Origin of the sequence: Asaia lannensis NBRC 102526 (assembly GCF_024054035.1) — a bacterium.
GTDB lineage: Bacteria > Pseudomonadota > Alphaproteobacteria > Acetobacterales > Acetobacteraceae > Asaia > Asaia lannensis.
Window position 1 is genome coordinate 1 of the sequence record NZ_JAMXQU010000004.1, and the last position, 230686, is coordinate 230686.

202 protein-coding genes, 3 tRNA genes, 1 other RNA gene, 1 pseudogene and 1 riboswitch are annotated in these 230686 nt (G+C 58.9%); of the genes and pseudogenes, 144 read left to right on the forward strand and 63 right to left on the reverse strand.

Annotated features, from left to right (window positions below; genetic code table 11):
* Nucleotides 1-12: 12 nt before the first annotated feature.
* The 12 genes and pseudogenes from NF685_RS06830 to NF685_RS06880 all read left to right on the forward strand — a co-directional run.
* Nucleotides 13-89, forward strand: a tRNA-Met gene (locus NF685_RS06830).
* Between the two features lie 131 nt (nucleotides 90-220).
* On the forward strand, nucleotides 221-505 hold the full coding sequence (locus NF685_RS14340) for an alpha/beta fold hydrolase (RefSeq protein WP_353936378.1): 285 nt from the start codon (nucleotides 221-223) through the stop codon (nucleotides 503-505).
* A 48-nt stretch (nucleotides 506-553) separates the two neighbouring features.
* Complete coding sequence (locus tag NF685_RS06835; protein WP_252849089.1) at nucleotides 554-1150, forward strand: CatB-related O-acetyltransferase; 597 nt, start codon at nucleotides 554-556, stop codon at nucleotides 1148-1150.
* A 715-nt stretch (nucleotides 1151-1865) separates the two neighbouring features.
* Nucleotides 1866-3161: a glycosyltransferase family 4 protein gene (locus NF685_RS06840; protein ID WP_252849090.1), complete on the forward strand. Its 1296-nt coding sequence runs from the start codon at nucleotides 1866-1868 to the stop codon at nucleotides 3159-3161.
* Nucleotides 3162-3394: 233 nt separating this feature from the next.
* Nucleotides 3395-4606 carry a polysaccharide biosynthesis/export family protein gene (locus NF685_RS06845; protein WP_222546716.1) on the forward strand — a complete coding sequence of 404 codons (1212 nt, stop codon included), beginning with the start codon at nucleotides 3395-3397 and terminating at the stop codon, nucleotides 4604-4606.
* A 362-nt stretch (nucleotides 4607-4968) separates the two neighbouring features.
* Nucleotides 4969-6267 carry a discoidin domain-containing protein gene (locus NF685_RS06850; RefSeq protein ID WP_222546717.1) on the forward strand — a complete coding sequence of 433 codons (1299 nt, stop codon included), beginning with the start codon at nucleotides 4969-4971 and terminating at the stop codon, nucleotides 6265-6267.
* A 165-nt stretch (nucleotides 6268-6432) separates the two neighbouring features.
* Nucleotides 6433-7608 (forward strand): capsule biosynthesis protein, encoded by a 1176-nt coding sequence (locus NF685_RS06855; protein ID WP_252849091.1) that lies wholly within the window; start codon nucleotides 6433-6435, stop codon nucleotides 7606-7608.
* Complete coding sequence (locus NF685_RS06860) at nucleotides 7605-8408, forward strand: ABC transporter permease (protein WP_222546719.1); 804 nt, start codon at nucleotides 7605-7607, stop codon at nucleotides 8406-8408. The genes NF685_RS06855 and NF685_RS06860 overlap by 4 nt, the downstream gene beginning before the upstream one ends.
* Before the next feature lie 17 nt (nucleotides 8409-8425).
* Nucleotides 8426-9073 (forward strand): ABC transporter ATP-binding protein, encoded by a 648-nt coding sequence (locus NF685_RS06865; protein ID WP_222546720.1) that lies wholly within the window; start codon nucleotides 8426-8428, stop codon nucleotides 9071-9073.
* Between the two features lie 136 nt (nucleotides 9074-9209).
* Entirely contained in the window at nucleotides 9210-10730 is a 1521-nt protein-coding gene (locus NF685_RS06870) for a glycosyltransferase family 32 protein (protein ID WP_252849092.1), read from the forward strand.
* Between the two features lie 31 nt (nucleotides 10731-10761).
* Nucleotides 10762-12456, forward strand: coding sequence for a glycosyltransferase (locus tag NF685_RS06875; RefSeq protein WP_252849093.1), 1695 nt, complete (start codon nucleotides 10762-10764; stop codon nucleotides 12454-12456).
* A gap of 272 nt (nucleotides 12457-12728) precedes the next feature.
* A pseudogene (locus NF685_RS06880) lies at nucleotides 12729-12848 on the forward strand (IS5/IS1182 family transposase); the annotation flags it as partial.
* A gap of 33 nt (nucleotides 12849-12881) precedes the next feature.
* On the opposite strand, the gene NF685_RS06885 reads toward NF685_RS06880, so the two are convergent.
* Nucleotides 12882-13559, reverse strand: a complete 678-nt coding sequence (locus NF685_RS06885; protein WP_222546723.1) for a DUF421 domain-containing protein — start codon at nucleotides 13557-13559, stop codon at nucleotides 12882-12884.
* 259 nt (nucleotides 13560-13818) lie between these two features.
* Here NF685_RS06885 and NF685_RS06890 point away from each other — a divergent pair, with 259 nt between their 5' ends.
* The 7 genes from NF685_RS06890 (at nucleotide 13819) to NF685_RS06920 (ending at nucleotide 22063) form a co-directional block, all read left to right on the forward strand.
* Nucleotides 13819-14595 carry an ImuA family protein gene (locus tag NF685_RS06890; RefSeq protein ID WP_252849094.1) on the forward strand — a complete coding sequence of 259 codons (777 nt, stop codon included), beginning with the start codon at nucleotides 13819-13821 and terminating at the stop codon, nucleotides 14593-14595.
* Entirely contained in the window at nucleotides 14486-16003 is a 1518-nt protein-coding gene (locus tag NF685_RS06895; RefSeq protein WP_252849095.1) for a Y-family DNA polymerase, read from the forward strand. The genes NF685_RS06890 and NF685_RS06895 overlap by 110 nt, the downstream gene beginning before the upstream one ends.
* Nucleotides 16003-16266: a hypothetical protein gene (locus NF685_RS06900; RefSeq protein ID WP_222546726.1), complete on the forward strand. Its 264-nt coding sequence runs from the start codon at nucleotides 16003-16005 to the stop codon at nucleotides 16264-16266. Before NF685_RS06895 ends, NF685_RS06900 begins: the two co-directional genes overlap by 1 nt.
* On the forward strand, nucleotides 16263-19418 hold the full coding sequence (locus NF685_RS06905) for an error-prone DNA polymerase (RefSeq protein WP_252849096.1): 3156 nt from the start codon (nucleotides 16263-16265) through the stop codon (nucleotides 19416-19418). The genes NF685_RS06900 and NF685_RS06905 overlap by 4 nt, the downstream gene beginning before the upstream one ends.
* A 59-nt stretch (nucleotides 19419-19477) precedes the next feature.
* Nucleotides 19478-19822, forward strand: coding sequence for a TfoX/Sxy family protein (locus tag NF685_RS06910; protein ID WP_252849097.1), 345 nt, complete (start codon nucleotides 19478-19480; stop codon nucleotides 19820-19822).
* Nucleotides 19823-20098: 276 nt separating this feature from the next.
* Complete coding sequence (locus NF685_RS06915; protein ID WP_252849098.1) at nucleotides 20099-20998, forward strand: peptidylprolyl isomerase; 900 nt, start codon at nucleotides 20099-20101, stop codon at nucleotides 20996-20998.
* Nucleotides 20999-21340: 342 nt separating this feature from the next.
* On the forward strand, nucleotides 21341-22063 hold the full coding sequence (locus tag NF685_RS06920; RefSeq protein WP_222546729.1) for a hypothetical protein: 723 nt from the start codon (nucleotides 21341-21343) through the stop codon (nucleotides 22061-22063).
* A 101-nt stretch (nucleotides 22064-22164) separates the two neighbouring features.
* Here NF685_RS06920 and mmsB read toward each other — a convergent pair whose 3' ends face one another.
* From mmsB to chvE, 3 genes are read right to left on the reverse strand one after another with little or no spacing between them, the layout of a single operon-like run.
* Entirely contained in the window at nucleotides 22165-23421 is a 1257-nt protein-coding gene (mmsB, locus tag NF685_RS06925; RefSeq protein WP_264813663.1) for a multiple monosaccharide ABC transporter permease, read from the reverse strand.
* A gap of 5 nt (nucleotides 23422-23426) precedes the next feature.
* Nucleotides 23427-25040: a multiple monosaccharide ABC transporter ATP-binding protein gene (mmsA, locus tag NF685_RS06930; protein ID WP_252849099.1), complete on the reverse strand. Its 1614-nt coding sequence runs from the start codon at nucleotides 25038-25040 to the stop codon at nucleotides 23427-23429.
* 4 nt (nucleotides 25041-25044) lie between these two features.
* A complete protein-coding gene (chvE, locus tag NF685_RS06935) occupies nucleotides 25045-26250 on the reverse strand; it encodes a multiple monosaccharide ABC transporter substrate-binding protein (protein ID WP_289847408.1) in 1206 nt (401 codons plus the stop codon).
* A gap of 289 nt (nucleotides 26251-26539) precedes the next feature.
* A riboswitch (cobalamin riboswitch) is annotated at nucleotides 26540-26745 on the forward strand.
* Nucleotides 26746-26879: 134 nt separating this feature from the next.
* On the opposite strand from chvE, the gene NF685_RS06940 reads away from it, so the two are divergent.
* The 8 genes from NF685_RS06940 (at nucleotide 26880) to NF685_RS06975 (ending at nucleotide 39981) form a co-directional block, all read left to right on the forward strand.
* Entirely contained in the window at nucleotides 26880-27290 is a 411-nt protein-coding gene (locus NF685_RS06940; RefSeq protein ID WP_252849100.1) for a DUF1636 family protein, read from the forward strand.
* Nucleotides 27287-28300: a cobalamin biosynthesis protein CobW gene (gene cobW, locus NF685_RS06945; protein WP_252849101.1), complete on the forward strand. Its 1014-nt coding sequence runs from the start codon at nucleotides 27287-27289 to the stop codon at nucleotides 28298-28300. The genes NF685_RS06940 and cobW overlap by 4 nt, the downstream gene beginning before the upstream one ends.
* A 3-nt stretch (nucleotides 28301-28303) precedes the next feature.
* The gene (gene cobN / locus NF685_RS06950; protein WP_252849102.1) at nucleotides 28304-31621 is read left to right on the forward strand and encodes a cobaltochelatase subunit CobN; all 3318 of its coding nucleotides are present in this window, start codon (nucleotides 28304-28306) and stop codon (nucleotides 31619-31621) included.
* 90 nt (nucleotides 31622-31711) lie between these two features.
* On the forward strand, nucleotides 31712-33016 hold the full coding sequence (locus NF685_RS06955) for a cobyrinate a,c-diamide synthase (RefSeq protein ID WP_252849103.1): 1305 nt from the start codon (nucleotides 31712-31714) through the stop codon (nucleotides 33014-33016).
* Complete coding sequence (locus NF685_RS06960) at nucleotides 33013-33663, forward strand: histidine phosphatase family protein (RefSeq protein ID WP_252849104.1); 651 nt, start codon at nucleotides 33013-33015, stop codon at nucleotides 33661-33663. The genes NF685_RS06955 and NF685_RS06960 overlap by 4 nt, the downstream gene beginning before the upstream one ends.
* 136 nt (nucleotides 33664-33799) lie before the next feature.
* A complete protein-coding gene (locus NF685_RS06965) occupies nucleotides 33800-36253 on the forward strand; it encodes a TonB-dependent receptor plug domain-containing protein (protein ID WP_373317797.1) in 2454 nt (817 codons plus the stop codon).
* Nucleotides 36254-36517: 264 nt separating this feature from the next.
* Complete coding sequence (locus NF685_RS06970; protein ID WP_252849106.1) at nucleotides 36518-38029, forward strand: carbohydrate porin; 1512 nt, start codon at nucleotides 36518-36520, stop codon at nucleotides 38027-38029.
* Nucleotides 38030-38148: 119 nt separating this feature from the next.
* A complete protein-coding gene (locus tag NF685_RS06975) occupies nucleotides 38149-39981 on the forward strand; it encodes a glycoside hydrolase family 15 protein (RefSeq protein WP_252849107.1) in 1833 nt (610 codons plus the stop codon).
* Nucleotides 39982-40141: 160 nt separating this feature from the next.
* On the opposite strand, the gene NF685_RS06980 is transcribed toward NF685_RS06975, so the two are convergent.
* The 8 genes from NF685_RS06980 to NF685_RS07015 all read right to left on the reverse strand — a co-directional run bounded on the left by NF685_RS06980 (nucleotide 40142) and on the right by NF685_RS07015 (nucleotide 48508).
* Complete coding sequence (locus NF685_RS06980) at nucleotides 40142-40696, reverse strand: hypothetical protein (protein ID WP_252849108.1); 555 nt, start codon at nucleotides 40694-40696, stop codon at nucleotides 40142-40144.
* 97 nt (nucleotides 40697-40793) lie between these two features.
* On the reverse strand, nucleotides 40794-41348 hold the full coding sequence (locus NF685_RS06985) for a hypothetical protein (RefSeq protein ID WP_252849109.1): 555 nt from the start codon (nucleotides 41346-41348) through the stop codon (nucleotides 40794-40796).
* Between the two features lie 97 nt (nucleotides 41349-41445).
* Entirely contained in the window at nucleotides 41446-42000 is a 555-nt protein-coding gene (locus tag NF685_RS06990) for a hypothetical protein (RefSeq protein WP_252849110.1), read from the reverse strand.
* A gap of 685 nt (nucleotides 42001-42685) precedes the next feature.
* Nucleotides 42686-43321 carry a hypothetical protein gene (locus NF685_RS06995; protein WP_252849111.1) on the reverse strand — a complete coding sequence of 212 codons (636 nt, stop codon included), beginning with the start codon at nucleotides 43319-43321 and terminating at the stop codon, nucleotides 42686-42688.
* Nucleotides 43322-43865: 544 nt separating this feature from the next.
* On the reverse strand, nucleotides 43866-44855 hold the full coding sequence (locus NF685_RS07000; RefSeq protein ID WP_222546739.1) for an LLM class flavin-dependent oxidoreductase: 990 nt from the start codon (nucleotides 44853-44855) through the stop codon (nucleotides 43866-43868).
* 93 nt (nucleotides 44856-44948) lie between these two features.
* Nucleotides 44949-46445 carry a chloride channel protein gene (locus tag NF685_RS07005; RefSeq protein WP_252849112.1) on the reverse strand — a complete coding sequence of 499 codons (1497 nt, stop codon included), beginning with the start codon at nucleotides 46443-46445 and terminating at the stop codon, nucleotides 44949-44951.
* Nucleotides 46446-46583: 138 nt separating this feature from the next.
* Nucleotides 46584-47483: a cation diffusion facilitator family transporter gene (locus tag NF685_RS07010; protein ID WP_222546741.1), complete on the reverse strand. Its 900-nt coding sequence runs from the start codon at nucleotides 47481-47483 to the stop codon at nucleotides 46584-46586.
* Complete coding sequence (locus tag NF685_RS07015; RefSeq protein WP_252849113.1) at nucleotides 47477-48508, reverse strand: cation diffusion facilitator family transporter; 1032 nt, start codon at nucleotides 48506-48508, stop codon at nucleotides 47477-47479. The genes NF685_RS07010 and NF685_RS07015 overlap by 7 nt, the downstream gene beginning before the upstream one ends.
* A 601-nt stretch (nucleotides 48509-49109) precedes the next feature.
* Between NF685_RS07015 and NF685_RS07020 the strand changes: the two genes are divergently transcribed.
* The 4 genes from NF685_RS07020 (at nucleotide 49110) to NF685_RS07035 (ending at nucleotide 56360) form a co-directional block, all read left to right on the forward strand.
* On the forward strand, nucleotides 49110-50906 hold the full coding sequence (locus tag NF685_RS07020) for a M28 family metallopeptidase (RefSeq protein WP_373317792.1): 1797 nt from the start codon (nucleotides 49110-49112) through the stop codon (nucleotides 50904-50906).
* A 143-nt stretch (nucleotides 50907-51049) separates the two neighbouring features.
* Complete coding sequence (locus NF685_RS07025; RefSeq protein ID WP_252849114.1) at nucleotides 51050-52660, forward strand: NAD(P)/FAD-dependent oxidoreductase; 1611 nt, start codon at nucleotides 51050-51052, stop codon at nucleotides 52658-52660.
* 164 nt (nucleotides 52661-52824) lie between these two features.
* Entirely contained in the window at nucleotides 52825-53703 is an 879-nt protein-coding gene (locus NF685_RS07030; RefSeq protein ID WP_252849115.1) for an SDR family oxidoreductase, read from the forward strand.
* A 560-nt stretch (nucleotides 53704-54263) separates the two neighbouring features.
* The gene (locus NF685_RS07035; RefSeq protein ID WP_252849116.1) at nucleotides 54264-56360 is read left to right on the forward strand and encodes a Hint domain-containing protein; all 2097 of its coding nucleotides are present in this window, start codon (nucleotides 54264-54266) and stop codon (nucleotides 56358-56360) included.
* Here the strand turns inward: NF685_RS07035 and cyoD are convergent.
* The 4 genes from cyoD to NF685_RS07055 all read right to left on the reverse strand — a co-directional run bounded on the left by cyoD (nucleotide 56357) and on the right by NF685_RS07055 (nucleotide 60355).
* Nucleotides 56357-56674 (reverse strand): cytochrome o ubiquinol oxidase subunit IV, encoded by a 318-nt coding sequence (gene cyoD, locus NF685_RS07040; protein ID WP_252849117.1) that lies wholly within the window; start codon nucleotides 56672-56674, stop codon nucleotides 56357-56359. The genes NF685_RS07035 and cyoD overlap by 4 nt on opposite strands.
* Nucleotides 56671-57324 carry a cytochrome c oxidase subunit 3 gene (locus NF685_RS07045; RefSeq protein WP_252849118.1) on the reverse strand — a complete coding sequence of 218 codons (654 nt, stop codon included), beginning with the start codon at nucleotides 57322-57324 and terminating at the stop codon, nucleotides 56671-56673. Before NF685_RS07045 ends, cyoD begins: the two co-directional genes overlap by 4 nt.
* Nucleotides 57324-59357: a cbb3-type cytochrome c oxidase subunit I gene (locus NF685_RS07050; protein WP_373317796.1), complete on the reverse strand. Its 2034-nt coding sequence runs from the start codon at nucleotides 59355-59357 to the stop codon at nucleotides 57324-57326. The genes NF685_RS07045 and NF685_RS07050 overlap by 1 nt, the downstream gene beginning before the upstream one ends.
* 65 nt (nucleotides 59358-59422) lie before the next feature.
* Complete coding sequence (locus tag NF685_RS07055; protein ID WP_252849120.1) at nucleotides 59423-60355, reverse strand: cytochrome c oxidase subunit II; 933 nt, start codon at nucleotides 60353-60355, stop codon at nucleotides 59423-59425.
* Between the two features lie 279 nt (nucleotides 60356-60634).
* Between NF685_RS07055 and NF685_RS07060 the strand changes: the two genes are divergently transcribed.
* Both NF685_RS07060 and cls read left to right on the forward strand, forming a co-directional pair.
* A complete protein-coding gene (locus tag NF685_RS07060) occupies nucleotides 60635-61186 on the forward strand; it encodes a hypothetical protein (RefSeq protein WP_252849121.1) in 552 nt (183 codons plus the stop codon).
* Between the two features lie 194 nt (nucleotides 61187-61380).
* Entirely contained in the window at nucleotides 61381-62835 is a 1455-nt protein-coding gene (gene cls / locus NF685_RS07065) for a cardiolipin synthase (protein ID WP_252849122.1), read from the forward strand.
* Nucleotides 62836-62897: 62 nt separating this feature from the next.
* On the opposite strand, the gene NF685_RS07070 is transcribed toward cls, so the two are convergent.
* The 4 genes from NF685_RS07070 to NF685_RS07085 form a co-directional block, all read right to left on the reverse strand.
* On the reverse strand, nucleotides 62898-63707 hold the full coding sequence (locus NF685_RS07070) for an aminotransferase class IV (RefSeq protein ID WP_252849123.1): 810 nt from the start codon (nucleotides 63705-63707) through the stop codon (nucleotides 62898-62900).
* Nucleotides 63704-64981 carry an anthranilate synthase component I family protein gene (locus tag NF685_RS07075; protein ID WP_373317791.1) on the reverse strand — a complete coding sequence of 426 codons (1278 nt, stop codon included), beginning with the start codon at nucleotides 64979-64981 and terminating at the stop codon, nucleotides 63704-63706. Before NF685_RS07075 ends, NF685_RS07070 begins: the two co-directional genes overlap by 4 nt.
* Before the next feature lie 185 nt (nucleotides 64982-65166).
* Nucleotides 65167-66120 carry a metallophosphoesterase family protein gene (locus NF685_RS07080; protein ID WP_252849124.1) on the reverse strand — a complete coding sequence of 318 codons (954 nt, stop codon included), beginning with the start codon at nucleotides 66118-66120 and terminating at the stop codon, nucleotides 65167-65169.
* Between the two features lie 199 nt (nucleotides 66121-66319).
* Nucleotides 66320-66940 carry a TetR/AcrR family transcriptional regulator gene (locus tag NF685_RS07085; RefSeq protein ID WP_252849125.1) on the reverse strand — a complete coding sequence of 207 codons (621 nt, stop codon included), beginning with the start codon at nucleotides 66938-66940 and terminating at the stop codon, nucleotides 66320-66322.
* Nucleotides 66941-66990: 50 nt separating this feature from the next.
* Between NF685_RS07085 and NF685_RS07090 the strand changes: the two genes are divergently transcribed.
* Entirely contained in the window at nucleotides 66991-68517 is a 1527-nt protein-coding gene (locus NF685_RS07090) for an FAD-dependent monooxygenase (protein WP_252849126.1), read from the forward strand.
* 78 nt (nucleotides 68518-68595) lie between these two features.
* Complete coding sequence (locus tag NF685_RS07095; RefSeq protein WP_252849127.1) at nucleotides 68596-70392, forward strand: DUF885 domain-containing protein; 1797 nt, start codon at nucleotides 68596-68598, stop codon at nucleotides 70390-70392.
* Between the two features lie 119 nt (nucleotides 70393-70511).
* Here the strand turns inward: NF685_RS07095 and NF685_RS07100 are convergent, their stop codons facing one another.
* Nucleotides 70512-71258 (reverse strand): glucose 1-dehydrogenase, encoded by a 747-nt coding sequence (locus tag NF685_RS07100; RefSeq protein ID WP_222546755.1) that lies wholly within the window; start codon nucleotides 71256-71258, stop codon nucleotides 70512-70514.
* Between NF685_RS07100 and NF685_RS07105 the strand changes: the two genes are divergently transcribed.
* From NF685_RS07105 to NF685_RS07115, 3 genes are all read left to right on the forward strand, one after another.
* The gene (locus tag NF685_RS07105; protein ID WP_252849128.1) at nucleotides 71257-71403 is read left to right on the forward strand and encodes a hypothetical protein; all 147 of its coding nucleotides are present in this window, start codon (nucleotides 71257-71259) and stop codon (nucleotides 71401-71403) included. The genes NF685_RS07100 and NF685_RS07105 overlap by 2 nt on opposite strands.
* Nucleotides 71404-71410: 7 nt before the next feature.
* Nucleotides 71411-72049, forward strand: coding sequence for a TetR/AcrR family transcriptional regulator (locus NF685_RS07110; RefSeq protein ID WP_252849129.1), 639 nt, complete (start codon nucleotides 71411-71413; stop codon nucleotides 72047-72049).
* 222 nt (nucleotides 72050-72271) lie between these two features.
* Nucleotides 72272-73549 (forward strand): autotransporter strand-loop-strand O-heptosyltransferase, encoded by a 1278-nt coding sequence (locus tag NF685_RS07115; protein WP_252849130.1) that lies wholly within the window; start codon nucleotides 72272-72274, stop codon nucleotides 73547-73549.
* Nucleotides 73550-73869: 320 nt separating this feature from the next.
* On the opposite strand, the gene mazG is transcribed toward NF685_RS07115, so the two are convergent.
* The 3 genes from mazG to NF685_RS07130 are packed head-to-tail and all read right to left on the reverse strand — an operon-like array spanning nucleotide 73870 to nucleotide 77006.
* Nucleotides 73870-74700, reverse strand: a complete 831-nt coding sequence (gene mazG / locus NF685_RS07120; protein ID WP_264813661.1) for a nucleoside triphosphate pyrophosphohydrolase — start codon at nucleotides 74698-74700, stop codon at nucleotides 73870-73872.
* Between the two features lie 53 nt (nucleotides 74701-74753).
* Nucleotides 74754-75575 carry a class I SAM-dependent methyltransferase gene (locus NF685_RS07125; protein WP_252849131.1) on the reverse strand — a complete coding sequence of 274 codons (822 nt, stop codon included), beginning with the start codon at nucleotides 75573-75575 and terminating at the stop codon, nucleotides 74754-74756.
* Between the two features lie 54 nt (nucleotides 75576-75629).
* The gene (locus NF685_RS07130) at nucleotides 75630-77006 is read right to left on the reverse strand and encodes an amino acid permease (RefSeq protein WP_252849132.1); all 1377 of its coding nucleotides are present in this window, start codon (nucleotides 77004-77006) and stop codon (nucleotides 75630-75632) included.
* Between the two features lie 67 nt (nucleotides 77007-77073).
* Between NF685_RS07130 and argC the strand changes: the two genes are divergently transcribed.
* From argC to NF685_RS07160, 6 genes are all read left to right on the forward strand, one after another.
* A complete protein-coding gene (gene argC / locus NF685_RS07135; RefSeq protein ID WP_252849133.1) occupies nucleotides 77074-77979 on the forward strand; it encodes an N-acetyl-gamma-glutamyl-phosphate reductase in 906 nt (301 codons plus the stop codon).
* A gap of 211 nt (nucleotides 77980-78190) precedes the next feature.
* On the forward strand, nucleotides 78191-80218 hold the full coding sequence (locus tag NF685_RS07140; protein WP_252849134.1) for a putative bifunctional diguanylate cyclase/phosphodiesterase: 2028 nt from the start codon (nucleotides 78191-78193) through the stop codon (nucleotides 80216-80218).
* Between the two features lie 54 nt (nucleotides 80219-80272).
* A tRNA-Leu gene (locus NF685_RS07145) sits at nucleotides 80273-80356 on the forward strand.
* A 102-nt stretch (nucleotides 80357-80458) separates the two neighbouring features.
* Complete coding sequence (locus NF685_RS07150) at nucleotides 80459-81619, forward strand: phosphoserine transaminase (protein ID WP_252849135.1); 1161 nt, start codon at nucleotides 80459-80461, stop codon at nucleotides 81617-81619.
* Nucleotides 81616-82761 carry an ATP phosphoribosyltransferase regulatory subunit gene (locus NF685_RS07155; protein WP_252849136.1) on the forward strand — a complete coding sequence of 382 codons (1146 nt, stop codon included), beginning with the start codon at nucleotides 81616-81618 and terminating at the stop codon, nucleotides 82759-82761. Before NF685_RS07150 ends, NF685_RS07155 begins: the two co-directional genes overlap by 4 nt.
* Nucleotides 82762-82773: 12 nt before the next feature.
* Nucleotides 82774-84063, forward strand: coding sequence for an adenylosuccinate synthase (locus NF685_RS07160; RefSeq protein WP_252849137.1), 1290 nt, complete (start codon nucleotides 82774-82776; stop codon nucleotides 84061-84063).
* Between the two features lie 89 nt (nucleotides 84064-84152).
* On the opposite strand, the gene NF685_RS07165 is transcribed toward NF685_RS07160, so the two are convergent.
* Complete coding sequence (locus tag NF685_RS07165) at nucleotides 84153-84923, reverse strand: AraC family transcriptional regulator (protein ID WP_222546763.1); 771 nt, start codon at nucleotides 84921-84923, stop codon at nucleotides 84153-84155.
* Between the two features lie 123 nt (nucleotides 84924-85046).
* Between NF685_RS07165 and NF685_RS07170 the strand changes: the two genes are divergently transcribed.
* Both NF685_RS07170 and NF685_RS07175 read left to right on the forward strand, forming a co-directional pair.
* A complete protein-coding gene (locus NF685_RS07170; protein ID WP_222546764.1) occupies nucleotides 85047-85925 on the forward strand; it encodes an NAD(P)-dependent oxidoreductase in 879 nt (292 codons plus the stop codon).
* A gap of 560 nt (nucleotides 85926-86485) precedes the next feature.
* Nucleotides 86486-89155, forward strand: a complete 2670-nt coding sequence (locus NF685_RS07175) for a Hint domain-containing protein (protein ID WP_252849138.1) — start codon at nucleotides 86486-86488, stop codon at nucleotides 89153-89155.
* Nucleotides 89156-89456: 301 nt separating this feature from the next.
* On the opposite strand, the gene rpoH is transcribed toward NF685_RS07175, so the two are convergent.
* The gene (gene rpoH, locus NF685_RS07180) at nucleotides 89457-90371 is read right to left on the reverse strand and encodes an RNA polymerase sigma factor RpoH (RefSeq protein WP_222546767.1); all 915 of its coding nucleotides are present in this window, start codon (nucleotides 90369-90371) and stop codon (nucleotides 89457-89459) included.
* Between the two features lie 301 nt (nucleotides 90372-90672).
* Entirely contained in the window at nucleotides 90673-91677 is a 1005-nt protein-coding gene (locus NF685_RS07185) for an RluA family pseudouridine synthase (RefSeq protein WP_252849139.1), read from the reverse strand.
* A 33-nt stretch (nucleotides 91678-91710) separates the two neighbouring features.
* Between NF685_RS07185 and NF685_RS07190 the strand changes: the two genes are divergently transcribed.
* Entirely contained in the window at nucleotides 91711-92070 is a 360-nt protein-coding gene (locus tag NF685_RS07190) for a hypothetical protein (protein ID WP_252849140.1), read from the forward strand.
* Nucleotides 92071-92081: 11 nt separating this feature from the next.
* Here NF685_RS07190 and NF685_RS07195 read toward each other — a convergent pair whose 3' ends face one another.
* Complete coding sequence (locus NF685_RS07195) at nucleotides 92082-94229, reverse strand: hypothetical protein (protein ID WP_252849141.1); 2148 nt, start codon at nucleotides 94227-94229, stop codon at nucleotides 92082-92084.
* A 78-nt stretch (nucleotides 94230-94307) separates the two neighbouring features.
* Complete coding sequence (locus NF685_RS07200; RefSeq protein ID WP_222546771.1) at nucleotides 94308-94604, reverse strand: ArsR/SmtB family transcription factor; 297 nt, start codon at nucleotides 94602-94604, stop codon at nucleotides 94308-94310.
* Nucleotides 94605-94728: 124 nt separating this feature from the next.
* Between NF685_RS07200 and NF685_RS07205 the strand changes: the two genes are divergently transcribed.
* Nucleotides 94729-95808 carry an alkene reductase gene (locus NF685_RS07205; protein WP_222546772.1) on the forward strand — a complete coding sequence of 360 codons (1080 nt, stop codon included), beginning with the start codon at nucleotides 94729-94731 and terminating at the stop codon, nucleotides 95806-95808.
* Between the two features lie 87 nt (nucleotides 95809-95895).
* On the forward strand, nucleotides 95896-96768 hold the full coding sequence (locus tag NF685_RS07210; protein WP_252849142.1) for a hypothetical protein: 873 nt from the start codon (nucleotides 95896-95898) through the stop codon (nucleotides 96766-96768).
* Between the two features lie 42 nt (nucleotides 96769-96810).
* On the opposite strand, the gene NF685_RS07215 is transcribed toward NF685_RS07210, so the two are convergent.
* Nucleotides 96811-97563, reverse strand: coding sequence for a YdcF family protein (locus NF685_RS07215; protein ID WP_252849143.1), 753 nt, complete (start codon nucleotides 97561-97563; stop codon nucleotides 96811-96813).
* A gap of 142 nt (nucleotides 97564-97705) precedes the next feature.
* Nucleotides 97706-101206, reverse strand: a complete 3501-nt coding sequence (metH, locus tag NF685_RS07220) for a methionine synthase (protein WP_289847410.1) — start codon at nucleotides 101204-101206, stop codon at nucleotides 97706-97708.
* A gap of 160 nt (nucleotides 101207-101366) precedes the next feature.
* Here metH and NF685_RS07225 point away from each other — a divergent pair, with 160 nt between their 5' ends.
* The 7 genes from NF685_RS07225 to NF685_RS07255 all read left to right on the forward strand — a co-directional run bounded on the left by NF685_RS07225 (nucleotide 101367) and on the right by NF685_RS07255 (nucleotide 112888).
* Nucleotides 101367-101729 (forward strand): hypothetical protein, encoded by a 363-nt coding sequence (locus NF685_RS07225; protein ID WP_252849144.1) that lies wholly within the window; start codon nucleotides 101367-101369, stop codon nucleotides 101727-101729.
* A gap of 272 nt (nucleotides 101730-102001) precedes the next feature.
* Entirely contained in the window at nucleotides 102002-104164 is a 2163-nt protein-coding gene (locus tag NF685_RS07230; protein WP_222548702.1) for a peptidase domain-containing ABC transporter, read from the forward strand.
* 3 nt (nucleotides 104165-104167) lie between these two features.
* Nucleotides 104168-105637, forward strand: coding sequence for an HlyD family type I secretion periplasmic adaptor subunit (locus tag NF685_RS07235; protein WP_222546776.1), 1470 nt, complete (start codon nucleotides 104168-104170; stop codon nucleotides 105635-105637).
* 27 nt (nucleotides 105638-105664) lie between these two features.
* Nucleotides 105665-107422: a tetratricopeptide repeat protein gene (locus NF685_RS07240; RefSeq protein WP_252849145.1), complete on the forward strand. Its 1758-nt coding sequence runs from the start codon at nucleotides 105665-105667 to the stop codon at nucleotides 107420-107422.
* Complete coding sequence (locus NF685_RS07245; RefSeq protein ID WP_252849146.1) at nucleotides 107409-110360, forward strand: glycosyltransferase; 2952 nt, start codon at nucleotides 107409-107411, stop codon at nucleotides 110358-110360. The genes NF685_RS07240 and NF685_RS07245 overlap by 14 nt, the downstream gene beginning before the upstream one ends.
* 114 nt (nucleotides 110361-110474) lie before the next feature.
* Nucleotides 110475-111410 carry a hypothetical protein gene (locus NF685_RS07250; RefSeq protein WP_252849147.1) on the forward strand — a complete coding sequence of 312 codons (936 nt, stop codon included), beginning with the start codon at nucleotides 110475-110477 and terminating at the stop codon, nucleotides 111408-111410.
* 254 nt (nucleotides 111411-111664) lie between these two features.
* Entirely contained in the window at nucleotides 111665-112888 is a 1224-nt protein-coding gene (locus tag NF685_RS07255; RefSeq protein ID WP_222546780.1) for a glycosyltransferase family 4 protein, read from the forward strand.
* Between the two features lie 71 nt (nucleotides 112889-112959).
* Here NF685_RS07255 and NF685_RS07260 read toward each other — a convergent pair whose 3' ends face one another.
* The 3 genes from NF685_RS07260 to NF685_RS07270 form a co-directional block, all read right to left on the reverse strand.
* Nucleotides 112960-114429 (reverse strand): carbohydrate porin, encoded by a 1470-nt coding sequence (locus NF685_RS07260; RefSeq protein ID WP_252849148.1) that lies wholly within the window; start codon nucleotides 114427-114429, stop codon nucleotides 112960-112962.
* Between the two features lie 211 nt (nucleotides 114430-114640).
* Entirely contained in the window at nucleotides 114641-115162 is a 522-nt protein-coding gene (gene ppa, locus NF685_RS07265; protein ID WP_222546782.1) for an inorganic diphosphatase, read from the reverse strand.
* A gap of 148 nt (nucleotides 115163-115310) precedes the next feature.
* Nucleotides 115311-115625 carry a SelT/SelW/SelH family protein gene (locus NF685_RS07270; protein WP_252849149.1) on the reverse strand — a complete coding sequence of 105 codons (315 nt, stop codon included), beginning with the start codon at nucleotides 115623-115625 and terminating at the stop codon, nucleotides 115311-115313.
* Nucleotides 115626-115899: 274 nt separating this feature from the next.
* Here NF685_RS07270 and NF685_RS07275 point away from each other — a divergent pair.
* From NF685_RS07275 to NF685_RS07285, 3 genes are all read left to right on the forward strand, one after another.
* Nucleotides 115900-115973, forward strand: a tRNA-Ile gene (locus tag NF685_RS07275).
* Nucleotides 115974-116055: 82 nt separating this feature from the next.
* Entirely contained in the window at nucleotides 116056-117735 is a 1680-nt protein-coding gene (gene ettA, locus NF685_RS07280) for an energy-dependent translational throttle protein EttA (protein ID WP_222546783.1), read from the forward strand.
* Nucleotides 117736-117818: 83 nt separating this feature from the next.
* Entirely contained in the window at nucleotides 117819-118361 is a 543-nt protein-coding gene (locus NF685_RS07285) for a GNAT family N-acetyltransferase (protein WP_264813660.1), read from the forward strand.
* Between the two features lie 214 nt (nucleotides 118362-118575).
* Here the strand turns inward: NF685_RS07285 and NF685_RS07290 are convergent, their stop codons facing one another.
* Both NF685_RS07290 and NF685_RS07295 read right to left on the reverse strand, forming a co-directional pair.
* A complete protein-coding gene (locus NF685_RS07290) occupies nucleotides 118576-119193 on the reverse strand; it encodes an MlaC/ttg2D family ABC transporter substrate-binding protein (protein ID WP_252849150.1) in 618 nt (205 codons plus the stop codon).
* Between the two features lie 12 nt (nucleotides 119194-119205).
* On the reverse strand, nucleotides 119206-120051 hold the full coding sequence (locus NF685_RS07295; RefSeq protein ID WP_222546786.1) for an MlaA family lipoprotein: 846 nt from the start codon (nucleotides 120049-120051) through the stop codon (nucleotides 119206-119208).
* 360 nt (nucleotides 120052-120411) lie between these two features.
* Here NF685_RS07295 and NF685_RS07300 point away from each other — a divergent pair, with 360 nt between their 5' ends.
* Nucleotides 120412-121563 carry an aldose epimerase family protein gene (locus NF685_RS07300; RefSeq protein ID WP_252849151.1) on the forward strand — a complete coding sequence of 384 codons (1152 nt, stop codon included), beginning with the start codon at nucleotides 120412-120414 and terminating at the stop codon, nucleotides 121561-121563.
* Nucleotides 121564-121637: 74 nt separating this feature from the next.
* Here the strand turns inward: NF685_RS07300 and NF685_RS07305 are convergent, their stop codons facing one another.
* The 8 genes from NF685_RS07305 to NF685_RS07340 form a co-directional block, all read right to left on the reverse strand.
* The gene (locus NF685_RS07305; RefSeq protein ID WP_252849152.1) at nucleotides 121638-122654 is read right to left on the reverse strand and encodes a sulfite exporter TauE/SafE family protein; all 1017 of its coding nucleotides are present in this window, start codon (nucleotides 122652-122654) and stop codon (nucleotides 121638-121640) included.
* A 138-nt stretch (nucleotides 122655-122792) separates the two neighbouring features.
* On the reverse strand, nucleotides 122793-123620 hold the full coding sequence (locus NF685_RS07310) for a TerB family tellurite resistance protein (protein ID WP_252849153.1): 828 nt from the start codon (nucleotides 123618-123620) through the stop codon (nucleotides 122793-122795).
* 32 nt (nucleotides 123621-123652) lie between these two features.
* A complete protein-coding gene (locus tag NF685_RS07315; RefSeq protein ID WP_252849154.1) occupies nucleotides 123653-126862 on the reverse strand; it encodes a hybrid sensor histidine kinase/response regulator in 3210 nt (1069 codons plus the stop codon).
* A gap of 189 nt (nucleotides 126863-127051) precedes the next feature.
* Entirely contained in the window at nucleotides 127052-127270 is a 219-nt protein-coding gene (locus tag NF685_RS07320) for a ribbon-helix-helix domain-containing protein (protein WP_252849155.1), read from the reverse strand.
* Nucleotides 127263-128324: a tRNA epoxyqueuosine(34) reductase QueG gene (queG, locus tag NF685_RS07325; protein WP_252849156.1), complete on the reverse strand. Its 1062-nt coding sequence runs from the start codon at nucleotides 128322-128324 to the stop codon at nucleotides 127263-127265. Before queG ends, NF685_RS07320 begins: the two co-directional genes overlap by 8 nt.
* Before the next feature lie 13 nt (nucleotides 128325-128337).
* Complete coding sequence (gene tgt / locus NF685_RS07330) at nucleotides 128338-129489, reverse strand: tRNA guanosine(34) transglycosylase Tgt (RefSeq protein WP_252849246.1); 1152 nt, start codon at nucleotides 129487-129489, stop codon at nucleotides 128338-128340.
* A 26-nt stretch (nucleotides 129490-129515) separates the two neighbouring features.
* The gene (queA, locus tag NF685_RS07335; RefSeq protein WP_252849157.1) at nucleotides 129516-130553 is read right to left on the reverse strand and encodes a tRNA preQ1(34) S-adenosylmethionine ribosyltransferase-isomerase QueA; all 1038 of its coding nucleotides are present in this window, start codon (nucleotides 130551-130553) and stop codon (nucleotides 129516-129518) included.
* Between the two features lie 130 nt (nucleotides 130554-130683).
* Nucleotides 130684-131718, reverse strand: coding sequence for a LysR family transcriptional regulator (locus tag NF685_RS07340; RefSeq protein WP_252849158.1), 1035 nt, complete (start codon nucleotides 131716-131718; stop codon nucleotides 130684-130686).
* A 176-nt stretch (nucleotides 131719-131894) separates the two neighbouring features.
* On the opposite strand from NF685_RS07340, the gene NF685_RS07345 reads away from it, so the two are divergent.
* The 5 genes from NF685_RS07345 (at nucleotide 131895) to NF685_RS07365 (ending at nucleotide 134811) form a co-directional block, all read left to right on the forward strand.
* A complete protein-coding gene (locus NF685_RS07345; RefSeq protein WP_252849159.1) occupies nucleotides 131895-132506 on the forward strand; it encodes an FMN-dependent NADH-azoreductase in 612 nt (203 codons plus the stop codon).
* Between the two features lie 46 nt (nucleotides 132507-132552).
* Entirely contained in the window at nucleotides 132553-133170 is a 618-nt protein-coding gene (locus NF685_RS07350; protein ID WP_252849160.1) for a YceI family protein, read from the forward strand.
* Between the two features lie 4 nt (nucleotides 133171-133174).
* Nucleotides 133175-133846, forward strand: coding sequence for a cytochrome b (locus tag NF685_RS07355; RefSeq protein WP_252849161.1), 672 nt, complete (start codon nucleotides 133175-133177; stop codon nucleotides 133844-133846).
* Nucleotides 133843-134439, forward strand: a complete 597-nt coding sequence (locus NF685_RS07360; RefSeq protein ID WP_252849162.1) for a YceI family protein — start codon at nucleotides 133843-133845, stop codon at nucleotides 134437-134439. The genes NF685_RS07355 and NF685_RS07360 overlap by 4 nt, the downstream gene beginning before the upstream one ends.
* A gap of 147 nt (nucleotides 134440-134586) precedes the next feature.
* Entirely contained in the window at nucleotides 134587-134811 is a 225-nt protein-coding gene (locus NF685_RS07365) for a hypothetical protein (RefSeq protein ID WP_222546799.1), read from the forward strand.
* Nucleotides 134812-134881: 70 nt separating this feature from the next.
* Here the strand turns inward: NF685_RS07365 and NF685_RS07370 are convergent, their stop codons facing one another.
* The 3 genes from NF685_RS07370 to NF685_RS07380 are packed head-to-tail and all read right to left on the reverse strand — an operon-like array spanning nucleotide 134882 to nucleotide 136958.
* Nucleotides 134882-135274, reverse strand: coding sequence for a VOC family protein (locus NF685_RS07370; RefSeq protein WP_222548706.1), 393 nt, complete (start codon nucleotides 135272-135274; stop codon nucleotides 134882-134884).
* A 32-nt stretch (nucleotides 135275-135306) separates the two neighbouring features.
* Entirely contained in the window at nucleotides 135307-136395 is a 1089-nt protein-coding gene (locus NF685_RS07375; protein ID WP_252849163.1) for an AbrB family transcriptional regulator, read from the reverse strand.
* The gene (locus NF685_RS07380) at nucleotides 136392-136958 is read right to left on the reverse strand and encodes a hydrolase (RefSeq protein WP_222546801.1); all 567 of its coding nucleotides are present in this window, start codon (nucleotides 136956-136958) and stop codon (nucleotides 136392-136394) included. The genes NF685_RS07375 and NF685_RS07380 overlap by 4 nt, the downstream gene beginning before the upstream one ends.
* A gap of 17 nt (nucleotides 136959-136975) precedes the next feature.
* On the opposite strand from NF685_RS07380, the gene NF685_RS07385 reads away from it, so the two are divergent.
* On the forward strand, nucleotides 136976-137593 hold the full coding sequence (locus tag NF685_RS07385; RefSeq protein WP_252849164.1) for a TetR/AcrR family transcriptional regulator: 618 nt from the start codon (nucleotides 136976-136978) through the stop codon (nucleotides 137591-137593).
* A gap of 84 nt (nucleotides 137594-137677) precedes the next feature.
* On the opposite strand, the gene NF685_RS07390 is transcribed toward NF685_RS07385, so the two are convergent.
* Together NF685_RS07390 and ssrA are read right to left on the reverse strand one after the other, a co-directional pair.
* Nucleotides 137678-138202, reverse strand: coding sequence for an SspB family protein (locus tag NF685_RS07390; RefSeq protein ID WP_222546803.1), 525 nt, complete (start codon nucleotides 138200-138202; stop codon nucleotides 137678-137680).
* 176 nt (nucleotides 138203-138378) lie between these two features.
* Nucleotides 138379-138711, reverse strand: a transfer-messenger RNA (tmRNA) gene (gene ssrA / locus NF685_RS07395).
* A gap of 203 nt (nucleotides 138712-138914) precedes the next feature.
* Here ssrA and thyX point away from each other — a divergent pair.
* Both thyX and NF685_RS07405 read left to right on the forward strand, forming a co-directional pair.
* On the forward strand, nucleotides 138915-139823 hold the full coding sequence (gene thyX, locus NF685_RS07400) for an FAD-dependent thymidylate synthase (protein ID WP_222546804.1): 909 nt from the start codon (nucleotides 138915-138917) through the stop codon (nucleotides 139821-139823).
* Between the two features lie 4 nt (nucleotides 139824-139827).
* Complete coding sequence (locus NF685_RS07405; protein ID WP_252849165.1) at nucleotides 139828-140067, forward strand: hypothetical protein; 240 nt, start codon at nucleotides 139828-139830, stop codon at nucleotides 140065-140067.
* Between the two features lie 146 nt (nucleotides 140068-140213).
* Here NF685_RS07405 and NF685_RS07410 read toward each other — a convergent pair whose 3' ends face one another.
* Entirely contained in the window at nucleotides 140214-140588 is a 375-nt protein-coding gene (locus NF685_RS07410; RefSeq protein ID WP_252849166.1) for a hypothetical protein, read from the reverse strand.
* Between the two features lie 81 nt (nucleotides 140589-140669).
* Here NF685_RS07410 and NF685_RS07415 point away from each other — a divergent pair, with 81 nt between their 5' ends.
* Nucleotides 140670-140987 carry a hypothetical protein gene (locus tag NF685_RS07415; protein ID WP_252849167.1) on the forward strand — a complete coding sequence of 106 codons (318 nt, stop codon included), beginning with the start codon at nucleotides 140670-140672 and terminating at the stop codon, nucleotides 140985-140987.
* Nucleotides 140988-141148: 161 nt separating this feature from the next.
* Nucleotides 141149-141763 carry a transglycosylase SLT domain-containing protein gene (locus tag NF685_RS07420; RefSeq protein ID WP_252849168.1) on the forward strand — a complete coding sequence of 205 codons (615 nt, stop codon included), beginning with the start codon at nucleotides 141149-141151 and terminating at the stop codon, nucleotides 141761-141763.
* Nucleotides 141764-141916: 153 nt separating this feature from the next.
* On the opposite strand, the gene NF685_RS07425 is transcribed toward NF685_RS07420, so the two are convergent.
* Complete coding sequence (locus NF685_RS07425) at nucleotides 141917-142870, reverse strand: hydrogen peroxide-inducible genes activator (RefSeq protein WP_252849247.1); 954 nt, start codon at nucleotides 142868-142870, stop codon at nucleotides 141917-141919.
* Between the two features lie 144 nt (nucleotides 142871-143014).
* Between NF685_RS07425 and ahpC the strand changes: the two genes are divergently transcribed.
* The 4 genes from ahpC to NF685_RS07445 all read left to right on the forward strand — a co-directional run bounded on the left by ahpC (nucleotide 143015) and on the right by NF685_RS07445 (nucleotide 147458).
* Entirely contained in the window at nucleotides 143015-143578 is a 564-nt protein-coding gene (gene ahpC, locus NF685_RS07430) for an alkyl hydroperoxide reductase subunit C (protein WP_222546808.1), read from the forward strand.
* 82 nt (nucleotides 143579-143660) lie between these two features.
* Nucleotides 143661-145220, forward strand: coding sequence for an alkyl hydroperoxide reductase subunit F (gene ahpF, locus NF685_RS07435; protein WP_252849169.1), 1560 nt, complete (start codon nucleotides 143661-143663; stop codon nucleotides 145218-145220).
* Between the two features lie 91 nt (nucleotides 145221-145311).
* Nucleotides 145312-146424 carry a DNA topoisomerase IB gene (locus NF685_RS07440; protein ID WP_252849170.1) on the forward strand — a complete coding sequence of 371 codons (1113 nt, stop codon included), beginning with the start codon at nucleotides 145312-145314 and terminating at the stop codon, nucleotides 146422-146424.
* A 50-nt stretch (nucleotides 146425-146474) separates the two neighbouring features.
* Nucleotides 146475-147458: an aldo/keto reductase gene (locus tag NF685_RS07445; protein ID WP_252849171.1), complete on the forward strand. Its 984-nt coding sequence runs from the start codon at nucleotides 146475-146477 to the stop codon at nucleotides 147456-147458.
* A gap of 102 nt (nucleotides 147459-147560) precedes the next feature.
* On the opposite strand, the gene NF685_RS07450 is transcribed toward NF685_RS07445, so the two are convergent.
* From NF685_RS07450 to NF685_RS07460, 3 genes are all read right to left on the reverse strand, one after another.
* On the reverse strand, nucleotides 147561-148991 hold the full coding sequence (locus tag NF685_RS07450) for a calcium-binding protein (RefSeq protein ID WP_252849172.1): 1431 nt from the start codon (nucleotides 148989-148991) through the stop codon (nucleotides 147561-147563).
* 286 nt (nucleotides 148992-149277) lie between these two features.
* Nucleotides 149278-149814, reverse strand: coding sequence for a DNA starvation/stationary phase protection protein Dps (dps, locus tag NF685_RS07455; RefSeq protein ID WP_252849173.1), 537 nt, complete (start codon nucleotides 149812-149814; stop codon nucleotides 149278-149280).
* A gap of 246 nt (nucleotides 149815-150060) precedes the next feature.
* Nucleotides 150061-150441 carry an AtzH-like domain-containing protein gene (locus NF685_RS07460; RefSeq protein ID WP_252849174.1) on the reverse strand — a complete coding sequence of 127 codons (381 nt, stop codon included), beginning with the start codon at nucleotides 150439-150441 and terminating at the stop codon, nucleotides 150061-150063.
* A 49-nt stretch (nucleotides 150442-150490) separates the two neighbouring features.
* On the opposite strand from NF685_RS07460, the gene NF685_RS07465 reads away from it, so the two are divergent.
* The gene (locus NF685_RS07465) at nucleotides 150491-151702 is read left to right on the forward strand and encodes an MFS transporter (protein ID WP_222546813.1); all 1212 of its coding nucleotides are present in this window, start codon (nucleotides 150491-150493) and stop codon (nucleotides 151700-151702) included.
* A gap of 113 nt (nucleotides 151703-151815) precedes the next feature.
* On the opposite strand, the gene NF685_RS07470 is transcribed toward NF685_RS07465, so the two are convergent.
* A complete protein-coding gene (locus NF685_RS07470) occupies nucleotides 151816-154320 on the reverse strand; it encodes a glycosyltransferase family 2 protein (protein ID WP_252849175.1) in 2505 nt (834 codons plus the stop codon).
* Nucleotides 154321-154485: 165 nt separating this feature from the next.
* On the opposite strand from NF685_RS07470, the gene NF685_RS07475 reads away from it, so the two are divergent.
* From NF685_RS07475 to NF685_RS07505, 7 genes are all read left to right on the forward strand, one after another.
* Nucleotides 154486-155424 (forward strand): glycosyltransferase family 2 protein, encoded by a 939-nt coding sequence (locus NF685_RS07475; RefSeq protein WP_252849176.1) that lies wholly within the window; start codon nucleotides 154486-154488, stop codon nucleotides 155422-155424.
* A 137-nt stretch (nucleotides 155425-155561) separates the two neighbouring features.
* A complete protein-coding gene (gene pstC, locus NF685_RS07480; RefSeq protein ID WP_252849177.1) occupies nucleotides 155562-156536 on the forward strand; it encodes a phosphate ABC transporter permease subunit PstC in 975 nt (324 codons plus the stop codon).
* Nucleotides 156533-157402, forward strand: coding sequence for a phosphate ABC transporter permease PstA (gene pstA / locus NF685_RS07485; RefSeq protein ID WP_222546817.1), 870 nt, complete (start codon nucleotides 156533-156535; stop codon nucleotides 157400-157402). Before pstC ends, pstA begins: the two co-directional genes overlap by 4 nt.
* Before the next feature lie 18 nt (nucleotides 157403-157420).
* On the forward strand, nucleotides 157421-158227 hold the full coding sequence (pstB, locus tag NF685_RS07490) for a phosphate ABC transporter ATP-binding protein PstB (RefSeq protein WP_252849178.1): 807 nt from the start codon (nucleotides 157421-157423) through the stop codon (nucleotides 158225-158227).
* A 30-nt stretch (nucleotides 158228-158257) separates the two neighbouring features.
* Entirely contained in the window at nucleotides 158258-158974 is a 717-nt protein-coding gene (gene phoU / locus NF685_RS07495) for a phosphate signaling complex protein PhoU (RefSeq protein WP_222546819.1), read from the forward strand.
* Nucleotides 158971-159666, forward strand: a complete 696-nt coding sequence (gene phoB / locus NF685_RS07500; RefSeq protein ID WP_252849179.1) for a phosphate regulon transcriptional regulator PhoB — start codon at nucleotides 158971-158973, stop codon at nucleotides 159664-159666. The genes phoU and phoB overlap by 4 nt, the downstream gene beginning before the upstream one ends.
* A gap of 120 nt (nucleotides 159667-159786) precedes the next feature.
* A complete protein-coding gene (locus NF685_RS07505) occupies nucleotides 159787-160824 on the forward strand; it encodes a sensor histidine kinase (RefSeq protein WP_252849180.1) in 1038 nt (345 codons plus the stop codon).
* Between the two features lie 58 nt (nucleotides 160825-160882).
* Here the strand turns inward: NF685_RS07505 and NF685_RS07510 are convergent, their stop codons facing one another.
* Nucleotides 160883-161254 (reverse strand): DUF4870 family protein, encoded by a 372-nt coding sequence (locus NF685_RS07510; protein ID WP_222546821.1) that lies wholly within the window; start codon nucleotides 161252-161254, stop codon nucleotides 160883-160885.
* Nucleotides 161255-161375: 121 nt separating this feature from the next.
* Between NF685_RS07510 and pstS the strand changes: the two genes are divergently transcribed.
* The 3 genes from pstS (at nucleotide 161376) to NF685_RS07525 (ending at nucleotide 163889) form a co-directional block, all read left to right on the forward strand.
* The gene (gene pstS, locus NF685_RS07515; RefSeq protein ID WP_252849181.1) at nucleotides 161376-162383 is read left to right on the forward strand and encodes a phosphate ABC transporter substrate-binding protein PstS; all 1008 of its coding nucleotides are present in this window, start codon (nucleotides 161376-161378) and stop codon (nucleotides 162381-162383) included.
* Nucleotides 162384-162566: 183 nt separating this feature from the next.
* On the forward strand, nucleotides 162567-163034 hold the full coding sequence (locus tag NF685_RS07520) for a low molecular weight protein-tyrosine-phosphatase (RefSeq protein ID WP_222546823.1): 468 nt from the start codon (nucleotides 162567-162569) through the stop codon (nucleotides 163032-163034).
* Nucleotides 163035-163889 carry a fructosamine kinase family protein gene (locus tag NF685_RS07525; protein ID WP_252849182.1) on the forward strand — a complete coding sequence of 285 codons (855 nt, stop codon included), beginning with the start codon at nucleotides 163035-163037 and terminating at the stop codon, nucleotides 163887-163889. It abuts the gene before it with no gap.
* 138 nt (nucleotides 163890-164027) lie between these two features.
* On the opposite strand, the gene NF685_RS07530 is transcribed toward NF685_RS07525, so the two are convergent.
* A complete protein-coding gene (locus NF685_RS07530; RefSeq protein WP_252849183.1) occupies nucleotides 164028-165650 on the reverse strand; it encodes a dihydroxyacetone kinase subunit DhaK in 1623 nt (540 codons plus the stop codon).
* A gap of 421 nt (nucleotides 165651-166071) precedes the next feature.
* On the opposite strand from NF685_RS07530, the gene NF685_RS07535 reads away from it, so the two are divergent.
* On the forward strand, nucleotides 166072-167481 hold the full coding sequence (locus tag NF685_RS07535) for an amino acid permease (protein ID WP_252849184.1): 1410 nt from the start codon (nucleotides 166072-166074) through the stop codon (nucleotides 167479-167481).
* Nucleotides 167482-167523: 42 nt separating this feature from the next.
* Here the strand turns inward: NF685_RS07535 and NF685_RS07540 are convergent, their stop codons facing one another.
* Nucleotides 167524-168762, reverse strand: a complete 1239-nt coding sequence (locus NF685_RS07540) for a dicarboxylate/amino acid:cation symporter (protein WP_252849185.1) — start codon at nucleotides 168760-168762, stop codon at nucleotides 167524-167526.
* A gap of 282 nt (nucleotides 168763-169044) precedes the next feature.
* On the opposite strand from NF685_RS07540, the gene NF685_RS07545 reads away from it, so the two are divergent.
* From NF685_RS07545 to NF685_RS07590, 10 genes are all read left to right on the forward strand, one after another.
* Nucleotides 169045-169329: a hypothetical protein gene (locus NF685_RS07545; protein WP_252849186.1), complete on the forward strand. Its 285-nt coding sequence runs from the start codon at nucleotides 169045-169047 to the stop codon at nucleotides 169327-169329.
* A gap of 749 nt (nucleotides 169330-170078) precedes the next feature.
* On the forward strand, nucleotides 170079-172190 hold the full coding sequence (locus NF685_RS07550) for a hypothetical protein (RefSeq protein WP_252849187.1): 2112 nt from the start codon (nucleotides 170079-170081) through the stop codon (nucleotides 172188-172190).
* A gap of 217 nt (nucleotides 172191-172407) precedes the next feature.
* Complete coding sequence (locus NF685_RS07555) at nucleotides 172408-172842, forward strand: DUF3576 domain-containing protein (RefSeq protein ID WP_369794246.1); 435 nt, start codon at nucleotides 172408-172410, stop codon at nucleotides 172840-172842.
* A gap of 46 nt (nucleotides 172843-172888) precedes the next feature.
* Nucleotides 172889-175486: a leucine--tRNA ligase gene (gene leuS, locus NF685_RS07560; protein ID WP_252849189.1), complete on the forward strand. Its 2598-nt coding sequence runs from the start codon at nucleotides 172889-172891 to the stop codon at nucleotides 175484-175486.
* Between the two features lie 3 nt (nucleotides 175487-175489).
* On the forward strand, nucleotides 175490-176140 hold the full coding sequence (locus NF685_RS07565) for a hypothetical protein (RefSeq protein WP_252849190.1): 651 nt from the start codon (nucleotides 175490-175492) through the stop codon (nucleotides 176138-176140).
* A 6-nt stretch (nucleotides 176141-176146) separates the two neighbouring features.
* Nucleotides 176147-177157, forward strand: coding sequence for a DNA polymerase III subunit delta (gene holA, locus NF685_RS07570; RefSeq protein ID WP_252849191.1), 1011 nt, complete (start codon nucleotides 176147-176149; stop codon nucleotides 177155-177157).
* A 140-nt stretch (nucleotides 177158-177297) separates the two neighbouring features.
* Nucleotides 177298-178251: an ABC transporter permease gene (locus NF685_RS07575; RefSeq protein WP_252849192.1), complete on the forward strand. Its 954-nt coding sequence runs from the start codon at nucleotides 177298-177300 to the stop codon at nucleotides 178249-178251.
* Complete coding sequence (locus tag NF685_RS07580; protein ID WP_252849193.1) at nucleotides 178248-179228, forward strand: ABC transporter permease; 981 nt, start codon at nucleotides 178248-178250, stop codon at nucleotides 179226-179228. The genes NF685_RS07575 and NF685_RS07580 overlap by 4 nt, the downstream gene beginning before the upstream one ends.
* Nucleotides 179218-180195, forward strand: a complete 978-nt coding sequence (locus NF685_RS07585) for an ABC transporter ATP-binding protein (RefSeq protein ID WP_222546835.1) — start codon at nucleotides 179218-179220, stop codon at nucleotides 180193-180195. Before NF685_RS07580 ends, NF685_RS07585 begins: the two co-directional genes overlap by 11 nt.
* Nucleotides 180192-181127: an ABC transporter ATP-binding protein gene (locus NF685_RS07590; protein ID WP_252849194.1), complete on the forward strand. Its 936-nt coding sequence runs from the start codon at nucleotides 180192-180194 to the stop codon at nucleotides 181125-181127. The genes NF685_RS07585 and NF685_RS07590 overlap by 4 nt, the downstream gene beginning before the upstream one ends.
* A 123-nt stretch (nucleotides 181128-181250) precedes the next feature.
* Here the strand turns inward: NF685_RS07590 and NF685_RS07595 are convergent, their stop codons facing one another.
* Nucleotides 181251-183500, reverse strand: a complete 2250-nt coding sequence (locus NF685_RS07595; protein WP_373317795.1) for a TonB-dependent receptor — start codon at nucleotides 183498-183500, stop codon at nucleotides 181251-181253.
* 334 nt (nucleotides 183501-183834) lie between these two features.
* Here NF685_RS07595 and NF685_RS07600 point away from each other — a divergent pair, with 334 nt between their 5' ends.
* On the forward strand, nucleotides 183835-185016 hold the full coding sequence (locus NF685_RS07600; RefSeq protein WP_252849196.1) for an L-dopachrome tautomerase-related protein: 1182 nt from the start codon (nucleotides 183835-183837) through the stop codon (nucleotides 185014-185016).
* Between the two features lie 72 nt (nucleotides 185017-185088).
* Here the strand turns inward: NF685_RS07600 and NF685_RS07605 are convergent, their stop codons facing one another.
* The 4 genes from NF685_RS07605 to minC all read right to left on the reverse strand — a co-directional run bounded on the left by NF685_RS07605 (nucleotide 185089) and on the right by minC (nucleotide 187380).
* Nucleotides 185089-185451, reverse strand: coding sequence for a YidB family protein (locus tag NF685_RS07605; protein WP_222546839.1), 363 nt, complete (start codon nucleotides 185449-185451; stop codon nucleotides 185089-185091).
* Between the two features lie 34 nt (nucleotides 185452-185485).
* On the reverse strand, nucleotides 185486-185758 hold the full coding sequence (gene minE, locus NF685_RS07610; protein ID WP_222546840.1) for a cell division topological specificity factor MinE: 273 nt from the start codon (nucleotides 185756-185758) through the stop codon (nucleotides 185486-185488).
* Entirely contained in the window at nucleotides 185755-186570 is an 816-nt protein-coding gene (minD, locus tag NF685_RS07615; protein ID WP_222546841.1) for a septum site-determining protein MinD, read from the reverse strand. The genes minE and minD overlap by 4 nt, the downstream gene beginning before the upstream one ends.
* 114 nt (nucleotides 186571-186684) lie before the next feature.
* The gene (gene minC, locus NF685_RS07620) at nucleotides 186685-187380 is read right to left on the reverse strand and encodes a septum site-determining protein MinC (protein ID WP_252849248.1); all 696 of its coding nucleotides are present in this window, start codon (nucleotides 187378-187380) and stop codon (nucleotides 186685-186687) included.
* Nucleotides 187381-187606: 226 nt separating this feature from the next.
* On the opposite strand from minC, the gene fzlA reads away from it, so the two are divergent.
* From fzlA to NF685_RS07855, 47 genes are all read left to right on the forward strand, one after another.
* Nucleotides 187607-188275 (forward strand): FtsZ-binding protein FzlA, encoded by a 669-nt coding sequence (gene fzlA / locus NF685_RS07625; RefSeq protein ID WP_222546842.1) that lies wholly within the window; start codon nucleotides 187607-187609, stop codon nucleotides 188273-188275.
* 16 nt (nucleotides 188276-188291) lie between these two features.
* The gene (locus tag NF685_RS07630) at nucleotides 188292-189470 is read left to right on the forward strand and encodes a BaiN/RdsA family NAD(P)/FAD-dependent oxidoreductase (RefSeq protein ID WP_252849197.1); all 1179 of its coding nucleotides are present in this window, start codon (nucleotides 188292-188294) and stop codon (nucleotides 189468-189470) included.
* A 217-nt stretch (nucleotides 189471-189687) separates the two neighbouring features.
* The gene (locus tag NF685_RS07635) at nucleotides 189688-190224 is read left to right on the forward strand and encodes a type 1 glutamine amidotransferase domain-containing protein (protein WP_252849198.1); all 537 of its coding nucleotides are present in this window, start codon (nucleotides 189688-189690) and stop codon (nucleotides 190222-190224) included.
* Between the two features lie 88 nt (nucleotides 190225-190312).
* Nucleotides 190313-190558: a hypothetical protein gene (locus NF685_RS07640; protein WP_222546845.1), complete on the forward strand. Its 246-nt coding sequence runs from the start codon at nucleotides 190313-190315 to the stop codon at nucleotides 190556-190558.
* Nucleotides 190559-190747: 189 nt separating this feature from the next.
* A complete protein-coding gene (locus tag NF685_RS07645; RefSeq protein ID WP_373317790.1) occupies nucleotides 190748-191980 on the forward strand; it encodes a DNA recombination protein RmuC in 1233 nt (410 codons plus the stop codon).
* Nucleotides 191981-192027: 47 nt separating this feature from the next.
* Nucleotides 192028-192753, forward strand: a complete 726-nt coding sequence (locus tag NF685_RS07650) for a response regulator transcription factor (RefSeq protein ID WP_222546846.1) — start codon at nucleotides 192028-192030, stop codon at nucleotides 192751-192753.
* A complete protein-coding gene (locus tag NF685_RS07655) occupies nucleotides 192740-194191 on the forward strand; it encodes a sensor histidine kinase (RefSeq protein WP_252849199.1) in 1452 nt (483 codons plus the stop codon). Before NF685_RS07650 ends, NF685_RS07655 begins: the two co-directional genes overlap by 14 nt.
* A 271-nt stretch (nucleotides 194192-194462) precedes the next feature.
* Entirely contained in the window at nucleotides 194463-197633 is a 3171-nt protein-coding gene (locus tag NF685_RS07660; RefSeq protein ID WP_222546847.1) for an efflux RND transporter permease subunit, read from the forward strand.
* On the forward strand, nucleotides 197630-198913 hold the full coding sequence (locus tag NF685_RS07665) for an efflux RND transporter periplasmic adaptor subunit (RefSeq protein WP_252849200.1): 1284 nt from the start codon (nucleotides 197630-197632) through the stop codon (nucleotides 198911-198913). The genes NF685_RS07660 and NF685_RS07665 overlap by 4 nt, the downstream gene beginning before the upstream one ends.
* Nucleotides 198910-200553: an efflux transporter outer membrane subunit gene (locus tag NF685_RS07670; RefSeq protein WP_252849201.1), complete on the forward strand. Its 1644-nt coding sequence runs from the start codon at nucleotides 198910-198912 to the stop codon at nucleotides 200551-200553. Before NF685_RS07665 ends, NF685_RS07670 begins: the two co-directional genes overlap by 4 nt.
* A gap of 102 nt (nucleotides 200554-200655) precedes the next feature.
* Nucleotides 200656-201090 (forward strand): 50S ribosomal protein L11, encoded by a 435-nt coding sequence (gene rplK / locus NF685_RS07675; RefSeq protein WP_023979014.1) that lies wholly within the window; start codon nucleotides 200656-200658, stop codon nucleotides 201088-201090.
* A gap of 4 nt (nucleotides 201091-201094) precedes the next feature.
* A complete protein-coding gene (gene rplA / locus NF685_RS07680) occupies nucleotides 201095-201787 on the forward strand; it encodes a 50S ribosomal protein L1 (RefSeq protein WP_222546850.1) in 693 nt (230 codons plus the stop codon).
* Between the two features lie 295 nt (nucleotides 201788-202082).
* Nucleotides 202083-202601 carry a 50S ribosomal protein L10 gene (gene rplJ / locus NF685_RS07685; RefSeq protein WP_222546851.1) on the forward strand — a complete coding sequence of 173 codons (519 nt, stop codon included), beginning with the start codon at nucleotides 202083-202085 and terminating at the stop codon, nucleotides 202599-202601.
* 78 nt (nucleotides 202602-202679) lie between these two features.
* Nucleotides 202680-203054, forward strand: coding sequence for a 50S ribosomal protein L7/L12 (gene rplL / locus NF685_RS07690; RefSeq protein WP_222546852.1), 375 nt, complete (start codon nucleotides 202680-202682; stop codon nucleotides 203052-203054).
* 239 nt (nucleotides 203055-203293) lie between these two features.
* Nucleotides 203294-207469: a DNA-directed RNA polymerase subunit beta gene (gene rpoB, locus NF685_RS07695; protein ID WP_252849202.1), complete on the forward strand. Its 4176-nt coding sequence runs from the start codon at nucleotides 203294-203296 to the stop codon at nucleotides 207467-207469.
* A gap of 88 nt (nucleotides 207470-207557) precedes the next feature.
* Nucleotides 207558-211808, forward strand: coding sequence for a DNA-directed RNA polymerase subunit beta' (rpoC, locus tag NF685_RS07700; protein WP_222546854.1), 4251 nt, complete (start codon nucleotides 207558-207560; stop codon nucleotides 211806-211808).
* 365 nt (nucleotides 211809-212173) lie between these two features.
* Nucleotides 212174-212545 carry a 30S ribosomal protein S12 gene (gene rpsL / locus NF685_RS07705; RefSeq protein ID WP_023979007.1) on the forward strand — a complete coding sequence of 124 codons (372 nt, stop codon included), beginning with the start codon at nucleotides 212174-212176 and terminating at the stop codon, nucleotides 212543-212545.
* 14 nt (nucleotides 212546-212559) lie between these two features.
* Nucleotides 212560-213036: a 30S ribosomal protein S7 gene (rpsG, locus tag NF685_RS07710; RefSeq protein ID WP_252849203.1), complete on the forward strand. Its 477-nt coding sequence runs from the start codon at nucleotides 212560-212562 to the stop codon at nucleotides 213034-213036.
* Between the two features lie 105 nt (nucleotides 213037-213141).
* Entirely contained in the window at nucleotides 213142-214332 is a 1191-nt protein-coding gene (gene tuf / locus NF685_RS07715; RefSeq protein ID WP_222548716.1) for an elongation factor Tu, read from the forward strand.
* A 123-nt stretch (nucleotides 214333-214455) separates the two neighbouring features.
* A complete protein-coding gene (gene rpsJ / locus NF685_RS07720) occupies nucleotides 214456-214764 on the forward strand; it encodes a 30S ribosomal protein S10 (protein WP_007282720.1) in 309 nt (102 codons plus the stop codon).
* A gap of 10 nt (nucleotides 214765-214774) precedes the next feature.
* Nucleotides 214775-215458, forward strand: a complete 684-nt coding sequence (rplC, locus tag NF685_RS07725; protein ID WP_222546855.1) for a 50S ribosomal protein L3 — start codon at nucleotides 214775-214777, stop codon at nucleotides 215456-215458.
* Nucleotides 215459-215470: 12 nt separating this feature from the next.
* Complete coding sequence (rplD, locus tag NF685_RS07730) at nucleotides 215471-216085, forward strand: 50S ribosomal protein L4 (RefSeq protein WP_023979003.1); 615 nt, start codon at nucleotides 215471-215473, stop codon at nucleotides 216083-216085.
* A gap of 41 nt (nucleotides 216086-216126) precedes the next feature.
* Nucleotides 216127-216423: a 50S ribosomal protein L23 gene (locus NF685_RS07735; protein WP_222548717.1), complete on the forward strand. Its 297-nt coding sequence runs from the start codon at nucleotides 216127-216129 to the stop codon at nucleotides 216421-216423.
* Nucleotides 216424-216439: 16 nt separating this feature from the next.
* A complete protein-coding gene (gene rplB, locus NF685_RS07740; protein ID WP_222546856.1) occupies nucleotides 216440-217270 on the forward strand; it encodes a 50S ribosomal protein L2 in 831 nt (276 codons plus the stop codon).
* Between the two features lie 17 nt (nucleotides 217271-217287).
* Nucleotides 217288-217566: a 30S ribosomal protein S19 gene (rpsS, locus tag NF685_RS07745; protein ID WP_023979000.1), complete on the forward strand. Its 279-nt coding sequence runs from the start codon at nucleotides 217288-217290 to the stop codon at nucleotides 217564-217566.
* Nucleotides 217567-217568: 2 nt separating this feature from the next.
* Nucleotides 217569-218000, forward strand: coding sequence for a 50S ribosomal protein L22 (rplV, locus tag NF685_RS07750; protein ID WP_023978999.1), 432 nt, complete (start codon nucleotides 217569-217571; stop codon nucleotides 217998-218000).
* A gap of 1 nt (nucleotide 218001) precedes the next feature.
* Complete coding sequence (rpsC, locus tag NF685_RS07755; protein ID WP_222546857.1) at nucleotides 218002-218679, forward strand: 30S ribosomal protein S3; 678 nt, start codon at nucleotides 218002-218004, stop codon at nucleotides 218677-218679.
* Between the two features lie 47 nt (nucleotides 218680-218726).
* Nucleotides 218727-219143 carry a 50S ribosomal protein L16 gene (rplP, locus tag NF685_RS07760; protein ID WP_023978997.1) on the forward strand — a complete coding sequence of 139 codons (417 nt, stop codon included), beginning with the start codon at nucleotides 218727-218729 and terminating at the stop codon, nucleotides 219141-219143.
* 2 nt (nucleotides 219144-219145) lie between these two features.
* On the forward strand, nucleotides 219146-219379 hold the full coding sequence (rpmC, locus tag NF685_RS07765; RefSeq protein WP_023978996.1) for a 50S ribosomal protein L29: 234 nt from the start codon (nucleotides 219146-219148) through the stop codon (nucleotides 219377-219379).
* A gap of 13 nt (nucleotides 219380-219392) precedes the next feature.
* Nucleotides 219393-219674 (forward strand): 30S ribosomal protein S17, encoded by a 282-nt coding sequence (rpsQ, locus tag NF685_RS07770; protein ID WP_023978995.1) that lies wholly within the window; start codon nucleotides 219393-219395, stop codon nucleotides 219672-219674.
* Between the two features lie 14 nt (nucleotides 219675-219688).
* Nucleotides 219689-220057, forward strand: a complete 369-nt coding sequence (gene rplN / locus NF685_RS07775) for a 50S ribosomal protein L14 (protein ID WP_023978994.1) — start codon at nucleotides 219689-219691, stop codon at nucleotides 220055-220057.
* Nucleotides 220057-220377: a 50S ribosomal protein L24 gene (rplX, locus tag NF685_RS07780; RefSeq protein WP_025840917.1), complete on the forward strand. Its 321-nt coding sequence runs from the start codon at nucleotides 220057-220059 to the stop codon at nucleotides 220375-220377. Before rplN ends, rplX begins: the two co-directional genes overlap by 1 nt.
* Before the next feature lie 10 nt (nucleotides 220378-220387).
* Nucleotides 220388-220954, forward strand: coding sequence for a 50S ribosomal protein L5 (gene rplE / locus NF685_RS07785; protein WP_222546858.1), 567 nt, complete (start codon nucleotides 220388-220390; stop codon nucleotides 220952-220954).
* 115 nt (nucleotides 220955-221069) lie between these two features.
* Nucleotides 221070-221375, forward strand: coding sequence for a 30S ribosomal protein S14 (gene rpsN / locus NF685_RS07790; RefSeq protein WP_222546859.1), 306 nt, complete (start codon nucleotides 221070-221072; stop codon nucleotides 221373-221375).
* Between the two features lie 11 nt (nucleotides 221376-221386).
* Entirely contained in the window at nucleotides 221387-221785 is a 399-nt protein-coding gene (gene rpsH / locus NF685_RS07795) for a 30S ribosomal protein S8 (RefSeq protein ID WP_188426066.1), read from the forward strand.
* Between the two features lie 10 nt (nucleotides 221786-221795).
* Nucleotides 221796-222332 (forward strand): 50S ribosomal protein L6, encoded by a 537-nt coding sequence (gene rplF, locus NF685_RS07800; RefSeq protein ID WP_023978989.1) that lies wholly within the window; start codon nucleotides 221796-221798, stop codon nucleotides 222330-222332.
* On the forward strand, nucleotides 222332-222694 hold the full coding sequence (gene rplR / locus NF685_RS07805; RefSeq protein WP_222546860.1) for a 50S ribosomal protein L18: 363 nt from the start codon (nucleotides 222332-222334) through the stop codon (nucleotides 222692-222694). The genes rplF and rplR overlap by 1 nt, the downstream gene beginning before the upstream one ends.
* Before the next feature lie 13 nt (nucleotides 222695-222707).
* The gene (gene rpsE, locus NF685_RS07810; protein WP_222546861.1) at nucleotides 222708-223289 is read left to right on the forward strand and encodes a 30S ribosomal protein S5; all 582 of its coding nucleotides are present in this window, start codon (nucleotides 222708-222710) and stop codon (nucleotides 223287-223289) included.
* On the forward strand, nucleotides 223282-223467 hold the full coding sequence (gene rpmD, locus NF685_RS07815) for a 50S ribosomal protein L30 (protein ID WP_023978986.1): 186 nt from the start codon (nucleotides 223282-223284) through the stop codon (nucleotides 223465-223467). The genes rpsE and rpmD overlap by 8 nt, the downstream gene beginning before the upstream one ends.
* Nucleotide 223468: 1 nt before the next feature.
* The gene (gene rplO, locus NF685_RS07820; protein WP_025840909.1) at nucleotides 223469-223954 is read left to right on the forward strand and encodes a 50S ribosomal protein L15; all 486 of its coding nucleotides are present in this window, start codon (nucleotides 223469-223471) and stop codon (nucleotides 223952-223954) included.
* Between the two features lie 107 nt (nucleotides 223955-224061).
* Entirely contained in the window at nucleotides 224062-225441 is a 1380-nt protein-coding gene (gene secY / locus NF685_RS07825; RefSeq protein WP_222546862.1) for a preprotein translocase subunit SecY, read from the forward strand.
* A complete protein-coding gene (locus NF685_RS07830; protein WP_252849204.1) occupies nucleotides 225438-226022 on the forward strand; it encodes an adenylate kinase in 585 nt (194 codons plus the stop codon). Before secY ends, NF685_RS07830 begins: the two co-directional genes overlap by 4 nt.
* Nucleotides 226023-226236: 214 nt before the next feature.
* The gene (gene rpsM / locus NF685_RS07835; RefSeq protein WP_222546864.1) at nucleotides 226237-226614 is read left to right on the forward strand and encodes a 30S ribosomal protein S13; all 378 of its coding nucleotides are present in this window, start codon (nucleotides 226237-226239) and stop codon (nucleotides 226612-226614) included.
* Between the two features lie 92 nt (nucleotides 226615-226706).
* The gene (rpsK, locus tag NF685_RS07840) at nucleotides 226707-227099 is read left to right on the forward strand and encodes a 30S ribosomal protein S11 (protein ID WP_025822066.1); all 393 of its coding nucleotides are present in this window, start codon (nucleotides 226707-226709) and stop codon (nucleotides 227097-227099) included.
* Nucleotides 227100-227256: 157 nt separating this feature from the next.
* Complete coding sequence (locus tag NF685_RS07845; protein WP_023978980.1) at nucleotides 227257-228276, forward strand: DNA-directed RNA polymerase subunit alpha; 1020 nt, start codon at nucleotides 227257-227259, stop codon at nucleotides 228274-228276.
* A gap of 38 nt (nucleotides 228277-228314) precedes the next feature.
* On the forward strand, nucleotides 228315-228740 hold the full coding sequence (gene rplQ, locus NF685_RS07850; protein WP_222546865.1) for a 50S ribosomal protein L17: 426 nt from the start codon (nucleotides 228315-228317) through the stop codon (nucleotides 228738-228740).
* A 355-nt stretch (nucleotides 228741-229095) separates the two neighbouring features.
* Entirely contained in the window at nucleotides 229096-230409 is a 1314-nt protein-coding gene (locus NF685_RS07855) for an MFS transporter (protein ID WP_222546866.1), read from the forward strand.
* Nucleotides 230410-230686: the final 277 nt, after the last annotated feature.

Below are 230686 nucleotides of genomic sequence, written 5' to 3' on the forward strand. Positions count from 1 at the left end.
ACACCCCACCCTCGCGGGGTGGAGCAGCCCGGTAGCTCGTCAGGCTCATAACCTGAAGGCCGCAGGTTCAAATCCTGCCCCCGCAACCAAAGACAAGCCCGCTCAAACAAGCGGGCTTTTTTGCGTCTGAAGCTGGGGAGGGTACAGCTCTTGCCGATAACAATACTCTCATGACAAGCTGAGCATTCCGGTACGTTCTGGAAGTACAGGGTGCAGCATCATGTTATCTGAACTCCCCATAGTCCTCATTCACGGACTGAATGGCGGTGGCTGGGTATGGCGCCACGTCGCGCCCATTCTGCACGCCCAAGGACACCGGGTCATCACGCCTACCCTGACAGGGACGGGCGATCGCTCGCATCTCCTCTCTCACCACATCACCCTCAATACCCACATCGAAGACGTGTCGTCGGTAATGTGTGCAGTAAGCGATATCGAGGTTCGGGCAGATTATCTGCCGAGCATAGTCAAAAAAATCTCGATTGGAGGGAATGCAAGGATATAGGAAGAAGGTAGCCTTCAAACGATATCCGATCTGCTTTTAGAGTGTGCCATGATTCGTAAGAGAAACAACATATTCCCTTTACTCCTGAAACACTCTCTGTCTTACCAGATTGCGGAATGGGGTTGGGAAATTGGAGATCATACGTATGGGGCAACGGGATCCCCCATCGTTATTGAAGAAAAATATGCCAAACTTCTTATTGGGAAATACTGCTCGATTGCACAGGAAGTATACATAATACTGGGCAATCATAGATTTGATACAGTTACGACATATCCATTCAAGGATATCAGCATGTTTTGGCCAGAAGCCGCTGAAGCGACAGACGATCACTATACCAAGGGTGACGTTACGATTGGCCATGACGTATGGATAGGCGCCCGCGCTACGATCATGTCTGGCACCACGATTGGCTCTGGCGCGGTTATCGCAACAGGAGCCGTAGTCACCCGAGATGTACCACCTTATGCGATAGTCGGAGGTAATCCAGCGAAAATTATCAAATACCGCTTTGACGAGATGACTATTGCTCGTCTGCTGTCGATCGGATGGTGGGACTGGAGCGAAGAAGAAGTCCGATCACGGATGCGATCGATCATGAGTGACAACGTCGAAGGATTTTTACAGGCCTTCGAGCGCGGATGATAGTCGAAGGGCATCCCTGACTGCTTGTTTTTCGGAAGCTGAACCTGATTGCAATAAGCTAGATTGTAATCAGGGGTGAGTACGCAAATCAGGCAAGATGACGAGGGGTGTTCTTTTGTCATCGTCGTTCGATGATTAAGATCAAGTTGAGCAGGGCCGCGGTGTTGGGGGCGGCATAGCATGATCATAATTTGTGCCTGATATCCGAGAGATGATTGCACGTTCACTCTTGAAGTTTGATGGCTTGCTGATGATTGTTTCGGACACATCACACGGAAGGGGCTGCAAAAAAGGGAGGCTCCCGCGGATATGAAGACAATTGTGAGTCCCGGCCAGCTCGCGTGGAGACTTCGGTGATAAAGTCTGCGTCGCCGCTCGCGGGCGGGAGGGCGCCCTTTCGTTTATCCTGCCAGCGAGTCAGGCCCTGTGGAACGGAAGCTCACGTCCGGTCATTCCTCCTAACGGTAGTAACGGAAACAATGTTACGTTTTCCATGGCCGTTATCTGCATCGTCGATGCAGCAGACCGGATCAAGACCTGACAAAGCCTGGATGTTGGAACAACAATGAAATGTTTGTCTTCAGAAGGGGCACGTGCGTTCCCGGAAACGTCCATTCTCCAGAGGGCTGACAATAGGGATAAGGCAAAGCGGCCCTCTTGAGATATTTAACAAATTCGATACTCTGCCTGCAAAACAGACCAAGGGTATTCTGACTTGTCCAGCCTGTCGATATGCATAGATGGCTTCAATCTGGCTCTGCCTAAAGGTACCGGAGTTGCAACATACGCCCGGAATCTTGCGGCGGCTTACTCTGGTCTCGGTTACAAGGTTGACATTCTATATGGGCTGGATGTTCCGCAGAATGCGCCCAAAGCGCTGCAGGAAGTATTGTTTTTTGATAAACTGGGGGGCGCGAAGGCCGGGAAGGCCGCCAGATTTCCGACACCGAAGTGGTTCAAAAAGCATTTTTCGAGAAAAGCTAATGCCGCCTATACAATCGACTTCTCCGGAAGGGTAGAGCTTCGTAATGCCGGCGGAAAAATACCGCCGCACAATATCATATTGAACTGCAATGATTTATTTGAGCGTGCGGCAAAATATTATAAAAGAACAAGGAAATTTCTGGTTATTGACCTGCCTAATCCTCCGCAAATCATGCACTGGACCTATCCGCTACCTATACGGGTCAGGGGCGCAGTTAATGTATACACGCTGCATGATCTCGTCCCTTTGACGTTGCCTCAGACGACTCTTGACAACAAAACTTATTATTATCGGCTAATCCGATCGATATGTCGGAGTGGAGATAAAATCATCACGGTATCCGAGGCTTCTAAGAGGGATATCATCTCGTTTTTTCCTGCGTCTCGCAGCAATGTCTATAATACTTATCAGACTGCCGAACTTCCTCCAGTCCTGGATGACACGCAGACATATGAGGAGAAACGGGAAATAAAGTCTCTCTTCGGGCTTGATCCTGATGAATATTTTATTTTCTTTGGATCTCTGGAGCCGAAAAAGAATATCGGCCGACTGATCGAAGCATTTCTTGCAAGCGGTGTAAAGCGCCGCCTGGTGATCGTTGGAGCCATGGCTTGGAAAACAGAGGAGGAACTCCGTTTTCTCAAGCGTGGTGTCGAACAGGGGCGCATCCTTCATCTCGACTATCTGCCTAGATTCTCGCTTGTGGCACTCTTGCGAAATGCCAGAGCATTGCTGTTTCCCTCAATTGCCGAGGGCTTCGGATTGCCTGCTCTGGAAGCATTCAGTGTAGGAACCCCAGTACTATGTTCAGTTGAGGGCGGCTTGGGTGAAGTTGCTGGAGATGCGGCGTACATCGTTGACGCTTATGATATCCAAAGTATCATGAGGGGAATTAACGCGATGGATCGTGATGATGATCTGTGCGAAAGGTTGAGAAAAGCAGGTTCGGAGCGTTTTAGTCAGTTCTCGGGAGATGTATACTGCAAACGTCTCGAACATGTGTGCAAATCCCTCCTGAATAAGTAACGTATTTTTGCGTTGCGATATTTCCGGTACAAGTAAGTCTCGGACAATTTTCTTTTCCGTTCTCTTGTCATGGGGCGATGATTCGGCCTATCAATGGCCCGTCCCACAGGGGAGGCCTCCACTTTCCGCAGGCACAAAACCCCCAAGTGATTTAATGTGCGTCGAAGCGACGTTGATATCTGGAGGCTGTTGTGAGGTTGCGTTCTCTATTGCTGGTAGGGACCGGCACGTCCATGCTCGTCCTGTCCGGCTGCGGAGCCCTTCCGAATAGTGGGCCTACCGAAACGCAGATATTGAAAACCCAAAAAGACGCGAAAAAAAATACGCTTGGTTTTGGTATCGTTCAGATAAGTGCCGATCTTGTCTCGCTTCTTGAAAGCGAGTCTCCTTCGCCCTTGTCCGCGCTAAATAGCATCACTGCTCCGAGTTCCTCCAATGATGCGATTGGTCCGGGGGATACGCTCCAGATATCCATTTATGAGGTTGGCAACTCCCTCTTCGGCGGTACGGGCGGTAACGCTAGCGGGAGTTCGACCATCGAGTCTCTGACCGGCTCTGCGGTAGGTTCTCCTCCGGCAGCGGGGATATTGATGGGTTCAACGCCGGCCGAGGCACGCGGAGAGGCCGGAACGGTGCTGAGTAATTTACCCCCACTGGTGGTGAGCGCAAACGGGACTATAACAGTCCCATATATTGGCACGATGAATGTCTCGCATCAGACTACGGACTCAGTGGCGGCTAATATACGAGGCAAACTGACTGGGAAATCCCAGTCTCCGCAGGTGATCGTCCGATTGATACAGGGCGTCACGAATTCTGCCTTGATCTTTGGCGATGTGAAACGGCCGGGTCGTGTTTCTCTTTCGCCCTCGCGAGAGCGGTTGCTGGATATCGTTGCGCTCGCTCAGGGTACAGTGCATGCCCCTGAAGATTCTGTTATCCAGATTATACGTGGCGAGCACGTCGTGCGTGTTCCGATGACACTGCCGGTGAATGATCCATCTGAGAATATACAGATCAGGCCTGGCGACCGAATCAACGTCATGTATAAGCCGCGCGCGTTTACGGTGTTCGGCGCCGCTGGAAAGGTAAGCGAGGTTCCTTTCAATGTTCCTGAGCTCACTCTGGCAGAGGCGCTCGCGCGGGCGGGGGGGCCTTCGGATGGTCGTGCCGATCCGAACGGGGTCTTCCTTCTGCGTTATGAAAACAATGACGTGGTGCGTAGGCTTGGATTGCCAGTTTCGGATACGGCTACGGTAACGCCTGTCGTTTATCAGATTGATATGATGAACGCCGGTAATTACTTCCTCGCGCAGCGCTTTGTGATGCGCGATAAGGACCTTCTCTACTTCTCCAACTCCAAGTCTAACGAATTCTATAAGCTGTTTGCTCTCATCAGTACGATCGTTCAGCCAGGCATTACCGCTGGTTATATGGCTAGGTAAGCGAGTGAATCGAGCATGGATTGTGATGTTGCGTGAGAGGTAACAACGCTCACGATCCATGTGATGAAGGGAGTTACCAAAATTTGTTCGGAATATGTACTGCAATACTGTTGTGCAGTCATCAAAACAAATACTCAGTAAATTTTGATGATAGTTTCCAGGGACCTATTTTCTGATATTCTGCCTATAGTTATACTAAGAACGCGTAGGATTTGTATTTATTGTGCAAGCGCCTACAAAGTGTAGCAACCTAAAGATTGACACAATTTGCGGCTGTAAGTCTGCGGGAGAATGCGTTAGGTATGTTTCTTTTGTAATTTTTTATTGCAAGTAGCAAACACCACTTTCCTAGGGTCGGCAGTATGATGGAAGACAACGACAACGCCGTTATCGAGCAGATTGGCCGATATACATTGTCCTACTATCCCTCGGGAACAGATAGCATTGTGGTTGTGTTTGCGTCGGCGGGTGCGCGTCTAGCTGGCCCAATTGAAGAGTTCAAGGGATCGCTTCGACGGTATGGAATATCCATGCTGTTCGTCCGGGATCGTTATTCGTCATGGTACCAGGAACCAGAGGCGGAAGACATGTTTCGTAAGGCTGCCGATATGGTAAGCGCTTATAAAAACGTGGCGGTTCTTGGAGAGTCGATGGGCGGATCCGGGGCACTCCTATTTCCCAGGTACTGCGATAACATTGATCGTACGCTTGCATTCTCTCCTCTCTACAGTTTCGGATACCCATACAATAATTTTGCTGCTGGCTGGGAGAATGACCAGACACCACAATTCTGGGCGTTCGATACGGACAGTGAAGCAGCGCGCGAAACATCGGTGCTGATGTTCGGTGCACGCCAGTGGCAGGATGCCCCGCATGCAGGCGTGTACGCCCTGGAGGGATATCCGGTCTTGATGATCAAAGGGGCTGGTCACCTGGTGGCGGCCCATCTGAAAAAGGGGACCTCAGAAAACTATCTGGGACAGCTGCTGGATCTGTTTCTGGATTTTTCTCTCCCGTTCCGAGCTGAAAACGTCAGGAGCCGACTGCGGCCTGTCATTGCCAGATATGGTCTTGAGGAGCGAGACTGGAATTTCGAGGCGGTTATGAGGCGATCTCATATTCGCATCCAGGAGCGTGGAACGCTCCCGGCACCTTCGGGGTGTGTGGATCTTGCCTTGAACCGACCGACGGATCAAAGCTCCGTTTGGGAGCACGCTGCCGGTAAAACGACCCAGGAAGATTCGGCCCGTGCCGTCGAGGACATTCTGTACGAATTCTTCGCTTTTCATACCGATCTTGAGGATAATCCATGGTGGAAGGTTGATTTGGGTGCAAACGCGGAGATCGAAGAAATTCGTATTTACAACCGGATCGACGATGCTTCCGAGCGTGGGCTCAGGTTTACGATTCAGATCTTCGAAGGGCGGCAGTGGAAAACCGTCTTTCGCAAAGATAATCACGATATGTTCGGCGGAATCGACGGCACGCCTTTCATATGGCGACCCGAAGGTGGGCTCAGGACGCAGCATTTGCGCATCAGATCGCTTGCGCTTGAAGACTACCTTCACTATCAAAAAATCGAAATTTTCGGACGTCGCGGCGTCGGAGTGTTGAGGGAAAAGACGCAGGTGGGCGGTGACCTTTCGGGTTCATCGCATTGATCTTCGTAGCCTGGCTGCCGATCGACTTGCGCCGAGTATCCCAATGGGGGAGGCGCAAGTTAGTGTGAATGACTATTGTTTGTTGCAGGCAGTAGCCAGATTGTCGAGCCGAAACTTCCAGTATCTGTTATCAGACACTCTATAGATTGAGCAGAAAGGTCATCAATGTCGGATCAGCCAGCAGGGCAGGGGATAGAGGGATACACGCCTCAGCCCCGTACGCGCAAAAATATAATTATGCCTGTCCTCGCGTTCTTTAGAAAAAGACCCGATCTGACACTTTGCGTGATCCTTCCTAATATTCTCCTATTCATCTACCTGACTTGTATTGCTAGCCCGCAATACGTTTCCGAAGCGCATTTCATGGTCAGAAGCGAGCGCAGTCAGAACGGGACTTCTCTTTCCATGCTCCTTCAGGTTGGTGGAGAGAGTATCACGAGCGAAAATACCTTTGCGGTACAGGACTACATGACCTCGCGTGATGCAATGAACCTTCTTATACAGAAAGAAGGTCTTGCAAAGGTATTCGATCCAAAAAATGCAGATTTCATGGCGCGTTATCCGAATTGGTATTCGCGTACAGATCACGAAAGCTTTTACAGATATTATAAAAGGCATATCAAAGCGCAGGTTGACGCTGAAACATCCCTGTCCGTACTCAGAGTACGGACCTTTAGTGCCAGTGACTCCAAGCGCATAGCGACGGCATTGATCACGGCTTCTGAGGGTTTGATTAACGAGATCAACGATCGGCAGCGTCAGAATCTTATCGGTGCAGCACAAAAAGAAGTCACAAATACACTCGCGCAGCTGAAAAAGCTGCAGGAGCGTATGGCTAATTTCCGCGATACGAATGCGATAATCGATCCTGAAAAGCAGACGGCTCCGCTTGTCGGAACCCAGTATGCTTTACAGGCAATGCTGCTTTCTACTCAGATGCGGCTTGATCGTATGCGTCTCACATCCCCGGAAAGCCCAACGATAAAGGTGTATGAGCAGCAGATTTCCGTTTTGCAGCATGAGCTGAAAACGGCAGGATCTCGTCTCACCGGAGGGACGGAGTCTCTCGTTCCCAAGCTTACGGAATTCGATACCCTGTCTATACAGAGGCAGTTGCTCGAGAAGGTATTGATGTCTGAAGTTGCCTCCCTGGAGGCCGCAAAAGCACAGGCAAATCGTCAGATGGTTTTCCTGGAAGAAGTGACGAAGCCGGATCAGCCCGACTATCCCGAATATCCGCCGGTATATTACGTCATGGCAATCTCAATATTCTGCACATACGGGTTGTACGTGATGATCAAGCTACTCGTTGCAGGAGCACGGGAGCACAAGATCACATGAGTACCCAACATTCGAAGAAGTACTCTATTTGGCAGTGCTTTTATTTGCAGTTCAAAGTCATACATGCTCTCGTGTTGCGAGAGATTCATACACGTTATGGCCGCGAAAATATCGGATTTCTGTGGGTTATCGGCGAGCCGATCATGTTCTGTGCGGGTGTGGCGATTCTCTGGACTGCTATCAGACCCGCCCGTGAGCATGGACTTGCGATGACTGCGATCGTTGTCACGGGATACGTGCCCCTAACCATGTGGCGACACTGTCTCGGTCGAGCCGTGAAGGCCTATGAGGCCAACGGGAGCCTACTGTTCCACAGGCAGGTAACGCCATTCGATATCATAACCGCACGGTCCTTTCTCGAAATTATCGGGACCATCATGGCCGGCGTGGTGGTGACGATCGGGGCTATTCTGTTTGGTTTCATGAAGCCCCCACAGGATTTCGGTCTGTTATTCCTTGGATTGTTTTTCCAAAGCCTGTTCTGTTTCGCAACGGCGCTCCTTGCGGCCTCGTTGAGCGAGCTCTCTGATTTCGTTGAGAAGGTCGTCGGAATATTCAGCTATCTGGCTCTTCCAGTTACTGGCGCCTTCATAATGGTCAGCTGGGTCCCTATAAAGTATCAATGGATACTCCTGTGTTCTCCAATGGTGCACAACGTAGAGATGATACGAGGCGGACAGTTTGGCATGGGCGCAAATGTTCACTACGACGTATTTTTCGACTCCTGGATAACCGGCCTCCTGCTGCTTATCGGTATTATCCTGACAGCAAACGTGCGCAAGCACCTTGAGATCGTCTAGGTCGAGGCAAGCATGATATGTTGAAATGCATCAACGTGACGAAGGATTTCCATACTACCGGAGGTATTCGAAGAGTTCTCAATGGCGTCAATCTCACTGTTGAACGTGGGGAAAAGCTCGGGATTCTTGGTCATAACGGTGCTGGAAAGTCGACCCTGTTGCGCCTGATAGGGGGTGTCGACTACCTGACAGCCGGCCGTATCGAGCGCGATATGTCCGTCTCGTGGCCATTGGCGTTCACTGGAGCATTCCAAGGTAGCCTCAGTGGGCTGGACAATCTGCGATTTATCTGCCGCATCTATGAGAAGGATTATCCGCAGACAAGAGAGTTTGTGGATGAATTCGCCGCGCTCGGAAAGCAGCTGCTTGAGCCGGTTAAAACCTATTCGTCCGGTATGAGAGCACGTCTCGCGTTTGCGCTTTCCCTTGCGATCGAGTTTGAATGCTATCTGATCGACGAGGTTATCATGGTCGGCGATGCCCGGTTCGCCGAAAAGTGTCACCGGGAACTTTTCGAGAAACGCGAAGATCGAAGTCTGATAATCGTGTCGCACAATATGGAGTTCGTAAGAGACTCCTGCACCAGATGTGTTCTATTGCGCGACGGCAAGGCTCATGATTGCGATAGTGTACAGGACGGGATCGAATCCTATCATAGATACTGATCCTTATGAGCGAAAGTGTGGAGCGGGCAGTTTCGTTTGTATATGGTATTGAAAAGTCCAATTGCGGGTCCTATAGGAATAGTACTGTCTAGAATTCTTGTTTATTCCTTCAACAGCGGCGGGTTACTTATTTTAAATGTCTGAATATCATAAAATTACAAAACTTCATCAGATCATGATAGTGGATGATGGTGAGATACCAGACGAAATCCCGTCAGAACTGGCACGCAATATCGATGCCGCGCGTTCCGTTTATCCAGATGCTGAGCACAGATTATGGAGCGGCAACCAACTTCGTAATCTCATAGCGGAGAATTTCGACGCTCGAGTGCTGGTGGCATACGACACGCTGAAACCGTATTCCTATAAAGCCGATCTCGGACGCTTTGCGCTGTTATATCTTTTTGGCGGCTTGTACGTCGATTTGGGTGTGCATCTGACGAAGCCCTGGCAGATCCCGACCGAGAAAGGAGTTGCAGCATTCCGAGATGTGTCCTTCTCATCTCCGGCTTGGTCGGCTTTGCAAACCGGCGTCCTCTGGGCTCTCCCGGAGCGTCCTGAGTTCGCCGCTGCTATCGAGCGCATTGTCTATAATTGCGATAAAAAATATTACGGATCGAATCCTCTTTATCCAACCGGGCCTGTACCTCTGGGGCGTGCTTTCCTTGCTGTGATGACGCAGAGATGGCTGGCCCCCGATGCTGACGATCAGTTCGTTGGCGAGTGTCGATGTGCGACTCCAGACTCAGACATGCTCAATGTGACCTATGTTTCACGCGAAGGGACTGTCATCGGATTCAGATCTAAAAGGCTTCCTGGAGATCTCGTACATCTGGGCCTGAATGGCTCGAACAACTATAATGTCATGTGGAATAACCGCTCGATCTACGGCGAGGAGACCCGCTTATGGAGCGCAGACGATATGTCCATCAAGATCAGCAACGGCGCGATCCTGTCTGACAAAGGGATCGTTCTGAGCAGCGATCATGGGCACCCCCAGATTTTTGGGCCACATGCGCCGTTGCAGGCCGGTCATCATGTCGTCTCGGTCAAATTCACGCAGGGCAGTGAGTTCGATCGCGTTCGTGTCGATCTGACGGCACGAGGTCAAAAAGCTGTTCTGAAGACAGTTATCGTCCAATCGTCTCAGTTATCGTCAGAGGGCGCTTTTTCGTTTCCTGTAGATCTCGACGAAAATCAGGAAAATATCGAGTTCATCGTTCATAATCTCGGTAAATTCGCCGGAGCAATCGTCGCATTCTCGATAAGGGAAATCAGAACCACTACGTGGGATTCCCAAAATACGGCTATCCAGGTCATCGGGGGTGTTCGTACGAACGCTGGCATACGTATAAGACGTTGGAGAAAGGGACGTGTTACCTACGGTCCTTATGTAAATCTGAATGCTGGCTCTTACCAACTGAAGATCTATTTCTCAGCCGATACATGGTTCAACAAGGTGATTATCGATTTTGCGGCAGGATCTGACCACGTTGCTTTTGCGCGCGTTGCCAAGAAATTTGGGGACATGCAACAGCCGAACATGTTGGTTGTGCCATTCAGTATTGCAGAAGATAAAGAAATGGTTGAATTCCGCCTTGAGACTAGTCGTTTTTTCTTCGGAACACTACTTGAGTATCAATTGATCGCACTTTGATTGGCTTACGCGCTGCAGGCAGGAATAAGATATGTCTAACGAATTTCAGAAAATTGATTGGCTCCATCAGGTATTTATTGTGGACGATTTCAAAACGCCGCAAAAACTGCCGGGTATGTTGGAAAATCATGCTCAGATCGCCCGTGATTTTTATCCCGATGCTAAATACAAGCTTTGGGGTGGGGACGATCTCCGGGAGTTCATAGGTAAAGAGCTTGATCGTGATGTCTTGTGGGCATTCGATCAGCTAAAGCCGTATTCCTATAAGTGTGATCTGGCGCGCTACTGTCTGATGTACGTACACGGCGGTATATATTTCGACCTGGCGATCAAAATGCTCACGCCCTGGAATGTTCCTAAAAGTCATGGTGTGGCGGCTTTTCGGGAAATGTACGATGGGATGGAGTGCTGGGCGCTAACCCAGACAAGTATTCTCTGGTCTCTGCCAAAGCGCAGAGAATGGGAATTGGTTATCAATGCAATCGTACAAAACTGCCGTGACGAATTTTACGGCACCCATGACCATTACCCGACCGCTGGTCCTTTGCTAGGCAAGAGCTTTGCTGCTGCGATGCTGGAGCGGGAGAATACTCCACAGGTTGACGATCAGTTTTTGGGAGAAGTGCGCTATCTGACACCGGAGCGACAGCAGCAGAATGTCGTATACGTTTCTCCGGAGAGAACGCTTGTCGCTATGCGCAACAAGCTCAATGCTGGTGATCTAAGTGAGCTAGGTGTCACTGGGGCTAACAATTACTGCAAAATCTGGAAGGCGAAAAAAGTATATAGTGAGAAGGAGCATGTATGGACTCCTTTGGATAAGAGTGTGGTCATAGATGAGGTCGGCACTCTCGAAGATGGATGCATCCTTGTTCGTGCAGGTCAGAGCGGGCGTGTTACTTATGGACCCTACGTAGATCTCCCGCCCGGGAATTATAAACTCACACTGAATTTCACTGAAGATACTAAGTATAAGAAGGTATTTTTCGACATTTCTCGCGGTGGTGGGCGGCCTCCCGTTGGAGAATACGAACGCGCCTATGACACTGTCGTCGAGCGTGACCATGAAAGCGTCTTTTTCAGCCTTCCGGAAGAAGCGCTATCTCTGGAGTTCAGATTGAGTGTTTTTGGTGACTTTGAAGGGGCGCTAAGAAGCTTTGTTGTTGAGGATGTACAACAATATGAATGGCTCCCGGAAAATCCCTGCATTGTCGTTGATCAGGTCGGCAAGTTGCTGTCGACAGGGATTGTCGTCAAAAAAGGCGAAGCTGGTCGGGTGTTCTATGGACCGTTTGTAGATTTGCTCAAGGGGGATTACATCCTTTCTTTGGAGTATGATGCCGAGACATCCTTCAAAAAATTGCAAGTTGATATTTCATCCGATTGGGCCAAGAATAACGAGGGCCTTTTCAGTATTGAGGACAGTTTGTCCACGATACATGAAAAGAGCGAGTTCAGGTTCAGCCTGCCTGCAGATCGAAAGGCCGTCGAGTTCAGATTGACTGTCTTTGGTGATTTTTCGGGTTGTATCAAAAAGATCTCGCTCAAAGCCGATACTGGTGAAAAAATAGTTGGAGAGATCGTCGAGAAAGTGCCCGTATCTCAGCATCGCCATATCATTGAAGAACAAGAACATAGGAATGATAACAGAAGCTGGACAGATAAACTTATCTCTACGGTTGGGGTGCGGATGAATGGGCTGTTTGGGCGAAACCGTTCGCGATAACCGAGATTGCTCTAACCTGTAATTTGCACGGCTCTTATCGAGCGATGGTTGGTTCGTGCGTCTCAGGCAAATCAGTACCGTAACTCTGCTTGATTTATTGAAGGGGTCATTATCCTGAGAATGAGATAATGACCCCTTCATGTCGTTATGGGTAGAATAGATAGTCTCGAAAGCTGTTAATCCTCTTGGGCTCCTAGCAGGCGGTTTATTGGCGGCTTCGCAGCCTGATGCGCGGGTTTCCGTTTTGCACGGTCTATGACGCCTGCGGACAATTCGGATGGATCCGCTGGTGACATCTCGTGCGGGATTACGAGCAGCGCGTCGATGTTTCCGAAGCCATAATACACATTGCTACGGGCAGTCTCATACTGCGCAGAAACGCCCATCCGTGAATGTCCGGAAGGACTTTCAATAGGAGAGGAACTTTAGTTATGGAGTTTGATACTATTATGTACAACTCCATCCGTAGTGACCACCAGCAAATGATCGCCAACCCATTCGGCCAGAAATATCTGTTCCAGATCGTCAAGGCCTAACCGGAGCAGTTCGGTTTTCAGCCATGCCTCGCTTCGTTCGAGCGTCTTGAGTTCCTCCTCGAGTACTTCACCGCGGAGAACCAGAAAACGCGACGGCTTTTTGGCCTCTTCCTTCATGATGACGCTGACATGGCCTGTGGTTTCAATCTGGGCAAAATCGATATCGTCGAAGCTGAAAATGTTCTGCATGCGCAAGGCCGTGGCGATATCTTTCATATCAATACGGCTGGCGTTCTCCTTGAAATTCTCGATCAGGAAACGTCCATTACGGATAATGGTAATGGGCTCGCCAATCGTGCGTTTGCGCAGGCCGGGAATTTTGCGTGAGAGCGCATTGAACAGTGCCATCAGGGCGATGCACAGAACCAACAAGGCGATGTAATGCAGAATGGGAAGCTTGTCGTTATAGAGAATACCTCCCACGACACCGCCCAGAATAAAATTCCCGACGAGATCGACCGAGGTCATCATGGCAATCTGGTTGCGACCTGTGACATTCAGATAGGAAATGATCAGGGTAAAGCCGATAACGAGCTTTAGAATAACCCAGAGATAAAGGGTGATCACGCGACTCATGTCCTTTTTATTGATGTCACGACGGCTCTAACCATTTCGGGCACAGCAGGTTTCTTCAAATGGGTTACATTAAAAATTTGGCATTGATGGAAGCTCCGCGCGTCCTGGTTCCCTGAACAAGGTGCTGATTTCAAAAAACAACCCGACGTAATGTTTCCTATCTTGGAAAGCAGCATGGGAAATCTCTGAAACTCTGGTGGTTGTTCTCGTTTTGTTCGTATGATACGGGCGGAATTGAAGGAGGACCATCATGGATGACAGATCGGATATGGCGATGCTGCGCAAAAGCGTTGCGCGTATTGAACAACGTTATCGAGGGTCCTTCGAAGCGCTTTATCTGCAGACTGGTCTGTCTCTGGTCGATAATGCCCTCAAAGGAGGGCTGCGTCGCGGCGTGCTCCACGAATTTCTGGGAAACGGACATGATCGTGTTCTTTGTGCCCGCCCAACGCAGTTTATTGCGCATGTGCTCTCTCATGCAGCCGGGCCGGTTATCTGGGTTACGTCACCGGGCGAGGCGCCGATCCTGAATGGCCTGCGTCAGGCGGGTCTTTCAGCAGAGCGCCTGCTCTGCATTGAGGTCGATCCGGCACGCATGGCTGCAACGGTGGAAGATGTCTTGCGCAGTCAGGGCGTACTCGCCGTCATTGCAGATATGTCCATGCCACTTTCCCTGACGGCTTCGCGTCGGCTGGCTCTGGCGGGAGAGGCCTTCGGTGTGACCGGCTTTCTGCTTCATCGTCATGAACAGATTGTGCCGCCCAGCGCCTGCTGGACCCGGTGGCGTATCGCCGCAGCGCCTTCTGCGCCGGTCAGACTGGGATGCCGCGCTCTTCTGCCTTTCCCCGAAGGTCTTTCACTTGCTTTGCTGCGGCATCGTGGCGGCGATACCCTGCATTGGAGGGTCGGAACGGATCATGTCACGCCGTCTTCTTTCCCTCTGGCTGCCGTACTGGCACACAACGCTCTGGCACAAGGCGCATCCGCATCGCGACCCAACCCTGCCTCTGGTGTTGTATGGGCGTGAAGGCCAGCAGCGGAAAGTTCTGGCGGCCAACGAAGCAGCTCTGTACTGCGGTGTTCAGAAAGGCCAGATGCTGGCTATGGCACGTAGCCTCGTGCCGGATCTGGTATCAAAGCCCCTGTGTCCGGCACGCGCTTCAGAGGCCTTGCTCGAGCTGGCTGAATGGTGTCGTCGCTTTTCCCCTCTCGTATCGATCGATCCTCCAGACGGATTATGGATCGACACCACAGGTTGTGCACATCTGTTCGGTGGGGAAAGCACCATGCTGTCTGCCATAGATACGGCATTGGCAGAGCAGGGCCATACCGTGCGGGTCGCTCTGGCCGATACGGCTGGGGCTGCTAATGCCCTGGCCCGTTATGACCGGGTTTCCCTTCTGGCAGTTCCGTCTGGAGGGATCGAACAGGCACTTGATCCGCTTCCTGTTGAGGCACTGCGTCTGGGGCAGGAAGAATGCGATCTTTTGCATAGGCTCGGTATTGTCCGTGTAGCCGATTTGCGTCGTGTGCCACGGTCGGCTCTGACGCGTCGCTTCGGTGTGGTGCCTGCACGTCAGCTCGACTACGCGCTGGGCAGGCAAAAAGAACCGCTTCGTTTCGAACCGTCTTTCGTTGCATTGCGGTCAGTACGTCATCTGGTTGAACCGATTGGCACAGCAGAAAGTATTGTGCATGTCATTCAGGTTCTTGTGCAGGAAATTGCCTTTTTACTGCAGGAAAAAGGAATGGGTGCCCGTCGGGTCGATCTGATTTGCCATCGTGTCGATCACATCACCCAGGCGGTTCGCGTTGGCACTTCCGAACCGGTCAATAATCCCGCGCACCTGCATCGTCTGCTGTGCGAGCAGGTCGAAACGATCGATCCGGGGTTTGGTATAGAGTGCATGATTCTGCAGGTAGAGCAGACCGAGCGCTTCTGCTCTGCCGTGACGGAAAGCGATCTTGCAGAGACAAGACCGCAAGAAAATACAGCCATTCTCGGCTTGCTGGCGGAGCGTCTGCATAACCGGCCCGGTCTGCATGCTGTCTATTATCCGGGCACCACCGATATGCCTTTCCCTGAAGCTGCACAGCAGCGTCTGGTCGTATCCACCAAAGCGGGGGTGCTGCCGGACTGGCCGCGCCCCACCCGGCTTTTTGCACCGCCCCGTGCCATCGCACCGCCGCGTCTGGCGCAGGATGAAACGCCGTGCAGTTTTGTCTGGCAGGGGCAGACGCTGAACATTCATGGCGCAGAAGGGCCGGAGCGTCTGCACGGTGCCTGGTGGCAGCATCCCTCACAGGCAGGCGCCATACGCGATTACTGGATTGTGGAGACTGAAGAAGGCGATCGCTTCTGGCTGTTCCGTCGGGGGGACGGCCATCATGTCTGGTCGGGCGATGGTGCCTGGTTCGTGCATGGGCTGTTCTGATGACGCAGGATTTCCTTTCCCGCGCGACCATGCGTCCTGCCGAGCCTGGTGAAATTGCCGAGGCCCTGACCCATGCGCTGCGTTTTGACGGACGTCGTCGTGTGCATGATGCCGATGAGCTGATGGCAACCCTTGTGGCAGAACGACTGGTTGCCCATCTGGCGCGCTGCGGTTTCGTGCTCATGAAGCGTGCCGATGCCATGCCTCATGATACGAGCGGCCATCATCACCCTCATGATCCGGTGAAAGGGGAGGGGTCATGACGACCCCGCTGCATGTCACATCCTATTATTCGTTTCTGCGCGGTGTAAGCGCACCGCACGATCTGTTTTCCGTCGCCCACAGACAGGGGCACAGGGCCCTCGCCCTGACCGATCGTCATTCGGTAGCAGGTATGGTGCGGGCTCATGATGCTGCGCGTCAAAGCGGGATACGGCTTTTGCCCGGTTGTCGGCTGGATCTGCTCGATGGAGCGACACTTCTGGCTTATCCGGTCGACCGGCCAGGATGGGGCTCATTATGCCGCTTGCTGACACTGGGGCATCGTCGGGGTGCGCGTGAGGTTTTTTCGCTCGACTGGGGCGATCTGCTTCAGGGGGCACAGGGACTCGTTCTCATTCTGCTGCCGGGATTGCCTGATGAGCAGGCGCAACAGCAGCTTCAGTATCTGGCCCGCACGGGCACCTCAACCGGACAGCCTGTTTATTGCGGGCTCTCGCATCGCAGTGCACCGGGCGATCTGTTGCGACTTCAGGCGCTCGAGGCTCTGGCTGCGTCCTGCAACGTGCCGAGTGTTGTGACGGGCGATGTGCTCTATCATGAAGCGCGCTGTCATGTGCTGCAGGATGTGGTGACCGCTATTCGCGAAAACTGCACACTGGATATGCTGGGCGACAGGCGCGAAATCCATGGCGATCGTGCACTCAAATCGCCAGACTCTCTGATCCGGCTTTATGAAGCCTTTCCGGAGGCGCTCGCCCGTATCGCCGAGATCGAGGCACATTGTCGCTTCTCGATGGACGATCTCTGCTACCAGTATCCTCAGGAGACGGATCGGGCTGGCGAAACCCCACAGCAGACGCTTGCCCGGCTGGTGCACGAGGCTCTGCCGCGTCGCTATCCTGCGGGGGCGAACGAGGCCGTCAGAAAACAGATCGCTCACGAATTGGAGTTGATCGGTTCTCTCGATTACGCCCCCTATTTCCTGACCGTGCATAGTATCGTCCGTCAGGCACGTACGCTCGATATCGTCTGTCAGGGGCGTGGATCCGCCGCCAATTCGGCCATCTGTTACGTACTGGGCATTACGGCCATCGATCCTGTGCGCTCCGGTCTTTTGTTCGAGCGGTTCATTTCTGCAGAGCGTCGTGAACCGCCCGATATCGATGTCGATTTCGAGAGCGACCGTCGTGAGGAAATCATCCAGTGGATCTATCGCCGTTATGGCCGCAGCCATTCGGCGCTATGTGCCACCCTCATGCGCTATCGCCCCAAGGGAGCCTTGCGCGAAACCGGCAAGGTGCTTGGACTGAACGAGGATCTGCTCGGGGTCCTGTCCAAATATCTCGCCTCTTCTCTGGGCGATCCGGTGCAGCTCAAGGCGCGTGCGGCAGAGCTCAATCTCAATCTCGCAGACCGGCGTCTGGCTCTCACCTTGCGCATGGCTTCCGAACTGGTGGGGATACCGCGTCAGCTCGGCACGCATCCGGGTGGATTCGTGCTGACACGCGACAGGCTGGACGAACTCGTGCCCATCCAGCCCGCTGCGATGGAAGATCGTCAGATCATCGTCTGGGACAAGGACGATATCGATATCCTCAAATTCATGAAGGTCGATGTGCTGGGGCTTGGTATGCTGGGCTGTCTGCGTCGCGGTTTCGAGCTGCTGGCCGAGCATCGCATTCGCCAGCTCGATATGGGCTCCGTACCGCCCGAAGACCCGGCAACCTATGCCATGATACGCCGCGCCGACACGCTGGGCACATTCCAGATCGAGAGCCGCGCCCAGATGTCCATGCTGCCGCGTCTCAAGCCCAGAACCTTCTACGATCTGGTGATTCAGGTGGCTATCGTGCGCCCCGGCCCCATACAGGGCGATATGGTGCATCCCTATCTGCGTCGGCGCGAGGGTATTGAAGAGCCCGATTACCCGCAGCCGGAACTCAGGCAGATTCTGGGAAAGACACTGGGCGTGCCGCTGTTTCAGGAGCAGGCCATGCAGGTGGCGATCAAATGTGCCGGTTTTACACCCGGTGAGGCCGATCAGCTGCGCCGCTCCATGGCGACGTTCAAGTTCACCGGCGGGGTCTCGCATTTCAGGACAAAGCTGATCGAGGGTATGGTTGCCAATGGGTATGAGCACGACTTTGCCGAACGTACGTTTCGCCAGCTCGAAGGCTTCGGGTCCTATGGCTTTCCAGAGAGTCACGCAGCGAGTTTCGCGCTTGTGGCGTATGTCTCGAATTATCTGAAATGCCATCATCCGGATGTTTTCTGTGCGGCCCTGCTCAATTCGCAACCGATGGGATTTTATGCCCCTGCCCAGGTGGTGCGCGATGCACGCGAGCATGGCGTGACCGTGCACGCCATCGACATCAATGCCTCACGCTGGGATTGTGCGCTCGAACCGGATCGGGGCAAGCGAACGCTGGCTGTGCGTCTGGGGTTCCGTTTCGTAAAAGGCCTGTCCAATGAGCATGCAGCCCGACTGATTGCCAATCGCTTTCCGGCCTATGACTCGCTCGACGATGTCTGGCGTCGCGCCGATATTCCTGTCTCTGCACTCGATGCGCTGGCGGCAGCCGATGTTTTTCGCAGTCTGGGTCTCGATCGTCGTGCCGCACTCTGGGCCATCAAGGGGCTGGCCGATACGGTTCTGCCGCTTTTTGCCGCCGCAGACCGCAAGCTCAACCGCCCCGGCCCCGAAGTGATCGAGCCCGCTTATGCCCCACGCCCCATGAGCGAGGGGCGCGAGGTCGTGGAAGATTACAACACGCTCGGTCTGACCCTGCGTCAGCATCCGATGGCGTTTCTGCGTCCGCAATTTGCCGGACGCGGCATGGTGACCTGCGCCGATCTGCGTCGCCTGCGCGATGGCAGTCGTGTGGTTGTGCCGGGTCTGGTGCTGATGCGCCAGCGCCCCGGCACAGCGCATGGCGTGATGTTCATGACGCTGGAAGACGAAACCGGCACAGCCAATATCATTATCTGGAAAGACCGTGCCGAGGCGCAGCGTCGTATCGTGATCGGCGTCAATGCCGTGGCCTGTCATGGAACCCTGCAACGCGAGGGTGAGGTCATTCATGTGGTAATGCAGAAGCTGGAAGACCTGACTTCCCTGATGCGCAGCATTGCTGTTTCGGAAGAAGAAGAGAGCACCGTGACGCCAAGATTGAAGGCGCGGGATTTCCATTGACGACGGGCATAGTGTTTTCCACGATGAAGAACCAAAGAGCTTTTTTGGGGGGGGGGATTATGACGACGTACGATCCTGCTGCATTGCAGACAATCCTGATGCGTCCGGATCTGGCGGAGTTCGATCTGTCCTTCAGGCCCATGTTCGGGGGTATTATGGGCTATGCTGGCGGTAAGGTCTTCGCTTCGCTTTCCAATGTCGGTCTGGCGCTCAAAATGAATGGGAAAGACCGCGAGGCTTTGTTGGCACTCCCGGGTGCGCAGGCCTTGCGTTACGAACCCGATAGCGCGCCCAGCAAGACCTATGTCGTTGTGCCTGAAGCCCTGCATACCCGTCCTGACGCGCTGAAAATCTGGGTGGCACGCGCGATAGCCGGTCTTCCTGCGAAAAAGCCGCGTCGATAGAAAACAGTGGAGAAAGCGGCGGCGCGGGTCCGTCCAGCGTACCCCGTGCCAGTTTTGTGCATGTCTTCTCTGGAGGGCCGGGGATGGGCATGCACAGGCGATATCCAGCTATGGCCTGTTGCCTTGGCACGTCGCGCGCTCAGGTCGCGACGACCGTGAGGGGGGCCCTCCATCGATAGTCTGGCGGCAGGCTTTGCGAAATCGGTCGATATGCCAGAAAAGTCGATATACCAGAAAAAACTGTGCAAGACCGCAATGGAAGGGCAGTCTTGTGTTATGCGCCGTTTCATCGCCCTGACTGCTCTGCTGTCTCCCTCTTCGGCTCTGGCGGTTCCCACGCCGGGCTCTGTGCCAAGCCCGGCCGAGATCGTCGCCAAGGCACCGGCCTCAGCCTGGCGCGACGTGGCTCCGGACCATCTGCTCGTCATGAAACTGGCCGATGGAGATCGGGTGGTAATCGAGCTGGCGCCGGATTTTGCACCTGTGCATGTCGCGAATATCATGCGTCTTGCAAAAGCGCATCAATGGAATGGGGGTGCCATCACCCGCGTGCAGGATAATTACGTCGTGCAATGGCGTGTGCATGATGAGGCCGCTTCACTGCCCAAGGGGTTTGTGATGCATCCACCCGCAGAATATGAACGCCCGCTTGCCGGGCTCGATTACCGCGCGCTTGGTTATCCGGATGCCTATGCGCCTCAGGCAGGTTTTGCCGGGGGATGGGCTGTGGGGCGCGATAAAAACCTGGTCTGGCCCGCTCAATGCTATGGCACGGTCGGTGTCGGACGCGACATGCCACCCGATACGGGAGACGGGCGCGAACTCTATGTGGTCAATGGCGAGGCCCCGCGTCAGCTCGATCGCAATCTGGCTGTCGTCGGGCGCGTGCTGGAAGGCATGGAGCATCTGGGTGCTTTGACACGAGGTACAGGTGATCTCGGCTTTTATACCGATGTCCGTCAGACGATTCCGATTGCCAGCATTACTCTGGCGTCGGACATGGCCCAGACCGTGCGCCCGGTCTATCAGGTAATGCGCATCGATACCCCGAGTTTCACGGCCTATCTCGACGCCCGGGCAGCAAGACGGGATCCGTTTTTCGTGCATCCTGCGGGCGGTGTCTCTTTGTGCAATGTCCCTCTCCCTGCAAGAGAGGTGAAGCAGCAAGGACGGTGAAAGCAGGGAAGTCACAGATCAGAAGACGGAAATAGCCGCCTGCCATGTCGGCTCTGCCGGGTACAACGACCTCGACTTCCTGCGGCAAGAGCATTCGCTCACAAGGGCTGCTCGATCATTGGGAGCATCAGTTTCTTTCGCCAGATATACCGTATTGTATTATTGGGTGAGGGGTGGATAGCGCGACATTGCCGATACAGGGCGCAGATGACACAGCGTCATAGTAATTTGGCTAATGTAACGTTACAAACGCATTAATTTCTTTTTCGGATCAATGCAGTTCGTTAATGTCTGGACTTCTCACGTTATTGAAGGCGGGAGAAAACGCAGAGGCGCATTGACGTGTCATTCAGATTTTCAAAGATCCTTTTTATTCTCCCGACTTTTTCAGGTCTGGCTCTCGATCCGGCTTTTGGCTCATCCCTGCCAATGGGTTATCAACCGACAGTATCTGCCCGTGTGGGGACATTGGGAATTGGCCCTGAGGTCAGTATTCGTATTCCAAATTCGCACTGGGGATTTCGCGGGAATATCAATTTTTTTACCTATAACGATTCTTCTATTTATCACCACAGGTTTGCTAATGAAAATCCGACGACCGGATACGATCTGGATGCGCAGTTCGGCGGATCGTTCCGGTTTTTTAATGGTGGGTTGACGACCGATTTCTACCCACTCGGTTCCGGCCTGCGCGTTTCACTGGGTGTTTACGGTGTCGGTAATCGCGTCACGGCACGGGCAACGCCCACAGGCGATGCCCGCATCGGGCGCACAATCTACAATGTGCAGGATGCAGGCAGCGTTTCGCTCAAGGCGCTACCCAATCAGGTCGCTCCCTATATTGGTTTTGGCTATGCAGGACGTATCGTCAGCAATGTCGTCTTTTCGGTGGACGCGGGCATTCTGGCAGAAGGCGATCCCAAGGTGTCCATGACGACCGAAGGACCGGCAGCCGCCCTCCCGTCCTTTACCGCTCAGGTCGAGCGTGAGCGCCGCCGTATCGCCCATGATGTCAATGTGCCTGTCTATCCTGTGCTGGAGCTGGGTATCGGCTATCGTTTCTGAACGTTTTATCGGTAGTGAGCAGTCTGAAGCGTGTAAGCATCTGAAAAACAGGGCCGTCGGTTTGTCCGGCGGCCTTGTGTCATGCCCAGCAGGCTGCCCGATCAGGCCCTGCGCTGGTTATAGACATCCACACAGACGGCACCGAGAAGCACCAGCCCTTTGAGTACCTGCTGATAATCGATGCCAATACCCAGGATGGACATGCCGTTATTCATGAGACCCATGATCATGGCACCGATCACGGCGCCACCCACGCGCCCTACACCGCCATAGGCAGAAGCACCGCCGATGAAGCAGGCTGCGATAACGTCGAGCTCGAAGCCCAGACCTGCTTTCGGTGTGGCGGTATTGAGCCGGGCTGCAAAAATCAGGCCACCGAGCGCTGCGAGAACGCCCATATTTACAAAAGTCAGAAAGGTGAGGCGCTCGGTGCGTATGCCTGAAAGTTTTGCTGCGCGTACATTGCCGCCGACAGCATAGATCTGACGCCCCAGCGTGGTGCGGCTGGTCATGAAGCTGTAGAGCGTGATCAGCACCGCCATGATGATCAGCACATTCGGCAGGCCGCGATAGCTTGAGATCAGCATGGCGAGATAGACGATAATGCCGAATATGGCGACGTTCTTGCCAATAAAGAGCGGCATCGGCTCCACATCGATCTCATTGCGCTGATAGCGCGCGCGGGCACGTACCGACCCCGCCACCATGACGGCTGCCACAAGCACGCCCAGTATGAGCGATGTCAGATTATACGGGCCCATTTTGGGCAGAAATTCGGGAATGAATCCCGATGACAGCTTCTGGAATACGGTTGAGAACGGCCCAAGAGACTGACCGCCGAGCAATGCGAGAGCCAGTCCCTTGAACACCAGCATACCGGCCAGCGTCACGATAAAGGACGGGATCTTGAAATAGGCAATCCAGTAACCCTGTGCTGCGCCGATCAGGGCACCGGTCGCAAGGCAGGTCAGGGTAGTCACCACGACATTGCAGTGCAGCTGTACCATGAGCACGGCTGCCACAGCCCCGGTAAAGCCTGCAACCGAGCCGACAGACAGGTCGATATGACCCGCTATGATGACCAGCAGCATACCGAGCGCCATGATGACGATATAGCTGTTCTGGAGCACCAGATTTGTCAGGTTGAGCGGGCGCAGGAGCGTCCCGTTGGTCATGATCTCGAAAAACAGTCCGATGGCCACCAGTGAGATGAACATGCCGTATTCACGCAGATTATTGCGAATGAACCGGCCGGTAGCACTGTCGCGCAGTTTGTGCCCGCCGGGCGCGCCCCCTGTGGGGCTGGTCTCGCCCGATGGGGAGAGCGGATTGCCGGGCATAAGAATATGTTCGCTCATAACGGTCACGCTCCCAGGACGGGGGAATTGGAGGGGAGAGGCTCAATGGCAAGCTGGGTTGTCTCGCCGGGGATCGTCGCAATGGGGTGGGTTTCGGATGTGCTGCGCACGATGGCGCGCATAATTTTTTCCTGCGTGGCTTCTTCGCGTGTGAACTCGCCGACGAAGCGTCCCTCATTCATGACGCAGATACGATCGCAGATACCGAGCAGCTCGGGCATTTCCGATGAAATGACCACGCAGCCGCGCCCGCTATCCGCCATCTGCTGGATCAGGGCATAGATCTCGTATTTGGCGCCCACATCGATGCCGCGTGTCGGCTCGTCGAGAATGAGCACATCGGGATTGGTGAACATCCATTTCGACAGCACCACTTTCTGCTGGTTGCCCCCCGACAGCTTGCCCGCAAGCTGCTGAACATCGGGCGAGCGTATACGCATCTTGTTGCGGTAGTCCTGTGCGATACGCAGCTCGGCAATCTCGTCGATCACGCCATGACGCGCGATGCCGCGCAGCTCGGCCAGCGAGATATTATGGCGTATCTCATTGCTCAGATGCAGCCCAAGCTCCTTGCGGTCCTCGGTCACATAAGCGAGTCCTGCCGCGATGGCGCGGCTGACGGTCGAAACATCCACCGGCTTGCCTCGCATGGTGACACGACCCGAAATCCGCGTGCCAAAAGAGCGCCCGAAAAGACTCATGGCAAATTCGGTACGCCCCGCCCCCATCAGTCCTGCAATACCGACGATCTCGCCAGCACGAACATGGAAGTCGACATCGCGTATCACCTGACGATCCGCATGAAGCGGATGCCAGGCCGACCAGTCTTGAACTTCCATAAGCATCTCGCCTGTTTTCGGCGTATGCGGCGGATAGCGATGCTCCAGATCGCGATTGACCATAAGGCGGATGATCTCGTCTTCATCCGCCGGTCCGTTGCGGCAATCGATCGTGCCCACGCTTCGCCCGTCGCGCAGCACTGTGATGCGATCGGCCACACGCGAAATCTCATTCAGCTTGTGCGAGATGAGGATGGATGACAGCCCTTCTGCCTTGAAGGCCAGCAGAAGGTCGAGCAGGGCTGCGCTGTCGCGCTCGTTCAGACTGGCGGTCGGTTCGTCCAGGATAAGCAGACGGACTTTCTTGGAGAGTGCCTTGGCAATTTCGACGAGCTGCTGCTTGGCGACCCCCAGATGGGTTACCAGTGTTTCAGGGGGCTCGGTCAACCCGACCTGACGCATCAGGTCACGGGCACGCATGCGCCCCGAATCTCGATCGATAATCCCGAAACGACCGGGAGGATGGGTAATGAAAATATTTTCCTGCACGGAAAGCAGGGGGATCAGCGCAAGTTCCTGATGGATGATGATAATGCCAAGCGCTTCGGAACTGTTGATATCGGCAAAGCGCCGTTCCTCACCCTCGAATACGATCTGCCCGTCATAGCTCCCGGCGGGATAGACCCCGCTCAGGATTTTCATGAGCGTCGATTTTCCGGCACCATTCTCGCCGCAAAGAGCATGAATTTCGCCGGGTTCGACCGAAAAACTGACATCGCTCAAGGCCTTTACGGGGCCGAAACGCTTGGCGATGTTGCGCATTTCCAGAATGGGGCTCATGGCGCTACTCGATCTGGCTTGCGGTATAATAACCGCTGTCGATCAGGGTCGGGCGTATATTGGCTTTTGTCACCACGACGGGGGTGAGCAGATAGGCAGGCACCACCTTGACGCCGTTATTATAGCTCTTCGTGTCGTTCACCGGCACGGTTTTGCCCGCCAGCATGGCATCGACCATATCGGCCGTCACACCGGCCAGCTTGCGCGTATCCTTGAAAATCGAGGAATACTGATCGCCCGCAAGGATGGATTTGACGGAAGGGATCTCGCAATCCTGCCCGCTGACATAGGCCATTTTCGTATCGCCACTGCCATAGCCTACGCCCTTGAGCGAGGAGATGATGCCAATGGAAATGCCGTCATAGGGCGAAAGCGCAGCATCGAGATGGCGGTCGGTATAATAGGCGCTCAGCAGATTATCCATGCGCGACTGCGCAGTCGCGCCGTCCCAGCGCAGGGTCGAGACCTTGTCCATGGTCTTCTGGCCTGAGGGAATGACCAGCTTGCCGCTGTCGAGATAGGGCTTGAGCACCGACATGGCGCCATTGAAGAAGAAATAGGCATTGTTGTCGTCCGGCGAGCCACCGAAAAGCTCGATATTGAACGGACCCTTGGCCTCTGGCAGACCAAGCGCCTTGATCAGGGAACTGGCCTGCAACACGCCAACCTGGAAGTTATCGAATGTGGCGTAATTGCTGACATCCGCCGAATTGCGGATAAGACGATCATAGGCCACGACCTTGACGCCGCGCTGCGCCGCCTTGTGCAGGGTATCGGAAAGCGTGGTGCCATCGATGGCTGCAATGACAAGCACCTTGTCACCTTTGGCCACCATGTTTTCGATCTGCGAAACCTGATTGGGCACATCGTCATCGGCATATTGCAAATCGGTGCGATAGCCGCGCGACTGCAGTGTCTTGACGATGTTATTGCCATCCGCGATCCAGCGCGCGGAAGATTTCGTAGGCATGGCAATGCCGACTGTCGGCTTCTCCTGAGCGAGCGCGGCGGGGGCAGCGCAGATAAGAGCGGTCGATAAAAGGGTGGTGGAGGCCAAAGCGAAAGAGGCCAGACTGAGACGAATTCTGTTCATGACATGCATTGTCCAGGTAGGAATCACCAGCACGATCGCTGTGCTGCGTGAAACGATGCGGTAGTCACGTATGCAACGCGCCCTGGCCATGACATCGGCCGGGACGTGTCGCACCATGGGGAAATGCCGAAGGATGAAACACCGCCGGAAAGAGTGCGGGAGATCCCTCAAACAGATGAGATGGGTCACGTCCTGCCGGATCGTTCCGACTCGGATATAACACCTATTGTTATAATCATATCATGATAATGTTAGATATTGCGATAATGTCATGTCTCGAAAACGTGAACATCCATCGTGTCCCGGTCGTGAAATCGGCAAAACCGGTTAATTGCCGTTATCGGCCCTGGCGTCGTCGATCCGGGAGTGACTATGACGCCGGCACTTTCAGATAGCGGCCGGAAGCTGCTAGACAGGGCCAGACGGTGCCCCGCAGGGGGTGAAAAGGGAAGCAGGTGCGTGCCGCATGGCATCAGTCCTGCGCTGCCCCCGCAACTGTAGATGGTGTTGATCTGCCGCCATATCCCACTGGTTTACATACCGGGAAGGGGGCGTCAGAACCGGGTGACCGGCATCATGAGCCAGGAGACCTGCCGTCATTCCCTGATTTCGCTGTCCGGCGGGGTGCCCGGAGGGTGACAGTCCATGCCTGTGCATCGATGCAGGGCGTGGCAGGTCGGCTTGTGTCGGCAATCGCCTTTGTGCCCTGTTTTGCCCGTTCCGACGGGTCTGGTCCGGGATCGCTCATGGACGAACAGACTGATTTTCACAAAAAAGCCCCCGTCAGACACGCTCCCGTCCTTCATGTCTGCCTGACCTGCCGCGACGGCGGTGAGGTTTTGCACGACGCCCTCAAGGCGCAGGCAGAAGGGTCGGGGGTCGCAGTCGAGGGCGTCAGATGTCTGGCCGCCTGTCAGCAGGGCTGCACGGCAACGCTCTCCATGTCGGGAAAATGGTCCTGGCTGCTGGGCAGACTGGCGCCCGCTCTGGCTGGAGATCTTCTGCTCTACGCAAAGGCCTATGAGCAGTCGCGCTCTGGTACCGTCATGCCTTCGCGCCGTCCCGAGAGCCTGCGCGATATTATCCTGGGGCGCTTCCCCGCCCAGAATACCAGCTTATCCAACACCGAAACGCCCGTTACTGAGAGACTGTCATGAGCAAAATCCCTGTCACCATCATTACCGGCTTTCTCGGTGCTGGAAAAACCACCCTGCTGCGCCATCTGATCGAGAAATCCGGCGGGCGTCGTATTGCAGTCGTGGTGAATGAATTCGGCTCGCTCGGCATCGATGGCGAGACGCTGCGTGGATGCAGCATTCCGAACTGCCCGGAGGAAGATATCGTCGAACTGACCAATGGCTGTCTGTGCTGCACGGTAGCCGATGATTTCATTCCGACCATGGAAGCCCTGCTCGATCGCCCCAATCCGCCAGAGCATATCGTGATCGAGACTTCGGGACTGGCCTTGCCGAAACCCCTGCTCAAGGCATTCGGCTGGCCGAGCGTGCGTACACGCATGACTGTGGATGGCGTGATTACTGTGGTGGATGCGCCAGCCGTTGCCGATGGCCGCTTCGCCGATGACCCGGAAGCCGTCGCCAGACAGCGTGAGGAAGATGAGTCGCTCGATCACGACAATCCGCTGGAGGAAGTCTATGAGGATCAGCTCGACTCAGCCGATCTGGTCATTCTGAACAAGACCGATCTGCTGGACGAACCCGCACTGGCTGCGGTCGAAGCCGGTCTCGATGCGCGCCAACGTCGCGTACGCCTGATCCGTGCACGCGAAGGCCGTGTCGATCCGGCCGTGTTGCTTGGGCTCGGGGCTGCAGCAGAAGACGATCTCGCAGCGCGTCCCTCGCATCATGACGGGGCGGATGAGCATGAGCATGACGATTTCACCAGCTTCGTGCTCGACCTGCCCGAACAGGAAACAGCGGAGGCTTTCGTGAAAAAGCTCGAAAACGTGGTCCGCACGCATGACGTGCTGCGCATGAAGGGCTTTGCCCGTGTGGCAGGCAAGAGCCTGCGTCTGGGTGTTCAGGCAGTGGGCGGGCGTATCCGTCATGCTTATGAGCCCGGCGAGGCGGCAACAGGCAGGCTTGTCGTCATCGGTCTGCACGGGCTCGATCCGAAGGCCGTACAATCCAGCTTCGACGCAGGCTGAGCCATGCATATTCTCTTTCGGGAAGCGCATGATCTGGACGGGCAGGCGGTGGCCGAGGATCTCGCCCATGCCCCTGCCGATCTTGTCCTGCTCTCGTTTTCCGAAAGCGATTTGCTGGGACTGCGCGATGTGCACACGGCGCAGGACCCGAGCCTTCAGGTCGCGACCCTGTCGCGCCTGCGTCACCCCATGTCGGTCGATCTTTATCTCGAACAGACCGTCTCCCAGGCGCGCTGCGTGGTGGTGCGTCTTCTGGGGGGAACGGAATACTGGCGTTATGGCGTGGATGAGCTGCGGCTCGTCTGTCGTGAAAAGGCCATTCCTCTGGCCTTCATCACCGGTGAAGCCACGCCCAACCCGGCACTGAAAAGCCTGTCGACAATCGAAGCGGCTCACTGGGAGCGGCTGGATACGCTGTTTCGCGAGAGCGGTGCGCGCAATCTGCGTAGCGCACTGACCCTCATGAGCGCACTGGCAGGTCTGGCGAAGGATGACGGGGCCGTGGCCGAGCCCCTGCCGGATGCCGGGCTTTATCGACGTCTCAACCCGACTTCCCGTCACGAACGCGCACTTGTCGTGTTTTATCGCGCCCATCTTCTGGCGTCGGATCTGGATGGGATCGATGCCCTGGCCGAAGCGATTGCAGCAGAAGGATATGGCGTTGATCTGCTCTATGTTGCGTCCTTGCGCGCGGCAAAAGCCGTCTCCTTCATCAGCGAATGGCTACAGGATGAGCCACCAGCCGTTATTCTCAATGCCACGTTTTTTGCATCACGCGGCGATGACGCATCGCCTTGCGTCTTCGATGCGGCTGGGGTGCCTGTCCTGCAGATCGTCCAGCCCAGCACGACGCTGGCCAACTGGCACAAGGCGGCACGCGGCCTGTCGCCTTCCGATCTGGCCATGCAGATCGTCCTGCCTGAATTCGACGGGCGACTGAACGGCGCCCCCATTTCGTTTCGCGACGAGGCCCCACCCGGCCTGCCGGCACGACGCGTAGCCTACGCGCCCGGCATTGCGCAGCTTGTCCGTCAGATGCAGGGCTGGCTGTGTCTCGCCGCCAAGCCGCCAGCTGCGCGGAAACTGGCGCTTGTGCTGTCGGATTACCCCGGTGCAGAGGGGCAATCGGCCCATGCGGTCGGGCTCGACAGTTTTGCCAGTGTCGCTGCCATCGGCGCGATGTTGACGGAAGCCGGTTACGCCATTCCGCCCATCGCCGCCCCGGACCTCCCTGACGGTCTGTGCCGTACAGAACCGGCAGAGATCATGAATGCCAGTGCCTATCGCACGGCATTCGACACGCTGCCGGTGGCGTTTCGTCAGAAGGTCATCGATGCCTGGGGCGAGCCGATTGAGCCGGTGAAGCTGCGTTTCATGCGTTTCGGTGCGCTCGTTCTGGCTCTTCAGCCCGGGCGCGGCGAGGCAAAGCAGCGCAAGGCGCAGTATCACGACCCCGATATCCCCCCCTGTCACGACTATATAGGCTTCTATCTCTGGCTGCGTTGCACGTGTGAAATCGATGCAATGGTGCATCTGGGCACGCATGGCACGCTCGAATGGCTTCCCGGCAAGGCGGTGGCCCTGTCACCCGACTGCGCACCATCCGTGCTGGTGGGCGGCGTGCCGGTCATTTATCCGTTCATCGTCAATAATCCCGGCGAGGCCGCTGCAGCCAAAAGGCGTCTGGGGGCGGTGATGATCGGTCATATGACACCGCCGGTGCAGCGGGCCGGTCTTGATGGCCCCTTGACCGAGCTCGAACGTCTGATCGATGAATATGCCGAGGCAGACGGGCTGGACAAGCGACGCGGCACGCTGCTGCGACGTCAGATCCTCGACCGTGCTGCCGATCTCGGTGTGTTGGCCGAAGCCTCTCCTCATTCCATCGGCAATGCGGCGCGCGATGGCAGCGCTGACGAGGCAGAAGCTCTGGCGAGGCTCGATGCGTATCTGTGCGACGTGAAAGACCTCCAGATACGCGATGGTCTGCACGTATTCGGCTGCACACCGCCCAGACGCGGCGAACTGGTCGATATGCTGGCACAATCTGCGCATGTCACGCCTCAGGAAGTCGCAACGCGCCTCGATACCTGTCCGCAGGCCGAGCGTCTGGCGCTGCTGGCAGCGCTCGATGGGCATTTCATCCCGCCCGGTCCTTCAGGCGCGCCGACACGCGGGCGTCTGGATGTGCTGCCGACGGGGCGTAATCTGACGACCACCGATCCGCGCATGGTGCCCACGCGCGCGGCCCTGCTTCTGGCCCATCGTACGGCAGAATTGCTGCTGTCGCGTCATTTGCAGGAAGAAGGAGAGCCTCTGCGTCATCTGGTGCTCGATCTGTGGGGCAGCGCGACCCTGCGGACGGGCGGCGAGGATATGGCGCTTGCCTTTCTGCTTATGGGTGTGCAGCCTCGCTGGGATGCGACGAGCGGTCGGGTCAGCGGTTTCGAGATCGTACCTCTGACCGTGCTCGACCGGCCACGCGTGGATGTCACCTTGCGTATTTCGGGCCTGTTTCGCGATGCCTTTCCGGGATTGATCGATCTGTTCGATCAGGCAGCGCGTGCCGTGGCCGCGCGCGAGGAAGAGGCAGACTGGAATCCTCTGACGCTCGACCCTGAAACGTCGCGTATTTTCGGTGCAGCCCCCGGCGCCTATGGCACCGGCATCGAGGCATCGCTTGCCTCGGGAGAATGGACCGACAGGAAGGCGCTCGGGCAGCTTTATCTCGAAGGATCGCAATGGAGTTACGGTGGCGGACGCGATGGCGTGCGCGCTGGCGAGGATCTGGCCAGACGTCTCGGTCGGGCGGAAATCGTGCTGCATATGCAGGACCATGCCGAAACGGATGTGCTGGATAGCGCCGATACGGCCGCTCATGAAGGCGGTCTTGGTGCGGCAGCCGCCAGTCTGGGCAATGACCCTCTGCTGCTTCATGGCGATACCAGCCAGCCCGATACGCCGAAACTGCGCGATATGGCGCAGGAAGTGGCACGTGTGACACGCGGCAGGCTGGCCAACCCACGCTGGATTGCGGGCATGATGCGCCATGGCTATCGCGGTGCGGCTGAAATGGCGCGCGGTGTCAGTGCGCTGGAGGCCTATGCTGCCACGCTTCCGACAAGGCTCGACCGCCAGATCGATCTGGCATTTGCAGCCCTGCTGGAAAACGAGGACTGCGCCGCTTTCCTTCAGGCCCATAATCCCGAGGCGCTGGCCGATATGCGCCGACGCTTCGCAGCCCTGATTGCACGCGGTTTGTGGCAGCCGCGCAGTAACGCCGTCGCGCGTCTGCTGTCCGAAGGAGAAGACGATGTCTGAGCGGTATCGGGCAGGGTCGATGAGCCGGCTTGCGAAACACGCCGGTTCGACATTACTGGCAGGCAGAATGCCGGCGAGAGGTATGAAATCATGACCCGTATGCTGATGGTGGCTGCCCCCCGTTCGGGCTCGGGCAAAACCACGCTGACACTGGCGCTCATCGCGGCATTCAGGCGCAGGGGGGTGAGAGTGAGAGCTCTCAAAACCGGTCCCGATTATATAGACCCGGCCTTTCATCAGGAAGCTTCGGGTGCGCCCTGTGCCAATCTCGATAGCTGGGCCATGACGGGCGATCAGCTCAGGGCAGGGCTGGCACAGGCATCGCAGGATGCCGATCTGGTGATCGTCGAATCATCCATGGGATTGTTCGACGGGCTGGCTCTGGAAAACGGTGCGCGCGGAGCCGCTTCCGATATCGCCTCCCTGTTTGCCATGCCCGTACTGCTTGTGCTCGATGCCAGCGGGCAGGGGCAGACTGTAGGGGCCATCGCTCAGGGCATGGCCGGATGGCAGGATGGCGTCACGATTGCGGGGACGATCCTGAACAATATTGCCTCCGACCGTCATGAGAAGCTCTGCCGTTCGGCCATGAAAATGCCGCCTGTCGGCGTGTTTCGGAGGGATCGGACGATCCTGCTGCCGGAGCGTCATCTGGGACTGGTTCAGGCGCGTGAACGTGGCGATCTGGCCGGTTTCTTTGCCGCGCTGGCCGACAAGGCCGAAGCGGAACTCGATCTGGGCGCCATCTGGTCTCTGGCTGCGCCCGTCATGGCAACTGTGGAAAGCCGGAAGCATCCGTTCACCCCGCCGGGGCAACGCATCGCTGTGGCCGATGACGCGGCTTTTTCCTTTCTTTATGCCCATCTCGCGCAGGCTTGGCGCGAGGCCGGTGCCGAGATCCTGCGTTTTTCTCCTCTTGCCGATGAGACCCCACCGGAGCGTGCCGATTGCTGCTGGCTGCCGGGTGGCTATCCCGAGCTTCACGCGGCCGCCTTGTCTGCTGCATCCTGTTTCAGAGCGGGCATGGCGCGTTTTGCTGCGACGCGACCCGTTCATGGTGAATGCGGGGGTTATATGGTTCTCGGGGAAGGTATCGAGGATGCATCGGGCACGATGCACGCCATGCTGGGGCTTTTGTCGCATGAGACTTCATTTGCGCGCCGGAAAATGGTGCTGGGCTATCGTGAAGCCGAATTATTGCAGAACTCCGTGCTCGGCCCGGCAGGGGCAAGACTGCGTGGTCATGAATTTCACTATGCCAGCGTGACCCATCCCGGCAGGGATGAGGCATTCGCGACGTTGCGCGACGGTGAAGGGCGCGCGCTGGGTCAGGCAGGCAGTCAGCGCGGTACCGTTTCGGGGACCTTCTTTCACATGCTGTCGCAGCACGGGTGAGCACCGGTTTCTCGATCCTGCTGGCGCGCCATCCTGCCGTGCAGATACGCGAAGGCCTCTGTTATGGAAGAACCGACGTGCCTCTGGCATCGGGCTGGGAACCTGTCGTTGCAAAGTGGCAGCAGATCTGGCGCGATGGCGTGGGGTTCGCCCAGAATGCGCACTATCGCGTGTTTCATTCGCCAGCCACGCGCTGCTCTGTGGCGGCGCGACATTTCGCATCGTGCGACGCAGACGCCCGTGGAAGGCCCGACTCCCACGTTGATGACTCCCACACTGATTGCTGCCACGCCGATTTGCGTCTGGCCGAGCTGGATTTCGGTGCATGGGAAAACAGACTCTGGTCCGATGTGCCCCGAGACGATCTGGATGACTGGGCAGCTGATCCAATGGGGTATGCGCCCGGTGGAGGCGAGACGGTCGAGGCTCTGACAGAGCGTGTTGCGGCTTTCTGGCATGAGCGTATGCAGGCCTCGCAGACATGCTGCATCGTGACCCATGGAGGGCCATTGCGTGTGATGCTGGCTCTTGCCGAAAACAGGGCATTCAGACCGGAAGATCCTGCCCCGCAACAAGGTCAGGCAACTCTGTTGCATTTTTCCAACAATCCGGGCGGGTTTGTTGCGCAAGGCCTGCCGATACGTTGACAGAACGCAACAGAGCAATGAGGAGTAAGGCAATCCTGAATCAACGGTAAGGTTTGTCATGCTGTTACGCACCCGGTCCCTCCTGCCATCAGCCGCACGCAAGGGGGTCTTCTTCCTCATTGCCTCGACGTGCCTGATGTCCTGCGAGGGTGAGGCGCTGGCGCAGACAGCTTCGGCAAGCTCTACCGATCGGCCGGCTCTGACGCCTGTCAAAACCAAGGCGAGCACGGCAGGCAAGAGCAAGGCCCTGCGCACACGCCAGTCCGCCCCGGTTCATTCCGGTGACGCCGAAGGCGGTAGCGAAGCCATTGTGGTGACGGGCACGCGCGAGATCGGCAAAAAGGCGCGCGATTCCATCGCACCGCTCGATATCGTTTCGCACAAGCAGCTTGCCGCAACGGGTCAGGGCACGCTGCGCGATGCACTCTCGCTGCTTCTGCCGTCTCTTACCACGCCCACAGCCGGTTTCGATGCGGGCGCCATGACGGACACGATCAGTCTGCGTGGTCTGAACCCGAACGAGACGCTGATTCTGGTCGATGGCAAGCGCCGTCACAACACGGCCAATATCTATTCCAACCCCGGCCCGCAGCAGGGCTCGACAGCGTCCGATATCGACATGATCCCGATGTCGGCCATCGACCATGTGGAAGTGCTGCGTGACGGTGCCTCCGCCCAGTACGGCTCCGATGCCGTGGCAGGCGTGGTGAACATCATCCTGAAAAAGCAGGCGCATGGTTTTCATGCCCAGGATATCACCGGCATCACGTCAGAGGGCGACGGCTTCCAGCAGGGTGTTTATCTCGATGGCGGGGCAAGCCTTGGCTCGCGCGGCTTCGTGCATGTCAGTGGCGATTTCGTGCATCAGGATCACACCTACCGCAGTGCAGCCGATAACCGCACAGGCACCTATCAGAACAACATCCTGAGCCAGCCGGAGCAGACGCGCGAGAGCGTGGCCATCAATGCCGGTTACGATCTGACGGATGACATCCAGCTTTATGCGCTGGGCACCTATGCCCATCGCTATGCGCAATCCTACCAGAATTACCGTCTGGCCTCGTCGCTCAATGCCTATCCCGATTATCAGGCGATCTACCCATGGGGTTATTCGCCGGTCGAGACGCTCAACGAGAACGATTACGAGCTGAAGGCCGGGATCAAGGGCGACTTCCGTGGCTGGCACTGGGATGTATCGAGTGTTTACGGTCGTGATTTCGATGATATCGGTCTGATCAACTCGGTCAATCTGTCCATCAACAAGGCGACGGGTCGCACGCCGACCTCATTCGATGTGCAGGGTTTCAATAACCAGCAGTGGACGAATGATTTCGATTTCAGCCGCAAATTCACGTTCAGCGGCTGGCCGCATAGTGTGAACTTCGCCGGCGGCGCGTCATATCGTTATGAAGGTTATTCGATCGGTACAGGTTCGCCGGATTCGCTTTATGGAAACGGATCCGATGCTCTTGCGGGCACTAATCCTGGCAATGCAGGCAATTACAGCCGCGATGTGGTGGCAGGCTATCTCGATATCTCGACCTATCTTGCCAAGGGTCTGCAGCTCGATCTGGCAGGGCGTTACGAGCATTATACCGATGTGGGTAACACCCAGAACGGCAAGGTTTCACTGCGATACGACATCACGCGCCGTATCGCCCTGCGTGGCACCATCAGCAACGGCTTTCATGCGCCGACACTGGCCCAGAAATACTACTCGGCCCTCAATATCTCTCCTACGGCTGCGCGCGGTCTGATCGGTGCGGGCTCACCCGGTGCGCTGGCCAATGGTTCGTCCGGCCTCAAGCCGGAGCGTTCGACCAATGCCGAGGGCGGGTTCATTGTCGAGCCGATCCGCAACCTGCATGTCACGACCGATGTCTATCAGATCAACATGCGCGACCGTATCATGCCGGGGGGCAATATCTCGGGGGCCACGGCGATCAACGCCATGCAGCTCAACGGCTTCAAATTGCCTGAGGATATCGGCAGCTGGAACCAGAGCGCGATTACGGCCAACTGGTTCGGCAATGTGGCCAGCACCCGCACGCAGGGGCTGGATATCACAGTCACGTATCTGACGAAGCTCGGGGCATTCGGTCGTATCGACTGGGATGCAGCGATCAACCTCAACCGCACGCGCCTGTCGCATCAGGCCACCAATCCGCTGACGGGAGCCCCCCTGCTCAATGCGGCGGCAGTGGCCTATCTGACCACGGCTTATCCGCGCAGCAAGATCATTTTCGGCGGCAACTGGACCCATGCGAAATGGATCGTCGGCCTGCATGAAATCCGCTGGGGCCAGACAACCAACCAGCTGACCTATTATGCGCCGGGTCCCAACCAGTTCAGCACCACGCATTTTCTGGAATACCAGAACAAGCCGAAATGGACGACCAATCTGGATGTGAGCTATCGCATCACGCCACGCTGGACCGCGACCATCGGTGGCAACAACATCTTCTCGGCCTATCCGACGCGCGTGCCTGACGGGAACCGCTATCTTGGTGCCCCGCAATATTACATGAGCACCTCGCAGCTCGGTATTAACGGTGGCTATTACTATTTCCGTGTGAACTACGATCTCTAAGGCGAAAATTAACGCTCTGAAGGCAAACTGACGCCCCTCCGGACAGTTAAGCAATCATTTGTCACGGTTGCTTGACGTCTGAAAAAGCGTGGTTTTTCGGGAGAGATCACACTCTCCCTGCGCAGGGTAACAAAAAAACCGGACGGGGAGGGTCCAAACTTCCCGGCGGATTTCTTACAAGACGGTCATTCGATCACAGGGAGCACGAAACAGGCATTGTCTTCGTCCGTATTGCGCCGTCTTTCCTTCCCTAGGGCCGTCTCCATGGCGGCGCTTCTGCCTCTGTCATGCGTGGCTGCAAACGCCTATGCGGTTCCGACTGCGGCCGATGCGCAGAGCGTGGCCCCAGCCACGACAACCGAAACGCACGCCATCCGTTCCGATATCACGCCGCCGGCACAGCCGGGCGACCGCGGAGCGACCGGGGCAGGGGCTTTCCCTGCCGTCCAGGTTCAGGCGCCGCTCCCCGTTCTGCATGAGGATACGACTGTCGCACCGCTTCCACGGCCTGAGGCGATCTTTGTCGATCCCTATGGAGTCAATTCGTGGTTTCGCGAACATGGTGTGGCGATCCTGCTGGACAACACCAACGAAATGGCAGGTATGATCACCGCTCCGACGAAGGGGCTGGGGCTGCGTCAGGGGGCGAGTAACACCGGTCAGTATTCGATGGAGAACGATATCGACTGGGAGCGCCTTGCCGGGTGGGACGGGTTTTCGACCCATGCGGTGATCGTTGGCCGTTACGGTATTCCTGCCAGCCGCATGTTCGGTGACAACCTCAATCCCAGCCAGGAAATCTATGGCGGTGGCGGCAATGTGTTCGTCCATCTGGTCTATGCCTATGGCGAAGAGACGCTTCTGGACGACCGGCTCGATATCGCTGCGGGCCGCATGTCGTTCCTGTCCGACTTTTCGGCCAATCCGCTCTACTGCAACTTCATGAACAATGCCTTTTGCGGTAACCCCAAGGCATCGAGCGATAACACGGCCCATGCATCCTACCCCGACGCCAACTGGGCTGCGCGCTTCCGTGTGAGACCTTCCGACGATACGATCCTGCAATTCGGCGTCTATTTCACACAGACCCAGTCCATCTACGGCAATGCGCAGATGCGTACGGGCTTCAAGTTCAACGGCGCGACCATCGATGGCGAGGCCATGCCGGTCGAGTTCGTCTGGACGCCGCGTTTCGGTCATGACCACTCACTGCCGGGTCATTACAAGGCGGGTTTTGCCTATGACACGGCCGACCATAAAGACAATTACTATGACGGCAACGGCAATCCTTTCGCACTGAGCGGTCTGGCGGCACGTACTGTTCATGGGGCCTGGGCCGCCTGGGGGCTGGCTGACCAGATGGTCTATCATCATCCCGGTCAGGCGCCCGATGCCGGTGTGACCCTGATCGGTGCAGCCTATTTCAACAAGGCACAGACACAGACGCGTGCCGATCAGCTCTCCTTCGGTGTGCTAGACCGTGGTTTCTGGAAATCGCGTCCGCTCGATGCCGTGGGTGTGAACTTTTCATGGACGCATGTTTCCGACGATCTGACACGCTCCCAGCGTCTTTATGCCATGCAGAATTTGCCTCTGCCCAACGGCTCCCTGTTCCCGCAGACAAGCGCCTATGTGGTCGAGGCCATGTACCAGATCCATGTGTTCCGGGGCATAACCTTTGCGCCTGATTTCCAGTATTATTTCAATCCCGGCGGGCAGAAAGAGCTGAACAATCAGGCGCTTCTGGGCTTCAAGAGCCATATAGAAATCTTCTGAAAAATAGTGGGGGGCAACCATGCCCCTCTCTCGATTGTTGCAATGACCCCGGATGAAACGACGGCCCTGAACGGATGCCGTCGTTTCATCACTCTGCGCCCCAATCGAGAGAAAAGCCCATGACGCATGATCTTCCCGCACTGGCCCGGGATCTGTCTCCCTCCGGGCCTCTCGACGGGTTCTGGCCTATCGAAGACTATGCCGCTCTCGGTGACGGGCGCTGCGTTGCCCTTATGGCACCCGATGGCAGTGTGGACTGGCTATGTGTGCCCAACATCGATTCACCCCCCATGTTCGACCGTCTGCTGCATCGTCCGGGTGGATTTTTCCAGATACGCCCAGTGGGCGCCTTTCGCGCAACCCGGCGCTATCGTGAAGACAGTAATGTGCTCGAAACGCTGATCGAGACGGAGCATGGCACGGCGCGCATGACGGACTCGCTCAACAGCACGCTGGCCGGACGCCTGCCCTGGACCGAATTTGCCCGGCGCATCGAGGGGCTCACCGGTCGCATGACTTTCGTCGTGCGCTTTCGTCTCGGGACACGCTGCGGCACGGTCGCGCCCTGGATACAGACAACGGAGAACGGCAACATCTTCCATGTGGGGTCGGTGCTCGCCCATATGGTCCATACCGATAACATGCGTATCCTGCGCGAGGAGGATGAGGCCATAGAGGCCGAAATCGTTGTCGGTGAGAAGACCCATGCGCTGGTCGCGCTGGTCGCGACCGAAAACGAGCCACTGGCCGTGCCGACTGTCGAAGAGATCGATGCGCGTATCGATACGAGCGATGAGGCATGGCGCAACTGGGCCGACACGCTGCACTATGACGGCCCTTATCGCGAACAGGTCCGCCGCAGTGCGCTGTCACTCAAATTGCTGCTTTATTCATCGAGCGGCGCCATTGCGGCGGCGGCCACGACATCGCTGCCCGAGCGCCTGCGTGACGGCAAGAACTGGGATTACCGTTTTGCCTGGATACGCGATGCCGCCTATGTGGCGAATGCCTTCCTGCGCCTCGGGGCCGTCGCCGAGGTCAAGGCGGCATTGGCCTGGCTCGTCCATCGCCTGGGTGAGGAGGGACCTCTCGTCATGTACGGGCTTTCAGGACAGAAGGTCGATGATGAAATCGTTTATGATGAGGTAGAGGGATATCGCGGTATCAAGCCCGTTGTGAGCGGCAACCGTGCCTCAGGTCAGCATCAGCACGGCATTTACGGCGATATTTTCGAGACGGCTGCCCTGTTCGTGTCGCGCGGCAATCTGCTCGACCAGAAAACAGCGGGGCTTCTGGCCGATCTGGCCGATCGTTGCGCCGATCACTGGAGGCAGAAAGATGCAGGCATCTGGGAGCTGACAGAAGACCAGCATTACACCATGTCCAAAATCAGCTGCTGGCAGGCGCTCGACCGGGCATGCCAGATGGCTGAACGTGGTCACCTTGCCAAGGATCGCGCCCCGCGCTGGGCGCGTGAGAAAGACCGTATTCTCGACTGGATCGATCGCGAATGCTGGTGTGACAAACGCAAGGCCTATCTGTTCTATCCCGGTTCTGATGGGCTCGACGCCTCCATGGCGCTTGCCGTACCGTTCGGCCTCGACCGTCATGAGCGCATGCTGTCCACGTTGCACGCCATACGCGAGGAACTCGGTCATGGGCCGTTCCTGTTCCGTTATACGGGAATGCGTGAGGAAGAGGGCGCGTTCCTCGCCTGTTCCTGCTGGATGGTGGAAGCCCTATATCTGCTCGGAGAGAAAGACGAGGCCGAGGCACTTTATGCCTCATTCATCGACAAACTGCCGAAAAATACGGGGATCATCGCTGAAATGATCAATCCTGAAACAGGCGCCTATCTGGGCAACACACCACAGGGTCTGAGCCATCTGGGAGTGATCCACGCCGCCTGTGCGCTGGCGGGAAACAGGATGAAGGCGTTCGATCTGTCCTGACGCTGCGCGTCATCGAGGTATGAGCGTGAGCGACTATAGCGCGCTCACGCAGACGCTGCTTAATGCCGGGCAAGGGTCCTGAAACAAGCTCTGCACAATCAGGGCCGTGCCCTGTTACCGTTGTTTTCAGAATTGGCGGCAACGCAGGCTTATGCGCATTTCATTCGTAATTCGGTTTGCAGCGATCCAGAGCCTGCACCGCAACCTCGCCAAATTCGAGATCGCTCAGGTTGATCGAAGCATGAAAGACCTTGCCGAAATTCTCATTGGTCCCCCAGGCGGAATGGTGCGCGCCACTGCCGCGAGAAGCGACCATTTCTACCTGATCCCCCTGATTTTCAGGCCAGTCTACAAAAACCAATGCCGATTTTGACATGGCAGTCAGAAGGTCCTTGAAGCCGAACGCCTGCTGGATACGCAGCCAGAACTCATTAAATCTGGCGCCCGATTCTGGCTTCATGGAATTAAAGGGCTCATCCGGGATTGGCGTGGGCAAGTGAGCCCCGAAATCCTCACTGCTATACAGTGCCTTCTTGAGGTTTTCCCCGATCCACTCTGTTGTAGCCTGTTTTCGGGGGATGAAAGTCGACCAACCAGAGCGGGAGAAGTGACTTCCCCCCCAGCGTTCCAGGCAGATTACGGCCAAATATTTTTTGGTGCGGATGACCTCGGCACGCCGGGTTGGGATCTGCCAGGAAGGAATGAGGGTGCTCATGCGATGTCCTGCTTCGGTGATACGATATCTGCAATACCGAAATCGATGGTCTTAATGCGCATCTGAAGGGCAGCGGCGACACGGTTTCTCGCATGTTTCATGCGTAATTCGGTTTGCAGCGATCCAGCGCCTGCACCGCAACCTCGCCAAATTCGAGATCGCTCAGGTTGATCGAAGCATGAAAGACCTTGCCGAAATCCTCATTGGTTCCCCAGGCTGAATGGTGCGCGCCACTGCCGCGAGAAGAAAGCATTTCGACCTCATCATCCTTATCCTCAGGCCAGTCTACAAAAATTAATGCTGATTTCGACTTGGCAGTCAGAATATCCTTGAAGCCGAACTCCTGCTGGATACGCAGCCAGAATTCATGAGATCTGGCGCCCGATTCTGGCTTCATGGAGTTAAAAGGCTCGTCTGGAAGAGGCCGAGGTAAATGCGCCCCGAAATCCTCACTGCTATACAGTGCCTTCTTGAGGTTTTCCCCGATCCACTCCGTTGTAGCCTGTTTGCGAGGGATGAAAGTCGACCAGCCAGAGCGGGAGAAGTGACTTCCTCCCCAGCGCTCCATGCAGATTACAGCCACATATTTCTTGGTGCGGATGAGCTGGGCGCGACGAGTGGGGATCTGCCAGGAGGGAATGACGGTACTCATGCGATGTCCTGCTTCGGTGATTCGATATCCGCAATACCGAAATCGATGGTTTTGGCGCGCATTTGAGGGGCAGCGTCGACACGGTTTTTCGCATGTTTCATGCGTAATTCGGTTTGCAGCGATCCAGAGCCTGCACCGCGACCTCACCGAATTCGAGGTCGCTCAGGTTGATCGAAGCATGAAAGACCTTGCCGAAATTCTCATTGGTCCCCCAGGCGGAATGGTGCGCGCCACTGCCGCGAGAAGCGACCATTTCTACCTGATCCCCCTGATTTTCAGGCCAGTCTACAAAAACCAATGCCGATTTTGACATGGCAGTCAGAAGGTCCTTGAAGCCGAATTCCTGCTGGATACGCAGCCAGAATTCATTCGATCTGGCTCCCGATTCTGGCTTCATGGAATCAAAGGGTTCGTCTGGAAGAGGCCGAGGCAAGCTAGCCCCGAAATCCTCACTGCTATACAGTGCCTTCTTGAGGTTTTCCCCGATCCATTCCGTTGGAGCCTGTTTGCGAGGGATGAAAGTCGACCAGCCGGAGCGGGAGAAATGACTTCCTCCCCAGCGTTCCAGGCAGATTACGGCCACATATTTTTTGGTGCGGATTACCTCGGCACGACGGGTGGGGATCTGCCAGGAAGGAATGACCTTGGTCATGCGATGTCCTGCTTCTGATATGAGTGAACCGGGATACACGGGCCTTCGTCATTGAGATAGCACAAGACCGCATTTCCTCAGGCGGGTTGGGCCGCCCCGGCTATTGAGAGCATTCATCAAGCGACCCACGGCTGTATGCTGCTCTCAGGATGACCAACTTCCTTGATGTCCATAATAAGGGAAATGAATCATAGGGCGTATGATTCAGCTCAATCCTGCAGCGCCTTATGCAAATACCCGGGGACCGGTTTCCCGATGACTGCACGAGAAAGCCCGATGTTTTTTATAAACCGTACCGGTCAACCGAGCGATTGTCATCTGCGCTGAGATTATGCGTTGAGAGCGGTTGTGTGGTTTTGTTGGGCAAAGGGCCTGTCTGCATGGATATGTCTTGGAAATGCGGTCGTGATGAACACGGGTCTGATGAAGAGATCTCGAAGACCCTATCCCGCTTTCTTCTATGAAGGTGCCAAGGCGCGTTTTCGACAAGGGTAGGTAAGGCGTCATGGATTGGTCGTGCGGCTGTCTACGGTGCTGCCAGAGTGGTTCCAGCGTGGTAGATGTGGGCAATGAGAGCCTTCCATACGAAATAAAAACAGCATCAATCACCGTGTATGAAGGTTCTAAATCAGATGATTAGTGCAGCTGGATTTTTCTAGCCGCATCGCATGGTAATGCTTTTTAATCATAGTTTGGGCCCTACGAAATACTCGCTGGAAAAAATAAAATTTCCGTTTACGCCAGGATTGATAATATCGAGAATAGATTGCATTTCGGGGATGCTTATATCTTGCTTATCAGCAAATGGAAGTGAATTATAAATAAATACGAAATTTGAATAAACGAAATCGCCTTTATCGTTTTCGTCGACTCTATCCACGTCATTAAGAAGCAAACCTATCGCTACCAATTTTTTGTCTGGATCGATGATCATCATCCCCAAATCATTAGCACTTCCCAGCTCTGAGCTGCCACCCAGAGCAATATATCCATCTTTCTGAGCCGTGGCGGCCGTGTTGTGACGCTGCCAAGTCGTCCTCATGGTACGGTCAAGCCTCTTCCGAGATGCATCGCTGAACTGGGACAGATTGGCATTTTTATACATGGTTTGAGCACAGCTCAGCAGTAACGCAGCGCCCTTGGGATTGACGATCCTGTAGTCCGCAAAACAAAGCTCGGCAGGGCTTCCGTCTGGAAGCTTTTTTCCCTCCGAAAAAGAGGGAATATCCGGAAAATAGCATTTATTTTCTTCTGCATACGGCTTGGATGAGAAAACCAGCAAGAGACACATAGAGGCCGTAATAAAAATAATCTTTGACATCGTTTTATCCAGATATTAATCATGTTGATTATTCATCGATAATCGTGATGTATACGATCTTGTATTGAGAATTAATCTCAAACTCTGAATAAATACCACATTTATCGTGTTGGTGCCACATTTGTGATTGTGTCTGTTGCATCTGTATATGATCAAATGGGAGCTACGGCCTTCTCTCTAGGTTTGGGATGATTAACCGAAAACACCTTCATCACGCGACGGCCATATCATTCAGGGTGATTGCCCTTACGGAAACTACGCGGTCGATCGTGAACCGTCCGCATGTCAACTGGTGGTCCGTTGATTGTTCTGCGGCTGCTGATGAATGCCCCATCATCACGCTGAGGGGATCGTCCCGAGCCTGAGGTAAAACGCTTTGGCCACAAAATATCGTTTGCGGGACGGTTATCGTGACAAAGCCGTTTGCAGAGCGCGCTTCGAGCCAAAAACAGACAGATCTCGTAACAATTGCGCCCTACGCAGATATTCGTGAGCGCTCTTACGGTTGGCTGCGTAAGAACGGGGACAGCTCATTTGGTACCGGTCAGCCGAGCGATTGTCCGGCAGCCCATGCGAGTGAGAGGGAATGCAGGCGCGCTGCCGGATCATATATCGGTGCGCTGAACATGAGTTCATCGGGGGCATGACGGGCAATGAAGTCTTTCATTCCTTCCGCGACCTGATCCTGCGTGCCGATCAGGCTCGATGCCTGCACCGTATCGAGTTGATGGCTCAGCTCGCGCGACCAGGGCAGATCTTCCGGCGGCACGGGGGGGAGAACCCGCCCCGGTCGTCCCTGGCGCAGGGCCGCCACGAACATGCGACGCGAGGTGGCCAGAAAATCGGCTTCCTCTGCCGTATCAGCGGCGATTACATTCATGGCGAGCATGACATAGGGTGCGGCAAGATGCTCTGACGGACGGAACGTCTTGCGGTAGAGATGGATGGCCTGCTCCATCATCTGCGGTGCAAAATGTGAGGCAAAAGCGAAGGGCAGGCCCAGAGCTGCTGCCAGCTGTGCCGAGAACAACGACGAGCCGAGCAGCCAGATCGGTATATCGGCGCCTGCGCCCGGTGTGGCCACAACTCCGTTTGCGCCGCCTGTCGCCGCGAAATAGGCGATGAGCTCAAGCACATCTTCCGGGAAGCGTTCGGCATTATCTCCGTTTCTGCGCAAGGCACGCACGGTGCGTTGGTCAGAACCCGGCGCACGACCCAGGCCGAGATCGATGCGGCCGGGAAAAAGAGCTTCGAGCGTGCCGAACTGCTCGGCAATGACGAGCGGGGCATGGTTGGGCAGCATGATACCGCCTGCACCGATACGCATGCGGTTGGTGGCGGCGGCAAGATGGCCGATCACGACACTTGTCGCGGCCGAAGCGATGCCGGGCATGGCATGATGCTCGGCCACCCAATAGCGATGATAGCCTAGAGCCTCGGCATGGACGGCCTGGTCGCGCGATTCCAGCAAGGCCTCGCGGACAGTGCCACCTTCGCGAATAAAGGATAGATCGAGTACGGAGAGCGGTATCATATCTCCGATATGGGGAGAGGAGAGACCGGCTGAAAGGGCCGCCGGGTTAATCCGGTCCGGCGGCCTTGCCCAAGGCGAGAATATTCCCAGGGATCAGGGTTCGGGACGGTCCTTGGGTGCGGCCTCTGGCGGGAGCTTGGGGCTGTCAGGTGCCTCTTGCGCAACTGTGGTTTCTGCCCCGGTTTTCTCGCTCGCTCTTTCCTCGACAAGCGTTTCGATTGCTGGTGAGGCCTCATTGCGCGTGTAGATCGGTGCGGGAGCTGCCTTATGGGCGGCCTCCATAAAACGGTCTGCCAGTGCACCGTAGAGTGCGTGTTTGCAGATCATGCGCGAGACGCCGAAAGCGAGGAACGAGGTGGCCATCAGGGCTAGCGTTACCTGCTGGTTGTCGCACATTTCCATGACGATCACGGTGGCGGTCAGTGGCGCCTGAACGACGGCAGAGAAATAGGCCACTGTGCCCAGAAGAACGACGGCACCGGGCGTGGTGTGGGGAAGATATTGCTCGATCCAGCCTCCGATACCGGCGCCTACGGAGAGGGACGGTGCGAACAACCCGCCGGGGATGCCGGAGCAATACGAGACGACGGTCGCGAGGAATTTGAGAATGAAGAATGAAGCAGGATAATGCTCGGTACCGTCGATAATGGCATGGGCCTGCATATAGCCTGTGCCATAGGTCGCGCCATGCGAAACAAGGCCGAGCAGTGCCAGCACAAAACCGCACAAGGCAGCGAAGGATACTGGACGTGCCTTGATGAGTGCGCCGACCCGCCCCGGAAGACCCTTGGAGAAGCGGATGAGCAGGGCCGAGAACGTTCCGCCGGCAACACCGCCGACAATGCCGCAGGTGAGGACCGCAATCCATGCCGTGCCGATCGGAACATCCACATCCGTATGACCGAAATAGGAGTAGTTTCCGACAAGGGCGATGGCGGTCACACCCGACAGCACAACGCCTGTCAGCATGGTGCCCGAGGTTTTCTGCTCGAAGGAATGAGACAGTTCCTCGATCGCGAAGACGATCCCGGCGAGCGGTGTGTTGAACGCGGCCGATACGCCCGCAGCACCACCCGCTAGAATGGCCCCGCGCCTTGCAGCGACGCTCGATGTGCCGAGCAGGCGCGAGAAGCCGTGCATGATGGCCGCGCCCACCTGTACGGTGGGCCCTTCACGGCCGATGGAGGCGCCGACCAGAAGGCCGAAACAGGTCAGGATGATCTTGGCAAAGGCAATCTTGAGCGAGAGTACGCGGTTCACGATCGAGAAATTCTCGATATGCAGTGTCGCGATCGTTTGAGGGATACCGCTGCCCTGTGCGCCCGAGAAGAACTTGCGTGTCAGCCAGGTCGAGAGGGCGAGCCCGGCAGGAACCACCGCCAGCATGATGTAGGGATCCCAGTGCACCATGCGCGCGCGGGTGCGGGCGGCCCAGTCGGCCGTCCCGGCAAAGGAAACAGCGACGACGCCCACGAGAATGGCACCGAGCCAGTAAGTCAGTGTCCGGCGCCATTGAGACGTCGTTCTTCGCGCAGAACGACGGAGATGCTGGATTCTGTTGTTCTGCCGCAAGGCGGTGCTGGGGCGCATAAGGTCTCGCCTGTCTGGAGATCGGGCAGCGCCGACCGATGGTGAACGCTCCTGCCAGCACCCCGGGCGACTGGTCAAGAAACTCTTGTCTCTAAAAAACGTAACGAACGGATCGTTTTGCAGTTCGCTCGCAAAGGGTCAGGCCAGAACCGGAATGCCCGTATGCTTCGCTTTTTCTTCCGGCTCGACATGAATATGGATCAGGGCACGCCCGAGCTGGCGGCGCAGGGCATGTTCGAGACGGTCGCAGATATCGTGTGACTCCGAGACGGTCATGGCACCGGGTACGACAAGATGAAACTCGATGAAGCTCACGCTTCCCGCTGTGCGCACGCGTATGTCATGAGCTTCGAGGGCACCTGCAGCATTCTCGGAGATCACGGCGCGTATCATCTGTAGCGTGTCTGAATCGGGAGCCTCGTCCATCAGCCCCGCAATGGACTGCTTCATCATATCGAAGCCGACACGCAGAACATTGATGGCAACGAGCGCGGAGAGAATGGCGTCGAGCCTCACGAAACCGGTGAGCGGAATGAACGCGATACCGATCACGAGAACCACGGTCGTCCACACATCGGAAATGACGTGACGCCCATTGGCGGTCAGGGCGGGCGAGCGCCTCATCCGGCCTTGCCGGACCAGAATAAGCCCCCAGACCAGATTGACGACACCGCCGAGTGCGTTGAACACAATGCCACGCCAGGGTGCGATAGCGTGGTTGGGGGCAAGCCAGCTTTGCCATGCCACCCAGGCAATGCCTATGGCCGTAAGAACGACAAGCACGGCCTCGCTCACAGCGGAAAGATATTCTGCCTTGTCGTGCCCGTATGTATGGTTGTCATCGGCGGGACGCTGCGCGACGTTGAGCGCCCATAGCGCGCCAAGCGCAGCGGCGACATTGATGATGGTCTCAAGGGCGTCTGAGAGCAGGGCGGCACTGCCGCTGACGCGCCAGGCCCAGTATTTCAGGCCAAGGGCGATCAGGCTGACCAGAAGCGAGATCCAGCCGAAAACGATCTTTTCGGGCCCCTTCAGCATGAGGCTGTCGCTCCGCACGGGGTGGATCCACACGGATAATGCCCTTCCTCCCTGTCTGTGCCAGGGGACTCGATCTGGAAGGTGGCATGGCCGATACGATAGCGGGTTGCGAGCATGGTGCTCGCCTCACGCAGGATCCGCGCATGGCCGTTCTGCGATACAACGCTCACCAGATGGACAGTCAGTGCGGTCTCGGTCGTGCTCAGGGGCCATATATGAAGGTGATGCAGATCCTCCACGCCTTCCACAGCGCGCAGGCTTGCTTCCACGTCATCCAGGCGCAGGCGGGAAGGAACGCCATCGAGCGCCATGTCGAGCGACGATTTGAGCAGCGACCATGTGCCGAGAATAATGAAGATGCACACCGCCAGACTGACAATGGGATCGAGAATGGTCCAGCCTGTCATCATGATGACGAGACCTGTCACCACAACAGCGAGCGACATCAGCGCATCGGCCGCCATATGCACGAACGCCCCGCGCAAATTCAGATCGTCCTTGCCGCCGCGCATGAAAAGCAGGGCGGTGCCGCCATTGACCAGAATACCGCCGAGCGCCACCAGCATCACGACGCGACCGGCCACCTCGCCCGGGGCGATCAGGCGGGGAATGGCCTCGCCGATAATGCCGCCTGTCACCAGAAGGAGCAGGACGGCATTGCCAAGGGCCGACAGAATGGTGGAACGCTTGAGCCCATAGGTGAAACGCGCCGATGGAGCACGTCGTGCAAGGCTGTGAGCCAGCCAGGCGGCACCCAGACCGAGAACATCGGACAGATTATGCCCCGCATCGGAAAGCAGGGAGAGCGAATGGGCGAGCAGACCCCATATCGTTTCGGCAATGATGTAGGCGACATTCAGCCCCATTCCGATCAGAAACGCGCGTCCGTAGCTTGCAGGTTCATGAACATGTCCATGATGCCCATGCCCATGCCCATGCCCATGATGATCGTGATCGTGATCGTGATCATGGTCGTGGCGGTCATGCCCGGCATCATGGGTGTGCTCGCAGGGGTGCTGGGCCATGGATGTGCTTTCCGTGAATAAGGGCGTGGAGGCTCATATAAGGCATTGGCCCATCATGCGCCAAGATATGTGTCGAAGCGGCGCATCAGCCCGGGGAGTCTCTCTGCGCCTGTGCGTTGTGCCTAGTAAGTCTGCTGAAATGTAAAATAGGCGACATAAAAAAAGTAAACTGGGTGACATTCGATTTGTTTCCGAAGACCAGTTTTCTCATTGAAGTTGTCTGTAAATTTTCGTGAGTTGAATGCTGTTTTCGAAGCGATCTTTTTACGGGAATTAAACGAATACCCATATTGGGGCTCCCAGAAAGGGTTTGTCATTGAAAAGCATGTTTTCGTTATTGAATTATCGTGTGCGGTAGGGTGGTATGCGGCATTACCGAGACTGCTTCGGTTTGTTAATGAATTTGTAACGTTATGGGAAAGTTTTGTGAGGGTCAGCACGGTTTTCCCGGAACATGACGGACAGTGTCGTGTCGTATTCCGGATGTATTAACGTTTCGGTTGGCTTATATGCCATTCCATTGAGTATTTTGAGATTTCTGCCGCTCCGCCGCAGGTTTTGTGGCGCTTCCGATAACCGAACCAGCGAGCCAGCCCCTGCCATGAGCGTGACCATGCCTGTATTCGATGACGAACATTTTCATAAGTCTCCCGGCGTGCAGGGTGAGGCAGGGACATCGCATTTGCACAGGAAGTGCCCTGTCGCATTGAAGCCCCTGCGCAAGGGTCTTGCCGCAGCAGGTTTCCTTTTCGGGATAGGGCTCATGGCATCCGTAGCCCATGCAGAACAGCCGCTGGTTTACGCGCCGATGAACCCGGCACGTATGTCCGATGTGATCCGGACGCTGGCTTCGGACCCGTTCGAGGGGCGTGCACCCGGCACGATCGGTGCGCTCAGGACCGTGAACTATATCGTCTCGCAGTTTCAGGCGATCGGTCTGGAGCCAGCAGGCGAGAATGGCGGGTGGACGCAGGAAGTCCCGATGATCCATACCAAGATCGCCCCCGATGCTTCTGTCCAGTTCCGGGTCGGTGCGTCCGAGACACTGGATTATCGCCAGTCGGAACAGATCTATCTGACGACCAGCATTCCGTCATCGCAGATCCATATTGGCAATGCTCCGCTTGTGTTCGTCGGCTATGGCGTCAATGCGCCGGCGCGCGACTGGGACGATTTCAAGGATGTCGATCTCAAGGGCAAGATCGCTGTTATCCTGATTAACGATCCTGATTTCAGGGCCGGCCCGGGCGACGCCGTCAACGGGCGTTTTGGCGGCCGCACAATGACCTATTACGGGCGCTGGACATATAAATACGAGGAGGCGGCACGACGCGGTGCGGTCGGCGCCCTGATCGTTCATGATACCGAAGCAGCCTCTTATCCATGGAGCACGGTCATCGCCCCCGGGGGAGAGAACTTCGATCTGGAACGCAAGGGAGCTCCGGGTTCCCTGCTGGTCCATGGGTGGCTGGAAGGGCAGGCCGCCCGGCAGCTTTTCGCAAAGGCAGGGCTCGATCTGGACAAGCTGAGCGAACAGGCAAGGCGCGCGGACTTCCATCCCGTCACATTGTCCGGTCTTTCGCTGTCCACCACGTTCAATGTCGAGACCGCCCATCTGGAGAGCCGGAACGTGCTCGCCAAGCTACCCGGCTCGACGCACCCGGATGAGACCATCGTGTACGGCGCGCATTGGGACGCGTTCGGCAAGAGCCGTGGTCCGCACGGTGAACCCCTTATCCGGCGCGGTGCGATCGACGATGCTTCGGGTATCGCCGCCGTGCTGGAGATTGCCCGCGCCTTCAAGGCCGGACCGACGCCTGAGAGAACGATCCTGTTCGGCGCCTGGACAGCTGAGGAACGCGGTCTGCTGGGATCGAGCTGGTATGTCGAGCATCCCCTGATCTCTCTGCCCAAAACGGTCGCAAATTTCACGATCGACGTGCTGCAGATGGCTGGCATGTCGCGTAACGCTTTTGTTGTGGGTGCCGGGCAGAACAGCCTGCAGGACGATTTCGCAACAATTGCTGCGGCACAGGGGCGTGTGGCTGTCGACGAAGCCCTGCCCGAGCGCGGTGCGTTCTATCGTGCGGATCATCTGCCTTTCGCACGTGCAGGGGTGCCCGTTCTGCCGATCATGGATCTGGCAGGCTATCCCGATCTGCTCAAGGGAGGCATTCCCGCCGGGCGTAAATGGCTCGAAGCCTATATGGCCTGCTATCACCAGCCCTGCGATGCCTGGAGCGCCAGCTGGGATGTGCGCGGCGCAGCAGAGGATACGGCAGCCCTCTACGAGGTCGGCCGCAGTCTGGCATTTTCGCGTATGTGGCCGAGCTGGAAACAGGGATCGGAATTCAAGGCCATGCGCGAACGCACCGAGTCCCAGCGTCCCGCACTCTGAAGCTGGCCTTCACACCTTCAACGCCAGGGCGATGCCGAGGCAGTGCCGGGGCGAAGAAGGTGTCTGCCCGTGCGGAGCGGCTCCAGAGCGCGACGTGCTATTTATCTTGACAAGAGCCGTACTCTTCATGACTTCCAGCCGACATGATCCGGCTTAACGAACTCAGGCTCCCTCTCGACCATCCTGCCGATGCATTGCGCGAGGCTATTCTCCAGCGTCTTGGCGTGGAGAGCACAGCGCTGCTCGATTTCACGATAGCCCGTCGGGGCTATGACGCCCGCAAGCGCGGTCGCATCATGCTGATCTACAGTGTCGATTGCACGGTCGAGAACGAGGAAGCCGTTCTGGCCTTGCATGAAAATACGCCATCTGTCGTACCCACTCCCGACACGCGCTATCGGCCTCTCACCGCAGAGCCGGGGGCACATCGTCCGGTCGTCATCGGTGCAGGCCCCTGCGGCGTCATGGCGGCTCTGGTTCTCGCTCAGGCAGGGCTGAAGCCTATTGTTATCGAACGAGGCAAGATCGTGCGTGAGCGTACGGTCGATACATTTGCCCTGTGGCGACGCTCCGAACTCACGCCCGAGAGCAACGTGCAGTTCGGCGAGGGAGGGGCAGGAACATTCTCTGACGGCAAGCTCTACAGCGGCGTCAGCGATCCGCGCCATCTGGGCCGAAAGGTCATGGAGGAATTCGTCAAGGCGGGTGCGCCTGAAGAAATCCTTTACGTGTCCAAGCCGCATATCGGCACGTTTCGTCTTGTCTCCATGGTCGAGCATATCCGTGCCGAAATCGAGCGTCTGGGCGGCGAGTACCGCTTCGGCGTGCGTGTGGACGGTCTTGTCACGGAAGGGACGCCGCGCAGGTTGACGGGCCTTGTTCTGTCGGACGGAACGACGCTGGAGACCGACAGAGCGATTCTCGCCGTGGGTCATAGTGCGCGCGATACGTTCGAAATGCTGCGCGATGCTGGTATTCCCATGCATGCCAAGCCCTTTTCCATCGGCGTGCGGATCGAGCATCCCCAGTCGCTCATCGACTGCGCACGCTTCGGCGATCAGGGGGGGCACCCTCTTCTGGGGGCTGCCGATTACAAACTGGTTCACCACGCCAGCAACGGCCGCGCCGTTTACTCCTTTTGCATGTGTCCGGGCGGCACGGTCGTTGCGGCCACCTCTGAGGCCGGTCAGGTCGTGACCAACGGCATGAGCCAGTATTCGCGTGCCGAACGTAATGCCAATGCCGGCATCGTGGTGGATGTATCGCCCGAGCGCGATTATCCGGACGATGTTCTGGGCGGCGTAGCGTTTCAGCGCCACTGGGAGCGTGCCGCCTTCGTTGCCGGAGGAGGCGACTACAGGGCCCCGGCGCAGCGCGTCGAGGATTTTCTTGCGGGGCGTGCCTCGGTTACGCTGGGCGATGTCGTTCCATCCTACAAGCCGGGTGTCACCCCGACGGACCTGTCGCGCTGTCTGCCCGGATTTGCCGTAGAGGCCATACGCGAGGCCCTTCCTGCCTTCGAACGCAAACTCAGGGGATTTTCCATGGGTGACGCCGTTCTGACGGGTGTGGAAACACGCACCTCGTCTCCGATCAGACTGCCGCGGACGCCTGAAGGACAAAGCCCCGGTCTGATCGGGCTTTTTCCGGCTGGAGAGGGGGCAGGCTATGCCGGCGGCATTCTCTCAGCAGGCATAGACGGTATACGGGCTGCGGAATGGGTGATTGGCGATCACATCGCGCGCAAGGCCTGATTGGGGCGACGCCCTGCACATCCGACCTCTTCGGGTATCGCCTGTGACAGAGCCTCTTGCGAGGGCGGATATTAGTTCCGCCCCCATCGAATAATATAGTCTGAGAACCGCGGCAGGATGGCGTTCGTTGCAGGGCTGTTCCTCTATTCCGGAGACAGGTTCTCATGACGCTCATCGATCCACGCACGCGCTACCCACGGCCGCCTTTCGAAACGCAGCCGCAGGAATTTCCGGGCCTTTCGGCAAAAATGAAACCTGAACCCGATTACGGTGAAGACAGCTACAAGGGCAGCGGGCGTCTGTCCGGCCTCGTCGCCCTGATTACCGGCGGCGATTCAGGCATCGGTCGCGCCGTGGCCGTCGCTTATGCCAAGGAAGGGGCGGATATTGCCCTTTCCTATCTCGAGGCAGAACAGACGGATGCGCAGGATATCGCCGCTGCGATCGAGAAGATCGGTCAGCGCTGCCTGCTTTTGCCGGGCGATATACGCGAGAAAACGGTTTGCAAAGCGCTCGTCAGCAAGACGGTCGACGCTTTCGGCGGCCTCGATATTCTGGTCAACAATGCCGCGTTCCAGCATCCCAGAGAGAACTTTCTCGATATCGAGGATGAGGAATGGCGTCGTCATTTCGATACGAACGTCCATGCCATGTTCTATCTGACCAAGGCAGCCCTCCCGCACCTCAAGCCGGGCGCGTCGATCATCAACACCTCATCGGTCAACACACGCACGCCGATGCCGATCCTTATCCCCTATTCCATGACCAAGGCGGCTATTGCCAATTTCACGGTCGGGCTGGCGGGCAGTCTGGTGGAAAAAGGCATACGCGTGAATGCCGTGCTGCCCGGGCCGATCTGGACGCCGTTCATTGCAACCGGCATGCCACCCGAACAGCACAAGGACTTCGGATCGCAAGCTCCCATGGGACGTCCCGGACAGCCTGCGGAACTTGCGGGAGCCTATGTCTATCTGGCCGATCCGAATAACAGCTATACGACGGGTGCCCTATTGCCGGTCCATGGCGGCATGCCTCAACTCTAGCAACACGAGTCTTTCCATCTCGCCGTCTGTCGGAAACCATGGCTCCGGGATTGTTGTCCCGGGTCCTTGGCTCCGGCCGAACCGATGAACCGCGACGGTGACACAGCGCGGCGCGATGACTGTTCTTCCAGAACCAACATTTTTCTGACTGTGCAGTGCGCTACAGACGGTTCGCTCACCAAGTAAAAAATGTAATGAATAGTGAAGTTCAAATGGTAGTTATATTTATGCCGCGCAAGTATTGAGATTACCATAGGTTTTTCGATTTGGCCTGTACGGCTGCGTGAAATAATCCTCATATAAACGTGACATAATACCTCATATAAATATTGTTGTTCGATGTGTGGCCTGTTGATATCAGGCTGCCCCTATTACCCGGATGAGATGTCCGGCTGCGGTGATTGCGTATCCTTCATCTCATCGCACTAGAGAACATACGCCTGATTTCAGGGTGTCGTTAATCTGTCGGCTTCTGACGTTTCGCTGCATTTCGGCGATGAAACGCCGGATGGTGACGGCTGACGCACGCCCGGAGCCCGGGCGATAAAGGGGCCGGTAAATTGGTTACGAACATCACTGGGACATGGTCGGCTGTCGTCACGAACACGGGACAAACGGTCTATAAAAGCGGTGCGACGGTCGCCGAAGGACCTGTGCAACTCATAGGTGGTGCGACCCTCTTCGTGATGAGCGGCGCCACGGCCTCGGGGGTCGTCAATTCGAACAATATACCCAATGTCGTCGTGTCATCCGGCGGAACGCTTCTTAGCTCAACCATTGTGAACGGCTATGTTTCGGCTTTGCAGGGTGCAACCACGAGCGGGAATCATTTCAGCTCCGATCCCGTCTATTATTTCAGCGGGGCACACTCCGTAGGCGACACGTTTTATGCCGATTCCGGCTACGGGGTCGATACGGCCTTTTTCAGCGCGGGCTCAGTGGTGTCGAATGCCACAACGCTATCGGGCGGACCGATGCTTGTTTACTCCGGTGCGACGATCAATGGCGTGACCGTCTCTGCCGGTGGCGTGGTCACGTTCAATGCGGGATCGGTGGTAAACGACCTCGATATCAAGCTGGGTGGCTCGGCCTTTATCAGCACTGTGGTTGGAACCCCCGTCGGTTCGGCCCCTGTGCTGCCGACGACCGGCGTCACGACCGTGACCGGTGTATGGTCTGCCGTGCTCAGTGGGGGGAAGACAGTTTATGTGAATGCCGCCGGCACGAGTTCCGTGCAGGCGCCTCTGTGCCTGAGTGCGGGAATGCTCTATATCGCGAGTGGTGCCACAGTCTCCGGTTTTCAGGCCTTGGGAGGCACGCCGACCGTCTCAGTGCTCAATGGCGGAACCCTGATCAATTCGCAGGCTGTAAACGGCTATGTGTATGTGAACGGGGGCGGCATCACGAGCGGGAATCTCTTCAACTCGAACCCGATCAATTACAGTGCCGGCGCAAGCTCGGTGAACGATATCTTCCTCAACAGCGGCTATGGCGTGGACCCAGTGACTGCCCTGAGCGGATCCGTCATCATCAACCCTCAGGTCTCGCAGGGTGCCCCTATGGTCATCAGCAGCGGGGCAACGATAAAGGATCCGGCCGTCACGTCCGGCGGTCAGCTTTCGATCTATGGCGGAACGGCAACAACGTGTTTTCTTGCTGGCGCCATGATCATGACGCCGCACGGTGCACGCCCTGTCGAAACCCTGAAAGCGGGAGACGAAATTACAGTCTATCGCGACACTGAACCCTGTTGCGAAAAAATCCGTCGTGTAACGTCCGAGCGGACTGCTGCGGTCAATCTGCGTCGGGACGATCTTGCCGGGCATCCTGTCAGGGTGCTGGCGCATGCTTTTGGCGATAACAAGCCGGATCGCGATCTGCTCGTCACGGCTGAACACTGTTTTTATTTCGATGGCGGGTTTATTCCCGTGCGTATGCTCGTTAACGGTCACTCTGTCCGCTACGAGCACGATTACGGAGCTTATGATTATTATCATGTCGAGCTCGACGCTCACGGTATCATATGCGCCAATAATGTCCTGACCGAGAGCTATCTCGATACACGGACGGCATTTGCCCGGTGTGCGCAAACCGGTCGACCGCGCTTCCGCAGCTGGGGCGAGCATGGAGCTGCGCCTTTGCGGGGCGACCGCGCATTTGTCGAACCGATTCATGCCATGATTTTCGGACGCTGCGACCATGATGGGTCACGGGCGGAGCCCCCCGTTCTGGAAACAGATCACGGACTTTATCTCGTAACCGACGACGGCCAGCGTATCGATGAGAAAAGACGTGTAGGCAATCAGGTGATCTTCTCGCTCCCTTCGGGTACGAAGCAGCTCAGGCTCGTTTCACGCAGCACGCGTCCGGTCGATGTCGAGGGGGCTTTTGTTGACGATCGTCGCGATCTCGGTGTGCTGGTGGGCGATATCGCCCTCTATCGCCCTGAGTCGATGCATGTCGTGCGCACGCATCTCGATGCACAGACCCAGGCCGGCTGGAATGCCATGGAAGAGGCGGGCACGTGCCGTTGGACCACAGGCCATGCCACACTTTCGATCGATCAGCCTGCCCATACAGATCCGGCCACCTTGTCGGTATGTATCCTTGCGGGTGGCCCGTATTGCGAAAGGCCGGCAAGACCTGCCAAAGCCTAACCCATCATATGACGCTGGTTGCCGAGCACCCAGAGTGTGCCGCCCACCATCAGCACGACGATCAGTAGCGAGAACAGGATAAGCTGCAGATCGTCGCGATGAGAGCGTGACAGGTCGATATGCAGGAAGAACCTGAAATGTACGACGACCTGCCCGAGGCCCATAAGGGCAATGACCCATATCAGCCCGTTGCGCGGCAGCAAGCCGAACATCACCCCGGCAAATGGTATGGCGGAAAGCACCAGAGCCAGCACGAGACCGATGATGTAGCCGTGCAGTTCCTGCCGGCGTTCTTCTGCATGGTTTTCGCTCATGACAGAACTCCCGGCAGATAGACGACCGAGAAAATCCCGATCCAGATGATATCGAGAAAATGCCAGAACAGAGCGAGACGCATGAAGCGCGTCTGCACCAGAGGGTCCAGCCCGAATTTCGCGACCTGAGCAAACATGACAAGCATCCAGATGCAGCCAGTGGTCACGTGCAGCCCATGGGTGCCAATCAGGGCCCAGCTTGCCGAAAGCCAGCCCGAACGTGACGGTACGCCGCCCTTGCTGGCCATGCTCATGAAATCGTGCAGTTCCAGTGACAGAAAGACCAAGCCGAGCATGAGTGTCACGGCAAACCAGAAGAGCGTTTTTGCCGTCGAGCGGTCGTAGCGCATAGCCAGCGTTGCCAGCCCACAGGTAAAGCTACTCAGTAGCAGAGCCACCGTTTCCCATGCTGCGGATGAAAGATCGAACAGCGTCTTTGGCCCGGGGCCACCGGCAAGGGAGTGACCCATGGTCGCATAGGTCGCAAACAGCATAGAGAATATGATGAGATCGCTCATCAGAAAGACCCAGAAGCCGAAAAGCGCCTCTTCGGCTTGCGCTCGTGCCGCTTCCTTGCGCGATTCCGGCGCGGAATGGCTCAGGCGAATGCCGATATGGCTCGGGCCTTTGCCTTGTATAGCCTGCGCCATCAGACGGGCTCCCTGACCAGGCCGCGATTGGCCGTTGTAAACATGGCGTCGTTGCTGATCGCCGGTGTTTCACGCAGCGTGAGCAGCCAACGTTCCTCCGTTTCCCGCACCTCTGATGCCGGTATGATATGAACCGTATCGCGGTTGAAACTGCGGAGTATGATCGCGCCGAAGAAGACTCCAGCCCCCAGGACAACAGCCCACCAGATATGCCATGTCAGGGCGAAACCGAATACGCCGCTTGCAACGCAGCAGATAAAACCGACAGGGGTATTCGAGGGCAGCTCGATATCAAAATAATGGTCCGGGGCTCTCCAGGCGCTACGGTGTTTCTTGGCCTCGTGAAAGGCATCGACACTGTCGATCTGCGGGATGAGGGCAAAATTATATTCGGGCGGCGGTGCGGAAACGGACCATTCGAGCGTCCGTCCATTCCAGGGGTCGCCGGCGAAAACAGAAAGTATCCTGCGATCGCGGATGCTCGTCCAGAGCTGAACGACCATGCCAGCAAGGGCGCAAAGCACGAGGAGGGCGCCGCACAGGGCTACCCAGAGATAGGGGCGATAAACGGCTTCGAAGAATTCCTGGCTGCGCCGAGGCATGCCCAGCGCGCCAACGATATAGAGCGGCATGAAGGCAAGAATAAATCCGCTGACCCAGCAGCCGAAAACGATACGTCCCCAGCCTTCATGCAGGCGAAAGCCGAACGCCTTGGGAAACCAGTAGTGATAGGCGCTCAACATACCGAAAAGCAGGCCGGGGATGAGCATGTTATGAAAATGCGCAACGAGGAAGAGGGTGTTGTGAACCTGATAGTCGAAGCCGGGATTGGCCAGCATCACGCCCGTTGCACCGCCGACAACGAACAGGACCATAAAGGCACAGGCATAGAGCATGGGAACGCCGAGCCGGATACGCCCACGCACCATGGTCAGGAGCCAGTCATAGACTTTTACCCCGGTGGGAATGGCAATCAGCATGGTGGCGATGCCGAACACGGCGTTCACGTTGCCATCCTGCCCCATGGTGAAAAAATGATGGAGCCAGACGGTAAAGGACAGCACGGCGATAGAGATCGTAGCCCAGACCAGAGACGTATAGCCGTAAAGTTTCTTGTTCGAAAAAGTCGCGATGGTTTCCGAATAGACGCCGAACGCCGGAAGAATGAGGATATAGACTTCAGGATGACCGAACAGCCAGAACATGTTGATGTAATTCATCATGTTGCCGCCCAGCTCGTTCGTGAAGAAATGCATGTCGAGATAGCGGTCCATGGCCAGCATGAGTGTGGCGATCGTCAGTGGCGGCATGGCGAAAATCATCAGGATCGAGATGCATAATGCCGTCCATGCAAAAAGCGGCATGCGAAACAGCGTCATGCCCGGTGCGCGCTTCTTGTAGATCGTCACGGCAAAATTGATGCCGGTCATGGTATTGCCGAGTGAACTGAGGGTAAGGGCCCAGATCCAGTAATCGACCCCCACGCCGGGGCTGAAGGAGAGCTCGGTATAGGGGGGATATCCTGTCCAGCCACCGGTCGAGAATTTGCCGATGCAGAGCGAGATCATCATCAGCACGGCACCCGCACTGGTAAGGCCCAGACTGATCGAGTTCATGGTAGGAAAAGACACATCGCGCGCACCGATCTGGAGCGGCATGGCAAAATTATAGATACCGATCAGGAAAGGCATGGCCATGAAGAAAATCATGATTGTGCCATGGGTCGTGAACAGCTGCGCGAAATGCTCGGGTGGGATGAAGCCCGGGTTGTTATAGGCAACGGCTTGCTGCGAGCGCATGACCATGGCTTCGACCACGGCGCGTGCCAGCATCACGAGAGACACGACCACATACATGATGCCGATACGCTTGTGGTCGACACTTGTCAGCCAGTCTGTCCAGAGCGACTTCCAGCCCTTGAGCCACGTGATAAATACCACCACGGCGACAGCCCCGAGCACGACGACCGATGCGGCGACGGTCGCAATCGCACTATAGAAGGGCAGGGCATTATAGCCGAGCTCGCCGAACAGAAAGTGACGCAAGGGCTGATCTCCGGTCTTTGGCGTGGCGCAGGCAGCGCGCGTTTGAGGCTTGATCAGCCAGGATTGCGAGGCATCGAGGCATCGTAGCGTTGCACGATGTCATGAAAGAAATGGTCGGGAACGGATGAGAAACTGACCATCGTGGCGTTGGGATCGTTCAGAAGCGTCTGCGCGGTCTTTCTGCCGATTTCCTGCTTACGTATCCGGCTGTAGGTCTGCTCATCGAGATGGAGCGTGCTGGCAGTAGCCTGGGTGAGAAACCTGTCGAACTGATCGGCTGGCACCACGTCGACAGGGAATTTCTGATCCTGAAATCCCATCCCGTTGAATTGTGTGTTCTCGCCCAGATAGCGCCCCGTGCGATCAGCCAGCAAATGCAGACGTGTCACCATGCCTGCCATGGCATAAATCTGACTGCCGAGAGACGGGATCAGAAAAGACTGCATCGTGGCGTCTGAGGTCAGATGGAACACGACCTCACGGCCCTGGGGGAGCACCAGATGATCCAGACTGGCCACATGGGCATCGGGATAGACGAAGAGCCATTTCCAGTTCAGGGCAACGACATCGATCGCGAGCGGAGGCGCATCGCCGATCGGCCTGTCCGGGCTGTATCGACGCTCGGGACCCCAGACGAGGAGCGAGAAAGCAATGACGACAATTGCAGGAAAGCCCCAGACGAGAAACTCGAGTGGAAGCGCGAAATCCCAGTCGGGCCGGAACGTGGCGCGTCTGTTGCTGGCCCGATAGTGCCACAGACAGAATGGCACGCCGATCAGGACGGGCAGGATAACGAAAACCAGCCCTGCCGTCAGGAGATAGAACCAGTGGCGCTGCAGTGAGGCAATGGGGCCGGCCGGATCGAGAAACGATATATGCTCGGCCTGACATCCGCTGAGCAACAGCAGCGATAGGGCCAGAACGGGCCTAAATGCGGCACGTGGACAGCGGCGCGTCGTCGACGTGTTCTGTTGGGTGCTTGGCACGTTCGGCGGTTTCCATGACGAGGGTTCGGCGCTGATAACTCTGGATCGTGAACAACGTTTCCCTAGGCTCTCCTTAAAATGTCTTTTCATGTCTGTCGCTTTGACGTGAAAAAAGTGGCATGAGACGGGTTCCTTCGGCCACGCGGAGATGTGCACGGCAACACTGTCCAATGAGATGGTCAGAATGAGCGCGGTTCATTAGGATCGGGTTAAGGCAACCGTTGCAGGGCTGTAGCGTCTGAACAGCAAGCCCGGTCGAACAAGAAGGAGGCGAAGGTCTTGACCCCACGTTTACTTGCGGCTCTTGCAGCCTCCGTTCCGCTTTGTGCGCTAAGCCTTCCCGCTTACGCTCTTCCGGGAAACAGTACCCCGATCACGCCGCAGAATTCTGCGGCGTCGGCCACATCGCCGCAGGGGAAGAGCACTGGCGGGGCTGCCCAGCCTGTTGAGGATTCCGCGATCAGCTTCACCCTTCAGGAAGTCGGGGGCGGTCTTGGCTATGAGTGGGGCAAGGGTGTTCTGCACCATAATGGCAGGGACTATGCTTTCGAGATCGGTGGGGGCGGCATCGCCTCGATCGGCTATATTTCGGTCAAGGGCACCGGTGTGGTGAAAGACCTGACGCGCCTCGACCAGTTCGACGGCACTTACTGGACCGTCAAGGCAGATGCCGCAGTCGGTTCAGGCGTGGGAGCGGCGGTGCTTGAGAACCAGTACGGCGTGAAGCTCGATCTGCGGATGTCGATCAAGGGCGCGCATGTGGGGGCCTCGGTCATGCGCCTGCGCTTCAGGCTTCTGCCGGACAAGACTGAAAAGCTCGCAGCGCAGTAAAGGCGCATCAGCCCGCTGATTCTACCTGCGGGTAACCCGTCCAAGGATGCCCTCGCCCCTGTCTTGAGAGATGCACCACTCGATCGAGAGCGCAGCGATCTGTGTTTTTCGGGTGGATCGAAATTATATCGACCCTGCGTCTGTGTTCTGGCCTCCATGCTCTGTCAACGCTGCACTAATCTGGAATATCTTCGATGGAAATGACCGGCTGGCGTCTATCCGGTGCCGTACTGACCTTCAGCGTTCAGCTGGTCTTCATCGGGCGGGCTTTGCTGCGGCCCCATCGTCAGCCCGCCTCGCGCGTGGCCTGGGTTGCCATTATCGCGGCGCTGCCCGTTCTGGGAACGCTGGCCTATCTTGCCCTGGGCGAGACGAATATGGGCAGCCGGCTTGTCAGCCGTATCAATGAGGCGCGCAGGATCCTGCGTATCCCGGGTAAAACCGGCGAGGATCTGGTCGATGCAGAGCAGAAATATCATCTTCCTCCCCGTCTTGCGCCCCTGTTCAGGGTTGGACAATCGGCCAGTGGCTATCCGCCCGAAGGGGGAAACAAAGCGCAGCTGATGAAGGATTCGAACGCTGCCATCGAGGCGATCGCGCGCGATATCGATGCAGCGCAGGACCATGTGCATATCTGTTTCTACATCTGGCTGACCGATCATAACGGCACCATGATCATCGACGCTCTTTGCCGTGCAGCCGAACGGGGCGTGACGTGTCGTGTCATGGCAGACGATCTCGGATCGCGGCGTCTGATCCATAACGCAGCATGGGGGTGCATGAAGGCTGCTGGCGTGCATCTGGTGCGTGCCATGCCGATGGGCAATATCGTCACATGGCCGCTGCACGGTCGCATGGACATGCGTAACCATCGCAAGATTGTGGTGATCGATAACCGTCTGACCTATTGCGGCAGCCAGAACTGCGCCGACCCGGAATTCCGGGTCAAGGCACGCTTTGCGCCCTGGGTCGATCTCATGGCCCGTTTCGAGGGGCCTGTGGTTCTGCAGAACCAGCACCTTTTTGCCACGGACTGGATGGCACATACCGATGAGGATCTCGGTCCGCTTCTGGCTTCCGCTCCCGTAATCGAGGGCGAAGGCTTCGTGGCGCAGGTGATCGGGACGAGTGCCGCACTACGTTATGCGGCAATGCCCGAAGTCTTCACGTCGCTGATGAATGCGTCGGCGCGCGAACTGACGATCACGACCCCCTATTATGTGCCTGACGAGCCGATACAGGCAGCTCTGTGTGCCGCGGCACGGCGCGGCGTCAAGGTCACCATGACCGTACCGACGCGCAACGATTCATGGATCGTTGCAGGGGCCAGCCGCAGCTATTACCGCGAACTTCTCGAGGCAGGCGTTCGTCTGTTCGAATATCCGCTCGGCCTGCTTCATACCAAGGCACTGACGCTCGATGGACGTATGACCATGATTGGCTCGGCCAATCTGGACAGACGCAGTTTCGACCTCAATTTTGAAAACAACATCCTGCTCGCGGATGAGGAATTTACCCGTGCGATCAGGGAGCGGCAGCAGAGTTATCTCGACGCAGCTGTTGAGGTCACGCTTGAAGAGGTGCGCGCCTGGCCGTGGTACAGGCAGCTCTGGAACAATACATTGGCCATGATCGGTCCCGTTCTCTGAGGGGATAGCACATGAAAAGGCTTGTCCTCCTTCGTGCCTGTTTCAGGCGAGCCTGAATGTCTTTAATCGGGTGCGCAGAACAGCAGCCCCTCGATACGAGCCTGACATTGCGCATCCTGGGGCAGGGGGTGTGCGCCGATCCGGCTTATCGCTCGGACTGACAGGCTGTTGATGAGCCAGGCTGCCTGCGCATTGCGAAGATCGTCCGGCGTCAGACGACGCTCGATGCCCCACCCGCTTTCGAGCAAAGCCGCGCGCGCCGTTCCTGCCAGAGCGCCGTCATCGAGCGGAGGGGTCAGCAGGGTTTCACCATCCGATACGATCAGGGTCGCGGCGCTGGCTTCGGCGATATGACAGCCATCGGCAGACATCAGTAGAGCATCGTCATATCCTGCCTTGTCCGCCTCCATACGGGCGAGAATCTGGGGCAGGTAGTTGAGGTGCTTGATGCGGCTGAGCGGCGAGGCCCCGTCGCGACGGTACCGACTAAAGTGCAGGCGGCAAGGTCCGGATGGTGCAGGTAAAGCCGCTTGGGTAATCAGCAGGGTCGTTTCCGGCATGGCGGGGGGAAGAAGCCCCCGTGGTCCGACGCCGCGTGTGAGCGTCAGGCGCAGAGCGGCCTGCATGGCCCCATTGGCCGAACTGACCTCATGAAGGGCGTGACGAAGCAGGTCGGTATCAGGGAGCGGAATTTGCAGCAGCGATGCCCCTTCTGCCAGACGGCGCAGATGGGCCTCTAGACGCAGAATTCTGCCTTTTTCCAGCCTCATAGTCTCGAACAGGCCATCGCCCAGCAGAAAGCCGCGATCTGTCGGGTCGATCCGGACCGATCCCGCTTCGACCAGAGAGGCATTGTGCCAGACGAAGTTCATGGCTGAAATACCCTGCGTAATGCCTCCGCCTTGAGGCAAAGTTCTTCATATTCGCGCTCGGGGTCCGACAAAGTGGTGATGCCGCATCCTGCACCAAGCGTAAGCGCACCCGATTTCAGGACGAGGCTGCGTATGATCACGCTGCTATCCAGTGCGCCATCCGCCCCGATGCGGAACAGCGTACCGCAATAGGCCCCGCGTGCCGAACGTTCGATGCGGTCGATCACCTTGAGCGCCTGATGTTTGGGTGCGCCAGTGACAGAGCCGGGGGGAAGCGTCGCACGCAGCAGATCCAGCGCTGACAGATGATGCGCGAGCCGCCCTGTCACGGACGAGACGAGGTGATGAACATGGGCGAAGCGCTCGACCTCGCACAGAACGGGCACCGTAACCGAGCCAGTTTGTGCCACGCGGCCGATATCGTTGCGCATCAGATCGGTGATCATCAGGTTTTCGGCATATTCCTTGTCGTCGCACGCCAGAGCCGCAGCGATGGCAGTATTTTCCTCCGGGCTTTGCCCGAGGGGCGCTGTTCCCTTGATAGGACGTGTTTCGATAAGCCCGTCAGCATCCATTTCGAGAAAACGCTCGACCGAGGCGCTGAGCAGGGCGAAACCGGGCAGGGTGAACAGCGCACCGAACGGGGCTGGGGAGTGGCGTCGCAGGCTGCGATATATCGCCGCAGCTTCAAGGGTCGGATCGACAGAAGCCCGAAACTGTGTGGTCAGATTGGCCTGGAACAGTTCCCCTGCATCGATCCGTGCAACCACTTCACGCACGCTTGCGCAATACGCTTCACGATCCAGATCGGGTGCGAAATCGAGCGAAGGCATGGGAGTGGAGGCCGCCGAACAGCGGGGCAACTCGACCGGCATGGGCGCATCGCAAAAACTTGCCCAGTAAAGCTTCTTGTTCGGGCGATCGAAAGCAAAGGCCCCGTCGTAAAGCGCTGCATTCAGACCGGGGATAGAGGGGCTATGGCGTGAAATGATGTTCTCGAGCGCCAGACCGGCCTCGTAGCTCGCCAGACCGATTAGCCCTCCCGCAAAGGGGACAGATCCTGTCGCGGTCCGGTCCGGTCGAAGGGCTTCAAGGCCCGCCCATCCATCAGGATGGTCGGAAACAAGCGTATGACGCGGCGCACAACAGAAATAGGACCAGCGCGACCGGGCGTTGACCGGTCCGCCGCTATCGAGCAGGACGGACCACGGCTCGTTGCCGTAACGGGCGATAAAGGCATCCGGTGAACGCCAGGGAAGTTCCTGAACCAGCATCAGCCGTCCTGTACAGGCGTGCGCGCGCGATCTGGAGCGCAGCGTATGGCCGAAGGCGAGACAGGAAGGAAAGATGGCATTTCCCGGCCTTACCGTGGCACAGGGAGCGCGTCCAGTCAGGATATCGCCCCTGTTCCCGACTTGTCGGATACGGTTCTGCTACGGCCTGTTTACCATGTGTCGGTTCAGGTGTTTTTAGGATCGACCGATCTGAATCCGTAGGTGACATAATCCGGAACGACCCGGCCCTGCTCGACCCGGACGGTCAGGTAGCCTTCGGGCGTACCCAGACGTGTGCCATGCCACCAGTTGCCCGAGACAGCCCCGCCCGTGATATAGGGCACACCATGCCATGTGACCGTTTCGAGCACATGGGTATGGCCCTGAAAAACACCGATCACATTGTAATGGTCGAAAAGCTCCAGAACCTGCCAGGCGTTCTTGACGCGTGTGCCCTGGTGAGCGGGCGCCTTGCCCGGCGGGGGAGCGTAATCCTCGACCGCAGTGACGAGCGGAATATGGGTGGAAACGATCACGGGCATGCCGACGGGCATCGCAGCCAGATCACGTGACAGCCAGGCGATCTGTTCCGGGTCGACATAACCCTCATAGGAGCGGTCCGGTGTGATGCCGATCGAGTCCAGCACGACGAAATGCACGCCCTTATGGGTGAAGGAGTAATAGGGCGCGCCGAAATTATCGGTGTAGTATTTCTTGCCATAGAGCGGATCGCTCGGCGCGATGCCGCTTTTGGTATACACCCCCATGACATCGTGATTGCCCATCGTGTTATGGACATCGTGACCCAGTGTATCGGCCGTCTGCTTGTACAGGTCCATCAGGGTAAGCGCGCGTGATTTCGGCACACCCAGAGCATCGAAAACATGATCGCCACCCTGGATCGTGAAATCGGCGTTTGCCGCACGCGCCTGCCTGAAACAGTCGAGACATCCTTTGGACGCGTTCAGCTCCGGCTGGATATGGGTGTCGGTGAGGAAGATAAAGGTAAAGGCGTCATGGGTCAGCATGGCGGGGCGTTGCGGCGCCAGCGCAAGGGCGCGATCCGAAAAGCCGATGGTCCCGGCAGCGAGGCCGGTCAGGGCGGCGGAGCGTAAAAATCTGCGTCTGGGTATGAGCATGGGAACACTCTCGTTCTGGCGTTGGATCGACCGTCATGCGGCCAATGACAATCACGCAGGGATAATCGCTCCGCCCTGTGTGTTGGGTGAAGTTTCGGTGAAAGACACAGCACGGAAAAGGATCATGACCCGGCCATTCGCGGCGTTGCGCAAAAAGAAATTCGGGGCTGACGCGCGATATGGTTCAAGCCAGGCAGCTCTAACGCAGGATATAGAGCGCGGCTGCCGTGCTGGTATCGACCAGAGACAGGAATAATAACTGTGCGCTCTTGCTGTTTTTGTCGCGCGCAAAGGCTTTCAGCGCCTCGCTATAGGCCGTTGCCCATCCGGCAACGATCAGCGATGCGGCCAGTGCCGGGGCAGGATCGGTGGGCGCGCGGTCGAGAGCGTCGATCAGGCCGAGACGTATGTCTTCCGCCATCTCGTCCCGAAAGGCGCGTGCCCGGGATTTGAGTGTCTCGCTTGCGGCCAGTGTCCGGGCGAATTCCAGCGTTTGCGACGAAAAACGCAGAAAAGGAGCCTCTTCGGCAATGAGACGATGAGCCAGCTGGCGCAGGGCTTCGAGCGGATGAGGCGAGGTATAGCCTGCAAGGGTCTCGCGCAGCATCTGGCGTAACGCAGGCTCGCGATCGAAAAACAGATCTTCCTTGCGTGCAAAATGATTGAACACCGTCATGCGCCCGACATCTGCCGCTTCGGCAACGGCATCGATCGTGACCGCATCGAAGCCTTTCTCGGCAAAGAGTGCCGTCGCGATATTGGAAATACGCTGTCTGGTGGCAAGGCGTCTGCGGCTGTGACGATCATCGGGTGTTGACATGACCTGACACTAACAGAAAACTATACCGGGTACAATTATGGATTCGGTCTATGACATATGTTGATGTGGCGATTATCGGCGCGGGGCCCGTGGGCATGTTGCTTGCCATCGAGCTTTCCCTGACCGGCACATCCTGTCTCCTGCTGGAAGCAGATCGGGAACCTGAAGATGTTCAGAAAGCCCTGTCTGTCGGCCCTCTGGGGGCAGAGGCCCTGATGAGACGCGGGTTCGGTGCTGAACTCGACGCCATGGAGGCGCGAACCATCGCCATGACGCGTTCATCGGCATCAAGCGCCGGGGGCGGATGGGCAAGGCCGCTGACAGGGGTAAAACGTTTTTCCGGTCATTTTGCCGGTATTCCCCTGCCTGCGCAGGAGGTCGACGATCTGCGTCCCACAAGGTTCATCGATCAGCGTTTTCTTCAGCAGATGCTCCTTGCCGACATCGTACGCAGAGACATTCCATTCTGGCGTGGCTGCCGCGTGACGGGGATAGAGCACCGGCAGGATGGCGTGATGCTCGACCTGTTCCATGAGCCGGATCAAAGCGACACGCGGTGCCGTAAACTCTCATGCCGTTATGTCGTGGGATGCGATGGTGGACGCAGCTTTCTGCGCAAACGGGGAGGTTTTGCCTTTCCCGGTACGCCGCCCAGTCTGGGATTTTATCAGGTTTTTGCGACATTCGAGCACGCACAAGACGTGCCGCAATCCGGCTGGCAGATGCAGCCCGGTGGTGTGCTGGCCTACGGGCCCATACCGGATCGCCTGTTTCTGGTAGATTTTTCGGGACCACCGGCTGAGGCACAGGCTGTTCCCGACCGGACGCAGGTCGAGCAGGCGCTCGCACGCGTATGCGGCCGCCCGATTGTCCTGAAAGACTATCACGGGGGACGATGTTGGACCGATCATACGCGCCTCGTGGACACCTACCGCAAGGGCAATCTGTTTCTTGCAGGCGATGCCGCACATATCCATGCGCCTTTCGGCGGGCAGGGGCTGGGGCTCGGCCTGTGCGATGCGGCCAATCTGGGGTGGAAACTCGGTGCTGTCCTGTCCGGGCGGGCGCCTCAGACGCTTCTGGATAGCTATACGGCTGAGCGGCGGCCCGTAGCTGAAGCTGTGCTGGCCAATACACAGGCGCAGATGGCCCTCATGCGGCCTGATACGCAGTCGCGTGCACTGCGGCGCCTGATGGTGGATATGCTCACTGAATCCTCTGCCGGGGCCCGGCTTAGCGCAGAGATGAAGGGATTTGCGATACGCTACGATCTCGAAGGAAAGCGCTGCGACGATACGCAAACAGGTGCGCTGGTGGCAGACCGGATCCTTGCCGATGGGCACCGTCTTTATTCTCTGATGCAGGACGGTGCGGCGGTACTTCTCCATCCTGCGGGAGAAGCGCCTCCTCCTGTCTCAATGCCCGAGCGAGTGATCGCTGCGGGATGGACCGAGAATTCTCTGGCCTTGATCCGGCCCGATGGCTGCCTGGCATGGCAGGGCGAGAGATATGACCGTGCAGGGTGCCAGCAGGCTCTGACACAATGGTTTGGTATGGGGGCGGCCCCTGTGTCCTGAGAGGCTCGACGGGACGAAGATTGACGCCGTCCTGCATTCAGGTCGTTATGCACCCGGACCGTTTTGGCAGGAGGCAGGATGCGCAGGCAGATCAGCAACAGAAGAGCGACGTGCGGTGCAAGGGCGCTCGTTTTCGGCATTGCACTTGGTATCGCGACGCTTGCGCCGACCTGCGCTGCACATGCCGATGATATCGGAGCAATTGTCAGGGATTACGATCGCTTCACCGCGACGCTCGATCCCGTCTCTGCCGCGGCACGAGGAGATCACGATGCTGCCGAATGCTGGCCGGATGTCAGCCCTTCGGGCGAGGCTGACGAACTGAATCGGAGACGCGCATTCAAAAAGCGCCTCGACCGGATCGATCTCAGCACCCTGACGGGTGAGGATCGTCTCAACGCACAGCTGATGATCTGGGAGAACGATCTGGCAATAGAAGGGCAGAAATTCGACCCGTCACGCATGCCTTTTACCAGCGATGAGGGTTTTTATCAGGAGGTCGGATACGCCGCCGATAATACGCCCTTGCAGAGCGAGGCCGATGCAAAACGCTGGTTGATACGCATGAGCCGTATTCCGGCCTATGATGCCCAGCAGATTGCCAATATGAGGCGCGGTATTGCGACCGGTTTTGTGCAGCCGCGTCTGATTGCGGAAATTGCCGCCCGCACCGTTCAGGCGCAGGCCGATCTGCCCGAGCGTGAAAACGCTGCCCTGCGTCCTTTCGACACGCTGCCAGCATCCATCCCCGAGGGGACACGCAAAACGCTGCGCGCTGAGGGTGCACGCATCGTTCATGAGCAGATCAAACCGGCCGAACAGGCACTCGCGCGGTTTTTCAGCCAGGAATATCTGCCGGCGAGCCGACAGACGCTGGGCGCCTCGGCCCTGCCGGACGGACGCGCCTATTATGCCTATCTCGTGAAAAGCGAGACCACCACGACTTTGTCCCCCGACCGTATTTTTGATATCGGCCAGTCGGAAATAGCCCGTATCCATCATGAAATGCAGCTTCAGATGGATGCTGTCGGGTTCAAGGGGGATTTCAAGGCCTTCGTGGCCCATATCAAGGCCGACCCGCATTTCTATGTCACGACACGTCTGGCCCTGCTCGAAAAAGCGAGTTTTCTGGCCAAGAAAATCGATAATGAACTGCCACGGCTGATCGGCAAGCTGCCGCGTCTGACCTACGGCGTACGTGAAGTGCCGCGCGCCATCGAAGAGGGCTATACGACCGGTCGTTACGATCCAGGCAGTCCGACGCTTGGTATTTCAGGCGGATTGATGATCAACACCTCGCATCTCGATCAGAGGCCGCTTTACGAATTGCCATCTCTGGTGGCGCATGAAGGCGTGCCGGGGCACCATATCCAGATTGCGCTTGCGCAGGAAATGACCGATCTGCCCGGCTTCAGGCGTGATTACGCCACGACAGCCTTTGTCGAGGGGTGGGCGCTGTATTCCGAGCAGCTTGTCAATGAGATCGGGCTTTATCCGACCGCGTATGAGCGGTTCGGACAGCTCTCGATGGAAATGTGGCGCGCCTGTCGTCTGGTGATGGATGTCGGTATTCACTGGAAAAACTGGTCACGCGATCAGGCCCTTGCCTGCCTGCGCGATAACACGGCTCTGGCTGAGAAAAACATCCAGAACGAGACTAACCGATACATTTCATGGCCCGGTCAGGCGCTGGGGTACAAGATTGGGGAAATGACCATTCTCGATTTGCGTCATCAGGCGGAAAACGCGCTTGGCGCGCGTTTCGACGAGAGGCGCTTTCACGATCTGGTGCTGGACGAGGGGGCTATGCCTCTCGCTCTCCTGCGTCAGAGAGTGCAGGACTGGATCGCTCAGGAAAAGACACGACCTTACTGAACGATGCTGGGGTTCCGGGCCTCGCGCTGGGGCCGCCATTCACCCTGACACGAAGTTGCTCCCGGCGAGCTGAAACGCTCACCGGGAGGATCGTCCGGTCTGGAATCGGAGTCAGACGATCAACGCACGCCGCCGGACGCAAGCAGTGTTTCGCCTGTGAGCCAGCGGGCGTCGTCCGAGGCCAGAAAGACGGCAATCGGTCCGATATCCTGCACCTCACCCGTGCGACCGAGCGGGGTCTGGGCAATGATCGCCTGTTCCATCTCGGAGCCGATAACGCTTGCCGTATTGGTCCCTTCCGTCTTGATCAGGCCGGGATTGATTGAATTGACACGGATCTGGCGCGGGCCGAGCTCACGGGAAAGCGTGCCGGTAATGGCATCGATCGCCCCCTTGGTGCCGGTGTAGACGGCGGTCTGGGGCGGAGTGACACGCGTGACGACCGAGCTGATATTGATGATGCTGCTTCCTTCGCCGAGATGCGGGCTTGCTGCCTGCGTCACGAGAAGTGTGCCCAGCACATTGATATTGAACAGACGATGGAAATGCTCTTCGGTGATCTCTTCGATCCCGGCAAACTCATAAACGCCCGAATTGTTGACGACGATATCGAGGCGTCCGAATGACTTGATGGCGGTATCGATGATATGGGCGGCATCGGTTTTTTTCGACACATCGCCTTGCGTAGCGACGGCTTTGCCGCCTGCGGCGGTAATCGCCGCAACGACCTTGTCCGCACCCTCGCGGCTGGAGGCGTAATTGACCACAACCGAGGCGCCTGCCTCGGCAAGTGCTCTGGCTATCTCGGCGCCGATGCCTTTTGACGCGCCAGTGACGACAGCGACTTTACCTGCAAGTTTGCTCATGATGATCGAACCTGTTCAAAGATGCGGCCGTGCGGTGGAAACGATCGGCAGCAAAAAATTTCAGAATGACGAGGCGGGTTTAATTGTGGAGCGTTCGTTCCAACATCATGCATATGAGAAGCCTGAAGCAGGTTTCAAGGATTAATGGAGCGATGACACCAAAAAAAGATTCTCCCCCACGGCGCGGCCGTGGACGCCCACCCGGTTTCGACCGCGCGCGCGCGCTCGGACAGGCTATGACCCTGTTCTGGGATCGTGGTTATGAGGGGACGAGCTTCGACGATCTGATTGCCGTGATGGGGATCAGCGCATCGAGCTTCTACAATTCCTTCACGAGCAAGGAGGCGCTCTATATCGAGGCCGTCGAGGCCTATGCCCGAAAGGCAGGACGCTGGTTCACCGAGGCGCTCGAACGTGAGGGGACGACGCGAGACGCGTTCGGTGCCCTGCTGACAGCTGCAGCCTCGGCCTTCACCTGTCCGGATACGCCGGCAGGCTGCATGATTGCCGTCGCGGCCACGCAATGCTCACCAGCACAATCCAGGCTGCGCGACATGATGATCGCCCAGCGCCATATGGCCGAGGATCTCATGCAGGCGCGCCTGCGTCGGGGTATTGCCGAAGGCGATCTGCCTGAGACGGTCGATGTGGGCCTCATGGCTGCGTATTTCGGGGCTGTGATGACCGGTATGGGCGTCCAGGCGAGAGACGGGGCATCTTTCGAAACCCTGAATGCCATAGGAGAGCTGGCGCTTTGCGCGCTATCGGGAAAAAACCGGTTGGCTATTTGAAAATCACGGCAGGGAACTGGACAGGTGCTGCATAGTGCTCGTTATTATTTGAAAAATAAGTGAAGCGAACGTGCGTTGAAGAATATGAACGCGGACTTTAGATAGCGCGCTGAACAGAAGCATTAACTGCGTACATCATCAGGGGGTCGCATCGGGCGCTCTCTCCCGGTTATCATCCAGAAAGTGACGATGCGGCCCATGTCTACAGATAATACTGCTCCCATGACCCAGTCTCCCGCACCCCAGTCTTCGGATCAGCCTGCCGACCAGACGCCACCTGCTGCGCCCGCTCAGCCTGCTGTCATCAACCCCTATGTTCTGCCGCCAGACCTGCCGACCAACGATGCAGGGCAGGGGATCCATTTCGACTTCAACTGGGGCGCACGCGTTCTGCTGCCAAAACGTCCTGACGGGCGCTGGCGGGCAACGCTCACGGATCTCGACAATTCCACGATCATCTTTCAGGGCGAGCTGGAAGAAGGGCATCTGTCGTCCACCAAGAAATTCTTTATCCGCTTTGCAATCGATGTCGAGCGTCTGTCACCGGACGGCACCGAGACCAAGGTATTGCGTCATGAATTCGATGCGCGCGGCAAGATCGTGCTTGTTCAGCTGCCGGTCGGCACGCTTGGCGACACGATGGGCTGGTTTCCCTATGTCGCGCGCTTTGCAGAGCAGAGCGGTGCGCGGGTCATCTGCACCATGGCCAAGGTGATCATTCCCCTGTTCGCCAAGGCCTATCCCGGGATCGAGCTCACAACGAAGGAAGAATTCGAGCAGAGCCCGCTCAGATCGCAGGTTTACGCCAGCTATAATATCGGTCTGTTTTTCGAAGACGACGATACCATCCACCAGCCCTGCGATTTCCGCTATGTCGGCCTGCATCGTACGGCAGGCTATATTCTGGGTGTCGATCCGACGGAAGCGCCCCCCAGGATTGTGCTCGATGACGATACGCGGCCCATCGAGGAGCCATATGTCTGTATCGCGACACAGGCCTCGGCCCAGTGCAAATACTGGAATAATCCGGGCGGCTGGCTGGGGGTTATTACCTATCTGAAAAAGCAGGGCTACAGGGTAATCTGTATCGACCAGAAGCCGTTCAGCGGTGCTGGGATCGTCTGGAACCAGATCCCTAACGGCGCCGAAGATGAGACAGGCAACCGACCGCTGAGCGAACGGGCGCGCTGGCTCAAGCATGCCGATCTTTTCATCGGTCTCAGCTCGGGTCTGTCCTGGCTGGCCTGGGCCATGGGCACAAAAACGGTCATGATCTCGGGGTTCACGCACCCGAACAACGAGTTCTACACGCCATGGCGTATCATCACCTGGCATTCCTGCAATTCGTGCTGGAACGATCCGCGTCACAAATTCGACCATAACGATTTTCTGTGGTGCCCGAGACACGCCAATACCGATCGTCAGTTCGAATGCTCTAAACTCATCTCGACCGACGTCGTCACGAAGACCATCGCTCAGGCCCTCGATCTGCAGGTCTGAAACCTGTTGCTATCGCCGCGAGAACCATTGCGGTTCTCGCTGGCGTTTCCGGCGGCCCTTCTCAGACGAGGCAGTACCTGGAATGAAAATCCGCAGGTAGGGTCGCGCGGGAAGCATTATCGAACACGATGAAGGTCGGGCTTGTCTGTCGGGTCAGTCCGACCGGGCGTCGCCATGCGATGACGCGCTCCGGCCTGGTTCAGGCAGGGTTTCAGTCGTGTCGCGCGTTCGACCTGGCGTGTCTGTCGCCGCAGCTTGAGGGTGGCCCGGTCGAATGGGCCGTTTGTGGTCTTGTGGTCGCCGGAAGCGCGATGGCAGGGTCAGGCGGCAGTCAGCGCGGCAAGTCTGATCTTGACGTCACGCCAGAGCGCCTCCTGTGAAGCAAGGTCCAGTTCGGCCAGCGTGCTTCCTGTCTCGGCGAGAACGGCTTCCATCGTTTCCACGCGCCGGGTAAATTTTGCATTGCCGTGTCTCAGGCAGGCTTCAGGATCGAGGCCGAGTTTTCGCGCAAGACTGGCAACCGTGAAAAGGACGTCGCCGATTTCGTCTTCGAGGCGGGCCTTGTCGCCGCCGGGCAGTTCTGCGCGTACCTCGTTGAGTTCCTCATCGATCTTTTCGAGAACCTGCTCCGGTGTTTCCCAGTCAAAGCCGACACGCGCTGCGCGTTTTCCCAGCTTTTCGGCCCGTATCAGAGCGGGCAGAGCAGGCGCAATGCCTGCCAGAATGCCGTATTCCGCTTTTGCGTCGCGTTCGGCCTGCTTGTTGCGTTCCCACAGATCGGGGTCGAGTGCCTGATCGCCGAACACATGGGGGTGGCGACGGATCATCTTGTCGCCAATCATGCGTGCGACGTCAGCAAAATCGAAGCGACCGGCCTCCTGTGCAATGCGTGCCTGATAGACGACCTGAAGCAGAAGGTCGCCCAGCTCGTCCGGGAGGGCTTTCCAGTCCTGCCGGGCAATGGTGTCCATCACCTCATAGGCTTCCTCGATGGCGAAGGGGGCGATCGTCTCATGGGTTTGCACCCTGTCCCAGGCGCAACCCGTCTGTGGGTCGCGCAGACGCTCCATAATGGCGATCAGCCGATCGAGTGCTGCTGCGGCGTCGTGTTCCGAGGTCCCGGATGAGGGTTGGGAGGCTGTCTGGGTCAAGGGAGGCTCCGGGTGCAGTGGTGTCTTGCCCCGGAGTATAGGCAGCCCTCAGGTCAGTGGCCATTGCCCTTGTCGAACGGCTTCTGGAATTTAAGGACAGCCTGATCCGTGCGGCCTCTGATCGATTTGTCGAAAACGGGCAGGCGATGGGTATCATCGCCATTATGCAGAACGGGACTGCTGGTCACGAGCTGAAAACCGACGCTTTCCACCTGTTTGATCACCAGTGCCGGGTCGATACGGTGCAATGTTGTCGGCGCGATCGTTCCTGAGCCCGGTTCGGCTACATGATCGATGACCATGAAGATGCCGCCGGGTTTGAGTGCCTGATAGATGGCACGGTCCATACGCTGCGCCGTTTCCGGACCCATGCTTCCATAGACATCGTGATAATTCTGCGAGGTCCACACCAGATCGAGCGGTTGGGAGACGTGAAAGTCCACGATCGGTGTCATGACGACAGAGACATTGCCATAAGCAGGTGTGGCGGCAATGGCCTGAGCCGTCTGGGCAAGCTGCGGATGGCGTGCAGCCATTTCGGCAGGAATGACAGCGTAGACATGGCCCCCCGCACCGACTTCCAGACTGAGCAGGCGCGTGAAATAGCCGCTACCCGGCATCAGGTCGGCCACGACGGCGTTTCTGGGCAGAGGCACCAGAGACAGGAGATCGAGCGGTTTACGCAAGGCGTCGCGTGCGCGATCGGTCTCCGGTCTGACCGGCGATGAAAGCAGTTCAGGCCCCGGTTGAGCGGCCATACTGTCTTTCGGTGTGTCGCGGTTCGCCGCGGCAGCGTGAGAGGGCGGTGCTGACAAGACCCCGTTGAGCAGCAACGCGCCCGTCAGGGCGCCGGTAAGAGAGAGAAAAGACTTCATTCCGGCCATCCTGACTTTGGCCCTCTAAGAGAGGGTCGGGGCTTTGAGACTGTCTTATCTGTTTCGCCTGCACAAGGCGTAGAGCCCCATGATTACGGCGACACTCGCCAGACTGGCGAGAATGGTCTGGCGCTGGGCCGGTTGAACGAGCATGGCCATCACCACAAGGCCCACGGCGCCAAGCGTGCCGATGTTCAGGCTCGTTCCGAAAGGCAGGGTAAATGCCCTGTTCTGCGGATCCCGCAGGCGGAAGATGCGATGCGAGGAGACGATCAGGCCGTAGATCAGCAGCATGACGGCACCGGTCGCCCCCAGAAGAAAAGCGAAGATCAGCTTGGGTGAGAGGATCGAGCAGAACGCCACAAGCAGGCCGATAAGGCTCGAAAACGTCACGGCACGTTGTGGGACCTGCATTTTGGACAGCTGGGCGAACCAGCGGGGTGCATCGCCAAGCTCGCCCAGGCCACGCAGGGTGCGCGATGTGATGTAGATGCTCGAATTGAGACAGGAGAGAATGGCGGTGAAGACAACGACCTGCATCAGTGTCGCGGCACCCGGAACGCCGATATGGCGCATGACTGTTACGAAGGGCGAGTAGCCGGGTTCGATGGCCGTCCAGGGGACGAGTGTCAGGATCAATATGATCGAGAGCACATAGAACAGGGTGACGCGCACGCCGATGGTGCGTGTCACGCGGGCCAGGTTCTCTTCGGCATTCTCCGATTCTGCAGCGGCGACCGTCGCGGATTCCGACCCGATCATGGAAAAAAGAACGGTCGGAACGGTTGCGAGGACAGCACCCCAGCCATGGGGAAACAGGCCGTCATGGCTGAAAACGTTATGAACGACCTTCGGGTGCGGGCCGATGAAATGGCTCAGACTGAGCAGGCCGAGTGCACAGAAGGCAATAATCGTAGCGACCTTGATCAGCGAAAGCCAGAATTCGCACTCACCGAACACGCGCACCGAAACAAGGTTGATAAGATTGACCGCGATGATCAGCGACGGTGCGAGAATCCAGATAGGCAGAGCGACCCAGTCCTGCAGGGCGATTCCGGCGCCGATCGCCTCGGAGCCGATTGTGACGACCCAGAACAGCCAGTAGAGCCAGCCGGACAGAAAACCTGCCCAGTTTCCGTGGGCTGCGCGTATGCAGTCGATGAACGTGCCGATTCCCGGTCTGGCGAGAAGCATTTCACCCAGCATGCGGATCACGATGACGACCAGAAGACCCGTGCCGATATAGGTCAGAAGAATGGCAGGGCCAGCGGCGGCGATAGCGGCAGAACTGCCGATGAACAGGCCAGCACCGATAACACCGCCAAGCGCGATCATGGCAATATGGCGGTCTTTGAGCTTGCCGCCTTGCAGCAGGGGCGGTTCCCCCTCATGGGGAAAACCTTGGTGGGAGAGAGTATCTTTATCCATCATATGTTGGACAAAGCCATGTAAATGCTTACTTCGTCCAGATGGAATATTTTAGTGAAGGAATGAATTGATGACACGGGTCTTCATCGACGGTGAGGCTGGAACGACAGGACTGGGCATCAGGGAACGTCTGCGCGGCCTGCCTGTCGAGGTTCTCTCGATCGATCCTGCCAGACGAAAGGACCCGCAGGCGCGACGCGAGATGATGGCGCGTGCCGATCTCGTCGTTCTGTGCCTGCCCGATGATGCCTCGCGTGAGGCCGTGGCGCTTGCCGAAGGGCTGGAAGATGTACGCATGCTCGATGCCAGCTCCGCTCATCGTGTGGCCGATGGCTGGACCTATGGCTTTCCCGAGCTCGATTCCGGGCAGGCTGCGCGTATCGAAACGGCCCGCTATGTGTCCAATCCCGGCTGTTACCCGACAGGCGCGATCGCCCTGCTTCGCCCTCTCGTCGATGCCGGTCTGATCCCTGCCGACCAACCTCTGACGATCAATGCTGTCAGTGGTTATAGCGGCGGCGGACGGAGCGAGATCGAGGCCCACGATCAGAATGGCGGCCCCGCTTTCGAGCTTTATGGGCTCGGCCTTGAGCACAAGCATGTGCCCGAGATCATGCGTTTTTCGGGGCTCGAATGCCGTCCGCTTTTCGTGCCGTCGATCGGTCACTTCGCTCAGGGAATGATCGTCTCCATCCCGCTTCATCTGGCATCGCTGCCCGGTCACGTTACCGGGGCGGATCTTGAGGCCTGTCTGCGCGCGCGGTACGAGGGGGCCAGCCAGGTGAGCATCGAGTCACCCGATATCGCCCGGCTCGATGCCGCCGTTCTGGCAGGCCGTGACACGATGGAGTTGCGTGTGCACAGCAATGACGCGCGCCGCCAGGCTGTGCTTACGGCCCGCCTCGATAATCTGGGCAAGGGGGCGTCAGGGGCGGCTCTGCAGAATATCCGTCTGATGTGCGGCGTCGCGGCGTAAAGTCGGCGTAACGGCAAATTCATCGCAAGCCCCAGCGAACCCGGAACGGTGTTTCCGGTTCTCATCTGTTCTGGAGTGGAAGGGTCTTTCGGCAGCGTCTCATGCCGGTTGCGCATGCCCACTCCACAAAAACGGCATACAGTGTCTGCATCGCGATTGGGGTATCGGAAACATAGGGGGTGTCTCTGGGCCCCGGGAGACTGGGAGACGAATGAGGGCACCCTCCGCACAATCCGTATCAGGTAGCAGCGACAACCATGTTCTGGATTGGCTGCCCTTGCTGGCCTGTCATGTCGATGGCGATGGACGCATCTCCTATCTGAACGGGAACTGGGCCAGTTTTTCCGGCCTGGACCGCAGGCCCGGTGCGCTGAACTGGACCGAACTGATCGATGGCGCGGACAGGCCTCTCCCCTGCCGTTGTCCCGATGCGCTGGATTACTGCATCCAGCGTCACGTGATCTTGCGCCATCACGACGGAGAGCCTGTGGAAACGGATCTGCACTGGCAGAAACTGGGCCTGCAGGAAGGAGGTGGATGGATTTTATTCGCCCATCCGGAGGCCGATTTTCCGCTGCTGCAATCGGGCCTGTCCCGTCTGTCCGGCGTCAGGCCCGCAGGTGAGCGCGCGGCGGGTCACGCTTCAGTCAGCGGCCTCGCGACGGGAAGGGGGCCGGCAGAACGAGGGGAGACGGCGGGAGAGGTTCCGGATCGCGCCAGAGGGGCGCGCGACGCTGGTGGCCGCGATACCGGTGGGCACGATACGGGGAAGCACGATACAGGCGCCTCCACGACCGACACCCTGTTCGAGCCAGCTTCCCGGGCCGAGGGCATAACGGGGAGCCTTCCCCTGCCACCGCCTGGTGCCTCTCTCGGCGCAAAAGAAAGCCGGTTCCTGCACACGACGCATCGTCCGGAGGTGGGGGACGAGGAGGGAGGACCGACAAAAGACCGGCTGACAGGGCTACCGACATGGCGCGCTTTCGAAGGCGAAGCGGAAGCCCTTCTGGCGGCAGCCGCGTCTAAGAGCAGGACAATTGGATATCTGCTTGTCGATATCGATTATCTCGGCGATCTGAACGATCTCTACGGCAACGATATCGGCGATCTCGTGCTGCGTCTCGTCGCCGATCGCCTGACCCTGCTCACGGCAGGGGGCGGGTTGATGACAAGAAGCGGCGATGATGAATTCACGGTTCTCATTACGGGCGAAGTCAGCCCTGAGACGCTGGCAGCCCATGCCCAGGCCCTGCTGAGCTTTGTCGACCTGCCTATCAGGATCGGGACGCAGCAGATCACATTCGGGCTGAGTATCGGGGCAGCCCTTTTCCCGCAGGATGGCGATACGCTTGCACGGCTGCAGCATCACGCGGTTCTTGCCGTCAATGACGTCAAGGCACGCGGTCGGGGTGGCTACAGGCTGTTCGATCCTGGCATGGTCAGGCCCGGCGACGGGGTAACGGCACAATCGAACCTGATAAGACATATGTTGCGAGAAGATCTGGTGTATCCGGCCTATCAGGCCATGGTGCGTCTGTCAGACAACCGGATTATCGGTGCCGAAGCCCTGATGCGCTGGAAGCATGAAGGGGGGCGGGTTTCCGGCCCCGAAGCGTTCCCGGAGATCTTCCGCTCCTACGATCTGGCAACGCGTGTCTCGGCCCGTGTCCACGAGCGTGTTTTTCAGGATCTCGTCCAGTGGCAGCGTATGGGCATCATGCCGCCGCATATCTCCATCAATGTCGCGCCGGTGGAATTCATGCAGGACGATTACGCCGAGAAGCTGCTTGCGCGTCTCGACCGTTTCGGTCTTCCGGCGAAGCTGATCGAACTCGAACTGACAGAGCATGTGCTCTATCAGAACAGCGATCAGTTTATCCATCGTGCGCTGACGCTGCTTCGACGGGCCGGCATGCGGATCACGCTCGACGATTTCGGGACAGGCTATTCCTCGCTGAGCTTCCTGCGCGATTTCCCTGTTTCATCTATCAAGATCGATCGCAGCTTCATCCGTCAGATCTGCACAGAGGCATCGATGGAGGTGATTGTCGAGGCGATCATCCGTTTCGGGCAGGCTGTATCGGTCGATGTCGTTGCTGAAGGGGTCGAGACGGCTGAACAGCTTGCCATGCTGCGACGTATCGGATGCCCTGTGGCGCAGGGCTATCTGTTCTCGCCTCCGGTGGTATCGAGCCGATTTGCCGCATTGCTGGGCGGGTCACGGCTCCTGCCCTTGTGAGGCCCGGTATCCGTTGCCTTTTGGGCGGATACTCGCTAACACTTCGCGCATCGTGCGAGAGTGACGGAACGGTAGACGTAGTCGGCTCAAAATCGACCGCCGCAAGGCATGGGGGTTCGAATCCCCCCTCTCGTACCAGATTTTTCATCGAAAGAATGTGAGCGACCCGGGCATGACTTGCGCCTTTGGGTCTGCCTCCGGCATATCTCGCGAAGTTTCTTCCAGCTTGCCGGACCCATCATGCCCCAACGCCCAGTCAGGAAACCTGCCCGACCGTTCTTTTCGTCAGGCCCTTGCGCAAAGCGTCCGGGCTGGACCCTGCACGCACTCGATGGCGCTCTGCTGGGGCGGTCGCATCGTGCGCCCGAAGGACGGGCGCGCCTCAAGGAGGTGATCGATCGGTCGCACGTTCTGCTCGGTGTCCCCGACGACTGGAAAATCGGCATCGTCCCTGCCTCCGATACCGGTGCGGTTGAAATGATTCTCTGGGCGCTTGCCGGCGACCGGCCTGTCGACGTCGTGTCTTTCGAGAGTTTCTCGGGCCTCTGGGCACAGGATCTGCGCGATGTGCTCAAACTCGACAATCTGACCGTTCATGAAGCGCCCTATGGGTCTTTGCCCGACCTGTCGCGTATCGACTGGTCGCACGACGTCGTTCTGACATGGAACGGGACGACATCGGGAGTCTGTCTGCCCGGTCGTGACGCGATCCCGGCCGCGCATGACGGTCTGGTGATCTGCGATGCGACCTCGGCCGCCTTTGCAATGGATCTCCCCTGGGATCGTCTCGATATCGTGACGTGGTCATGGCAGAAGGCGCTCGGCGGTGAGGCGGCTCATGGCATGGTGGCGCTCAGCCCGCGTGCCGTTGCCCGTCTGGAGCAGGCCACACCGCGTGCGCTGCCGAAAATTTTCCGGCTTACGAATGGCAAAGGTCTGATCTCTGCCATTTTCCAGGGCGATACGATCAATACCCCGTCGATGCTTTGTGTCGAAGATGCGCTGGACGGCCTGAAATGGGCTGACTCCATCGGGGGGCTCGAAGCGCTCAAGGCCCGGTCACGGGCAAATTTCGATCATGTTGCGCGATGGGTCGACCAGACTGACTGGGTTGAGTTTCTCGCAAAGGACCCTGACCAGCGTTCGACCACATCGATCTGCCTGCGCATCGTGGCACCCTGGTTTTCGGCAAAGCCGGTCGAGATACAGCATAAGATCGTCAAGCGTCTTACCGCCCTGATCGCAGAGGAACACGCAGGGTACGATCTGGCATCTTATCGCGATGCCCCTCCGGGTCTGCGCATCTGGGGCGGGGCAACCGTTGATGCAGAGGATATCGAGGCGCTTCTCCCCTGGCTCGACTGGGCCTATGAGGGTGTCAGCATGGAATATGACGCATGAAACTGACTGACGAGCCTGATACAGCCCTTTTGCCCTCCGGCTTTATCGATCTGCTGCAACACGAGGCGGAAGCCGAGGCGCAGGGGATCGAATCCGTCATGGATGTGTTTGCATCGCACGGCTATGAGCGCGTCCGTCCGCCCCTTCTCGAATTCGAGACGTCGCTTTTGCATGGGGCCGGTCAGGCACTGGAGGAACAGAGCTTCCGCCTGATGGATCCGGATTCCCGTCGCATGATGGCGCTTCGCCCCGACATGACGACGCAGATCGCCCGTATAGCCGCAACGCGCCTTGCAGCCAGCGCCCGCCCGCTGCGTCTGTCCTATGCCGGCTCCTGCATTCTCATCGGCACGCCCGGACGTGAGGGCGAGCGTCAGATCAGCCAGGCAGGGATCGAGCTGATCGGCATCGATTCCATCGAGGCGGATTGCGAGATCGTGCTGATCGCCGCTGAAGCGCTCGAACGCCTGGGGATCGAGGACTACTCCTTCGATCTGTCCTGTCCGGCACTCGTGCAGGCGCTGGTCGGTCTCTCCGGTTATACCGGTACGCGCCGTGCACAGCTCGTTCATGCGCTCGACCGCAAGGATATGGCTGCGGTGGCCGAGCTGGGTGGTCCCGTTGCCGATGTGCTGACGTCGCTTGTTGAGGCCTGCGGGCCCGCGGATACGGCCCTGGCTATTCTCGATGCACTCGATCTGCCCGAAGGGATACGCGTTCATGCAGATCGCCTGACGGCGGTCGTGCGGGCCATACAGTCGCGTTCACCGTCGCTTCGTCTGACTGTAGACCCCGCGGAATTCCGTGGCTGGCAGTATCACACCGGTGTTTGCATGACAGTTTTCGCGCGCAGCCAGCGCGAGGAGCTGGGGCGCGGCGGACGCTATCAGGCACAGGGCGACGAACCCGCCTGCGGCCTGACCTTCCGCCCCGAAGTGCTGCTGCGCGCCGCTCGCCCGATCGCGCTTCGTCCGCGCGTCTATATCGCGCCCGAGGCACTGGATTCCGAAGGTGCGGCACGGCTGCGCAGTGAGGGCTACGCCACGGTCGCCGGTCTCGATGCGGTCGAGGATCTCGCTGTCGAGGCTCGTCGTCTCAATTGCCCCTTCGTTTTCGTCGCTGACGAACTCATCACGCTGTAAAAGGATAAGAGCATGTCCAACGTCACCGTCATCGGCACCCAGTGGGGTGACGAAGGCAAGGGAAAGATCGTGGACTGGCTGGCCAGCCGTGCGGATATCGTCGTCCGCTTCCAGGGCGGTCACAATGCCGGTCATACACTGGTGGTGGGCGATCAGGTCTACAAGCTCTCTCTGCTGCCGTCGGGGCTGGTGCGCGGCAAGACCGGCGTGATCGGCAACGGTGTGGTGGTCGATCCTGAAGCCCTGCTTTCGGAAATCGACCGCGTGTCGGCTCAGGGTCTGGTGGTCAATCCGGAGACGCTCTGGGTTGCCGATAACGTGCCGCTTATCCTGCCGCTGCACGTAGCGACCGACCGTGCGCGCGAAGCCGCACGCGGCGATCGCAAGATCGGCACGACGGGCCGCGGCATCGGTCCCGCCTATGAGGACAAGGTGGCCCGTCGCGCCATTCGCCTGTGCGATCTGGCCGAGCCCGAAACGCTGGACTGGAAGCTCGATGAGCTTCTTTTGCATCACAACACGCTTCTGGCCGGGCTCGGTGCGCCGACCTTCACCAAGCAGGAGATTCTCGATCATCTGGCAAAGCTCGCTCCGCGCGTGCTGCCTTTCGCCTGTTCGGTCTGGGAGCGTCTGGACGAGGCCCGTCGCGCCGGGCGTCGTATCCTGTTCGAGGGCGCACAGGCGGTCATGCTCGATGTCGATCATGGCACCTATCCTTTCGTGACCAGCTCGAACACGGTTGCGGCTGTTGCTGCCAGCGGGAGCGGTGTCGGTCCCGGCACGGTAGGTTTCGTACTCGGTATCGCCAAAGCCTATACGACCCGCGTGGGTGAGGGGCCGTTCCCCTCCGAGCTTTTCGACGATGTCGGCCAGAAGCTGGGCGAACGCGGGCGTGAATTCGGGACCGTGACAGGGCGTGCGCGTCGCTGCGGCTGGTTCGATGCCGTGCTCGTGCGTCGTGCCGCACGTGTCGGTGGTGTGAACGGTATTGCGCTCACCAAGCTCGATGTGCTCGACGGGTTCGAGGAAGTGAAGATCTGTGTCGGATATGAGCTGGACGGCAAGATGATTACGTCTTTCCCTTCCAGCCCCGCGGCTCAGGCACGTCTGAAGCCCGTTTTCGAGTCCATGCCCGGCTGGCAGGAAACGACTTTCGGTGCACGCAGCTGGGCCGATCTGCCTGCTGCCGCCATCAAGTATATCCGCCGTATCGAAGAGCTGATCGAGGCGCCGGTAACGCTTCTGTCGACCAGTCCCGAGCGCGACGACACCATTCTGATGCGCGATCCGTTCGAGGACTGAGCGCAGGATATCTCTCCACGAGACTGGAAAACGGGCCGAAAGGCCCGTTTTTTATTGATGAGCCGGTCAGGCCGTCACGCTATCCGGTTTTATCGTCCGGCGGGGCGCTTATGCGTGAGCGGACGCGTGCCTGTCACCCGCAGGAAAGCCGCCGAAAATGCGCCGAGGCTCTCATATCCGGCGGCAGCAGCGACATCGGAGACGCTGTCGCCACGGGCGAGCTGCTCCATGGCCTGAATCATGCGCAGTCTCTGCCGCCATGCCGAAAAGCTCAGTCCTGTATCCGGTCCGAAATGACGTATGAAAGACCGTTGGGACATTCCGGCCAAGGTTGCCCATTGCAGCAGCTTCCGGTTATCCGACGGATCGTCGCAAAGGGCCTGCGCCACGCGTTTAAGCCTTGGATCCTGCGGGAAGGGGAGCGCAGCCGTTTCCCGGGGAAGAGCGCAGAATTCGTCCCAGAAACTCTCGGCCAGACGTTCTGTGACCGCTGACCAGAGGGCGGGGCGGGCTATATCGGACAGGCGTTCAGCCTGCGCGTTGAGCAGGGTGGTTCCCTGAGAGAGAAAGGGAGCGGAAGGCAGATCAGTGCAGCGAAAGGGGGCAATATACAGACTCCAGCCACTGATAGCGCCATGCGAGCGTGCCTCGTGAGGAAGATCGGGGGGCAACCAGAGAAACTGCCCGGCACCGATTGTCCAGTAGGCCCGATCCGTACGCAGGGCCATCACACCATGGGTGATACCGAAAATCTGGCCCCGCGCATGATTGTGCAGCCGGGCGACACGCCTGCTGGTCTGTGCCATGCGGCCGCCGAGCAGCCATGGCGCGGCGGAATGGCCTGATTCGGGCGGTGACATGCTCAGTTTGGCGTCCATGAGTCGATTTATGGCCCGTATGCGTAAGAAAGCCAGAAAAGATCATTCTAGGATCGCCCTGTGCTCTTCAACGGGAGGGGCGCCTACGGATGGAGTTCTGCGGTCATGAAAATTGGGTTTATGGGCCTTGGGGCCATGGGTCAGGCTATGGCCATGCGTCTGCTCGATGCCGGGCATGAACTGGTTGTCTATAATCGTACAAAAGAGAAGACGCGGCTTTTTGTGGAAAAGGGGGCCAAGGCGGCGGACACCCCTGCCGCGCTCGCAGCACAGGTCGATCTCGTCATATCCATGTTGTTCGACGATGCGACGACGCAGGCAGCCTGTTTCGGAGAGCACGGCATTGCGAGCGCTATGCGTCCGGGGGCGGTGCATATCTGTTGCAGCACCCTGTCTCTCGATCAGATACGCCTTTTGCGTGACGGTCATGCCGAACGGGGACAGGGCTTCCTGATGGCCAATGTGCTGGGGCGTCCACCGGCAGCGCAGGCGGGAGATCTCTTCGTGCTTGCCGCGGGCGAGGACACACTGATCAGGCGATACGAGCCGGTTTTTGCCTGTATCGGCCAACGTCTGTTCGTGGTCGGACCCGACCCGCTCCAGGCAGGGCTGATCAAGCTCAGTCTGAATTTCATGATCTATACAACGATAGAGCAGATGGCAGAGGTCTTTGTTCTCAACGAAAAGCTGGGCACCGATCCGTCGATCGTTTTCGATATCATGACCAACAGCTTTTTCACGGCGCCGGTGCACAGGAATTACGGTTCCCTGATGGTGGAGCAGGCCTACGACAACCCCGGCGCGCCGATGAGTCTGGGGCTCAAGGATGTCAAGATGGCCATCGATGCGGCGGCGGCACTGAGCACAAGTATTCCCTATGCGAATATTGTGCGTGACAGGATGGATCGATCCATCGAGGCGGGTGACGAAGCGCGTGATTTCGTCGCGCTTATCGAGCAGGTCAGGCGCGATAACGCGAAATAGAGGATGAGAGACGAGAAGTGTTAACACTTCTCGCCTTGGGTGAAGTGCCAATCTTTACTTGATGGTCAAGTAATCAAGCCCGCGTGAAAAAGTAACTGATAGATTGTTTTGTTCATAAAGTGAGTTTGTAATGGTAAAACCTCGTTAAATTCCATCTTATTCGGTATTTTGATGGTTAATAACCAACAATTTCTTAATGAAATGAAAAAAATTTTCTTATTATAGAAACGATGAATAAAGGGTCCTCGATGTCTTTAAACTGTCCAAAACTAGTGACCAGATTGTGGGATTGCTGCATGAGTATATTAGTTAAAAAAACAATAACATAAGTACTCATTTAAATAAAAAACGTCATTAGATAGTAAAAAATCATCACCCAAGAGCCTTGGCGATTCGTCCACTTCCATTGTCTTTGTGTTGGCCTGTATGTTGGCCCAATAACAACTGACTTCCCTGCGTCGATACGAACTGATTGGCTTGAAGGCTCGGGAAATCTGCGCCTGTTTTGCCTGTCTTACTTCGATCTTCGTTCGGAAACGTCGATAATAAAAGGAAGTGATATGGCAGCGCTAACTGGTTACTGGTCTGCGGTGAATGTAAACGGACAGACGATGTTCCAGAGTGGAACCACGTCTGTCGCACCGCCTGTCACCTTCGGGACGCACGCGAACCTCACGATCACCAGCGGTGCGACATTATCCGGCCTCACCGGATCGAGCATGATTGTCACGGTGCAGTCCGGTGGAACTCTGGCAGGCAACAACCTGACGGGTGGAACACTCGGCGTCGCCAATGGTGGTGTGCTCAGCGGCAATATCCTGAACGGTGTAGGCACGACGCTGAGTTCAGGCGCGCAGTCGATAGGCGATACGTTTCAGGCCGTGGGGACGGGGATCATCTGGTCCTATGCGCTCAGAGGGGCAACCGTCACCGATGCGACAGTCGACACCAAGGGCTATCTGCAGCTTCAGTCGGGGGCTACAGGGTCCAATATCACGGCGATCAATGGCGGCTCCGCCTCTCTCGCGGCTGACACGACAACCGGCTTTCAGGCACTGAACGGTGGTTATGTCGCTTCCGGGAACATGACGTTCTCCGGCTATTCGGGCAATGGAGATGTCGTTCCTACGGGGGCTGTCCTGAATGGCATATGGTCGGCGGTCAATGTCAATGGAACGACAGTATACCAGAACGCCACGACGACCGTCAGCGGTCCGGTCATTCTCAATGCCGGTGCCTCTCTGTACGTCAAGAGTGGTGCAAACGTATCGGGCCTAACCTGTATTTCAAACGCTATCGTTACTGTCAGCGTCTACGCGGGCGGAAGCGTCACATCGTCGCATATCACCCGTGCCTATGTCCGGGTCGATAACGGAGCCTCTCTCAGTCATAACCAGCTCGATGGGTGTGACGTCACCCTGAGTACCGGCGCGAGCTCCACCGACGACACCTATTCGTGGTACAACTTCGCAGTACAGTCTGTGAAGGTTGCCAGTGGCGCGACGATCAGCAGTGCAACCGTCAACAACAATACGACTGTCAGCGCAGCCACGGGCGCCAATGTGAACGGTCTTCAGGTTTTTTCGGGCGGCTCTGCCGTCTTCGCTTCGGGGGTCAATCTTTCCGGATTTCATGCCGATGCCGGGACGTATCTGGCAACCTATACCTCTATCGGTGGCACAGTCACCATCCCCACCACGCCGCCCAGTCAGCCGGGTACCGTCCTGACGCATGTCTGGAGCGCGGTTCTGTCAAATGGCGTGACCGTTTTCAAGAATGCGCTCAGCTCGGTTTCGGCGCCGGTTTCACTTACCGCCGGTACCGTTCTGTACATCACCAGCGGTGCGGTCGTCAGCGGTCTGAACAGCCTCGCGAATACGATCTATGTGCAGAATGGCGGGACATTGCTCGATTCATACATCGCAAACGGGCTGGTCAACGTGAGTTCCGGAGGGATAACGAACGGGAACAAGTTCAATTCCGATTTTGTCACCGTTATGTCCGGCGGGAGTTCGGTGAACGATATCTTCTACAATAGCGGATATACGTCCGACACCTCGACCATCCAGGCGGGGGGCACCATGATCAATGGGCAGGTGGGCTCGGGGGCCACTGTCTCTGCAGGTATCGGATCCGTTGTACAGGATCCTTCGGTCGGGACCGGAGGCTATCTGATCGTCAACAAGGCTGCGAACGACGTATGTTTCGTCAAAGGGACGCGCATCCTGACCGATCGGGGCGAAGTTCCGGTTGAGGATATCCGTGTGGGCGATGCGATTGCCTGCCAGGGAGAAAATGGCGTCGAGTTCCGGCCTGCGATCTGGGTGGGCAGCCGTTTCAACCGTCTGGAGCCATGGCAGCCCCTCGACCTGGCCGGATATCCCGTACGTATCGAGGCAGGCGCTTTCGGCGATGGCGTGCCGACGCGGGATCTCTTTGTAACGCCGGAGCACTGTTTTGCTTTCGAAGGGCGTATGCTCCCCATTCGCATGCTCGTGAATGGCACGACAATCGCTTATGACACGTCGATCAGGAGCTACGAATATTTCCATATCGAGCTGGCCGATCACGCAATCATCTTCGCCGAAGGCGCAGCAACCGAGAGCTATATCGATACAGGCAACCGTCGCAGTTTTACGCAGAACGGAAACCTGACGAGCCTGTCCCGGTCCGAGGGCACGCCGGATACGCCGCGTTATGCGTTACCGCTCGACGTAAGTCGCGATTTTGCTGAGCCACTTTACCGTCGTCTGGCCGGAGGGGCGTGTCTTGAGCAGGATAACCGGGATGACCTGACGCAGGATCCGGATCTGATGCTGATCGATATTCACGGGCACCGCTTCAGACCCGTAAGGCGTGAGGCGACCCGCGTTGTCTTCATGCTCCCTCAGGGCAGCGAGCACGTACGTCTCGTCTCACGGGCGTCGCGTCCGTGCGATACGATCGGGCCGTTCGTCGATGACAGACGGCGGCTGGGTGTGCTCGTCGGGCGTATCGATCAGTTTTCCAGCCTAAAACATCGCGAAATCACGGGTCATCTGACAACGGAGACGCTGAGAGGCTGGCATGCGATCGAGGCCGAGGCCTGCCGCTGGATGGATGGCGACTGTATCTTGCCACTTCACCTCGATAGTGCTGCGGCGGGCGCTGTCGTCAGTATCGAAATTCTGGCTGCCGGGCCTTATCTGGTCGAGAGCCGAGTGGAAGAAAGGGCGATCTCGGTGGCCTGAAGAAGGCCCCCTTTGCCTCCCTGTGGGGGCAGAGGGGCAAGAGGCAGGCCATATCAGCGACACGCGCGACATATCCGAAGCGCCTGCGCTCCATCTGGGCTGTGGGTCTCATTTTCTTGCCCGCGACCCGGAAGGATGCGGTCGACGCATCGTGGCGCCCGGTGAGGCCGACGGGGAGGGACAGCGCGCGTAACGCATCCAGGGTGTCGGTATGGACGGCGAGCGAGACCCATATCCGGACGGAACAGGGAGGCTATGAAAAAGACAGGCCACGCAGTTCCGGCGTGACCTGTCTTTTTACTCAGGCAGGAACATGATGATGAAGGGAGAAGCCCTCATCCTGCTTGCGACGCAGTTCGACTTCAGCCGCCATCGCCTTCTGCAGCTTTTCGAAAGCCCGTGCCTCGATCTGGCGGATACGCTCGCGCGACACGCCATATTCGTGCGAAAGCTCTTCGAGCGTCGAAGGCTCGTCCTTGAGGCGACGCTCTGTCAGGATATGACGTTCGCGGTCGTTGAGCGATTTCATGGCTTCGCTGAGCAGGGCCTGACGACCTGTCATTTCCTCAGCTTCGCCGAGAGTCGTTTCCTGACTCTCCTGATCGTCTACGAGCCAGTCCTGCCATTCGCCTTCGCTGTCGCTGCGCAGGGGCGCATTGAGACTGTGATCCGGCGCTGACAGACGCTGATTCATCGAGACGACGTCCTGCTCCGGCACGCCAAGGGTCGTGGCGATCTTGTCGACCTGTTCGGGCTTCAGGTCGCCATCGTCGATCGCCTGCATCTGACCCTTGAGGCGGCGCAGGTTGAAGAACAGTTTCTTCTGCGAGGCGGTCGTGCCCATTTTGACGAGCGACCAGCTGTGCAGGATGTATTCTTGCATTGCCGCGCGGATCCACCACATAGCATAGGTGGCCAGACGGAAGCCGCGATCCGGATCGAAGCGCTTGACGGCCTGCATCATGCCGATATTGCCTTCGCTGATCAGTTCGTTCAGCGGAAGGCCATAGCCGCGATAACCCATGGCGATTTTCGCAACGAGACGCAGATGGGATGTGACGAGTTTATGCGCCGCGGAGTCGTCCTCTTTGTCGCGCCAGCGACGGGCGAGTTCGACTTCTTCCTGCGGGGTCAGAATGGGAAATTTGCGGATGTCCTGGAGATACCGTGTGAGATTGTTCTCAGGACCTATGGACATGACGGCGGAAGAGGCCATTGGGCTGCAACTCCTTTCGCCCGGACTGGAGAGGAACCATCTATACGGAGTAACTCCTGATTGGTTCCCGGTACCGGGTGACGCATGGGTGAGGAAGGACTTACGTCACCGCATGACACCCTCCCATTGAGCGATCTCATACGGCACGTCCGTTCCGGCGGCGCGTCAGCTCGTCGGATTGGCTAGGAGTGGATCATACAGGTTTTTGCGAGTCAAGAAAACGTACCACATTACTCCCAATTAACCTGGGCGACATTTTTCCCTGCCCGATCCGTGCGCGGGCCCGTAGTCCGACCCGCTGTCAGGCGCGCCGACCGGCACTGCCGCCTGCACGCAAGACCTTGAGAAGAGTCTGGAAATCCTCAGGTGGCTCAGAGGTGAAAAGCAGGGTCTCACCGCTACGTGGATGCGTGAAACCGAGTCTGGCGGCATGAAGCGCCTGACGTGGAAAATCCAGTGCAGCCCGTTTTGCCGCCTCTCCAAGACCGCGTGCCGCGGCCGGGATGCGGCGCAGATAGACAGGATCGCCCAGAAGCGGGTGGCCGGCCTGTGAGAGGTGGACCCGTATCTGGTGCGTGCGCCCGGTAGCCAGTTTGCATTCGATCAGGCTGACCGAGGCGTCGAAGGCCTCAAGGCAACGGACATGGGTCAGTGCATGTTTGCCGCCCTGTGCGACCACGGTCATGCGCTTGCGATCGCGTTTGTCACGCCCGATGGCACCGTCATAGCTGATCTGTGCAGGGAGTAACCCCCAGGCAAGTGCCTGATAGGCACGGTCGATGTTACGTGCGGCGAAGGCATCGGAAAGCGCATTATGGGCGAGAGGCGTCTTTGCCACCACCATGAGCCCGGAAGTATCCTTGTCCAGACGATGAACGATACCGGGGCGTTTTTCGCCGCCTATGCCTTCGAGATCCTCGCCGCAATGGCCGAGCAGGGCATTGACCAGCGTACCTGTTTCGTTGCCGGGCGCCGGATGCACCACAAGGCCTGCCGGCTTGTCGAGAACGATCAGGTCCCTGTCCTCGAAGAGGATCGGCAGCGCATGGTCTTCTGCCTGTGGGCGGGCAGGCGTTGCGGGCGGAACGATCAGGGTGAAGTGGCGTCCCGCTCTGGTGGTTTCGGAAGGCTCGCGTATGATGGCACCGTCGCAGAAAACCTGTCCGGCCTCGATCAGGGATTTGACACGCGAGCGGGACAGACTGCCGATGGATTCAGCCAGAAACCGGTCCAGGCGCTGGCCTGCCTGCTCAGGCGTGACGAGAAACTCGAATCGGTCGGCTTGGGGCGAATGATCATCCATCATACGTCCCTTTACCAATTAGGATTGTTTCCCGCCATGACCACGCCTCCGCCTCCCGTTTCACGCGCCCTGATGGCTGCCGTCATCGGTATGGGCGTCCTTATCGTTCTGGGGACGGCCGGACTGATCGGGGTCGTTATCCATCGCGCCATGGCGCCTGCAACGGCTCATATGACCGCTGCCGGATCGTCCGTTCCTGCCTTGCCCATCGCTTCCGGGGGGGACGCACACGGGGCGCCGGTCTCCGTCTACCGGGGCGGGGGGCATGTGCTGTCGCAGGCCGTGCGTCCCGATGGCAGTATCTCGCTGGTGCTGGATACCCCTGCGGGGCAGCAGGTCGTGATCTGGAGCCCTGAGACCAATCGCATCGTGGGGCGTTTCAGCCTGGCGGAGTAGGCGTTCTCGGGTCAGTCGAGCGTGGAGAGGGCGTCGGCTACATCCGGGTCGAGGCCGAGATCGCGATAGATGACCGACATGGGTACGATCTCGTCCCACTGACTGAAAGCCTTTTTATCCATACCGAGATGATGGGGCATCAGCACGATCGGTGGCGGATCATCCATGAACCTGATGCGCAGCGCGTTCCATCGTGGCGCGATATGCCTGTGATAAACGGTCGAGAGCGCGCACTGGTCGATACACCAGTTTGTCGGGTTCGATGAATGATACGTTCCGACGATGTAATCGTGTAGTTCCTGAGCGATGACAGGCACAAGGGCGGTTTCGCCAAAATAGGAAACCCCCGCACCGAAGCCCCAGGGCTCTCCGGCAATCTGCCTGCCATCCCTGTCATAGGCGTAGAGCCTGAAGCCGTAATCGAAATCCCTCGTGAGTGCATCCGCGAGCGCAACGAAATCTGCCGGAAACAGGGCGTCTGCATCGAGGGTCATCACGGGCCCGCTCATCAGTCGCGTGACTTCGGGTAGTAGCAGATAGCGCAGGCAGGAAAAGCTGGCTGGATCGCAGTGACGGAGCGAGCCCTGGGCGAAGGCGAGCGCAACCGGGCTGCGGTGGCGCTGCAACGCATCGGATACAGCAGCAAGAAACCCGACATGCCTGTCCGTTCCTCCGGCGAGACCCACAACAAGCTGGATCGAACCGGGCTGGAGCCAGTCTGGTCGCTCGGCCTGAATGCAGGCCTGTATCAGCGAGGCGATAAGGCGTGGAAGAAAGGCGAAGTAACGCTGGTCGCAGCCTACCGCCAGAACAAGTTTCTTTTCAGCTTTCTCTCCGGCGCGGTTCTGCGGCATCCCGTACCAACGCCATGAATCGATGTTGAGCGGACGAGGGCCGGGATCGAAAGGCTCAGAGCTACGCCATGTGTAGAGCCCGGCATTGAAATGCGCGACATAGCGTTTGTTCGCACGGGAAAGGCTACGCGCCATACTGTAGTGAGCATCGGCCTTGTCGCGTTCGCCTTCGAGCCACGCCTTGTGACCTTCCAGCAGGGCGAGGCTATGCGATTGCCCGTTCAGGCGTCTTTCCTCGTCAAGAAAGACCTGTCTTTTGTCCGCAGGGCAATGTCCCCATTTTTCCTCAAGCCGCGCGGTGTAGAGAGAATGCGACTGGAAATCGAGCTGAGGGGGCAGGCGTTCCGGAACGAGGAGATCGTCGAAGCCGGGATCCAGCGGTCGCCCAAGCATTTTCTCGAGGTGCGGCCACAGGGAGGCATGACAGAACGGACGACCGAGGCACTCACGGAACTCGGATGGAGAGAAGGCATCGCTGCAGGAAGAAGCACCTTCGATGATATCCGCGATGTCATTCAGTGCCTTTGTGCAGCCGATCTCGTCACCCAGCATACGCGCGTGAAGTGCAGACAGAGCGAGCGCTTCGATCTCGTACGAAGTGCCTTGCAGTGCAGCGATGCAAAGCGCTGCTTCGTCGTCGAGACCGATCAGGAGACAGAGCCGGGCGAGGAAGAACAGGTGCCGTATCTCGGTCACATCGGTCATGGTCAGCAGAAGCTGCCGTGAAAGATCGAGCGGATCGGCCCAGGGTGAACGCCCGCAACCCTGATCCGACCCCACTCTTCCGAGTATGGGCAGGATGCTCGCGATTGCCCTGTCGAATGCAGGGCTGGGCCAGCGGACTGCCTGAGCATGGTTGTCGAGATGCATGATCTCTCCGTCGCAGGACAGGCAAAGCAGGTGTAGCGGAATACGTGCCTCACCCAGCACGAAGACGAACGCCTCCAGTCTGGGGCGCAGGATCTCACCGCTTTCCAGCAACCAGTTATGCGCACAGGCTGCGGTCAGGGAGGGGAGGATTCCGGCATCGATGATGAGGAAGTGCTCCCACGCTGCGCAATGCCCGACTGCCAGAAAAGTTTTTCCCTCGCGGCAGCTGATATGCAGTGGGCCGGCCCTGAGCGCCATGACAGGCATGTCGTTTTCAAAACCGGCAGGCACCAGTTCAAATGGCAGATCGTGTCCCGATGCGATTTCCACAGGCTGCGCGCGACCGGCGACGACATCCTCGATCGATGCCGGAAGGAGCATTCCTCCCTGACGACAGACGATTGCGCCATGCCAGCTGAGCAGAATGTCGGTCATCGGTTATTTACCTTGCCTGAAACCCGTTGGATCGCATCAGATACCGTATGCGGTGCAGAGTGCATGACGGATGGCCGGTCATCCCGCCAGAACAGCATCCATCAATCCCGGGAACCGCGCGTCCAGATCCTTTTTGCGCAGGGAGTTGAAATGCTGCACGCCCTGAATGCGGGTGTGCAGCAATCCGCTTTCTCGCAGAACCTGAAAATGATGCGACATGCTCGAACGCGGCCGGTCGCCGAGGAGCGCTGCGCAACTTGCTTCGGGAACCGAACCCAGGTGTTGGACGATTTCCAATCGAATGGGATCGGCGAGGCCGCGCAGAACACCCAGGAGGGTCATGCTCTCGGCAGAAGGGTGAACGTAGTCAGGCATGAGCGCGGTCCGGTTCCAGAAAAGCGTGGGGGAGGGGTTGTCGTTCGGACAACGCGTACCCACTCCTAATATTGTTCGATTAAAATCGAATTAAACCCCCACGGGTTCATGAGGACATAGCATTATGACAACTCTGTTCGATCCGATCCAGCTTGGTGCGATCCATGCCAAGAACCGTATCCTGATGTCGCCGCTCACGCGCGGCCGCGGGACACGCGAGCATGTGCCCACGCCGATCATGGCCGAGTATTATGCCCAGCGCGCCAGCGCCGGTCTTATCATCTCGGAGGCGACAGGCATCAGCCGTGAAGGGCTGGGCTGGCCCTACGCACCAGGCATCTGGTCGCAGGAGCAGGTCGAGGCCTGGAAGCCGATCACCAAGGCGGTACATGACAAGGGTGGCAAGATCGTTGTCCAGCTCTGGCACATGGGTCGGATGGTCCATTCCAGCGTTACAGGTCAGCAGCCCGTTTCCAGCTCCGCAACGACTGCGCCGGGGCAGATCCACACCTATGAGGGCAAGCAGGATCCCGAACAGGCACGCGCCCTGACGAAGGCAGATATCACGCGCATTCTGGGTGAGTACGAAGTGGCGGCACGCAATGCCATCGCGGCCGGTTTCGACGGTGTGCAGATCCATGCGGCCAATGGCTATCTGATCGACGAGTTTCTGCGTGACGGCACCAACCACCGCACGGACGAATATGGCGGCTCGCCGGAAAACCGTATCCGTTTCCTGCGTGAAGTGACCGAGCGCGTCATTGCCACCATCGGCGCGGATCGTACGTCAGTCCGTCTTTCTCCGAACGGCGATACGCAGGGCTGCATCGATAGCGCACCCGAGACGGTATTCGTCCCGGCGGCAAAAATTCTGAACGATCTCGGTATTGGCTTCCTCGAGCTGCGCGAACCCGGTCAGGATGGCACGTTCGGCAAGACCGACCAGCCCAAGCTCCACGGCCCCATTCGCAAGGTATTCAGCCATCCCCTGGTCCTGAATCAGGATTATACGCGCGAAGAGGCAATCGAAACCGTTGCCAATGGCATAGCGGATGCCATCGCTTTCGGTCGCAAATTCATTGCCAACCCTGATCTTCCCCGTCGTCTGGAGGAAAATCTTCCTCTCCAGCAGGATGATATGAAGACATGGTACAGTCGTGGCGCTGAAGGATATACGGATTATCCATTTTATAACGAATCATGACATTCGCTTGATTGCCTCGGCGAAACGTTGACGGCGAGAAGGCTTTAGGTTCCAGAGAGATACAATTCGTTTCTTTCTGGAACTTTCATGAACAAGCTCCCTGTATCCGTTGCCTCTCTTCTCTCCGTCCTGTCGGTAGGATCCGCTCTGGCCGACCCCGTGCCCGTTGTTGCGGTCAATCGCGAAATCGGCCTTTCGATGGCGGGGATTTTCGACAACATGGTCGGTGGTTATGGGTCGCGGTCGCACAGTACTGGCGGTCAGTGGAGCCGTCCGTACAGCTATACTTCGCAGTCCCGGTCACGGCGTATCGGATGGGTGCCCGGCTTTCAGCTCGATGCATCTAGCATGGTCGATGTCGGGCACATGCATAACCTTTATGCATCTGCACTGTTCCGTCTTGGTTCAGGAACGCGCAACGATAAGTACGCCCATACCTATACATCGACCTACGGTCAGGACTCCTGGCAAGTGGGAGGCGGGGACGATGCGCGCTCAACCTATACGCGCGGAGAAATCGGTAAAGGATTTCTGTTCCTGAACGACAAGGCGCTCGTGACGCCCTTTGTACAGGGCGGCTATGACAGCTACGGCTATTCGACCTTCGGTGGACAGAATGCGTTCTTCGTTGGACTGGGCCTGAATGCGGATTACGCGTTGACCGATCGCCTCGTGCTGCGCGGCCGTTTCGGCTGGGCCGAAATCCTCGATACCACGACCTACCGTGTCAGCAGTTCGACCACCCGCCCGCGATGGGAAGGCAGTCTAGGTGTGGATTATCGCATGACCCACCACTGGCATCTGACTGCCGGGGGAGATTATGCCTATACGTCTTACGGCCATGATGCCTACCACGAACGCTATCAGACGATCAGCGAAGGACAGATTTTCGATAGCGGGTCATCGAGCGGCATACAGAATGGCCTGACCCTGCATGCAGGACTTGCCTACGCCTATTGAGGCCTTGCGGAGCCGCAGGCCATTTCACGGCTCCTGCGCGGCTCAGCGCCCTGTCTGAGCCGCGAAAGCCTGCGCGAGAACTGCGTGATCTTCCAGAATGTTACGCGGAATATCTATATGGCCGATGAAGCCTTTCCCTTTTGGACCGTAGCCGTCGACCGTGTCGTGGAGGCGTGGAACTTCGCCCAGGATCAAAGAGAGATAACGCTCAACTGTCCACGCCTCTGCGGTAAGAGCCGTACCAAGCTGAGGCGTGAAGGGCGGAGATGAGAAAAACCGTGTAGAGTGGCCTGCCCAGACGTGATGAAATGTCGCATCGGTTCTGCGCTGTAACAGAGGGTCCTGCACAAGGACGACATGATGGGGTGTCAGACCCATCTCTTCGAGCATGGCTTGGCTGAACGCGGCGTTTTCGCCCGTATTGGTCGAGCGTGTTTCGAGTATGATCTGGTCTGAGGGCAGAAGAGAATCCACTGCAATCAGTTTCGCCAGGAGTTCCGCTTCTCCAAGCCCGGCAAGTGTGGATTCCGGACAGCCGAGACGGGCGGCGATAGCGGTCATCAGCGGCGGTGTGGAATGGCCCGTTCCGCCCGTGATCAGCAAAAGACAGTCATGCTGGCGCGCCAGACTGGTCGCGTGATCCACGCAGGCCAGTACGCCATTGCCCGCAAGGCAGACGAGGTCGATCCGGCCGGGCGCATCGTCGACGCTGGTCAAGGCCAGATAGGCAGCGATGCGATCTGCCGCCCCCCTGATTTCTGGTCGTTGAAGAGCGGAAAAATCAGGCTGTGTCATCTCGGTCCCGCAGGTATCGGCCCCCAGGAGCCGATACAGGGAGAAGCCGGCTGGGGGTATGCCTCCCGCAATGGTGGGAAGCATGGGTTGAACGCGTTTCATTCTAAGACCCGATGCCGCAATGCGCGGCATCACACTCAGGTCAGACGGTGAAGTATTTGGCGCGTGGATTGAGCATGACCAGTGCGGAAGTCGATTGCTCGGGATGGAGCTGGTAGCCGTCCGAAAGCGACACGCCAATGCGTTCGGCATCGAGCAGCTTCAGAATGGGCTCCTGATCTTCAAGGCGTGGGCATGCCGGGTAGCCGAACGAGTAGCGCGAGCCGCGATAGGATTGTGCCAGCATCTTTTCCATGTCGCGATCGTCTTCACCGGCAAAGCCGAGCTCGGCCCGGATACGCTTGTGGGTATATTCCGCCATCGCTTCGGCCATCTCCACCGAGAGCCCGTGCAGGTAAAGATAATCCTGATAACGGTTGGCCTCGAACCAGTCCCGCGCCAGATCCGATGCCTTCTGACCGACCGTCACGACCTGAAGTCCCACCACGTCGCGCTGGGCATCGTCGATATCGCGCACGAAATCCGCAATGCATTCGCCGTCTTCGCGCGGCTGGCGAGGCAGGGCAAAGCGCGCGGCCTCCGTCACGCCATCTTCATGGAACAGCACAAGATCGTTGCCTTCACCGGCAGCCTTCCAGTAGCCGTATATGGCCTGAGGCTTGAGAATGGCCTCTTCCGCGCAAAGTGCCAGCATACGCTTGAGCACGGGGCGGAGCTCCTGCTTGGCGTAGACCATGAACTCTTCGAGCGAGCGTCCCTGCTTACGGAAGCCCCACTGGAACTGGTACAGCGAGCGCTCATTCAGGAAGGGCAGCACGGCAGCAGGCGTGGCCTCGACGACGCGTGCGCCCCAGAAAGGCGGTACGGGCACCGGCTCGCCACCGGCCACACGGTTGCGGCGCGCGCGTGCGGCCTCCTTGTCTATGGGGGCGAAGCCGCGTGTCTCGGCCAGCTCCGGCGCACGTTCGGTCTTGCGCTGCTTGCCCGCCCGACGTGTCTGGATGGCGCTCAGATAGTCGTCGAACTGGTCGTTCACGACCTTGTCCATTAGCGAAAGCCCATCGAAGGCATCGCGCGCATAGGCCACACGGCCCGGTGCTTCGATGCCATAGGAGCGGGCGCATTCGTCTTCGACATAATTGCGTGTCAGCGCCGCACCGCCGAGGAAAACCGGAACATCGATGCCCTGTCGCGCCATTTCCTCCAGATTTTCGCGCATGATCACGGTCGATTTCACCAGCAGGCCGGACATGCCGATAGCCTGTGCATTATGCTCGCGCGCGGCGGCAATCATGTCGGCCAGAGGCACCTTGATGCCGAGATTGATGACGCGATAGCCGTTATTGGTGAGGATGATATCGACGAGGTTCTTGCCGATATCGTGCACGTCGCCCTTGACGGTGGCGAGCACCATCGTGCCGCGTGCCTGACCCTCAACGCGCTCCATATAGGGTTCGAGCCAGGCCACGGCGGTTTTCATGGTTTCTGCCGATTGCAGCACGAAGGGCAGTTGCATCTTGCCTGCGCCGAACAGCTCGCCCACCACCTTCATGCCATCCAGAAGCACGGTATTGATGATGTCGAGCGGCGGCATTTCTTCCATGGCGGCGGCCAGATCGTCTTCGATGCCTTTGCGGTCGCCATCGACAATACGATCCTTCAGGCGTTCGGCCGGGGTTTCGGCGCGTCGTTTCAGCACTGCATCGGCGGCTTTGCGGCCTGCGAAAAGCTCCAGCAGTTTCTGGAGCGGATCGTAGTCCTCGCTGCGTCGGTCGAAGATCAGATCCTCGGCCACCTTTACTTCCTCAGCAGCAATCAGATGCAGCGGGCGAATCTTGCTGACATGCACGATGGCACCCGTCATGCCCGCCTTGACGGCATGATCGAGAAAGACCGAGTTCAGAACGGCGCGGGCCGCTGGATTGAGGCCAAAGGAGATGTTCGACAGACCGAGAATGATCTGGATATCGGGGAAGCGTTCGCGGATCATGCGAATGCCTTCGAGTGTCCAGACACCCAGTTTGCGGTCGTCTTCCACACCGGTGGCAATGGTGAAGGTCAGCGGGTCGATCATCAGATCGGATTGCGGCAGACCGTGCTTGGTGCAGGCGAAATCGACCAGACGCTCGGCAATGCGTAGTTTGTCTTCCGGCGTTTTGGCCATGCCCACTTCATCGATGGTAAGCGCAATCACCGCAGCCCCGAACTTGCGCGCCAGAATCATGCGGTCTTCGGCATGGCCCTCGCCATCCTCGAAATTGATCGAGTTGATGATGGGCTTGCCGCCGTGCAGCTTGAGCGCAGCCTCGATGACCGGCGTTTCGGTGGAATCGATCACGAGAGGCGCATTCACCGAGGATGTGAAGCGCGTGACGACTTCATTCATCTCGGCGATTTCATTGCGTCCGACGAAGGCTGTGCAGAGATCGAGCGCATTGGAGCCTTCGGCGGCCTGCTCGCGACCGACGGCAACGCAGCCATCCCAGTCGCCTGCCTCCTGAAGCTCACGCCATTTCTTGGACCCGTTGGCGTTGCAGCGCTCGCCGATGGAGAAATAGGAGTTCTCCTGTCGCAGTGGCGTCTGGGTGTAGAGGCTGGCTACAGACGGCACCCAGTGATGGATGCGCTTGACCGGAGCCGGGCGATGGCTTGCGCCGCCGCGCTTGCGGAGCATTCCATCCAGCGCCTGGATATGGGGCGTGGAGGTACCGCAGCATCCGCCGACCAGATTGAGTCCGTCTTCGACGATGAAGCGCTCGACCCAGCTTGCCATCTCACCGGGGGTGAGGGGATAGTGCGTGGTGCCATTCACCAGCTCGGGCAGGCCTGCATTGGGCTGGATGGAAATCAGGCCGGGCCAGTTCTCGGACAGCCATTTCACGTGTTCCGCCATTTCCTGCGGGCCGGTGGCGCAGTTCATGCCGATAAGCGGCACGTCCAGCGCGTGAATGGTGGTGGCGGCTGCGGCAATATCCGGGCCGACCAGAAGTGTGCCGGTTGTCTCGACCGTGACCTGCACGAAAATGGGTGCATCCGAACCAAGCTCGCGCCGTGCGGCCTTGGCGGCGTTTACCGCAGCCTTGATCTGCAGCGTGTCCTGGCACGTTTCTATAAGGAAAGCATCGACACCGCCATCGATCAGCCCACGGCATTGTTCGATGATGCCGGCTTCGAGCGTGTCATAATCGATATTGGCCAGGCTGGGGAGTTTGGTGCCCGGACCGATAGAGCCCACGACATAGCGATGACGCCCGTCGCTGAATGTCTCTGCCGCCTCGCGTGCCAGTTCGGCAGATTTGCGGTTGATCTCACGCGCACGGTCCTGAAGGCCGAATTCGGCAAGCGTGACGATCGAGCCGCCGAATGTATTGGTCTCGACCATATCCGCACCGACTTCGAAATAGCCGCGATGGATTTCGCGCACGAGTTCGGGTCGAGAGAGCGTCAGGATTTCGGTGCAGTTCTCCTGCCCCCAGTAATCGCGCTCGACTTCAAGATCGAGCATCTGAATGCGTGATCCCATACCTCCATCGCAGAGCAGGACATTGTCGCGCAGGGCATCGAGAAGATGGGGGCGTGTCATGATGGCAGTGGGTCTCGCTGGAAAATCGGGCACGGATGAAGTGTCGCGACACAGGGTGCTACGGTTGCATGCCTTTTTTCAGAGGCAGGTGTTTATGTCCAGTGTGCGCATGAGCTAGCGTAGTGTCGGCACGGTCGCCGGGAAAGGAAAAGCGTTGAGCGTGGATGGGCGTATACCGCTTCTGATTGTGGATGACCGCACCGGGATCGACGATGCTGTCATGCATCGCCGGGGCGAGGGCGCTCTTCTCGATATGAGAGAAGACGGTGGTGAGGAGGGATGGCTCGTGCACCGTCGTCTCGCCTCGGAGGCTGCCGCGTTGTGGAAACATGACCGGTTCTGTGCGTGCTGTGTGGGTCAGCAACCTGTTCAGGCCGCACTCACCCAGCTTTTTCTGGACCGTGTGCGCGGTGTATGTCCGCATTTTTCATTTGCGGTGCTGTTTTGCGTATCGTGTAGCGCACACGCTCTTCGTGAATTGCTGCAACAAGAAGTCTTAGTCAGCGCGCGTTACCGAATTTAAATTCTATGTATTTTTTCTACGATCTGGAGGGAATTTACATAGTTACTGTGACGGAATATGAAGAGATCACCTGCCGAGGCGAGCGATTTCTATGACTTATGGTGAAAACGGAAGATTCCCGCTCGACAAGGAGAGGGGTTTTCGCGCTATTCGGGCGGTCTGAAGTCTGAGCGGCTTAGTGAGATACAAGAGGAAGCTTCGTGAACCATCGTGATGGCGTCGCTGCGGACAGCGAAACCCAGAACCCCGTCTATATCCGGCTTCGCGCCGCGATGGCTGCTGCCAAGTTCCATGGTCTGGATCTTGATATGCGCGATTTCGCGGCAGAGCCGGGGGAGGCCTCGCCGTCTCCGGCCTCCCTTGCGCGCTGGCTGAACGATAACGGTGCCGTGGCCAAGGGGATGCGTATCAAGTGGCGCTATCTCGTTCGCATGCAGAATACGCCGCCCATCGTTCTGATGTTCCGGGACGGGTCGGCTGCTCTGATGGTGCGGGCCGATCCCGAGAAGAATATTGTCTGGCTGCGCGATCCTCTGGGCGATGAGGGGAGTGTTCCGGTAGCGGTCGATGAGTTACGCCTCACGCAGGTCTGGACCGGCGATATCCTGCTGGTAAAGAGACGGCGCGATTTGTCCGAAGCCGATGCACCGTTCGACCTGATGTGGTTCGTACGCGTTGTTATGCGCGAGAAGCAGTCGCTGCGTGATATCCTGTTTGCATCGATGGTGTTGTCTGTTCTGCAGATCTTTCCGGCGATGATCGTCATGCAGGTGCTCGACCGTGTGGTGAATTACCACTCCATGTCGACCCTCGTGTCCATCACAGCAATTGTCGTCATTCTCAGCTTCTATGAGACGCTTCTGACTTATGGGCGCCGCGAACTGACGCTGGTCATGACGACACGCGTTGATACGCGTATCTCGCTTCATGCGTTCAATCGTCTGCTCGCCTTGCCACTCGAATTCTATGAACGAGAGCAGACGGGACGTATTCTCGGCCGTTACATGGCGATTTACAAAGTCCGTGACTTCCTTACAGGAAAGCTCATGTCGACCTTTCTCGACATGTTTACACTGCTGGTCATCCTGCCGATCCTGTTCTGGATGAGCTCGACACTGGCCTGGATGACGGTAGCCTGTGCCGGTCTGATCGGTCTTGTGATCGTGATTTTCCTGACGCCTATGACGCGTGTTTACAACAAGATGATCCGTGCAGAGATGGAACGCAGTTCTATCCTATACGAGACCGTCGCGGGTATCCGCACCGTCAAGACGCTGGCTCTGGAGCCGACCCGCCGCGAAAAGTGGGATGAGACGACTGCAGATGTCATCCGCTGGAAACTGGCTGCCGGAAGAATGCAGAACTGGCCTGCGACACTGGTCATGCCGCTCGATATGTTTATCAATCGCGGCATTATCCTTGTGGGCGCCTATCTGATTTTGACGGGTTCGAGCAGCATTCAGCCTGGTGCGCTCATGGCGTTCATGATGTTGGGTGGCCGTGTTGCCGCGCCTCTCGTCGGGCTGGCAAAAATCCTCGAAGATGTGAATGAGGTCATGACCTCACTGGGTGAGGCCGGTCTCGTCCTGAACCAGCCGACCGAGACCAAGGCGCTCACCTCGGGTTTGAGGCCGCCGATCAAGGGGGCGCTCTCTTTCTCACAGGTCGATTTCAGCTATCCCGGCACGACCATCAAGGCGCTGAACGACGTCAATTTCGAGATCCCGGCGGGTACCATGCTCGGTCTTGTTGGGCGTTCGGGCTCGGGTAAGTCGACCGTAACACGCCTGCTGCAGGGTGTGAGCCGTAGCTACACCGGTTACCTCCGTCTAGACGGGGTCGAGCTCCGAGAAATCAATCTGAGCCATTTGCGCCGTTCTTTCGGCGTGGTGCTTCAGGACAACTTCCTTTTCCGTGGCACGGTGCGCGATAACATTACAGCGGGCCGTCCGGGCTATACGATGGATGACGTCATCCGCGCGGCACGCCTCGCCGGTGCCGAGGAATTCATCGACCGCATGCCTGCGGGATACGACACGCCGATCGAGGAAGGCTCCACCAATATCTCGGGTGGACAAAGGCAGCGCCTTGCTATTGCGCGCGCCGTGATCAGCGATCCCAAGCTCATGATCCTCGATGAAGCGACATCTGCGCTCGATCCCGAGAGTGAAGCGCTGGTCAATGCCAATCTGCAGCGTATCGGCAAGGGGCGTACGATGGTTATCGTCTCCCACCGCCTGTCATCGCTGGTCGACTGTCATCAGATCTGCGTCATGGACAAGGGCAAGGTTGTCGATGTGGCGCCCCATAACGTGCTGCTCGAACGTTGCGAGATCTATCGCATGCTCTGGATGCAACAGAACCGTCATGAACATAGCACCCGTAACCAAGGCACCGATCACAACGATGATCCCATGCTGATGGATGAGGAATAAGCCATGAGCAACAAGGATATCGTTCCCGAAAGCGGGAAAGAAGAAGGCAAGAAAGAGGAAACTCGGGAAATCCAGCAGCACGTACCGCGTGCGGCCGATGATCCTTTTTCCCCCCAGGGTCTGCCGATTGCTCTCCTTGAGTTCCACTCGCCGAGTGCGGCGCTGGTCAACATGCCGCCGACAGCATCGGCACGCTATATTATCTGGCTGGTGAGTGCTCTTTTCATTTCCGGACTTGTCGCGGCGGCCGTATTCCCCCTCAACAAGGTCGTCAGTACGCCCGGGCGTCTGGTCGCCGTGAGCAATAACCTCGTTATTCAGCCCATGGAAATGTCCATTATCCGCTCGATCGACGTGGAACTGGGGCAGTACGTCAAAAAAGGTCAGGTACTTGCGCATCTGGATCCGACGATCACCAAGGCAGATATCGTCAATCTCAAGGCACAACGTGATTCCTATCAGGCGACGATCACGCGGCTGCATGCTGAGGCTGACGGTAAACCCTACACGCCCGACCTGAATGACACATCCTCTGTGCGTGAAGCAGCAGCCTTTGCGCGCCGCAAAGCCGAATATACGGCGAAGGTCGACCAGTTTGATCAGGAGATTGCCGCGCTGCAAAGCCAGATCACGGGCTCTCTTGCGAGTGCTGCCATGCATCAGAGTCGTGGGCGTGTCGCTAATGAAGTGCTGCAGATGCGCCGGCGTCTCCAAGCTGATCAGGTGGGTAGCAAGCTTTCGACGCTGGCCGCACAAAGCGAGTTGATGGACTCGGAGCGCGCGCAGATCGAGGCGCAGCAGACGGCCGCAGCCACCAAAGCCAAGCTGGCCGCCGCCCAGGCGGAACGCGACGCCTATGTCGAGAACTGGAAGGCGCAGGTTTACACGCAGATCGCCGAGGTGCAGCATCGCCTCGATGAATCCGTCGGCGACTACGAGAAAGCCGCTCTGAGAAACAAGCTGGTGGTTCTCAAATCGCCTGACGATGGTGTCGTGCTGAATATTGCCAAGCTGTCTGTCGGGTCGATCATTTCGCCCGCGCAGGTGCTCATGAGCATCGTGCCGACTGGTGCGGCGCTTGAAGTCGAGGCGGTGCTTAAAGGAAACGATGCCGGTTTCGTCAAGCTGGGCGATCATGCATTGCTGAAATTCGCGACGTTTCCCTACACACAGTATGGAGGCGCAGAGGGTACTGTGCGCCTTATCAGCGCCGACTCGTTTACACCGGCAGACATGAAGGCCGGTGCTACGGGACAGGCGCCGACAGGGGACGAAGACCCTTCGCAGAGTGGCTTCTATCGTGTGCGCCTTCGTATCGACCGCTACACGTTGCACGGCGTTCCGAGCTTCTTTCATCCAATCCCCGGTATGGCCGTCTCTGCCGATATCCAGGTCGGTAAACGCACCATGCTGCAATATCTCTTCAGCCGCGTTATCCCTGCTGCAACGAACGGTATGAGAGAGCCCAACTAGGCCAGCGATGATCCAGAGGAGAGTAGGGTGGCTTTGAAAACACGCTTGGCATCGATGGTTTCACGCGATGCCAAGCTCAGACACGCGATCACCCAGATCGAATCAGGCGAGAACGCGGTCAAGGGATTTGCTCAGCTTGGCCAGCTGGCTACGCAGGGCAATGTCGAGGCGCAATACCGTACGGGCAAGGCCTATCTCGAGGGGTGGGGAACGCCCCCAAGTCTCGAGGGCGGCACCCGATGGATAAGAAAGGCTGCCGAGGCCGGTCACGTTCAGGCCCGGCTTATGCTGGCGACCCTCTATCTCATGGGGTTTCCAGAGGATTTCGATGAAAACCGCCCCACGGTCCTTGCGGATAATCGGGAGCGAAAACGTATCCCCGATTTCGCTCAGGCTGCCCACTGGAGCCGCCTTGCAGCCGAAGCCGGGCAGCCCGATGCCCAGGCACTGCTGGGCTATGTGCTGACCAATGGTCCCGAGGATCTGCGCGATCTCCCCCAGGCAAGAGACTGGTATGAAAAAGCTGCTGCAGGCGGTTCAGCCCAGGGGCATCTCGGTCTCGGCATAGCCCTGCATACGCATCCCGATGGGCCGGATGACGTGAAGCGTGGGACTGCCGAGCTGGATCTTGCGGCGAAAGCCGATCTGGCAACGGCCTTCTACTTCCTTGCGTGGATCAATGAGCAGGGAATCGGGCAGGAGCGGGATTTTGCGGCAGCCGCGCGCTATTTCGAGAGGGCCGCAGAGCGGGGTGTCGTCCAGGCACAGACCCGCTATGCACTGTACCTGTTGCAGGGCAAGGGTGTTGCGAGACGCCTGGATCGGGCAGAAACATGGTTGCGACGCGGCGCCATGGGGGGCGATGCGGAAGCGGCGGCACTGCTGGGCGATCTGCATATCCGTGGCGAGGATATGGCGCCCAATTATCTCGAGGCGGCCACCTGGTACCAGATTGCGGCTGAGCTCGGCCATGGCGCCGCGGCACGTGGGCTCGGACTGCTGTATCTGACCGGGACGGGCGTACAGCGCGATCCTGACGAGGCCGCGAAATGGTTTCGTGTATCGGCTGAATGCGGCGATCGCGTTGCTGATGCCGATCTCGGCAATCTTGCCCTGACCGGTGTCGGCAATGAGGAGGATCGCGAGGCCATGCAGAGGCGCTTCCAAAAGGCCGCTGAAGAGGGCGATCTTGTCGGGGCGTTCAATCTCGGCGTCTGCTACGCGGAAGGCGTTGGAACCACCCGTGACGATTCACAGGCGGCGTACTGGATGCAGCGCGCAGCCGATGGTGTGGTCAATGCGCAGTACTGGCTGGGTAGAATGCATCTTGAAGGGCGCGGTGTGGCTGAAGATATCGGTCTTGCCATGCAATGGCTTGAACGGGCTGCGCAGGCGCGCATGCAGGAGGCCATGAGCCTGCTTGCCCAGATTCTGGTTTCAGGTCGGGCGCCCCAGGGGCAGGACCATGCCAGGGCCTTGTCCCTGTATCGGCAGGCGGCAGAGCAGGGCAATGTCGATGCCATGTTCTCCGTGGGGGCCATGCTTGGCGGCGGGCACGATGTTGCAACTGACCGGCACGAAGCACAGCACTGGTTCAGGCTTGCGGCAGAGAGGGGGCATGGTCTGGGTCAGCTGATGCTGGGGCGCTATCTCAAACGGGGCCTCGCGGGCGAAGTTAATCCGCTGGAGGCGCGTATCTGGCTGGAACGTGCCCAGTCGCAGGGAATCGAGGGCGCCACGGCAGAACTGAGCAAACTCGAACGGCGCCTCGGTGGACGTGACTGACGGGGCACCGCTTTCGTCAAGACGGCCTCCACCAGTCCAGTCCGGCTACGGTCATACGGTCACGCCGCAGGATCGCGCCGATTGGCAGCGTTGGCACGATGCCAAAGCGCAGGATGCCTATAAGCGTGGGACGGATGCGGTCCATCGTGGTGATACAGCGCAGGCCGTATACTGGCTGGGTCGTGCGTCACGTATGGCCCATAACAATCCCAACGTCATTTTCGCCTATGGAATGGCGTTGCTCGCAGCAGGCCAATGGGATGGCGCAGCGAAACGCATGGTCTGGATTGCCAGACGTTTCGTCATGCGCAAGGCCCTCGTCGGGCAGGCCATTGCGCTTTCCCACCTGGGACGGATGCAAGAGGCGGTCGGGATTTTCGCGTCCATGCTCTCCCGCTACGCCCCGGCCGAAGAGGCGATGGCCTGGGTTCGACTCTTCACAGCGCATTCCGGCCAGGTTGGCTGGTGTGCGACGAGCAATGACGGCGTAGTGCGAGGCGAATGTCCTGGTCTGGTCACCATTCGTCTCGATGGTGAAATTGTGGCTGTCGACCAACAGCTGCCTTATGCACTGCCGCGTGGATGGGAAAAAGCTGGGCGCCTCGATGTCGAGAGCGACGGCAAGTCGTTGTATGGCTCCCCTATCGATCTGACATCTATTCGTCTGATGCATGGTTTTGTGACGGTGCGCCACCACAGGCTTGAAGGGTGGATCTGGTATCCGGCCGATCCCGACTTTACGCCGCATGTCCTCATCGCCGCAGGGGAAAAACGATACGACATTACGGCATCCAAGCTGGAGCAGACAGCGCTTCTCGAAAAGCCGCTTGCCCGCCCGCGCCGTTTCAGTATCTCACTGGACGACCTTCCCTCGGGTGTCATTACACTGACTGACCGTTACGGGCAGGCTCTGACCGGCAGCCCGCTTTGTTCCGAAGCTGTTGCGCTTCTCGACCTCACGTCACCTGCTCTTTCTCAGTATAATCTTACAGAGACGGATACGCTTCGATCGGTCGAAAAACCTGCGTTTCCCCAAGTTCAGCCCCGTGTGCCTGGATGCGTTGTCATTATTCCGGCTTACCGCAACCTTCTTCTCACAAGGCAATGCATCGAAGCTGTCCTGAACGCGGGATCGGACGATATCGAATGTATCGTGATCGACGATGCAAGTCCTGAGCAGGATCTGCGCAACTGTCTTGCCGGACTCGCCGCGCAAGGAAAAATCACCCTTATCCGTCATGACAGCAACCGGGGATTTACGGCGAGCGCCAATGAAGGCCTCATGCGCGCTGCCGGTCGGGACGTCATCCTGCTCAACAGCGATGCGCTGTTGCCCCATGGAGGTATCGCGCGCCTCCGGGCATGGCTGGACAAGGATGAGCGCATCGGGACCGTCACGCCTTTTTCGAACGATGCGACCATTCTCTCCTATCCCTCCGTTACCCATCCCAACCCGACGCCGCACAGACGCGAGGGCGCATCGCTCGACAGGATATTTGCGTCTCTGCCCGATGCGGGTCTTATCGATCTGCCAACGGGAAACGGGTTCTGTATGGCGATACGAGGGGACTGTCTGCTTCAGACCGGGCTGCTGAACGTCGCCGTGTTCGCACAGGGATATGGCGAGGAAAACGATTTCTGTTGCAGGGCATCGGCCTTCGGGTGGCGTCATGTAGCGGCAACGGATCTGTTTGTGCGTCATATCGGCTCCGTTTCATTCGGGCGTACGCGTACGCTTCTTCTCGAACGTAACCTGCGTATGCTGCACGCACTTCACCCCCGCTATGAAAAGGCTGTGGCACGTTTCATCGAGTCCGATCCTCTGGCGCCGATACGACGTAATGCAGGGCTGGTGCGTATGCTTGCCCGACGCAAGGCAGCCGGGTCATGCCTGATCATGGTGACACACGATTCAGGTGGCGGGGTGGAACGTGTGGTGCAGAACAGAAGGCAGCAAGCTGAAGCAGCAGGCAGCCAGGTCATAATCATACGCCCCCATCAGAAAGGGTGCCGGGTCGAGGATTGCGGGGGTGACACGACCAATCTTGTTTTCGATCTGCCATGCGAATGGGTGGATTTCATTGCTGTGCTCAGACGTCTGAACGCCGGGCGTATCGAGTGGCACCACCTTCTCGGTCATGCACCGATGATGGTCGATCTCGCCGCTGCGCTCGATCTGCGCTGGGACATCGTGCTGCATGACTACATATGGTTCTGTCCCCGTATCTGTCTTGTCGGGCCGAATGGCCATTATTGCGGTGAGCCCTCTCTTGCCGGGTGTGAATCCTGTGTGATGCAGCAGGGATCGCTGATCGATGCGCATCTTTCCGTCGCTGAACTCGTTACACGCTCAGACCGGATCCTGCGCGACGCAAACAGGGTGCTTTCAGGATCTCACGATCTCAGAAGACGCATGCGTCGCCATTTCCCGGAGCTTGAGGTGGAGATAGAGGAACTTGAAACAGGGATCTTTCCCGAAACGAGACAATCGCGACCGCTCGATGGCGGGAGGCGCCGTATCTGCATTCCCGGAGCCATCGGTCGTGAAAAAGGTTATGAGATCGTTCTGCAACTCGCTGAAGATGCCGCAAGGCGTAACCTCCCGCTCGACTACGTCGTTGCGGGCTATACGATCGACGATGACAGGTTAATGGCGACCGGCCATGTTCTGATATCGGGAGAGTATCGGGAAGACGAAGCGAAAACAGTCATCGAATCGTTCAACTGCGATCTCGGTCTCATACCGTCGATCTGGCCCGAAACCTGGTGTTTTGCCCTGTCGAATTTATGGGACGCCGGTTTGCGGGCAGTCAGTTTCGATCTGGGGGCGCAATCGGAGCGGATACAGGCGAGCGGTCGGGGTTGCATCGTGCCATTAGGTATGCCTGTGTCGCTATTGAGTAACGTGTTGCTACACTTGGCACATCAAATGATATAGCTTTTACTAAGCATTAGCTGGTGTTATACATCCCTTTATTCCTCAGGAGAGGGTTTTAGTCACATTGTGCAAAATTATGGTATGCACAAATAAATCGAAGATGGGTCAGTGCAAATGTCCAATTCCGCGAATTCTTCCGGGACAGAGCAGGTCGTTCAGCTCAAGGTTCACGCTTCTCTGATGACATTCGATGCGGGACTGTATTGCGTGTTTCTGCCGCCCGAATATGCGGCGCAGAGCATCAATGGATATCCTGCTGTAACCGTGGCACAGGCCCCGAACATGCCGAATGGCATCGTGACGATCAAAACCTTCGATGATGACGGCGTTATCAGCAGCAGTCATGGGAGCGGTGCCGGTGCGGCTCTGGTGCGCGTGGCGCGTGGGCCAGCTCAGGTCATGGTCACGACCTATCAGGCTCCGGATAGCAGCCTGCCTGTGCCCGGTATCCAGGTGGCCCGCCTCTCTGGTGAGCCGGTTGCTGCACCGGCCGCTGCAGCCGCGCCCGCACCAGCAGCACCGTCGGCTTCACAGGCTGCTGCCTCTCAGGCCGGTGCATCCGAAGCCAAGCCCGAAGTGGCAGCCCATATCCAGAGACGTGGCGATGTCCTTGCCCGTATCGGAGAATGGATGGGTGAGCCCGGTAGCCAGAACTGGATCGAAGGATTCGGTATTGCGCCCCAGAGCCTTGTTGCGCCTGAGGATATCGAATATCAGGCCGTTCTCGGAAAAGGCTGGCTGTCACCCTGGGCTGAAGCCGGTCAGTATTGTGGGTCGCGTGGCATGGCCCTGCCTATTCTGGGGCTTTGCGTTCGCCTGAAGAACGGTGCGGAAGAGAAATACGATCTTTCGATCAGTGCGACATTCACGGACGGTACCCGTATAGGTCCGCTGGCGAACGGTGAGACTCTCGAAGCTGAATCCCTCGCACCGCTGGAAGCTTTCCAGGTCGAGATTGTGCCTCACAAGGCCGAAACCGCCCAGGAAGAGACATCTTCGCCCAAACCCGGCAAGAAGGCTTCGGCGCGTCGCAAGGCGACAGTGGCCTGACCGATTGACGCTCCCCTCATACGAAAGTCGTATGAGGGGAACCATCCACTCGATGGCCCGGGTTCGGAAGACTGCATGGATTTCGATGCCCGCAGACCGACCGGGCGCTCTTTCCGGTGCCTTGTGCAGCCAGTGTAGATAAGCTGAAAAGCAGCTGATTACGTGCGTCGATACGCTTTGCCAGCGCCTGTTTGAGATGCGCAGAGCCTCACGCTAGTTTCTGTCTGCCTGCATCAGAATGAAAGCTTCCGGTTTTGCGTTTCCTGTTCGTGCATCAGAATTTCCCCGGCCAGTTTCTGCATCTGGTCAGGCATCTTCATGAGCAGGGCGGTCATGAGATCGTTTTCATTTCCGAAGCCAATGAAGGGCATCTGCCCGGCGTCAGGCGCGTGCTCTACCGTCAGGATCGGGTGATTTCTCCTCACACCCATCCCTCCCTGCGTGAGCTTGAGATGGGGCTCAGTCGTGCAGAGGCTGTGGCACGGGCAGCCCAGACCCTGAAATCCCTGGGTTATGTGCCCGATATCATTATCGGCCATCACGGCTGGGGCGAGTTGCTGAATCTCGTCGATGTGTATCCGGCCACACCGATCCTCGGATATTTCGAGTTCTTCTATCATACCGACAAGAATGATGTGGATTTCGATCCGGAATTCCCGCCGCGTCCCGATCTTGCGCCGGTTGTACGTGTCAAGAATGCCATCAATCTTCTGGCGCTCAATCTCAACCAGTACGGGCAGACGCCGACCCTTTTCCAGAAAGGGACATATCCGGATTGGGCCCATGACCGGATCAGTCTGCTGCGCGAAGGCGTAAATCTCGATCTCTGTGCGCCTGAGCCGGGATTGTTCGAAAAGGATGTCGCAATCGGGCCGCATCTCATACGCCCTAAGGACAAACTGATTACTTTCGTTGCGCGCAATCTCGAGCCGTATCGCGGCATTCACAGTTTCATGCGTGCGCTTCCCCGTATTCTCAGAGAACGCCCGGATGCACGTGTTGTCCTTATTGGCGGGGATGGGACCAGCTATGGTGCGGCGCCGCCGCCAGATGCAGGAAGCTGGCGCGATATCTTCCTGCGGGAGGTTGCTGGACAGGTCGACCTGGATCGCGTCCATTTTCTCGGTAAGGTGGATTATGACACGTTCCGTCTGACGCTCAGGCGGTCGGATGCCCATGTCTATCTGACCTATCCGTTCGTGGCATCCTGGTCTTTGAGAGAAGCAATGGCGACAGGTTGCGCCATCGTCGGCAGTCGCACCGAACCGGTCGAGGAGTTCATTGCCGATCGCCGCAACGGATTGCTTGCACCTTTTCTGGAGCCGGACGGGATCGCTTCGGCCATTCTGGAGATCATCGAGGACAAGGCTCTGGCGAAGACCCTGCGTCGGGAAGCACGTCGCTACGCCGAATCCGAACTCTCGCTCGACGGCTACCTTGCAAACTACGACGCCCTGATTGCCTCCATCGTCAGGTAAAACGAGGGTGCAAACAGGGCGCTGAAGTCATTGCGCTATCTCTCCCCCACGCACTGGAGGAGAGTGGATGATCAGAAGATTTCGATGTGGGATTTGAAGCCCAGTGTCGCCGCATCCTTCAGACCGGGCTGAGCGCCGGGACGGATGAAGTACTGGAAATCAGGTGCGAAGGTGATGCCGCGCCATACGCGGATCTGATACATGGCTTCGATGACCATTCCGTTGGTCTGCGGGAAGAAGGAGCCATTGAGCAAGGTCTGATAACCCAGGCTCTGCTGGATCTGCTGGGCCGTTTTGACCTTTTTCGAGACCTGGATATAGCTGAAGTTCACACCCCAGGCGTCCAGTGGACGGGACTTCCAGAAACCACGGTCGAGCACGCCGAGCGAAAACTGACGTTCGCGCGTCTGTGTGACCGGCGAGTTATTATAGAACACGCCAAGCAGCGTGATGCCGGCATCGGGACCATTGCCCTTGTGACGCATGATCATCTGATCTGCCAGCGCATAGGCCGACCAGGAATTGTTGTGCACCTTGCGGGCCTGACCCGTGATGGCCCAGTAATTGTCGTTTACATCGTATAAAGCATCCGGATGCGGTGCCGTATCGACAATTCCACCGAGCTTGTAATGGCCCGGCAGCTTGTCCTTACCGAAGATCGGCTCCCAGCCGAACTCCACAGGGGCGGCTTCGCCATTGATATCGGCGCCGTTCCACTTGAAGCCGGTACGCATCTGCTGGACGCCGTAGATACCCATCGTGTTGAAGTACACACCGGCCTGGAGATAGGTGTACTGCGACGGGCGCACACGAATGCGGGCTGCCCAGTTCGAATCCGGGTAGGACGAATGGCTGGTATTATCTGACGATGCTTTCGGGTTGCCGCAGAAAGCATTGTTCATGAAGTTGCAGTACAGCGGATTGGACGAGAAATCGGTCAGCAGCGGAATACGGCCGGCAGCGATATCGAGGTGTCCGTTGAAAAGCGTCTCTTCGCCGTAGAGGTAGACGAGATGAACCACCACATTGCCGCCGCCGCCGTAGATTTCCTGGCTGGGGTTCAGATTGTCGCCGAACATGCGGCTGGCGGGAATGCCATAGCGGCCGACGAAAACGGCGTGGGTCGAAAAGCCGCGAATACCCGCCAGCTTTTCCCAGTCGATATCGTTTTCGAAGCCGTACTGGCCGGCATTGCTGCTGCCCTGACGCAGGCCCAGACCTTTTGTCGGGCTCGTAATGGCACCTGCGAACTCGTTGGTGGTATCTAGCAGGATTGCAACGCCATGCTGACGAAGCCACGTATTCCAGCCCCACGGGTCATCGAAAATGGCCTCTGGGTGGGGTAGCGGCGGAACGGACGAATCATGGAAATTATCCGTGCCAATGGGGCTCGACACGCGCACCGAAGGGGCAAGGCCCGTGCCGTTGGGAGCGCCGCCAGCGAGAGGCGACTGCGCCTGCGCGGAGGGAATGGCAGAGAAAGTGGCCAGGGCTGTGGTGACAATACCCAGAGCCTTGAAAGAAATACGGGTTAGAGACATTTGGGCAATCCGCCAGTCGGATGAGGACGCAGGGTTCCGATACAGTGAGGGAGAAGGACATCCTTTCCTAATCCCAACATGACCCTTTTATTACATTTGATTTAGTTTTTGCAACCGGGTGGCGCCCCGATTGCGCCTCACAGCGCTGTGAAACAAGAAACCGGAAAGACGATGTGTCTTTCCGGTCACTGTTTATTACAACGCGTCGCTGTTACTTGGCAGCGTCAAGAGCAGCGAGGATAGCTTTCTTCGCTTCTTCCGGGCCTTCCCAGCCCGAGACTTTGACCCACTTGTTCGGTTCGAGATCTTTGTAGCGTTCAAAGAAGTGGCCGATGGCCTTCAATGTGATTTCAGGCAGATCATTGATCGTCTTCACATTGGTGTATTCGCTATGGATCTTGTCATGCGGCACGCAGATGATCTTCTCGTCCTGCCCGCTTTCATCTTCCATCTTGAGCATGCCGATGGGGCGTGCACGAATGACTGCGCCGGGCACGATCGGACCCGGTGCGAGAACGAGCGCATCGGCCGGGTCGCCGTCGGCGGCAAGCGTGTTGGGGATGAACCCGTAAGCTGCGGGGTAATACATCGGCGTGAAAAGGAAACGATCGACGAAAACGGCGCCGCTTTCCTTGTCTACTTCGTATTTGACGGAAGAACCCTGCGGGATCTCGATCACGACATTGATGTCATCGGGAACAGATTTGCCGGGGGAGATTTTTGTGACGTCCATCACTTCAATTCCTGAAAGGGTTTATGCGATGGCGCAATCCTAGCCGTTCGATGCTTTCCTGCACAGATGCCGTAACGTTATGTACCGCTCATATTGTTCCATCCGCCACATGGGCGACGGATACGCCATGCCGGGTTTCATGTGCGCGTTAGCGGTCGGTATGCCCCAGATCGCGTTCGGGAGCGATCACGTCGCGTACGCGCTGCTTGATCTCCTTGGGACCGGGGAAGCCGCCATCGCGCTTGCGCTCCCAGATCAGCGTATCGTCGAGCATGATGCTGAAATGTCCGCCCGTGTCGGGAATGAGCGCGACCTCACCGAGATCGGTTCCGAAGCTGGAAAGCAGTTCCTGCGCGATCCAGGCTGAGCGCAGCATCCAGTTGCACTGGGTGCAGTAGCGTATGGCGATACGCGGACGCGCTTCAGGAGAAGGGCGGTCCGAAGGCATGATATCGGCGCACATATGTCTGGAATCCTTTCAGCAGGGCGAACTTCGATCCAACCGCAACGTACAGCGTCCCGGCACGGTTAAGCCATTGTACAAGGCGTGCATATGTCAGGGACGCGAGCCGGCCTGGAGAGGAGCAGCCGGGTGAGACCCTTGCAGGGGGAGAACCGGCCCATCGCAAAAAGAGAAAAAAGGCGGCTTCGTCGTTCATAATAAAGGATCGGGCCGATTTCTTTGTCATGTCATCTTGCAAAAAAAGACGAATTGCGCGATCTCCTGCACAACCTGTGCGCCTGTAGCTCAATTGGTTAGAGCAGGCCGCTCATAACGGCTTGGTTGCGGGTTCGAGTCCTGCCGGGCGCAGGGGTTTTACGCTCCGACAAGGAGCGCACTCGAGCCGCGTTCTCGTCCTTTTCCATACGACCATTCCATCAGGAGATCCGTCATGGCCGCCTATCAGTATGTCTATGTCATGAAGGACCTGACGAAGGCCTATCCGGGAGGCCGTGAGGTCTTCAAGGGAATCACGCTGTCCTTCCTTCCGGGCGTCAAGATCGGCGTGCTCGGTGTCAACGGTGCCGGTAAGTCCACGCTGCTCAAGATCATGGCCGGTATCGAAAAGGAATATGGCGGTGAGGCCTGGGGCGCAGAAGGCGCACGCATCGGCTATCTGGAGCAGGAGCCCAAGCTCGACGAGTCCCTGACCGTGGGTGAGAACGTGGCACTTGGTTTCGGCGACCTGAAGCGTGCTGTCGATCGTTTCAACGAAATCTCGATGGCCTTTGCCGAGCCGATGACCGATGACGAGATGAACGCGCTTCTGGCCGAGCAGGCTGAACTGCAGGAAAAGATCGACGCCGGCGATGGCTGGGAGCTGGATCGCAAGCTCGAGATCGCACTCGAAGCCCTGCGCTGCCCACCTGCCGACAGCCCTGTCACCATGCTTTCCGGTGGTGAGCGCCGCCGCGTGGCGCTGTGCCGCCTGCTGCTTGAAAAGCCCGATCTGCTGCTGCTCGACGAACCGACCAACCATCTCGATGCCGAGAGCGTGGCCTGGCTCGAAAAGACCCTGCGCGACTACCAGGGCACCGTCATGGTCATCACCCATGACCGCTACTTCCTCGACAATGTCACGAACTGGATTCTCGAAATCGAGCGCGGTCGTGGTTATCCGTTCGAAGGCAATTACTCTTCCTGGCTGACCCAGAAGCGCAAGCGTCTGGCCCAGGAGGAGAAGGAAGAAAGCTCGCGCCAGCGCGCTCTTGCCGCCGAGCAGGAATGGATCAGCGCCTCACCCAAGGCCCGTCAGGCCAAGAGCAAGGCCCGTATCACCAAGTACGAGGAAATGCTGGCCGCCAGTCAGGAGCGTGCCGGTGGCACGGCCGATATCGTCATCACCCCCGGCCCCCGTCTGGGCGGCACGGTCATCGAGGCCGAGAACCTCTCGAAGGGCTTTGGTGATCGCCTGCTGATCGACGGTCTGAACTTCAAGCTGCCGCCGGGTGGTATCGTGGGCGTGATCGGGCCGAACGGTGCGGGTAAATCCACGCTGTTCAAGATGATCACGGGTCAGGATCAGCCGGATGGCGGTGCGCTCAAGATCGGTGACACGGTCAAGCTCGGTTATGTCGATCAGTCACGCGACTCGCTCGATGACAGCAAGACGGTCTGGGAAGAAATCTCGGGCGGTACGGATGTCATCCAGCTGGGCAAGCGCACAGTGCCGTCGCGCGCCTATGTCGGTGCCTTCAACTTCAAGGGCGCCGATCAGCAGAAGCGCGTTGGCGTGCTGTCGGGTGGTGAGCGCAATCGCGTGCATCTGGCCAAGATGCTCAAGAAGGACAGCAATGTCATTCTGCTCGACGAACCGACAAACGATCTCGATGTCGATACGCTGCGCGCGCTTGAAGACGCGCTGGCCGAGTTCGCCGGTTGCGCCGTGGTCATCTCGCATGATCGCTGGTTCCTTGATCGTCTGGCCACGCATATCCTCGCCTTCGAAGGCGATAGCCATGTCGAATGGTTCGAGGGTAACTTCCAGGATTATGAAGAAGACAAGCGCCGTCGTCTGGGCCCCGATTCCACAGAGCCGAGCCGCATCAAGTATCGTCCCATCGCGCGCTAAGGGTTGAGGATGTCGGAGCGGTTCATCTCTGACATCCAGTCCGTCACTGTTCTGTCCGTTCGTCTGACGAAAGGGGGCGTCGCGTGACGCTCGGTCGTCAGATACGTACCCAGAGGCTTGTGCTACAGCCTGTCGGTTACGGCGATATGCAGGATATGATTCGCCTCAAGACCAATGGCGCCTCGTTCGGGCGTATGCTGGGCGGTGTACGCTCTGTCCGGCAGGTCGAGGACGAAATGGCCGATGACCTCTCCTTCTGGGCAAAGCGGGGCATCGGTATTTTCACGATCAGGGAAAATGGCCGTTTCGTCGGCATCACTGGGCTGCATGAGCGGCCGGACGGGCGTGGGCTGGGGCTTCGTTTCGCTCTGGTTCCGGAGGCGGCCGGGCGGGGGATCGCGCGCGAAGCTGCCGGTGCAGCCCTGCGGTTTGCCCTCGATGCAGGCATCGGACGCGTGGTCGGTGTGACACGCGAAGACAATATGCCCTCACGTATCGTGCTGGGCAGTATCGGCATGCATCATGTCGAAAGTTTCGAGCGCGATGGCTATCTGATGCTGGTTTATGAAATCAGTCAGGATGCGGAGAATTTGTCGGACAGGGCCGAGAGGGGCAACGCGACCTGAAGTTGTCGGCATGGCTGCCATAAGCCAAACTGGTCGCGGGGCTGTTAGACAGGGCTGTCAGCGTATCAGCATTTCCGGCTGACAGGGTGCGACGACAGATCGGCCGTTATCGCACGGCAGAAGCAGCCGATCACGCCAACAGATTAAAAAGACACAGGTTGTAAAGCGAGGGGGGGAACCCTGCCGGTCTTGCAACCGGGCAGGGGCCGTACCGTCAGTGACGATGCGAGAGCTGGCGCTCCAGAGCGCTGATCAGGGTCGCGACATTGCCGCCATTGCGCGCAAGGTAAGAGCTGTAATCCTGACGCTGGGTCAGGCGCAGGCTCGTGCCTTCACCGATCATGTCGACAATTTTCATGCCGCCATCATGAGCGATCAGCAGGCCCATATCGGCGACCGGCTGACCGGGACGCATGATCTGGGCGCTGACGAGTTCGCCGTTGGGGGTTGCGGTCTGACCGGTCACCTTGAAGCTCACACCACGATAGTCGCCGATCTTGTCCGTGACGGCATTGACCAGCACCTGATGGAACAGCTTGAGATAATGCTCCTGCTGCTCAGGTGTTGCGGTACGCCAGTAGCGTCCAAGGCAGAATTTGCCGATCAGGGCGATATCCACATTGTTCTGCAGCAGGGGGAGAACCTCCGCCTGCTTTTCGGACAGGGATTTGTCGCTGTTGATGATCCCGACGAGCTTGCCACCGAACGTGGTGACAAAGCCCTGTGCATCCTCTGCATGAGCCGGGCTGGTCAGCGCTGCAACCGAGATGAGCGCTGTGGTCAGAACGCCCAGAGCGGTGCGGCGAGAGAAGGAAAAGCAGGTTTTCAGCATGTCGGGAGGTCCTTAATTGTACCAGTCCGGCACGGTCGCCCGGTGGTCGTTGCGGAGCGCGTCAACCTGGCTGGCGCGGTTTTGCTGCCAGGCGCTTCTGATAAAGGCGTAGGGATCGAGCGAATCCTGCTCGACCTGATCGATCTCGTCAATATGAGACGAGAAGCCGCCCAGAACGCCAGCGATATTATAGGCCCAGTTGAAGGTCAGAAGCCCGTAACCGCGCGGCACGTAGTTGATGGGCGACAGACCCTGCGCAATGGCATAGCCGCCCGCGTCACGGAACGTGTTCGGGCCGATGCCGGGCAGGAAGAGATAGGGGCCACTCGGAACGCCCCATGTGGCGAGCGTCAGGCCGGGATCGCTGTCATGATGGGGATAGCCCAGCGATGTTGCCACGTCGAAAAAACCGGCAGCGCCGAGTGTCATGTTGATGACGTAACGCATGAAGTCGTCACCCGCACGTCGCGGCTTGCCCGCACCGACATCGCTGAAAAAGACCGTAGGGATGTACCAGGTCTGGTTCAGGTTATCGATCGAGTTGCGGATCGGCTTGGGAACGGCCCATGCCCATGCCTTGCCGATCGGGCGCAATGCCTTGTGATACGCCCACATCTGAATGCCGTACATCTTGCGATTGACGGGCTCGTAAGGGTCGTTGGCTTCCTTGTAATCCGCCAGAGCCTCGGGGTCCTTGGGTGGTGGGTTGCGCCAGCTGGCGCAGGCGCTCAGGGAGAGAAGGGCAGTGAGCCCGACAAGAAGGCGGCCGCCCTTGCGCTGCGCGTGACGTGTCGTCCGGCTCTCGACGGCAGATCCGGCCTCTGGCCGGTTATCGGAATCACCTAGCGGTGCGGTCATCGCAATCCCCAAGTCGTGTAAGCGCGCTCGGTCGCGCCAGAAACTGCGCACCTGCTCACGATCGTTTCGCCGAAAACTGGCACCCAGTCCCGGTCCTGTTACTTCTTTGCGTAGCCCGCAAGTGCGTGGCAGCAGGCCTGACCCGATGAAGGGTCAGACCCGCACTGTCTCGCGGGAGACGCAGCATCGTGGTTTTCTAGCACGATGTCTGTCAGACGCCAGACCGTAGATGCCAACTCATGCTGCACGCTTAGCGTTTGAGGGGGGCAAGGGTTGGGAAAAATGAACTTTATATACTTTGACACAGATCATTTCTCCGACCAGTGTGGCAACGAATCAACATATGGAAGCACCTTCTCCATGAAAGCATTAGTGAAGAGCGCCGTAAGCGTAATGGCGCTCGCCGGGTTAATGGGTGGTGCGGCGCAGGCAGCGCCCGCTGTGACCGTCCAGTCCTGGGGCAAGACCCCGGCCGGTCAGGATGTAAAGATCATCACCCTGACGAACGATCACGCCATGACCGTACGCGTCATCACCTATGGCGGCGTTATCCAGTCCGTCGAGGCACCCGATCGCGCCGGCCATGTTCAGGATGTGGTTCTGGGCTTCGGTACGCTTGATGGTTACACCAAGGACTCCGCTGAGGGCGGCCTGTTCTTCGGGGCGATCATCGGTCGTTATGCCAATCGTCTCGCCCACGGCACCTTCACCGTTGACGGCAAGAGCTATCATACCGACCTGACCGACCCGCCGAATGCGCTTCATGGCGGCAAGATCGGTTTCGACAAGCATGTCTGGACGCTGGTCGACACCAAGAAGACCGACAAGGGTGCTTCTGTCACGCTGCGTCTCGTGAGCCCTAATGGCGATCAGGGCTTCCCCGGCACGCTGACGACCGATGTGACCTATACGCTCGACGAGAACAACGCGCTCAGCCTGCATTATCAGGCGACCACCGATGCGCCGACCGTGCTGAACCTGACCAATCATTCCTACTGGAACCTGAATGGTGAAGGCTCGGGCTCAGTCGAGAACGAAGTCATGCAGATCAAGGCGGAGCGCTACACCCCGACCGATGGCACATCGATCCCGACAGGTGAACTCGCCCCCGTTGCCGGAACGCCGCTCGACTTCCGCAAGCCTACCCGTATCGGTGACCGTCTGCGCAGCGACTTTCCGCAGATGCTGATCGCACGCGGCTACGATCATAACTGGATCGTCGATGGGGCTTATGGAAAGGCACCGCGTTCGGCTGCGGTTATTTTCGATCCGGCTTCGGGCCGTACGCTGGAGGTTTCCACCAACCAGCCGGGGCTTCAGGTTTACACCTCGAACTCCCTGACCGGAAAATATGCCGGAATTTCGCATCGCGCCTATCGTCAGACCGATGCTCTGGCACTTGAGGCCGAGCATTTCCCTGACAGCCCGAACCATCCTTCTTTCCCGAGCACCGAGCTGCGTCCGGGTCAGAAGTTCGATTACACCACCACCTTCAAGCTCGGCACGCGCTAAGGCGTCAGTCGGGTCTCCTGCGCCCCTCCCGTGAGGGGCGTGTCCCCGGAGAACGATTCCGGGCGCGCAGGAAATCAGGCTTCATGCCGGTGGGAATGATGGCCATAGCCGTCACCCCCGGCATGCAAGCGGCGTTTCGTCACGAAAATACCCCTGTCGGCTGCCAGATGAAGCACAGTCAGTTCCGCTCCGGCCCGTCCCGTCCGGGGATCGGTTACCTGGGTGACGCGATGCTTGAGCTCGATCTCCATGGGATGCTCGAATTCGAGGGCCACACGATGGCGACGCCATGTCATGGCAAGCTCCGTCTCGCCATGGGCGCGTCCGTAGCTGAGTGACATGGCATCGTCATGCACGATCTGTCTTGAGGCGCCGCTAAGCATCAGCACACCTGCGATCACTGCCGCCGCATGACCGATGCGACAGAATTGTGCATGGGTCAATAAAGGCAGGACCAGCTGCGTGACCTTGATGGCCGCAAGTGCGGCGATGCCGACGCAAAGTCCGGCCATCAGGACGGTCCGATCAAACAGACCGAACCGGACGTAAAGGACGAGCTTTATCGTATGCAGGAGGATCTCGTTGGCAGCGCGCGTTGCGATCAGAGCTTCTTTCTGCAGGCCGAGCTTCTGGTAGAACCGGTTGAAGAGCAGCCCGGTCGCACCTGTGAAACCCGAAATAAACCCCGCCGCAAAACCGATGGCGGGCAGATAGCGCCAGATGCGGGTATCGAGCGCAGGCTTCTGGCTTCTTTTCAGAAGAAGAACCACGTTGCCGCAAAGGAAGAGGCCTAGAACCAGCTCAAGATAAACCGGGGGCATGAGGCGTAGGCAAAACACGCCGAGCGCGGCGGCTGGCAGAGACGCGGGCATGAAATACAGCACCACGCGCCAGTCGATGACGCGCCAGAATGAGACGATACGTCCGATGGTGCTGCACATCGTACCGATGGACAGGGCGGCTGGAATTCTGGGCGCAGCCAGAACCAGACCCAGAACGGGCATGATCACGAGTCCTGCGCCACCGCCTGCCACCGACGAGATGGTGAAGGCAGCACAGGAAAGGCAGAACAGCAGCAGAAAAACCATCATGATCCGAGGCTCTTTTCCGCAAGACAGGCTCGCCGGAAAATCCGGGCCCGTTCTTGCAAAGCCGTTCTACATGAGACTCTTTCTCAACATGCTTTCAAATCATGTCCGTCCGTTCGATTTGGGCGGCGGACAGATGCCCTAGAGCCTTCGATCTCGCTTGATACGGTCCCAGGCAGCATTGATACGCGCAACGCGATCTGCTGCCTTGGCCATGGCGTCGGGGCTGAGGTTTTTCTGGCCGAGCACGTCGGGATGATGTTCCCTGATCAGCACGTGCCAGCGTGTCCTGACTTCCTGATCCGTCGCGCTGCGTGTCAGGCCGAGCTCGACATAGGCATCGTTCTCGTTGCTTGCCGAGCCGGAACGACCGGTTTCGGCGCGGTCCCACGCTCCGGGCGGCAGCCCGAATGCTGCATGAACCTTTTTCAGAAAAGTCGTTTCGGCAGGATGCAGCGGTGCCCCTGGCGGCAGGTCGGCACGCGCAATGACAAAAAGTGCCATAAGCAGCTGCTCAAGCGGCGCACGGTCCTTGGCAAAGCCTTTGCCCAGTTCGCGTGCATACATCTCGTAATCGTCGGTCCGGTCGCGCGCCCTGTCGAACAGCATCCCGACTTCACGCATGTTATCGGCAGGAAACTGGAACAGCGATCTGAATGTCGAGATTTCGGCCTTGTTTACCGGCCCGTCTATCTTGGCCATTTTGGCGCACAGAGCCACCAGGCCGATGGCATAAAGCTGATCGGTTTTGCCGAGCAGGGTCGACATCTTGGCCGCAGCCATGAAGGCCGCTCCATTCGGATCGGGCTGGCCTTTCGTGCGCCAGTGCTCGTGCCATCCGCCTGCCGGTGTTTCAAGCAGAGAGCCGCGATCGGCCGCATGACCGAGTGCGGCCCCCATAATGGCGCCCATCGGCCCGCCTACAGCGAAACCGGCCACGCCGCCGAACATTTTTCCCCAGAATGCCATATCTCACCGGTAGCATGAGCGCGGGGGAGAGTTCAAACGATGGGTGCCTTGTGCCCCGAAGCCTCCGACGGGCTTTCTTTTTCCGGAAGCCGTTCCGTGCCGGGAGAGAGGCGGGGCAGGCTGCGTGACAGGGCATCGGTCAGGGCAGAAAGATCATAGGGCTTGGATAGAACGACGACCGAAGGGTCGCCCTGAACTGCATGGCTGTCGCCGGTTGCGAACACGATACCCGCATCCGGTCTGAGTGCTCTGGCCTGTTCGGCTATGACCTTGCCGGAAAGACCGGGCAAATTCACGTCGGTCAGCAGCACATCGACCGGCATCGTCTGAAGCACGATCAGGGCCTCTTCGTAGTTTTCGGCTTCCACCGTCAGATAGCCCGAGTCACGCAGCATTTCCGATGTGGCCTGACGGATCAGCCTGTCATCCTCGACCAGCAGAACCGTGATGCAGAGCGCCTGTGAAGGAGGCGCGCTCTGGCTTGCCTGTGCAGGAGGCTGCACTGTCTCATTCGAAGGGCGCGTTGTGTCATGACGGTCAGGGGGCGTAGGTACGTCTTTCACGCGCGCGCCCTGTCGCTGCTGCCTGTTTGCCAGAACATGACGGAATTTCCGCGCCAGTGCATCGCGCGTATAGGGCTTGGAAAGCAGTTCGACCCCCGCATCGAGGCGCCCGCCATGCACGATGGAGTTCTCCGTATAGCCGGAGGTGAACAGCACAGCGATGTCTGGCAGGCGTTCCCTGGCGCGCCGTGCCAGCTCAGGGCTCTTGAGCGGGCCGGGCATGACGACATCCGTGAACAGGATATCGATCGGCATGCCGCTTTCGATCACCACGAGCGCGTTGGCGGCATCGGTGGCCTTGAGCACCTGATAACCCAGATCGGATAGCATCTCGACCACGATCGCCCTGACCTCGTCATCGTCTTCGACGACCAGAACCGTTTCGCTCCCGCCTGTGGCAGGGGCCATATGATGCTGGATCTCGATATCCTCGGCATCCATCGCGCGCGGCAGATAGAGCTTGATGGTCGTGCCTTCGCCCGGCTCGGAATAGATATTGATATGACCGCCGGACTGCTTGACGAAGCCATAGACCATCGACAGGCCGAGACCGGAACCTTTCCCTTCCGCCTTGGTGGAGAAGAAGGGTTCGAATACCTTGGACAGGATTTCGGCTGTCATGCCCGAACCGGTATCGCTTACCGCCAGAAGCACATATTGCCCGGCTTTGACATCGTCATGCTGGCGCACATAGGCATCGTCCAGATGGGCGTTACCCAGTTCGATGGTGAGCTTGCCGTGACCGTCCATGGCGTCACGGGCATTGATCGCGAGATTGAGCAGGGCGTTCTCGATCTGGGCCGGATCGATAAACGTGTTCCACAATCCTGCTGAGACGACAGTCTCGATCTCGATGCCCTCGCCGATGGCGCGGCGCAGCATTTCATCCATTCCACGCACAAAACGCGTTGCGTTGACGATCTTGGGCTCAAGGGCCTGACGTCGCCCGAAAGCCAGTAGTTGGCTGGCCAGACGCGATCCGCGCTGCACGCCACCCATGGCACTGCTGACATGGCGCTCGGCACGTTCGTTCCCGGCCACGTGACGGCTCAGCAGTTGCAGATTGCCGCTTATGACCTGAAGCAGGTTGTTGAAATCATGGGCCACGCCGCCGGTCAGCTTGCCGATGGACTCCATTTTCTGGGCCTGCGCGAGGCGTGTCTCGGCCTGTCGTCTTTCGGCAATTTCCTCGATAACCCGGTTTTCGAGCGTTTCGTTCAGCTTGCGAAGCTGCTCTTCCGCACGCTCGCGGTGGCGCACCTGCCGGGCAAGATCGGCTGCACGATCGCGCAGGGTTGCCTCGGCGGCGCGCTGATGGGTGATGTCGGTATGGACTCCTACCCATTCGGTGATTTCACCCGCCTCGTTGAGGATCGGCAGGGCCCTTATGGCGAAGTTGCGCCACTGTCCCTCGCGGTTGCGTACACGATGCTCATGCACGAACATCGACCTTGCGCTGACTGCGGCATTCCAGGCCATTACCGTGGCGGCGGCATCCTCCTCGTGAACGGCATTGGCCCAGCCGAATCCCTGATACTCCTCATAATCCTGACCCGTCAGCATGGACCAGCCATGCTGCTCGCCAGTCATTCTGCCATCGGCACTGTTCGTCCATAATACGCCATGAACAGCCTCCATGGCCGTGCGAAAGCGCCTGTCGCTGGCTGCGACGTCGATAATGCGCCGTGTGCGTTCCTCGATATCGATACCGAGGATGTGCACTCCCGGAACAGATCCGTCTTCTGCCACGTGAGGCACATAGCGGAATTCGGTATGTCGGCCGCTACCGTCTCGTTGGGGCAAAACCGTCTCGGCCACCACGGTCTCGCCGGAAAGGGCGCGTTCCAGATCGGGGCGGCGATCCTGATAAACGGTGTCCCCCAGAACTTCCGTAACGTGTCTGTCTACGATCCGCGACGGGTGAATGCCGAGCCATGTCTCGTACTGGGCATTGGCAAAACGATAGATATGGTCGCGATCGACATAGGCGACGAGCATGGGCGTGGCATCGGTCACCCGGCGCAGATCGGCCTCGCGTGCTGCCAGTTGTGCCTCTGCCCAAACGCGTTCGGTGTTGTCCACGACGGTGCAGAGCACACCGCCCGCACGTCCGTCCACTTCGAAAACCGGGGTGTAGTACAGGTCGAGATGGAAGCATTCAGGGCCATTCGGGCGATTGAATGTGACAGTACGGTTCCTGAAGGACGCAGGCTCACCTTCAAGCGCATTGTCGAGCACGGTCTGCTGCCACGACCAGAGCTCGGGGAACGCTGTTGCTCCCGTAACGCCCAGAGCGCAGGGATGACGCTCACCGGCTATGCGGCTGAATGCGTCGTTATAGAACAGGATATGTTCCGGCCCCCAGAACAGCAGTTTCGCGACGGGGGAGTTGACTACATTGGTAATCGTGGCGCGCAGGACATCCGACCACAGAGCAAGTGCGCCAACCGGGTTTCGAGCCCAGTCGAATGCGCGTATCAGGGCGCCGCACTCGCCGCCTGCAACCGGAAAAGCCAGCGTATTGCGCAGCGTCGTTGCATCCTGAGCCTCGCGCAAAAGCTGCATGCCAGCGGCGAGAATATCCTGCTCCGACGAAAATGTTCCGGAGCGCAACATTTCGGCAAGAGCGGCTTCGAGCGCGGGAGGAAGAGAGATAATGCGGGAAGGACGACACGTCATGAATCGAAGAGGCCCTTGCGCCACGGAGCTGAAGAGAATTAAACGATTCCCGTCTGAATCGTTAAATAACGATAATGATCGTGATTGCTTAAATCGGCAAGAGGGCGGTCAAACTCCCGCTTCCCCTGTCATATCTTCGCAACGGCTCGCCTGTGATGCGGTTCCCGTATTGCCGTCGCAGTCGTCAGCTCAGTTCTGCCCGCTGCTTAGAGCGTAATGCAGGATCGCGACCCGCAATGCCGACGCGAGGGGGCGCTCCGGGGGGCGTGTGGCGTCGATGCTGGCGATCAGCGAGGCAAGAGAGCGACCGGTGCTCATTTCTTCCAGCACCGCCCAGAATTCCGGCTCCAGCGCGATGCTGGTGCGGTGGCGTGACAACGTGAAGCTGCGTTTGACGAGATCACTCATTGTCTTCGTTACCCAGCAACTCGCCTCGTGCCCATTCTGCCGCTTCTGCCACCACAGGATTATCGTCTCGCATCAACGTCTCGATCAAGGGAAGGTGGGCCCTGTCGCCGGAATTGCCGAGTGCGATCATGACATTGCGCACAAAGCGGTTGCGGCCGATGCGCTTGATGGGTGAGCCGGAGAAGAAGCTGCGAAATCCGGCATCGTCCAGCCGTGCCAGATCATCCAGTTTCGGTGCCATGAGATCGGCCCGCGGCTGAAGTTTCAGATGGCGCGAGGTCGCGGCAAAACGGTTCCACGGGCAGGCATTGAGGCAGTCATCGCAGCCATAGATGCGATTGCCCATGGCCCTGCGGAATTCGACCGGTATCGACCCGTCATGCTCGATGGTGAGATAGGCAATGCAGCGCCGCGCATCGAGGGCATAAGGGTGCGGAAAGGCATCGGTGGGGCAGGCGGTCAGGCAGCGCGTGCAACTGCCGCATGACCCGGCGCGCCGTGGTGACGGGGTGAGGTCGAGCGTGGTGAAGATTTCACCCAGCAGGAGCCATGACCCATGATCGCGTGAGACGACATTGGTATGCTTGCCCTGCCAGCCAAGCTGGGCCTGCTCGGCCAGAGGCTTTTCCATGACCGGTGCCGTATCGACAAAGACCTTCACCTGTGTGCCATCGCCGCCGACATCCTGACGCACCACGAATTGCGCCAGATGCTTGAGCATGCCCTTGAGCACATCATGATAATCGCGATGGCGCGCGTACACCGAGATCGTGCCCGTATCGGGCCGGTCGAGTGTCTCGGCTGGGTCGGCTTCAGGCGCATAGGACAGGCCGAGAGAAATTACACTGCGAACTTCCGGCCATAGAGACTTGGGGTCGCCACGCTGGTCGATGCGCTGTTCCATCCAGCTCATCGCGCCGTGTCGTCCGTCCTCGACAAACTGGCGCAGACGCGTGCGGGCGGCCTCGGGCAGGGAGGCCTCGCAAAACCCGATCGCATCGAAGCCGAGATGCCGCGCATGGTCGGCAATGCGGTCTTCGATGCTCTTGCTCATGGTGTGAGGGGCGTCATGGGACGGATGGCCAGTCCGGCTGGGGGAATTCGTCCTGCGTCCAGTCCCCGGCGGCCCAGTTGGCGCGCAATTCCACGGCCTTCTGCGGTAATGTGCCGTCCACGATGGCAGCGCGTATTTCGCGCATCAGGCGCTGGTAATAGGCGAGATTGTGCCAGGTCAGCAGCATCGGGCCGAGAATTTCATTGGCGCGGAACAGGTGGTGCAGATAGGCGCGGCTATGACGCGAACAGGCCAGACAGTCGCAATCCGGGCTGATCGGGCGATTATCCTCGGCATGGCGGGCATTGCGCAGATTCAGCGTGCCGCGCTCGGTATAGGCACGTGCTGTGCGGCCTGCGCGCGTGGGCATGACGCAGTCGAACATGTCCACACCACGCTCGATACCACCTAGCAGGTCATCGGGGGTGCCCACGCCCATCAGATAGCGCGCATGGTCCTGCGGCAGAAGCGGGGTGGTGAAATCGAGCGTCGAGAACATGAGTTCCTGACCTTCGCCCACCGCCAGACCGCCAATGGCGTAGCCCTCAAAACCGATATCGGTCAGGGCCCTGGCCGAGCGGGCACGCAGATCGCGCTCTGTGCCACCCTGCACGATGCCGAACTGCCCATAGCCGGGGCGTTGCACGAAGGCCTCGCGCGAGCGTGCCGCCCAGCGCATGGACAGCTCCATGGAGGATTCGAGGCGCTCCGGCGTGGCGGGCAGAGCAGGGCACTCATCGAAGCACATGGTGATCGTGGCATCGAGCGCGTGCTGGATGTCGGTGCTGCTTTCTGGCGTCAGACGATGCTTGGAGCCGTCGATATGGGAGTTGAATGTCACCCCGTCCTGATCGAGCTTGCGCAGCGCGCCGAGCGACATGACCTGAAACCCGCCTGAATCGGTCAGGATCGGGCCGGACCAGTCCATCATGCGGTGCAGACCGCCCATCTTGCGCACGCGCTCGGCGCCGGGGCGCAGCATGAGATGATAGGTATTGCCCAGAATGATACCCGCACCCGTCGAGCGCACGGCATCCATGTTCATGGCCTTGACCGTCCCCACCGTGCCGACCGGCATGAAGGTTGGGGTCGGGATCGTGCCATGGGCGGTATGCAGATGGCCCGCACGTGCCTGACCGCAACAGGCCTCGGCCTTCCAGTGCATTCTGTCGCTGCGTTGTGTCAGCTCGGTCATGGGGCGCGGTCCAGCAAGCAGGCATCTCCATAGGAATAAAAGCGAAAGCCTTCGTCAATCGCGTGTCGATAGGCGTCGCGCATGGTCTCGGTTCCGGCCAGTGCACAGACCAGCATGAACAGGGTCGAGCGCGGCAGATGGAAATTGGTCATCAGCCGATCGACCGCACGGAAGTGATAGCCCGGTTTGATGAAAATCGAGGTTTCGCCCTCCCACGGATGCACGATGCCGTGCTCGTCCGCAGCACTTTCGAGCAGGCGCAGGCTGGTGGTGCCGACTGCGACGATTTTCCGGCCGCTGGCGCGTGTATCGTTGATGAGCTGCGCTGTCTGCGCGTCGATACGCCCCCATTCGGCATGCATCTTGTGGCTGGCGATTTCGTCGCGTACGGGCAGGAATGTGCCTGCCCCCACATGCAGGGTAAGGGTATGACGTTTCACACCTCGTGCATCGAGCGCCGCCAGAAGGTCGGGGGTGAAATGCAGACCCGCCGTCGGGGCGGCGACGGCGCCCTTGTAGCGCTCGAAAATCGTCGCATAGTCGCTGTCGTCCTGCGCGGTCGGACCGGTGGGGCGGTCAATATACGGAGGCAGGGCCAGTACGCCGGCACGTTTGAGGAAAGCGTCGAACGCCTCGCCCTCGGCAGAAAACCGCATCGAGATGGCACCGTCGCCTTCATTCTCGACCACCTCGGCGGTCACGGAATCGGTGCCGAAATGCAGCGTATCGCCGGGCCTGAGCTTGCGCGCATTTTTCGCAAGCGCATGCCAGCTGCCATCGCTCAGGATGCGATCGAGCGTGATCCCGATCTTTGCCTCGCCGCGTTTTGCTGCAAGCTGGGCACGGATGACTGCCGTATCATTGGCAATCAGCAGATCGCCGGGTTCGAGCAACGACGGCAGATCGCTGATACGCCTCTCGGCCAATGGCTGACCGGCAGCGACACGCAACAGGCGGGCGCTGTCACGCGGGCGGGCGGGTTCCAGAGCGATATTCTCGCGCGGAAGATCGAAGTCGAAATCGGATATCTGCATGGGCGGCTTCGTTTAGGCCAGAACGGGCGCGTAATGCCAGCCCAATTCAGGCATGGCTTTCAGACGTGGCATGCGACTGCCCGGTTCGCTCGGTGTATCGGGTGCTGTGTGTCGGGCGCGCAAGCCCGTGTCAGGAATGCCCGGATCTGGCGGCAAGGCAGGCTGTCTGGCCGATTTGCGGTTCGGGCGTCGCTCCGTCATCCAGTGCATGGTTGGTCGCATCGCCCGTCACGCCATCGCGGCGCGCGCCGTCGTGCCCGGTGCCATGTCGACCGGTGCAGAGTTTGAGATGGTCGATCAGCCATCGCCCGGCCGGGCCGGGAGGCTCGGCAGTGGGATAAACGACGGTCATGGGCATGCGTGACCCGCCGGAGGTAAAGCCATCGATATTGAGCTCGACCAGTCGCCCTGCTTCGAGATCGGCACTGATGCTGTGAACCGGCATGCCGCCCCATCCCAGACCGCCAAGCAGAAAATGGTGCTTGGCGTAGAGATCGGCCAGACGCCATGTGGACGGAGAGTAGATTCCGCGTTCGCGTCCGGCAGAAAGCTCCGTCCTGTCAGTCAGGACAAGCTGGACATGGCGTGCCAGTTCGTCGCGCGGGATCGGCCCTTCATAGTGGGCCAGAGGATGTGTGGTCGAGGCCACCATCATGAAGCGTATGTCGCCGATTGCCTCTGAGGAGAGAGAGGGCGGCATGTCGGGCAGAGGGCCTGCAATCCCGATGCGGGCGCGTGAGTCGAGTATTGGCTGGAACACGCCGCCCAGTGCTTCGACATAGAGGCGCAGTGGCGTATGCGGAAAAGTCTCGCGAAAGCCGCGCGCGACACGTGTCACGCGGTCCATCGGGAAAAAGACATCCACGACGACAGACAATTCAGGCTCGATGCCCGAGGACATGCCATAGGCGCGTGCCTTCATATGGTCGACGGCCAGCACGATGCCGCGTGCATCGGCCAGCAGCGTCTCGCCTGCCTTGGTGAGTTGCGGGTAGCGCCCGACGCGGTCGAACAGGGCAACGCCGATCTGTGCTTCGAGTGTTGCGATCATCTCGCTTATTGCTGGCTGCGACCGGCGAAAACGCCGCGCAGCGGCAGAGAAGCTGCCGTCATCGGCGGCAGCAATAAAAACACGCAGCTGGTCTAGTGAGATACGGTCCAGCATTATGTCTCCACCCGCCTCTGCATCTATAATATTTATCGATACTATCCATCGGAATATATCAAGTGTCCAGATGGATCATCATATGGGACGGTATGACGCACTGGCTGGCCGGAGCAGCAGGCAGGAGAGGCTTTCATTCTGCAGCTTTGGCCCATACGCATTCAGGAGCGCATAGCATGAAGATTCTTCATATCGATTCCAGCATTCTCGGCGATAACTCGGCGAGCCGCGCCCTTTCGGCAGAGACCATCGCGCATCTCAGAAAGGCCCATCCCCAGGCCGAGGTGACCTATCACGATCTGGCCGCCAACCCGATCCCGCTGCTCAGCGCGGACCATGTGGCGGCCCGGTTCGGGGGAGAGGTGACCGATGAGACGATCCAGGCCGATCTGGCGCGTGGCAATGCCCATGTGGATGAGCTCTTCGCTGCCGATGTCATCGTCATTGGCGTGCCGATGTACAACTTCACCATTCCTGCACAGCTCAAGGACTGGATCGACCGTATCGTCGTGGCAGGCAAGACATTCAGCTATGGGGAGCACGGCCCTGTCGGGCTCATTCCTGCAGGAAAGAAGCTCGTTCTGATTTCGACCCGCGGCGGCAATTACACGCCCGGCAATCCTGCTGCCGTAATGGACCATCAGGAGCCCTATATGAGCGCCGTTCTCGGTTTCCTCGGATTGCGCGATCTCACATGGGTGCGTGCCGAAGGGCTGAGTCGTGGGCCTGAAGCACGCGAGGCTGCCATGAAGGCTGCACGCGCGGAAATCGCTGCGCTTTCCATCTGACATTCCCTTTTCACATTCAGTCGTTCATTCGAGAAAGGGTTACGTCGTGACCAGAACTCTCCTTGCCAGCGCAGCGCTTCTTGCGTCGCTCATCGCCCTGCCGCAGGCCCATGCCCAGAAGGGCGGCACGCCTGATCCGAAGGCCGTTCAGGCTGGCAGCTATGCCGTCGAGCCCTATCACACGCAGGTCGGCTTCACCCTGCTCCATATGGGCTTTACCGATTTCTCAGGCTTCTTCTCACAGGCTTCGGGCACGCTGACGCTCGATCCGGCGCATGTCGATGCCACGAAGCTCGATGTAACCCTGCCCATCGCCTCGGTTCAGACCACAGTGTCCAAGCTCGATGGCGAACTCAAAGGCGCGGACTGGTTCGACGCCGATAAATTCCCGACCGCCCATTTTGTCTCGACCCGTATCGTTCGCATCGGGGCGAGCATGGCCAGCATTACCGGCGATCTGACGCTCCATGGCGTGACCAGACCCATAACCTTCAAGGCGCGTCTCATCGGTAGCGGCGTGAACCCGCTCGACAAGAAGGAGACGGTCGGTTTCGAGGGAAATGCCGTGATCTCCCGCAGCGCGTTCGGCGTGTCGCGTTACGTGCCTCTGGTTGGCGATTCGGTGACCCTGCATATCGCAGCGGCTTTCGAGCGCCAGTCCTGACCCGATGAAGCGCGGACCCGCCTCTCCCGACAGGGCCGGGTCCAATCCGGCGCAGCCTGCCTCCGCATCGTCGGTCCCGGTCCTGTCCGTTACCGGGGTGCGGTATACGGCCATCGCCATGATCCTCCACTGGGTCATGGCAATCGGTATCCTCGCCTTGCTGGGTATCGGGCTCGTGATGGTGCATGGGTCGCTCGATCCGGGCACCATGTTTCGTCTGTTTCAGCTTCACAAGTCGATTGGCATTACCGTCCTGCTTGCAGCCCTGCTCAGGCTCGTCTGGCGGTTGTTCCACCATCCGCCAGTTTTGCCTTCGGGCATGCGGGCGCTGGAAAAGCGTCTGGCCCGTTTCGGTCACTGGGCGCTCTATGGCGAAATGCTCTTTCTCCCCCTGAGCGGCTGGGCTCTGGTTTCGAGCTCGGTCTTCGCCATTCCGACGGTGCTTTATGGAGTCATTCCCTGGCCTGATCTGCCCTATCTTCCCCATCTCGCCGATAAAAAGCCGGTCGAGGATTTTTTTGCGACACTGCACGCCTATGGCGCCTGGGGGCTTATCGTTCTGATCGCTCTCCATGTGGGCGCGGCCCTGCGCCATCATTTCATGCTGCGTGACGATGTGCTGCGACGCATGCTGCCATGGCGCGCGATCCCGGTTTCAGCAAAGGAAAAGCCATGAGTGCTTCTCGACCCGGTCTGGCTCTCGTCCCGGTTCTGGCGATGGTTCTTGGCCTCACCCTGTCGGCAGGAACGGCAGCCGCACAGACGCACTCGATGCCGTGGCAGCTCGACAAGACCCATAGCCAGCTCGAGTTTTCCGGAACACAGACCGGATCGGGATTTACCGGAACGTTCTCACGCTACGAGGCTCGTATCGACTTCGATCCTGCCCAGCCGCAAACCGGGCATATCGATCTGACGATCGATCTGGGGAGTGCGCGGACGGGCGACACCCAGCGCGACACAGCCCTGCCGGGAAAAGACTGGTTCGATATAGCGTCTTTCCCCAAGGCACATTTCGTCTCGACGGCCATACGTCGAACCGGCGCGAACACCTATCAGGCAGACGGATCGCTCACCCTGCGCGATGTCACGCGTCCTGTCAGACTTGATTTCATGCTTTCGGTCGATGGGCAGACGGCACATGCCAAAGGTCAAGCCGATCTCATGCGTACGCAATTCGGTGTCGGACAGGGACCCTGGGCATCCGGGCAATGGGTCGGGTTGCCGGTCGTGGTCAGCTTTGATTTCATGGCCCGACGTGCAGGCTGACCGGCGCAGATAATGTGCTGCAGGAGTGGTGTTTTCCGCATGGACGGAGAAGCGGAGCAGCGGCATCCGATCTTAATCGGCCTGTCGGGGTGAAATGACGCATTCACATGACTATATGAAGAAGCATCAGCTTCAAGGAGATAGTCAATGTCCTATGCCGCTCTTGACGCAGCCCGCGTCGCAAAGGCTTCCAAATCTGCCCTGACCGCTCTGGCTCAGGTGCAGGAACAGTCCGAAACCCATGTGCGCAAGACGATCATGGTCGAGCGTATCGAAGCGCTGGCCAGTGCTGCTGCCCAGACCACCCTGCCGGGCGGTGGTGTCGTGACCCTGACATCCGAAGAATTCTGGCTGATCAGCAAGAACTGGTAACGAAAAAGGGGGCGGAAATTCCGCCCCCTTTTTTTAGCTCTGCCTGTCGTTCTGTTTTTTCCTGACGGGCCTACCCCTGATAGGAGGCGATCTCGACAAGGTTCTGATCGGGGTCGTGTATATAGACCGATGTAATCGGTCCTAGGGCGCCGATACGCGTTACGGGTCCTTCGATAATCGCCACGCCGCATTTTTCGAGATGCCGGATGATGTTTTCCGAATCGATGGCCGTTGTGAAGCACAGATCGCTTACGCCCGGCGCTGCTTTTTCAGCCGTCGTCCAGCCTTCGGACTCGACCGGACGCAGATTGATCTTCTGGCCGCCAAAACAGAGCGAAACGCGATTATTGCGCCCGTATTCCTCGATTTCCATGCCCAGAACGCGCTGATACCAGTTTGCCGACAGGGCGCGGTCACGAACCGTGAGAACGATATGGTCGAGACGATCGACTGTAAAACGCATGAGGTCCGGACTTTCGCTGACTGAAATCTGGTTCAAGCAGTATCAGTGTTCCGCCTCGCCTGACTAGGGTGAGCGCTACGTCCCTCGGGAAGAAGACGCGCAAGAGTCGTCGCAATACCCGGCGCGATGGCCAGCAGCACGAGAAAACGCGCAATCTGCATGGCCATGACAAAAGGCACATCTATGGGTGTCGAGGCCGCAATAATGGCGATGGAATCCGCTCCGCCCGGGCTGGTGGCGAGATAGGCGCTCAGCAGATCCACATGGGCGATATGGGCCAGTGGCCAGGAGAGGCCAGCGCAGCCGAGTATCAGCACGACTGTCGAGGCCGAGACGGCAGGCAGGGCGCGCCAGACATGGCGCAGAACGTCACGCGTGAAGCGTCGCCCAATCATCCAGCCGATCACGACGTAACTGGGGGCAAGAAGCCAGAAAGGCAGTGTGTAATGCAGGCCGAATTCGGCCTGAACGATCACACCGCCAACCATGCTCAGCAAAAGCGGCGCAGCCCCATGGCGTATGAACGGCGCAAGAAGAACCGCAAGGGCGATGAGAGGCAGACAGGGCCAGAAGGCGAACGGCCCCGCCGCAATAGCCCCAGCGCCATGATGGGGGGCAGAGGCTCCACCCACGACGAAATGTGCGACGATCGAAGTTGCGAATGTCACCATAAGGACGCGCAGATAGACCATGAAGGCTACGAGACGCTGATCGGCCCCGTAATCCTCGCAAAGCAGGATCATGGCCGTGGCTGCACCGGGCGAGGCGCCCCATAGGGCGGTCGTACCGGGCATGACGCGCAATCGTGCCAGCAGCCAGCCAAGTGCGAAGCTGATGACGACAACGGACATGACGCCACCGATGAAAATGCTCCAGTGCGCCAGTATCTCGCGCAGCACTCTCATGGTGAGACTATGGGCCATCAGCTGCCCGATAATGGCCTGGGCGATAACGGGCAGCCGGTGATGGAGCGGTATGCTATGGCCGCTCACCGCTACGGCGATGGCGGCCAGCATGGGGCCGAGCAGAAGGGCCGCAGGAAAACCCACCAGCATCAGCCCTCCAGCCAGGAGGGCGGAGAGGGCCGAAAGGATCAGCAGACCGTGCGCCCGCGCTTTCATGCGCTGAACGTCACCTCGCTGGCAGTCGTGACCCGACACAGGCGGGGAAAGACGTGAGTAAACGCCATGCGATGCAGGTCCGCATTCAGCGATGTGCAGGCATCCTCGGGCACGACGACATCGTAACCGAGTTCCCAGGCGTGACGCAGCGTCGATTCCACACCGAAATTCGTGGCGATTCCGGCAAGAACGATGGTCTTGATGCCACGACGGCGTAGCTGGAGATCGAGGTCGGTCCCCGTAAAGGCGCCCCATTGCTTCTTGAGCACCACGATATCCCCCGTCTGTTCCAGCCCGGGGGCGAGATCGCTCCAGTCAGCGGGAAGGGGGGATGCAGAGCTCAGCGGCGCATCGACGTTGCTGGGCGGTGCATCGGCAAAATCGGGGGCGAAGCCGACATGAACCAGAATGACCGGCGCACCGGCTGCGCGCGCGGCGCTGGCGAGCGCCATGCCTTTATCGAGAACGTCTTTGCTCGGATGAGGAACGACAGGCATAGTCAGAATGCCTTTCTGAAGGTCGATCAGGACGAGTGCGGTTGTCTTGGGATCGAGAGCAGGCATGGAGGACCCTTTCGCTTATGGAAACGTCACCCGGCAGTTATGCGAGGGAATCCTCGCATAAGTCAAACGCTATCGCGCCGAAGCGTCAGCGCGGGCGTGAACGCGTGGCGCGCATTCTCGACGCGGCGGGTGAGGTATTTTCCGAAAAAGGGGTCGATGGCACGACAATGACCGAAATCGCCGCGCGCTCAGGCACGGCAATCGGCTCGCTCTACCGCTTCTTTCCGACGAAAGAGAGTATCGCCACCACACTGCTCGAACGGTTCATCCATGACCGGCTTGCCGTGCTCGATCATATCCGCGAGACCACGGTACCGGGAGATTTCGAAAGCGCGGCGTCCGGCCTGCTCGGAGCATGGCTGGAGAAAAAGGCGGAGCGCGATTACACGACCCTGCTTCTCGCAGCTCGCCCCGATGTGGAAAATGTTACGAAAGAATGGCGCGGCCAGTTTCTTTCACGCGTTATCGCCCTGCTCGAACAGGTCAGCCCTGACAAGCGCGAGACTGCGCCGACACGCGGCGTTGTGCTGCTTCATGTCCTCAAACTCGCCCCGCAGCTTGTAACGGGCGAGAATGGACCGGCTATCGAGGCAGAGCTGCACAGGATTGTTCGTGGGCTGGTCACGGCCAGCTGATGCCTGCCCTTGGTTGCTTGAGAGCAGGTCAGAAAGGACAGGTCGGTCGTAATGGGCCGGTCGGAACGGGCCGACCGGGGCAAGTCAGTGAGGGCGTTTGCGAAACGCGTCGAGACTGACAACCTGTCCGTCTTCGCTGGCTGCAGGATGCGTTTCCTCGACTTCCTGAGACTCGGTTTCGGTTTCCTCGATCCCGGTTGCGACTTCGCCCTGATCGACCGTAAAGCGCAGGGCCATACGGATATGGGGGTCGGCGAAGGCAGTGATTGCAGCGAACGGAATGACCAGAACGCTGCCAATTCCGCCGAATGAGAGACCGACAGAAACGGTCATGGCCTCACGATCGACTTTCAGATCCCAGAACTGGTGCTGAAGCACGATCGTCATGTCATGCGGGTACTGCGCGCGCAGACGGTCGGGAATGATGACGCCCGGATAATCGGTCAGAAACGTGAGATAGAAATGGTGCTCCCCAGGCAGCCCTTCGGCACCGGCATAATCGAGTGCGCGCAGCATGACCTCGCGATAGGCATCTTCGACCCATTCATCATAGGGAAGCAGGCTTTCTGGCAGCTCGTGGTCCATGCCGTCACCCTGATCATCGTTCATTCTAAGCGATCCATTTGCCGGAAACTGATCCTGCAGGGATGCGACGTTTCGTACGTCATGGCAAGGCCTCGATGGCGCGCGTATCGTGCAGATGCTCTTTGGACGTCGATGCAGATGATTGCCGGGCAGATGACAGCCGGTTGTCGCGCGGGGCAAACCTGTCATGGGGGAAGTGAAGTGGGAGGGCTTCTGTTGCCCGGTGCCCTCCCGAACCGCGCTTATCGCTTATGCAGCGACAGCGAGCACCTTTGTGTTATCATTGGCACTTGTGATTTAGCCCGATAACGGCGGTACAATGCCGGGCAAAAGATAAGTCTTTACCACGCACGTCGAGCCTGTTTCGTCCCCTGACTTTCCGTCTGGCAGAGCCTTCGGGAAGGAATGGTGGAGACGCCGGGCACTGCCCCCGGGTCCGTAACGATTATTCCACTTACCGTTTATCGCCATAGCCAAGGGCGAACCCTCCGGCACCGATGCATATAGGCCCTCCCGGCGGTCCCGACAAGAGGCGCATGCAGGTGCAGCGACAGACGCGGCAGGAAACGGGCCAAGAGAAAAAAAGAGGGTGAGAGGACCAGGGCGGAAGAGGCCCGAAAGACGTGCGAGCGTCTGGGCAGCAGGAAAGCGCGGAGAAAAAAAGCCGGTCGCGAATCACGATGTGTGACCATACTGACAGTGTTTTGTGCGGCACTCTTGTGGTAAGGCTCGGCCCATGCCGCTGACACCAGAACAACGCGCCGAAATCGACGCCTCCCGCCTTTCGCCTTCCCAGACGAGCCGGCCGACTGTGCCCGCTCTGGAGGCACTTCTCTTTTCTCCCATAGAGTTGCTGGATCACGGTTTTATCCGTGTCATCGACTATATGGGCGATGACGGGGCTGTGGTTCAGGCTGCCCGCGTGTCCTACGGGCGTGGCACCAAGAAAGTGTCTGAGGATACGGGTCTGATCCGTTATCTGATGCGCCACCGTCATTCGACGCCGTTCGAAATGTGCGAGATCAAGTTTCACGTCAAACTGCCGGTTTTCGTGGCACGACAGTGGATCCGCCATCGCATGGCGAGCGTGAACGAGTACTCCGCGCGTTACTCGATTCTCGACCGTGAATTCTACCTGCCCGAACCCGAGCAGGTGTCGTCGCAAAGCGTGTCGAATCGTCAGGGCCGCGCAGAACCGCTCTCACCGGAAAAATCGGCCGAGGTGCTGGATCTGCTGCGTCAGGACGCGGCACGCTGCTATGACAATTACGAGACCATGCTCGATCCGGAAGGCTACGGTCTTGCCCGCGAGCTGGCACGCATGAACCTGACGCTCAATACCTATACGCAGTGGTACTGGAAGATCGATCTTCATAACCTGCTGCATTTCCTGAGCCTGCGTGCAGATAGCCATGCGCAGTATGAAATTCGCGTCTATGCCGAAGCCATGATCGAGATCCTGCGTGCCTGGGTACCGATCACAGCCGCCGCGTTCGAGGAATATCGTCTGGGCGCCTTCACCTTCTCGGCTGGCATGATCGCGGTGCTGCGTCGTCAGCTTTCGGGTGAGACTGTAACGCAGGCCGATTCAGGGCTCAGCAAGCGCGAATGGGAAGAAATGCAGGCCGCGCTGGTGAAGGGCTGAGTCGATGAACGATCTGCGCCGCATGATGGAAGAGGGGGTTCCCGATCCGGAACCGCCGCGCAAGCTGCCTTCCATCATGCCTTGGGCGATCGTTGCTCTCGTTCTGGTGCTGATCTCTCTGGGGATACGTCTTTTCTGGCCTATCCCGACGGCTCAGAAATTGCCCGAGTGCAACCCTGCGACACAGGAACAGAGTGCCTGCATACGCAGCGCCACGACGCCGGTCGATAAATCGAAGTCCTGAGGGGCATTAGCGCGCCCGTTCTGTCCTCATTTGTCATCGTGCCCGCTTTATCCTGCCATGCGTTGTCACGGCCTGTTGTCAAGGCGTGAATGTCGGTCAGGGATAGGCCCGTTTTCAGGGCACGCGGGCTGAACACCAGACGGTGTTCAGCTTTCAGGCTTGGCTGAGGGCTTCATCCAGCCTGGATGACGACGCTCTATCCAGGCCAGTAACCGGCCACTCAATCTACGCAAAACCGGAATATCTTCCGCGAGAAGGAAGAAGCCGAGAGGCAGCATCCACAGCCCCAGTACCGGAAGAAACGCAAGACAGCCCCCGATCATGAACAGCAAACCCGCGGGAATGCGTATCCAGATCCGTGAGGGAGCGAGAAGCCAGCGCACGAGCTCGGCCATCCGGCCCGGCAACCTGTCGATCAACAGAGCGAGTCGCCTTTGCCGCTCGGCCTCTTCGAATTGCGCATGGCTCTGGTGGGGGCGGTGCTCGGAAGGGGATGATGCGAACGGATTGGGAGACTTCATGGAACGACTGCCGATAGAGTGCCCGGATGGGCGTGCCCAAACGGGAGAGGTTTATATGTAGCGGCCTGTTCTGTCCGGAATGTGACGAATACGTATGCCGCTCAGGGAGAAACTCCGGGCTGGATCGAAGGTTCTGCTCTCAAGCCGGAAAGCAATACCGGAAGGCACAAGGAGGCGTTTCGCATGATGTATCCGACACTCGACAGCCTGTATGAGGCGGTCAAGACCGGTGAGACCGGTCTGTCGTTTTCCCTTCCGACCTTCGGCGGGCCTGAGCCGGTCGATGCGCCTGAAATCTGGTCGTGGGACCCCGATCGCTATATGGTCGGCACCTGCGCAGCCGATTTGTCCCTGATTCCGCGCAGTGAATGGACCGGGGACGTCAAGATCGTGCGCTGATCGCCCAGGCCGGCTTGCTTGCGGTTACGATCGTGTCTGCCGGGCTTGCTGACACAGGCGGGGCTGACAGATCCGATGGTAACCGGATCTCACCGGCAGGGATTGGCGTGACGGTCGCGAAAAGCGTCGTATAGAGCGACGCTTGCAGGGGTGGTCTGGATTTGTCTCTCAGCAAGCTGGTTCCGGGGTCTTTGCTGACAGCGCTGTGTCTTGCGGCCTGCACGCCCGTTCCCCCCGCCCATCCGGACGATATCTGCTCGATCTTTCATGAAAAACGCGGCTGGTATCATGCGGCGCTGCGTCAGGAGAAAAAATGGAATGTTCCTTTCTCCGTGCCGATGTCCATCATGTACCAGGAGTCGGGTTATCACAGTAACCTGCACACAAAGCGCACTTATATCCTGTGGTTCATCCCCTGGGGGTACGTGACGACAGCCTACGGCTATCCTCAGGCCAAAACCGATATATGGCGCGATTACCAGAAAGCGACGGATACAAGTGCCAGCCGCGAAAACTTTGCGGATTCGCTAGATTTCATCAACTGGTACGTCACCAACACGCACAGACAGAACCGTGTTCCCGTCACCGACGGGACAAGGCAGTATCTGGCTTATCATGAAGGGTGGGGCGGCTATCGCCGACGGTCTTATGCCAGCAAGGGGTGGCTCATGACCGCTGCACGGAAAGTCGGTGCACGCTCCAACGTCTATGCTGCCCAGTATGCCAGCTGCGAGAACGACCTGAAGGATAAGGGCTTCTGGAGCTGGCTTTTCTAGTCAGCTCATCTGCGGCCGCCTCAGGCAGTATCACACCCGGTAGCATCGGACCGGGCAGAAGCGGCGTGAAACGCGATGCCTGAAATGTATGCTGAAATGACGTCCGAAGCAGGTTTCGGATGCAACGGACGCCCTGGGGCTTGGTGCTGGGGCTCAGTGCTGAGCTCTTGGTGTATCCGATGCAAGGCATCCAGCGGGAACCTTGCTCGCGAGAAATGCTGCGAACTCGCGGAATGCCGGGCCTCTCGGGTCAGAGCTGCGCCAGACAAGGCCGATCTGTCGACTGGCAGAGGGCAGGGCACGGGTCACGACCAGCTCATCCCATTCTGCCCGGTTGCGCAAGGCGAGCTGGGGAATGAGCGAATAGCCTTCACCGGCGCCGATCATGTGCCACAGCATTTCGAGGCTGGTGGCAAGGCGCTGCTGATCGCGCATCGGCATCATGCCGCACACAGCCAGTGCCTGATCACGCAGACAGTGCCCATCTTCGAGTAGCAGGAGACCGTTTTCGCCCTGATCGCTGGCGAGATCCTGCATCGTCAGGTTTTCCCGCGAAGCCAGCGGATGCGATTTTGGGAAGACGGCCAGAAACGGCTCCTCGAAAAGCGGCGCGCTTTCAAAGCTCTCTCCCGGGACGGGGAGTGCTGCGAAAACGAGGTCGAGCTCGTTCTGCCTCAGGCGCGACAGCATGACCTGAGTCAGACTTTCGGTCAGCTGCAGCTTGAGCTCAGGGTAGGACCGGCGCAGGAGCGGTAGAAGACTTGGCACGTAATACGGCCCGAGTGTCGCTATCACACCAATGCGCAACAGCCCCTCCAGGGGGCCGGTGCGCGATCTGGCAGCCTCGATCATGGCACGCGCCGAGGCCAGGACCTCGCGCCCCATGGCAATAAGCCTGATGCCGTCAGGCGTAGGGGCAACATGACGACGCGAACGCTCGAACAGCGTGACATCGAGCAGCATTTCAAGCTTGCGCACCTGCTCTGACAATCCGGCCTGGCTGACACCGCATCGTTCGGCAGCACGCGAGAAATTACGCAGATCATCGACGGCCACCACGTATTCGATGTCGCGCAGGGAGAGCCCGGAAAGAGGAATATAGGTCATAGCCATAGATAGGACCAATCCGTACCCGCTGGGAAAACGGTTCTGCCTATATCTGCCATTGACAGAAACGATTTCCGGGGCGTTCGTATCCGTGGGACAACGAGCCCGTCATCAAACACAGATGTGAACCAGGGAGCATATCGCATGCCACGCATCAACGCGTCAGTGAAGCCTTTCGAAACCGATGCCTTTCACGATGGCAAGTTCATCAAGGTGTCCGAAGCAGACTTGAAGGGCAAGTGGTCCGTCGTCTTCTTCTACCCTGCAGATTTCACCTTCGTCTGCCCGACGGAGCTTGAGGATCTCGCCGATAACTACGAGACCTTCAAGCAGCTTGGCGTCGAGATCTACTCGGTCTCCACCGACAAGCATTTCACGCACAAGGCCTGGCACGACACCTCGCCGGCCATCGGCAAGATCAAGTATGTCATGCTTGCCGACCCGACGGGCACGATCAGCCGCAATTTCGATGTCATGATCGAAGAAGCCGGTATGGCCGATCGCGGCACCTTCCTGATCGATCCTGAAGGCAAGATCCAGTACATCGAGGTCACTTCGGGTGGCGTCGGCCGTTCGGCTGCAGAGCTGATCGAAAAGGTCCGCGCGGCACAGTATGTCGCATCGCATCCGGGCGAAGTCTGCCCCGCAAAGTGGAAAGAGGGTGAAGCTACCCTGTCTCCCTCGCTCGACCTGATCGGCAAGATCTGAGGTCGTCTGGCCCGGTCTCAGCGCCGGGCCAGCCCCGCCGGAATCGCCGGCACAGTTTTTCGGAAAGAGCAGGATCAGCCAGATGTTGCAGGACCCCATCAAGTCACAGCTTTCGACCTATCTCGCCAATCTGGCCCATCCGGTCGTGCTTGAAGCGTCCCTCGACGGGAGCGCGAAAGCGCGCGAAATGGGCGATCTTCTGCGTGAAGTGGCTGCCCTTTCCGATAAAGTGACCTATTCGGAAGACGGTGTCAGCGAGCGACGCCCCTCCTTCCTCATCAGACGTGGCGACAGCCGTCATGGGGTGAACTTTGCCGCCATACCCATGGGGCATGAGTTCACGTCTTTCGTGCTGGCCCTGCTTCAGGCCGGGGGACACCCGCCCAAGATCGAGGCCGCGATTGCGGATCAGATCAAGGAACTGGTGGGTGAATTCCGCTTCGAGATTTTCGTCTCGCTCTCATGCCAGAACTGCCCCGACGTGGTGCAGGCCCTGAACGCCATGAGCATTCTCAATCCGGCAATCAATGTCACGACCATCGATGGTGCGCTGTTCCAGGAAGAAGTCGCTTCCAAGAACATCATGACCGTGCCGCAGATCTATCTGAACGGCATGGCCTTCGGCTCGGGCCGTATGGATGTAAACCAGATCCTGGCCAAGCTGGATGACGACGCGCCGCGCCGTGCTGCCGAGCGCCTGAAAGACATGCCCGCTTTCGACGTGCTGATTATCGGCAGCGGTCCTGCCGGTGCCTCTGCGGCGATCTATGCCGCACGCAAAGGCCTGCGCACGGGTCTGGTGGCCGATCGTTTTGGCGGCCAGGTGATGGATACGGCCGGGATCGAGAATTTTATTTCGATCAAGGAGACGGAGGGGCCGAAGCTTTCGGCCCAGCTTGAGGCGCATGTCCGCTCCTATGACGTCGAAATCATTTCCGGCCAGCGCGCAAAGGAGCTTTTCCCAGCATCGCATCCGGGCGGAATGTATGGCGTGGCCCTCGAAAGCGGCGCGATTCTGCACAGCCGTACCATCATACTGGCAACGGGCGCGCATTGGCGCCAGCTCGGTGTGCCGGGTGAGGAGCAGTATCGCACCAAGGGGGTCGCCTATTGCCCGCATTGTGATGGCCCGTTCTACAAGGGCAAGCGCGTCGCGGTGGCCGGTGGCGGCAATAGCGGTGTCGAGGCTGCGATCGATCTGGCCGGAATCGTGGGGCATGTCACCCTGTTGCAGCGTAGCTCGAAGCTGAAGGCGGACAAGGTTTTGCAGGACAAGCTGCACAGCCTGCCGAATGTGACGGTGCTGACCGAGGCTCTGACGACCCGGATCGAGGGCGATGGCAACAAGGTGAACGGGCTGACCTATCGCGGTGGCGATGGCAAGGATCATCGCATCGATCTGGAAGGCGTGTTCGTGCAGATCGGTCTGCTGCCCAATACGGAATGGCTGCGTGGAACGCTGGCCCTGAACGATTTTGGTGAGATCAAGGTCGATGATCACGGCGCGACATCGGTACCGGGGGTGTTCGCGGCGGGCGATGCCACCACAACACCTTACAAGCAGATCGTGATTGCAGTGGGCGAGGGGGCGAAAAGCGCTCTTTCCGCATTCGATTATCTCATCCGTCTGCCAGCTGCCTGAGTGCGAAGCGGGAGGGGCATGTGAAACCCTTCCGCTTCTGCCGCGCTTCTCTCTCCCCCATCGGGGCATCGGACGAGGAAAGAAGCGCAGCATGGAGAACCTGACGGAACGCAGCGCGGAGCAGGAAGCCCGCGATCATGCACGTGCTGCCCATCTCGTTTACGTCGATCGTTCACGACCGGGAATAACCCGGCACCGCGCGGGCAAGGGCTTTTTCTATCGGGACGCTGCAGGCGGGAAAATTACGGCACAGCCCGAGATAGATCGCATAAAGGCGCTCGCCATCCCGCCGGCCTATCGGGACGTCTGGATATGTGCCAATCCCAGGGGCCATTTACAGGCAGTTGGGAAGGACAGCCGGAACAGGCTTCAATATCGCTATCATGCCCGCTGGCGCCTTGTGCGTGACGAAGACAAGTTTGCGCGCATGCTGGTTTTCGGGGACAAACTTCCGCTCATACGCCAGCGTGTCGATGCCGATCTGCGCTCGCCCTCTCTGGGTCGACCGCGCGTTCTGGCAGCTATCGTGCGTCTTATGGAGCGCACGATGGCGCGTATCGGGAACGAAACCTATGCACGTGATAACCGCAGTTTTGGCCTGACCACCCTGCGCCATCGACATGCCCGTATCGAAGGCGGGAAACTTGCCCTCGATTTCAGAGGCAAGCACGGAATAGAGGCGCATCTGGATGTGCGCGACCCCAGGCTGGTGCGGGTGATCGCACGACTACAGGACCTCCCCGGCCAGAAGCTGTTCCAGTATCTCGACGACGAAGGCGAGACGCATGAGATCCACTCCCATGACGTTAACGCCTATCTGCAGGAAATCAGTGGAGAGGACATCACGGCCAAGGATTTCCGGACCTGGGCCGCAACTCATCTGGCAGCACTGACCCTGTCGAGCCTGGAGGAAGGCGATAGTCGTGCGCGCGCCAAGAAGAATGTGCTGCGTACGATCGAGCAGGTAGCGGCCAGACTGGGCAATACGCCCTCTGTCTGCCGCAAATGCTATATTCATCCGGGCATTCTGACAGGCTATCTCGATGGCAGCCTGCGTGAGGCCTTTGCCCGTCAGGCCGAAAGCCTTCTGGATCAGGAGGGGCAAAGCGATAGTCTGACCGCAGATGAAGCGCTGATGATGGGCTATCTCACCCGATTGCTTGAGAAACCTGCCAAACGGCGTCGGCACGACAAGAAACCCTGAGCCCGCCCCGGCATTGTCTCTGCCAGGCTGCAACGGTTGGGGAGGGTGGAATGGAATATCGTGTTCTGGGGGCATCGGGTCTGCGTGTGTCTGCGCTGGGTCTGGGCTGCATGGGTATGAGCCAGTCCTATGGCGAGGCCGATGAACGTGAGAGTCTGGCCACGCTCGACCGCGCCATAGAACGCGGAATTACGCTGTTCGATACGGCCGAGGTCTATGGACCTTTCCTGAACGAGGAACTGCTGGGCCGGGCCTTGTCGTCGCGTCGTGGTGCTCTGACGATTGCCACAAAATTCGGCTTCAGGATCGAAAACGGGAAATCCACGGGCGTCGATAGTCGGCCTGAGCATATTCGGGAGGTTGTCGAGGCCTCGTTGCGTCGCCTTCAGACCGACCGCATCGATCTGCTTTATCAGCACCGTGTCGACCCGGCTGTGCCGATGGCCGAGGTGGCAGGAGCAGTCGGACGCCTCGTCGAGGAAGGCAAAGTGCTGCATTTCGGCCTGTCCGAAGCCGGAACACGCGCGATCAGGGAAGCGCATGCCGTGCACCCGGTCGCGGCGCTGCAAAGCGAATATTCACTGTGGGAACGCAATGTCGAGACCGATATTCTTCCCCTGCTGCGCGAACTGGGGATTGGCTTCGTGCCTTTCAGTCCATTGGGGCGCGGCTTTCTGACCGGCACGGCGAAGCCGGCCGAAGCCTATCCTGAGAGCGATTTTCGTCATACGGATCCCCGTTTCCAGGGAGCCTGTTTCGAGGCCAACCAGAAAGCTGCCGCGATTGTGGGACAGCTGGCAGCACAGCATGACGCAACGCCCGCGCAGATCGCGCTGGCCTGGCTACTGGCCAAGGGGCCGGACATCGTGCCGATACCGGGCACCAAGCGCCGACAATATCTCGATGACAATATCGGCGCCTTGGGCGTGCGCTTGACGCAGCACGATCTTGACGTGCTGGATAATGCTCTTGCCCCGGACAGGATTGCCGGACCGCGATACAGCGAGAAGAACATGGCCTTTGTAAACCGCTGATCGCCCTTGCCTGACATCCAGCCCTGCCAGCCTGTGTCGTGTGCAGGGCATTCTCGTACAGAGACTATGGCTGTTAGGGCATCCCGGCGGGCTGGGCCGTGATCAGCTGATGGAGATGTTCGAGGCCTTGAGATCGGTCACACCGATGAAAGTGACCTTCATGTTGTTATCCAGCATGAGGGCGGTGTTCCCGCCCTGAACCGTTGCTGTCGCGAGAAGTTTCTGCACGGCGGCGGCGGCATCTTCGGGCTTGTAATTGTACATGAAAAATTTGTTGCCGCTGACAGCAGCGAAATCGGCAATCGTGATATCGCCAGATGTATGACCAGCAAGCACACCAAAAGTATTGGCCCCGCCACTCCCTCCGGTGACTGTTGCATAGGTCGGATCATTGTTGCCCGGATAGGCCGTGCCAAAGACGAAATGGTCCGAAGCACTGCCGCCGATGACTGTCTGCTCACCGGCACCGGTCCATGCACTGAGCGAACCCTGTGAAGATGAAGCGTCGATCACCTCACTCGTGCTGCTATCCGACTGGTTACCAGTCCAGATTGCTGTCGAGCCGATATCGACATGAGCGGAGAGACCATCTGCACCCCAGATCGTCGCCTGTTCGGCGCTGATCTCTGTATTGCCTGTGTTCGCAATGAATTTGAGCGCGCCTGAAACGCTGAGCGTCTGGGTCTCGCCTTTTTCCACCGTCAGATCGCCCAGAGCTGAAACGGTATCGTTTCGAGCGCCGGACAAGGTGCCCGAGGCACCGGAGAAGATCACGGTCGAGCCGCTACCCGATTGCACTGTGCTGTTATCGCCGATCGAGATATGGCTGCCGATCGAGGCCTCGTCATTGATGAAACTGTTGCTGCCAAGCGTCACCCAGGCGTTCCCGCCGGAGAGCGTCAGCAGTGTCTTTCCGCCTTCCTGGCCTGTAATCGTGTCCTGCCCTTCGGAGAAAACGGTGTTCGTCCCCTGCTGCAGCTCGATCAGGTTTTTGCCTGTGCCTGCATCGATGCTGTTCTCTCCGTTGGTAGCCAGTATGGTGTCGTTGCCTTCGGCGGTTACGATGGTCCAGCTGGCGCTCTGGGTGCTACCATTGAAGAAATTATCGCCACTCACGCCCAGGAAACTGCCATTCGATGACCCGGCTTCATAAGTGAGGCCAGCCGTACTGCCGCCCAGAACAGACAGCATGCCGGAGATTGTCAGCCCGGCGCCGTCGACAGTGACGCGGTCGTTGAGCAGCGCCTGACCTGACCCGGAGGTCGATTTGTCCCAGCCGCCGGCGCCGATGAAGTCGTAGTTCCCCGTAGGCGCGTAGCTCCCGCCGGTCGTCACAAACCCCTGAACGAGGCTGTCCCCCTGGGCGGTCGGCGCCGCACTGCGTTCTGAAAGCAGAACCGTGGTCAGCTTCTTGCGCGAAAATGCGGCAGACATCTGCTGGGCATAGGTTTCGGCCATAGCCTGTGCTTTGCCACCGCTGACAGTTACCTGAACGACTGTACCTGATGTGCCGACGATCGTGACAATACTCATGAAATTTCGCCCTGAAAATGCAAGCGCAGATCAGACCTGTTGTGACGACCGGGCAGGGCACAAAGAAACATCAGTTACGAAGTCCCGATGTCTTTATCGTCCTGTAACGGCGATGCATCGTTAAACTCCATGAAAAGTCTCGATTGTGTATCGTTTGAGGGCGTCTGCATGCGCAGTCGACGGTGGTCTGCGGCTTTCATTTTATCGACCAGGTATGAAAAAACCCCTGCTGCGTGAGACGCAGCAGGGGTTTTCAATGTGCCGTTCGAAAACGGGTGGGCGAAGCTTAGCGGGCGCCGGTGTGGTCGCCGTCGCGCATCTGGCCGGTCGGCTCCTGCGTGTGGGCTTCGAGGAACCACAGATGCTTGTCGAGTGCACGCGAGGCCTCGGTGAACAGGTCGGCCGTATCGGCGTCGCCTGCTTCATCCGTCACATCGATCGACTGACGCACGTTGTTGGCAACGGTGGCATAGCGGTCGATCAGGGCGGAGATGTGATCGGCAATTTTGTACACATCGGTCGGATAAGGCGTGCAGGCAGAGTTCTTGGCGACGACCTGCACTGTGCCATAGGCCGTGCCACCGAGCTGGACCGCGCGCTCGGCGACCTTGTCTACCAGATCGTCAATGCTGTCACGGAAGCCATCGAGCATTTCATGCACACCGATGAATTGGGGACCCTTTAGGTTCCAGTGTGCCTGCTTCGTAATCAGTGCCAGATCGATCAGATCGGCCAGACGGGCATTGAGTGTCTCGATCGACACGGTCTTGGCGTTGGACTTCAGGGCGTTCTGCGTGGTGTGCATCGCGTTTTTCGTGGTCATTGATCTACCCTTACGAGTTTGATTGCGCATAGTCGCAAAAAGCGATGGTCCTCAAACGTGCGGAATTTGGACCGGTTGCCGAGAGGCACAGGGAAACCCGTGGGAGAAACATGTCGAGTAGTTCATTTACTGGCACAGTTTGTCAGCGTGGCTCTGGGACAGGGCGATACCGGTCGATCATGCGCGCTGTGTGACCTTCGACCGTCGAAAAAAGGAGCGGCCATCCGTTATCCGACTGCCAAGGCACTACCCTGCGAGAAAAGACACATGTGCGATGAGGACGCGCCAGCTTTCGGCTTCCCTGACCCAGGTCTGGCTCTGACGACCGATCCTGCCATTGGCCAGATTACGAAACACGATGGTGACACAGCCTGCATCGGGGCCGAGTGCGACGATTTCACGACGCAAGCGCTCTCTCGGGGGCGCTCCACCCGTTCTCGCGCGTCTGAAGGCGGCGATCTCTTCTGCCCCGAACAGGTTCTCTGTTGCGCCCAGCCGGATCACGTTCGGGTTATCGCTGAACAGGGCATCGAGTTTTGCGATGTCATTCTGCGCCAGAGCCTCTTCGTATTCGTTCGAAGCTAGGGTAAGGGCAGAAACTGTCTCGGGATAAGCGGTGAAGGTCATAGGGGCGCCCCTGTTCGCGAGAATCATTTGAGAATTTGCTGAGGGTGGCATGAGCAGCTTGGGATCTGGCGATCTGGCCCGGTCGATGCGCGACATACGCATCATATTTTTTAGTCTCGGGCTTGGTGCCTTTGCAATCGGCACGGCCGAATTTGCAGCGATGAGTCTTGTGCCGATGATCGCACACACTTTCGGTGTGAGCGATCCTGAGGCCGGACATGCCATCGTGCTCTATGCAGCAGGTGTCTGTGTAGGGGCCCCGACCATTGCGCTGTTCAGTGCCGGGATCAGCCGTCGTACCATGCTGATCAGCATGATGCTGCTCTACATGCTGGGCAATGGCATCAGCGCGGTAGCGCCGAATTACTTTCTCTTTCTTGTCTGTCGCTTCATCAGCGGTCTGCCGCACGGTGCGTATTTCGGTATCGCCGGTATTCTTGCCTCGTCGCTCGTCCCGCCGAACAAGCGTTCTCAGGCCGTGGGACGCGTCATTCTCGGTCTGACGATCGCCACGATCGGCGGTGTACCTCTTGCGAACGGTATCGGTCAGCTCGTGGGCTGGCGCTGGGCGTTTGCACTGATCGCGTTCCTGGCATTGTGCACGGCACTCCTGCTCATGATGTTCGCGCCAAAGGATACGCCACGCAAGGATGCGAGCATCCTCAATGAGTTCACGGCGCTCAGGATAAGGCAGGTCTGGTTGACACTGGCAATCGGCGCTGTCGGTTTCGGCAGTGTATTTTGCGTTTATACCTATCTTGCCTCGATCATGATCAATGTCACCAAGGTGCCGGAATCCTATGTGCCGATCATGCTGGCCGTATTCGGTGTGGGCATGACGATCGGAACGCTCGTCTGCGCATGGCTGGCCGATCACAAGATGATGCCGACCCTTGCTGGCGTTCTTCTGATGGGTGCTGCCTCCATGGCGGGCTTTCCCGAGGCATCCCATAAATTCATACCGCTTGCGATCAACGTGTTCATGATCGGTGCAAGCGGCGGTTTGGCGACCGTCGTGCAGGCGCGTCTGCTCACTGTCGCAGTCGGGGCAGAAGGTCTTGCGGCAGCCCTGAACCAGAGCGCCTTCAATATTGCCAATGCTGTCGGTCCCTGGCTGGGCGGGCTTGCCATCTCCGCAGGTCTTGGCTGGACCTCGGTTGGCTGGGTCGGGCTTGCACTCTCACTGGGCGGTTTCGGCATTTACGTTCTGAGCATCGCAGATGATTTCAAGAACAAGAAAGGCACTCTGCCTCGCCCGTAAAAGGCAGAACGTCCAGGCGATCGATACGAGAAAAGGGGGCGCAAGCCCCCTTTTCCGTGTCTGTTCGGTTATTGTCTGTGTATTCGGAGAACGGAGGTTTTCGCGAGACGCCTTCAGGTGCCTGTGGGGTCGACCAGATCGAAGAACGGCTGCAGGTCGACCGTAAAGAAACGCGGATAAGCGGGGTCGCGCTCATAGAGCGGGTGACCGCCCCAGCGCTGCTGCATGGCCTGTCCTTCTTCGAAAAAGCGCGCTTCCTGTTCAGGCACATCGTCCGAGCCGCGTGTCAGGCTTTCATGATGCCAGGCAAGAGCTTCGGCACAATAAACGATGCGATATCCCGCATCCCTGATTTTGAGGCAGAGATCGACATCGTTATAGGCGATGCGCAGACGGGTTTCGTCGAAACATCCAACTTCTTCGAAAACGCTGCGTCGAACGAGCATGCAGGCGGCAGTCACCGCCGTCACTTCATGGCTGAGAAGAATGCGGCCTATATAACCGTAATCCTCGGGTCCGCAGCCGCGATGGGCATGGGCGCCGATTCCTGCGGGGCCCACGACGACACCTGCATGCTGAACGGTCTTGTTGGGGTAGAGCAGGCGCGCGCCGACTGCTGCAACACGGTCGCCAGCAAGAGCCTCATTCATCATCAGGCGCAGCCAGTTCGCGTCTTCGACGAACACGTCGTTGTTCATGAACACGAGATAATCCGACATGCAGCTTTGAGCGGCAAGATTATTGAGCCGTGAGTAATTGAACGGCTCCTCGATCGTCACGAAGCGTACGATCGGGTGCTTGGCATATTCCTGCATGAACTCGCGTGCCTGGGGCGTAACCGACCAGTTATCGACGAGAACGATTTCCATATCAGGATAATCGGTGCGTTCGAGAAGCGTCTCGACGCACTGGCGCGTGATATCGATCTGATCCTTGAACGGAATGATGATCGAAACGCTGGGGTTTTCCTTCAGACGCCAGTCCACACGATAAAGCGTCAGGCCGTTGATCGAGGAAACGTCGGCGTCGAACCCGCGTCGGGCGAGATGATCCGAAACGGCCTTCACCCCGGCGGCAATCGCGTAGTTCTTGTTGCCTACGGTAACCGCTGTGGAATTCGGGGTCATGCGCCAGTGGTAAAGAAGTTCAGCAGCATGGCTGATGCGATCATGCGGGATCTGTTCGCAGGCACGCAAAATGAAATCGTGATCCTGGGCCCCGTCATATTCGGCGCGCAGGGGGCCAATTGCACGCATCGTGGCGGTTTCGACCATCGTCAGATGGCAGACATAGTTGCAGCCAAGCAGATAACGGTAGTTGAAATCCGGCTTGAAATTCGGGGCCTGCCAGTTATTGGCGAGATCGACTTTATCTTCGTCGGAGTAGACGAGCAGGGCATCGTTTTCCTGTGCCTTGCGCAGCATGACCTCGAGAGCCACATCGACCAGCATGTCATCATGATCGAAGAAGACCGTATAGGTACCGCGTGCGGCATCCATGCCAGCATTGGTGGCATCTGATATGCCACGATTCTTGGCCAGAGAGAGCACGCGTATGCGACTGTCCCGGGCAGCATAATCGGCTATCAGCGCCGTCGTCTGCGGGCAGACCATCCCGTCATCGATCAGGATAAGCTCCCAGTTGCGATAGGTCTGAGCCAGCACGGAATCGATGGCGGCGATATAGTCGGCCCTGAGCGGCTTGTAGGTCGGGCAGAGAACACTGATCAGCGGTTCCTCGACCAGGGGCGCCGTTACGCGCAAAAGCGCAGTCCGTTCGCGCAGGGCCGGATAATAGAGCGCAGCCCAGCGATCGTAATTGCCAAGATTGTAGCCCGCCTGCGGGATCGCACCGCGTATCTCGGTACGCAGTTTCGTCAGCTCGCGATGAAGCCGGTCGATCGTCTCGGCAATATCGAGCAGGCGTGTCTCGAGCGCATCGTCGGCAATCGAGCTCGTGAAAGGACTGCCCATAAGTTCTTCACCCCCGGGCATGACTTTGACCGAATAGCTACGGGGCGAAGATCCACGAAAGCGCTGAGGGATGGGGACCTCGAAGCCACAGTGCGGATTGCAGCCCACGGCGGCGGCAACATCGCCGCGATACCGGTCTGCGCGTGCCTGTGCGATAAGAACATTGTTGGCCGTGACGGATACGATGCAGTCACCACGCCACTCTTCCTCTCCCGGCGTTTTCTGAAGGATCCAGCCCTTGAGGGTGCCGTGGGTAATTCCATCGACGCAGCTTGTGTATTCGGGTTTCAGTTCTAGAGTGAATACGTTACCATTTTTTTGGATATCGGAATTGACGTCGTCTTTTATTTGAAGTTCAGTGCGATCTGCGAAGCGAATTGACAATCTGTGAGGTAATCCGTCCATGAACCGTGAGGGAATTGTATAGGCAAACCCCATTCGGTCGTGAGGCGTTTTCAATACATTCTGAACGTCCCTGCGAGGCTGGTCGGCCAGAACTTGCGCTATTTCCTGGCCATCAATCAGAATGTGCAGACGCACAGGAATGGATGGATCAAGGCGGTTCAGAGCCCAGCCGAAAAAGGTTTCTTTGTGCAGTCCGTCATAATGACCGATGAAAGGACTATTGGCTTGGGCCGTTGTCATTGTTTGTTTCTCTTGCCAGTCACACCTGCGACACAAGTCTAGTCGCTTCAATCAATGATGCAGCAATTCAGAGGTGCTCGCTAGACGAAGTCGCGGATTTACAACAAAGGGAGATACTTCATTACAATTTCTGCAAACAGTCGTGCGGTAAACATTCGTGTTGTCATGATGCAGCGTGATGAAGGGGCCATGCTCATGGCGTGGCTCTCTTATTATGGCCGACTATTCGGCTTTGAGCATCTGACAGTCTTCGATAACGGATCCTGCGATCCGCTGACACTTCATCTTCTGGCTCAGGCTGAACTCTGTGGTGTAACCGTGCGTCGCGATCGTCGTCACATGGACGATTTTCACGCCAAGGGACTCCATTTTGCAGAGCAGATCAGGGCGTGGGATCGGGAAGGCGAATATGATTTTGCGCTCCCTGTCGATTGCGACGAATTCATTGCAGTGGTCGATGACGACGGTCTTTCGACCAGCGCTTCACGCATAATGAGCGAATTTGATCGTCTGAGGGGAGAAAAGCGTGCGCTTCGTATCGGCACCTCGCTTTTCAACCTGCCATCGAGGCCCGGATGGTTTGCAGTCGATACACATTTCATCAAGGGGTTTCTTCCGGCGCGCAGTATCGCAACAATGGATAATGGGCATCACAATCCGACATCGTCCCTGGCTTCGGGTTTTGCCCTGTCGCGCTTTACCTATCTGCATTGGCATAACCGCGACTTCGCGCAGATGCAGCAGAGAGCGCGTCTGAAGCTTTCAAGTCCCTTGCTCGATCCGGATGACCGGCCTTCGCTGCTGCGCTATGCTTCAACGCCCAATCTGCCAGGACGTCATCTCGTCGATCTTCTTCTCGAAGACGAGGCTCATTACCTGACGCGTTATGACGGTATGCTGCAGGCCTATATGCCTTGGGCGTCGTCGCCCTCCGCTGTGCCGATCCATGTCGAGAACGGTCCCGTGCTGCTGCGCGATGCGCGCGGTGCGAAGCCCTGGTCGTCGGCTAATTATCTCGGCGCACAAGGGGATATCGGATCTTGGTCCCTTGGTCCGCTCCTGCATTACTTTCTCCATGGCTGGGCCGAAGGACGCCGTTTCTAGGTCTGTCATGAAATATTCACAGGCCGCTTTTGTCGAGGCTTGTTGTCTCCCAGCGGCTGGGAAGCTACACGACAGACTGGCACCAGATGCCTTGAGACCCAGTGACTCCCAAGTTCGAGCCAGGACCCGACGACCGTATGACTAGTGCTGCCGCGACGCGGACCCAGCCTGCCCCGCTTCAGGAAGCCCGGAAAACGCCGTTCTGGAAAGGCGATCGCCTGTTCAGACTTCTCGTCAGTGCCTGCGCCTTGCTTGTGCTGGTTTCTCTCGGCGGTCTCGTTCTCACCATGGCGCTGGGAGGCAGCAAGGCCTTCAGTACGTTCGGCCTCGGCTTTGCTTTCCGGGATGTGTGGAACCCGGTGACGAATGAATATGGTGCGCTTGCACCGGTTTTCGGCACCATCGGTTCGACCCTGATCGCGGTCCTGATCGGTGTGCCGCTTGCTTTTGGGGCAGCGTTCTGGCTGACCAATATCGCCCCTCCGATGGTGGCGGGCATCGTGGGAACGGCTGTACAGCTGCTGGCAGCTGTGCCTTCGATCATTTTTGGCATGTGGGGCTTTTTCATTGTGGTGCCGTTCATGGCCCAGCATGTGCAGCCCTTTTTCCGGCATCATTTCGGCCATGTCCCCGGCATACGCTGGCTCGTTCACGGAGCGCCGTTCGGTTATGGATTGCTGACAGGCGGTCTTGTTCTCGCTGTCATGATTACCCCCTTCGTCACGGCCGTCATGCGCGATGTTTTTGCCGTAATGCCGCCCATGCTCAAGGAGAGCGCCTACGGGCTCGGCGCGACGCGCTGGGAAGTCATGCGACGCGTCATCGTACCCTGGTCGCGTGCCGGGATGATCGGTGGTGTGGTGCTCGGCATGGGGCGTGCGCTTGGCGAGACCATGGCCGTGACCTTCGTGATCGGTAACGCCAATACGATCGGCTGGTCCCTGTTTGCGCCGCGCAATACCGTTGCCTCGCTCGTGGCTCTGGAGTTTCCCGAAAGTGCAGCAGGAAGTCTCAAGCTTTCATCCCTGTTGGCGCTCGGCTTCATTCTGATGCTCCTGTCCTTCACCACCCTTGCGATCGCACGCTGGCTGCTGCGGGAGAAACGCGCATGAGCAAGGCAATAGGGCAGGGCTGGCGCAAGGACCCCCGCGCCACGCAACGTCTCATCATGGATCGTCTGGCGACAGGCCTGAGTCTGACCGCAACGGCCATACTCGTTCTGGCGCTCGTTTCCATTCTCTGGACGCTTTTGTGGAACGGGCTTGCCGGTCTGTCGATCGCTGCGCTGCTGCACCCCATGGGGCCGCCCGGCAGCAATGGCGGTCTGGCCAATGCCATTATCGGCAGTCTGATCCAGACGGCGGTCGCGCTGCTGATCGCCACACCTGTCGGTCTCGGATGCGGGATCTATCTTTCGGAATTCGGCAACGGATCGCGCTTTGCGATGGCCGTGCGTTTCGTGTCGGACGTGCTGCTTTCCGCACCGTCCATTCTGATCGGTCTGTTCGTCTATCTCGTCCTCGTTGCGCCTTTCGGCCATTTCTCGGGTTTCGCCGGCTCTGTGGCGCTCGCCATTCTCGCCGTGCCGATCATTGTCCGCACGACGGAAGACATGCTGCGTCTCGTCCCGGTTGCCATGCGCGAGGCCGGTTCGGCGCTCGGTGCGGCTCACTGGCGTGTGGTGCTGTTCCTGTGCCTGCGTTCGGCCGCCCCGGGCGTGCTGACCGGTATTCTCCTTGCCCTTGCACGTGTCAGCGGCGAGACCGCTCCCCTGCTCTTTACCTCGCTGGGCAACCAGAACTGGTCCTTCAGCCTCGACAAGCCCATGGCAAGCCTGCCTATCGCCATCTATCAATATGCTGGCGCGTCCTACGACGACTGGGTCCGTCTAGCCTGGACCGGCGCCCTTCTGGTGACGTTCGGTGTTCTGGGTATCAATATCATCGTGCGGTTCGGCTTCCGCAGCAAACAGTCATAAGCAAAGGACGATACGCTCATGAGCGAAGCCCTGCAGGATTTCCCCCCGTCTACAACCGCGTCCGTCGTGCCTGAGGCGGCATTGGCTGTGCGCGAACTCGATTTCTATTACGGTGAGAAACAGGCGCTCAAATCCATTACCATGGATTTCCGCAAGCAGAACGTCACCGCCATGATCGGTCCGTCCGGCTGCGGCAAATCCACGTTACTGCGCATTTTCAACCGTATGTACGATCTGTATCCGGGCCAGAAGGCGACGGGCTCTGTCCTGTTCGACGGCGCCAATATTCTCGATCCGGCTCTCGATCTGAACATGCTGCGCTCGCGCATCGGCATGGTGTTCCAGAAGCCGACGCCGTTTCCGATGTCGATTTACGACAATATCGCCTTTGGTGTGCGTCTGCATGAGAAGCTCTCTCGCGCAGAGATGGATGCGCGCGTTGAGGACGTTCTGACGCGCGTCGCCTTGTGGAAAGAAGTGCGCGACCGTCTGAAGGAGCCTGCCGGAGGCATGTCGGGCGGTCAGCAGCAGCGTCTGTGCATTGCGCGCAGCATTGCCACCAAGCCGGAAGTGCTCCTGCTCGACGAACCCACTTCGGCGCTCGATCCGATCTCGACTGCGCGCATCGAAGAGCTTCTCGATGAGCTGAAACAGGATTTCACCATCGCCATCGTGACGCATAACATGCAGCAGGCGGCACGATGCGCGGATCAGGTAGCCTTCTTCTATCTCGGCTCCCTGATTGAAATGGATAGCGCTGACCGGATGTTCACCAATCCGCGTCAGAAGCAGACCCAGGATTATATCACCGGACGTTTCGGATAAGTTTCCCCAAGCGGGTAGGGACAAGTAATCATGCCAGCGGACAGCCTTCACACCGTCAAGAGCTACGAGCAGGAACTGGACCGTATGCGCGCCATGATGGCGCGTATGGGCGGGATTGTGGAAAGTCAGGTGGCGCAGGCCGTTGCTGCCGTGACCGAACATGACGAGGACGCCGCTCAGGCCGCTCCCGCGCAGGACCCGCAGGTCGATCTGCTGGAACGCGATGTCGAGGCTCTGGCAATCAGGCTTCTGGCCCTGCGTAGCCCCATGGCGGGCGATTTGCGCGAGATCGTTGCAGCGCTCAAGATCACGGGCGATCTGGAGCGTATTGGCGATTATGCCGCATCCATTGCACGTCGCAGCCAGCGTTTCGATCTTGTGGATCGTCAGATTTCGCTCTCGGGCCTGCGCAGCATGGGCCGGCTGGTGCAGGAAAACCTGCGTCGCGTGATCGATGCCGTCACGCAGCAGGATGCGGATCGTGCGACCGAGGTCTGGCAGGCCGATCGTGAGGTGGACGAGTATTACACGGCCATGTTCCGTGAGCTGGTCACCTATATGATGGAAGACCCGCGCAATATCAGCCCGTGCACGCATCTCCTGTTCATCGCCAAGAATTTCGAGCGTATCGGGGATCATACGACCAACATCGCCGAGCGCGTCTATTACGCCGTAACGGGTGAGAACCTGCCCGCGGTTCGTCCGCGCGGCGGCGTGCCTGCCGGGGACGATCTGGTTTCGCGATGAGTGGCTCCCTCGTAAAGATCGTCGTCGTCGAGGACGATCCCTCGCTCCAGCTGATGATCCGCTACAACCTCGACAAGCTGGGATACGATGTCTCGGCTTTTCCTGAAGCGGAACAGGCCTGGGAATTCATTTCGCGCGCCCGACCGGATGCCATTGTGCTGGACTGGATGCTGCCTGGCATGTCGGGAATCGATCTGTGCCGCCGTATCAGAGGCACCTCGTCCCTTCACGATCTGCCTGTACTCATGCTGACGGCCCGTGCTGACGAGCAGGACAGTATTCGCGGCCTCGACAGCGGTGCCGACGACTACATCGCCAAGCCCTGCAGTATCGAGGCACTCGATGCGCGGCTCAGGGCACTGTTGCGCCGTACCCAGCCGGTCAAGCAGAACGTGCTGAGCTTTGCCGATCTGACACTCGATCTGCAGACCCATCGTGCCGAGCGAAGCGGTCGCGCCCTGACGCTTGGACCGACGGAATTCCGCCTTCTGGAATTCCTGATGCGTCATCCAAGACGCGTCTTTTCGCGCGAGGATCTGCTCCAGAAGGTGTGGGGCTCGAACGTGCATGTCGAGCTGCGCACGATCGATGTGCATATCCGCCGCCTGCGACGCGCGCTCAATCTCGATGACGAGCTGGATTATGTCCGCACGGTACGTTCTGCCGGCTACGCCCTTGACGATCAGGCCTGAGAGACCACGCCACTGACGCTACTTCTCGCTGCGCTTCTCGCGGCAACGCTTCTCGGTTGGGGAATAAGCTGGCGCCGCTGGAACAGGCACGCCACGCAGACGCGGGACGCTGTTCCCCTCGTGGCATCGGCAGCCAGCGAGGCTCCCAAAGCTCAGGCCTTTTGCGAGTTGCTCCCGATTCCGGCCGTATTACTGGGAACGGGCGGTCGTATTTTTCACGCAAACCGTGTGGCCCATTCTGTATTCGGCGATGCGCTTGGGGCGGTGATACGTCATCCGGCCGTTCAGTCGGTGCTGACGACATTGACCCCTGAAACCGGCGTTGTGACCCGCGTCGAGCTCGACGTGCCGGTCAGGCGTATCGTGCAGGTGACCTTCCGGCAGTGGCCCGAACGTTTCGCCCATGCCATTGGATGGGAAGAGGGGGTGCTGGCCATTCTGGAGGACTGCTCGGAGTTCGAGGTGGTCGATCGTATGCGCGCCGATTTCGTGGCCTATGCCAGTCATGAACTGCGCACGCCACTCGCCTCGCTGATCGGGTTTATCGAAACCCTCCAGGGGCCTGCAGCGGATGATCCTGCGGCACAGCAGCAGTTTCTTGCCATTATGGCGGCACAGGCAGCCCGAATGGAGCGTTTGATCGGGCGTCTGCTCTATCTGTCTCGCGTGCAGCGTCTGGAGCATATGCGCCCGCACGATATGGTCGCTGCACAGGACATCATGGATCGTCTGCTGGAAGACAGTCAGATCCTGATACGTGCGTCGGATGCACGTCTCGTCATTCTGCCGACAGAAGACGATCTCTTCTTTCCTGCGGATGAGGATCAGATTGTGCAGGTTCTGCTTAATCTGGTCGAGAATGCCCTGAAATACGGAGGGCCGAATATCGAGATCCGTGCGGGGATCACGGCCGAGAACGGCAAGGGTGTGGAAATCACCGTGGCCGATAACGGACGTGGGGTCGATAGCCAGCATGTGCCACGCCTGACCGAGCGTTTCTATCGCGTCGAAGGGCGCGCGACGGCGTCACAATCCGGCACGGGGCTCGGTCTGGCAATCGTCAAACATATTGTCGATCGTCATGGTGGACGGCTGCGTATCGAAAGCGCCCCGGGCAAGGGCATGACCTGTCGCATCTGGCTACCCAGAACGAGCTGAGATCCGCGATATAGTCGTCCCGGCACGCGCGCAGAGCTGTGCCGGAAGCGGGGCGGAGTCAGAACCAGCCGCGTGGATTGCGTATCGGCGCTTCATCGACCAGTGCGATAACAGGGCGTATCACGCGGACCAGCCACCAGACGAAAAGCAGTGCGAGCAGCACATAGCCGATCATGACGAGGCACAGCACACCTGCGACCATCGCCCCCAGCAGACCGAGCCAGAATGTCCTGATCGCGTAGGTGAAGTGGCTTTCGTAGATCGTGCCTTCAGCCTCGCCCCGTTTCATGTAGGCGACGATCACGCCGGGAATGCTCGTAATGCCGAAGAAGAACGAAGCGATGAACAGGATATGGACGATCCATGCCCAGCGTCGTGCCCGTTCGCTGCGCGGCGATGCGGGCCATGTCTGGGAAAAGCTCGGTTGCATGGCGTGTTTCTTTCCTGAAGCCATATGGGGCGTGATGTCGGGTTGTGATAAAGGGTATGAAGGGCGGTTCACAGAGTATCGCGAACCGCGCGATGATGGTTACAGAAAATCGATCGGTCACATGAATTCGTTTCTACGCCCAATCCCGCTTGCCTCTGCCCTAATGGTGGCTTTCGCCGCTGGCCTCGTTGCTCCGGCTGCAAGAGCGCAAAGCGTCACCGGAGCCGGTTCGAGCTTTGCCGCGCCGCTTTACGAGGTCTGGGGCGAGCAGGCGAAGGAAAAGGCGGGGATTGCCGTCAATTACCAGAGCGTCGGTTCCGGTGCCGGGCTCAATCAGGTGGTGGCTGGCACAGTCGATTTCGGGGCGTCGGACAAGCCTGCTTCGGCATCCCTGCTGGATGCCCATCGTCTCTATCAGTTTCCGACAGCGCTCGGGGCGATTGTGGTGATCGTGAACGTGCCGGGCATACCGCCCGGTGCGCTGCGTCTCGATGGGCCGACACTGGCCGCATTGTACGATGGACGTATCACGGAGTGGAACGATCCTGCCATTCAGGCACAGAACCCGGATCTGACCCTGCCCGATGCAGATGTGGCCCCCATTCACCGTGCGGATGCGTCAGGCACGAGCTTTGTCTTTACGTCCTATCTCTCCCATGTCTCCAGCGAATGGAAAACGCGCATAGGGGCAGGCACATCGGTCGCGTGGCGCGATGGTGCCGGTGCACGCGGCAACGATGGCGTGGCTGCAAGCGTCAGGGAAACGATCGGTGGGATCGGCTATGTGGAATTCGCCTATGCCAACCATAATCATATCCCCATGGCGCAGCTGAAAAGTCATGACGGTCCCTATGTGATGGCGACGAAAGAGAATTTCACAGCAGCAGCGGCGCAGGCGGACTGGGCACATGCCTCCAACCATGTGGTCGATCTGCTCGACAGCCCGGGGCTGAATGCCTGGCCGATCATGAGCGCGACCTACGCCATCGTGCCGAACGCAGCAAAGCCGGACATCCGGCGCTTTTTCGAAATCGGTCTGCGCGATGGCGAGGAGGCTGCCCGCAAGCTCGACTACATCACGATTCCTGCCGCTATACGCGACGAGATCCTGACGAACTGGCCGAAATAAAAAACGTAGCCAAGTCATTTTGGCTTTGACGGGAAAAGTTCCCTAGGTTTGAGATAGCAAAGTCTTGATGGAGACTGGCATTCTCAAAGAGCCATGCCTGTCTATTCTTGGGAAGACAGGCGCGGCGCATGTCATATCGACCTGTTGCCGTGCTGGTATAAGTGACCGAGCGGGACCCATATCATGCCTTTGCCTTCCTTTCTTTTCGTCTGCACAGGCAATATCTGCCGCTCGCCTCTCGCAGAGGCTGCAATGCGTGCCGAGGCTGCCAGACGTGGCCTCACACTGGACATCGATTCTGCCGCAACCGGCGTCTGGCATGTCGGAGAAGCGCCGGACATACGGGCAAGACGTGTGGCCAAAAAACATGGTCTCGATATCGAAAACTATGTGGCACGACAGGTGCAGGAAGAGGATTTTACGCGCTTCGACCACATCATTGCACTCGATAGCGGCCATCTTCGTGCGCTGCGACGCCTTGCCCCGCAGGAGGCGCAGGATCGTATCCGCCTGCTGATGGATTATGTACCTGAGCGCGGCGGAGAGGAGATCTCCGATCCCTTTTACGGCAAGGACCTCGATTTCGAGACGGCCTGGCAGGAAATCGCCCTTGGCTGCACGCATCTGGCCAGTTTTACGCTCGATTCCTGAATGAGTGCCCGGCTCGATACGGTCGCCGCGCTGATCGGCGATACGATGCCCTGCGAGCGCACAGCGCTGGGTGGGGGCGATCTTTCGACGCTGTGGCGCCTGCGCTTCGCATCGGGGCGTGACGTGGTGGTCAAGGAGGGCGGTGAGGCAGAAAAAGAAGCCGCCATGCTTCGGGCCATTTCCGCAACGGGTGTGCATGTTCCGCCCGTTCTGGCAGTCGGGGACGGACTACTGGTGCTCGGTTATGTGCCCTCGCATGGACTGAACGATGCTGGGTGGGTGTCGCTGGGGCAGACAATGCGACAGTTGCACGACGCGCCCCAGCCCGCGCGTTATGGCTGGATGTGCGATTATGCTTTCGGCACCATGCCTGTGGTCAATCGCTGGGCATCGGACTGGCGCGATTTCTGGCGCGACTCACGACTCAAGCCCTGTCTGTCATTCCTGCCTCGTGTTCTGGCCGCGCGTATCGCCCATCTGATGCGGGATCTGGACCGGTTCCTGCCAGCCTCGCCCCGTCCTGCCCTGCTTCATGGCGATCTGTGGACAGGCAATGTCCTGACCACAGATAGGGCGCCGGCAGGGGGCCGGTCAGAAGAAGGCTCGCCTTCCAGCACGCAGGTCGTCCTGATCGATCCGGCTTGCTATATTGGCGATGCCGGAGCGGATTTCGGTATCCTGACCCTGTTTTCCACACCGCCCCATGCCTTCTGGGAAGCCTATGGCGCGCTTCCGGAGGGGTTCGCTCAATCGATAGGCGTGTATCGGCTTTGGCCAGCTCTCGTTCATTATCGTCTGTTCGGCGATGGGTATCTTGGCATGGTGGACGCGTGTCTGGATGCTCTGGAGTTGTGAGAGCGCGAACCGGTATCCAGTGAGAGAGGCCGGCAAAACCATGTCCAGTCACAGCCGTAAGCCTTGTGTGGAAGCCGGACCGGAAATCAAGGAACGGGGCAGGGGAGATGCCGCCCCGTTCGCCTCGCGAGCAGATCCCTAAAGCGCTGCGGCCAGCGCTTCGAACAGGAGAGCGATGGCATCTGCCCCCGGATCGGGGATGTCGGCCAGTTGTCCGGCTGGAATATAGGCGGCGCGGCCCGCACCAGCCTTCATGCTGCGCGTCGCTTCAGCGCCGATGCGTGCTGCTTTCGCCGCCTCTGAGAGCGAATGGCCCTGTTCGAGGCTCGCAAGTGCGGGCAGCAGGGCATCGAGCATGGTTCGGTCGCCGGGCTTTGCCCCGCCATAGGCCTGCATGCGCGCAGCCCCCGCATCCAGTCCCTTGCGCCAGTCCTCATCCTGCCCGGCCGTCGTCATGAGGATCGACAGCAGGACGCCGCTCGATCCACCGCTGTGACGTGCAAGAAGACGACCCAGTGTTGCGAGAAGGGCAGGTGGATTGGCGAGGGGCAGGGAGTCTGTGGCGCGCAATATCTGGCGCGCGGCATCGGCAAAGGTCGAACCTGCATCGCCATCGCCGCATTTGGCATCGAGTGCGTTAAGCGCGGCTTCGTTGTCGATCAGGGCTTGCGCGCCTTTCGTTATCAGCGCGCGAAGAACCGGATTATCCGAGGGCGCCTCGATGAATGTATCGGGCAAGGCCGGCATGGGACGTGTGGAAATCGCGCCATAGGGGGCGATGCCGGGCCATGCATGGGGTGAGGCAGGCGCTTGCAGGCCGTCGATAAACACAGGATCGGCAGGCAGGGCGGTAAGGGAGAAGCCGTTCATGTCGAGTGCCGTCATGACTGGCGCCGGCCCGAGGATCCATGCTGTTCGACGGGCAAGACGAGTGCGCGAAAACCCGTCGAGCAGGGCATAGGCCTCGATCGGGGGAACGCTTCCCAGCATGTTGAGCAGAACGATAACCTCGCCATCTTCGGGGAGGGATGCTTCCAGCCTGTCTGCCGTTCTGGCCATGAGCGTATCGAGGTCAGCCATGGGAATACGTTCGACCCCGGCCTCACCGTGAATGCCAAGCCCAAGCTCGGCCTCTTCGTCACTCAGGCGCGTCGATTGATCGGGGGTGAAAACATTGCAGTCGCTGAGGGCGAGGCCGATCGAGCCGAGAGCTTTCGCCGTTTTGCGTGCCAGTGCGGCCACTTCCTGCAGCGATTGCCCGGCTTCTGCCGCAGCGCCTGCAATCTTGTGCACGAGCACAGTCCCGGCAATGCCGCGTGCTCTGTCGGTCCGACCAAGAGCGATATCATCGCCGACGATCACGAGCTCCACATCGAGGCCGAGAGCCTTGGCCTGCTCGGCGGCAATGCCGAAATTGAGACGATCGCCTGTGTAGTTCTTGACGATCAGCAAACACCCGGCTTCGCCAGATACGGCACGTATGGCAGCAAGAATGGCGTCCACGCCGGGGGAGGCAAAAAGCTGACCGCAAACAGCGCCTGTCAGCATGCCTTTGCCCACAAAGCCCGCATGGGCCGGTTCATGTCCGGAGCCACCGCCGGACAGCACGGCAACATGTTGCTTCTGCCAGTCTTTTCTCAACACCACATGGATATCGTCAGCCCCGTCGAGGCGACACAGACCGGCACCTGCGGAAGAGCGCAACAGACCCTCGATCCCTTCGGCGACGATGGTTTCCCGATGATTGAAAAAGCGTTTCATGGGCGTTCCTTCTCCTTGCGGTCGGTCAGGCAGGGCGTGCGTGAACATGTATGGGCTGTCAGGCTAGGAGTATTAACGGCGCGTCGACATGACATTTCTATGTGATGAAAGACACATTGATGTGACGTCTTAAATAACGGTCATAAGGGTATTTCTTGTCGATCCGACGACCGGACCGAACCGCTCCGTCACGACCTTGAAGGGCCGCAACTGGCCGGATTAACGGGATCTGCTGCGCGCGCGCATCTCCTGCGGACCATCGGATGGAGAAGCGGGCGATGGCTTGACAGATCAGGCCGAGTGCCCTGCATTTCATGACACACCCCTCTGGCAAGCTGCCAATGGAAACGATTGGCAGCACGCGGAGAATTCGTTACGATTGAACAAGAAAATTCGTCAACAAGGTCAGGATTACAGAGTTTTGGACATTCCATCCAAGTCGCAGCTTCATCCCCCGCCGCAGGTCGATGAAGGGTATCACAAGGATCTGGACCGTCGTCAGGTCCAGATGATTGCCATTGGCGGGGCGATCGGCACAGGGCTCTTTCTGGGGGCGGGAACGCGGCTCCAGCAGGCTGGTCCTTCTCTGGCGATCGACTACCTCGTTTGCGGTATTTTCTGCTTTCTCATTCTGCGTGCGCTTGGCGAGCTCGTCATGTACAGGCCGAGCGCCGGAAGCTTCGTTTCCTATGCGCGCGAGTTCCTGGGTGAGAAAGCAGCTTATGCTGCGGGTTGGCTGTCCTTTCTCAACTGGGCCATGACCGGTATCGTCGATATCACCGCAGTTGCGCTCTACATGCATTTCTGGGGTACTTTCGACCATGTGCCGCAATGGGTGTTCGCGCTTGTCGCCCTCGGTATCGTCGGCACGATGAACATGATCGGCGTGCGCTATTTCGGTGAACTCGAATTCTGGTTCTCGCTCATCAAGGTTGTGGCCCTTGCGCTGTTTCTGGTTTTTGGCTGCGTGGTTCTGGGCCTCAGAATGCCGGTTGCGGGCAATATTCCCGGCTTTCATCTGATTTCAGAAAATGGCGGCATTTTCCCGCACGGGATCATGCCGGCGCTCTTCCTGATGCAAGGTGTCGTTTTCGCCTATTCGGCCATCGAACTTGTAGGAACCGCGGCCGGTGAGTGCGCCAATCCGCGCGCGATCATCCCCCGCGCGATCAACAGCGTGATCTGGCGTATCGGTCTGTTCTATGTGGGTTCGGTCATTCTGCTCGTCTGTCTTCTGCCCTGGAATGCCTACCACAAGGGTGTCAGCCCGTTTGTGACCTTCTTTCAGGCACTGGGTGTGCCGCATGTCGATACGGTGATGAATATCGTCGTGCTGACGGCGGCCCTGTCGAGCCTGAATTCAGGGCTGTACTCGACTGGCCGCATTCTGCGCGCGCTTGCGATGGGTGGCTCCGCGCCGCGAGCCCTCGCGCGTATGAACAGGCAATCCGTTCCTTACGTCGGTATCCTCACGACAGTGGCCGTCTATATGGTCGGGGTAGGGCTGAACTATCTCATTCCGGCACGCGTGTTCGAAATCGTGCTCAATGTCGCGGCGCTGGGCATCATCAGCACCTGGAGCTTCATCCTGATCTGTCAGATCCGGTTGCGTCAGCTCGTCGATCGCGGCGAGATCGAAAGTGCCGGGTTCCGCATGCCGGGCGCGCCGTTTACTTCGTATCTGACGCTGGGGTTCCTCGGGTTTGTGGTCGTCATGATGGGGCTCGATTATCCGGAAGGCACCTATACCGTGATGGCCATTCCATTCATCGCCCTGCTTCTGGTGGCCGGCTGGGGGCTCATCCTGCTGAGCCGTCGCAACAGGGCCTGACCTGTTTTTCCTGAACTGGCGGGCACGCCCTGCAAGGCGTGCTCAGACCCTTTCAGAAGACGTGGTGGTTGACGGAAGCTGGCCTTCCCATTTCGCCACCACGGCAGTTGCCAGAGAGTTTCCCACGACATTCGTTGCCGAACGCCCCATATCGAGAAACGTGTCGATACCGAGGATGAGCAGAACGCCCTCTTCGGGGAGTTTGAACTGGCTTAGCGTTGCTGCAATGACAACCAGAGAAGCGCGGGGAATGCCCGCAACGCCTTTGCTGGTGAGCATGAGCGTCAGCAGCATGATGATCTGCGTGCTCCAGGGCAGGCTGATATCGTAGGCCTGTGCGATGAAGATGCTGGCGAAGGTGCAATACATCATCGTGCCATCGAGATTGAACGAATAGCCCAGAGGCAGCACGAAAGAGGAAATGCGTCGCGAGATGGGGAAGCGTGAAAGCTGGTCCAGCATCAGTGGGTAGGCCGCTTCAGAGCTCGCGGTGGAAAAGGCCAGCAGGAATGGCTCGCGCATCAGCCCGATCAAACGACGTGCCGAGCGCCCGAGAATGGCAAAGGCAGCCAGGATCAGCGCGCCCCAGAGCAGGGAAAGGGCGATATAGAATTCGCCCATGAACTTGCCGTAATTGATCAGCACGCCAAGGCCGTTAGTCGTGATCGTTGCTGCCATGGCACAGAAGACGGCCAGGGGGGCAAGCAGCATCACGAAGCCTGTCACTCTCAGGATGATCTGTGAAAGGCTTTCGGTCCAGGCCATGATGACACGTGCCTTTTCTGGCATCGAGGCACAGGCGATGCCAAAAAAGACCGAAAAGACGACAATCTGCAGGATTTCATTGTCGGTCATGGCCCGGAACACGGAATCCGGCACGATATGTTTGACGAAACTGTCGAGCGACATGCCATCCGTCGCGATTGGCGAGGTGGTGATGCCATGGAGGCGATGCATCCCGACACCCGGTCCGAATAGATTGACCAGCACCATGCCGAGCGTGAGCGAAAAGAGCGAAGCACCGACGAACCAGATCATCGCCTTGGCCCCGACACGCCCGACCGATGCCGCATCGGACATATGACCTATGCCAACGACCAGCGTCGAGAAGACCAGGGGGGCGATGATCATCTTGATCAGTCGCAGAAAGATTGTGGAGCCGATCGAGATGTAATGGGCAAAATGCTGCTGCTGGATGCTGTCCGAAATCAGGGAATGAGCTGCACCACCGACGGCTATGCCAAGCAGCATCGCAATGACGATGAGGGTGGTCATGCTCATGCGCTTCATCAAATCGGCTCCCAAATCCTGCAGAAGCACCGGGTCTAGGCCAGAAATGTGCCTTTTATCAAATCATGGCTCCTGCAAGCGCGCGCGCCCCCATGGAGAGCAGGGGTTTTCCACATAACCGGGAAGCCTGAAAACCAGTGATATTTCTGCCGTCAGATGGGGTTCGCTGTCCGGATGCAATCGCGAAACATTGTGAAGTTCGTGGTCTGGGGCATATGATCGGGGCGTGTCAGCAGGGGGGTCACGAGGCCACCTCACCATCGGAGAAGAAACGTGATCGAGAATGCGATAGCGGTCGTTGTCGGCCTGATCATGGGCCTTTTTACGCTGATCGTCTCCGTTATCGTGTTTGTGGAAGAGGTGGCGCGCAGGGGGTTGCAGACACTTGGGGTGCCGCATCAGGTCGAGACGGCATTGCTGGCACTGCTGCTGTTACTGCTCATCGTGGCTTCGTTCCGTCTTTTCGGCCGGATATTCGGTGTGCTGATTGCAATCGTGCTGCTGGCGTTTCTGCTGCATGCCGTGTTTGTACCCCAGGCTGCAACGGTCGCCTTCTAGGGGGCAAACTGGTCCTGCACGGAAATCAGGAATGAAGGCCAGCAAGAGCCTGTCATACGTTCCATGCTGTCATAGCAGGGTGAAAGGGGGGCTGAAGTGATGGTGTCCGCGGCGGGATTCGAACCCACGGCCCCAGGATTCATACCACTTCGACTTTCGCCGCCGACGCCTGTGACGTCGTTCGTGGTCTGGACTGTCTCTTCACCATAATCCGGTATCCGGATGACAGGTGCTGCCCGTACAGTCTCTACACCTCCACAGAACTTTCGGCCCTGTGTTTGGCTCGGGATTGGCACGGTCATCGACCAGAGCGTTCCCCGAATTTGAGCAGATCCACCATAACGTTTCCAATTATGGCGCCCAATTAACTAGGAATCCTGTGCTCTATCCTGCTGAGCTACGCGGACCATCATTTCTATTGTATGTGGGGGCCGTCCACCCGGCAAGAGGCGCCGTTTCAATTTTTTCTGTTCCCTGTGATCGGTTGCAATACTCGCAAGTCATTCTAAGATTGTTGTTGGTTGTGTATCCATAAGCCTTGTTGCATAGCAGATTTAAAAGTCTTTTATGTGCGGAGGTCGCAAGATTTACTTCCGTTCTTCCATCAAGGGGTTGCCCGCAACAGACACACTCTCGGCACTATCGTTTTTCCTTCAACTACGCGCGATGCTGAGGTGGAGAATACGTTTCGTAAAAAAACCGAGACAGGGAATGTGATATAAGGCGCTGAGAAAAGAAAGCTTGAAGTAATGTTCGATCTGGCCCTCCGTGGTGTTGCAAAAACCGATTCCACCCTGCTGCGTCTGCGACTGATCGGTCGCATGGAAGCCACTACACTGACTGGTGAAAGTGTGTTGCCTGTTGGCGGGAAGACGAAGGGATTACTTGCGATCCTCGCGTTATCGGATCGCAAACCTGTTGCCCGCTCCCATCTGGCCGAGCTCCTCTGGAGCCGTCGCCCGGACGATCTTGCGCGCGCGTCCCTTCGGCAGGAGATCCATCGCCTTCTCGATGCGCTCAGTCCGCTCGGTGTGGATGTAATCGATGTGCAGCGACACACGCTCGCGCTGAAACCAGCCCTGACCTCGGTCGATGTCGAACGTATTCTCAACGGCGGCAAATCCATCCTGCGCGACCTGCCACCGCCGAGCGACGTGCTGCTAGGTGAACTCAACGGTATCGATCCTGCCTTCAATGAATGGATCGAGGGGCAGCGCACGCGCCTCAACCGTCATATCTACCAGCTTTTCGAGAGTGCGTTGCGCACACAGGTCGATCCCGACGCCATTCTGGAGACGGCCGATCATCTCCTGGTGCGCGATGCGCTGAATGAAGCCGCATGGCGTGCCCGTATCCAGGCTTGGGTGACCAAAGGAGAATACGCGCAGGCTGCTACTCTGGGCGATCAGGTTGTACAGCTTTTTCAGGATCAGCTCGGCACCGTGCCTGGTCCGGCCACGATGGGGCTGGTTCGTGGCTTGCAGGAGCGAATCGCCTTCGATTCCTATGCGAAGACCCATCACGGAGCGTCAGCCGACCTCGATCCGGCTCTCGTTCATGCCGATATTCATGTCGAGAACTCGGGCATGTTCGCCGGTGGTGGAGGAGAGGGGTCATTTCTTTCGGCTGGCCCGCCAGCACGTTCGCTCGGCTCGATTGCTGTCGCGCCCCTCAAATCGACGGGTGGGGCGCATGCCGACATGTTGGCTGCGGAACTGACAGAACGCCTCGAAGTCAAGCTTGTCGGGCTGCAGACCTTTACTGTCGTGCCGTTCCCTGAAACGCCGCTGGGTGAGACGGGGCCGCTACTCGGCAACACGCATAATCCCGGGACGGATTACGTCATTTCGGGTCTCGTGCGCGTCAATGGCGATCATGACGAGACTTCGGAAGGTTACGTGATTATCCGCCTCCTCAGTCTGAGGCAGGAGGGAAGCGTCGTCTGGGCAGACCGGTTCGAGTTGCCGAAGGATACGCGCGCCCAGCGTGCGCTGCTATTCTATGTGATGAAATCGCTGCAATGGTCGCTCTTCGTGTCCGAAGGGCAGCGCATGATGTCGCGTCCCATCGCCGAATTGTCCTCTTTCCAGATGGCGATCCGGGCTTTGACGTTGCTGCTGCGTTGCGATGTGACTCTCTCCGGCGAGCTTGAAGAACTGGTCGAGCGGGCCTATCAGTCCGATCAGGAATCGGTTTTCGTTCTTTACGTGCGGTCGCTCATACGTTTCTTCCTGTATCAGGAAGATCTCGCGTCAACGCCGAGAGAAGACATCGAGGAGATTGCTGCGGCTGCGGGCTATGTGGCCATTCAGCTTCGTGCCAATCCGCTGGGTGTGTGGCTTTCCATGCTGACGCGCACCTTCACGCCCGGCCAGCTCGACGAGGCCAAGGCGCTCACTGCGGAATATACCGGAGCGGGTGGCGTTTTTCCGGCTATTGCGATCTCGCCATCGGTGCATACGCTCAAGGCCATTCAGGCATTGTTGAGCGGGCAGAAATCGATAGCGCTTGAGGAAATACAGCAATTCCGTGCCTTGCGTGCCTCGCAACCTCTGGCTGTGCTGTCCGAGCCATTCAGCATTTTCGTGCTTGAGGCGTCGGGTAATAACGAAGAAGCCAGACAGGCGGGCGCCGCATTCGTCAGCCTCTATCCGAGAAGCGCGGCCGGTGTGCTCTACTATCTCGTGGCTCTCGCCTCGCATGGTATGGGTGAGGAAACCGAACGCGTGAAACGCCATCTTATGCGTCTCGTGCCGGACGTAACGATTGCCAGCATTCTCGCGCGGCATGCATTCCTGCCAGAGAAAATGCAGGGCTGGCTGCGCGAAATGCTCGAACGGGTCAGTATCCCCAGAGGATAAATCATTGCCCCGCTTGGCGTGGCCGGGCGGGCGCGATATGAACGATCAATAAAGCCGGACGCGGGTACCGCGATCGGGGATTTCGACACGCGGCCAGTGCCAGTCTAATAGGGACATCATGACACCTCGTTTGCAGCCGATCGCCCCTCTCAACGCGCCCGTAAAGGCGACGTCATTCCTGGGGCGGTTTCTTCCCGTTCTGCCTCTCTGTGCCCTGATGGCGCTGAGTGCCTGTGGCGGCGGGCGCGATCCCGACAGCCTGACACAGCCCCGCAACCATCTTCTGGGCGTCGATCGTGGCGCTACCGGCGGTGACGACCAGCTTCAGGGCGGCGTGAATGCCTATCTGTGGCGCGGTGCGATCGATACGCTGTCATTCATGCCTTTCGCTTCGGCCGATGCCAATGGCGGCGTGATCCTGACTGACTGGTACCAGCCCCCGGCCAGCACGAATGAGCGCTTCAAGATTGCAGCGTATATTCTCGATCGTCGACTGCGTTCGGATGCCCTTCGCGTATCTGTTTTCCGTCAGGAGAAGCAGGGAAGCGAATGGGTCGATACGCCGGTCGCCGCAAATACAACCTCTGACATTACGACGCGCATTCTCGCCCGTGCCCGCCAGCTGCGCGCGGATAACGGCAACCGGGACTGATCCCGGTTTCCATGCACGATACGACCGGAACAGACGATAGAAGATCATGACGGAACAAGAGACACTCGGCTACGATTTCACAAAGGCCGAGCCCGGTTGGCAGGCCCGTTGGGATTCAGTGCGCGCTTTCGCCGCTGACGATCATCCTGCGGCCGACAAGCCGAAATACTACGTGCTTGAGATGTTCCCCTACCCGTCCGGTCAGCTTCATATGGGGCACGTACGTAACTATGCGCTGGGCGATGTAGTGGCGCGCTACAAGCGCGCACGCGGTTTTTCGGTATTGCACCCCATGGGCTGGGACGCCTTCGGCCTGCCCGCAGAAAATGCGGCGCGCGAGCGCGGTGTGCATCCCGGCCAGTGGACGCTCGACAATATCGCTGCAATGCGCAGCACGTTGCAGCGTCTGGGCTTTTCCCTGGACTGGGAGCGCGAGATTGCAACCTGTCTGCCGGAGTATTACGGGCACCAGCAGAAGCTCTTTCTCGACATGTGGCGCAAGGGTCTTGTCGAGCGTCGTGAGTCCTCGGTCAACTGGGACCCGGTGGATAACACCGTTCTGGCAAATGAACAGGTTGTCGACGGACGTGGCTGGCGCTCAGGTGCGCTGATCGAGAAAAAGCGCCTGTCGCAATGGTTCCTCAAGATCACCGACTTCGCCGCACCGCTCCTTGAAGGGTTGGACAAGCTCGATCGTTGGCCTGCGCGTGTGCGTGTTATGCAGGAGCGCTGGATCGGTCGTTCTGAAGGCGCGCGCGTGCGTTTCGCACTTCACGCGCCGCCGGAAGGATACGATGTCGATCTCGATTCGGTAGAGGTCTTCACAACCCGGCCCGATACGCTGTTCGGCATGAGTTTTGTAGCTATTGCTGCCGATCATCCGCTGGCAGCCAAGGTTGCACGCGAAAATGACGCGGCGCGTGCTTTCATTGAGGAATGCCAGCGTCTGGGCACTTCCGAAGAAGTCATCGAAGCCGCTGAAAAGCGCGGCTTCGATACCGGACTGCGCGTCAGCAATCCGTTTGCTCCCGATGAGACTGTGCCGGTCTGGATCGCGAATTTCGTCCTGATGGAATACGGAACGGGCGCGGTTTTCGGTTGTCCCTGCGGTGACCAGCGCGATCTGGATTTCGCCCGCAAATACGATCTGCCCGTTCGTCCCGTCATTCTGCCGCCGGGCGAGCAGCAATCCAGCTTTACCGTTGGCAAGACTGCGGTGACAGGTGAGGGAACGCTCATCAATTCGGGTTTCCTCGATGGGCTCGACACGGCAGAAGGCAAGCGCAAGGCCATCGAACGCCTCGAAGCCATGGGCGTCGGACGCAGTGTCGTGAACTGGCGCTTGCGCGACTGGGGTATTTCACGCCAGCGCTACTGGGGCTGCCCTATTCCGGTCATTCATTGCGAGACATGCGGCGCCGTACCGGTTCCCGACGATCAGCTGCCGGTCAAGCTGCCCGATGACGTGACGTTCGATCGTCCGGGCAATCCGCTCGATCATCACCCGAGCTGGAAGCATGTCGATTGCCCGCAATGCGGTGCAAAGGCCCGTCGCGAGACAGATACGTTCGATACTTTCGTCGACAGCTCATGGTATTTCGCGCGTTTCACCGCGCCTCATGCCAGCACCCCGACCGATCCTGCCGCGGCCAATTCATGGCTTCCGGTCGATCAGTATATCGGCGGTATCGAGCATGCGATCCTTCATCTGCTCTATGCACGCTTCTTTACAAGGGCGATGCATGAGACGGGTCATCTGGATGTGGACGAGCCCTTCGACGGGCTGTTCACGCAGGGCATGATCACTCATGAAAGCTATCGCGACGCAGGCGGCTGGCTGGCGCCCGAAGATGTCGTGCGCTCGGGTGAAGGCTATGTGCGTCGCGATAATGGTGAGCCGGTCCAGCTCGGACGTTCCGAGAAAATGTCCAAATCCAAGCGCAACACGGTTTCGCCCACGGCGATTATCGAGCGCTTCGGTGCCGATACGGCGCGCTGGTTCGTTCTGTCCGACAGCCCGCCGGAACGCGATATGGAGTGGACCGAAGCCGGTGTGGCAGCGTCGGCCCGTTTCGGTCAGCGCCTGTATCGACTGGTGCAGAATGTCGCTGCGTCGGTGCCTCAGGACGCCGCGTTTGCTGAGGGCGGTCGCAGCCTGAGACAGGCCACGCATCGCACGATCAAGGCTGTTACCGAGGCACTTGAGGGCTTTACCCCCAATGTGGCGGTGGCTCGTCTGCATGAGCTAAGCGCAGCACTCGCCGAAGCCGAAAAATCCTCTGAAGAGGGCATAGGTGCGGCGCGTCGCGAGGCCGCACTTTCCCTGGCCCTGCTGGTTGCGCCGATGATGCCGCATCTCGCCGAAGAGATGGTGTCCCTGCTCGAACCGGGTGGCGCGATGGTTGTAGAACGTGCATGGCCTGAAGCGCTGGAAGAATTCCTTGCGCTGGACAGCATCACGCTCGGCGTCCAGATCATGGGCAAGCTGCGCGGTACGATCGAAGTGCCGCCCGATGCACCCTCTGATATGGTTCTGCCTCTTGCCGAAGCCGAACCCAATGTCGCACGGATGCTCGAAGGCAAGCGTATCGTCAAGCGCATCCATGTGCCCAACCGTATCGTCAATTTCGTGGTGGCAGGCTGATCCATGCGTCGTTTCGTCCTGCTTGCTGCCTTGACCCTGAGCGGATGCGGTTTCCAGCCGCTCTATGGAAGCAATGGGGACGGTGGTGCGCGTGTGGTGCATGAAATGCAGCGCATCTACGTGGCCAACATTCCCGAGCGTCAGGGGCAGGAACTGCGTCTGGCTTTGCAGGAGCAGCTGGGCAGCGGCAGCACGAAGGCGCCGGACGGTTACACGCTCAATGTCAGTTTCAACGTGAATGCTTCTGTGATCGATATCCACAGCGACAATACGGCCGGGCGTTTCCGTGAAATCGGCACAGCGCACTGGCGTCTGTTCACCGTCGAACAGACGCCGAAACTGGTGGCAGAAGGCGACGTCAACGAGCTTGACGGGTTCAATGCGACCTTCGAGCAGTATCTGGCCCAGACGCTGAATGACGAGACGGTGCGTGCACGCCTCGCCCAGACGCTTGCCGGGTCGATCCGCCAGCAGATTGCCGTGTGGTTCAAATCCCAGATCAAGCCCTCGCGCAACAATGCCAGAGACGTGCCTTCGTATTTCGATCCGAACGCTATGCCGACGCAGAACGGTCAGCCTTATGAGAAGGCCGGACCGGACGGTTTCCCTGCGGCAGCTACGGGACGTACGGACCTCAACAGCACGGATAACTGAGCGCGCATGAAGATCGATGCCCGCTCGACTGCCCGCACACTGGCCGAAATCGGCAAGTGGCGCGGCGTCCTGCTTTATGGTGACGATTTCGGCCTGATCCGAGAACGGGCTGCGCAATGCGTCCGGCAGATCGCGGAGTCTCTCGACGATCCTTTTCGTGTGGCCCTGCTCGATCAGGAACAGCATGCTCGTGTCGAGGAAGAAGTCGGCGCCCTGTCGCTGATAGGCGGTCGTCGTGTGGTCTGGATACGCGACGGGCAGGACGCCCTTCTTCCGCGCGTCATGGCAGCGCTCGCTATCGAGAGCGACACGGTCATGGTGATCGAAGCGCCCGGTCTTGTGTCGCGCGCCAAGCTGCGCACGACGCTCGAAGCGCATAAATCCGTTGCCTCGATCGGGTGTTATCCCGAAGAGGGCAAGAACCTTGTGGCTTCGCTGGCCGACCTGTTTCGCGATGCGTCTGTGACCATAGACCGTGACGCCTTGTTCTGGCTGTCATCCGTCCTGGGGGCAGATCGGGCGGCGATACGCAGCGAGGTGGAAAAGCTCGTGCTCTATGCGGGTGAGGGCGGGCGACTGACACTGGATGAGTGCCAGGAATGCATAGGCGATTCCGCCAGCGCCACGCTCGACGATGCCACAACGGCTGCGATGGCGGGTGATCGTGCAACTGCCGATATCGCACTGGAACGGGCCCTGGCCGACGGTCTTTCTCCCATTGCGCTGGCGCGTGCCTGCCTGTCTCTCATGACCCGATTGCTGCGTGTGCTCGACTGGATGAGTGAGGGTCAATCGCGTCAGGAGGCCATGAAGCAGCTCAGGCCGCCGGTCTTTTTCAAGAAGACGGAAAGCTTCAACAAAGCCATCGAACGCTGGGACTGCCCTGCTCTCATGCGTGCCTGCGAGGCCGTTCAGGGTTTCGAACTGGCCTGCAAGCAGACGGGTACCCCCGATCTTGCCCTGTCTCGTCGTCTGATCGCTCAGCTCTGTCTCGGCCCGAGATCATTCCAGCGTTGAAGTCATCAGATTCTTTTGCCACGCTTCGTGCTCTGACGTTTTCATATGCCGGGAGAAGTGGTTTTGCGGTTTAGCGCGTTCCGGCTCGGTCCGGCCTATCCTGTCTATCGCTCGGCCAGTGCTGCAACGCGTAGCATGACATGAGAGCAGGTGCGTTTCTGCGCGGACGCGGTGCCGTGGCGGCGGCGCTGCTCGTTCTGGCCACGCTCGTGTTCTGTGCTGTGGCTGCGCCGCTCTATGCCCGTGCTGTCGGCGTCGACCCTATGGAGTCCAATCTCGCGGGCACCGTGATGCGTGATGGCGTGGCGCTGGACATCATGCAGGCCAATGACAATCCGCTTCATCTTGGTCTCTCGCCCATCGGTCCTTCATGGCGCTGGGGGGCTTATGCGCTTGGGGCGGATTCACAGGGGCGCGATATTGCAGCCCGTCTGCTTTACGGTGCCCGTTCCTCATTGATCATCGCTTTTACCGCCGCCTGTCTCTGCCTCGTGGCTGCCAGCGTCTGCGGTTTGCTGGCCGGCTACTATGGTGGCTGGATCGATCTCGTTCTGTCGCGTCTGCTCGATATTCTCTGGGCTGTACCGGTCTATCTTTTTGCCATCAGCCTGAGTGTGGTGACTGTCGGCCATGAACTTTCACTTGGGCCGTTCCACCTGCGTGCAGATTCCCTGCTTCTGCCTATCGGCATTATTGCGCTGATTTATGTGCCTTACGCTGCGCGCCCCATACGGGCCCGCACCAAGAGCCTCAAGAACGCTGGCTTCGTTCTGGCGGCGCGCGGGCTTGGGGCTTCCTCCCTCAGGATCGTTCTGCGTGAAATCCTGCCCTCTCTGGCAGAGACCGTGCTCGTTCTCGTTCCGCTGATTATGGCGCTATGTCTTCTGGCGGAATCCGCCTTGTCTTTCCTCAGTCTGGGCGTGCAGGCGCCTGCGGCGTCATGGGGCAGTCTGATCCATGACGGCGAGGGGCTGATCTATAGCCGCCCCGTCGTGGCGATTGCACCGGGACTGGCCATCATCATCACTGTGCTGGCGCTCAATACACTTGGCGATGCGGTTCAGACGGCGCTGCGTGTGCGAGGCAGGCGATGAAGGCCTTTTTCTCACGTCTGGGGCAAATGCTGTTTGTCCTGTTCGGAATTTCCGTTCTGGTTTTCGTCGTGTTTTTTGCGACGCCTGGCTCGGATCCTTCCGCGCGTATCGCCGGGCGTGGAGCAAGCCCGGAAATCGTGCAGCGCGTACGCCATGATTACGGCTTCGACCGGTCACTGCCCGTGCGTTATCTCACGATGATGGATCATCTGTTCGTCTCGCGCGATCTCACATCCTATGTCAATCACGGACAGAATGTGGTGACGGAGGTATTCGATGCCGCACCGGTCACGCTGTCGCTGGTTCTGTGGGCAGCGGTGTTCTGGATTGGCGGGGCACTGTTTTTCGGCATGGTCGGGGCGGTCTGGCAAGGGGGGAGGCTAGACCGACTGGTTTCAGTCCTGGCTCTGATCGGGCTTTCCATTCCGGTTTTCTGGCTGGGCGAGATGGTCAATCTCGTCAGCCAGAGCCGTTTTCACGACAGCTTCCTGTTCCGGTGGGTGCCCCCACTGGGTTATGTTCCGCTCGGCACCAGCGTGACGGGGTGGGCCAGATCCCTCATCCTGCCAGCGCTTACGCTTTCGGTGGCTTTTATCGGCTTGTATAGCCGCGTCCTGCGCACCGATCTGCTGACGGCCATGCAGGATGAGTCGCTACGCACCGCGCGCGCCAAAGGGGTGGGGCCGTGGCGATTATGGTTCTGCCATGCGCTGCGCCTTTCGGGTCTGAGCGCCCTCTCGCTTTTCGGCCTCGATTTTGCACAGCTTCTTGGTGGTGGGGCCTTGCTGACAGAAGTCGTTTTTGCCCTGCCCGGTGTCGGTCACCTGACCTATCAGGGGCTCAGTACGCTCGACCTGCCATTGATCATGGCCACTGTACTTTATGCGGCTTTTTTTGTTGTCATGGCCAATGCCCTGATCGACGGGCTGTATCGTCTGCTCGACCCGCGTATCGGGGGGGGATCGCATGGGGAGTGAGCCCCTTCTGTCGCTTCATGATGTGCGACTGCGCCACCCTGCTGCAGGCATGTTGCTCGATGGCGTGTCGCTTACCCTGCGGCGTGGACAGATTCTTGGCGTCGTGGGTGAGTCCGGGTCGGGCAAGAGTCTGACCGGTCTCAGCGTGCTCGGGCTTCAGCCCGCCGGGGAAATGAGCGGTCGCCTCCATTTCGACGGGCAGGATCTTTGCGCGTTTCGCGGACGTGACTGGCAGCGCTTTCGTGGAAGACGCGCCGCCATGATCTTTCAGGACCCGATGACTGCCTTTCTGCCGGTAAGGCGCATAGGCGCGCAGATTGTCGAGCAGATCAGGCTACATCTTCCGCTATCGAGACGTGAGGCGCATGCCCGAGCGGTCGGTTTGCTTGCCCGTATGGGCGTTCCATCGCCGGAACAGACAGCCCGGCGCTTTCCGCACGAGTTATCGGGGGGATTGCGCCAGCGCGCCATGATCGCAATGGCAATTTCATGCGAACCGGAGCTGTTGATTGCCGATGAACCGACGACAGCGCTCGATGTCACCGTTCAGGCGCAGATCCTTACCCTTTTGCGTGAAATCGGGGAGAGAGAGGCCAGCGTCATGCTCATCACTCATGATATGGGGGTCGTTGCGCAAAGCTGTACGGATGTCGCGGTGCTCTATGGGGGCGTGGTGATCGAGACAGGTCCGGTGGCATCCGTGCTCTCTGCGCCCCTGCATCCGTACACACAAGCCCTGCTGCGAGCCATACCGCCCCTTGATGGCCCGCGCCCTGACACCCTTCCCGTGATCGACGGGTCGCCTCCATCGCCACAGACCCGTCCCTCCGGTTGCGTGTTTGCTCCACGTTGCCCGCATGTGTCGTTGCCCTGTCAGACACGCCCTGCCATGCGCAGGGCCGGGGCGGTATCTGCAGGCGCATCAGGGGAGGGAGCACATGAGGTTGCCTGCGTGCTTTACCCATGACCGATCTTCTCAAGGCCGATAACGTGTCGCGCAGCTATCGTCTTGGCAACGGCAAGGCGCTGCGTGCAGTCGACGGCGTGTCCATAACGGTGGCACGTGGCGAGACCTTGGCGCTAGTCGGTGAGTCGGGATGTGGAAAATCCACGCTTGGCCGCCTGATGATGGGGTTCGACAGGCCTGACGAAGGCCACGTGCTTTTTGACGGGCAGGATTTTGCCCGGCTCAGGCCTCGTGCACAGCGCAGCCTGCGAAGTCGTATCCAGATGGTTTTTCAGGATTCCGGCTCGTCCTTCAACCCGCGCTGGACGATTGGCAGCGCGCTTGCTGAACCTTTTCGCATTCATCGCCGTAAGGTTTCCCCAGAGATATTGACCGCGCTGCTGGAGCGCGTCGGTCTGTCGGGCAGTTTTCTGGATCGCTATCCGGGAGCGCTTTCGGGCGGGCAGCGCCAGAGGCTCAATATAGCGCGCGCGATTGCGCTCTCTCCTCAGGTAATTGTGGCGGATGAGCCGGTATCCGCGCTCGACGTCTCGGTTCAGGCCCAGATCGTCAACCTGTTACGGCGACTTCAGGCCGAGATGGATCTCGCCTGCCTGTTCATTTCGCATGATCTCGTTGTCGTCAGGCAGATTTCGGACCGCGTTGCGGTCATGTATCTGGGATCGATCGTGGAGCAGGGAGAGACCCTCTCCCTGCTGGCGCAGCCGCTCCACCCCTACACGCGTGCACTCGTTGAGGCTGTGCCCCAGCCCGGTAAAAGTCTTGCCATGCCTCTGCAGGGCGATGTTCCAAGCCCTCTTTCGCCACCCGATGGATGCCGGTTTCATCCACGCTGTCCGATCGCGCAAGTGCGTTGTGCGCGCGAAAGACCGGTGCTCTTGCGGCATGAGACCGGGCGTGATGTGGCCTGCCATTATCCTCTGATCGACTGACGCGATCCTCAGGATGGAATGCCCCTAGGGGCCGGTGTTGAAACCTGTAGCGTCAAGGGCGGTCGCCTCCGGGTGCTGGGGGTTTCAGGCCCGGCCTTTTTGCTGAGTTGGCCGGGGCGTCGATCAGAAGCGTTGCGAAATGCCGGTCAGGATTGTGCGGCGCAGACCGTATTGGGGTGCGCCGACGCCGATGCCGGAGCCATCGCGTATCTGATAGGTCTTGTCGAACAGGTTCAGGACATCGAGACGCAGTTCGGTGCGCTTGAGGAAGGGCACTTGGAACAGGTCGCGGAAGGACTGGACCAGAGAGAGGTTGAACGTGGCGTAGATCGGCACGGAGCGCCCGTTGGGGACGGTGCCATCGGCACGCAGGCCGCTGCCATAGACCATCGATGCCGAAACGCGTGTCGGGTGGCCGGTGCGATAGAAGAAGGAATAGCTACCGCCTGCCGAGGCCGTCCAGCGCTGGTCATGATCAAGATGGATCCAGCGATGCTGGATATAGGCGAGGTCATCCGGGTCCATCGTCCACTGGGCAGTGGTGATGTCCTTGCCGATGGCGCGCGACCATGAGGCATTGCCATAAAGCGAGAGCGGACCATGTTCGTAATTGGTCGAGAGTTCGTAGCCGTTCACCTGACCGCGGCGGTAGTTGAAAGCCGAGAGAATGATCGGCGCACCGAACTGGCCTTCATCGATCATGTTCTTGGCAAGCTTCACATAGGCGTCGAAAGAGGCGTGCCAGCCCGGCAGGAGAGACTGCGTCACGCCGGCATCGAAATAATGATCGCGCTCGGCTTTCACCGTGTTGTTCTGGAGTGTCTGGGGCTCGTTCGAGGTGCCGACATATTTGCCCAGCGACGTGTTGGCGACCAGTTCGAAGGGCGGCGGCGTGAAATAGCGCGAATAGCCGGCATGCAGCACACCGCCACGCCATGCACGCCAGACAATATTGATACGCGGGCTGACCTGTTTCGAATGGGTGTACTCGTCCACACCATCGAAGCGCAGACCGTAATTGATGGTGAGATTGCGCACGGGGCGCCATTCGTCCTGCGCATACAGTCCATACATCCAGCCTGTACGACCGCTGCCATCATGCACATTGGTGGTCGATCCATCATAGATCGGCGTGCCGTCATCCTCGGCACCGGTCTGCTGATAGACGATGGAATCGGTCTTGGAGGTATTGCGCTCCACATAGACCTGATAGCCGAAACGCACCGTATGCTGTCGATTGGCGTGCCATGTCACATCGGTTTGCGAGCCCGTTGAGAAGACAGAACGTGCGGCGTGCTGGCTGATCCCGTTATAGACCAGATCGCCAAGCGGATCGGGGGAATAGCCCAGCGATGAGTAGCGCGCGATGACCGAACTCTGCAGGCTGACCTTGCCCATGTCCTTTTGCAGGGAGAGAATGCCGAAATCGGTGATTTCTTTCTGGCGCTCATTCAGGCTGGCGCTGTCGACGCTGCCATAGACCTGCTGGGACAGGGAGGAATCGAGAAAGCTCGGATTGGCAAACTGACGCTGCTGGCCCGGATTGTTGGGCAGCTGATACTGCGCGTTCGAAACGCCGCCGGTCAGGCTGATACGTGTGTCTTCGTCCGCCGTGTAACGCAGGTGACCCAGCGCATGGTACTGATTGCTCAGGTCATGGATCGGGTTGAAGCTCGATGTCGGGTTTTCGACCCCGACCCGGTTATGAACGAAATCGCCCGTTGCGAAGTAATCCCATTTCCCCGCATGGCCACCATATTGCAGTGACGGGAAGAAATAGTCGCGCGCACCACCATAGATCGAGGCATCACCACCCGGATCGGCACTACCATTCTTGGTTGTGATATCGATTACACCGGCCTGAAGGAAACCGTATTCGCTGGGCAGCGCGCCGGTGGTGAGCGAGGCAGAATGGGCAAAGCGTGTCATGAGCGCCTGACCGAAAACGCTCAGCCCTTCAGGCAGCTGTACGCCATCGAGGCGGAATTGTACCTCGTTATGATCGCCGCGCACATGGATCTGGCCGAAGCTGTCCTGTGCGACGCCAGGCGCCTGAAGCAGCAGGGTGTTGAGCGGCGCGTTATCGCCGCCCGGATTGTTTTCGATATCACGACGCGTGAAACGATAGGTGGTCGCACCGGTCGAGGATTGCAGCGACGAACGTATTTCGTCGAGGCGCGCATTGACGAGGATGTGCTCCTCATGAGTCGCATTGACTCCCGCGTCCTTGCTATCGCCTGAACTGTCGAACGAGGTACGCGACTGGGAATCGGAACTGGCAGCGGCGCTTTTGCTGCTGCCGGGAGACGTTGTTTTCGTATCCGATCCGGACACGGCGGGCGTGCTTTTCGCCACGCCACTTGTCGTCGCCATGTCGGCGCTCTGGGCACGGGCGGGCAGGGTCAGGGCGATGACCGAGCAAGACAGGAACAGGCTGGTCGACCACAGGGATCGGGGAGACATCATCACTATCCAACAGGCTGGGTGCGGAACAAATCGTCTCCGTTCCTATTTCGTATGATATAACATAACAACTGATTAATAAGGGGGTAACAAGCCTTGTTGCAGACTGTGACAAAAAGGCGACAGGGGCGCGGGTGCCCCGTTCCAGAATGGATAGTTCCATAAAAGAGCGTTTAACTGCGAAGCCCATCTGGCTTGACGGCGTTTCATTCCCGTTCGCTCCGATAAAGCCGAGGTCGCTTTCATGAAACGCCGGTCTTTTCTCACTGCTGCCTCCTGCGCCCCGGTCCTCGGTCTTGCAGGTCCGACTCAGGCGGCAGGTAATGCCGATGACGGTACTGGATCGTCAGGCACGTTCGATATCGTCGCCGAATTTGTCGGTCCGGGCCCGTCGGGCGTAGCGGTCTTGCCCGATGGACGGATGTTCGTCAGTTTTCCGCGCCACGCCGATAATCATGCCGGGGCGACGCTTGGTGAAATCAGGGACGGCACTGTTGTACCTTACCCCTCCGCAGCCTTGAGCCTGCCTTCGGAGCGTGCGCCCGAGGACCGTCTCATGTCGGTCCATGGTATCGCTCATGATTCCGCGGGGCGATTATGGGTGATCGATGACGGGAAGCTGGCAGGTCACGATATCCCCCAGGGGGCTGCCAAAATTCTGTGCATCGACCCGGCAAGTAACAGTGTCGTTCATAAAATACTGCTCGAAGCGCCGGTCATGCTTGCGAACAGCCATATGAACGATCTGCGTGTCGCCCTGTCTGTCGGGGTGAAAGGCACCGTGTTCGTGACGGACTCATCTTTCGGCACCGAGCCTGCCCTGATTGTGGCCGATATTGCGACCGGACGCACGAAGCGCGTTCTGGCCCATCATCCATCGACCCAGCCCGTATCGGGCTTCATGGCCATCGTCGAGGGTGAGCCAAGGCGTTATATTCCCCATCATCCCCAGATGGTGTCGGGTGGTGCAGACGGTATTGCGCTCCTGCCGGATGAATCGCGCCTTTATTATGCTCCCCTGACCAGCCGGCGTTTGTACAGTATTCCGACCCGTATCCTCGCAGACCAGAGCCTCGATGACGAAGCGCTTGGCGGGCAGGTACGCGATGAGGGAGAGAAGGGGACAGCAGACGGGCTGTGTTTCGACCATCTCGGGCATCTGTACACGACGAATTACGAGCATGACTGCATTTTGCGTCGTGATCCCGACGGGGCTTTTTCCATAGCGGTCAGAGATTCGCGCATTCTGTCTCCGGACGGTATCTGCGCGACTCATGACTGGATCTATTGCACGCTGGGCCAGTGGAACCGGCTGCCATCGTTCAATGAGGGGCAGAACCGGCGCAGACCGCCTTATCTGCTGATCCGTTTCCCCGTCGTACCCGGGGTGCCGCTGAATGCCGTGCCGGGAAAATCGGGGGGCTAAAACGACGAAAGCCGGATCGGGGGTCCGATCCGGCTTTCGTTGAGATAAGCAGGCACTGCCCGAGGGCAGAAATCAGCCTGTAGTGGTTGGCTGGTCGCCCTCACTCGTGTGATGGTCGACGACACCAGGCAGAAACTGGGCGAGGGCCGGGAGCAGGGCCCCTGCCGGAAGACCGGTTTTCGAGACGAGCATCTGGACCTGTTCGTCAGTGAGCAGCGCACGAAGCTCGTCAGCGGTGATCGGCAGATTCTCGCCGGAGCCAATCCACGAGCGTACCTTGTCTTCCAGACCAGCACGGCGGGCCTGCTCGACAAGGGTCTGGATGCCCTGTTCGCTGGTGAGATACTCACCGATGCTTCCGCCCAGCTTGTCCTTGAGCTTGTCGCCCACGGATCCGAGGGCAGAATTGATCATCGAACCGAAAAAACCGCTCAAACCCTGTCTCCAGTCTTTGCGCCATCCTGTTATCTCAGGACAGGCGTCGTGTATCCTTGTCGATCTGCGGCATCTCGATATCGATTTCGAGCATCGAGCACCCGTCGAGACCGCCATCGAGCTTGACCTGAACCTTGTCCTGATCGACCGCCACATGACGCTTGATCACTTCGAGGATCTCACGATGTAACTGATTGATCAGTTCCGAGTTGCCATTTCCCGTGCGCTCATGGGCCAGCAGGATCTGGAGGCGATCGCGTGCGACAGCGCTGGTGTTGCGCTTCGTGAGAAAACCGAACAGGCTCATGCGACCCTCTTCTTGAACAGCCAGTCGAGGATGCCCTTGCGCTCAAGCGGAACCTGGATCTCGATCTTCTCGCCCTGAAGGCGACGTGCTGCATCGAAATAGGCACGCGCCGGAGCGGATTCCGGGTTCGACAGCGTAACGGGAGCCCCCACATTCGATGCGCGAAGCACTTCTTCGCTTTCGGGAATGATGCCGAGCAGCGGGATTGACAGAATTTCGAGCACGTCCTCGGTGTTGAGCATCTCGCCTCTGGCGGCACGGGACGGGTCGTAGCGGGTCATGAGAAGATGCTTCTCGACCTTCTCGCCGTTCTTGGCCTTTTCGGTGGTGCTGTCGAGCATGCCGATAATGCGGTCGCTGTCGCGTACCGAGCTGACTTCCGGATTGGTCACGACGACAGCGACATCGGCATGATACATGGCCATCTGTGCGCCACGCTCAATACCGGCCGGGCTGTCGCAGATGATCCAGTCGAATTTTTCGCGCAGCTCTTCGATGACCTTGGCCACGCCTTCAGCGGTCAGGGCATCCTTGTCGCGTGTCTGCGACGCAGGGAGGATCGAGAGGGTCTCGCAGCGCTTGTCGCGGATCAGCGCCTGGGCAAGCTTCGCATCGCCCTGAACGACATTGATGAAATCGAACACGACGCGCCGCTCGGCACCCATGACGAGGTCGAGGTTTCGCAGACCGACGTCGAAATCGATCACCACGACATTCTGACCCGACTGAGCGAGCGCGGCACCCAGTGCTGCCGTCGTGGTCGTCTTGCCGACCCCGCCCTTACCGGATGTGACTACCAGCACCTTAGCCATGTGCGCTCCACTAGAACTTTGACGGATACCGACGCATTTGTGATCATGCGAATGATTTCAATACTAATGACGAATGGGTACACGCCGCAATCGGCTAGGCGCAAATAGTTCCATTCAGCCCAGTTTTATCACGCTCACCCGGTCATCGCTCAGCATGGCCTGGGCAGGCTGGTCGTAAAGCGCTGCCTCCATTTCCTCGGCGATCATATAGAATCCATCGATGGCGAGCAGTTCTGCCTGCATGCGGCTGGCAAAGATGCGTGCGCCCGGCTGGCCGCCAACGCCCGCAATGGCGCGGCCACGCAAGGCGCCGTAAACATGCACGGAGCCCCCGGCGATCAGTTCTGCCCCCGATGCGACCGAGCCGATGACGATAATATCGCCATCGAGATGCATGATGCTCTGTCCAGAACGTATGGCGCGATCGACGATCAGGCTTTCGGCCCGTTCCGGGATGGCCAGCTCTGGCGCAGGAGCGTCGGTCTCTGCTTCGGGGAAATCGACTGCGCCGCTGGCGCGTCCGCCTTCGAGCGTAGCGGGCCAGTCCCAGGTCTCGAGCTGTGTCCAGCTGCGATCGGCACCTTCAAGGCCGATCATATGGATCCCGCGTGCAGTCAGGGCTTCCTGAAGTGCGTCCAGCCCTTCGGTATCCTGCGCTACCAGTCCAAGATCGAGTATGACGGGCCGTCCGGCGAAAAAGCCGACCGAACGCGCGATCTGGGCGTCAAGGCCTGTCAGCCAGTCCGCGAGCGGGGCTTCGGGGGACAGCACCAGCGCCAGAAAGGAGCGTCCGCGCGCCCTGATACGCATGGGGACAGGATTGGCCGGAGCGTGACCGGCAGGATCGTGACTGGTAGAAGCGTGACTGGCAGGCGCATGACCGGCAGCAGCCTCACTGGGGGCGAACTCTGTTTCGGCGCTGTTCGTCTGGTCTGTCATCTTGTGGGGGTGCTCTGCAGGCTCAGGGTCGAAATAGGGGCGATGGAGCGATGCAGCTCTCTTGCTTCACGACCGGGCAGACGGATAAGAATGCTGCATGCGCATTCTCTATCATCTGCCGCTCTCGCCGCAAAGCCGTCAGGTCAGGCTCGTTCTCGCCGAGAAACGGTTACCCTATGAGCCCAAGACGGAAAAGGTCTGGGAAAACCGCCCCGATTATCTTGCGCTCAATCCGGCGGGCGACGTGCCGCTTCTCGTCGAGGAAAACGGGCTGTCGATTCCGAATGCCTGGGTGATCTGCGAGTACCTTGAAGAGGCCTATCCCGACACACCACTCATGGGGCGCACCCTGGCAGAGCGTGTCGAGGTGCGCCGTCTGATGGCGTGGTTCGAAGGCAAGTTCGGCCATGAGGTATCGCGCAATCTGCTGGGAGAGAAGGTCGACAAGCGTCTCGCGGGGCGCGGCAATCCCGATGGGACGGCCCTGCGTGCGGGTTATGCCAATATGCGCTTTCACCTCGATTACATCGGCTGGCTGGCAGAGACGCGTCAGTGGCTGGCGGGCAACATGCTTTCGATGGCCGATTTTGCCGCCGCCGCCCATTTGTCCTGCCTCGATTATATCGGCGATATCGACTGGTCCAAGGCACCTGCTGCGAAGGACTGGTATGCGCGCATGAAATCACGTCCCAGCTTCCGCTCGCTGCTCAATGACAGGGTGAACGGGTTCAATCCGCCTGCGCATTACGCCGATCTTGATTTCTGAACTTCCGGAACAATTAATGAACCCTATCTACGATGCCGTCATTCTGGGGGCAGGGGCTGCCGGTCTCATGGCGGCAGCCACGGCACGCAAGGGTGGGGCATCGGTGGCGGTGCTCGACCATTCGGCAGAACCGGGCCGCAAGATCCTGATATCGGGCGGCGGCCGCTGCAATTTCACCAATCTCGATGCGCGTGCCGAGAATTTCCTTTCAGCCAATCGTCATTTCATGCGCTCGGCGCTTGCCGGCTATACCCCGCGCGACTTTCTGGCTCTGGTCGAGCGTCACGGTATAGGCTGGCAGGAAAAGGCAGAGGGTCAGCTTTTCTGTGCGGAATCCGCCCGGGATATCGTGACCCTTCTGCTGCGTGAGGCGGAAGGTTGTGCGCTTCATCTCGATACGCGCATCCAGGCTGTCAGCCAGGGTGACGTATTCTGTGTGCAGACCGATCGCGGCGAGATACGCGGCCGTAATCTCGTGCTTGCAACAGGCGGCCTGTCGATCCCCAAACTTGGGGCCAGTGATCTTTCCCTGCGTCTGGCGCGCCAGTTCGGCCTCGATGTGGTTCAGCCAATGCCGGGACTCGTTCCGCTGACCCTCGAAACACCCTTGCCCGATCTGGCCGGTGTGTCGCTGCCGGTGCGTGCCAGTTTCGGTAAGACAGGCTTTACCGATGGAATGGTGTTTACCCATCGCGGTCTGTCTGGCCCTGCAATCTTGCAGATATCTTCCTATCAGCAGGGCCCGCTCGATGCGCCGCTGATCGACATGATGCCCGGCAAGGACGCGCGCGACGTCCTTGGAGCCATCAAGAAAGCACGGCCCCGGGCAGAGCCCGCGTCGCTGCTGGCCGATCTGCCACAGCGTCTCGCCCGCCATATCGCGTCCAACAGCCTGTCCGATCTCGACTGCACGCTGGCCAACCTGCCGGACAAGCGTATTGCCATGCTCGCTGCACAGATCACGGCATGGCGACCCAGGCTTTCGGGAACGGAAGGCTATGCCAAGGCGGAGGTCATGAAGGGCGGAATCGACACACGTGCCCTTTCCTCCAAAACGATGGAAGCGCGCGACGTTCCGGGGCTGTTCGCGATCGGGGAAGCCGTGGACGTAACAGGATGGCTGGGCGGGTATAATTTCCAGTGGGCCTGGTCCAGCGGTGTGGCTGCGGGACGCGCCATCGCATCGCGACACTAGGACGGATCGTCTCGTTATCCGTCCCGCGTCCTGTCTCCGCGAGTGTTGAAACCGGGCTCCGGGCCGCGGTGCGGAGCTGGAATGGCGCGGTTAATTTTCGAACCCGGGCTCACTGTCTGCGTCATGGCTGAATCGTCATGTGCCGATACGCGGCTCTGTATTTCCGGGTCACACCGGAATGACGGAGCGATGGCGCATCGGATCGGAGGAGTATGTCATGAGCCAGTGTGTTGCCATTCTCGCCACGAACGGGGTCGAGGAATGCGAGCTTGTCGAGCCCCGGCGTGCGCTCGAAGCAGCAGGGCTGAAAACCGTGCTGGTGTCTCCCCACAAGGGAGAAATCCAGGCCATGAAGGGCGACGTTCACCCGAGCGCAACACTCAATGTCGATGCAAGCGTCGGTGAAGCTGCCGACATGGAATTTGCGGGTATCGTTCTTCCGGGCGGCACCACCAATCCAGATGCCCTGCGTATCGACGAAGCTGCGGTCGCGTTTCTTCGTGGTTTCGTGGCCCAGAACAAGCCTATTGCGAGCATCTGTCACGGGGCATGGACACTGATCGAGGCTGGGGGAGTTAAGGGGCGTACGCTCACCTCCTGGCCATCGCTCCATACGGACCTGCTCAACGCAGGCGCACACTGGGTGGACCGTGAAGTCGTGGTGGACGGCAATCTGGTTACATCGCGTAACCCCAACGACCTGCCGGCTTTCTGCAAGGCGGTCATTGCGCAATATCGTGACGAAACCGCCTGAAATCTGCCTTGTTTCCGTGTCGTTTTAAGGAATGACACATATGATCCCGGTTTATCTGGGCTCGAACTGCAACAGGAAAGGTAAAACCATGCCGCGACCCACTTCCATCAGGCGATCGGCCCGTGTTCTTGGCGGTATCGCCGGTCTTTTACTGCTCGCAGCATGCGAGGGAACTGCGGCACCCGGGCCTACGCCGCCGGGCACGCAGGTGGTTGGCTATGGTTATACCTGCAAGGCCGGAATCTATACCTGCAAGATGCCGACCCAGGTGCCGTTGGGTAATCCCTGCTCATGCCCCGGCATAGGCGCTGCGTCTTACGGCAATATCCACTAACGACACATCCGGCGGCGCCGTCGCCTGATCGAACGTTGCCTTGTCGAGCCATGGAGAGAGATCCTGCGATCCTTCTCCATGGCTTTTTTCGTTCCGCCACCTCTTTTTGTGAAGGTGCCGGGTTTGCAGGAAACGGCTTTTCCGATTCCTGATTCGTTCCTATAGAGAGGGGAGAACACGGAGCCCGCTTTGTCTCAGGATTTCTTCAGTTTTTTCCCCTGGCTGGTCGCTGTTCTGGCGCTGGCTGTTGCAGTTTTTCTCTGGTCCCGCCTGTCGCGCCGCGGGACGGACCGCGATCTTTTGTCCCGTATCTATGTGCTGCTCGAACGCGAGGCCGCCGAACGCGGTAGCGGGCTCGACTTCCAGCGCAAATCGTTGATGGAGATGGAGCGTGCCTTATCTGCCCGTCTGGAGCAGCAGCGCAGCGATGTGACCGATCGCCTCGCCACGCTGAGCCATCGCCTCGGTCAGGAAATTGCCGAGACACGTCTCGCTCAGGCCGAGATGCTGCGTGACATGATGCGCGAAAACGCGGAACAGCTGGTGCAGATCAGGGCCTCGGTCAGCGAGCAGCTTCATGTCACCGTCGAAAAGCAGATGCAGACCTCATTCCAGCGCGTGGTTGAGCAGTTTTCTGCGATGCAAAAGGCGATTGGCGAAGTGTCCGCGGTCACGGCGCAGATTGGCGATCTGAAGCGTCTTTTCGGCAATGTGAAAACGCGTGGCGGGTGGGGAGAGGCGCAGCTGCGCGCCATACTCGACGATATCCTGCCCACAGGCTCCTACGACAGCAATTACCGGATCGGCGATGGTGGCGAAGTGGTCGAGTTCGCGCTGCGCATGCCGGTACGCAGCGCGACACCGCCCCGTCTGGCTATAGACAGCAAATTTCCGACCGAGGCCTATGAGCGTCTGATCGATGCTGTGGATCGCGCCGATCAGGGCGCAGAGCGTATCGCACGCCGTGCGCTCGATAATGCCGTGCGTCTTGAGGCGCGCAAGATTGCCGAAAAATATATCCATCCACCGCTGACGGTCGAGTTCGCCGTGCTCTATCTGCCCACCGATGGGCTCTACATGGAGGTCGCGCGCATACCGGGGCTGATCGATGAAGTCGGGCGTGTGCATCGCGTGATCGTCATGGGGCCGTCTCTCATTCCCGCGCTGCTTCGCACAGTCCATCTCGGTTATGTAACCCTTTCTCTGGAAGAGCGTACCGATGCCATCGCGCGGCTTCTGGGTCTGACCCGTCAGGAAATGCTGCGTATGGATGGCGTTCTGGAGAAGCTGTCGCGCGGTGCGGGGGCCATGAGCAACACGATCGAGGAAGCGAGACGGCGTACCCGCGTTCTGGGACGCAAGCTGCGCGGACTTGACGGACAGGTTCCGGACGACGACCTTGAAGCACTGGATGAGCTTTAAGCGAAATTTACTATCGAAACCGGGCGGCTTTAGGCAGAACTGACAGCATGACACCAGAACAAAGTCTCTCTTCTGTTTTGCCCGATGCGCCTTCCAAGGCCCGTATCCTTTTCGTCGAGGATGACGATACACTGGCGAAAGAAGTGGTTGAGGAACTGGCTGCGCGCGGCTTTGCCGTTTCCCATGTTTCGACCGGTCAGGCCGGGCTGGAGGCTGCGACGAGCGAGACGTTCGATCTGATGGTGCTCGACCGCATGTTGCCGCTGCTCGATGGGCTTTCGGTGATCGAGAAGCTGCGTAACCAGAATGTTCACTCGCCCGTGCTGGTGCTTTCCGCCCTTTCTGCGGTCGATGACCGTGTGACGGGACTCAAGGCGGGGGGTGACGATTATCTCACGAAGCCTTTCGCCATGGATGAGCTTGTGGCGCGTATCGAGGCGCTGCTCAGGCGCCCCAACGACACGCGCGCGACCACCCTGCGTGTGGGGCCGCTCGACATGGATCTGATCGATCGTACCGTTACGCGTGAGGGGCGCGATATCGAGCTGCTGCCACGCGAGTTCCGTCTGCTGGAATATCTGATGCGCAGGCCCAATCAGGTGCTGACGCGCACCATGCTGCTCGAGGATGTCTGGAATTACCGGTTCATTCCGCAGACCAATCTTGTCGACGTCCATATCGGCAAGCTGAGACGCAAGGTCGATGGGGCAGGGGAAACACCGCTGATCCACAGTATCCGGGGATCGGGGTTCATGCTGCGTGTCGCTCTCTGACAATCCGCGCTTTGGCGTTTTCCGTACGGCCACATTCCGACTGACGCTGGCTTTCGTGGCCGCCATCATCGGCGGCATGGTGCTGCAGTTCGTTCTGCTTTTCGTGCAGATGACGCATTTCGAGGCCGAACGGTCGAGCGGCATCCTGCATCGGGAAGCCGAGGTTCTGGTGCAGGAAACACCCGAGAGGCTGGAATATCAGGTGCGCGAACGCGCCAGCAACGAGCTGCGTGTCGTCATCAACTGGGTCGGGTTGTTCGACGGGCATTATCATCATATCGCGGGCGACCTCAAAACGTGGCCCGAGGGTCTGGCCGTCGATGGCAAGGTGCATCGTCTGACGCTCTCACCAACCGACGATGCGCCGTACGAGATGCGTTTTCTGGCCGTGAAGGTGCCGGGCGGCCGTATTCTGGTTTTGGCCCATTCGCTCCATCTTCTGTCCGAACTGCACTTCATGATCAGGCGCGGCGCGTTGCTCTCCGTGTTTCCTGTAGTCATGTTTGCTCTGCTGACTGGCGTGGTGCTCAGCCATCGTGCCTTGGCGCGGGTGAAAACCATGCATGAGGCGATCGACCGTATCATGCAGGGCGATGTGCATGAGCGTCTGCCTGCGGCACGTGAGCGTGACGAGCTTGAGCGTCTCGCAGGCTCGGTCAACCGTATGCTCGACCGGCTCGAATATCTGATGGATGAGATACGCGATGTGGGTAACGATATTGCCCATGATCTGCGCACGCCCCTGTCGCGTGTCAGGGCAAGGCTGGAGCGTGCCACGTCAAGTCCGCACGATGCCGAGTATCTGAATTCGGTGATCGAGCGCGCGACGATGGATCTCGACCAGTGTTTTTCCGTCATTACGGCACTTCTGCGCATTGGCGAGATCGAGAACGGCCGTCGACGGGCGGGTTTCGCGCTGGTCGATCTGGGCGATCTCGTGGCCGATATCGTCGATCTTTATGAGCCGATTGCCGAGACCAACGGGCTGGAACTGACCAATACGGTACCGACCACCTCGGCAGTGACAGGCCCGGGCCGGGCTGTGGAGCGGACATCTGAAACGATGGTCACCTTCGGCGATCGCGATCTTCTGGTCGAGGTTCTGGCCAATCTGCTCGATAACGCCATGAAATTCACACCATCCGGTGGGCGTGTGACGGTTTCCGCCATTCCGGGGCCGGGTGTGATTCATCTGCGTGTGGCTGATACCGGTATCGGTATTCCGGAGGCGGAACGAGAAGCCGTTCTCGGACGTTTCTACCGGTCGGACAAAAGCCGCCACGTGCCCGGAAGCGGGCTCGGGCTCAGTCTCGTCATGGCCATTCTGAGGCTGCATGGTGTCGAACTGGCCATCACCGATGGAGACGGACCGGCTGAGGCGCCGGGCTGCGCTTTCGATATGGTGTTTCAGGTATCGGTCGACCCCGAAGCTGCCTGAGCTGTCCCGTATTGCCTCTCCCTCCAGGGCAGGGAGAGACGTGCGGGACAGGCTCGGGATGGGCTTGCGCTATGTGACAGAGCGATGAAAGGTCGTTCCAGAACGGAACTTAAAAGGAATTTTCCTTGTCGCCCCCCGGGGTATTTGTATTTCTGGCCGTAACAGGAAAAGGAATCTCCTTGATGATATCGGGAAACGGATGGGGACTCCTCATGCCGGGGTTTGAGCTCAGGCGAAGAGCGGCCTCCATGCTGGGTTACGGGATGACTATATGAACCAGGTTGTCGTTACCGCGCTGAAGCGGCCCTATACCTTCGTTGTCCTGTCCATCTTCATCGTGATTTTCGGCGTCAGATCGGTCATCAAGACACCGACCGACGTCTTTCCGAACATCAATATTCCCGTCGTGGCGATTGTCTGGTCCTATCTGGGACTGATGCCGGAGGATATGTCGGGCCGCGTCGTTTATTATTACGAACGGACCCTGACCACCACCGTCAACAATATCGAGCATATCGAGAGCGGATCCTATTACGGTCGCGGTATCGTCAAGGTCTATTTCCAGCCCGGGACCGATACCTCCGTCGCGCAGACACAGATCACGTCTGTGTCGCAGACGGTCATCAAGCAGCTGCCGACCGGAGCGACCCCACCGCTTATTCTGGCCTATAATGCCTCATCCGTGCCGGTGCTTACGCTGCAGATCAATTCGGATAACCTGAACGGGTCCGAACTGTACAACATGGCGTCCAATCTGATCAGACCGCAGCTGATTTCGGTGCCCGGCGTGTCGATCCCGAACCCTTATGGCGGTCTTGCGCCCTATATCACGGTCGATATCGATCCTTCCAAGCTGATGGCGCATAACCTGTCGGCGGTGGATGTCAGTACGGCGCTGAACAAGCAGAATATCGTGCTGCCCGCAGGCGATCAGCGTATCGGGCCGTTCGATTACATGGTGCGCACCAACGCCCAGCCGCGAGAGGTCGAGACCTTCAACAACCTGCCGATCAAGCAGGTGGGCAATGCCGTGGTCTATCTGCGCGATGTGGCTCATGTGCATCGCGGCGGTCCGCCACAGGCCAATATGGTGCTGGTGAAGGGCCGTCAGGCCGTCATGATGGTCATCATGAAAAGCGGCGATGCCTCGACACTCGATGTCGTGGCCGGTGTGAAAAAGCTGCTGCCTCAGGTGATCGAAACGCTGCCCAAGGGCACGAGCATCAAGATCCTGACCGATGCATCCGGCTTCGTGAAGGATTCGGTCGAGGACGTGGTGCGCGAAATGATCATCGCCGCCCTGCTGACATCGCTGGCCGTGCTGCTCTTTCTGGGTTCGTGGCGCTCGACCCTTATCGTTGCGACTTCCATTCCGCTGGCCATTCTCTGTTCGGTCATCGGGCTCAGTCTTGCCGGTCAGTCCATCAACGTGATGACGCTGGGCGGTCTTGCGCTGGCGGTCGGTATTCTCGTCGATGACGCCACCGTCATGATCGAGAATATCGATGCCCATCTCGAGATGGGCAAGGATCTGGAAATGGCCATCATCGATGCCGCCAACCAGATTGTTATCCCGACTTTCGTCTCGACGACCTGTATCTGTATCGTCTGGCTGCCGCTCTTCGAACTGACCGGTGTGGCGGGCTGGCTGTTCATGCCCATGGCCGAGGCCATTATCTTCGCCATGATCGCCTCGTTCATCCTGTCGCGAACGCTGGTGCCGACCATGGCCAACTGGATGCTGGCAGCTCAGGTTGCTGCCCATGCGCATGGTGATGACGGCAAGGAGCCGGGCTTCTTCGGACGTTTCCAGCGCGGCTTCGAGAGCGGGTTTTTCCGCTTTCGCGAGCGCTATAAAATCGTACTCTCCGGGCTGATCGCGGAAAGAAAGAAATTCGTCCCGTTCTTCATGGGGGTATCGATCCTTTCTTCGGGTCTTTATTTCTTCGTCGGCGAGGATTTCTTTCCTGAAATCAAATCCGGCACGCTCCAGCTCCATATGCGCGCACCGATCGGAACGCGCCTTGAGGAATCCGGCAAGATCTCTGTGCTGATCGAAAAGAAGATGCACGAGATCCTGCCCGGCCAGATCGATGCCGTGCTGAACAATTGCGGTCTTCCTTTCTCCCAGCTCAATCAGGCTTTCATTCCGACGCCCACAGTGGGAACGGAAGACTGCGACATCACGGTTTCGCTGAAGAACGATGAGAGCCCGACCGCCGAATATCGCCGCAAGATACGCGCTGGGCTGATCGAGGCCTTTCCCGGAACGCAGGTTACATTCCAGCCTGCCGATCTGACGGCAAAGATCCTTAATTTCGGTCTTCCGGCGCCACTTGATGTGCAGGTGGTCGGGCGCGACCTGTACGGCAATTTCGCCTTCGCCAAGAAGCTGCGACGCAAGCTCGCGTCCATTCCGGGCATTACCGATGTTGCCATCCAGCAGCCCATGACCCAGCCGACGCTAAGCATCAATGCCAAGCGCAGCTTTGCTCTGGGTACCGGTATCACGGAGCAGGATATTGCGCAGAACGCGCTTGTGGTGCTCTCGGGCAGCGCGCAGGTCGGTCAGGTCTATTACCTGAACAGTTCCGGCGTGGCGCAGCTGATCGACGTGCAGACGCCGGCCAATTATCTCCAGACACTCAACGATCTGAAGACCGTGCCGGTCGATCGGGGCGATGGTAATCCGACCAATGTGCAGCCGCAGCTTCTCGGTGCGCTGTCGCAGATCGAACAGACAGGCACACCTGCCGAAGTCGCGCATTACAACATCATGCCCGTCTTCGACATTTACGCTTCCAATGAGGATATCGATCTCGGCACAGTCGCCAAATCGGTCCAGCGCGTTGCGGATTCCATGAAGTCCGAGCTGCCGCGCGGCTCGCATCTTGTGGTGCGCGGTCAGGCGGTGACCATGACAGATGCGTATTCGCAGCTGATCGTCGGTCTCGCGATGTCGATCACGCTCGTCTATCTGATCATCGTCGTGAACTTCCAGTCCTGGCTCGATCCGTTCGTGATCATCACGGCGCTGCCTGGAGCGCTTGGCGGTATCGCCTGGAGCCTGTTCCTGACGCATACATCGCTTTCCGTGCCAGCCCTGACCGGTGCGATCATGTGCATGGGTACCGCCACGGCCAATGCCATCCTTGTGGTGTCCTTCGCGCGTGAGCGTATGGAGGTCCATGGCGATGCGCTTAGGGCCTCGCTCGAAGCAGGTTACGAGCGTATGCGCCCCGTGCTGATGACAGCGCTCGCCATGATTATCGGCATGGTGCCGATGTCCATGAGCAATTCCGATAACGCGCCGATCGGCAAGGCCGTGATCGGCGGTCTAATTGTTGCAACCGCGGCGACGCTCCTGTTCGTCCCCTGTGTTTTTGCCATTGTCCATTACAGAAAGCCGCGTGAACGCGGAGATGAGGGAGCCCACGCATGACCCAGCACCCGACAACAGGTGCCGAGCACAACCGCAAGCGGGGCCGCCTTATCATCCTGATCGTTCTGGGCGTGGCGGTTCTCATCGCCGCCTGGGGCATTATCGGGCGCTCGATGCATTACAGCACCCTGCGCGAAGAGGCCGACGACAACGCGCGCGCGCGTGTCAGCCTGATCAACCCTCAGCCCGGCCCTGAAGTGCGTCATCTGGACCTGCCTGCCAATCTGGCAGCCTGGTATCAGGCGCCAATCTATGCGCAGGTCTCCGGCTACGTGAAGATGTGGTACAAGGATTACGGTGCCCATGTGAAATCGGGCGAGCTTCTTGCCGAGATCAGTACGCCGAGCCTCGATGCGCAGTACGAGGCCGCAAAGGCCAACTACAACGTGGTACTTGCACGCTACAAACTGGCTGTAATTACAGCCAAGCGCTGGGCGGACCTGCGCGATACGCAGGCGGTGTCCCGTCAGGAGGTCGACGTTCAGGCAGCCAATGCGGCGGCGCAGAAGGCGCAGGTCGACCAGGCACAGCATGAAGTGGAGCGTTATGAGGCGCTGGAAAACTTCAAGCGTATCGTGGCGCCCTTCGATGGCATCGTGACATCGCGTCTCGTCAATGTGGGCGATTACGTCAATGCAGGTGGTGGTGATGTGAACGCACGCGGCAACGCGTCCGAACTGTTCACCGTGGCCGATACGCACCGTATGCGCGTGTTCGTTGCAGTCCCGCAGGATTACGCCGCGGTGATTTCGGACAAGCTGGCAGCCAAGCTGACCCTGCCTCAGTTCCCGGGGCGCGTGTACGATGCGAGCTTCCTTGCCACGGCACAGGCATTCAATGCCGCTACGCGTACGGTGACGACCGAGCTTGAGCTGGATAACAAGGACGGATCTCTCTGGCCGGATTCCTATGCGACAGCCCATTTCACGGCACCGGGCGAGCCGGGCGTGCTGATCGTGCCGGTCAACAGTCTGATTTTCCGTGCCCAGGGCACGCAGCTGGCCACGGTCATCGACAATCATGTTCATCTGATCGACGTGAAGACCGGCATCAATTATGGAATGACGATCCAGATTCTGGGCGGTGTTTCTGCCAAGGATCAGATTGTGGCCAATCCGACGGCCGACATGCTGGAAGGGGATGAGGTCAAGGTGGTGGCAGCGACACGTGGCTATAACGATGTGACGGCAGCCCCGCGCAAGAATGTGGCGCCTGCGCCGCGTCTGCACGCAGCAGAAGACGATGACGGCGGAAGCAACGAGAACGGGGCGCGTCGATGAGGGCACGTTCCACACGCCGTGCCCTGCGCGGTGGCATTGCCGGGGCCGTATTCTGCCTGACGCTACTCTCGGGCTGCGATCTGGCCCCGAAATACGAAGCCCCGAAATTCATCTATCCCGATGGATGGAAAGGGAAGGGCGTCCTCGTGGACGGCAGGCCCGCCGATGATGTGCCCAAGGGCAAATGGTGGGAGGTCTTTCACGACCCCCAGCTGAACGCCCTTGAAGAAAAAATGCTGGCGTCGAATCCGGACCTTCAGGCCCAGGCCGAAATCTTCACCCAGTCACGCGACATCGCGCGTGAGACGGAAGCCCAGCTTGCACCGCAGCTCAATGGCTCGGCAGGCATGTCGAACAACAAGACATCGCTCACCCGTCTGTGGCGTGGGGCCAATGCCAATTCGCCCACGACTGAATCGAGCGTGTTCTATAGCGGTGCTGCGACATGGGAGCCCGATTTCTTCAGTCGCATCCGCAATTCGACACGTATGCAGAAGAACATGGCGCAGGCGAGTGCTGCCGATTACGCCAATCTGCGTCTGATGCTCGAAGCGGAGCTGGCGTCGAACTATCTCGGTTTGCGTGGGCTCGATGCGCAATATGCCGTCTATGACGACTCGATCAGCTATTATCAGACGGCAGTAAAAATCACGCGCCTGCGTCAGGCCGGGGCGATTGCGGCCGGACTCGACGTTTCGCGTGCCGAAAACCAGCTTTTCGCCACCATGGCTGCTCAGAGCAATGTTAGGGCGCAGCGTCAGGTGCTCGAACATGCCATTGCGGTCATGGTCAATACCGTTCCGGGCAGTTTCCACATCACTCCGGCCAAGGGGCCCTCGCTGCCTTACGCAACCCTGCGTATTCCGGCAGGGCTGCCCTCCCAGCTTCTCGAGCGACGTCCGGACATTGCTTCTGCCGAACGCAATCTTGCTGCCAACAGCCGGGCGATCGGTGTGGCGCGCGCCGCTTTCTACCCCGATGTCACCTTCAGTCTGAACGGTGGCTTCATGAATAACGGCTTCGACCTTGCCAGCCTTGGCAACTCGATGTGGAGCTACGGTGTGCAGGCGGTCGAGCCGCTCTTTACCGGCGGTTTGCGTCGTGCGGCGCTGCAGCGGGCCTGGGCGCAGTATCGCGAGAGCGCGGATCATTACCGTTCGACGGTATTGTCGGCTTTCCAGGACGTCGAGGACGGCCTGTCCCAGACGGCCGCATTTGCGGATCAGCAGAGGCAGCAGACCGAGGCGGTCGATGCCGCCCTGCGTACGCAGCGTATGACCATGGCGCTGTATACGGGTGGGTTGACCAACTATCTCGATGTGGTTGTGGCGCAGCAGGCAGCCCTTGTGGCGCGCGTCGATGCGGTTCAGGCGCAGACCATCCAGCTGCAGGCGAGCGTCAGACTGATCAAGGCTCTGGGCGGGGGCTGGGATCGCGCGGCCCTGCCTTCCGTCAAATCGATCGATCCGTTCGGTGTGTTGCAATATGACGGTCTGCACCATCCGCGTCCTGCAGGTGATGTGGACACGCGTACAGGGCCACAGGACCGCAATCTGACAGGTGTGGCCCCGGTAGCTAAGCCTACCCCTGCGGTCTCGCCGCTCACGAAAGACTTGACAGCCCCGTCTGCGGGGCGGTAAGGGGCCGCTCCCATTCGGAACGCGGGAGAGGCGGTGCGATCGCAGGATCGGTAACGCCTCACTGGAACCGCGGTTCGGGCAAACCATTGAGGAGTCCCGGATATGGCCAAAAAAGTTGTTGGCTACATCAAGTTGCAGATCCCGGCAGGCAAGGCGAATCCTTCGCCGCCAGTCGGTCCGGCCCTGGGTCAGCGCGGCCTGAACATCATGCAGTTCTGCAAAGAGTTCAACGCCAAGACGCAGACTCTCGAGCCCGGCATGCCGATCCCGGTTGTCATCACGGCTTATGCAGACCGTACGTTCAGCTTCGTCACCAAGACCCCGCCGAACACCTACTTCCTGCTCAAGGCCGCCAAGGTCTCCAAGGGCAGCCAGACGGTCGGCAAGGCTGCCGCTGTCGGTTCTGTCACGACCGCGCAGCTGCGCGAGATCGCTGCAGAGAAGTTCAAGGATATGAACGCCAATGACATCGACGGCGCTGTGCGCATGCTGGCCGGTTCGGCCAAGTCGATGGGTCTGAACGTGGTGGAGGGCTGATCCTATGGCCAAGAACAAGAGGCTGAACGCTGCCCGCGCTACGGTCGACACTGACAAGCAGTACGATCTGGCCGCTGCCGTCGCTCTGGTAAAGAGCAATGCCAAGGCGAAGTTCGACGAGACGATCGAAATCGCGCTGAACCTCGGTATCGATCCCCGCCATGCCGACCAGATGGTCCGTGGTCTGATCTCGCTGCCGAACGGCACGGGCAAGACCCTGCGCGTTGGCGTGTTCGCTCGTGGCCCCAAGGCTGAAGAAGCCAAGGCAGCCGGTGCGGAAGTCGTCGGTGCGGAAGATCTGGCCGAGAAGATCCAGAACGGTGAAATCGAGTTCGATCGCTGCATTGCGACCCCGGACATGATGGCGCTGGTCGGTCGTCTGGGTAAGATCCTCGGCCCGCGTGGCCTGATGCCGAACCCCCGTCTGGGCACGGTGACCATGGACGTGAAGGGCGCCGTTCAGGCAGCCAAGTCCGGCCAGGTCGAATACCGCGCCGAGAAGGCCGGTATCATTCACGCCGGCGTCGGCAAGGCTTCCTTCGGCGAAGACAAGCTGGTCGAGAACATCAAGGCGCTGGTCGATGCCGTCCAGAAGGCTCGTCCGACCGGTGCCAAGGGCACCTATCTGAAGAAGGCAGCCCTGTCTTCCACGATGGGCCCGGGTGTGCGCGTCGACGTCGCGACGTTCGCAGCCTGATTTGAGAGATGACACTGCGTGGCTTTGCCATGCAGTGGCGCAGGGGCGGAAAGCCTGCTTTCCGCTTCCGAACCTGTCCGAGACCGGGCGTGCTGCCTCAAGGGGTAGTCTAAGGGGTTCCGTGAGGGGCCCGCGAGCGGGAGACGGGGCGCCAGCGAACAGGGTAGGGAAACCTGCCGGTGATGCTGGGTTCCGATTGAATGGACAGGCGAGCGGTACTTTTCCGAATGCGGGGAAGTGCCATGGGTAACCCGGTCTGGAAGCCAAGGTTTCCGGACTGACGAGGAGAATGGATTTGGACCGTCAGGAAAAACGGGCCTTTGTCGAATTCCTCGCCAACGTGTTCAACAGCACGTCCATGGTTGTCGTGACCGAAAACAAAGGTCTCACGGTAGCTGATGTGACGGAGCTGCGTCGACGCGTTCGTGCGGCGGGTGCGACATACAAGGTTGCGAAAAACCGGCTGGCCAGCCTCGCTCTGCATGGGACCCAATTCGACGGGATCGCTCCGCTGCTGAAGGGCCCGACCGCGCTTGCGTGGTCTGAAGACCCTGTTGCAGTGGCGAAGGTCATCGTCGAGTTCGCCAAGACGAACGACAAGCTTGTGGTGCTCGGTGGCGCCCTTGGTTCCCAGACGCTTGATGCGGATGGTATCAAGGCTCTTGCCGCACTGCCGTCGCTGGACGAACTGCGTGCGAAGCTGGTGGGTATGATTTCTACCCCCGCTACGCGTATCGCAGGCGTTGTCCAGGCACCGGCAGGTCAGCTTGCTCGCGTCTTCGGCGCCTATGCCAAGACCGGCGAAGCCGCCTGAATTGTCTTACGCAGCGCCGCTCCTTTTCAGGAGCGCGGGTTGTGAATCGAAAACCAGTTACCATATAGGACCATCATCATGGCCGATCTGAACAAAATCGTTGACGAACTGTCCGCTCTGACCGTTCTCGAAGCTGCTGAACTTTCCAAGCTGCTCGAAGAGAAGTGGGGCGTTTCCGCTGCTGCTCCGGTTGCCGTTGCCGCTGCTGGCCCGGCTGCTGCTGCAGCTCCTGCTGAAGAGCAGACCGAGTTCACCGTTGTTCTCGCCGAAGCTGGCGACAAGAAGATCAACGTGATCAAGGAAATCCGTGGCATCACGGGCCTGGGTCTGAAGGAAGCCAAGGACCTGGTCGAAGGCGCTCCGAAGACCGTCAAGGAAGGCGTTTCCAAGGACGAGGCAGCCAAGATCAAGAAGCTGCTCGAAGACAACGGCGCCAAGGTCGAAGTCAAGTAATCAAGACCATCGATCGCTTCCCGGCTTTGCCGGGCGGCGATTTATGGATCGAGACAGGTCAGGGCGGAAATCCTTCGGGGTTTCCGCCCGATTTGCCGTTGCGGACAAACCCTGTATAAGGGCCGGTTGTCACGCAACACCATCACGAATTCACGGTACCGGTCGTTCCGGTCGCCCGCCATGACAGGCTTCCTGCCATGTGGACGACCCGAAGGTCTGGTGCGAGAGGGCAGGGATAGATGAACGCAATCACCAAATCGTTCACAGGACGCAAGCGGATTCGCAAGAGCTTCGGGCGGATCCCCGAAGTTGCGCCGATGCCCAACCTGATTGACGTGCAGCGCGCAAGCTATGAAACGTTCCTTCAGATGAACGTGGCGCCTGACAGCCGTCAGCAGACGGGTCTTCAGGAAGTGTTCCGGTCGGTTTTTCCGATCAACGATTTTGCGGGACGTGGCCGCCTCGAATTCGTTTCCTACGAACTCGAAGAGCCGAAATACGACGTTGAGGAGTGCATCCAGCGCGGGCTTACTTATGCCGCCCCGCTGAAGGTCATCCTGCGTCTGATCGTGTGGGATGTCGATGAGGATACGGGTTCGCGCTCGATCCGCGACATCAAGGAGCAGCCGGTCTACATGGGCGACATGCCGCTCATGACCGATAACGGCACCTTCATCATCAATGGCACCGAGCGCGTCATTGTCAGCCAGATGCATCGCAGCCCCGGCGTGTTCTTCGATCACGACAAGGGCAAGACGCATTCTTCCGGCAAGTATCTGTTCGCTGCGCGCGTCATTCCCTATCGCGGCTCCTGGCTCGACTTCGAATTCGATGCCAAGGACCTGATCTATGTGCGTATCGACCGGAAGCGCAAGCTGCCGGTCACGACCCTGCTCTATGCCCTGGAGGGTGAGCACTCCATCGCTGCTCGCGCTGCCAAGGCTGCCGAGGGTGGCGATGTCGAGGCGCTCGGTATCCGCGGCATGGATCAGGATGAGATCCTGGCCTATTTCTACGGTACCGTTCCCTTCACGCGTATGCCCAAGGGCTGGGCGCGTCCGTTCGATCCTGAAGCTTTCCGCGGCATGAAGCTGCTTGAGCCGCTTTACGACGCCGATACCGGCGAAGTGGTGGCTGAGGCTGACGCCAAGCTTACGGCACGTATGTGCCGCAAGATTGCGGAAACGACCAAGGATGTGCTCGTCGGTCGCGCCGATCTGCTGGGTCGCTTCATCGCGCAGGATCTCGTCAACGAGAACACCGGCGAGATCTATGCCGAGGCCGGTGAAGAGCTGACCGAAGCCCGTCTCGAGGCACTTGAGGAATCGGGTGTCACCGAGCTGCCGATGCTTGCCGTCGACTCCTCGCATGGCCCCTGGATCCGCAACACGCTGGCCGTGGACAAGAACAACCGTCGTGACGAAGCCCTGATCGATATCTATCGCATCATGCGTCCCGGCGAGCCGCCGACCCCGGAAACGGCAGAAGCCATGTTCCAGGGCCTGTTCTTCGACGCCGACCGCTACGACCTTTCGGCCGTGGGGCGCGTCAAGATGAACATGCGTCTCGAAGTCGATGCGCCGGACACCATGCGCGTGCTGCGCAAGGAAGACATCCTGCGCACAGTCAAGATCATGTGCGAGCTCAAGGACGGCCGTGGCCAGATCGACGATATCGACAATCTCGGTAACCGTCGTGTCCGCTCCGTTGGCGAGCTGATGGAAAACCAGTATCGCGTCGGTCTGCTCCGCATGGAGCGTGCCATTCGCGAGCGTATGGGCTCCGTAGACGTCGATACGGTCATGCCTCATGATCTGATCAACGCAAAGCCTGCCGCCGCTGCCGTGCGCGAGTTCTTCGGTTCCTCGCAGCTCAGCCAGTTCATGGACCAGACCAACCCGCTCTCCGAAGTCACGCACAAGCGTCGTCTTTCGGCGCTTGGCCCGGGCGGTCTGACCCGTGAGCGCGCAGGCTTCGAAGTCCGTGACGTTCATCCGACCCATTACGGCCGTATCTGCCCGATCGAGACGCCTGAAGGACCGAACATCGGTCTGATCAACTCGCTCTCGACCTATGCCAAGGTGAACAAGTACGGCTTCATCGAGACGCCGTATCGCCTCGTGCAGGACGGCGTGCTGCAGGACGGCTGGAAATACCTCTCCGCCATGGAAGAGGACAAGCTGATCGTTGCGCAGGCCGACGCCGCGCAGGACAAGGAAACGGGCCGTCTGACGGACGAGCTGGTCTCCGTCCGCCGCTCGGGCGATTTCCGTCTCGTGCCGCCCGAACAGGTCACGGCTTGCGACGTGTCGCCCAAGCAGCTCGTTTCGGTGGCCGCAGCGCTCATCCCGTTCCTTGAGAACGATGACGCCAACCGCGCACTGATGGGCTCGAACATGCAGCGTCAGGCCGTGCCGCTGGTGCGCGCCGATGCGCCGCTGGTCGGAACGGGCATGGAAGCCGCTGTGGCCCATGACTCGGGTGCGACCATCGTTGCCAAGCGCAATGGTGTGATCGACCAGATCGACGGTGCGCGTATCGTTGTGCGTGCGACTGACGAGGCCGGTTCGACGCAGGGCGTCGATATCTATCGTCTGCGCAAGTACATGCGTTCCAACCAGTCCACCTGCATCAACCAGCGTCCGCTGGTGCGCGTGGGTGACACGGTTCATGCGGGCGACATCATTGCTGACGGTCCGTCCACCGAGCTCGGCGAACTGGCTCTTGGCCGCAACGTGCTCGTCGCGTTCATGCCCTGGAACGGTTACAACTTCGAAGACTCGATCCTCATCTCCGAGCGTATTGCGCGTGATGACGTCTTCACCTCGATCCATATCGAGGAATTCGAAGTCATGGCCCGTGACACCAAGCTGGGTCAGGAAGAAATCACCCGCGACATTCCGAATGTCGGTGAAGAAGCCCTGCGCAATCTCGATGAGGCGGGTATCGTCTATGTCGGTGCCGAGGTTAATCCGGGCGATATCCTGATCGGCAAGGTCACGCCGAAGGGCGAAAGCCCGATGACGCCGGAAGAGAAGCTTCTGCGCGCCATCTTCGGCGAAAAGGCTTCTGACGTTCGTGACACCTCGCTCAAGCTGCCCCCGGGCACGAGCGGTACGATCGTTGACGTGCGCGTCTTCTCACGCCGTGGCGTGGACAAGGACGAGCGTGCCATGGCCATCGAGCGCGCCGAGATCGAGCGTCTGACCAAGGATCGCGATGACGAGCGCGCCATCCAGGAGCGCAGCTTCATTGCGCGTCTGCGTGAGCGTCTGCTGAACCAGACGGCTGCTGCCGGCTTCAAGGGGATCCGTGCAGGCACGGTCATTACCGACGAGGTTCTGGACGAGCATCCGCGTGGCGCATGGCGTAACATCACGGTCAGCGATGACAGCGTGATGTCCGAACTGGAGACGCTGCGTCGCGAATACGATGCCGCTGTCGGCAAGATTCAGGCCCGTTTCGACAGCAAGGTCGAAAAGCTGCAGCGCGGTGACGAGCTGCCGCCGGGCGTGATGAAGATGGTCAAGGTCTTCGTGGCTGTGAAGCGCAAGCTGCAGCCGGGTGACAAGATGGCCGGTCGTCACGGTAACAAGGGTGTCGTCTCACGCGTTGTGCCGGTTGAGGACATGCCGTTCCTCGAAGACGGTACGCCGGTCGATCTGGTTCTGAACCCGCTGGGCGTGCCGTCGCGCATGAACGTCGGTCAGATTCTCGAAACGCATCTTGGCTGGGCCTGCGCCAATATCGGTCAGAACATCGGCAAGATTGCCGATGACTACCAGCGCACGGGTGAGCGCAAGCTCGAGCTGCTTGAGAGCCTGCGCGACGTCTATGGCGACGCCGTATTCGAAAGCGATATCGCGACGCTGCCGAACGAGCAGCTTCTTGAGCTGACCGGAAATCTCCGCAAGGGCGTGCCGATCGCGACCCCGGTTTTCGACGGTGCATCGATCCCCGATATCGAGGACATGCTGGTCAAGGCCGGCGTAGACAAGTCGGGCCAGTCGCAGCTGATCGACGGTCGTACGGGTGAGGCTTTCGAGCGTCGCACCACGGTCGGTTACATCTACATGCTGAAGCTGCATCACCTTGTCGACGACAAGATCCATGCACGCTCGATCGGTCCGTACTCGCTCGTCACGCAGCAGCCGCTGGGTGGTAAGGCGCAGTTCGGTGGTCAGCGCTTCGGTGAGATGGAAGTCTGGGCTCTTGAAGCTTACGGTGCCGCCTACACCCTGCAGGAAATGCTCACGGTCAAGTCCGATGACGTTTCCGGCCGTACGAAGGTCTATGAGGCTATCGTGCGCGAGCAGGACGATTTCGAAGCCGGTATCCCCGAGAGCTTCAACGTTCTGATCAAGGAACTGAAGTCGCTCGGCCTGAATGTCGATCTGGAGCAGAGCGCGATCTGATGCACTCTGTCTCTGCCTTCTCTGTGTTTGTTGCTAACGCGGGCGCGGCCGGTCTTCCGGCCCGCTCCGTGAAATGGGATTTCGGCGCATGAACGAACTCATGAAGATCCTTGGTCAGACGGGCCAGACCCAGTCATTCGACCAGATCAAAATCCAGCTCGCTTCATCCGAGCAGATCCGCTCCTGGTCTTACGGCGAGATCAAGAAGCCCGAGACCATCAACTACCGTACGTTCAAGCCAGAGCGTGACGGCCTGTTCTGTGCGCGTATCTTTGGCCCGATCAAGGACTATGAGTGCCTGTGCGGCAAGTACAAGCGCATGAAGTTCCGCGGCATCGTGTGCGAAAAGTGCGGCGTTGAAGTGACGCTTGCCAAGGTTCGCCGCGAGCGCATGGGCCATATCGAACTGGCATCGCCGGTTGCGCATATCTGGTTCCTGAAGTCGCTGCCGAGCCGCATCGCGACGATGATCGACATCACGCTGAAGGATCTCGAAAAGGTCCTGTATTTCGAGAGCTATATCGTTCTCGAATCCGGCACGAGCCCGTTCAAGCGCTATTCGCTGCTGTCGGAAGACCAGTATTTCGATGCGATGGACGACTATGCCGATGAAGGTCTCGAAGTCGGTATCGGTGCTGAAGCGGTCAAGAAGATCCTGTGGAAGGCGCGTCTGCACTCCACAGAGACCGATCGTCCGGGCCTGATCGACCGCGACGGCCGCGATCAGGACAAGTCCGACGGCGATCTGCTGCGTGAAGACCTGCGTGAAGCCACGTCGGAAGCCAAGCGCAAGAAGCTCGTCAAGCGCCTGAAGCTGTTCGAAGCCTTCGCTGAGAGCGGCTCGCGCCCGGAATGGATGATCCTGGACCTCGTCCCGGTCATTCCGCCCGAACTGCGCCCGCTCGTGCCGCTGGATGGCGGTCGTTTCGCGACGTCCGATCTGAACGATCTCTATCGTCGCGTGATCAACCGTAACAACCGACTGAAGCGCCTGATCGAGCTGCGGGCGCCGGACATCATCGTCCGCAACGAAAAGCGCATGCTTCAGGAAGCCGTTGACGCCCTGTTCGACAACGGCCGTCGCGGTCGCGCCATCACGGGTGCCAACAAGCGTCCGCTGAAGTCGCTGTCCGACATGCTCAAGGGCAAGCAGGGCCGCTTCCGTCAGAACCTTCTCGGCAAGCGCGTCGACTACTCGGGCCGTTCGGTCATCGTGGTGGGTCCCGAGCTGAAGCTGCACCAGTGCGGCCTGCCCAAGAAGATGGCGCTCGAGCTGTTCAAGCCCTTCATCTACAGCAAGCTCGAGAAGTATGGTCACGCCACCACCATCAAGGCTGCGAAGCGCATGGTGGAGAAGGAGCGTCCGGAAGTCTGGGATATCCTTGAAGAGGTTATCCGCGAGCATCCCGTGATGCTGAACCGCGCACCGACCCTTCACCGTCTCGGCATCCAGGCTTTCGAGCCCGTGCTGATCGAAGGTAAGGCGATCCAGCTGCACCCGCTGGTCTGCACCGCGTTCAACGCCGACTTCGACGGCGACCAGATGGCCGTTCACGTGCCTCTGTCGCTCGAAGCACAGCTTGAAGCCCGCGTGCTGATGATGTCGACCAACAACATCCTCAGCCCCGCGAACGGCAAGCCGATCATCGTGCCGTCGCAGGACATCGTGCTTGGCCTGTACTATCTGAGCCTCGAGGTTCCCGAGTATCACACGACGCCGGATCAGGCCGAGTATGATGCAGAAGGTCGTCTCGTTAAGGCCGGTCCGTCTGCCTATGCGTCGGTGGCCGAGATCGAGCTCGCCATGAACGAGGGCACGCTCAAGCTGCACGACAAGATCCGTCTGCGCATGGACACGCTGGATGCTGACGGCAAGCCCGTTCGCCAGACCATGCTGACCACGCCGGGTCGTGCGCTGATCGCCCAGATCCTGCCGCGCAATGCCGCCATTCCGTTCTCGCTGGTCAACAAGCAGCTGACCAAGAAGAACGTGTCCGATGTGATCGATGCTGTGTACCGTCACTGCGGTCAGAAGGAAGCGGTCATTTTCTGCGACCGTCTGATGGGCCTCGGTTTCCGCCACGCAGCGCGCGCCGGCATCTCCTTCGGCAAGGATGACATGATCATCCCGGTCGAGAAGCAGGAGCTGGTCGAGCGCACGCAGGCCGAGATCAAGGAATTCGAGCAGCAGTACCAGGACGGTCTGATCACGGCTGGCGAACGCTACAACAAGGTGGTTGACGCCTGGTCACGTTGCACGGACGAAGTCCAGGCAGCGATGATGAAGGAGATCTCCCGCCAAGTCATCGGCAAGCCGACGAACTCGGTGTGGATGATGAGCCATTCCGGTGCGCGTGGGTCGCCAGCCCAGATGAAGCAGCTTGCCGGTATGCGTGGTCTGATGGCCAAGCCTTCGGGCGAGATCATCGAGCAGCCGATTATCGCGAACTTCAAGGAAGGCCTTTCGGTTCTCGATTACTTCACCTCCACCCACGGTGCCCGTAAGGGTCTCGCGGATACGGCGCTGAAGACGGCGAACTCGGGTTACCTCACGCGTCGTCTCGTCGACGTGGCGCAGGACTGCATCATCGTCGAGAACGATTGCGGCACCGAGCGTGGCCTGACGATCCGTGCGGTCATGGATAGCGGTGAGGTGATTTCCTCGCTGTCCGAGCGTATTCTGGGTCGTACCCTGACGGCTGACGTGACCGATCCGGTGAGCGGTGCGGTTCTGTTCCCGCGCAACACGCTGATCGAGGAAGCTGAGGCAGAGATCATCGAGAAGGCGGGCGTTGAAAGCGTGCTGATCCGCTCGGTGCTGACCTGTGACAGCCGCGTTGGTGTGTGCGGTCACTGCTATGGCCGTGACCTTGCGCGCGGTACGCCGGTCAATATCGGTGAGGCCGTGGGCGTTATCGCTGCACAGTCCATCGGTGAGCCCGGCACGCAGCTGACCATGCGTACCTTCCATATCGGTGGTGCGGCTACCCGTGGTGCGGAGCAGTCGATGGTCGAGGCGTCGCGTGACGGCAAGGTGACCATTCGCAACCGCAACGTGGTGCAGAACAGCCAGAACGTCACCATCGTGATGTCGCGTAACTGCGAAATCCTGCTGACGGACGAGAAGGGTGTTGAACGTGCCCGTTACCGCGTGCCTTACGGTGCGCGTCTGATGGTCACGGAAGGCCAGGAAGTCACGCGCGGTCTGAAGATGGCCGAGTGGGACCCCTACACCCTGCCGATCATCACCGAGCAGGCCGGTACGGTCGAGTATCTCGACCTGATCGACTCCATCACGCTCGTCGAGCGTATGGACGAAGTCACGGGTCTGACCTCGAAGGTGGTCGTGGACTACAAGCAGGGCAGCAAGGGTGTGGACCTGCGTCCGCGTCTGCAGCTCAAGGACGCAGCGGGCAATGTCGTCCGTCTCGCAAACGGCAACGAGGCGCGCTACTTCCTGTCGCCCGACTCGCTGCTGTCGATCGAGAACGGTGCGACGGTCCATGCCGGTGACGTGCTGGCCCGTATCCCGCGTGAAGGTTCCAAGACCCGCGATATTACGGGTGGTCTGCCGCGCGTGGCCGAGCTGTTCGAGGCCCGTCGTCCGAAGGATCACGCGATCATCGCCGAGACCGAGGGCCGGATCGAGATCGGCAAGGACTACAAGTCCAAGCGCTGCATCATCGTGAAGAACGACGAGACCGGGGAAGAGACCAACTATCTCATCCCGAAGGGCAAGCACGTCTCGGTGCAGGAAGGTGACTTCGTGCAGAAGGGCGATCCGCTGGTCGACGGTCCGCGCGTTCCCCATGACATTCTCAAGGTCATGGGCGTCGAGGCACTGTCCGATTATCTCGTCAACGAGATCCAGGACGTCTATCGACTGCAGGGCGTGAAGATCAATGACAAGCATATCGAAGTCATTGTTCGTCAGATGCTGCAGAAGGTCGAAATCCTTGAGCCGGGCGACACGACCTATCTGATCGGTGAGACGGTCGATCGTATCGAGTTCGAGGTCGAGAACGAGAAGCGCGTCAAGATGGGCGAGGAACCTGCAAAGGGCATGCCCATTCTGCAGGGTATCACCAAGGCCTCTCTGCAGACGCAGTCGTTCATCTCGGCAGCCTCCTTCCAGGAGACCACACGCGTGCTGACCGAGGCGGCGACAGCCGGCAAGGTCGATACGCTCAACGGTCTGAAGGAAAACGTGATTGTCGGACGTCTGATCCCGGCAGGCACGGGCAGCGTCATGAACAAACTGCGTGCCATGGCGGCCTCACAGGACCGTCAGCGCGTCAGCCGCGCTGTACCCGAGGTCACGGACGACGCAGCGGAGTAAGCCCCGCTGTAGCGCCGGAAAAACTAGTTTACGTTTGAGATCGGGCGGGGTAATACCCGCCCGATTTCGTATCCGGCGATTCGAAACGGGAATCGAACGGGAATCGGGCAGAACGCTAGAGTATGCTTGACTTTCCCCTAGAAGGGTCATAGGGTCCGCGCCCTCGGCTACCCCCGTCTCCTGAGGCGTCTGAGCCGTTGATAGACAGCATCAAACGCTAACGGTGCCGCCGCCTTCGGGTGAGGCTCAGGCCGGTAGTGAAAGAGTCGAAAGCGGGCGGCATTCTGTCGCGCGCTGAATTTTGTTGGAAGCAAGCAGATCGGGCCTAGTCCGGTCTGGCAATGAGCAAGGATCGGGAAGGGCGTATGCCGACCATCAACCAGTTGATCGCCAAGGGCCGCGAGCCTGCCGCCAAGCGGAATAAAGTGCCGGCCCTTCAGGGTTGCCCCCAGAAGCGCGGCGTTTGCACGCGCGTCTATACGGTTACCCCGAAAAAGCCGAACTCGGCCCTGCGTAAGGTGGCAAAGGTGCGCCTGACCAACGGGTATGAGGTCGTTAGCTACATTCCGGGTGAAGGCCATAACCTGCAGGAACACAGCGTCGTGCTGATCCGCGGCGGCCGTGTAAAAGATTTGCCGGGTGTGCGTTATCACATCCTGCGCGGCGTGCTTGACACGCAGGGCATCGCCAAGCGTCGTCAGCGCCGTTCGCTGTATGGCGCGAAGCGTCCGAAGTAAGAGGAAATTCAGGCATGAGTCGCCGTCATCGCGCTGTAAAGCGTGAGATCCTTCCCGATCCGAAATTCGGAGATGTCGTCATCACGCGTTTTATGAACGCCCTGATGTACGATGGTAAGAAGTCCACAGCCGAGGGCATCGTTTACGGTGCGCTCGAGTCCGTGCGTCGTCGTGGCGGTGCCGCGGCTGACCCGGTCGCCATGTTCCATGCGGCTCTGGACAACGTGAAGCCGGCCGTAGAGGTCCGCTCTCGCCGTGTAGGCGGTGCGACCTATCAGGTCCCCGTCGAAGTCCGCACCGAGCGCCGTCAGGCCCTCGCGATCCGCTGGCTGATCGACGCCTCGCGCAAGCGCGGTGAAAACACGATGCAGGAACGCCTTTCCAACGAGCTGATGGACGCGATCAACAATCGCGGCTCCGCCGTCAAGAAGCGCGAAGACACGCATCGCATGGCTGAAGCCAATAAGGCATTCAGCCACTATCGTTGGTAAGCTTTTAAAGCTGACCTGTTTCTCCGGGTGCCTCTTTACGGCGCGCCCGGCACGAATTAGCAATCTTCCCCGCCGCTCCTTCGGCGGTGGGTTATGGAGAGAATGATGGCTAAGGCTAAATTTGAGCGGACGAAGCCGCACTGCAACATCGGCACCATCGGTCACGTTGACCATGGCAAGACCTCACTGACGGCTGCAATCACGAAGACGCTCGCCAAGACCGGCGGTGCGACCTTCCGTGCGTATGACCAGATCGACGCAGCTCCCGAAGAGCGCGCTCGTGGCATCACGATCTCCACCGCTCACGTTGAGTACGAGACGAAGAACCGTCACTACGCCCACGTCGACTGCCCGGGCCATGCTGACTACGTCAAGAACATGATCACCGGTGCTGCCCAGATGGACGGCGCGATCCTGGTTGTGTCCGCTGCTGACGGCCCGATGCCGCAGACGCGTGAGCACATCCTGCTCGCTCGCCAGGTTGGTGTTCCGGCTCTCGTCGTATTCCTCAACAAGGTCGACCAGGTTGACGACGCCGAGCTGCTCGAGCTCGTCGAAATGGAAGTCCGTGAGCTTCTTTCGTCCTACCAGTTCCCCGGCGATGATATCCCCATCGTCAAGGGTTCGGCTCTGGTGACGCTTGAAGACGGCGACGCAGCAATCGGTGAAGACCGCGTGCTCGAGCTGATGGAAGCCGTTGACACGTACATCCCGCAGCCGGAGCGTCCGGTTGACCGTCCGTTCCTGATGCCGATCGAAGACGTGTTCTCGATCTCGGGTCGTGGTACGGTTGTCACGGGTCGCGTCGAGCGTGGCGTTGTGAACGTGGGTGACGAAGTCGAAATCGTCGGCCTCAAGGACACCGTCAAGACGACCGTTACGGGCGTTGAGATGTTCCGCAAGCTGCTCGATCGCGGTGAAGCCGGTGACAACATCGGTGCACTGGTTCGTGGCACGAAGCGTGAAGACGTCGAGCGTGGCCAGGTTCTTGCAAAGCCGGGTTCGATCACCCCGCACAAGAAGTTCAAGGCTGAGGCTTACATCCTCACGAAGGAAGAAGGCGGACGTCACACTCCGTTCTTTACAAACTACCGTCCGCAGTTCTATTTCCGCACGACCGACGTCACGGGCGTCGTTCAGCTGCCGGAAGGCACGGAAATGGTCATGCCGGGCGACAACATCGCCATGGACGTCGAGCTGATTGCTCCGATCGCCATGGACGAAGGTCTCCGCTTCGCTATCCGTGAAGGCGGCCGCACCGTCGGTGCAGGCGTGGTCTCTTCGATCAGCGCCTGATTTTAAGCACGGGCCCTGAATTGGCTGGCCCCGGTCGGAGTGATCCGGCCGGGGTCGGCTTTAGAAGGGACCAGGAGGGAGCAGGGTAAGACCCGAACCCCAACGAGTTGGATTATTGGTAAGATGGACAACCAGAACATCCGCATTCGCCTAAAGGCGTACGATCACCGCGTGCTCGACAACAGCACGAAGGAAATCGTAAACACGGCGAAGCGTACGGGTGCGCGGGTTCGGGGTCCTATCCCGCTACCGACGCATATCGAGCGGTTCACGGTGAACCGTTCCCCACATGTGGACAAGAAAAGCCGCGAGCAGTTCGAAATTCGGACTCATCGCCGCCTGCTCGACATTGTTGAGCCGACACCGCAGACCGTGGACGCCCTCATGAAGCTCGACCTCGCCGCTGGCGTTGATGTCGAGATCAAACTTTAAGGTCCAGACGATGCGTACCGGATTGATCGCAAAAAAGCTGGGTATGACCCGGCTATTCAAGGAAGATGGCACACATGTGCCGGTCACAGTGCTGCATCTCGACGATGTCGAGGTGGTGGACACCCGCACGCAGGAGCGTGATGGTTACACGGCAGTACAGATCGGTATGAGCAAGGCGAAGGTGAAGAACGTCACCAAGCCGATGCGTGGCCATTATGCTCGCACCAAGGTGGAGCCGAAGAAGACTCTTGTCGAGTTTCGCGTGGCAGAAGATGCCGTGCTTGAGGCTGGCTCGAAGCTCTCTGCGGCCCATTTCGTCGTTGGCCAGAAGGTCGACGTCACCGGCACCAGCAAGGGCAAAGGCTTCGCCGGCGTCATGAAGCGCTGGAACTTCGCTGGTCTTGAAGCCTCCCACGGCGTGTCCATCAGCCATCGTTCGCATGGTTCGACAGGTCAGCGCCAGGATCCGGGCAAGGTCTTCAAGGGCAAGAAAATGGCCGGTCATATGGGTGACAAGCGCATCACGACGCTCAACCTCGAAGTGGCAGCCGTCGACGCCGAACGCAACCTGATCATGGTTCGTGGTTCGATTCCGGGTGCCAAGGATGGCCTGGTGATGATCCGCGATGCGATCAAGAAGGCCCGCCACGCAGATGCGCCGTACCCGGCAGCGACTGCGGCGGCCGCCGGTTAAGGACTGAGGGCGATGGAATACGATATCAAGACCCTCGATAATGGCAGCGCCGGAACGGTGACCCTGCCAGAGGAACTGTTCGGCGCGACCCCGCGTGCGGACATCATGGCTCGCGTTGTACACTGGCAGCTGGCAAAGCGCCGCGCCGGTACGCACCGCACCAAGGGCATGGGCGAGATTTCTGGCACGACCAAGAAGCCGTACCGCCAGAAGGGCACAGGCTCGGCACGTCAGGGTTCGCTGCGCGCACCGCAGTTCCGTACCGGTGGCGTCGTTCATGGTCCGGTCGTTCGCGACCACGGCTATGACCTGCCCAAGAAGGTGCGTCGCCTCGGCCTGATCTCTGCGCTTTCGCAGAAGGCCGCTGCTGGCAAGCTGATCGTGATCGATCAGGCCGCCGGTGTGACCAAGACCCGTGAGGCCGCTGCAAAGCTGGCAGCGCTCGGCTGGTCCTCGGCTCTGATCGTTGACGGTGCCGTCGATGTGGCTTTCGGTCGCGCTGTGCGCAACCTGCCCAAGATCGACGTGCTCCCCACGATCGGCGCCAACGTGTATGACATTCTGAACCACGACGTTCTCGTGCTGACGCGCGCAGGGCTCGAGGGTCTCAAGGAGCGCCTGGCATGACCACGAGCATCGTTCTTGCGCGCCGCACAAAGGCGCAGCGCATGACGCGTGAAGCGATGTTCGACATCGTTCGCGCGCCGCTCATCACCGAGAAGGCGACGGCCCTCTCCGAGCGTAACCAGGTTGTTTTCCGCGTGGCGATGAACGCCGCGAAGCCGGAAATCAAGGTTGCGGTCGAGACGCTTTTCGGCGTCAAGGTCGTCTCCGTGAACACGCTGGTGCAGAAGGGCAAGACCAAGATGGTCAAGGGCCGTCCTGGTCGCCGTTCGGACATCAAGAAGGCGTATGTTCAGCTTGCGGAAGGTCAGTCCATTGACCTCACCGCGAAGCTGGGCTGACGCGGGATAGGATACCATGGCACTCAAGCACTTTAATCCCACGACGCCGAGCACACGTGGCACGGTTCTGATCGACCGCAGCGAGCTCTACAAGGGCAAGCCGGTCAAGCAGCTGACCGAGGGTAAGAACAAGTCGGGCGGTCGTAACAACCACGGCCGTACGACGTCGCGTTTCCGTGGCGGCGGGCACAAGCAGTCCTACCGTTACGTCGACTTCAAGCGTCGCAAGTTCGATGTGGCCGGCACGGTCGAGCGTCTGGAATATGACCCGAACCGCACCGCCTTCATCGCGCTGATCAAGTATGAAGACGGCGAGCTGGCCTACATCTTGGCACCGCAGCGCGTTAAGGTTGGCGATCAAGTGATCGCTGGCGAACGCACTGACGTGAAGCCGGGCAACGCCATGCCGCTGGGCTCCATGCCCGTCGGTACGATCGTGCACAACATCGAGCTGAAGCCCGGTGCAGGCGGCAAGATCGCACGTTCGGCTGGCACCTACTGCCAGCTGGTCGGCAAGGATGCCGGTTACGCACAGATCAAGCTGCAGTCCGGTGAGCTCCGTCTCGTCCGTGGCGAATGCATGGCAACTGTTGGCGCGGTGTCGAACCCCGACAACATGAACCAGCATCTTGGCAAGGCCGGTCGTAACCGCTGGCTCGGTCGTCGTCCGCATAACCGCGGCGTCGTCATGAACCCGGTCGACCATCCGCATGGTGGTGGTGAAGGCCGTACCTCGGGTGGCCGTCATCCGGTTACCCCCTGGGGCAAGCCGACCAAGGGCTACAAGACTCGCGTTAACAAGAAGACGGACAGCCTGATCATCCGTCGCCGCAAGACCGGCAAGTAAGAAGGGGGCACACAGAGATGGCACGTTCCGTCTGGAAGGGCCCGTTCGTTGACGGGTACTTGTTCGGCAAGGCTGAAGCGTCGCGCGCTTCGGGTCGTAATGAGGTGATCAAGATCTGGTCGCGTCGTTCCACCATCCTGCCGCAGTTCGTCGGACTCACGTTCGGCGTTTATAATGGCCACAAGTTCCTGCCGGTGCAGGTGACGGAAAACATGGTCGGGCACAAGTTCGGTGAGTTCTCGCCGACACGCACGTTCCCCGGTCATGCTTCCGACAAGAAGTCGAAGCGGGGCTGATCATGAGCAAGCCGAAGCACATTCGCACACTCGCTGACACGGAAGCGCAGGCAGTTGCCCGCAACATCCGCGTCAGCCCGCGCAAGCTGAACCTGGTTGCGGCGATGATCCGCAACCAGCCGGCTGACAAGGCAATCGCAGCGCTGACGTTCTCGCGTCGCCGGATCGCTCAGCAGGTTCGCAAGACCCTCGAGAGCGCCGTGGCCAACGCAGAGAACAATCATCAGCTCGATGTCGATCAGCTCGTGGTCAAGACCGCAGAAGTTGGCAAGTCGATCGTCATGAAGCGTTTCCACGCTCGTGGCCGTGGTCGTTCCTCGCGCATCGAGAAGTTCTTCAGTCATCTGAAGATCGTCGTTGCCGAGCGCGCTGCAGACGAAGCGCCTGCGCCGAAGGGCAAGGGCAAGGACGCAGCAGAGCAGAAGGCAGCCTGATATGGGACACAAAGTCAATCCGATCGGGCTCCGGCTCGGCGTTAACCGCACCTGGGATAGCCGCTGGTACGCCAGCAACGACTATTCCCGTCTGCTGCACGAAGACCTGAAGCTGCGCGCCTACCTGCGTCGCAAGCTTTCGGGTGCAGGCGTCTCCCGCGTTGTGATCGAACGCCCGGCCAAGAAGCCGCGCGTCACGATCTATGCAGCGCGTCCGGGCGTCGTCATCGGCAAGAAGGGCCAGGACATCGATGCACTGCGCAAGGATCTGAGCCGCCTGGCGAAGACCGACGTTGCGCTGAACATCGTCGAGATCCGCAAGCCTGAAATCGATGCGACCCTGGTTGCTGAGAACATTGCGCAGCAGCTCGAGCGTCGCGTTGCTTTCCGTCGCGCCATGAAGCGTGCGGTTCAGTCCGCCATGCGTCTGGGTGCACAGGGCATTCGTATCAACTGCTCCGGCCGACTCGGTGGTGCGGAAATCGCTCGTATCGAGTGGTATCGCGAAGGCCGCGTGCCACTTCATACGTTGCGCGCCGACATCGATTACGGTACTGCGACTGCGAAGACGACCTATGGTACGTGCGGTGTGAAAGTCTGGATCTTCAAGGGTGAAATCCTTGCCCATGATCCGATGGCTCAGGACCGTCGTGCAGCGGAACAAGCGCCGCAGCGCTGAGCAGTAGATTATGACAAGCGCCGCGAGGCGCATGAGGATACGACACCATGCTTTCCCCGAAGCGGACTAAGTTTCGCAAGGCCCATAAGGGTCGCATTCATGGGTTGGCCAAGGGCGGAACGACGTTGAATTTCGGCGCGTTCGGCCTTAAGGCTCTTGAACCCGAGCGTATTACGGCACGTCAGATCGAAGCGTCACGTCGCGCGATCACACGCGCCATGAAGCGCGCTGGTCGCGTGTGGATCCGGATTTTCCCGGATCTGCCGGTTTCCACGAAGCCTGCCGAAGTCCGCATGGGCTCCGGCAAGGGCTCGCCCGAATTCTGGGTGGCCCGCGTGAAGCCCGGCCGCGTGCTGTTTGAAATCGAAGGCGTGCCGCCGGAAGTGGCACGTGAGGCCCTGGCTCTTGGCGCAGCGAAGCTGCCGATCAAGACCAAGTTCATCACCCGTATCGGGGAGGCATAAGAATGGCTGACGCTTACAAGGTAGCCGATCTTCGCGCCAAGTCCCCTGATGAACTTCAGGCCCTTCTTCTGGACCTGAAGCGTGAGCAGCTGAACCTCCGGTTCCAGGCCGCCACGGGACAGTCCGAAGGAGTCGGACGCGTTCGCGTTCTCCGTCGTGCGATTGCTCGCATCAAGACGGTAGCGCATCAATCGAAGAACAAGGCGGGCGCAAAAACGTCCGCCGCAGAGTCCTGAGAGGAGACGGACGATGCCAAGGCGCGTCCTGACAGGGCGAGTGACGAGCGACAAGATGGACAAGACGGTTACCGTTCTTGTCGATCGTCGTATCATGCACCCGCTCTATAAGAAGTTCATTCGTCGTTCCAAGAAATACGCGGCGCATGACGAGCTGAACGAGTGCAAGATCGGAGACACGGTGCGCATTGAAGAATGCGCTCCGATTTCCAAGCGCAAGACCTGGACGGTGATTACCCGTAACGGCGCGGCCCTTGAGGCAGCTGCTGCGGCACCGGCTCAGGCGTCGGCGTAAGAGGGGGCTGAGAAATGATCCATCCCGAGACCAATCTGGACGTGGCCGACAACTCCGGCGCACGTCAGGTGCAGTGCATCAAGGTACTGGGCGGTTCCAAGCGGAAGACCGCCTCGGTCGGCGACGTGATCGTCGTGTCCGTCAAGGAAGCGATTCCCCGCGGCAAGGTGAAGAAGGGTGACGTGCATCAGGCCGTCATCGTTCGCACGTCCTACCCCGTTCGTCGTGCTGACGGCAGCGCCATCCGCTTCGACAAGAATGCGGCCGTGCTGATCAACAAGTCGATGGAACCGATCGGTACGCGTATCTTTGGCCCGGTGGTTCGTGAGCTGCGTGCGCGCAAGTTCATGAAGATCATCTCCCTGGCTCCGGAGGTGCTATAATGGCTGCTCGTATCAAGAAGGGTGACCAGGTTCTGGTCCTCTCCGGCTCCTCACGCGGCACGCGTGGCGAGGTCCTGGCCGTCCTGCCGAAGGTCGAGAAGGCCATCGTGCGTGGCGTTGCTGTGGCCAAGCGTCACCAGAAGCCCACCCGTATGAATCAGGAAGGCGGTATCATCGCCAAGGAAATGCCTGTTCATCTGTCCAACCTGAAGCTCGTCGATCCGAAGAGCGGCAAGCCGACACGCGTCGGCTTCCGTCAGCTCGAGGATGGACGCAAGGTCCGTGTCGCCAAGGTGACCGGCGAAGTGATCGAAGGCTAAGGGGGCGACAATGAGCGAGACCATTACCCGCATCCAGCCGCGCCTGCAGCAGCATTACAATGACGTTCTTCGTGACAAGCTGCGTGAGCAGTTTGGCTACAAGAACGCCATGCAGGTTCCAAAGCTGGAAAAGATCGTGCTGAACATGGGCGTTGGCGAAGCCGCCGGCGACCAGAAGAAGCTCGATGCCGCCGTTGCCGAAATGGCAGCCATCTCCGGTCAGAAGCCCGTCAAGACCGTTGCCCGCAAGGCAATCGCCGGCTTCAAGATCCGCGAAGGCCTGCCGATCGGTTGTAAGGTGACCCTGCGTCGCGCACGCATGTACGAATTCCTCGATCGTCTGGTGACGATCGCGATGCCGCGCATTCGTGACTTCCGCGGTCTGCCCCCCAACAAGGGCTTTGACGGCCGTGGCAACTTCGCCATGGGCATCAAGGAACAGATCGTGTTCCCGGAAATCGACTACGACAAGATCGACTCCGTACGCGGCATGGACATCATCTTCGTCACCACGGCGAAGAGCGATGAAGAGGCAAAAGCGCTGCTCAAGGCGTTCGATCTGCCCTTCACTGCCTGATTTATCGGGTTGAGCCGGGTTTTTCCCTTTCCAAAGGGAGCCCGGCTCCCTATATACACACGCTGTTTGGAAAACCGTTGGGATTGGCCCGACAGGTTCCGGGAGAAGATTTAGCATGGCAAAAATCTCCGCCGTGAACCGCAACGCCAAGCGCGCCTACATGGCGACGCGCGATAAGGCGAAGCGGACCGCGTTGAAAGATATCATCAAGGACCGGAGCCTTCCGGTAGAGGAGCGTTTCGACGCAACCCTGAAGCTGGCAGAAATGCCGCGCAACGGGTCGCGCGTTCGTTACCGTCTGCGTTGCAAGGTTTCGGGACGTCCTCGCGCGAACTATCGCAAGTTCGAGCTGAGCCGTATCGCATTGCGCGACCTGGCCTCCACAGGTCAGATCCCCGGTATGGTCAAGTCGAGCTGGTAAGGTAGAAGCGAATGTCCCTGTCCGATCCGTTGGGTGATATGCTCACCCGCATTCGCAATGCCCAGCGTGCACGTCACGCGGCTTGCATCGCGCCGGCTTCCAAGCTGCGTGCGAACGTTCTGGAAGCGCTGCGTCGCGAAGGTTACATCCGTGGCTACACCACGGAAGAGCTGCGCGCCGGCATCTCCCAGCTGCGCATCGAACTGAAATATGCCGATGGTCAGCCCGTGATCAAGGAAATCCACCGCGTGTCCAAGCCGGGCCGTCGCGTGTATTCCAAGATCAAGGAACTGCCCCGCGTGTATGCCGGTCTCGGCGTGTCGATCCTTTCCACCCCGCGCGGTATCCTGTCGGATATCGAGGCTCGCGCCGCGAATGTCGGTGGCGAAGTCCTCTGCCGCGTCTTCTGAGGAGGATCACATGTCACGAGTAGGCAAGTATCCGGTTGTCATTCCTGCTGGCGTGGACGTGTCCATTGCTGATGGGTCGCTGACGGCCAAGGGCAAGCGCGGTTCGCTGAGCATGCCTCTGACGCGCTTCGTTCAGGCGAAGGTGGAAGACGGCAAGGTTTCGATTCTGCCGGTCGGTAACCGTTCGCGCGAGACCTGGACGATGTGGGGCACCACCCGCGCCATCGTCGCCAACCTGGTCAAGGGCGTTTCCGAGGGTTTCAGCAAGACGCTCGAAATCACCGGTACGGGTTTCCGCGCCAGCGTGCAGGGCTCCAATCTGGTGATGAACCTGGGTTATTCCCATGACGTCGTCTACCCGATCCCCGCAGACGTGAAGATCACCACGCCCCGTCCCACGGCCATCACGGTCGAAGGGAACGACAAGCAGCGTGTTGGTCAGGTTGCGCTCGACATCCGTAACTTCCGCAAGCCGGAACCCTATAAGGGCAAGGGCGTGCGTTACGAGACCGAAGTTCTCCGTCGTAAGGAAGGCAAGAAGAAATAATGGCTACGCAGCATGGATTGCAGGAACGGCGCCGTCAGCGGCTTCGCTTCCAGCTTCGCCGCAAGAGCGGTGGCCGGCCGCGTCTGTCGGTCTTCCGTTCTGGCAAGAACATCTACGCACAGGTCATCGACGACGCCCAGGGCGTTACGCTGGCCAGCGCATCCACGCTTGAGAAGTCTCTCCGTGAGACCGGCAAGACGGGTGCAAATGTCGACGCCGCTTCGGTTGTTGGCAAGCTGGTTGCCGAACGCGCTGTCGCCGCTGGTGTGACGGCGGTCGTGTTCGATCGCGGCGCGTATCTCTATCATGGTCGCGTCAAGGCGCTGGCCGAAGCTGCCCGTGAGGGCGGCCTTTCGTTCTAAGGAAGGATCACACATGGCACGTGAGCCAAGAGAAGGCGGCCGTGGTGGTCGCGAGCGGGAACGCGAAGGCGACGATCTGGTCGACAAGCTGGTAACGATCAACCGCGTGGCCAAGGTGGTCAAGGGTGGACGTCGCTTCGCTTTTGCTGCCCTGGTTGTCGTCGGTGACCAGAAGGGTCGCGTCGGGTACGGAGCGGGCAAGGCCCGTGAAGTGCCGGAAGCTATCCGCAAGGCCACCGAGCGCGCCAAGCGCACGATGATCCGCGTTCCGATGAAGGAAGGCCGCACGCTGCATCACGATTCTTTCGGGCATTTCGGTGCTGGCAAGGTCGTGGTTCGTGCAGCTGAAGCCGGTACGGGTATCATTGCAGGCGGCCCGATGCGCGCCGTTTTCGAATCGCTGGGCGTGAATGACGTTGTTGCGAAGTCCCTCGGGACCCGTAACCCGCATAACATGGTCAAGGCGACCTTCGACGCTCTCGAGCGTTGCAGCAGCCCCCGCGCTGTCGCAAGCCGCCGTGGCAAGAAGGCGTCTGAGCTGTTCGCCAAGCGCGATGCATCGTCTGACGAGGCAGTGGAGGCGACCAATGGCTGAGAACAAGACCGTTCGCGTCAAGCAGATCGCTTCGGCTATCGGGCGCAAGCCCGGCCAGGCTGAGACCCTCGTGGGTCTGGGCCTGCGCGGCATCGGCAGCGTTCGTGAACTGGAGGATACTCCTTCGGTTCGCGGCATGATCCGCAAGGTTGCCCACCTCATCCAGGTGGAGGGTTGATATGAACCTCAATGAACTGCGCGATAACGCCGGTGCGCGTTACCGCAAGAAGCGTCTGGGCCGTGGTATCGGCTCGGGCAAAGGCAAGACCTCCGGTCGTGGCGTTAAGGGTCAGAAGGCCCGTGAAGGCGTCTCGCTGAATGGCTTCGAGGGTGGTCAGCTTCCGCTGTACCGTCGTATGCCGAAGCGCGGGTTCAAGAATATTTTCCGCAAGGAATTTGCTCCTGTGAACCTGGGCGCGATCGACCGTGCACTGGCTGATGGCAAGCTTCAGGCAGATGCGACGATCACTGAAGAGACGCTGCGCGCAGCTGGTCTGGTGGGCACTGGCAAGTATGCCGGTATCCGCCTGCTGGCAAAGGGCGAGCTGACCCGTGCAGTGACCGTCGAAGTCTCCGGCGCCTCCGCAACCGCTATTGCGGCTGTCGAGAAGGCTGGTGGCTCTGTCAAGGTTGCCGCCAAGGCTGAAGCTCCGGCAGAAGCCTGATCGCCCGAAACGCTCATCGCGCACCTAGTCGTGCGCGAAGAACGACGGTAATCCTGAACAGCGTCCCGCGCCTGCGGCGACGCTGTTTTTGTTGAAAGGACCGGTGGATGGCCTCCGCAGCCGAGCAGCTTGCCGCCAATCTCAATCTGAGTTCATTTGCCAAGGCGACGGAACTCAAAAAGCGTATCTGGTTCACGCTGGGCGCGCTCATCATCTATCGTCTGGGCACCTATATTCCGGTTCCGGGCGTCGATGCGGCCGTTATGGGTCAGCTCCTGAGCCAGAATCAGGGCGGCATCATCGGCATGTTCGACATGTTCACCGGTGGTGCGCTTGGGCGTATGACTGTGTTCGCCCTGAACATCATGCCCTACATCAGCGCATCGATCATCGTGCAGCTTCTTTCGACGGCGCTTCCGTCTCTTGAGGCGCTCAAGAAGGAAGGCGACCAGGGACGCAAGAAGCTGAACGCCTATACGCGTTACCTGACTGTCGTGATTGCGCTCTTCCAGGCCTATGGCATTGCCATGGGGCTTGAACATATGACCAGCAAGACCGGTGCGCTTGCCGTTGTGGCACCCGGACCGTTTTTCATCCTGTCCTGCGTCGTGACCCTTGTGGGGGGTACGATGTTCCTCATGTGGCTGGGTGAGCAGATCACGTCACGCGGTGTGGGTAACGGGATCTCGCTGATCATCTTTGCGGGTATCGTTGCGAACCTGCCTCACGCACTCGCCAGTCTGTTCCAGCTTGGCTACACAGGCGCGCTTTCGCCGTTTTTCGTTCTGCTCTTCCTGGTTCTGGCAGGGGCGACGATCGCGTTCATCGTGTTCATGGAACAGGCGCAGCGTCGCGTGGTCATCCAGTATCCCAAGCGACAGGTCGGTAGCCGCATGTTCGGTGGCGATTCCTCGCATATGCCGCTCAAGGTCAATACGGCGGGCGTGATCCCACCCATCTTCGCATCTTCCGTTCTGTTGATCCCCGTAACGATCGCGGGCTTCATGAACGGTAAGGGTCTGCCGGGCTGGCTGAACACGCTGGGTCAGGAGCTGGGGCAGGGACAGCCGCTCTATATGCTGTTCTACGCCGCGATGATCATCTTCTTCTCCTATTTCTATGCCGCGGTAACGTTCAACCCGGAAGAGACGGCTGAGAACCTGCGCAAGCAGGGGGGATTCATTCCGGGTATTCGCCCCGGTTCGAACACGGCACGCTATCTCGATCGCATTCTGTCGCGTCTCACGACGATCGGTGCTCTCTATCTGGTCGCCGTATGTCTTCTGCCGCAGATCCTGATCAGCCGTTACAACGTGCCGTTCTATTTCGGCGGTACCAGTCTGATCATTATCGTGTCGGTCACGATCGACACCATGACGCAGGTGCAGTCGCATCTCGTGGCCCATCGCTATCAGGGGCTGATCCGTAAGCAGCGTGGTCGCGGCAACGGGAAGAACGAGGCAGGCCGAGGAGTGCGTCGTCGATGAACATCATTCTTCTTGGCCCGCCGGGTGCGGGCAAGGGAACGCAGGCGCAGATCCTTGAAAAGGAGTATGGCCTCAAGCAGATCTCGACGGGTGACATGCTGCGTGCCGAAATGGCTGCAGGCACGCCGCTCGGTCTGAATGTGAAGTCCATTGTCGAGTCCGGGCAGTTTGTGCCCGACCCGGTCATGATCGACCTGATCAAGAGCCGCACTCTTCAGCCCGACTGCGCTCATGGCTTTATTCTGGACGGGTTTCCCCGCACGGAGAGCCAGGCGGAGGCACTCGATGCCATGCTGGCCTCGCGGGGTATGAAGATCGATGCTGTTCTGCTGCTCGAGGTCGATGTCGAGCAGATCGTCGCGCGTCTTGCCGAGCGTCGTGCGCCCGATGGGTCCCGTCGGGCAGATGACGAACCGGATACGGTGCGTCGTCGTATACAGGTCTATCAGGATCAGACTGCGCCTATCCTGCCTTACTATGAGAATGCGGGGCGCCTGCGTCGCATCGATGGAATGCAGAATGTGCATCACGTGCACGAGGCAATCGTCGCGGCTCTGGGCCTGACAGAGAAAGTTGGCTGAGATCGATCACGCAAAAGTGAACGGTTTTATTTGACTCAAGGGGGGTGCTCGATATATTGCGCGCCCTCGACACAGGTGCTGTCAGTCGCGTTAATCGTCGCCCGAGAGGCGTTCGATTCTTTGGCGGATTGAACAGTTTCGATTGAACTGGCCCAGAAACTGGGTCGAAGCAAAAAGAGAGCCTGGCCTTCCGGTCAGGCAGGGAGTGAGTGGCGTGGCGCGTATTGCCGGCGTAAATATTCCGACGAACAAGCGGGTAGTCATTGCCCTGAGCTACATCTACGGCATCGGTCCGTCGACGGCGCAGGCAATCTGCTCGAAGCTTGAAATACCTGAAGCGAAGCGCGTTAACGAGCTGAGCGACGATGAGATCGTGAAGATCCGCGAGCTGATCGATGCCGATTACCGCGTCGAGGGTGATCTCCGCCGCGAAACAGCGATGAACATCAAGCGTCTCATGGACCTTGGTTGCTATCGTGGTCTGCGTCATCGCCGTGGTCTGCCGGTGCGCGGCCAGCGGACGCACACGAATGCCCGTACCCGCAAGGGCAAGGCCGTGGCGATTGCCGGTAAGAAGAAAGCTACGCGCTAATTCGCGCATCTTAGGCGGATCGTGGCGAGTGGCGGCCCTCTGGCTGTCCTCTGCCCTTCGCTCATTGCAAAGTTTGACAGGACGACTTCATCATGGCCAAGGCCGCAGCTCCGCGTATCCGTAAGAAGGAGCGCAAGAACATCATCTCCGGTGTCGCGCACGTTCTTTCGACGTTCAACAACACCATGATCACCATCTCCGACGCCCAGGGCAACTCGATTGCATGGTCTTCGGCTGGCGCACAGGGCTTCAAGGGCTCGCGCAAGTCCACGCCGTATGCCGCTCAGGTTGCTGCTGAAGACGCAGGCCGCAAGGCACGCGACCACGGCATGGAAACGCTGGAAATCGAAGTTTCGGGTCCGGGTTCGGGCCGTGAGAGCGCCCTGCGCGCCCTCCAGGCCGTCGGGTTCTCCATCACGTCGATCCGCGACATGACGCCGGTGCCGCATAACGGCTGCCGCCCGCGCAAGCGTCGTCGCGTCTGATTGGCTCCGGCCCCTGCGGGGGCCGGTTGTCTGTCACCACCCGTCCGTAGGTGGTCTCACCCGCAAGGGAAGGCCACCGGCACGTTCTGACCGCGCCACGGCGCGGTTGATGTTCCGTTGGCCCCCAGCGGGACAAGTTGTTTGAAAGGCCACGACATTGGTCCTCCAGAAGAACTGGCAGTCCCTTATCAAGCCGGAAAAGCTGGAAGTCGCGCCCGGCTCCGTGCCCACGCAGACAGCCACGGTGATCGCCGAGCCGCTGGAGCGTGGTTTTGGCATGACGCTCGGCAACGCGATCCGTCGCGTGCTGCTCTCCTCCCTACAGGGCGCCGCCGTCACCGCGATCCAGATCGACGGCGTGCTGCATGAGTTCTCGTCCGTGCCGGGCGTCCGTGAGGACGTGACGGATATCGTGCTGAACATCAAGCAGCTTGCCCTGCGCATGCATGGCGAAGGCCCCAAGCGCATGGTGCTGACGGCTACTGGCCCCGGCGAAGTGCGTGCAGGCCAGATCCAGGCCGGTCATGACATCGAGATCATGAACCCCGACCTTGTGATCTGCACGCTCGATGACGGCGTGAAGCTCGGCATGGAATTCACCGTGAACATGGGCAAGGGCTATGTTCCGGCTGCGGCCAACCGTCCGGAAGACGCACCGATCGGGCTCATCCCCATCGACGCGATCTACTCCCCGGTGCGCAAGGTGTCGTACAAGGTCGAGCCGACCCGCGTGGGTCAGGTCACCGATTATGACAAGCTTCTGCTCACGGTCGAGACGAACGGTGCGGTCACGCCGGAAGACAGCCTGGCACTGGCTGCGCGCATCCTGCAGGATCAGCTTCAGCTGTTCATCAACTTCGATGAGCCGCGTCCGGTCCGTCAGGAAGAGCCGCGTGACGATCTGCCGTTCAACCGCAACCTGCTTCGCAAGGTTGACGAGCTTGAGCTGTCGGTTCGTAGCGCCAACTGCCTGAAGAACGATAACATCGTCTATATCGGCGATCTCGTTCAGAAGTCCGAGCAGGAAATGCTGCGTACGCCGAACTTCGGTCGTAAGTCGCTGAATGAAATCAAGGAAGTCCTGACTTCCATGGGTCTGTCGCTGGGCATGAATGTTCCGGCCTGGCCTCCCGAGAACATTGAGGATCTGGCGAAGCGTCTCGACGAGACGTTCTGAGCCCTATCCGGTAGAAAGCAGAGTAAGGAAACCCGATCATGCGTCATGGTGTTGCTGGGCGTAAGCTCAACGTAACCTCGACCCACCGCGCAGCCATGTTCCGCAACATGGCCGTGGCTATCATCAAGCACGAGCAGATCACGACGACGCTGCCCAAGGCGAAGGAAATTCGCCCGATCGTCGAGAAGCTGATCACCCTCGGCAAGCGTGGCACGCTTCATGCTCGTCGTCAGGCTTTCGCCCAGCTGCGTGACGAAGCCATCGTCGCCAAGCTGTTCTCGACCGTTGCAGAGCGCTACCAGGGCCGTTCGGGTGGTTACACCCGCGTGCTGAAGGCTGGCGTGCGCTACGGCGATAACGCCGATATGGCTGTTGTCGAAATGGTCGACCGCGACGTGGACGCCAAGGGCAAGGATAGCGGCCCGGTGTTCAACCAGTCCGGTGAAGAGCCGATGGCTGCCTGATCTTTCCGGATCAGAGCCTTCAAGAAGAAGCCGGGCAGGAAACTGTCCGGCTTTTTTCATTTGTGCTTACAAAATTCTTTCAAATCGTTTAAGCAGGCGCCAAGCAATCGAATGCATCAATCCACGCGTACAAAGCGGGATTTTTGATCAGTTTCGATACCGATCCTTTCTTTTATGGGGTCGGGGGCCAGAATCGGCATCCCTCAGGGATATCCTGACGCGTTATTGCGTTGGCGGTTTCTGGCTTTTTCACCGGTCCGAGCACTCTCGTAGGACCAGTCACCATGCATCCCATGCCGCTCCGGGCAATGAGGTCCGGTACGCTCGCGTTGCGTGTAGATACAGGAGAGCTTCTTTGTCTGAGGCAAGCACAACCCAGAAACGCGGGATCGCGGAGATCCTGGGCATTCCACGGCCGCTTTTGTTCGGCTTCGTCGGTCTGCTTCTATTCATGATCGGCGACGGCGTGGAGGCGGGTTATCTCGATACCTTCATGCTCCATAACGGTCACACCCAGGGCGACGTGAACCTTCTGTTCACGACCTATGGCATCACCGTCATGATCTCCGCCTGGTTCTCGGGCCCCTTGTCCGATCTCTACGGCCCAAAGCGGGTGATGTGGATCGGGCTGATCCTCTGGTCTGTGCTCGAAGTCGGTTTGCTTGCGCTCGGTCTCGGGCCGAACAATTTCACGATGACGCTCGTCTTCTACACGTTGCGTGGCTTTGCATACCCGCTGTTTGCCTATGGCTTTCTGGTGTGGATTGCAGCGGCGACACCGACTAACATGCTCGGCTCGGCAGCAGGCTGGTTCTGGTTCTCCTTTTCTGCGGGTCTCCCGACGCTTGGCTCGCAGTTCGCACGCTACGCCATTCCTGCCATCGGTGAGCTCGCGACGTTCTGGTGCTCGCTGGGTCTTGTGATCCTTGGCGGTCTGGTTGCGCTTCTCTTCACGCATGAGCCGACCGGCAAGAAGCGTCTGCTCCCCGATCATGTCAGCACACGCGATATTTTCTTCGGTTCGATCAGCATCATGTGGCGCGAGCCCAAGACCCTGATCGCCGGTATCGTCCGCACGATCGACACATCGTCGGAGTACGCGTTTCTCGCAATCATGCCTGCCTTCTTCATCGATCATCTGGGTTTCACCCAGGGCCAGTGGCTGAACCTTCTGTCGCTCATCTTCCTGAGCAACATCCTGTTCAATCTGGTGTCGGGCATGCTGGCCGATGCGCTCGGCCATCGCTTCATCGTTTCGGTGTTCGGCGGTATCGGCGGTTTCGTTTCTATTCCGCTCTTCTATTACATTCCGGTCTGGTATCCGGGTAACTTCGCCGCTGCCGCGGCGGTCGGCATTTTCTACGGTGCGACGGTTGCTGCTTTCGTGCCGCTTTCGGGTCTGATGCCGCAGATCTGCCCCAGAGAAAAAGCTGCGGCGCTCTCCATTCTGGGTCTTGGCGCCGGTGCCAGCACCTGGGTCGGTCCGGCAATCGCCGGTATCTGCGAAAGCGTATTCGGCTTTGGTATGGAAGGCATCATCTGGGCATTTGCCCTGATCTATCTTGCAGCCGCCGGAATGACCGTCACGCTGCGCATATCCGATGAGGCCCGTCGCTACACACAGGAAGCGATTGCTCGCGGTGAAAACATGACGGCGGTTGGACACTGACGATCCACTTTCTCCTGTCACGACATGACGAGGCGCCGTTGACATCTGTCGACGGCGCCTTTCCTTTGTCTGGGTGACTGACGCTCCTTCTTTACCCCGCCAGGATGGGAAGACTTCGAGCGCTTTTCCTTCGGCGATAGTCCGGCTCTCGGCGTTGAACGCCTCGGTCCGGTCATCCTTGGGATCAAGCCCGGCACCCGCTGGGCCATCTGCGACGGGCAGCAAACCCATATCGGAACGCTGCGCATCGTCTGTGACAGCAGAGACTGGCCTCGTG

Excerpts from the sequence above, each read along its gene's own strand:
- NF685_RS07270 (WP_252849149.1), bottom strand. The coding sequence starts at position 115,625 with ATGTGCGCCGATATCATGCCTTCGGACCGCCCTTCTCCTGAAGCGCGT.
- NF685_RS06865 (WP_222546720.1), top strand. The coding sequence starts at position 8,426 with ATGTTGAAATGCATCAACGTGACGAAGGATTTCCATACTACCGGAGGT.
- pstA (WP_222546817.1), top strand. The coding sequence starts at position 156,533 with ATGAGCAAGGCAATAGGGCAGGGCTGGCGCAAGGACCCCCGCGCCACG.
- NF685_RS07100 (WP_222546755.1), bottom strand. The coding sequence starts at position 71,258 with ATGAGCAAACTTGCAGGTAAAGTCGCTGTCGTCACTGGCGCGTCAAAA.
- rpsJ (WP_007282720.1), top strand. The coding sequence starts at position 214,456 with ATGGACAACCAGAACATCCGCATTCGCCTAAAGGCGTACGATCACCGC.
- NF685_RS07310 (WP_252849153.1), bottom strand. The coding sequence starts at position 123,620 with ATGGCATTCTGGGGAAAAATGTTCGGCGGCGTGGCCGGTTTCGCTGTA.
- NF685_RS07115 (WP_252849130.1), top strand. The coding sequence starts at position 72,272 with ATGACCCAGTCTCCCGCACCCCAGTCTTCGGATCAGCCTGCCGACCAG.
- rplB (WP_222546856.1), top strand. The coding sequence starts at position 216,440 with ATGGCACTCAAGCACTTTAATCCCACGACGCCGAGCACACGTGGCACG.
- NF685_RS07380 (WP_222546801.1), bottom strand. The coding sequence starts at position 136,958 with ATGCCTGCTCTCGATCCCAAGACAACCGCACTCGTCCTGATCGACCTT.
- NF685_RS07575 (WP_252849192.1), top strand. The coding sequence starts at position 177,298 with ATGAGAGCAGGTGCGTTTCTGCGCGGACGCGGTGCCGTGGCGGCGGCG.
- NF685_RS07510 (WP_222546821.1), bottom strand. The coding sequence starts at position 161,254 with ATGCAACCGAGCTTTTCCCAGACATGGCCCGCATCGCCGCGCAGCGAA.
- minC (WP_252849248.1), bottom strand. The coding sequence starts at position 187,380 with ATGCGTATCAGGGCGCGCGGACGCTCCTTTCTGGCGCTGGTGCTGTCC.
- cls (WP_252849122.1), top strand. The coding sequence starts at position 61,381 with ATGGAAATGACCGGCTGGCGTCTATCCGGTGCCGTACTGACCTTCAGC.
- rpsH (WP_188426066.1), top strand. The coding sequence starts at position 221,387 with ATGTCCCTGTCCGATCCGTTGGGTGATATGCTCACCCGCATTCGCAAT.
- NF685_RS07190 (WP_252849140.1), top strand. The coding sequence starts at position 91,711 with ATGACCACGCCTCCGCCTCCCGTTTCACGCGCCCTGATGGCTGCCGTC.
- NF685_RS06890 (WP_252849094.1), top strand. The coding sequence starts at position 13,819 with ATGGATGACAGATCGGATATGGCGATGCTGCGCAAAAGCGTTGCGCGT.
- rpsS (WP_023979000.1), top strand. The coding sequence starts at position 217,288 with ATGGCACGTTCCGTCTGGAAGGGCCCGTTCGTTGACGGGTACTTGTTC.
- NF685_RS06965 (WP_373317797.1), top strand. The coding sequence starts at position 33,800 with ATGTCCTGCGAGGGTGAGGCGCTGGCGCAGACAGCTTCGGCAAGCTCT.
- NF685_RS06910 (WP_252849097.1), top strand. The coding sequence starts at position 19,478 with ATGACGACGTACGATCCTGCTGCATTGCAGACAATCCTGATGCGTCCG.
- NF685_RS06975 (WP_252849107.1), top strand. The coding sequence starts at position 38,149 with ATGACGCATGATCTTCCCGCACTGGCCCGGGATCTGTCTCCCTCCGGG.
- NF685_RS07735 (WP_222548717.1), top strand. The coding sequence starts at position 216,127 with ATGACGCGTGAAGCGATGTTCGACATCGTTCGCGCGCCGCTCATCACC.
- NF685_RS07315 (WP_252849154.1), bottom strand. The coding sequence starts at position 126,862 with ATGACGTGTCGTCCTTCCCGCATTATCTCTCTTCCTCCCGCGCTCGAA.
- NF685_RS07450 (WP_252849172.1), bottom strand. The coding sequence starts at position 148,991 with ATGAGTATTGTCACGATCGTCGGCACATCAGGTACAGTCGTTCAGGTA.
- NF685_RS06985 (WP_252849109.1), bottom strand. The coding sequence starts at position 41,348 with ATGAGTACCGTCATTCCCTCCTGGCAGATCCCCACTCGTCGCGCCCAG.
- NF685_RS07650 (WP_222546846.1), top strand. The coding sequence starts at position 192,028 with ATGACACCAGAACAAAGTCTCTCTTCTGTTTTGCCCGATGCGCCTTCC.
- NF685_RS07015 (WP_252849113.1), bottom strand. The coding sequence starts at position 48,508 with ATGGCCCAGCACCCCTGCGAGCACACCCATGATGCCGGGCATGACCGC.
- NF685_RS07580 (WP_252849193.1), top strand. The coding sequence starts at position 178,248 with ATGAAGGCCTTTTTCTCACGTCTGGGGCAAATGCTGTTTGTCCTGTTC.
- NF685_RS06860 (WP_222546719.1), top strand. The coding sequence starts at position 7,605 with ATGAGTACCCAACATTCGAAGAAGTACTCTATTTGGCAGTGCTTTTAT.
- rplF (WP_023978989.1), top strand. The coding sequence starts at position 221,796 with ATGTCACGAGTAGGCAAGTATCCGGTTGTCATTCCTGCTGGCGTGGAC.
- NF685_RS07235 (WP_222546776.1), top strand. The coding sequence starts at position 104,168 with ATGAGCAACAAGGATATCGTTCCCGAAAGCGGGAAAGAAGAAGGCAAG.
- rpmD (WP_023978986.1), top strand. The coding sequence starts at position 223,282 with ATGGCTGAGAACAAGACCGTTCGCGTCAAGCAGATCGCTTCGGCTATC.
- NF685_RS06895 (WP_252849095.1), top strand. The coding sequence starts at position 14,486 with ATGTCACGCCGTCTTCTTTCCCTCTGGCTGCCGTACTGGCACACAACG.
- NF685_RS07005 (WP_252849112.1), bottom strand. The coding sequence starts at position 46,445 with ATGCGCCCCAGCACCGCCTTGCGGCAGAACAACAGAATCCAGCATCTC.
- minD (WP_222546841.1), bottom strand. The coding sequence starts at position 186,570 with ATGGCTAAGGTGCTGGTAGTCACATCCGGTAAGGGCGGGGTCGGCAAG.
- NF685_RS06955 (WP_252849103.1), top strand. The coding sequence starts at position 31,712 with ATGACCCGTATGCTGATGGTGGCTGCCCCCCGTTCGGGCTCGGGCAAA.
- mmsB (WP_264813663.1), bottom strand. The coding sequence starts at position 23,421 with ATGAGCGAACATATTCTTATGCCCGGCAATCCGCTCTCCCCATCGGGC.
- NF685_RS06850 (WP_222546717.1), top strand. The coding sequence starts at position 4,969 with ATGATGGAAGACAACGACAACGCCGTTATCGAGCAGATTGGCCGATAT.
- rpsQ (WP_023978995.1), top strand. The coding sequence starts at position 219,393 with ATGCCAAGGCGCGTCCTGACAGGGCGAGTGACGAGCGACAAGATGGAC.
- NF685_RS07045 (WP_252849118.1), bottom strand. The coding sequence starts at position 57,324 with ATGGCGCAGGCTATACAAGGCAAAGGCCCGAGCCATATCGGCATTCGC.
- rplX (WP_025840917.1), top strand. The coding sequence starts at position 220,057 with ATGGCTGCTCGTATCAAGAAGGGTGACCAGGTTCTGGTCCTCTCCGGC.
- NF685_RS06905 (WP_252849096.1), top strand. The coding sequence starts at position 16,263 with ATGACGACCCCGCTGCATGTCACATCCTATTATTCGTTTCTGCGCGGT.
- NF685_RS07385 (WP_252849164.1), top strand. The coding sequence starts at position 136,976 with ATGGAAACGTCACCCGGCAGTTATGCGAGGGAATCCTCGCATAAGTCA.
- NF685_RS07590 (WP_252849194.1), top strand. The coding sequence starts at position 180,192 with ATGACCGATCTTCTCAAGGCCGATAACGTGTCGCGCAGCTATCGTCTT.
- NF685_RS07670 (WP_252849201.1), top strand. The coding sequence starts at position 198,910 with ATGAGGGCACGTTCCACACGCCGTGCCCTGCGCGGTGGCATTGCCGGG.
- rplP (WP_023978997.1), top strand. The coding sequence starts at position 218,727 with ATGCTTTCCCCGAAGCGGACTAAGTTTCGCAAGGCCCATAAGGGTCGC.
- NF685_RS07630 (WP_252849197.1), top strand. The coding sequence starts at position 188,292 with ATGAACCCTATCTACGATGCCGTCATTCTGGGGGCAGGGGCTGCCGGT.
- dps (WP_252849173.1), bottom strand. The coding sequence starts at position 149,814 with ATGACCACGAAAAACGCGATGCACACCACGCAGAACGCCCTGAAGTCC.
- NF685_RS07150 (WP_252849135.1), top strand. The coding sequence starts at position 80,459 with ATGCCCCAACGCCCAGTCAGGAAACCTGCCCGACCGTTCTTTTCGTCA.
- NF685_RS07595 (WP_373317795.1), bottom strand. The coding sequence starts at position 183,500 with ATGGCGACGACAAGTGGCGTGGCGAAAAGCACGCCCGCCGTGTCCGGA.
- rpoC (WP_222546854.1), top strand. The coding sequence starts at position 207,558 with ATGAACGAACTCATGAAGATCCTTGGTCAGACGGGCCAGACCCAGTCA.
- NF685_RS07020 (WP_373317792.1), top strand. The coding sequence starts at position 49,110 with ATGAGCGTGACCATGCCTGTATTCGATGACGAACATTTTCATAAGTCT.
- NF685_RS06995 (WP_252849111.1), bottom strand. The coding sequence starts at position 43,321 with ATGTCAAAGATTATTTTTATTACGGCCTCTATGTGTCTCTTGCTGGTT.
- rpsN (WP_222546859.1), top strand. The coding sequence starts at position 221,070 with ATGGCAAAAATCTCCGCCGTGAACCGCAACGCCAAGCGCGCCTACATG.
- NF685_RS07185 (WP_252849139.1), bottom strand. The coding sequence starts at position 91,677 with ATGATGGATGATCATTCGCCCCAAGCCGACCGATTCGAGTTTCTCGTC.
- rplV (WP_023978999.1), top strand. The coding sequence starts at position 217,569 with ATGAGCAAGCCGAAGCACATTCGCACACTCGCTGACACGGAAGCGCAG.
- ettA (WP_222546783.1), top strand. The coding sequence starts at position 116,056 with ATGGCCGCCTATCAGTATGTCTATGTCATGAAGGACCTGACGAAGGCC.
- mmsA (WP_252849099.1), bottom strand. The coding sequence starts at position 25,040 with ATGAGCCCCATTCTGGAAATGCGCAACATCGCCAAGCGTTTCGGCCCC.
- NF685_RS07165 (WP_222546763.1), bottom strand. The coding sequence starts at position 84,923 with ATGTCACCGCCCGAATCAGGCCATTCCGCCGCGCCATGGCTGCTCGGC.
- NF685_RS07300 (WP_252849151.1), top strand. The coding sequence starts at position 120,412 with ATGAAAGCATTAGTGAAGAGCGCCGTAAGCGTAATGGCGCTCGCCGGG.
- NF685_RS06915 (WP_252849098.1), top strand. The coding sequence starts at position 20,099 with ATGCGCCGTTTCATCGCCCTGACTGCTCTGCTGTCTCCCTCTTCGGCT.
- secY (WP_222546862.1), top strand. The coding sequence starts at position 224,062 with ATGGCCTCCGCAGCCGAGCAGCTTGCCGCCAATCTCAATCTGAGTTCA.
- NF685_RS06980 (WP_252849108.1), bottom strand. The coding sequence starts at position 40,696 with ATGAGCACCCTCATTCCTTCCTGGCAGATCCCAACCCGGCGTGCCGAG.
- rplO (WP_025840909.1), top strand. The coding sequence starts at position 223,469 with ATGAACCTCAATGAACTGCGCGATAACGCCGGTGCGCGTTACCGCAAG.
- NF685_RS07600 (WP_252849196.1), top strand. The coding sequence starts at position 183,835 with ATGAAACGCCGGTCTTTTCTCACTGCTGCCTCCTGCGCCCCGGTCCTC.
- NF685_RS07360 (WP_252849162.1), top strand. The coding sequence starts at position 133,843 with ATGAGTGCTTCTCGACCCGGTCTGGCTCTCGTCCCGGTTCTGGCGATG.
- rplR (WP_222546860.1), top strand. The coding sequence starts at position 222,332 with ATGGCTACGCAGCATGGATTGCAGGAACGGCGCCGTCAGCGGCTTCGC.
- NF685_RS07085 (WP_252849125.1), bottom strand. The coding sequence starts at position 66,940 with ATGTCAACACCCGATGATCGTCACAGCCGCAGACGCCTTGCCACCAGA.
- NF685_RS06835 (WP_252849089.1), top strand. The coding sequence starts at position 554 with ATGATTCGTAAGAGAAACAACATATTCCCTTTACTCCTGAAACACTCT.
- NF685_RS07140 (WP_252849134.1), top strand. The coding sequence starts at position 78,191 with ATGAGGGCACCCTCCGCACAATCCGTATCAGGTAGCAGCGACAACCAT.
- thyX (WP_222546804.1), top strand. The coding sequence starts at position 138,915 with ATGCCGCTGACACCAGAACAACGCGCCGAAATCGACGCCTCCCGCCTT.
- NF685_RS07540 (WP_252849185.1), bottom strand. The coding sequence starts at position 168,762 with ATGAGCATGACCACCCTCATCGTCATTGCGATGCTGCTTGGCATAGCC.
- NF685_RS07640 (WP_222546845.1), top strand. The coding sequence starts at position 190,313 with ATGCCGCGACCCACTTCCATCAGGCGATCGGCCCGTGTTCTTGGCGGT.
- NF685_RS07370 (WP_222548706.1), bottom strand. The coding sequence starts at position 135,274 with ATGCGTTTTACAGTCGATCGTCTCGACCATATCGTTCTCACGGTTCGT.
- NF685_RS07555 (WP_369794246.1), top strand. The coding sequence starts at position 172,408 with ATGGCGCTGAGTGCCTGTGGCGGCGGGCGCGATCCCGACAGCCTGACA.
- NF685_RS07355 (WP_252849161.1), top strand. The coding sequence starts at position 133,175 with ATGAAGCGCGGACCCGCCTCTCCCGACAGGGCCGGGTCCAATCCGGCG.
- NF685_RS07160 (WP_252849137.1), top strand. The coding sequence starts at position 82,774 with ATGTCCAACGTCACCGTCATCGGCACCCAGTGGGGTGACGAAGGCAAG.
- phoB (WP_252849179.1), top strand. The coding sequence starts at position 158,971 with ATGAGTGGCTCCCTCGTAAAGATCGTCGTCGTCGAGGACGATCCCTCG.
- NF685_RS07290 (WP_252849150.1), bottom strand. The coding sequence starts at position 119,193 with ATGCTGAAAACCTGCTTTTCCTTCTCTCGCCGCACCGCTCTGGGCGTT.
- NF685_RS07565 (WP_252849190.1), top strand. The coding sequence starts at position 175,490 with ATGCGTCGTTTCGTCCTGCTTGCTGCCTTGACCCTGAGCGGATGCGGT.
- rpmC (WP_023978996.1), top strand. The coding sequence starts at position 219,146 with ATGGCTGACGCTTACAAGGTAGCCGATCTTCGCGCCAAGTCCCCTGAT.
- queA (WP_252849157.1), bottom strand. The coding sequence starts at position 130,553 with ATGCAGATATCCGATTTCGACTTCGATCTTCCGCGCGAGAATATCGCT.
- rpsG (WP_252849203.1), top strand. The coding sequence starts at position 212,560 with ATGAGTCGCCGTCATCGCGCTGTAAAGCGTGAGATCCTTCCCGATCCG.
- NF685_RS07010 (WP_222546741.1), bottom strand. The coding sequence starts at position 47,483 with ATGCTGAAGGGGCCCGAAAAGATCGTTTTCGGCTGGATCTCGCTTCTG.
- NF685_RS06845 (WP_222546716.1), top strand. The coding sequence starts at position 3,395 with ATGCTCGTCCTGTCCGGCTGCGGAGCCCTTCCGAATAGTGGGCCTACC.
- tgt (WP_252849246.1), bottom strand. The coding sequence starts at position 129,489 with ATGCACTGGAAGGCCGAGGCCTGTTGCGGTCAGGCACGTGCGGGCCAT.
- NF685_RS07105 (WP_252849128.1), top strand. The coding sequence starts at position 71,257 with ATGATGATCGAACCTGTTCAAAGATGCGGCCGTGCGGTGGAAACGATC.
- cobN (WP_252849102.1), top strand. The coding sequence starts at position 28,304 with ATGCATATTCTCTTTCGGGAAGCGCATGATCTGGACGGGCAGGCGGTG.
- rplA (WP_222546850.1), top strand. The coding sequence starts at position 201,095 with ATGGCCAAGAACAAGAGGCTGAACGCTGCCCGCGCTACGGTCGACACT.
- NF685_RS07445 (WP_252849171.1), top strand. The coding sequence starts at position 146,475 with ATGGAATATCGTGTTCTGGGGGCATCGGGTCTGCGTGTGTCTGCGCTG.
- rplD (WP_023979003.1), top strand. The coding sequence starts at position 215,471 with ATGGAATACGATATCAAGACCCTCGATAATGGCAGCGCCGGAACGGTG.
- rpoH (WP_222546767.1), bottom strand. The coding sequence starts at position 90,371 with ATGGCCTCTTCCGCCGTCATGTCCATAGGTCCTGAGAACAATCTCACA.
- NF685_RS07460 (WP_252849174.1), bottom strand. The coding sequence starts at position 150,441 with ATGACCTTCACCGCTTATCCCGAGACAGTTTCTGCCCTTACCCTAGCT.
- rplE (WP_222546858.1), top strand. The coding sequence starts at position 220,388 with ATGAGCGAGACCATTACCCGCATCCAGCCGCGCCTGCAGCAGCATTAC.
- minE (WP_222546840.1), bottom strand. The coding sequence starts at position 185,758 with ATGAGCCTGTTCGGTTTTCTCACGAAGCGCAACACCAGCGCTGTCGCA.
- NF685_RS07080 (WP_252849124.1), bottom strand. The coding sequence starts at position 66,120 with ATGCTCATACCCAGACGCAGATTTTTACGCTCCGCCGCCCTGACCGGC.
- NF685_RS07830 (WP_252849204.1), top strand. The coding sequence starts at position 225,438 with ATGAACATCATTCTTCTTGGCCCGCCGGGTGCGGGCAAGGGAACGCAG.
- NF685_RS06875 (WP_252849093.1), top strand. The coding sequence starts at position 10,762 with ATGTCTAACGAATTTCAGAAAATTGATTGGCTCCATCAGGTATTTATT.
- NF685_RS07475 (WP_252849176.1), top strand. The coding sequence starts at position 154,486 with ATGATGCAGCGTGATGAAGGGGCCATGCTCATGGCGTGGCTCTCTTAT.
- metH (WP_289847410.1), bottom strand. The coding sequence starts at position 101,206 with ATGACACGCCCCCATCTTCTCGATGCCCTGCGCGACAATGTCCTGCTC.
- holA (WP_252849191.1), top strand. The coding sequence starts at position 176,147 with ATGAAGATCGATGCCCGCTCGACTGCCCGCACACTGGCCGAAATCGGC.
- argC (WP_252849133.1), top strand. The coding sequence starts at position 77,074 with ATGACACGGGTCTTCATCGACGGTGAGGCTGGAACGACAGGACTGGGC.
- NF685_RS07340 (WP_252849158.1), bottom strand. The coding sequence starts at position 131,718 with ATGCTGGACCGTATCTCACTAGACCAGCTGCGTGTTTTTATTGCTGCC.
- NF685_RS07215 (WP_252849143.1), bottom strand. The coding sequence starts at position 97,563 with ATGACACAGCCTGATTTTTCCGCTCTTCAACGACCAGAAATCAGGGGG.
- NF685_RS07030 (WP_252849115.1), top strand. The coding sequence starts at position 52,825 with ATGACGCTCATCGATCCACGCACGCGCTACCCACGGCCGCCTTTCGAA.
- NF685_RS06855 (WP_252849091.1), top strand. The coding sequence starts at position 6,433 with ATGTCGGATCAGCCAGCAGGGCAGGGGATAGAGGGATACACGCCTCAG.
- NF685_RS07130 (WP_252849132.1), bottom strand. The coding sequence starts at position 77,006 with ATGATGGATAAAGATACTCTCTCCCACCAAGGTTTTCCCCATGAGGGG.
- cobW (WP_252849101.1), top strand. The coding sequence starts at position 27,287 with ATGAGCAAAATCCCTGTCACCATCATTACCGGCTTTCTCGGTGCTGGA.
- NF685_RS07410 (WP_252849166.1), bottom strand. The coding sequence starts at position 140,588 with ATGAAGTCTCCCAATCCGTTCGCATCATCCCCTTCCGAGCACCGCCCC.
- NF685_RS07635 (WP_252849198.1), top strand. The coding sequence starts at position 189,688 with ATGAGCCAGTGTGTTGCCATTCTCGCCACGAACGGGGTCGAGGAATGC.
- NF685_RS07200 (WP_222546771.1), bottom strand. The coding sequence starts at position 94,604 with ATGCCTGACTACGTTCACCCTTCTGCCGAGAGCATGACCCTCCTGGGT.
- ahpC (WP_222546808.1), top strand. The coding sequence starts at position 143,015 with ATGCCACGCATCAACGCGTCAGTGAAGCCTTTCGAAACCGATGCCTTT.
- phoU (WP_222546819.1), top strand. The coding sequence starts at position 158,258 with ATGCCAGCGGACAGCCTTCACACCGTCAAGAGCTACGAGCAGGAACTG.
- NF685_RS07665 (WP_252849200.1), top strand. The coding sequence starts at position 197,630 with ATGACCCAGCACCCGACAACAGGTGCCGAGCACAACCGCAAGCGGGGC.
- NF685_RS07230 (WP_222548702.1), top strand. The coding sequence starts at position 102,002 with ATGGCTGCTGCCAAGTTCCATGGTCTGGATCTTGATATGCGCGATTTC.
- NF685_RS07465 (WP_222546813.1), top strand. The coding sequence starts at position 150,491 with ATGAGCAGCTTGGGATCTGGCGATCTGGCCCGGTCGATGCGCGACATA.
- rplC (WP_222546855.1), top strand. The coding sequence starts at position 214,775 with ATGCGTACCGGATTGATCGCAAAAAAGCTGGGTATGACCCGGCTATTC.
- pstS (WP_252849181.1), top strand. The coding sequence starts at position 161,376 with ATGAATTCGTTTCTACGCCCAATCCCGCTTGCCTCTGCCCTAATGGTG.
- NF685_RS07095 (WP_252849127.1), top strand. The coding sequence starts at position 68,596 with ATGCGCAGGCAGATCAGCAACAGAAGAGCGACGTGCGGTGCAAGGGCG.
- chvE (WP_289847408.1), bottom strand. The coding sequence starts at position 26,250 with ATGGTGCGACACGTCCCGGCCGATGTCATGGCCAGGGCGCGTTGCATA.
- NF685_RS07025 (WP_252849114.1), top strand. The coding sequence starts at position 51,050 with ATGATCCGGCTTAACGAACTCAGGCTCCCTCTCGACCATCCTGCCGAT.
- rplL (WP_222546852.1), top strand. The coding sequence starts at position 202,680 with ATGGCCGATCTGAACAAAATCGTTGACGAACTGTCCGCTCTGACCGTT.
- rplK (WP_023979014.1), top strand. The coding sequence starts at position 200,656 with ATGGCCAAAAAAGTTGTTGGCTACATCAAGTTGCAGATCCCGGCAGGC.
- NF685_RS07470 (WP_252849175.1), bottom strand. The coding sequence starts at position 154,320 with ATGACAACGGCCCAAGCCAATAGTCCTTTCATCGGTCATTATGACGGA.
- rpoB (WP_252849202.1), top strand. The coding sequence starts at position 203,294 with ATGAACGCAATCACCAAATCGTTCACAGGACGCAAGCGGATTCGCAAG.
- NF685_RS07375 (WP_252849163.1), bottom strand. The coding sequence starts at position 136,395 with ATGAAAGCGCGGGCGCACGGTCTGCTGATCCTTTCGGCCCTCTCCGCC.
- NF685_RS07075 (WP_373317791.1), bottom strand. The coding sequence starts at position 64,981 with ATGCTGGTTCAGGAACTTCCCTGGCGTTCACCGGATGCCTTTATCGCC.
- NF685_RS07550 (WP_252849187.1), top strand. The coding sequence starts at position 170,079 with ATGTTCGATCTGGCCCTCCGTGGTGTTGCAAAAACCGATTCCACCCTG.
- NF685_RS07520 (WP_222546823.1), top strand. The coding sequence starts at position 162,567 with ATGCCTTTGCCTTCCTTTCTTTTCGTCTGCACAGGCAATATCTGCCGC.
- NF685_RS07525 (WP_252849182.1), top strand. The coding sequence starts at position 163,035 with ATGAGTGCCCGGCTCGATACGGTCGCCGCGCTGATCGGCGATACGATG.
- NF685_RS07405 (WP_252849165.1), top strand. The coding sequence starts at position 139,828 with ATGAACGATCTGCGCCGCATGATGGAAGAGGGGGTTCCCGATCCGGAA.
- NF685_RS07390 (WP_222546803.1), bottom strand. The coding sequence starts at position 138,202 with ATGAACGATGATCAGGGTGACGGCATGGACCACGAGCTGCCAGAAAGC.
- NF685_RS07295 (WP_222546786.1), bottom strand. The coding sequence starts at position 120,051 with ATGACCGCACCGCTAGGTGATTCCGATAACCGGCCAGAGGCCGGATCT.
- rplN (WP_023978994.1), top strand. The coding sequence starts at position 219,689 with ATGATCCATCCCGAGACCAATCTGGACGTGGCCGACAACTCCGGCGCA.
- NF685_RS06990 (WP_252849110.1), bottom strand. The coding sequence starts at position 42,000 with ATGACCAAGGTCATTCCTTCCTGGCAGATCCCCACCCGTCGTGCCGAG.
- NF685_RS07345 (WP_252849159.1), top strand. The coding sequence starts at position 131,895 with ATGAAGATTCTTCATATCGATTCCAGCATTCTCGGCGATAACTCGGCG.
- rpsC (WP_222546857.1), top strand. The coding sequence starts at position 218,002 with ATGGGACACAAAGTCAATCCGATCGGGCTCCGGCTCGGCGTTAACCGC.
- NF685_RS07585 (WP_222546835.1), top strand. The coding sequence starts at position 179,218 with ATGGGGAGTGAGCCCCTTCTGTCGCTTCATGATGTGCGACTGCGCCAC.
- NF685_RS07205 (WP_222546772.1), top strand. The coding sequence starts at position 94,729 with ATGACAACTCTGTTCGATCCGATCCAGCTTGGTGCGATCCATGCCAAG.
- NF685_RS07320 (WP_252849155.1), bottom strand. The coding sequence starts at position 127,270 with ATGAGTGATCTCGTCAAACGCAGCTTCACGTTGTCACGCCACCGCACC.
- cyoD (WP_252849117.1), bottom strand. The coding sequence starts at position 56,674 with ATGAGCGAAAACCATGCAGAAGAACGCCGGCAGGAACTGCACGGCTAC.
- NF685_RS07305 (WP_252849152.1), bottom strand. The coding sequence starts at position 122,654 with ATGATGGTTTTTCTGCTGCTGTTCTGCCTTTCCTGTGCTGCCTTCACC.
- NF685_RS07175 (WP_252849138.1), top strand. The coding sequence starts at position 86,486 with ATGGCAGCGCTAACTGGTTACTGGTCTGCGGTGAATGTAAACGGACAG.
- NF685_RS07250 (WP_252849147.1), top strand. The coding sequence starts at position 110,475 with ATGTCCAATTCCGCGAATTCTTCCGGGACAGAGCAGGTCGTTCAGCTC.
- NF685_RS07090 (WP_252849126.1), top strand. The coding sequence starts at position 66,991 with ATGACATATGTTGATGTGGCGATTATCGGCGCGGGGCCCGTGGGCATG.
- NF685_RS06940 (WP_252849100.1), top strand. The coding sequence starts at position 26,880 with ATGGACGAACAGACTGATTTTCACAAAAAAGCCCCCGTCAGACACGCT.
- NF685_RS06970 (WP_252849106.1), top strand. The coding sequence starts at position 36,518 with ATGGCGGCGCTTCTGCCTCTGTCATGCGTGGCTGCAAACGCCTATGCG.
- NF685_RS07110 (WP_252849129.1), top strand. The coding sequence starts at position 71,411 with ATGACACCAAAAAAAGATTCTCCCCCACGGCGCGGCCGTGGACGCCCA.
- NF685_RS07365 (WP_222546799.1), top strand. The coding sequence starts at position 134,587 with ATGTCCTATGCCGCTCTTGACGCAGCCCGCGTCGCAAAGGCTTCCAAA.
- NF685_RS07155 (WP_252849136.1), top strand. The coding sequence starts at position 81,616 with ATGAAACTGACTGACGAGCCTGATACAGCCCTTTTGCCCTCCGGCTTT.
- NF685_RS06870 (WP_252849092.1), top strand. The coding sequence starts at position 9,210 with ATGTCTGAATATCATAAAATTACAAAACTTCATCAGATCATGATAGTG.
- NF685_RS07425 (WP_252849247.1), bottom strand. The coding sequence starts at position 142,870 with ATGACCTATATTCCTCTTTCCGGGCTCTCCCTGCGCGACATCGAATAC.
- rpsK (WP_025822066.1), top strand. The coding sequence starts at position 226,707 with ATGGCCAAGGCCGCAGCTCCGCGTATCCGTAAGAAGGAGCGCAAGAAC.
- rpsL (WP_023979007.1), top strand. The coding sequence starts at position 212,174 with ATGCCGACCATCAACCAGTTGATCGCCAAGGGCCGCGAGCCTGCCGCC.
- NF685_RS07440 (WP_252849170.1), top strand. The coding sequence starts at position 145,312 with ATGGAGAACCTGACGGAACGCAGCGCGGAGCAGGAAGCCCGCGATCAT.
- pstB (WP_252849178.1), top strand. The coding sequence starts at position 157,421 with ATGAGCGAAGCCCTGCAGGATTTCCCCCCGTCTACAACCGCGTCCGTC.
- NF685_RS06900 (WP_222546726.1), top strand. The coding sequence starts at position 16,003 with ATGACGCAGGATTTCCTTTCCCGCGCGACCATGCGTCCTGCCGAGCCT.
- leuS (WP_252849189.1), top strand. The coding sequence starts at position 172,889 with ATGACGGAACAAGAGACACTCGGCTACGATTTCACAAAGGCCGAGCCC.
- ppa (WP_222546782.1), bottom strand. The coding sequence starts at position 115,162 with ATGGACGTCACAAAAATCTCCCCCGGCAAATCTGTTCCCGATGACATC.
- NF685_RS07170 (WP_222546764.1), top strand. The coding sequence starts at position 85,047 with ATGAAAATTGGGTTTATGGGCCTTGGGGCCATGGGTCAGGCTATGGCC.
- NF685_RS07070 (WP_252849123.1), bottom strand. The coding sequence starts at position 63,707 with ATGAACTTCGTCTGGCACAATGCCTCTCTGGTCGAAGCGGGATCGGTC.
- tuf (WP_222548716.1), top strand. The coding sequence starts at position 213,142 with ATGGCTAAGGCTAAATTTGAGCGGACGAAGCCGCACTGCAACATCGGC.
- fzlA (WP_222546842.1), top strand. The coding sequence starts at position 187,607 with ATGCGCATTCTCTATCATCTGCCGCTCTCGCCGCAAAGCCGTCAGGTC.
- NF685_RS07660 (WP_222546847.1), top strand. The coding sequence starts at position 194,463 with ATGAACCAGGTTGTCGTTACCGCGCTGAAGCGGCCCTATACCTTCGTT.
- NF685_RS07210 (WP_252849142.1), top strand. The coding sequence starts at position 95,896 with ATGAACAAGCTCCCTGTATCCGTTGCCTCTCTTCTCTCCGTCCTGTCG.
- NF685_RS07125 (WP_252849131.1), bottom strand. The coding sequence starts at position 75,575 with ATGAAGTCTTTTCTCTCTCTTACCGGCGCCCTGACGGGCGCGTTGCTG.
- rplQ (WP_222546865.1), top strand. The coding sequence starts at position 228,315 with ATGCGTCATGGTGTTGCTGGGCGTAAGCTCAACGTAACCTCGACCCAC.
- queG (WP_252849156.1), bottom strand. The coding sequence starts at position 128,324 with ATGAGCAAGAGCATCGAAGACCGCATTGCCGACCATGCGCGGCATCTC.
- ahpF (WP_252849169.1), top strand. The coding sequence starts at position 143,661 with ATGTTGCAGGACCCCATCAAGTCACAGCTTTCGACCTATCTCGCCAAT.
- pstC (WP_252849177.1), top strand. The coding sequence starts at position 155,562 with ATGACTAGTGCTGCCGCGACGCGGACCCAGCCTGCCCCGCTTCAGGAA.
- NF685_RS07530 (WP_252849183.1), bottom strand. The coding sequence starts at position 165,650 with ATGAAACGCTTTTTCAATCATCGGGAAACCATCGTCGCCGAAGGGATC.
- NF685_RS07195 (WP_252849141.1), bottom strand. The coding sequence starts at position 94,229 with ATGACCGACATTCTGCTCAGCTGGCATGGCGCAATCGTCTGTCGTCAG.
- NF685_RS14340 (WP_353936378.1), top strand. The coding sequence starts at position 221 with ATGTTATCTGAACTCCCCATAGTCCTCATTCACGGACTGAATGGCGGT.
- rpsE (WP_222546861.1), top strand. The coding sequence starts at position 222,708 with ATGGCACGTGAGCCAAGAGAAGGCGGCCGTGGTGGTCGCGAGCGGGAA.
- NF685_RS07000 (WP_222546739.1), bottom strand. The coding sequence starts at position 44,855 with ATGATACCGCTCTCCGTACTCGATCTATCCTTTATTCGCGAAGGTGGC.
- NF685_RS07260 (WP_252849148.1), bottom strand. The coding sequence starts at position 114,429 with ATGTCTCTAACCCGTATTTCTTTCAAGGCTCTGGGTATTGTCACCACA.